A 230,686-nucleotide genomic window follows, 5' to 3' on the forward strand; every position below is an offset into this window, starting at 1 on the left:
TTTCCCCAGGCCACGACATTATGCCATTGCGTCTCTACCACTTTTTCACCCTTCGCATTGTAATAGGTTTCATTGGTGGCGATGGAAAACTTTGCCAGCTTTCTGCCTTTTTCTGTGTTCTTAATTTCAGGAGCGTTTCCTAAATTGCCAATCAGCTGAACTTTGTTTTTTAATGCATTCATGACTTTACGTTTTGCGTCCAATTTTTTTGGACAGATTTAAAAAAAATGTTTTTATTTCAGTTGATGAGTTGTTTTTTCATCAGCATCACAAAGATGCCATCCCGGAAAAGGGTTAATCGGTTTTTAATCATTTATAGTTGGATATAACCGTTTGTAAACGATTGTACATGAAATAAAAACAGTAACTTTCTCTCAGAATCAAATGCCAAAAACATGACAGCTACCGAAACTGCCACCTGCCTCAATTGTAATAAAACGCTGAAAGGCCGCACAGATAAGAAGTTTTGCGATGATTATTGCCGCAATTCCTACAACAATCAATTAAAAGCCTCAAAAAATAATCTTGTAAGAAACATTAATAACGCACTGGGGAAAAACCGGAGAATTTTAGAAACTTTTTTTAAGCAAGGTGAAGACACCGCTAAAACCACTAAGGAAAAACTGCTGGAAAAGGGTTTTCAGTTTAAATACATGACGCACACCTATACCACACAAAGAGCCCATGTTTATTTCTTCTGTTACGACCTTGGCTATATGGCCTTAGATAATGATTGGTATTTATTGGTAAAAAGAAAAGAAATCAATCAATCGTCTTAAAATAAAAAGAGATTAATTTGTTGATTTACTATCGCGCATTCAGATAATAAGCTCCTTGAATGCGCAATGGTAACCGCATTGCAGAAAAAAACCTGGTTACTTTTTTATAAAGATGTATGAATTCTAAATAAAAAGAAAATAAAAATCACGCCTTTTTATCCGTTTACTATGCCGAGTTTCTGCCGGCATTAATAATGCCGAAAGAACAACGCATCGCCAGTTTTTCGTAAGTGGATTTCATCGGATCCTTTATCTGCTCCTGCTCCATTTTACGGATTTTCATCATGGCGTGCTGTTGAATCGTTACCAGCGGCAAAATCATTCTTTCACGCATATCTACTGAAAGCTGCTCCACGGGATAATCTGCCATCAGCTCGTTATTGCCGGTAAGCTTAAACAGGTATTTTTTTGTGATTTCGTATTCTTCAAATATCATATTCCATATTTCACTGAATTTCGTATCAGTAGATAAATATTCGGTAAGCGGAAAGTAGCATTTTTTCATTGCCATTTCACAATTATCAATAAGTGTTCTGAAGAACAAAGAATCCCTGTACAGCTTTTTAAACTCGCCAAACTTTCCTTCTTCCTCCATCTTTTTTAAAGCAGTTCCTACTCCATAATAGCCGGTTACGTTTTGCTTTATCTGGCTCCATGAACCCACAAAAGGAATCGCCCGCAAATCTTCCATATTCATTTTCCCTTTTTTCCTTTTGGTGGGTCGGCTTCCGATATTTGTGTCACTGTAAAATTTTAACGGGCTTACCTGCACCAGGTAATCCATAAAATAAGGATGATTTTTCAGCGCGATATATGCTTGAAACCCTTCTTCGGAAAGGCTTTGCAACAGGTCTTCTTCTTTTTGCTCCAGGGGAATATGCCGGTCAGAAAATATGTCGTTTGAAATTCCGGCGTTTAATAATTGTTCAAGATTATATTGTGCCGAATCGATGGTTCCAAAGTTTGAACTTACCGTCTGCCCTTGTATGGTAAGCTGTATTTCTTTGTTGGAAATATTTTTTCCCATCGAAGCATAAAACTTGTGTGTTTTGCCGCCGCCTCTTGCCGGTGGGCCGCCGCGGCCGTCGAAGAAAATTACTTCTATACCATATTGTTTTGAAATGGCAGTGAGGTCTTCTTTCGCCCTGTAAATACACCAGTTGCCCATGAGGTAACCGCCATCTTTTGTACCGTCTGAAAAACCGAGCATTATCGTTTGAACATTATTTCTGCGCTTCAGATGTTCGCGGTATTCTTTATTTTCAAACAGCGTTTTCATTATTGGAACCGAGTTCTGTAAATCTTCCACGGTTTCAATCAACGGGACAATATCCACTTTCATTTTTTCCTTTTTCCACCCGCTCATAATAAACAAGCCATAAATCTGCAAAACGTGCAAAGGCTTTTCAGCGTGGCTGATAATATACCTGTTGCAGCCCCTTTCGCCATTGTATTGTTGAATCAGCTTTATAGCTTTGATACTTTTAAACGTGTCATTGATAATAGGATCGCCATAATCCTTTTCAGGCAGCTCTTTGGTATTTTTTGTTAGAAATTCTATCTTTTTTTCATCGCTTAGCTTGTCATAATCCGCAGGGAAAAAGGTGCCCGAAGTTGCCAATGCAGTAAATACTTTTTTGTGGATAGAACTGTCCTGCCGTATATCCAGCGAAGCAAAATACAATCCGAAAATATGCACTTTATTAATCAGGCCGTCGATGAGATGACAAAACAATCCGTTGTGCTGATATATCAGGATTTCCCTTACCTCATTTAGTATTTTCAGAATGTCGGCTTTTGTGATGGCCGTGCGGTTTCCGGGAATAAAAATATTATTGTATAACTGTTTTTCCAGTTCGAGCAGTAAATTATCCACTCCTTTAAAAGTGAGCCTGCGCCTTAATTTGCGGATTTCAATGTAATAGCATTTGATGATAGCGCCGCGCAATGCGTCAGCCACATTTAAGGTAGTTTCTGTATTCACAAAGGGGTTCCCATCGCGATCGCCGCCGGGCCAAAAACCCATTTTTAGCACCGGATTATTTTGGTAATCTGCCTCAGGGAACTGGCTTTGCAAAAAAGAAACGATTCTGCCCGCGGCCGGAAAAAATACATTTTCAAGATACCACACCAGGCTCATCGCTTCATCATAAGGTGTTGGCTTTTCTTTTTTGAAAAAAGGAGTTTTGCCTAACTGTTGAAGGTACATGTTGATTTTTGCGGTATCATTTTCGGAAAGCGATTTGGAAAGATCATTTATGATGCCCAATACTGAGCCTGGATAGAATTGAGTAGGATGCGCGGTAAGTACAATTTCTACTGAAAAATTTTCCAGCTTTGTTATCAGCTCTTTCTCTTTTTTGTACTGAAGCGCCTCAACTTCTAATTGCTTTAATGTGCCGGCGCCGGTCATATTGTGCACATATTTAAAAGCGGCATCTTCCAATGCATCAAAAAGAACCACCTGCCTTTCAACAAATTGTATAAACCTGAAAAGCAAATCCACTTTTTCAGATTCCGTCTTAAAGGAAGTATCTTTTAAAAAGAATTCGTCAATAATCTGTGCAGGGCTGTATTTCTTTTTATATCCTTCTTCACAGATATTTAAAAACAATGACAAAAGCATTCCTGTTTTCTCAATTCTGTAAAAAGGAAGCGAGGTAAAAAGGCTGTTATATAATTGAAACTTGATGCCGACATAATTTTTAAAATTTTCCAGGCTGTGCGATGCATAATGCTCCATAAACTCTATAAATTGAAATAAGTACTTTGAAAGAATTTGGGTAAAAAACGCGATGAAGTTACTGGAAAAATTAATAAAGCTTGTTAACACTCTTCAATTCATTGTATATTTGCATCCGCAAACGATGAAAAAAACAGGCCTCATAATACTTCTGATAACTGCGCTTTCTTTGTTCAATGATGTAGCGGTTGCCCAATGCTCTATTTGCGCCAAAACCGTGATGCAGATGGGCGATCAGCCCGCCAAAGGATTTAATGATGGCATCATTTACCTCATGATTGTTCCTTACATTGCTATTGGCATTGTCGCTTACAAATGGTGGCAAAATGAAAAAAGAAAATCCTGACTTGCGATAGCCGCGGCGCCATTGCAAAAGCACATCCTGATTTTGCCTGGGAAAAATGTAATAAACTGTAATTTGCAAGCCACTCAGTAAACCAACAAATAAGGAAATTTTTTATTTTGGCACAATGACAAATTTTATTCCCATATTCCCTTTATCAATTGTGGTATATCCCCACGAAAATCTGAATCTTCATATTTTTGAACCCCGGTACAAACAACTGATTCGGGAATGCATTGATCAGAAGAAATTATTTGGAGTGCCCGTTGTGCTGAATGATCAAATGCAGGAATTGGGAACCCTGCTTGAAATTATTGAAATCAGCAAAGAATATGAAAACGGTGAAATGGATATTAAAACAAGGGGAGCGAAAGTTTTTAGAATCCTGGAAGTAATAGATACGATTCCGGATAAATTATACAGCGGAGCCATTGTAAATTATCCGCACAATCATGAGCATGGAAAAAGATTGTTGATGGATAAGTTGCTTATGAGCATTCAAAAGCTACATGAACTTTTAAATGTGGAAAAGCCTTTGAAAGCCGGCAACAATGATTTGTGGAGTTACAATGTAGCCCACAAGGTAGGCCTTACGCTGGAGGAAGAATACGAATTACTTGGTTTGATGAATGAACTGCAGCGGCAGGAATACTTAAAAAGGCATCTTGCAAAAGTATTGCCTATTGTTGCTGAAATGGAATCTTTAAAAGAGAAAATTAAACTAAATGGCCATTTTAAAAATATTTCGGGATTTAATATTTCTTAAAAGGGTGAAGGCTAAGAGCCAACAGCTAAAGGCTAAGAGCTAAAACTTACAACAATCAATAAACTTTTAATAATTGATCGAGACCACAATTTGCTTCGACTTTGGCAACACGCTGCTGAAATATGGTGTTTTTGAAAATGAACAACTCATAAAAGTTGAAAATTTGCAAAATGACCAACCGGAAACAATCAGCGCTGTTCTACAAGATTATAAGCCAGGCCATACTATACTATCTTCTGTCATTCACCATAATCCTGAAATTGAAAAAGAGCTCGCAAAAGAAAGTTCATTTTTAAAATTAGATGCCACGGTAAAATTACCTTTTACCACCCCGGTAAGCAAGCCGGAAACTATTGGTGCAGACCGCCTGGCGCTTGCTGCTTATGCTTCGTTTTTTTATAAAAATCAAAATACATTGGTAATTGCGCTTGGATCCTGCATCACCTACAATTTCATCAACAAATACAATAGCTTCATCGGGGGAAGCATTTCACCGGGAATGCAGATGCGTTTTAAAGCGCTGCACGACCTTACAGCAAAACTGCCGGTAGTGGAGGTGGATTGGAATTTCCCCATTATCGGCTATGATACCAGGACGAATATCTTAAGTGGAGTATTGCAGGGCATGGCGTCTGAAATTGATGGAATTATAGACGAATACAAATCGAAATTTGAGAAATTTAACGTGCTTTTAACCGGCGGAGATACTGCCAATTTTGTGCGACATCTTAAAAATAAGATATTTGCCGACCCCTGGTTAATCCTAAAGGGACTATATGCAATCAGCAAATACAATGAGCATATCAAAAATTAAGTTCGTCTTTTTATTACTGACTGCATACCCGGTCGTTTCCTTTGCACAGCTCAATTCGCCTTATTCAAGATATGGAATAGGCAACCTGATACCACAGGCAAATGTTGCCAACAGGGCTATGGGCGGTATTTCAGGAGCCTACACTGATCCAACTTCCATCAATACGATTAATCCGGCAAGTTATAGCGACCTGGTGTATTCAACCCTTGATTTGGGTGTTGAATATGACGGATTAAATCTGAAAAGTAAAGAACCACAGGGCTCATTTAAATCGAATAATGGAATTGTGCCTTATCTCGATTTTGGATTTCCGCTGCTTAGAAATAATAAAAAGGCACAGGAGAAGAAAATTTCATGGGGCATGGCTTTTGGCCTCAGGCCCATTTCAAAAATTAATTATAAAGTGCTTAACACGTCGCCTTCTATCGACAGCTCTACCACAACGTATGAAGGATCAGGAGGCGTAAACCAGGCTTTTATAGGAACTGGCATCCGTTTTCACCGGTTCAGCATTGGTTTTAATACCGGATATCTTTTCGGAGAAAAATCTTACGATACCCGCCTTGTATTCACCGGCGCATTAGATTCACTGTATTATTATAAAACGCATTATGGATCTTCTACCCACTTTGGGGGCATCTTTCTGAACGCCGGAGCGCAATATTCAATTAAGCTAAATAAAAATGCTGCGCTGGGATTGGGCGTTTATGGAACCATGCAAAAAAGCTATAAGGGCAACAAAGACGATGTGCTGGAAACTTATAATTACAATACGCAAACTGAAACCCCGCAGCCAATTGATACGGTCACCTATTTCCCTCTCCAAAAAGGAAATGTGCAAATGCCGGCTACCATTGGCGCAGGCCTCGCATACTCCAACGAGCATTTGTTAATAGGCGTAGATTATGAAAGCACACAATGGAGCAAGTACCGGTTTTTTGGACAAAAGGATTTTGTAAAAAATAGCTGGAATGCAAAGTTAGGCCTTCAATATATGCCGGCTACTTCTGGCTCTACCGGATATTTTAATTTCGTAAAATACAGGGCCGGCCTTTCTGTGGGCGAGGATTATATTGATATTGAAAACTCACTCCCGGTTTATTCCATCAGCCTCGGAGGCGGTTTTCCGTTGAAACTCAAACATAGCTTTTATGACCACCAGTATAGCATCATGAATTTTACTTTTGAATACCTGAACCGGGGAAATAATAATAATAACCTTACAGAAAACATGTACAAGGTAAGTTTCGGTTTCTCCCTAAGCGATATCTGGTTTATACGGCAAAAATATCAGTAAGCTGATTACATTTTCTGCATTCCGGCGTTTTATCTTTGTTCTTATTTTTCAAAATGAAGTTTTTGAGGAGATTACATACATATTATTTATCCGTTGTGCTGCTTTTCTTATGCTCGCTAACGGCATGTGAAAATTCTTTGGATGACATCAACCGCATTACAGCAAAGGAAACGGGTGTTGAAACTGCCAAAGGCGTTACCATTTTGTACACTATCGGAAGCAAAACCAAATCGCGCATCTCTGCGCCACTGATGCTTCGCCACCAGGAGGCTGTTCCGTATATTGAATTCACAAAAACCATCCACGCAGATTTTTTTAATGACACATTGGGTATTGAAAGCACCATGGATGCGCATTATGCCAAATATAATGAAACAGAAAGCAAAGTTTTTCTGAGAGATAGCGTGGTGGTCATCAATACCAAAGGCGACACACTTTATTGCAATGAATTGTATTGGGATAGGAAAAGAACCGGCGAAGAATTTTATACAGATAAGCCCGTTCGCATCCGCACGCCAACGCACATTTTGGATGGCGACGGCCTGGATGCTCCACAGGATTTCAAAAGCTGGCATTTGATTAACGGCAGGGGAATTGTTCGGGTAGGCTCGTCTGAATTTCCTCAATAAAAATCTTCAACTGTGATAACAAGAGCTTACAGTCTTTTTTACCAAAGTCGTAAATTCTTCTTCATACCTTCACGGCAAAACGAATTGGTACGATTTTAAGGAGTATTCAATGGAGAAATATTATTTTCATTTCCGCTTAAAACACAAAAACGAGGAATAATTATTTATTAACCACTAAAAATAAAAATCATGACTAAATATGCAAATGCACAATGGCAGGGAGCCAAAGAAGGAAAAGGAACTATATCAACAGAAACCAAAGCGCTGGACAATGCGCCATTCACGTTTGCAACCAGGTTTGGCGATGCAAAGGATGGAACAAATCCCGAAGAATTAATAGCAGCAGCCCATGCCGGATGTTTTTCAATGAAATTTGCCATCGTATTAAGCGAAGCCGGATTTACTGCCGATAAGATTGAAACGAAATGCGATATTACTTTTGCAGCGGGCGCCATTTCAAAATCGCATCTTACCGTAAATGCCAAAGTTCCGGGAATCAGCAAAGAAAAATTCGATGAATGTGCTAAGGATGCAAAGGAAAACTGCCCGATTTCTAAATCATTGAATTCGAACATTGAAATCACCATGGATGCCTCTTTGAGCAATTAAATCTATTAAACGAATACAGCATATAATCCGGCTCTGGCCGGATTTTTTTATTGTAGTAAACGAAACAATAAGGCTGAATTTTATTTTACATTCTTTTCAAAGGCATTAGGATATTCTACCGTTCAAACCTGATTTATTACATTTCTTTTCCACTTATCTTATATTGCATAATAATTTTTAAGCAATTGTTATGTCAATCCTTACAGTGGAAAATTTGTCCAAATCGTATGGGCGAATACAAGCATTGAAAAATGTAAGCTTTTCTGTTCCTGAAGGAACAGTTTTTGGAATTCTTGGCCCCAACGGCAGCGGTAAAACTACTACGCTCGGTACCATAACCGATATCTTGAAACCCACCTCCGGAACGTATAAATTATTCGGCGAACCTACCTCAGCAGAAAGCCGCCGCAAAATCGGAACGCTGCTGGAAACTCCTAATTTTTATCATTATTTATCGGGAATCAAAAACCTTGAAATTGCTGCAGAAATAAAACAACACGGCAGGGAAGACATTGACAAAGTATTGGAAATAGTAGATCTTACCAAAAGAAAAGATTCCAGATTCAGCACCTATTCTTTAGGCATGAAACAACGGCTCGCTATCGCTTCCTGCTTATTGGGCAGCCCTTCGGTATTAATTTTTGATGAGCCCACTAATGGCTTGGATCCTGTAGGAATTGCAGAAATAAGGGAACTGATGAAAAGATTGTATCGTGAAGGAAAAACAATCATTATGGCCAGCCACCTTTTGGATGAGGTAGAAAAAGTTTGTACTGATGTGGCTATTTTAAAAAGAGGAGAGTTAATTGTTTCAGGAAAAGTAAGCGAAATTTTATCAAAAGAAGATTTGGTAGAAGTAGCAGCCGGCGATCATCAAAAATTATTGGAAATCCTGGGCACTATGGAGCAAAAGACAAGAGTCGTTGACGAAATAAGCGTAATAAAAATATTTTTCACTTCCGGCAAAGCCAATCTCGCAGAATTAAACAGCTATTGCTTTAATAACGGGATAGTGCTCAATCATCTCACTCTCAAAAAACAAAGCCTCGAATCAAGGTTTTTCGAACTGACCAATAATTAATGTATGCTACATCATCTCAAAATTGAATGGCTTAAAGTAAAAGATTACAAAGCGTTCTGGATTTTTATCATCCTGTATCTGTTTGCCATCCTTGGCATTAATTACATCGGATTTTATATTAATGAAGTAACCGTGGAAAGCATGCCGGCCAGTAAAGTGCTGCTGGGCACGCCTTATTCTTTCCCTAAAGTGTGGCAAACTGTTGGTTTTATGAGTAGCTGGCTTTTATACTTTCCAGGCATCCTGTTTATTATGCTTTTTACAAATGAATTTAATTTTAAAACGCACCGCCAAAACATTATTGACGGATGGACACGCCAGGAATTTATTACCGTAAAATTTGTATTTGCCCTGTTGTTTTCAGTAGCTGCCACTATTTTTAATTTTCTCGTGGCTTTTTTGTTCGGAATGGTTACTACCGGTTCTCATTTTTCTTTTTTGGGCATGGAAAACGTGTTGTACATTTTTATTCAAACCTTTGCCTACATTACTTTTGCGATGTTTTTAGCCATCCTGTTCAGAAAAAGCGGCGCTGCCATTGCGGTATTCTTTCTTTACGGTTTAATTTTCGAATGGCTCATTACCCTCCTGATAAATCTGAAGCTGGAATTAGCTCCCATAGGTTACTTTTTGCCTTTGCAGGTTACTGATGTTATGCTTCCCATCCCCTTTGGCGATAAAGTGATTTATAAAGATGCCCCGGATACCTGGATAATGGTTCTTGCCAGCCTGGTATACATTGGCGGATATTATTTCTTTGCCTTGAAAAAATTTACCAAAGAGGATTTATAGAAAATAAAAATCCTGATTTTTTATTGCTTTACTGTTTTTCGTGTAGCCCTACCGATACACTTAAGGTTTGTTATAATACCGCCTGAATTGTCAACTTCATTTTTTTATTATCGCCCCTTGGCGTAAATTACAAAGATGAGGCGGCCAAAAAACAGGAGTAACAAAAGGGATACCAGGCATTGGATTATTGCCTGCATCGCTTTTTGGATTTTATCTCCTTTACTTTCAAATGGCCAAAAAGTAATTTCAATTACAGTTAATGATGGCATCAACCCATCTACCGCAGAATATATAGAACAGGGAATTGAAACGGCGCAAAAAGAGCAGGCGCAATGCCTCATAATAAATCTTAACACTCCAGGCGGGTTATTAACCTCAACAAGAAATATTGTTTCCGGCATAATGCAATCCCAGGTTCCTGTAGTGGTGTATGTTTCGCCAACCGGCGCTCATGCTGGTTCTGCAGGAACGTTTATCACTTTAGCTGCCAATATCGCAGCGATGGCTCCGGGCACTAATATCGGCGCTGCGCATCCTGTAGATATGCAGGGAAAATCGGATGCTGTGATGAATGAGAAAGTGATCAACGATGCCTCAGCATTTATCAGAACCATCGCCGAAAAAAGAGGCCGCAATGTGAAGTGGGCCGATGATGCCGTAAGGACCAGCGTTTCTCTTACCGAAGCAGAAGCTTTGGAAAAAAATGTGATTGATATTGTGGCGGATAATGAAAATGATTTGCTAACAAAACTCGATGGAAAAGAAGTCCAGGTAAATGGAGTTCCCAAAATTCTTCAAACAAAAAATGCAACGGTTGAACCATTGGAAATGGGATTTTTTCAAAAGGTATTAAGCCGTCTCAGCGATCCCAATATTTCTTATATCATCATGATGCTCGGCTTCTACGGCCTTATATTTGAATTATTCAGTCCCGGCGCTATTTTTCCGGGAATCATCGGCGTTATTTGTTTAATTCTTGCTTTTTATTCTATGAGTTCCATGCCGGTGAACTATGCAGGCCTGGGGCTTATTATTTTTGGCATCATACTTTACCTGCTGGAAATAAAAATCGTCAGTCATGGCCTGTTGGCGATAGGTGGCACAGTTTCGGTTTTGCTTGGCTCCATGATTTTGTTCCGCACCAGCCCGGTAGAAAATTATGTGTCATTATCGTGGAGTGTTATTATATCAGTAACCGCCTTTTCAACATTATTTTTTCTTTTCCTGGTTACGATGGGATTGAGAGCGCAACGGTCAAAACCGGCCTCAGGTGTAAGTACAATGATAGGACAAACGGCGCTAACACTTGGAGATCTTAACCCGGCAGGACAGGTTAGTGTTTTGGGAGAAATCTGGAAAGCAGTTTCTCTTTCGGGAAAAATACCGGAAAATGAAAAAGTAACTGTAAAAGAAATAAAAGAGCTTACTTTATACGTAGAGCCTGAAAACAAACAGGTCTGAATAGATTTTTAATTACTTAAACTAAATCAATAAACATGCAACAATTTCCAATTGGTCTTCCGGTAATAATCATTGTCGTCATTATTCTTTACATCCTTGCCAGTTCTATCCGCATTTTAAGGGAGTATGAGCGCGGTGTTATTTTCAGGTTAGGCCGTGTTTTAGACGGAGGAGTAAAGGGCCCCGGATTAATTCTTTTAATCCCAATAATCGATAAAATGGTAAAAGTGAGCCTGCGAATTGTGGTGATGGATGTGCCTCCACAGGATGTGATCACCCAGGATAACGTTTCGATAAAAGTGAATGCTGTTATTTATTTCAGGGTAATAGACCCTCAAAGAGCAGTGATTGAAATTGAGAATTACCTGGCAGGAACTTCACAACTTTCTCAAACCACGCTGAGAAGCGTATTAGGACAATCGGAACTGGATGATCTGCTATCGCAAAGAGACAAAATAAATGTACGGCTTCAGCATATTATTGATGAGCAAACTGAACCGTGGGGCGTAAAAGTGACCCATGTTGAAGTGAAACAAATTGACCTTCCCCAGGAAATGCAACGGGCAATGGCCAGGCAGGCTGAAGCAGAAAGAGAGCGCCGTGCTAAAGTGATAGCAGCCGAAGGCGAATTCCAGGCTTCTCAAAAACTGAGCGATGCGGCAAAAATTTTAGGCGAACAACCCAGCGCTTTAACGCTGCGCTATCTGCAAACTTTACGTGAAATAGGCACAGAAAACAACACTACTACTCTGTTCCCTCTTCCTCTCGATTTGTTGAGACCTTTTATTAAAACAGGAGAAACCAACGGAGAAGGGCCTGCTTTTCCGGCGCCAACAGTTACCGTAGATAAATAAATATTTTTGGCACTAATAATGTGCATCAATATTTTAGAATTGCCAGCTTTAACGGTTGGCAATTTTCATTATATTTCTTACTTATTTTTAAAAAATTCTATGAAACAAATTGAGATAGGACATTTACAATATAAAGATTTTCAACAACTGCTTACAGCCATGAAGGCTGCGTATCCGTTATGGGGCGGCAATTACTGGAGGGAAGAAACTATTCAAAAACTTATCAAAAAATTTCCGGATGGGCAAATAGTAATCAAGGCTGATGGAGTGGTGGTAGGATGCGCCCTGTCGATTATAGTAAATTACAGGAAGTATGGAGATGCGCATACCTATGCACAAATCACGGGAAATTATACTTTCAATACCCATGACCCTAAGAATGGCGACGTGCTGTATGGAATTGAAATATTTGTTCATCCTGATTATCGCGGCCTCAGGTTAGGAAGGCGTTTATATGACGCCCGAAAGGATTTGTGTGAAAAACTAAATTTAAGAGCCATTGTTTTTGGCGGCAGGCTTCCCGAATATCATAAATATGCCGGAGAGCTATCACCCAAAGAATATATACAGAAAGTGAAGCATAAAGAGATTTATGACCCGGTACTTTCCTTCCAGCTTTCCAATGATTTTCATGTAAAAAAAGTATTGAACAATTACATGCCTGAAGATGCGCAAAGCAGGGAATTCGCTACGCTGCTGCAATGGGATAATGTGTATTACACCGCCGAAACAAAATCACTGTTTAATGCAAAAACCTATGTGCGGCTGGGCCTGATTCAGTGGCAAATGCGGCCTTATAAAAACATGGATGAAATGTTTACGCAGGTGGAGTTTTTTATTGATTCTATTTCCGCTTACAAAAGTGATTTTGCCCTGTTGCCCGAATTGTTCAACGGGCCATTGTTAGCCGAATTCAACAATATGAGCGAAGCCGAAGCCATGAGGGCGCTTGCGAGATACACGCCGGATTTCAAAAAACGATTCAGGGAACTGGCCATTAGTTATAATGTGAACATTATTGCCGGCAGTGTACCCAGCATCGAAGGAGATTCTCTTAGAAATATTGGCTTTCTCTGCCATAGAAACGGAAATATTGACCAATATGAAAAAATCCATATTACTCCCGATGAAGAAAAATTTTGGGGAATAAGAGGCGGCAACAAACTGAATGTGTTTGATACGGATGCAGGCAAAATCGGAATCCTGATTTGCTACGATGTAGAGTTTCCGGAATTACCCAGATTAATGGCCGACCTTGGTATGCAGATTCTTTTTGTACCTTTTTTGACGGATACGCAAAACGCTTATAACCGCGTCAGGTATTGCGCGCAGGCAAGAGCAATAGAAAATGAATGCTTTGTTGCCATCACTGGCTGCATTGGTAATTTGCCCAAAGTAGAAAACATGGATATCCAGTATTCGCAATCAGCAGTTTTTACGCCATGCGATTTTGCTTTCCCCGCTAATGGAATTAAAAGTGAAGCTACCCCCAATACGGAAATGATTCTGATTTCTGATGTTGACCTTTCTTTACTTGACGAACTGCATGCACATGGAAGCGTTAGAAATTTAAAAGACAGGCGCAGAGACTTTTATGAATTGGTGTTGAAAAATGAACCCTCAATTTAATTCTCGATAGTGAATAAGGAAATATCCTGAATTTTTATTTCGCAAAAATGGGTAGGCTTTTATGCCGCTGTTAAATAATGAGCCTGACGCCCCCTAAGTCCTGCAGCCTATGTGGAAAGCGGTCGCTGGGCGAACCAATGAACATGAAATTATGAGGTATATTCCAGTCACGGCTAAGCTTGTCGATGATTTCCGGGCCAAACACACCGGGAACCTGGATGTATTCAATTTTGATATCAGGATAAGCGCGGTCTAGGGCTTCAAAGTCACGCACAAATGTTTCATTTAATTGTTGCTCCTTTTGCAACACCGTCACAATCTTGAGCTTTTGAGTAATTTCATTTTCTTTTACATAAATAATTACCTTATTCAAAATAGCAATATTATCGCCCTTGGTGAAATAAACGAAAGGCTGACGGTTTAATTTGCGCATTTCTTTGGTTAGATGAAATCTGCTGAAGACGGAGGCCCTTTGGATTTTATCAAAAACAGAATTGGCATAAATAAGAAGATAATGAATGACCACTTTTCTTTTTAAAAAAATATAAATAATCAGTATAGCAGGTATAAAATATTGAAGAAAAACCACAAGGTAGTCAGGGTGAAGTTTTACATTACCGTAAAGCGCAATAATAATACCCAGTATACCAAGAATTACCAACCCGGAAGGAGCATATTCGGGCCGCGGCAATTTTGCACGTTTGATTTTTAATAATAAATTTCCAAAGCCGAAAAAAGCCATCACAGATAAAAACGAAATCGTATAAACGCCCGCAAGTGGTGCCAATTGGCCTTCCGTAATAAAGAGAATAGAAAAGCAAAGAATATAAAACACGATCAATATGCGGGGTGAGCTGCCTTTTTTATTCTCTTTTAACAAAGCCTGCGGGAAAATTCTGTCAAGGGTCATGCGTTTCATCAACCCATTAACGCCGATAAATGCAGTGAGCACAGCCCCACTCAAAACCAACGCTGCATCCAAAGACACCACCAGCGCCAGCCAGGAGCCGGCAGTTTTTGTTCCCATAAAAGAAAGAAAAGCCGCTTCGTGGCCTTCCACCACGTCCAATGGAATAATGCAAACAGCCAGTAGCGCAATCACCGGGTTGATGACTGTCACTAAAATCCACATGTTTCTTAATGTTTTTGGAAACACGCCCGGCTGTTGTTCTTCCACAAAATTCGCAGACGTTTCAAAGCCGGTGATGCCAAGCATTGCCGTGCTGAATCCAAGAAATATAGCTGTAGAAACACTCGTTTTTAAAGGAGAATGAAAATTGAAACTGGCCATGCTTAACCCATTCACAATTACATAATAAATACAACTGCCAATAAGGATTATCAGCACCGCCATGTGAATCAGGAAAATAATAATCGAAACGGTAGCTGATTCACTTATCCCGCCAATAGTAAGAAACAGGAAGATGGTAAGAATAACCATGGTGGCTATTATCACCGGAAAATAAGGAAATACACTGTGGAGGTAGTGCATTGCTTCCGAAGCAGAAAGCACTGCCGTGGCCATGTACGAAAGAATGGTAAGGCAGGCAGCCAGTGAGGCATTCCCTTTGCTGGTAGTATTGAGCAGAATATTATAAGCGCCTCCATTCAGGGGAAGGGCGCCCACCGCTTCTCCATAAATTTTTCTAAAGAAAAATAAAACCACGCCCACGATTAGCAGGGCGATGAACGCATATTGGCCTGCATATACAATACACAACGCTGATACATACAACACGGAGGAAGTAATGTCATTTCCGCAAATGGCAGTGGAAGCAAGCTGTGAAAGTTTTTTTGTATTTGAAGAAGATGGCTCTTTCATAAATGCGTTTCAAACCCTGGTACAATTGGCATAAAATAATGGCCGCTGAACAGCTTTTATAAATAGGTTGTATTTTAAAAATGCAATATAGCTATATATTTCATAGGCATCGCGTACAACAATTTGTATGCCTTTATTTTATTTTACGGAAAACAATGCTTCTGCATTTTCGGTTGTTTGTTGTGCAACTGTTTCCGGGGAAATATCTTTAATTTCTGCCAGTTTCATCGCCACATATTTAATATAGCTGCTTTCATTTCTTTTCCCCCTGAAAGGTACCGGGGCAAGATAGGGAGCATCGGTTTCAAGTACCAGATGTTTAAGGTCTACATCTTTAATTACATCCGCCAAGCCAGAATTTTTAAAAGTAAGCACTCCGCCTATTCCCAATAAAAAGCCGGTATCTATGATTTCCTTTGCATGTTGCAGGCTGCCGCTGAAACAGTGAAATACGCCGAACAGTCCCTGCCCTTTAAACTTTTTTACAAAATCTATTGTCTCCTGCATAGAATTGCGCGTGTGGATAACCAATGGCCTTTTATATTGAATCGCCCAATGAATATGCTTTTCAAGGCTTTGGTATTGCTGTTCCATAAATGTTTTATCCCAATAAAAATCCAGTCCTGTTTCACCAATTGCTGCAAATTCCCTTTGTAATAGTTGCGCTTCAACTTTATCAAGTTCTTCATTAAAATTTTCCTTTACCGAACAGGGATGGAGGCCTGCCATAGCAAAAATGCGGTCAGGATATCTTTTTTCGAGTGCAAGAAGCGCCTCAGTTTCCGAACTATCAATAGCGGGTAAATAAAATTTTTCTACTCCTTCAGCGTTAGCTCTTTTTACCACTTCGTCAATGTCGCTAACAAATTCATTCACGTACAAATGCGTGTGCGTATCAATCAATTTCATGACACAAAGAAAAAAAATATTTTTTAACTCTATTTAAACTTGCCGCATGTGCATATTGTCCATATCCTCGCTTTAACCAAAACAGTTAAATTTTTTAATCTAAACAAAATGAAACAGCTACTTTTTTTTGCAAAAATGCCAACAGCCATAATTTTTGCAATCCTGGTAATTTTTGCCTCCTGCAAAAAAGACAATAACACCAACCCGCCTGGTAATCCGGATCCACAACTAACAGTTGACGCTGCGCAAAATGATGATGTAGCAGAACAACAATTCAATGATGTATTTAATATTTCAATGGGAGTGCAGGCATCTGATGCCGGTGATGATATCGGTTTGGGAACAGGTACCAATATTGTGTACAGAAGTGATAATACTGAAAAAACGGCTTCTCCTGAAGATCGTTGTTTTACTGTAACTGTTGATCCTAAAGGACCTAACACCTTTCCTAAAACGGTAACCCTTGATTTTGGAAGCGGGTGTACAGGCAAAGATGGGAAAATGCGTTCCGGTAAAATAATTACTGTCTTTTCAGGGCCCATGCGCGTGGCCGGAAGCATCGCCACATCGACATTCGATAATTACAAAGTGGATTCATTTAGCATAGCTGGCACTCAGATTATAAGCAATACAAGTTCTTCAAATAAACAAGCGTGGACCAGGAAAGTAGTGGACGGAAAAATAACCAACAATAACAGCGGCAGGTGGGTTCAATGGAATGCCATTCATGAACACACTCAAACTGACGGTAACGGAACACCATTTAACCTGCTGGACAATGTATACAAAATCACAGGCAATTCAAATGGGATTAATTCAAACAACAATTCATGGACAACAGAAATTACGCAACCCCTCATCAGGAAATTTGTTTGCGCCTGGAGGGAACAAGGACAAATCACCCTGACTCTGAAATCAAATTCAATTACCGTAATACTGGATTATGGCGATGGAACCTGTGATAATAAAGCCACAATCACCATAAATGGAGTTACTATTCCAGTTATTTTATAAAAAAATTTCCTTGTGAAAAAATTGTTGATGAATTGTTAATTAATTATTAACTTCACTGCTAGTTTTCATAGGGTACGGATTAAAAACGGGCCTGGGTATCTACCCTGGCCCAATTTTTTTAAATCATACCTGGAAGTGCCTGAAAAGAATATCCCTCATCATTGTAATATTTTAACAGCCGGGGCAAGGCGTGGTGCAGCGTAGCAAACGATTTGGTGCTGTCGTGAAAAACCACAATAGAACCGGGCTTCGAATTCTTTACCACATTAAGATAACAATTTTCACCGTTAACTGAAGGGTCAAAATCGCCGCTAAGAACCTCCCACATTATCGTTTTTAAATGAAGCTTGTTTCCCTGGATTGCCTTGGCCTGGAAACTGGTAATTTTTCCATAGGGTGGCCTGAATAAATCGCTGTCAATGATTTTTGCTGCCTTCGCAATATCTTCAATATAAATTTTATCGTTGGTTTTCCAGCCATTTAAATGATTGAAAGTATGGTTGCCAACGCGATGGCCTTCAACAATGATCCTTTCATACACAGAAAAATTTTCTTTCACATTTTTGCCAATGCAAAAAAATGTGGCTTTGGCATTAAACTTCTCCAATTCTTCCAAAACAAAAGAGGTAGCTTCAGCATGCGGGCCATCATCAAACGTGAAGTATAAAATTTTTTCGTCTGTATCTATTCTCCATATTCTTTCTGAGAAGATTTTCTGAATCAGAGATGGAGTCTTTTTAAAATAAAACATAATCAAACAAATTAAATTATGAATTCGCTGTGTAAGCAGGCGCGGGGCTTACCATCAAAATAAAAAATCTTACTTATTTTTTGCTTTACTGTCCCGAACTTCTTTGGAATTAGAAAGGATCCTGTATGCCTGTACAGGTTTCTGATTAATTCCAAACAACAAATCATTATTAATTTGGAGCACGCCGCGCACATCGCCAGTGATTTTGAAACCAGAATTTAATTGATCGATATATTCAAAATTTCCTTTACCATTGCCCTTTAAAAGAATACCATAATTGGCGTCGCTTTTGCCAATCTGCAACCGCGCCTTGTTAATATTACCGCAAAAAAGCAAATCAGGATTTCCATCATGATTATAATCCAAAGAAGTAATCGTAAATACAGGAGAAAATTGCACTTGTAATGGCAGCGGTTTTTTATGGAACTTTTCATCATTTCCCAATTCAAAATAAGAAGTGCTTAAATCGTTTGCCAGCAAATGGTGAGCGCCTTCCAGATCGTCGCCGGTAAAAATTTCTTTTATGGAAGCATCCGCGTAACTTCTATAAGTTGGAAAGCGCGAACTCATTGTAGGTATCTGGGTAATCAGTTCATCGCGGGTTACAAACGGATAACTTTTATGTTGATTGTAATAGCAAAAAACAGGATCAACGGTTCCGTTGTTATCGAAATCTTTATAAAATAATTCGGCGGGTTCTTTATCACTGACTTTGAATTGGGTATTCAATCCATAGTTTCCTACAACCACATCCGGCTTTCCATCTTTATTAAAATCGCCGATTAACAATTTATTCCACCAGCCTGTGTAAGGTTTATCAAAATACGCGTTTGTTTTATTTTCAAAATGTCCGTTGGAATTCAAAAATACACTGACAGGCATCCATTCGCCAACTACTATTAAATCCTTTTTGCCATCCTGGTTTATATCAACCCAGGCTGCATCGGTTACCATCCCTATGTTTTGTAGCGCGGGAGCGAGCGTTGAAATCTGATTCGTGAAATGGCCTTTGCCGTCGCTAATCAATAAATAACTTTGCGGAGTTTCAGGATAATTGCCGGGCACTACTCTTCCGCCAACAAACAAATCAGGATAGCCATCACCGTTAGCATCAGCCACCCTCACGCAATTGGTACTTGTAAGCATTGCCGGAAGTGCATCCGTGCGCTTTGTAAAAATTCCTTTTCCATCATTCAGGTATAACCGATCCTGCAATAACTTATCGCCCGCTACATAATTATCGTATCCACCGCTGCATACATACAAATCCGTGTAAGCATCACCGTTAGCATCAAAAAACACGGCGTCTACATCTTCGCTTAAACTATCGGCATCAAATGCAGGCTGTGACTTTTTTACAAATTGTCCGTTTTTTTGCTGCAGGAATATTGCCCCCGGCTGGCCGTTGGCTCCTCCGGCATAAATATCTTCAAGCCCATCACCGTTTACATCGCCTTTTACCAGGCATGGACCAAAAAAAGACATAGGATTAATCATTAGCGGCTGGCGCAGAAAATCATTTACCGCCGGGCTTTTATCTGCAAAATCCAAAGGCGATTGTACCTGTTGAAAAATCGGCGCCTGATCCGGAGAACGATGATAAACTGAGGTCGCATTTTTTTCTTCCAATGTAATAAACTGGTTGGCTTTTATATCGGTAAGAATTTGTTGTTTTCCGCCCAGCCAGATAATCCTGAGCGAATCGATTTGCTTGCATTGGCCTAAACCAAAATGCAAAACCGGGGAAACGCTTGACTGAAAGCCTCTTGACGGCATTTGTTCAATGTATTGGTTTTTGCCATTGCAATAAATACTTATCCTGGCGCCAATACCTTGAGAATTGCGCCGATCGCCTTTCAAATTGATTTCAAGAAAATTGTTTTTTGACTGGCTGTTGGATTGATTTTCGTAAATAAAAGCAGGCTGGTCGATATTGTTGGTTACCAAATCGAGGTCGCCATCATTATCCAAATCAGCATAAACGGCGCCATTACTGTTAGAAGGAATCGTAATACCCCATTCCTTGCTTACATTCTGAAAAGTAAGATTGCCATTATTTTTAAATAAATAATTAAGCACACTGGAAGGCGGCATACTGTCTAACAATTTGAGTACATCGCTTCTTTCCAGCCTGGGCCTGCTTTTCACAAAATCATTCATATATTTTATGAAATCCTGATTGGTATAATCGCGCTTATAACCATTCGTAACAAACAGGTCTTTCCAGCCATCGTTATCATAATCTGCAAACAAAGGACTCCAGCTCCAATCCGTATTTGAAATACCTGCCAATTGCCCTATCTCACTAAATGTGCCATTTCCATTATTTAGCTGCAGCATATTGCGCATATACTGGAAATAAAATCCGGATTGCAGCATGTTATCAAACTTTCCATAACTGTTAGGGGAAAACAATAATTTTTGCCGGTGGTTATCTTCAGCAAGCATATCCAAAGTAAGTATATCCGGAAACCCGTCATTATTAATGTCGGCAATATCATCGCCCATTGAAGATTCGCTGGTATGGCCCATTTGTTTTTGCAACACATCGGTAAAAGTGCCGTCATGATTATTCCGGTACAAATAATCAGGTATGGAATAATCATTTGAAATATAAATATCCTGCCAGCCATCGCCATCAATATCAGCAATACCCGCCCCAAGGCCATAAGTTAAGTCGGAGCTGCTTATGCCTGCTTTTAGCGTAATGTCTGTGAAAAAATTATTATCATTTCTAAACAACCTGATACCGGTTTCAGGATTGGATTGTTTTAGAATAATAGAAGTGAGTGAATCGCTGAGTACAGGTAAGGAGCTTGGGTTATGATTCAATAACAAAAGGTCCAAATCACCGTCGCGGTCATAATCGAAAAAATATGCCTGTGTAGAATAGGAAGGAGTAGCAAGGCCATACTTCGCCGCTTGTTCAGTAAATTGAGGAATTCCGTTCTTATCATTTCCTTCATTAATAAAAAGCTGATTCACTCTTTTAAGTTCGGGAAGCTTGCCTGAGTAGCACACAAAAATATCCAATTTACCATCTCCATTCACGTCGGCCATTGTGACGCCGGTTTTCCATGGCCCGGGGCGGCCTTCAAGAACCGGAGTAGTGATATCCTGGAATTGGAATTTGCCTTTATTAAGATAAAGTTTATTTGGAGACATGTTTCCTACAAAATACAAATCCTGTAATCCGTCGCAGTTCACATCTCCAACAGCCACTCCGCCACCATTATAAAAATATTCGTACATAAGTACATTCGTGTTGGCGCCTTCGGTAAGTTGGTTCGTAAAATCAACATGCGTAACAGAAGAGGGAAGTATTTTAAAAAGAGGAGGGCCTGCAGGGGTAATACTTTCAGTCTTTTCATTGCTTTTACAATGGCTGAATGCAATTAAAAAAAGAAAACACGTACCGATAGTCCAAAACTTGTTAAGCAATTTGTTTTTCTTGATAAATGATTAATAATAAAAACAACTATACCAGTTGCGAAGAACTGGTATAGATTAAAAATAACAAATATTTGCTTGTTTACTGACTTGCCGTCCAGATACGAAGAATAATTTATTTATCGTATCCAGGATTTTGAATCAACTTATCATTTTTATTTATTTCATCCCTGTTGATAGGCCTGAAATACATTTTATCAATCCAGGTTCGGTTTTCCAATGTGTTATCAACATAAGGCACGTAACTGTAATTATAAATAGTTTCATCATGGCGATAAGGAGTGGGTGCCGTTGCTCCCGGCTTAAGCTTACCCGTCACGTTTATAAATCTCAACTTACTACCCAGCGTGGTTGGGGCAATCATCCATCTTCTTGCATCGTGATAGCGTTGCTCCTCAAAAACCAGTTCTATCCTCCGCTCGTTGCGATAAGCATCGCGTAAGGCTGTTCCTGTAGCAGTAATCGCCGGCATGCCTGCGCGGAACCGGATTTTATTTAACCAGGTTTTTGCTTCATCCTCCTGTCCTAATTCAATAGACGCTTCTACATAGTTTAATACCGCTTCAGTATACCTGAAAAATGGATAAGGAATATATTGCCTTGTATTATTATCCACGATAGCTGGATCGGGATCGATAAATTTTCTCATATAATACCCTGACCATGAAGCATTCCAATTTTCGATGGTGCTTTCTCTCGTATCAAGGCCGGCCTGCAATTTTCCGGGGGCCGATTCATACGCTCCCGTCTGAATTTGATTGGCCGGATCTACATTTCCGGAAATTTTATCACGTGGTTTCCAATCAGCACCATCATATAAAATGGAAGCGTAAAATCTGGGATCCCTGTTTTTATAGGGAGCCGCCGCTTCGGTAGGATTATTCCAGTCAAAATTACTTCCATCCATCATTTGATAATCATCTACCAATTGCTGGATAGGTACATTCCCTGCCCAGTTATGATAACCGTTTGGCCCGTTATCAAGCCCTACGGAAGTTCCATCTGTACCGGGACCGCCGGAATATAAATCAGATGAAAATTGACGCATAAATATTAATTCTACACCTGCTGCAGCATCAATTCCCGGTGCTTTACTTTTACCTCCCATGGCGATTGAGATATAGGCCTGTTTTGCTTCATCAGGTGAAAGCGGGGCAGATAAATCCAGCTTATAACCGGAGCCGGCATCCAGTACGGCTTTAGCAGCATCCTGTGCAGCTTTCCACCTTGCGGTTCTATCGCCCGAAACATATCCCACTAATTCAGGATGTGCATAACTACTTATGGTAGCAGATTTTGCTTTGGCAGTAGGAATATCGTGCAAGTCACTTGCCGCATATAACAATACTCTTGATTTCAGCGCCATGGCGGCCAATGCAGTCGCTCTGCCGGATGCAAGGGTTTTGCCAGTTAATAATAAGGTAGCACTGTCACAATCTTTCACAATAAAATTCACACACTCTTCATATGTATTTCTTGCAATTGAATAGTCCTGGTTCAATCCATAAGTGTGGTCCACAATCGGAATGGCACCATAATACCTGAGCAATTGCTGATAATAATATGCCCTTAAAAAATGGGCTTCTCCCTGTAACCGGGCATTTAAATCGGGATTATCAAAGGTGGCTGTTTTTAAATTTTCCAAAGCCACATTGCATGGACGGATATAGTTATACATATTACCCCATTCATAAGTGCCATCCTGCCAGCCGGGATTAGAAGGATTTAGCGTGCCTTCATTAACCGTATTGATGTTTCTGCCAGGATGTACAAAAACAGCTTCATCACTTAGGGAAGCTAATTGTTGTTCAAACCAACCTCCGTTCCCCAATCCTCTATAAATATTGGTAACAAAAGCCTCAGACAAGGCTCCGTCAGTCCAGGTCAGAACAGACGAAATAGAGGTTTGGGGTATCGTGTTTAAAAAATCTTTTTTGCAGGAGGCAAAACATAAAAGCATTCCTGCTGATACTATTAAATTATTTATACTTATTTTTTTCATGGATTTTCTATTTAAAATGTTACTCTTGCACCTACATTTATGATTCTTGCCTGGGGATAATAGTGAGCATCTCCGGAAGTAGACTCAGGATCCCATATTTTCATTTTGTCCCATGTGGCAAGGTTTAATCCACTTACATAGACTCTGAATGCATTAATTTTAATTTGGTCTAAAAGTTTTGCAGGGAGATTGTAACCCAATTCAACATTTTTTAGGCGGAAGTAATCACTGTTTCTAAGGAAATAAGTATTACCACCGGAATAGTAAGTGTTGCCCCTGTTGGCGATGCGGGGATCTACGCTGCTTGGTTTGTCTATTGTCCATTGATGGTCATAAGCATACTTTAGGTAGTTACCAATATCTCCGGATTCCGTGCCTATATACAATAATCCCCCGGTAGCGCCCTGGAACAATATAGATAAATCAAAGTCTTTATAACCCATAGTGATATTTATGCCGCCTGTGAAAGTTGGATCTTGTGTTTTATCCAATCTTACCCTATCATTACCATCAATTTTACCATCGGGCTTTTTCACATAATTTCCATTGGCATCTACGCCGCCTATGTCTTTATATTTCATATCACCGGGTTTAAGCGATGGGGTAAGGCCGCTGTAATCAATTGTATTTTTATCGATCTCTGCCTGGTCTTTAAAAACGCCATCATACACATAAGGAAGAAACGCACCACCACCACCACCACCAAAAGGATGGCCTGTTGCTTTCTGCCAATAAGGAGCTCCCGGTGCTTCATCCTGGAATAAAATTTTATTTTTCGCATATCCCCCATTAACAGTAACAGAGAACCTGAAATCTTTTACGTTGCCGTTATATCCCACAGAAAATTCATATCCTTTATTTTCTGCTTTGCCAATGTTTGTGGGTGGCAGAAGGTTTGCAATTCCTGAAGATTGAGGGGTGGAACCAGATTTACGCCATAAGATTTGGTCGCGCTTGTTGTAGAACCAATCGAAAGTAAAATCAATCCTGTTGTTAAACAAAGTACCATCTATACCCACATCAGTATTTTTTGCCACTTCCCAGGTAAAGCTGGGATTGGGTACCACTTGTTCATACAATGTTTTAAATGCCGCATTGTTTATGGTGTAATTGCCAAATCCGTAGGTAGATAAAAACTGGTATTCCTGTAATCGGAATCCGTTGCCATCACCCTTATCAAAATAAATCTGGTCATTCCCCAATTCACCGTAAGAACCGCGTATCTTTAATGAATTCACGAAATGAATATTTTTAAAGAAATTTTCTTCTGATATCCTCCACCCGGCAAGAAAACCCGGGAAGAATCCAAAGCGATGGTTTTCGGGGAAAAGATAAGATCCGTCTTCACGCCATAAGAATTCGGCCAGATATTTCTCTTTATAGTTATAAGCTACCCGTCCAAAATAACTTAAACGTGCTCTTTCATAACCCGCACCTCCTACCTGTTGGCCCAGTGTGCCACCTGCAAACATCTGGTCAAGGGCAGGTGAAATGAAGTTGGTGCGGTAGGCATTAAAATCGTCTTCTTTGTCAGTTTCTTTGGTTACTGCTGCCATCACCGCAATCGAATGACCTCCAAATTGGTTATCATAATTAATAAAGGCTGAAGTTAGAATATTCAAATAATTCGCATCGCTCTGATTTAATTGGGGTGAGGTAAATGTTGAACGTAAATTTTTTGTCAATACCGGAGTTACGCCATCTGCTTCATAAGTTTTATGGTCCCAAAAATATAAATACCATGGAATCCTCCAGGTTTTTGTGCGCCGTATTTCTTTATCAGCAGTAGCACTACCGGTTAATTTTAAACCTTTTACCCATGGAATTTGAATTTCTACTTTACCATTTACCTGGAAATAATTTCTTTTATCATCATCATATCCGGTTTGACTAGTAGTGATTACGATAGGATTTTGACCATTTTCAATATCAGGCCCCGGAAGCCCGTTGGGCCAAACCTCTGGATCGGTCGGCCGTCCACGTTGCAACATTCTAAAAATAGAATTGGCCGATTCAGTGGGAAAATGCCGGAATTCCTGGCGTGCTGTAAGATTAATACTGGTTGAAATCCACTTATTTACTTTGGCATCAAGGTTAATACGCATATCGTACTGCTTATAACCCGTGGCCGAATTTTTATAATATCCATCCTGGTTCTGGTAGCCTAAAGATGCCAGGTATTTAACACTTTCAGTTCCGCCGTTTATCTGGAGAGAATGCTGTTCCTGCGGTGACCAGGTTTTTAGTGTGGTTTTGTACCAGTCGGTATTGGGATGACCCCATGGGTCGCTGCCATCTTTGTATTTTTGAACATCATCCGGTTGAAATGGAGCGCGAACTACCTTTCCTGCAATAGTGGTATAGGTTCCTGTAGTCTTAAAAGCCTCATTGGCGGCAGTCCATTCAGCAGAAGGAACTCCATCAAAAATAGTGGTCTCATTATTCATCTGGGTATATTCCACCGCATTCGCCATTAAAGGAACACGGGTAGGCTGTGCCCAACCATGATTATAATTATAGGATAAGCGTGGTTTTCCGGATTTTCCATGCTTGGTAGTAATTAGAATTACCCCGTTGGCAGCCCTTGAACCGTAAATAGCCGCCGAAGCGTCTTTCAAAACTGACATAGTTTCGATGTCCGCTGGATTCAGCCTTTCAAGGCCACCCGCCACATCCGGCACACCATCAACCACTATCAGAGCCGAACTGTTTCCAAATGTATTAATACCTCTGATCCGTATGCTCGATCCATCATATCCGGGCTCTCCGGACGATTGCACGGCACTGATGCCCGGCAAACGCCCAACCAGCGCATTGGACAGATTGACGGTGGGAGTTTTTTCAAGCTCTTTACCACTTACCTGGGCCACGGCGCCTGTAACTGTCACCTTTTTCTGCGTGCCATATCCCACTACTACTACTTCATTCAGGCTGTTTGCCTGCGGAGTTAGATCTATCGTTAATGAGGTATTGTTTCCCACCACAACTTCTTTTGAAGTATACCCGATGTTTGAAACAACAAGCACACTTTTGCTACCAGGAACACTTATGGAAAATGTACCGTTTGCATCCGTGGTAACTCCTGTGGCAGTTCCCTTTACCAATACACTCGCATTGACAATCGGAGTACCTTTTTCATCATTAACTGTTCCTCTTACTGTGATTCTATTTTGCGCATTGACGCTCCCTAAAAGGAGCAATAGAAAACAAATTAAAAGGCTGAATTTCCCTGGGGGACGTCCCTTTGTTAAAAACTTAGCCTTACTGGCAAGTTGGCTTCTCATGATAATTTTTGTTTAATGAATAATGAAATGGCTGAAAAAATTTTAAAAATATCTTAAATCATTGGATGTAAGGGGCAATAGATTGTATTATTTTAACTATAAATCAAGCAACAACTCGTGGAACAAATATAGGGTTTTATTTTATCTGACAAAAAAAATGTTAACCTTTTTAATAATCGCTTTTCTTCAACTCAAACTTACATTTAAAAATTTTCATTTTGACAGTTATTTGGATAATGTCTGACTTATAATTGTTTTGGAATTGTATCCAAAATTTATTATTAACAAAAATAAATTAGTATACTCAGTATAATAATTTACCTTTGCGCCCTTAAAATCATGCCGTAACATGATAAATGGCCAGTAAAATGGCATATATCTCTGATACTCAGTAAATGGCGTGGCAATTAACTTTAAAATAATAATTGTACATGAAATTAAGTCAATTCAAATTTGACCTTCCCCTAAATCTTATAGCCCAAAACCCCACTAAAAGAAGAGAAGACAGCAGATTGATGGTAATAGAAAGAGCTACCGGAAAAATCGAAAACAAACATTTTAAAGATATCCTCGATTATTTTGACGACAAAGATGTATTTGTAGTAAATAATACGAAAGTATTTCCCGCCCGCATGTATGGCAGAAAAGAAAAAACAGGTGCGCGCATTGAAGTGTTCCTGTTAAGGGAGTTACACCGGCAAAACAGGCTTTGGGACGTAATTGTGGACCCCGCCCGCAAAATAAGGGTAGGTAATAAATTATATTTTGGCGAAAATGATGAATTGGTGGCTGAAGTAATTGATAATACAACCAGCCGTGGAAGAACTATCCGGTTTTTGTGGGATGGAACTGAAGAAGATTTCAGAAAAATGCTTTATTTCATGGGAGAAACCCCATTACCCAAATATATTAAGCGCAAACCCGATGAAGAAGACCGCGAAAGATACCAGACCGTGTACGCAAAACACGAAGGCGCTGTAGCGGCTCCTACTGCGGGTTTGCATTTTAGCCCCGAATTGATTAAGCGGCTGGAAATTAAAGGAATTAAATTTGCGGAAGTGACGCTACATACCGGATTGGGCACATTTCGCCCGATTGAGGTGGAAGATTTGAGCAAGCATAAAATGGATGCAGAATATTACCGTATCGATGAGGAGGCTTGCAAAATTGTCAATAAAGCCAAGCAGACCAACCACAGAATTTGTTCTGTAGGCACCACTACAATGAGGGCCATGGAGAGCTCATTTACAGCTACTAAATTATTAAAGCCTTCTGAGGGCTGGACCAATCATTTCATTCATCCGCCATATACTTTTAATATTGCTGATTCCCTGATTACTAACTTTCATTTACCTAAGACAAGCCTGTTGATAATGGCTTGCGCCTTTGCGGGTTATGATTTAATTATGGATGCTTATAAAAAAGCGATAAAAGATAAATACCGTTTCTTCAGTTATGGAGATGCTATGCTTATCATATAAAAATGAAAATTGAGCTGTTTGTTTGTTGTGCCAGGCAGTAAACAAGCAAATAACCAAAAAAATATCTCGACTAGTTTTTGCATGTGGGCCAGAATGTAAATTTTAGTTTTGAAATCTTGCATTCGGGTACTAATTAATCAGATTAAACCTGGTGGTACAAAATTTGTCATAGGTTTTCTAAAAAGACAAAACCAATCATTTCAAAAAATTTATTATGAAAAAACTATTTATACTCTTCGCCCCTGCTTTTTTACTTTTTGCTTCCTGCAAGAAAGAGACAACAAAAGTTGAAAAGGTAGATCAGGCCTTTTCTGCCGTGTATACCATACAACCGGGCGACTGGACAACAGACAATAACGGTATTAGCTATACAGCTCAGTTGAATGTGCCTGAAGTAGATGACGTGTTATATAATAAGGGAGCAGTCCTTGTTTATCTTTCATTTTCAGGTACTAATTATTATGAAGCCATTCCTGAAATATTTGATGGCATTGCCTATGGTGCTATTCATTCCAACGGATACGTGGGCGTTGACATCAGCGCGGTTTCCGGTGAAGCGATTGACCCGCCTACACAGTCCATTTCTGCTAAAGTGATTTTGATTGATGCGAGCGCTTTAGCCCTTCATAAAGATGTCAATCTGAAAAATCTTGGCGAAGTGCAAAAAGCATTTAACGTAAAATAATTTCGCAAAGCATTTTAATACAAATTAACACAAATGCCCTTCGATGGAGGGTATTTGTATTTTTGAAAAAAAGATTGAAATCAAAATTTAGATAAACTCCAACAAATCATATTTCCTTCCCAGAATTTCTGCATCGTTCGCCCCAAGCCACCTATTGAGGAGCGTAGCATACACAGCCTTGAAATCTATTTTGTGTTTTAAATCTCCTTCGTTAAGATCCTGCAAGTCGGGCATCGCGTTTATCAATCCCTTTTGTTTCAATCCACCGCCGATAAAAAACATACAGTTGGCCGTTCCATGGTCAGTTCCGCCGCTGGCGTTTTGGGAGACTCTTCTTCCAAATTCGCTAAAGGTCATGACTGTTACATCATCAAACCGATGGTTGGCTTTCAGATCAGATACAAATGAAACCAGCGCTTCACTCAATTCAGTAAATAATCTTTTCTGCTGGTTTTCCTGGTTTACATGGGTATCAAAGCTGCCAAGGCTAACGTAGTACACTTTTGTATTGATATCGCTTAAAATAAGAGAAGAAATCGTCTTGAAATTTTTACCTAATTGTGTAGCAGGATAGGTTTGGGAAGAATGATAAAGTTTACTTTGCTGATAAATATAATCGGCGCTGCTAAGCGTTTCGCTGAGCGTTTTGTATAAATAATCGACAACCGGTTCCTCATTTTCATGTGTGGCGCTTACCTCTTTATAATATCTTTCATTGCTTGCGCTAAATAGTTTTTTTGGATCGCGCAAAGCAAGACCTTTCAGATCTTTTCCCTTTAACGCAAGGCTTAGCACATCGTCTATTTCAAGAGCCTGCGTAGGTTTGTCGCATCCCGAACATTGCGCGTCAAGATATCGGCCAAGCCAGCCGGTATGCAAATATTCATCGCTATTGCTTGCACTTTGCCAAATATCCATGCTTCTGAAATGTGATCTGTCAGGATTGGGATAGCCCACGCTGTTCAAAATTCCAAGGCTGCCTTCGTCGTATAAATCTTTTAAAAAAGGTAGTGCCGGATTGATTCCGGCTTCATCTGTCAACTGCAAAGCCTTGTCTTTTGCGATTCCCAACCGGGGCCGGGATTTGTAATATATATCATTTCTCACCGGTATCACAGTATTTAACCCATCATTGCCACCACTGAATTGTAATACTACCAACACCTTATTGCCCGGTGGAACAAAGGTTTTCTTTTCAAAAGCCTTTAAAAACTTAGGCATCATCAGTGAGGCAGACGCAAGTGTGCCGATCTGCAAAAATTCTTTTCGCTTTATGAGCATATAAATAATTTCGTTTAAGCCTAACCGTTATTGATGAAACCGGAATTTTGACAAACCAATTCAGTTCCTGCATCGCCCGAAAAATCATTTTCATGGATTGGGTAAAATTTAGCACAATTGATATTCCGGCGTACTCATCAATTCTACAATCGTAGATTTAATAAATTCTTCCCTCGACGTATTATTACTATACCTTTTTAAAACATTTGGATTTACAGATGTTTTTGTTTGAAGAATAATATCATTGATCCGGCGCGAAAGATTTTCACTGCTGGTATCGGCGAACACTTTAAACACGGAATTCCAATCGATATCTACAGAAATATCCTGTCCGGGTTTTGTGTCCTCAACTCCTTCTTTTCCCATCATCACATCGTCATCCGCTTTTGGAGATAGCAACAACCGGCCGGAACTCGCTAAAAGCTGTGGAAGCTTTAAACGAAACATCAATGCGCTGCTATCAATCCAATTTTTTCCGCCCGGCCATCCAGCCACGTTAGGTGGAAAAAATAATACCTGTCCCAAAATTTTTTCAAACAGCAATTGAATCTCAGGGCGCTGTAGCTGAATCGGAACAAGTCTTCGAATCCCCACCAGCAGTTCAACCGGAGACTTGATTCTTGTTCCAATATTGTTTTCCTCGTAAAACCACCCGCTTGTGAAGATATCTGCCAATAATTTTTTTATATCATAATTGTTTTGGTAAAACCGGTTACCAAGAAAGGCCACCTTTTCATCATCCACATTTTCGTTTACAAAAAACCTGTAAATCTTTTTCGCAATGAAGTTTGCGGTAGCTCTTTGTTCCAAAATAATATCGATCGCATCATCGCCGTTAAAATTTCCTGTTTTGCCCAGGAAAGTTTTTGTGCCGTTATCATGCGCGAAAGCCCTGAACACGAATTCACCATTCATATTAAATCCCCATCCTGTAAAGGCCCTTGCATTTTCTTTCACATCGTTTTCCGTATAATTGCCTCTTCCAATTGTAAACAATTCCATCACTTCGCGGGCAAAATTTTCATTGGGATGTTGTTTTCTGTTTTGTTGATTATTAAGAAACGAAAGCATCGCCGGCGATTTACTTACTTCCCGAAGCAGTTGTCCAAAATTGCTCAAAGCATTCTCCCGGATCACATTGAAAAGCTGTTGCTGAAAATAAATATTAATAACCCGGCATGCAAAGTGGCCATGCCAGAATAAACTCATCTTCTCTCTTAGCTGTGCTTCGCTATTTATCATTTCGTCAAGCCAAAGCAGGTTCAGGCTTTTAATATCTTCTGCCGATTGCCGCCTTAATTGTTTTTTCTGTTCTTTTGAAAGGCTTTCCATCTTTCCTAAACCCTGGATTCCTTTTACCAGGCCATCAAATGAACCATTTGCCACCTGCAAGGCCACAGGTTTCTTTGACGAGGTCTTCAAGAGGATTTCATAAAGATTTTGTTGAGAAATATTGCCAATTTGGTTTGCATTTTCGGCCATTGGCCCGAAGGCAGCGCGCCATAAAAGATGCTGATTTTTCCGTTGATTTGAAACTGACATTTTGAAGCCTGTTAAAAGAGATTGCCCGATAATTTTATGTCGGAAAAAAGACAGACTAAATGTAAGATGGAAGGTTTAATAAGAATTTTATTTTCTGCCGCAAAAGCAGCAAAGCAACAAATAACGCGGTATTTATTTTTATGCGAGTTCTATATCTTTTCAGCGCCAAAATATTTCCACAAGACTTCGGGCAAGCTGATGCTATCTTCCTTTTGGTTGTTTTCAAGCAATGCCGCCACAATTCTTGGCAGCGCCAGGGACGAGCCGTTTAAGGAATGAACCAATTGTGTTTTTCCATCAGCTTTAAACCGGATTTTCATCCTGTGGGTTTGGAATGATTCAAAATTGCTTACAGAACTTACCTCAAGCCATTTTTGCTGGGCTGCACTGTACACTTCAAAATCATAGGTAAGCGCAGAAGTGAAGCTCATATCGCCGCCACATAAGCGTAAAATCCGGTAAGGCAATTCCAGGGATTGCAACAGTTTTTCTACATGCAACAGCATTTCTTCCAATACTTCATAGCTTTTTTCAGGATGCACCAACTGAACTACTTCTACTTTGTCGAACTGGTGAACGCGGTTTAAGCCACGAACGTCTTTTCCATAGCTGCCGGCCTCGCGCCTGAAACAGGGAGTATAGCCGGTCATCTTCACAGGCAATTCTTCTTCTTTCAAAATTTCATCTCGGTAAATGTTAGTCAGCGGAACCTCCGCCGTTGGAATCAAAAATAAATTATCGACAGTGGCCACATACATCTGGCCTTCCTTGTCGGGCAATTGGCCGGTGCCATAAGCGCTGGCTTCATTTACCATAAAAGGTGGCTCATATTCCGTATAACCTGCTGCTGTATTATAATCCAGGAAATACTGAATAAGCGAGCGTTGCAGTTTGGCTCCTTTATTTTTATAAAAGGGAAATCCGGCGCCCGTAACTTTATTTCCGAGTTCAAAATTGATAAGGTCATATTTTTTTGCCAAATCCCAATGCGGCAAGGCATTTGCGGAAAGCGTTGGCTTTTGGCCTCCTTCTCTTATCACTTCATTTTCTTCCGGCGTTTTTCCTTCCGGCACTGACGTATGGGGCAGGTTGGGTAATTTAATAAGATTTTCCTGCAGAGAATTCTGGATGATATTTAACTGGTCGCTGACGGGCTGCAAAAAGCTTTTAAGGCTTGCTACTTCCAGCTTTTTTTCTTCCGCCACCCATTTTTCGCCCTTTGCCATTAGTTGTCCAATCTCTTTGGAAAAAGAATTGATTTTGGATTGCCTTTCATCCATTTCAAACTGGAGCTTTTTTCTTTCATCATCCAGTGAGATGATTGTATCCACCAAAGCACTTTCTGTAAAATGCTTTTTGGCCAATCCTTTTAAAACCTCTTCGCGGTTTGCTTTTATAAAATTAACCTGTAACATGCTGGCGTTGTTATTTTGATTGCAAATATAACATTGACATAGTGAATCGTGAGTGGTGAATGGTGAGTTGTGAGTTGGAAATTGAAATGGACTTGTACTACCCGCTAATAACTAACAACAAATTAACCGATTAACTTTTAAATTTGCCGGATGAACGCACAAGATGATTTACAAACGAGATGGTGGAAATTAGAAGAGCAGTTTTTAAACAAATTTGGAAAGAAACCCGATGTAGAAGCAATTCTGTTTTTAATAGGCATCCAGGAAATCGGCAATTTCAGCAGCCACAAAAAATTTACCAAAGAGCAAAAGCAAGACCTGATGCATGTAGCGGTCTGCACGCTTTTGAGCCAGAGCGGTTTTTATGAAATTGAAGAATATGATGAAGACAAATGGCCACATTTTAAAAAGCTGAAAGATGTACCCAAATACAACATGGCGGAGCAGGAAAATTTCCTTAAAGACCATATTTTGCTGTATTTTGAAAACCTCGGCTCACTTATTTAAATCCAATTATATTATGAAGAATTTATACTTCCTTATTTTCCTGGTTTTTTTCGCTTCCTGCTCTGTATTTAAAAAAACTAATCAACAAAGTATCGCAGCAAATCAACCCCACTTTGTGAAGATTGAAACCGATTCGGGCACAATGGTGGTCAGGCTTTCCAATAAAACTCCAAAAACAACCGCTAATTTTTTAAAATTGGTGAATAATCATTTCTACGATGGCTTGCTTTTTCACCGCGTTATCAAGGGCTTTATGATACAGGGAGGAGATCCGGATAGCAAAAATGCCGCCGCCGGCAAGATGCTCGGCGAAGGAGGGCTCAAATATACTGTGCCGGCAGAATTTGACACTTCCCTTTTTCATCAAAAAGGCGCTATCGCCATGGCGAGGGAAAGCGATGATGTAAATCCTAAAAAAGCGAGTAGCTCTACCCAATTTTATATTGTAGAAGGCCGTACGTTTACCAACAATGAAATGGACAAAATCGAAGAAAAGTTTAAAATATTGATTCCTGAAAGCCACCGGTCAGTGTATCGCTCTGTCGGCGGCGCACCATTCCTGGATATGAATTATACTGTTTTCGGGCAGGTGGTGGATGGTTTGGCCGTTATCGATAAAATTGCGCATGCCGCAAAAGATAAAAACAACAGGCCGCTGACAGACATCCACATGAAGATTTCAACAATGAAAAAGAAGGACTTTAAGAAATACTTATAAATACCTAATTTGCAATTTCAAATCGAAAAAAACATCCCATGGATTTTCCAAAAAATTTAAGATACACCAAAGATCACGAGTGGATATCAGTAGATGGAGAATTGGCTACAATTGGAATAACAGAGTTTGCCCAGCATGAGTTAGGCGATATTGTATATGTAGAAATTTCTGCTAAAGATAAAAAGCTGGAAGCCGAAGCTGTTTTTGGAACGGTAGAAGCAGTCAAAACCGTAAGCGATCTTTTTTTGCCTGTGTCCGGAACCATTACAGAAATCAATCCATTATTGGAAAGCGAGCCTGAGAAGGTGAATACAGACCCTTATGGGGATGGATGGATGGTAAAATTAAAAATGGATAACCCCGAAGACGTAAATCAGTTAATGGATGCTGATGCGTATGAGGCAATGGTCTCATAGATTTTCGCAATGAAAAACAACAAGATACCCTTTGCTTATTTTTTGCCAGGCATTGCCTGGTTTTTTGTTGTAGGCATTCTTACCCTGATGCCGGCAAACGATGTTCCGGAAGTTGGATGGTTTGATAAAATCCCCGATTTCGACAAGTTCGTCCACGCAGTGCTGTTTGGTGGATTGGTGATTTTATTTGCAATGCCCGTTCTTAAATCGCAAGTTTCCTCCAGGCAAAAGGTTAATTATGCAATCCGGGTTTGTATCGCCGCTGTTGTATGGGGAATTACCATTGAGTTTCTTCAAAAGTTTTTTGTCCCAAGCCGGGATTTTGATCTGCTGGATTGGGCGGCAGACACGATAGGCGCAATTGTCGCCTTATGGATAATTACCCGCATTTTAAAGCGCTTTCAAAATCAAAAATCACAGTAAACCAAGAAATACCCGGCTTTTTATATTCGGAATAAAAATTTTAAGGCTATTTTATAAATATCTGCCGGAATAGAGTGGCCTGCTCTTTCAACCTATTTTTATTATGTATACATTTGCCAAATGAAAAATGTTGATAACATGGAATACAATACAACCCGTAACCATCTTACGATTAGAGAATACGGTCGTCATATTCAAAAAATGGCGGAGTATGTGTTAACTATCGAAGATCGTGAAAAGCGCCAGAAAAATGCAAATGCTCTTGTGGAACTGATGGGTTTTTTAAACCCTCAATTAAAAAATGTGGAAGATTTCCGCCACAAATTATGGGACCATTTATTTTTAATAACTGATTTTAAGCTGGATGTGGATAGCCCCTATCCGCTGCCAACAAAGGAAACCTTGCGCCCAAAACCTGATCCACTGCCTTATCCAAAGAGGCATCCCAAATACAATCATCTTGGTAAAAACATTGAGATTGTAATTGATAAAGCATTAAGCGAAGAGGATCCCGAAAAGCGCCAGGGCTTTGCCAATTCAATTGCTTATTACATGAAGCTTACTTATAGCAATTGGCATAAGGAATTAGTGCATGATGACAATATTCAAACAGAGCTTTCATCTATGACAAAAGGCGAGCTGGAGTTTAACAACCGGCCATTTATAAAACATCGCGTTGAACCCGCCCGTGATGAATTCAGCAATGGAGGAAAATTCAGAAAGAATTTCGGATCAAGAAATAACCGGAATCAAAGCCGCGATAACAGGGGCAACCGGAAATTTGGTAAAAAGAGATATTGATTCAGCAACTGAGCGATTAGTAATTTTTAAAGAAAACACTTCACGAAATTCATTGAAAAAAAATAATAAAATAAGTTTGCAACCCTGGCAGATAATGGCGCCGGGGTTTTTTAATTTAATTTATAAAAGTTCGGATGGCATCATTTGAAGTAATTGGAGGAAACAAATTAAAAGGCAACATTACGCCACAAGGCGCTAAAAATGAGGCGTTGCAGGTTGTCTCTGCTGTTTTGCTGACCGATGAAGAAGTTACCATTCACAATATTCCGGATATCACCGACGTAAACCTGCAGATAGAATTGCTGAATGAACTGGGCGTATCTGTTGAAAGAATTAACCGGCATACCTGCATTTTTAAAGCAGACAACGTAGATCCGGGCTATCTATCTTCGCCCTCATTTCAACGAAAAACAGGAAGGCTCCGCGGCAGCGTAATGCTGGCCGGGCCGATGCTGGCGCGCTTTCATACAGCCTATATCCCAAAGCCGGGCGGCGATAAAATCGGGCGCAGAAGGCTGGATACCCATATCATCGGGTTTAAAAAACTGGGAGCAGAATTTGATTACTTTTCGAGCGAATCTTTTTTTCATCTGCACACACCACAGCTAAAAGGCGCTTATATTTTATTGGAAGAGCCCAGTGTAACCGGGACAGCCAACCTCCTGATGGCCGCTGTATTGGCAGAAGGCATCACCACCATTTACAATGCCGCCTGCGAGCCCTATATCCAGCAGCTTTGTAAAATGCTGAATCAAATGGGCGCCAAAATTTCGGGCGTGGGCAGCAACATGATTATTATAGAAGGCGTAAAAAAATTAAAGGGCACTTCGCACACGATTCTTCCCGATATGATTGAAGTAGGGTCTTTTATTGGCCTGGCGGCAATGACGCAAAGTGGCATTGTAATTAAAAATGCAGGCGTTGCGCATCTTGGTGTTATTCCGGAAAGGTTTCAGCAACTGGGCATCCAGTTGCAATTTTCCGGCGATGATATTCATATTCCGGAGCAGGAGATATACGAGATAGAAACCTTTCTTGATAGCTCGATGTTAACCATTTATGACCACCCGTGGCCCGGGCTTACGCCGGACCTGCTAAGCATTATTTTGGTAGTGGCTACGCAAGCTCGCGGAAGTGTGCTGGTACATCAGAAAATGTTTGAAAGCCGCTTGTTTTTTGTAGATAAAGTAATTGAAATGGGCGCCCATATTGTCCTTTGCGATCCGCACAGAGCCGTAGTAGTAGGCCTGGCCCGTCAGTTGCCTTTGCGCGGAATTACCATGAGCAGTCCGGATATCAGGGCTGGCGTTGCTTTGCTGATAGCTGCCTTGAGTGCCAACGGTAAAAGTATTATTCAGAATATAGAGCAAATAGATAGGGGATATCAAAATATAGATGAAAGATTAAGCGCCTTGGGCGCAGAGATTACGAGGAAATAAAATATGCAAATATGCAAATGTGCAAATGTGAAAATGGGTAGAAAAGGTTGAGCAGTAAACAAAGAAATAAAAAGGATTCTTAATTTCCTTTTTGATAAGCGAAAAAGAAAATGGAAAAAAAATATAAAAAGATTATTCTAATTACTGCTCCATCGGGCTCCGGAAAAACCTCAATTGTAAACCATCTGATGAAAAAATTTCCTCAGCTTTCGTTTTCTGTATCGGCCACCACCAGGCAGCCCCGTAAAGGCGAAAAAGAGGGAGTTCACTATTATTTTATTTCTGAACCGGAATTTCGTGAAAAAATACATAATAAGGAATTCCTGGAATGGGAAATGGTGTATGAAGGAAAATATTATGGCACTTTAAAATCTGATATCGAACGCATCTGGAAGGAAAATAAAGTTCCTGTGCTTGATATAGACGTCCAGGGAGCCATTCACGTGCAGCAACAGTATCCCGTGAATACAATCGCCATTTTTATACAGCCTCCTTCTACTGAAGAATTAAAGAGAAGATTAAAATTAAGAGGTTCTGAAACAGACCAGTCACTGCAGGCCCGGCTAAATAAGTCTGGTTACGAAATGACTTTTAAAGAACACTTCGAAAATATCATTATCAACGAAAAATTTGAAAACGCCTGCAAAGAAGCGGACAAAATAGTAGGTGATTTTTTAAATAATTAATGCGTTGCGGCTTTCTGTTTACATTTGCAGGTATGGACTGGATGGCACTTATACCAATTGCGATAGCGCTACTTTTAATAGGTTTTTTTTCAGGAATAGAATTGGTTTTTATTTCTGCCAATAAATTATCTATTGAATTAAGAAAGAAGCAGGGGACTTATGGTGGCAAAACCTGGTCTTACTTTTTAGAAACGCCTGCCCGCTTCATTATTACCATTCTTATTATCACAAACATTCTTGTTGTGATTTATGCCTTACTTGGAAGTGCTGTGCTAAGTTCCGTTTGGCAATATTTGTCCTTTGACAATCAGTATATCATCATCGCGGCAGAAACCCTTATTGCTACAATCGCGCTCGTTTTTTTTCAGTCTGTTTTTAAATCGATGATACAGGCAAGTGGCAATTCCATTACTTCAGGCGTATTTTTTAGCTTTTGTATAAAAATATTTTATTCTCTGTTTTCATGGCTTGCCAAATATTTTGTAAGCCTATCTGAATGGATTCTGAAATATATTTTTAATGTAAAAATTCAAAATAAAACGCAATCGTTTTCCAGGATGGATCTTGACCATTATGTGCAGCAATTAAACATGACCGATAGCGATGAAAACCTGGAAATGAATCATGAAATATTTGAAAATGTACTCTCGCTTTCTGAAACAAGAATCAGGGAATGCCTGATACCGAGAAAAGAAGTGGTGGCGATGGATGTTAATTCCAGCATCGAACAATTAAAAGAAAAATTTATAGAAACCAAGCTCAGTAAGCTCGTAGTTTATGAGAATGATATAGATAATGTACAGGGATATGTTCATCAACTTGACCTTTTCAAAAATCCGCAAGATCTTCGCTCGGTTTTATTGCCCATACCTGTGATACCTGTAAGCATGAATGCGTCTGACCTGATTAATAAATTCACGAAAGAAAGAAAAAGCATCGCCTGGGTAATCGATGAGTTTGGCGGCACGGCAGGAATTGTAACCATGGAAGATTTGCTGGAAGAAATTTTTGGCGACATCTATGACGAATATGATGTGCAGGAAGAATTTGTGGACAAACAAATTGCCACCAATGAATATCTGCTTAGTGGCCGCCTGGAATTAGATGACCTAGAAGAAAAATATAAATTGAATTTTAGAAAAACTGAGGACACCGAAACGCTTTCAGGGTACATAATAAATCTGCATGAATCTATACCACGCGAAAGAGACCGGATAATCATAGACGATTTTCAATTTGATATTTTAAAAGTCAGCCAAACCAGAATTGAAACGGTGAAACTAAAAGTACTTCGCTAAGATTAGAAAAAATTTTCTAAAATACCAAGGAATGCGAATCGCCATTAATGCTTCTTCATTAACATCCGATCATTTTGAAATTCTCTTGCGGTTGGCAAACCGCTATAACGAACACATATTTTTATTTTTTTTTGATTCCGAACCTGCCATTTCAACGCTGCCTTCTAATGTTCACCCGGTTATAATTAAGCCACAGCAAAGCATTCGATGGTTTTCAAAAACGATATATCAGCGACAGTTGGCCGCAGCCTTAAAAAAACATAAAGCCGGAATCTTCATAAGCGAAGCCTTTGTTTCATCACATACAAACGTTCCTCAAATTTTAATTTCACCGGATTTGACTTATATATTTTATCCTGCATCGCTCAATAAAAAACAACTTTCAACTGCGAAAAAGAATACACCGAAATTTTTACAAAAAGCCGACACCATCGTTGTTAATTCTCACTTTTTTAAAAATGAAATCATTAAGAGATTTGGAATTGACAATCAGAAAATCAAAATAATTTATCCTTCGTTAAGAAAAAAAATCCAATCAATTTCAGAAGAAGAAAAAATTGCGGTAAAAGAAAAATATGCTGACGGGAATGAATATTTTATCTATCACGGCATTATCAGCATGGAGCAAAACCTGGTGAATTTATTAAAAGCATTTTCTTTTTTCAAAAAAAGGCAGCGAAGCAAAATGCGTTTATTTTTTACCGGAAAATCAGGATTAAAATATGATGAATTTATCCATTTACTGGCGTCGTATAAATTTAAAAATGAAGTAATAGTAAAAGCAAATGAAACGCATTCGGGAAATGAAAAATTGCTTTCGTGCGCGTATGCCTCATTACATGTTCCTTTTTATGAAAGCGAAGGACATGCAATATTGGAAACCATGAGCTGGCAAATTCCGCTGGTTGTTTCTAATAATGGTTTGTTGAAAGAATATTGCGGCGAAGCCGCTTTTTATTCAGACCCTGGTAACTTTAATGACATCGCGGATAAAATGATGTTGATTTTTAAAGACGAACAGAAAAGGCACGACTTAATTGAGAACGGAACCCGGGAATTAAAAAAGTTTACTGAATCTGAAGCCGACAATACATGGTATGAAATCATTAAAGAAATTGAAAGAAATGATGTCAAAATTGGCTAATCAAGATTTTCAATAATGCCTGCAATGCCCTGCCCGCCACCTACGCAGGCAGTAACAATCCCGTATTTTTTATTCAGCCTTTTCATATCATTAATTATCTGCACAGTAAGCTTCGCGCCGGTACAGCCCAGCGGATGGCCAAGCGCAATAGCGCCTCCATTGATATTTACTTTTTGAGGGTCAAGCTGTAGCTTATTAATCACCGCTACGGATTGCGAAGCAAAAGCCTCATTGAGCTCAATCAAATCTATTTGTGATAAATTCATTCCTGCCTGCTTCAACACCCTGGGAACCGCTTCTATGGGCCCCACGCCCATTACGCGCGGATGAACTCCCGCACTCACACAATTAACCAGCCGGGCTATTGGTTTCAGATTTAATTCATTCATCATTTTTTCACTCATTACAATCACGAAAGCCGCACCGTCGCTTGTTTGAGAAGAATTTCCGGCAGTAACGGTGCCGCCGTTTGCAAACACTGGTTTTAATTTTGCCAATGCTTCCATTGAAGTATCCGCGCGAACTCCTTCATCGGTATCCACCACGAAACTTCTTGACTGCTTTTTTAAATTCTTGTCAAGATATACTTCTTCAACGGTCATTGGTAAAATACCGCTTTTAAAAAACCCGTTTTGTATAGCGTTCATCGCCTTTTGGTGCGAATGCAAACTGAACTCATCCTGTTGCTCACGGCTGATACCGTATTCTTTAGCCACCGCCTCAGCCGTAAGACCCATGCCAAGATAATAATCCGGCGTTTCAGAAGCCACAGAATAGGCGGGCACTGTTTTCCAGCCTGAAGTAGGCACCATTGTCATGCTTTCCGTGCCGCCTGCAATAATGCAATCAGCCATCCCGCTCCGGATTTTTGCAGTGGCTATTGCGATAGTTTCAAGGCCGCTGGCACAATAACGGTTTACCGTCATCCCCGGCACGGATATCCCCAGGGCTCTTACACTAATCATCCTTCCGACCTGCAAACCCTGCTCGGCTTCCGGCACTGCGTTTCCCACTATTAAATCGTCCACCCTGCTGCTTTCCAGCTCAGGTACGGTTGCCAGCAAACCTTTAATTACATCTACGGCTAAATCATCAGGCCGGTAAAACCGAAAGCCACCACGCTTTGCTTTGGTTACCGCGGTTCTGAAACCTGCTATGATATATGCTTCCATAATTATATCTGTTTTAAAAGACTTCCTCTAATTTAAGGCTTATCTTCCTAACTGCACAAAACAGCAATTAATTTGATAGTAAACCAATAAATAAGCCGGATTTTATTTTACTTTCAATCTAAATAATTACCCACAATTGGCATTCTTCTGCCGCTTCCAAATGCTTTAGGTGAAATGCGGATGATGGGGCAAAACTGATTTCTTTTGTATTCATTCCTGTTCACCATTTTTAAAATTCTGTCAACGAGCTGGGCGTCAAATCCCATAGCTTTGATTTCCTGCGGACCTTGAACTCTTTCAATATACTGGTACAGGATTTCGTCAAGTATTTCATACGGTGGCAAGCTGTCTGTGTCTTTCTGATTGGGCCGTAACTCTGCGGATGGCGCCTTAGTAATAATGTTCTGTGGAATAATTTCATTCTTTCTATTAATGTACATGGCCAGTTCATACACCTGCAATTTGTAACAATCCCCCAAAACGCCGATGCCTCCAGCCATATCTCCATAAAGAGTTCCATAGCCGGTGGCCAATTCGCTTTTATTGGAAGTGTTTAATAAGATATATCCAAATTTGTTGGCGATGGCCATTAACAAATTCCCGCGGGTGCGGCTTTGTATGTTTTCTTCCGCGATGTCAAATGGAAGGTCTTTAAAAACGGGATGCAGCTCCTCAATAAATGAATCAAAAATCTTTTTAATCGGGATGATGTCATAAGGGTTTCCCAGGTTTTTACTTAGTTGCTCAGCATCTGAAACAGAATGACTGGTAGAAAATTCTGACGGCATCAATATGGCTCTCACGTTTTCTTTGCCTAAAGCCTCACAGGCAAGGCCAATGGTCACAGCACTGTCGATGCCTCCGCTGCTGCCGATAATGGCTTTGGTAAATCCCATCTTGGAAAAATAATCTTTGATGCCTAATATTATTGCATCATACACCTGGCTAATGTTGAGTTCGGGCATAAACCTTTCAGGCTCGGAAAGAAAATCCACTACTTCATCTGCGGCCCTTATTATAGACGTTTCAAAAGTGCCATCGTCAAGCAAAATCACTTCCTTAATTTCCTCGTTGAATTGAGAAAGTTCGTGACACAGGTTGGCGTTTTTATCAAAACATAATGACACGCCATCGAAAATGATTTCTGTTTGGCTGCCGACTGCATTACAATAAATAAGCGGAATTTTGTATTTTAAAACGTTTGCCTTAATGGTAGCTCTCCTGTCATCTGCATGGGTGTAATCGAAAGGCGATGCTGAAATATTAATCATCACATCCGGATGCTGTTCCATTAAAATATCCATCGGGCAGATTCTATAAAGCGGGTTATCGCCAAGGTTCCAGATATCTTCACAAACGGTAAGCGCTATTCTTTTTTGTTTAAACTCAATCACATTCCATGTAAAGGCAGGTTCAAAATACCGGTTTTCATCAAACACATCGTAAGTGGGCAGGCAGGTTTTATGCGCGATACTTTTTACTTCATTCTGATAAATAAAAAATGCAGCATTAAAAAGATCCTTGCCTTCTTTCACCGGATTTCGATCGGGAGCGCCGACGATAACTCCGATGGTGTCCGCCACTTTTTTTATCTTTTCAATACTTTCAAAGCATTTATCAATAAAATCCCTGAAATCCAAAAAGTCTTTTGAAGGATAACCGCAAATGCTCATTTCACTGAAAACAATAAGTTCTGCATTAGCCTGCTTTGCCACTTCAATAGCATTTATAATCTTATCCACGTTTTTATCAAAATTGCCGATATGATAATTCTGCTGTGCAATAAAAATTTTCATAGTGTAAAATTAAAACAGAAATAGCTGTTGCACTTTTTTTTCATTTAACAATATTGTCTTTGCTTTTTTGCTTTTATTTGGGGTATGAGAAGATTCTTAATTGTTGTAACGATCGCGGGTTTGCTAGTCTCCTGCAACAACAACCCAAATATTCCAGATGTTTCCTCCATTAAAGTAAGTCTCGAAACAAAAAGATTTGAAAACGACTTTTTTGCAATGGACACCATCCATATTGCCCATTCTATGCAAATGCTTCTCCAAAAATATCCGGATTTTTTACCGCCATTTACAGCAAACATGCTTGGCCTTGATCTTGACAGTTTACTAATTCCGGGAAACAGGCAGGGCCAGGGAATAAAAATGTTTATCCACGATTATATGCCCTTAAAAGATTCTGCGGAGATGATGTATAAAAGCTTTGATGAAGAAACAAGAGAGATAGAAAAGGGATTGCAGTTTGTAAAATATTATTTTCCCAATTACAAAATTCCGCAATCAGTCATCACTTTTATTGCTCCCATCAATGCAAATTTCGAAACCTCATTTGGCGTGCAGGGCGATGTAATAACCACCCACAGTTTTGGAATCGGCCTGCAGCTTCATATGGAAAAAGATTTTTCCTTTTATAAAAGCCGCGAAGGAATGGAAGAATACCCTGAGTTTTTGTCTATCAACTTTGATAAAGAACATATCCCGGTTAATTGTATGAGGAATGTAGTGGATGATTTATTTCCATCTGGCGTAAAGGGAAGGCCACTGATAGAACAAATGGTAGAAAGGGGAAGAAGAATGTATCTGCTTACCCGGTTTTTGCCTCATACACCAGAGTATATTTGCATGGGATATACCAAAAAACAAATGGAAGATGCTGAAAACAATGAAGCTGTTATCTGGGACCTGTTCTTAAATAATAATTTGCTGAACAAGACGGATGAAAATATCGTGCACAATTATATTGGAGAAAGCCCCAAAACACCTGAACTGGGCGAGGGCGCGCCGGGAAACATTGGTACTTTTTCAGGATTGCAGATAGTGAAGAAATTTATGAAATTATACCCTGAAACGAAACCGGAAGATTTAATGCAGAAGAGCCCAAGGGAAATTTATGAAATGTCAAAATACAAACCCAGGATTTAGTTTAGTTTTAGCGGAACTACCATTTCAAACGCAGGAATATTGATGATAAAGGTTTGCTTGTTGTAAAAATTTTCCATGAAGTACATTCCATGCATTTTTCCCAATTCGCTCCGCAAGTTGCAGCCGCTCACATATTGATATTTTTCGCCGGGTTGGATTATCGGCTGAATACCAATAACTCCCTCTCCTTCTACTTCGCGATGCTCTGAGGTGCTATCAAAAATGTACCAGTGCCTTCTCAATAATTGCACAGGAAAAGGGTTATTATTTTCCAGCGTGATTCGATACGCAAACATGTATTCGCTGTTAATCGGATTGCTGTACTCAGGCTGATAAAAAGTTTCAACACTTACGTTTACGCCTTCAGAAATTTTTGAGACCATGGTTTTAAAATTGTAATAATTTATTTAAAGCGTTATAAAATTAAACCTTAAGTGAGTTTTTATACCCGTTTTTCAAAAGCCATTGTAAAATTTTTTCCCTTTGGTCGCCCTGGATAATAATTTCATTGTCTTTGGCAGAGCCTCCTGTTCCGCAAAATGACTTTAGCTGTTTTGCCAGATCTTCGATGTCTTTCTCCTTCATTGAAAACCCCTTTACCAGCGAAACTATTTTTCCACCCCTTTGTTTTTTGTCGAGGCTAATTAACAATCTTTGCTGCTCTTTTGGCAAAAATTCTTCAGGCTCTTCAGAATTAAAAAAATCGAAATCTTTTGCCGTTGAATAAACAATCCCTTCTCTGTTATATAACTTTTTCTTCGACATTTTATTGTGCTAATTCTGCTTTTAAACTTAAATCCAGGCTGGTAGCCTGGTGAATGATAGCGCCGCTTGAAATAAAATCAACGCCCGTGGCAGCGTACTCTTTTATATTGTCGAAAGTGATGCCTCCACTGGCTTCCGTTTCAAACTTCCCATTTATCATTTTCATCGCGTCCCTTATTTTTTCCGGCGAAAAATTATCTAACATGATGCGGTCGGCTTTGCCATTGCGAATTATTTTTTCCACATCCTCAAGAGAGCGAGCTTCCACTTCTATTTTTAAGCCAATATCTTTAAGGTGCACATATTCATAAGCGGCATCTATTGCATTGATAATCCCTCCACAAAAATCTATATGATTGTCTTTTAGAATAATCATGTCGTACAAACCAAACCGGTGATTGAATGCGCCCCCAATTTTCACTGCTTCTTTTTCTATTAATCTGAAATTAGGTGTTGTTTTCCGCGTGTCTAATAATTTTGTTTTGTATCCTTTCAGCCTTTCAGTATATTTTCTGGTTAATGTAGCAATGCCACACATTCTTTGCATACAATTAAGCACCAGTCTTTCGCAAGAAAGTATGGTGGAAATTTTAGCGCTTACCTCAAAAGCTTCCTGGCCAAAGGTCACGCTATCGCCGTCGTGCAAAAACTTAGTGACTACTGCCGTTGGCTCAAGAAATTGAAATATTTTTTCGGCAATATCCACGCCGGCTAATATTCCATTGTCTTTTATTTTTAAAATCGCTTTTCCTTTTGCATCAGGATCTATACAGGCAAGCGTAGAATGGTCTCCATCTCCAATATCTTCCCGCAGCGCGCTCGCAATGAATTCTTCTAACCTGTTTTGAAAATCTTTCGGAACGTCCATAAACAAATTTATAAAATTGAAAATTAATCTGGTTTTTAAAGCCGCGCTAAATATGCACATTTAGTGCAAAATATTCCATGTTTGGATGTACGACTGCTCAATAATAGTTTTCTATAGTGATGCCGTAGGTCAATATAACATTTTCCCTGTTGGTACGGCTTATCCTATTGTAAGCCATTGCAGCATTCAGCGAAAGCCATTTATTTAACTTAACAGACAGTTTGTTGTTGAGTTTAAAAATATAATCCCTGAAATCACTCACTGAAGGCTGGTAAAAATTAGTGCCTTCAAGGCTAAAAGTGCTGTTATAAGCCCACCGATATTTTATTCTAAGAGAATTTCTTACCGTTTGGTACACATCTTTCCCAATTACCGGATCTGTAAGATCGCTGGTTTCAAATACAAAACCATCGCTGATTTCGAAATTGAATTTAGGGCTTTTAAAGGCATTAAAACCCACGCCAACACCTGATTGGAAACGATAATTTATTTTTAATGAATAGCTATTGTCATAATTTATCAATGCCCAATAGTAAAGCTTCCGGATGTCTTTTAAATAATCCACATTTGCCGCGGCCGAAACATCGTTATTGGAAAGCTGCTTGTTCTGCGTGCCATAAATCCAGGAAGCGCCGGTATTATACGCAATCCTTTTATTATTTACTTCATATCCGATACCGTTGTTGAAAACGAACGATTGCTGATCTTTTGTTTTATTAAAAACGCCGGTAGAGGTAAAGGAAAAATGATGATGGACAGAATCATTAAATTGGCCAAAACACCATTGAAACCAGAGAACAGAAAAAATAATTAAGGATACTTCTTTTAACATGACTGCTTTTGAAAAGTTGGGAGAAATGTAAAAAATATTTCCAGAAAAAAAGCATACCGCTGTTAAAACTTTTGCCCGTGCCCATCAATAGCCTCCATTGAACTTAAACGATGTGATTGAAAACGGATTTATAGTAAACTGATAAATACGCTGATTTTTTATTTTTGAAACCGAAGCTCCTGTATTAGTTTTTCCTGGCCGGATTGCTTCGTGAAAATAGTAACCCGAAATGAGCCGCTACTTGTAATGAGCGTGCCAATGCAAAATTCAGAATCTTCTTTTTGGCTTTGATGAATTACCTTGAAATCTTTTACCTGGTTTTCACTAAAGAAATCGCGTAGTAGAATTGACGCCTGCGACTTATTATAAGAAGCACTTTTTTGAGGAAGAGTAATTTCTACTGTTTTATCAAAATATTTTGAAAGTTCATAGGCGTTCCCTGACTTAAACGCACTTATAATTTCAGAAAGCGAAACTAAAGTGAACGAAGATAATGCCACAAGGATGACCGTCAAGTGTAAAATTTTTTTCATCATGTAAATTTTGATCCATTTGACTATAAATCTTATTAAAGGTAAAAATATAACAGGATTTGGGATTTTTTTAATTATATAAGTAGCTTTGAACGATGGAAACAAAAAAAGTAATACTCGTTATAATGGACGGGTGGGGCCTTGGACAAAAAAAAGAAAGTGATGCGATTCAAAATGCCAAAACACCTTTTGTTAGTTCTCTTTATGAAAAATATCCTCATTCTACGCTGGTGACGTGTGGAAGGGCCGTTGGGTTGCCTGAAGGACAAATGGGCAATAGTGAAGTAGGACATCTTAACCTGGGAGCGGGCCGCATCGTTTACCAGGAATTGGAACGAATAAATGTGGCAATTGAAAATGGCGAATTTGAAAAAAATGCAGCATTAATGCATAGCTTAAATTATGCCAAACAAAATAAAAAGCCGCTGCATTTGATGGGCCTCGTAAGCAATGGAGGTGTTCATTCTCATATTAATCACCTCAAGGCAATTACTACCATTTGTAAAAAACATGAAATAGAAAATGTATTTATTCATGCTTTTACTGATGGACGTGATACGGATCCCAAAAGCGGCATTAATTTTTTAGAGGATCTGCAACAGCATCTTGATAAAACCACCGGAAAAATAGCTACCATCATAGGCAGATATTATGCCATGGACCGCGACAAAAGATGGGAACGTATTAAAATAGCATATGATGCAATAGTGAACCGCACGGGTGAAGTAACCACTAATATTTTTTCAGCTATTACCACCTCTTATCAAAATGACGTTACAGACGAATTTTTGAAACCGATTATCAATGCTGAAACGCCCGATTCCGGAATTATGAATGGCGACGCAGTAATCTGCTTTAATTTTCGTACAGATCGCTGCCGCGAAATCACCGAAGCGCTCACCCAAAAAGACTTTCCGGAGCAAGGTATGAAAGCCTTGAATCTTGATTATACTACCATGACCTTATATGATCATACTTTTAAAAACATAAATATTATTTTTCAAAAAGATGATTTGACCAATACGCTGGGGGAAGTATTGGCCGATAACCACAAGAAGCAAATTCGTATCTCGGAAACCGAAAAATACCCACATGTAACTTTTTTCTTCAGCGGTGGCCGGGAAGTGCCTTTCGAAGGAGAAACCAGGATAATGATCCCCTCACCCAAAGTTGCCACCTATGATTTGCAGCCGGAGATGAGCGCATACCAGGTAATTGAGGCATTACTTCCGGAAATAAAAAAACAATCTGCCGATTTTATTTGTTTGAACTTCGCCAATGCAGATATGGTAGGGCATACAGGAGTTTGGGAGGCTGTAATTAAAGCAGTTGAAACCGTTGACACTTGCGTAAAAGAGATTGTAACCACCGGGCTCGAAAACGGATATACGATTTTTCTAACTGCAGACCATGGTAACGCAGATTATATAATTAATGAAGATGGAACGCCCAACACTGCGCATACCAAAAACCTGGTTCCTTTCTTTATAATAGATAGAGAATGGCACGGCAAAATTAACCCGGGAAAACTTGGAGATATCGCGCCTACTATTCTGACAATGATGAAGTTGCCAATTCCGGAACAAATGACTGGCAAGGTATTAATTGATGAAAATTGATTATACGCGTGTTTTTAGTTTCGAATACCCGTGAGAAATTAAAAAAATAATCCAGAACGCGTTTAAAATTAAAATTTTTCAATTTTTTGGTGAACAAGCGTATATTCGTGCAGCGTTTTAAGTAAAAAATTGTCCTATCTTAGTAGGGTTAAACAAGCAAACTATGACCGACGAGTTGATGCTTCAAGGCTGCCTTGATAACCTCTCAACTGCGCAAGAAGCGTTGTACAACCGTTTCGGGCCGCGCATGCTTGGTGTTTGCTATCGTTATGCCCGCAACAGGGAAGATGCGGAAGATATGCTCCAGGAAGGTTTTATAAAGGTATATTCCCAGATTCGTCAATATAAAGGTTCGGGAGCATTAGAGGGATGGATAAGAAAAATCGTGGTGCACACCTGTATTAATATTTTAAAGAAAAATAAAAAGTTCTCTGATAGTGTTGATTTGATACATGCCTCAAGTATCCATATCAGCGAAAATACTATACCGTCCCTGCTGCAGGCTAAACAAGTGGTGGAATGTATAAGATTATTGCCAATTGGTTACCGGACTGTTCTTAACCTGTATGCAATTGAAGGCTTTACACACAAAGAAATTGCTACAATTTTAGAAATTGAAGAAAGCACAAGCAGATCACAATATACAAGGGCACGGGCGCTGTTGGAAGAAATTCTGATTAAGAAAAAAATATTGCAGAAACCCAGGGAAAATGTGAAGATGGCCTCGGTGAAATAAAACTACCTGTTTAAAATATTTAAATCTTTGTCGGTCTAAATGAAACGTTTGCATAATGGAAAGAAGATTTGATATGAGCGATTTTGAGCAATCTTTAAAAGATCATGCCGATCAATTTAGGATGGTGCCCTCCAAACGTGTATGGAACGGCATTTACAATAATTTACATCCGGGGAGTAAGTGGCCTTCAATAACCATTGCGATACTTTTTTTATTTACACTTATTACCATCAGCAAACTAAATAATTCCCCTACCCAATTTAGAAACGTAGAGGATAATCCAGCAAACAGCGACGCTAAAAATATTATAATTGCCCAAGCTGATAAACCCCAACAGCCAACCATTTCACAGAAGGCCATTACCGGAAGCCAGATTTCAGAAAACAGTGAAAATATAAGTGCGGACCTTGCAGAGAAAACGGGCAAACCAGAACATAAAATGGCTGTAGTTATGCCTTCTTTGGTAGAAAGTTTGGCTATAGAAAAGATAGTTGAGAAAAATACCGGTGGACAATCTCCAGTGGGTATTGTAAATGCCACCGTCAAAGAAAATCAGGCTGTATCAAAAGAAAACATCGAAAATACTGAAGCTGTCGCAAGCTTATCAGTCGCATCGGAGGAGGCAATTCCTGGTGAGGCTTTAAGTCAGTCTGACGAGCTTCGAAATTCTTTATACACACAATATATTAAGAATAACGATTTCATCGAAAATGGTTTTCTGTTGCCGGATTTCAGTGACGAAGCAATTACTATTCCTGGTGATATCTTACAGTCATTAATTTTGAACAATAAAACACACGGCATTCCGGCTGAAAATAATTTCGCCACAAACAAAGCAATCAACCCACTTAAAAAAGGCCGTAAGAATAATAAGCCTGAATGGACTTTTTACATCACACCAACTATAAGCACCGCTTCTTTTGGTAACAAATCTGTTGATCCTTCAGTTACTAATTCCTCACAGGTCACATTATCGAACAGGGGCGCTTTTAAATTGTTGCGAAATTCGCGGTTTGGAATAGAAACCGGAACAGAAATGACTGTGAAAATTGACAAAAATTTGAAATTCGTTACGGGTTTTAACCTTGGCTATTCGGGATACAAAATTTTGTCAAATTTGGTGCATCCCACATTTACTACATTAATGCTCCGTGACAACAACGGCGGCACTTATTCTAAAAACTTTTTAACTCATTATGGAAACGGCCAAAGTCCCGGCCATGTAACGCTTAACAATTATAAAATACAGGCATCCATCCCATTGGGCGTTCAATTTAATGTTTGGGGAAATGAAAAAATCAAAATTGACTTAACTTCATTATTAGAGCCTTCAGTCGTGATAAAAGACGACGCCTACCTGGTTTCTTCGGATGGCAGATATTATGTAAACGACCCATCTTTGGTAAGAAAAACCAATCTTGATGGCCATTTTGGCTCCTATATTACTTTTATAGGCAAGAAAGTAAAATGGCACCTTGGCCCTGATTTCAGATACCAGCTTTTCTCCTCTTATAAAAATATTTATCCAGCTAAGGAACATTTGATTGATTATGGCATAAGAATTGGATTATCAAGGTAAAATTGAAATAATTAAGCGCTTTTTAAGCTTAATTTTTAACTGATTTTTTTTAGAGCCGTTGCTTCGTACCCTGCAACGGCTTTTTAAATTTGTAATTTTGCAGATGCAAAAAACATTTTTATTTTTTCTGCTTACCTTTTATTTTTGTTTTAGCGCTTGTAATACCGGAAATAAACCTGGCCCAACACAGCCAACAGCCTCTACGGACACAGTAAATATTTTTCCCGTCACCAGCTTTTTAAAAGCCCAGTTAAAGGAATTAGATACATTACCCGTAACTCCCTTGCTGATTGTGATATCGAAAGGAAAAACAGATTCATCCTGGCTTAAAAGAGAAGATATCAGAAAACAAGCAACTCCATTTTTGTCACCTGAGATTGATTCAGCAAGCTTACATTCCTTTTTCACTGAAAAATCATTCCTGGATCAAACTATCAATTCTTATACTTTTTCATACGATGCAAAACCATCGTTACCCGACTCAATTCAACTAATTCACTGGGATGTGTATATGAATCCACAAACCCATCTTATAGAAAGGATTTATTTGGTCAAAGAAAAAGATTTAGCAGGCAATAATATTACCACCCAATTAACCTGGGTAGTCAATAAGTATTTTAATATAAGAGATATAACACAGTCAGCAGGAAAGGAAACACAGGTGAGTGAGAAGAAAATGATTTGGAACTTTGAGGAGTAATCAAATCACATGAAATGAAATTAAAATATGACTGCAGAAATTTTTCAAACAATAATTAAAACACTACCGAATAACCCGGGCATTTATAAATACTTTGACGAGGCAAATGAGCTTATTTATGTAGGAAAAGCAAAAAACATAAGAAAAAGAGTAAGTTCTTATTTCACCAAAACATTCACCGGCTATAAAACCCATGAACTCGTAAGGCGAATTGGCCATATTGAGTTCACTATTGTCGACAGCGAACAGGATGCTTTTCTCCTTGAAAATTCATTAATAAAGCAATTTCAGCCAAAGTTCAATATCAACCTGAAAGATGATAAAAGCTATCCGTATATCGTGATTAAAAATGAACCCTTTCCACGAATTTTTTTAACGCGCAATAAGATTAATGACGGCTCTCAATATCTTGGTCCGTTCACCTCGGTAGGAAGAGTGCGCGAATTATTGAGTTTTATAAAAGAATTTATCCCGCTTCGCACCTGCAAGCTCAATCTTACTGAAAGTAATATTCTCAGGCAAAAATTTAAAGTCTGTCTTGAATACCATCTTGGAAATTGCAAAGGCCCCTGCGAAGGGCTGCAATCAAAAGAAGATTATGAAGAAGGTTTGCAACAGGTAAAACAAATCATCAAAGGCAATTTGGCTCCGGTAATACAGCGCTACAGGGAAGAAATGAATTATTATTCAGAACAATTGCAATTTGAAAAAGCCGCTGTAATAAAAAAGAAAATTGAAGGCCTCGAAAATTACCAGGCCAGGTCTGTAGTGGTAAGTAAATCAATTTCAAATGTGGATGTATTTTCCATATTGAGAGAAAAAAACACGGCTTATATCAACTACCTGATGGTGCAAAACGGAACGATAATCCAAACGCACACTATTACACTGGAGCCCAAACTGGACGAAACAGATGAAGAAATTTTAAGCCTTGCCATTACCGACCTCCGGCAAAAATTTAGTAGCGAGGCCACGGAAATTGTAATTCCTTTTGAAATTGATTTTACGGGTGAAGGAATTTCCGTAACGGTGCCTAAAGCAGGAGATAAGAAAAAACTGCTTGATCTTTCAGAAAAGAATGTCAACTATTTTATGGCCGAGATGAAGCGAAAGAAAATGCTTCGTCTTGAAGGTAAAACCGGTGAAGAAAAGACGCAAGTTTTAAACCAGTTAAAAAACGACCTGCATCTTCCGGCCTTTCCCGCTCAAATTGAGTGTTTTGATAATTCAAACTTTCAGGGTAGTTTCCCCGTTGCAGCAATGGTTTTTTTCAGAAACGGCCTGCCCGATAAAAATGAATACCGGCGGTTCAATATTAAAACTGTAACAGGTATAAATGATTTTGCCAGCATGAAAGAAGTGGTTACAAGAAGATATAAAAGATTGCTCAGGGACGATCTCCCCTTGCCGCAACTAATCATTATTGATGGCGGAAAAGGGCAGCTTAACGCCGCTGTAGAGGGTTTGCACGAAATTGGAATGACAGGCAAAACAACTGTAGTAGGACTTGCGAAAAATGAAGAAGAGATTTTTTTTCCGGGCGATACAGAATCCATTAAACTGCCCTGGGATAGCGAAAGCCTTAAGCTAATCAGAAGAATTCGCGATGAGGTGCATCGATTCGGCATCACGTTTCACCGGAATCAGCGAAGCCGCGGCACCTTTGTGAATGAATTGGAAATGATAAAAGGAATTGGGAAAAATACCGCTGACAATCTTTTGAAAAGATTTAAATCCGTAAAAAAAATAAAAGATCTTTCGCAAAATGACCTTGAAGAAGCCATCGGTAAGCCGAGGGCTCAAATCGTTTATCAATATTTTCATCCGGATGAAGAGAATGAAAGCGGAGAACCAAATGTTTAAAAAATCCCGGCCAAAACCGGGATTTTAAATTCAATTTCTAAAGACTAATCCCGATACCTACTTTAATGGCGCGGTTAAAAGCATTAACGCTTTGATGGGCATCTACCTTGGATAAACCATAGTCATACGATGCACTTAGGCTTAAGCCGTTGGCGAACTGATATCCAATGCCACCGGTCAATCCCACGTCCCAACGATTAAAAGCTGAAGTGACGTCCATCGTTTTATTTAAGAGGTTAACACCCAACAGGCCCGCAGAAGTTTTCAGGTTTGACTGGGCAAGATAAGAGATTTGCGGCCCTGCAAAAATTTGAAACCCGCCAAAATTCCCTTTTAATAATATTGGCGCATCCACATATTGTGACTGCAAAATGGCCTTTGCATTCGCTCCCAAAAAATCCATTCCTTTTAAGCCAATCGCCCCATTTAGCTGGTATCCTTTTAAAGAATAATAAATTCCGGGCTCAAAGGAAAGATTGGAACTCATAGGAATATTTACGAAGCCGCCGGCAAAAAATCCTGACTGATCTTTTGTGGTTACTTTACCATTGGTGAAATCGAGAATGTTGTTGAAATTTTTTACAGCATCGCCGCGCATGCCTGACGATAAAAAACCAGCTTTAACCCCAAAAGCAGGGGTAGTTTGTGCAAAACTGAAAGCTGAAATAAATAAAGCGCTGATAAGTAAAATTGTATTTTTCATGATTGTTGCCGGAGCCGGATTTTAAAGCCGTTCACAATCCTGAGAAGAATTTTGACCGGTAAAGATTAATGGCCTTTCGGTAAGATTTTGTTAAGTAATAGATGATTCAGAAATAAAATGCACATATTTATTGGTTTACTGTGCATTAATTTTTTACAAAATCATTTTCAAAAACGATTTATAACTTTAGTAAATGAAGCCGGTATTTGCCTTTACGATATTATTTCTTTGTGCTCATGTAGCGGCCGCGCAGGATTATTTTGCAGCACAAAAGAAGTATGTAAATATTCCTGCTTCCCAGGTAAAAACTTCGGATGGGATTGCTGCCTATATCAACGCTCATTATCACACGGATGAAGATAAAATCGCCGCAATTTATTCATGGATTACTTCTAATATTAAATACGATGCAGATAGCATTCATTACGTGATTCTTGATGAGGACAATGAACAACGCGTATCCTTTGCCCTGCGAAGAAAAAGAGGCGTTTGTGAAAATTTTGCCGCCGTATTTAATGCGGTGGCTGCGAAATGTGGAATCAATTCATTTATGGTAGAAGGTTTCACCAGGCAAGGCGGATCAATTGATCGCTCAGGCCATGTGTGGTGCATCGCATTTCTAAATGGTGAATGGGGGTTGTATGACCCAACATGGGATGCAGGCGTGGTGGGCAGTCTCAATCAAAAATCAGAATTTAAATACTTTAATGCCGACCCTGAAATATTTGTACAAAGCCACCTGCCATTTGATCCCATTTACCAATTATTAAATCATCCGCATACTTATAATGATTTCGAAAAAGGTTTTAGCGCTCAGAATAATAAAGGAAAATTTTTCAATTACAATGATTCTTTATCTCAAATTAAAAACATGGATCGGCTATCACGCTATGCAAAGGAAGCATCAAGAATAGAAAATGCCGGCTGGCCGCAAGCAAGGATAAACACCAAGCTGAAAAGAATCCGTTTCCAGGTAGAAGTTTTAAGCCAGGACGACGACGCGGAATTATACAATTCGGCTGTGTCTGATTACAATGCGGCTATTGGCTATTATAACGATTTCCTTTCATATAGAAACAATCAGTTCCGGCCATTCAAGTCAAAAGATGAAGTGGAAAAGCTTTTTCAAAATGTATCTTTATCGCTGGGTTTGGCAAATTTGAAATTAAAAAAGATTGATAGCTCTACTGCTACACTGCAATTAAATACCGGAGCTATCAAAAGCAAATTAAATGAGCTTGAATTGAATCTGAAAAAACAGCAGGCATTTTATCAAAATCATTTGGCTGAGGTTTTTAATGGAAAATAAAAATTCCGTTCAAAAGTTCGTTTACTGAACGTATTACAAAGAATGCCTGCACCAACCAATGCTTTAAATGGTTTACCTTACAAATGATGTATTGGCAAGTGGCAAGCTTCTGGATTACCTTAAAATCTTTATTTTTTAAAATTTGGTTTTTCTTATCCGCGTTTAGCAATATAAAATATGGCATCTATCGACCAGGCCTGGACAGAAATGACAAAAGGAAGCAAACCGGCATTCCTGAAAATATACCAGGAAAATTACAAACAACTATTTTCTTATGGATTCAGCTTGTGCTGTGATAAAGAACTAACCAAAGATTGCATTCAAAATTTATTTCTCGAAATCTGGAACGGAAGAGTTACTCTTTCGCCCGAAGTCCAAAATGTGCGCTCTTATTTATTTACCTGGCTGAGGCGAAAAATAAACCGAAGCGTTTACGAAAAAAATAAAATTGATTTAGGGGATAACCTTTCCGTGCCAAACCAAAATGAAAAATCTTATGAAGAACTCCTGGTTGCCTTTGAGGAAAACGAGGAGCAGAAAGAAAAGCTGAAGCTTGCATTACGCGGCCTTACGCCAAAACAATTAGATATTATTCGCCTCAAGTATTACGAAAACCTGAGCTATGAGCAAATAGCAGAAAGGACGTCCTTAACCACACGAACGGTTTATAACATTGTATACGAAGCCATCACCCGTTTGAGAAAAATAATTCACATCTTCATTTGAAACGCTTTCAAACCATCCAAGAAAAAAAAATTTAAAAAAAACCCGGTAAAAGAAGCAGGTTTTCTGCACCACATTATAACAGAGTATAAAAACAGGAATCCCGCGGAGAAGGCAGGGCAAAATCTTAGGCCGGTAACCTAACAATTATATGGACAAAAAAACATTTTCAGATTACAAGGCAGAAGATTTTATCACAGATGAATCGTTTATCAACTATCATTTGGATGATAACTGCGCTGAGGGTTTAATGTGGAAAGAATGGATATTACATCATCCCGAAAAGGCGGATGTGATTGCCGAAGCAGAAAAGCTGCTAAGCATCTTGCTTCCTTCCCTTTCCAAAGAAGAAACTCAAAATGAGTATTTGAAATTGCTGAATGCGATTGAAAAGAATTCTTCTTTAACAAAGCAGCCAAAAGTAAAAAGCTTCCCCGTGGAAAGAGGCCGCAGGCAAAGGATAATTCGGTATGTAAGTGTAATAGTTTTGTTCGTTTTTGCAGCCGGATTTTGGCTTGTATATTCTTCTACTCACAAAAACGGGCAGGTTATTACGGTCAATACTTCGGATTCGCCTGAAAGCCTGATGCTTTCTGACAGCACTATCGTAACGCTTCAGCCACAAGCTGAATTGAAATATGATAAAGTTTTTCAATCACCCGAAAGAAATGTTTATCTGCGGGGAAATGCAAATTTTAAAGTGAAGAAAGATGCAGCGCATCCTTTCAAAGTGCATTCGGAAAATATGGTGGCCACCGTATTAGGAACTGTTTTTGATATTAAAAAATCAGGCGATTCGGCGCTGGTAGTTGAATTATTAACCGGCAAATTGCATGTTCAGTTTTTCAATGCCAACATGGAGCCTGAGCAATCGATGATATTAACGCCTAATGAGAGAGCCGTATATGTGAGAAGCGATAAACACCTTTATAAAAATCTGATTATCCCCATGAATTTCAGGCAAAGCAATTTTGATGAGATTGCTTCGCAAATGAAGGATGCTTTTGGTATTGTCTTGATAAATGAAAGCCCAAAAACGAATTGGAGTTTTACGGGTGAGTTCACAAATTCTTCTGCAATGGATATAATTGAAAACATATGCCTTGTTAAGAACCTTACCTATTCGCAACGTGGCGATACGGTCCTGATTAAATAAAGAAGCATTGTTGTCAGCTTAAATGATTTTGATATGAGCAAATTATTTATAACTTTTTGCGGTGGTATTTTATTCACTTTTTTGTTACCCTTTGTAGCAAATGGGAAAGAAATAAAAGTTCCTTTCAAAGATATTGTTATCAATGTAAATTTCACTACGGGTAAGTTGAGCCAGGTGTTTGAAATAGTTGAAAAGCAGACTTCTCTTTCATTTGTTTATGACGAAAATGAGATTGATTTATCCAGGCAAATCAAACTCAAACAAGGGCAACAGTCTCTTTATTCAGTTTTAAAAAGTGTTTCAGACCAGGCAAAACTTCGGTTTACGCAGAAAAAAAATATCATTCTTGTCATTTCCGAACCTTCGCCTGCTGCAGCGCAGGTGAAAATGGATGTTCAGGAAAAGCCTCCAGTTTCAGGAATAGTCACAGATTCAGCGGGAACTCCGCTCCAGGGAGTCACGGTTTCTTTAAAAGGAGGCAAGATGGCAGTCCAATCTGATGAATCCGGAAAATTCACAATTGACGTGCCGGCAAACAGTGTATTAATTTTTACAAATGTGGGTTACAAAACCCTGGAAGTGCCCGTAAATGGTTTGAATTCTTTAACTATCCGTCTTACCAGAAGCCGCGAGGAGCTTAGCGAAGTCGTCATAGTTGGTTACCAGGCCAGGAAGCGTACAGATTTGTCAGGCGCAATGTCCGAGGTGAATGTGGCAGGTATTTCAAAACTACCAGATCTCAGTGTTGACCAGGCTTTGCAGGGAAAAGTACCTGGTGTAAGAATCACGCAAAATACAGGTCAGCCCGGCGATGGCGTTATTGTAAGAATCCGTGGTGTAGGAACTATTAATGACAATAACCCGTTATTCATCATTGATGGGGTGCCTACCAAAGATGGAATCAATTTTCTTTCCGGCAATGATATTGAATCCATTGTTGTATTAAAAGATGCCTCCTCTGCGGCAATATATGGCAGCCGGGCGGCTAACGGCGTAGTGTTGATTACAACGAAAAGCGGCAAAAGCGGTAAGGCGCAGATTTCTTATGATGGATACGGCGGGTTTCAGACACATGGAGACCTTCCAAAAATGACCAATACTTCTGAGTATGTTGAGCTTTATAACGAAGCTGCCGACAATGACAATGCCGGCGTAACTAATCCCGCATTGATCAGGCCTAAAATTCCATCTGGTTTGTCGTTGCCCAACACAAACTGGATGGATGCAATTTTTCATAATGGTCGAATCGAAAGCCACCAGGTTTCTGTAAGAGGAGGCTCGGATAAAGTTTTATATTATGTTTCGGGAAATTATTTCAGTCAGGATGGTATTATCATTAATTCATGGTATAACCGTTATTCCCTTTTATCGAAATTGCAAATTAAGCTTACCGATAAACTTACGCTGGCGAATAATATAAACGTTTCTTATTCGAAAAAAAATATGATTGGCAGTTCCGGAGATGGTTACGGAGGCAATGGAGGAAGCGTGGTGAGGTATGCTTTATTCCGTACACCGGCTATCCCGGTTTTTGACAGTGCCGGCGTATATTCTGACCTGCCTCAATATCCCGCTTTCTTTGGTGACGGGTACAATCCCGTAGCGCTCGCGAAATTTACTGACAACAAAGAAACTGAATACAGAATCTTTGGAAACGTTTATGCCGAGTATAAGTTTATGAACAACCTAAGGTTTAAATCCGACCTTGGAATAGATGCTATCGTAACAGAAAGCAAGCGTTTTGATAAGAACTACGGAACAAATCTTCGCATAAATAATCCGAGCAGGTTAGCCGTAGGAACCACTAACAATATGAACCTGATATGGAATAACACAATAAATTATTTTAAAACCTTTTCCGGGAAACATCAACTTAACATTTTAGCAGGCACAGAGGCTATAGCTAATAAAATTCATTTTCATGAAGGTACTGACCGTGATTTTCCAAATCAATCGCCACAATTCAGGTATATAGGAAATGGCAGCGGGCTTATCGGTTCAACAGGCGCTACCGAAAGCCAATCCGAATCAGCTCTTTTTTCACTATTTGGAAATGTGAGCTACAACTACAAAAATCTTTATCTTTTATCAGCAAATATTCGCCGCGATGGCTCTTCGCGTTTCGGACCTGAAAATCAATATGGAACTTTTTATTCGGGTTCTGCCGGATGGAATATTCATAATACACAGTTTATTAAAGACCATGTTCCACAGATTTCAAAGTTGAAGCTCAGGGCTAGTTATGGCCAGTTGGGCAACCAGGAAATACCGGATTATGGCTTTGTATCTATCATTGGAAATAAATATAATTATCCTTTGGGCGATCCCCAGCAAAGCAATCCGGGATCTACAGTATCTACACGCGGAAACCCTCAGGTAAAATGGGAATCGTCAACGCAGGCCGATGCAGGTCTTGATTTAGGGTTATGGCAAGATAAGCTAAGCATCACATTTGATTATTACATAAAGACCACTTCCGATATGCTGATTCCGGTTCCTTTCCCATTGATAGGCGGAAGCGCCAATCCTCCATATTTAAACGCCGGTAAAGTTCAAAACAAAGGATTTGAAACGGAAATTAATTTTAGCAATGGCGAACATAAACTAAAGTATACCCTTGTGGGCAACTTTTCGGCGCTTGCAAACAAAGTATTATCACTAAGCAATGGCCAGCCGATAGCCAGTGGCCGTATAGACAACAATTACAATGCTACTCTTACAGCAGTGGGCCATCCTATTGGCTCATTTTATTTGTATGAGCAGGAAGGAATTTTTCAAAGCGATGCAGATGTATTCGCTCATGCGTACCAGGGGAAAAATATCAGGCCTGGTGATGTAAAATTCAAAGATCAAAACGGGGATGGGGTGATAGATGAAAAGGACAGAGTTTTTCTAGGTAGTGCCATACCTAAGTTCACGTTTGGGGCTACTGCCAACCTGGAGTATCAAAATTTTGACTTTTCTATTTTTTTCCAGGGGCAATATGGTAATAAAATTTATTCCCAGGTGAATATGGATATTGAGGGCTTTTATCGTCCTTTCAATATTACACAAAGAGTTTTCGACCAGCGATGGCATGGTGAAGGAACCAGTAATACTATGCCTCTTGTTTCATTCAGGGATGCTTCCAATAACAAATATCCATCAAGCAGATTTCTTGAAGATGGCTCATATGTAAGATTAAAAAATGTTCAATTGGGTTATTCGATTCCTGAGAATATTCTGAAGCGGATTCATGTTAAACGTTTGCGTGTGTATGTAACCGGCCAGAATTTATGGACCTTAACCAAATTTACCGGCCTTGACCCGGAAATGAATGTGAGTGATAATGTGAAAAAAGATACTTATGGAGGCGATGTAGCAGCCGGTATTGATTGGGGAACGTATCCGAGCGCCCGAAGTTACATCGTGGGAATCAACCTGAGCTTTTAATGACGAATGAAAAATCTAATCCGTAGTTGTTTTGACATAATTTAAAAAGAAGCAAATGAAGACAAAAAATTATAATGGAATATTTATCATTTTGCTGTTAATCCTCATCATTACGGGCTGTAAAAAGTTTATCACAAAAAATCCCGTAGGCGAGTATACTGAATCTGAATTCTATCAAACAAAGGAGCAGGCAATATTGGCAATCAATGCAGCTTATCAGCCTCTGGCCTTTACCACGGCTAATGTAAACAGGCTATGGGTTTTTGGTGATGTAGCTTCGGATGATGCGGCCAAGGGAGGCAACCCCGGCGACCAGGCAGATATTGGATTTATTGACGACTTCAATGTAAATTCTACCAACGGTAACCTTGCCAGCATGTGGGCACTTTTGTATGACGGAGTTACCAGATGCAACCTTGTGCTCAGCAAAGTGCCGTCCATTAAAATGGATAAAACTTTACAAGACCGGATTTTAGCAGAAGCGAAATTCCTTCGCGCCTATTATTATTTTACCCTGATAAATATCTTCGGGGATGTTCCCGTGGTTTTACAGCCACTTCGCGCTGACCAGCTACAAATTCCACAGTCGCCGGAACAGCAAATCTATGAATCAGTAATTGAGCCGGATCTTAAGGAAGCGGCCGCGTCTTTGCCTGATGCATACAGTGGACCTGATGTGGGGAGAGCGACCTCCGGAGCCGCCAACGCACTTCTTGCAAAGGTTTATTTGTTCCAGTCAAAATGGGATAGTGCAACAACTTCAGCAACGAAAGTGATAGGCAGCAACCTTTATAACCTGTTGCCGGTATATACAGAAAACTGGGACGAGGCTTATAAAAATAATGTGGAATCCGTATTTGCCGTTCAGCATTTAACAGGCCAGGATCCTAAATTAGGAAGCGAGCTCAATCAATATTTTGCGCCGCAGATTGATGGCGGTTATTTTTTCGATGCCCCTACTCAAAATTTTGTAGATGAGTTCGAAAAAACTTCTCAAGGAATTTATGACCCAAGACTTGATTATACGGTAGGCCGCGATTCAATGCCTTGGTTTAATGGTAGAACTTTCAGTGCTTCGTGGTCTCCATCTACCGGGTATCTTACAAGAAAACACCAGCAACCGCTTTCGCAAGTTTCCAATAAAAGTGATGGTAACCTGAATTACGAAGCCATCCGCTTTTCAGATGTTCTCTTAATATATGCGGAGGCTTTAAATGAATCAGGTCATCCGGCAGAGGCTCTTGCGCCGCTTAATCGTGTACGAAAAAGAGCAAGAGAAAGTTATCAGTACGATACGTCACTGGTGGGTTATCCACAGATTCAGGAAGGGTTGTTACCGGATATCACTACAACTGACCCAACGCAATTAAGAGCGGCTATCCGCCACGAACGGAGAGTGGAATTGGGTATGGAATTCCATCGCTATTTTGATCTCATTCGCTATGGTAAAGATTATGCAAAGCAAGCCTTGAGCGATAAGCCCAATTTCGATTATGACACGTATAAACATTTTCCTATTCCACAAATTGAACGCGACAGGAATAAAGCGCTTCATTAATCACTTTTTAAATCAACCATTCATTACATACTTAAATTTAAAAATTATGAAAAAGACTTTGCTGAATTTTAAATTCATTAAACAATTTCTGGCAGTCTGTACTGTAGTTTCAATTATTGCCATCTCCTGCGGCAAAAAAGATTCGGCCCCGCCACCTCCTCCTGCCGATAAAACCGCGTTACAAAAAGCCGTTGATTCCGCACAGAAATTGCAAGACAACACTGTTGAGGGCACCAAACCAGGCCAGTATGAAGCAGGCACCAAAGCACCACTTACTACCGCTTTGGGCGCCTCCAAAACTGTCTTGAGCAATGACAAGGCCACCCAGGCTGACGTAAATAATACAGTGGCCCAATTGAACGCCGCTATTACCACTTACCAGGGACATTTAATCCAGGAAATTGCTGCGGCCAATCTTATCGGCTATTGGAAAATGAACGGCAATGCAAACGATTCATCAGGAAAAGGGAATGATGGAACTGTAAAAGCAGGGCATGCCTATTTTGGCGCCGGCTTGCCTACATTAACTAAAGACAGGTTTAACCGCGACAATATGGCCTATCATTTTGATAAAGGTGGGAATATTGAAGTGCCCTATAAAGCAGATTTAAATCCGCCTGCCATGTCAATCAGTATCTGGGCTAAATGGGTTTCTGATGGAAGGGCCCTGAATACAGATACTTATACAATGGTGGCCATGAACCGCTGGAATGGATATAAATTCCAATTGCAATCCGGCCATTTACCATTTTATACCGTAAAGGTTACCAAAGGAACTGCGGTTGGCGATACTACAATTTATGATCGAGATGATGCAGGAGTTGCCGTACCTGAAAATGAATGGCACCACCTTGTTGTGACTTTCACTTCCGGCGTTGAAAATTTCTACATTGACGGAGACCTTGTAAAAACCTGGGATTCCAGCACTCCTAATCCTGTGCCTGGCAATGCCATCACGCTTGCCAATCCTATAAATTTCGTGATTGGGCAGGACTTGCCAACCGATAAGTACACTACTACCCAGGATGATTTTTATGTAAACTGGGGTGGATTCTGGACCGGAGATCTTGATGATGTGATGTTTTATAATATAGCTCTAACAGGGCCACAGGTAAAATCGATTTATACAAACCAAAAAACTGAGTAGGGTTCTTCATAACTGCAAAATCCCCTACAGCCAAGGCGTTTCTAACTGTAGGGGATTTTGAATTTAAATTAAGGTTCAAAAATCCGAACAGCAATAATAAGTTGCTCATAAATCATGCATGTAAGAGGTTTATTTCTTTTTCTGTACTTAGGAACATTTGCATTACCGGCCTGCAAAAGCAGCGAGGCTGGTAATCATGAAATGGTTTTCTGGTGTTCCAACAACAACCAGGAGATACAATTATGCGTTCAGCTTACTAAAGACTGGAATCAAAAAAATCCTGCGAATCGCATTCACATGCAGCCGGTTCCTGAGGGCCAATCCAGTGAAGAAGTTATCCTTGCTGCAGTAGTAGGCAAAACTACGCCGGACATTTATGCAAACATGTGGCAGGGAAGTGTGGAGATGCACGCCAAAGCACACGCGCTTATTGCCTTAGATACGCTGCCTGGATTTTTGTCATTTATAAGGGAAAGATGTGACACGAATGTGATTAAGGAAATCACCTCTTCTGATGGGCATATTTACCAGGTGCCCTGGAAAGTAAATCCCATAATGACAATCTTTAATAAAAGTTTGTTTACTGCAAATGATATTTATACTTTGCCAACTACCTATTCATCCTACCTTGAAGCCGCACAACTTTTTAAAGAAAACAATAAAGACAGCCGGATAAAAAAGAGATTTGGCTACACCGAAGTTAGCCCGCTGTGGTATCAACGGCTTTTCAATTTTTATCCTTTATACCTGGCTGCTTCTGATGGCGCTTCTTTGGTTGAAAATAATAAAGCTGTTTTCAATAATAAGTATGCGGTAGAAGTGTTCCGTTTTTTGCAATCCATCTATACGCACGATTATTTTTCAAAAGAAGGTTCCGGTTCTTCCAGCGATCCTTTTGTAGAACAAGCTATAGCCACCAAATGGACGGGGCCATGGGAAATCCCTTACTTGGAAAACATTCCTTCAAGACATTTTGAATTTGGATATTATCCGCCTATTGTGCCTGATAATCATTCCGGACCGGTATATACCTATTCAGATCCAAAAAATATTGTGATATTCAGCAGTTGCAAAAAACCTGGGCGCGCCTGGCAGTTTATTAAATCCATTATCGGCAAGCCCGGCGATCTTCGGTTGCTTGAATTGACGCACCAATTGCCGACAAGAAAAAACCTGGAATCAGATCCCTTTTATGAGGAATATTTTAAGAAAAATTCCATGATGGTAACGTTTGCGAAAGAAATCCCTTATTTAAAAGGAGTGGATAATTGCGAGCAAATTGTGCAAGTACTTGACATCATTTCGCAGGAGTATGAGGCTTGTGTAGTGTATGGAAAAAAAACACCGGAAAAGGCAATCTCTGATGCGGAAAGAGCTGTAAACGTGCTTTTAAGCACAAATCAATAATTTGTAAGTGAACTAAAAAGATCAAAGTTGAATTCTGAGAAGCAACATATTATTCATACCATAAACATCGGAATCGTTGGGGCAGGTAGCTTTGCAGCATTTGCAGCCAGCGCGTTTTTACAACTGAGAGGAGTAAACCTGATTGCTGTAGCAGATGTGGATCCTAATGCCGCAAAAAATCTGGCAGGCAAATATGCTGCGGTGGCCTATCCGGATTTGGAAAAAATGCTTCAAGACGAATCTATCGACCTTATTTATATCGCCACACCACCTTTTCTTCATTACTCACAAAGTAAAGCCTCGCTCGTAGCAGGCAAGCATGTACTGTGCGAGAAGCCGGCTGCGCTGAAACTGGAGGAAGCTAAAGACCTTGCGTCGCTGGCACAATCCAAAAACCTTTTGTATGTTGTCAATTTGATGCAGCGTTACAATCCATTGTATGAAATCGTAAGTGAAATAATTGATAACAAGACGCTCGGTGAATTTCTTCACGGGTATTTTGAAAATTATGCAAGCGATGAATCTCTTCCTGCAAGCCATTGGTTTTGGGATGAAGCAAAAAGCGGTGGCATTTTTACAGAGCATGGCGTTCACTTTTTTGATATGTTTTCCGGCTGGCTTGGCAAAGGTGAGGTAATTCAATCGCTAAAAAAGCATAGGCCCGGATATGATAATATTATAGATCGTGTACAGGCTACTGTTATGTACGGTGGCGGCTGGGTGAACTTTTATCACGGGTTTGACCAACCACGAATTCTGGACCGGCAGCAAATTACCTTACTGTTTGAAAGAGGAGACATAACTCTCAGAGGATGGATACCTGTAACGATAAAGGTGCATGGATTATTCAATGAAACGGATAAAAAAATTATCCGAAAACTGCTTAAAGAAAATTTTACAGAGAATGAAATTAAAGATCCCAATCAGAAAGCAAAAGGAAGATTTAAGGATATTGATTTGCATGCAGAAGTCACTTTTGAAAAAGGAGATCTTTTACATAAAGAAATGCGCTACCAGCAATTATTGATGCGGATGTTGGCAGATCAATGGAGTTGGATAAAAGATAACAAACACCATCGTAAAATGGATGAAACCAATGGTATAGCATCTTTGCAAATGGCCCTGGATGCCGATGGGCGTTCAGCAACTTTTTAATTTTTATGAATACAATTCCGGTACATAAAACGCATAAAAAAAGTAAAAGAAGTTTTCTTCCTTACCTTCTGGTATCGCCATACCTGCTGTTTTTAGTTGTCTTCATAATATTTCCTGTACTGTTTTGTTTCTTTCTCACTTTTAATAACTGGAACATTATTGCGCCCATGCATTTTATCGGGTTAAAGAATTATTCGCGGCTGATTCACGACCGCCTGTTTTGGAAGGCGATTCTTAATACACTTCAGTTTCTGTTGCTTCACATTCCTTTGCAACTTGTTGTTTCCCTGTTTCTGGCATTTTTATTAAATAAAAAAATTAAAGCCGGCGCTTTTTTCAGGGCTTCATTTTTTATGCCGGTTATTGTTTCGGGAGTGGTGGTCACTATTTTATGGCAGCAGCTGCTGGGTTATGATTCAGGAATTATCAACCGCACATTGCAATCTGCCGGCATGGAAAAAATAGGCTGGCTAACCAATCCGGATATTGCCATCTATTCTATCGCCCTGATGGCCACCTGGAAAAATGTTGGCTTATATGTAATTCTGTTTTTGGTAGGCCTGCAAACGGTTCCGGTGGCTTATTATGAAGCGGCAAAAATGGAAGGCGCTTCCGAATGGCAGCAATTTTATCATATCACGCTTCCAATGATAAATCCGACCATTTTTATGGTAGTTATTTTATCTACCATAGGTGGCTTTAATCTTTTTATTGAGCCCTATATCATGACAGGCGGCGGGCCGCTCAATTCCACGCTTTCGGCAGTACTATATATTTATAAGCAGGCATTTCAGTATTACAATATGGGATATTCCGCCACACTCGGATTCTTTTATGCGATGCTCATCATGAGCGTCGTAGTGCTTCAGAAAAGATATATTGAAAAAGAAATCTGATAAAAATGAAAATAAAAAAACGCGATATTTTTTTGTTTACTGCCATTTGAAAATATGATGGAGAAAAAAAGTACGATACAAACGATTTTAATTTATACCATATTGGGTATTGCTGCGCTTACATTTATTTATCCTTTTTTATGGATGATTGGCGCCTCATTCGCTTCCATGCAGGAAATCGGCACAATGGCACTTTGGCCTGCACATCCTACCTGGCACAACTTTACCACTATGGTGCAGAAGATTCCGATTTGGCGCTCATTGTTCAATAGCCTTCTTGTTGCCGCCTTCACCACTTCCCTGGTAGTTATTACAGGTTCTGTGGTAGGATATGCGCTGGCAAAAATGAGATTTAAGGGCAGGCAGCTTATCTTTTACGTGATTGTATTTACGATGTCCCTTCCTTTCCAGGTAACGCTTATTCCAAATTATATCACCATCGTTAATTTACGGTTGGTAGATACGTACGCAGGATTAATCATCCCATTCGCCATAAGCGCATTTGCTATTTTAATGTTCCGCCAGGCATTCCAGGGATTGCCCCAGGCGTTGATTGATGCAGCACGAATGGATGGCTGCAGCGAAATGCAGATTATATTCAAAATTTTATGGCCTAATATTAAACCTACCATTGTAACGGTAGCCATTCTTTCCTTTATCGGTTCGTGGAATGAAGTGCTGTGGCCTTTGATCGTAATAAGAAACGAACAATTAATGACCATGCCCCAGCTGGTGACCTTGTTTGCCGTGGGCGGCAGGGCCGATGCGCAATTAGGTGTGAAGATAGCCGCTGCCGTTTTATTGGCTTTACCGGTTATCATTGCCTTTTTATTTTTTCAAAAACATTTTATTCAAAGCATGGCCTCCACGGGGCTTAAAGATTAAATCAGTAAAGAACTATTTAGATGAAGATTACAAAAAAAAATATCCGGTTGTATGCTTCTTCCCGCGCAGTAATAACGCAGTTTCTTCATTTGCCGGGAAATGACCGGGTAAAAAAGGTAGTTGAGAAAATTGAATCAATGGATGATGAAACGGCGCTTACCTGCCTTGAAAATGTCAGGAAAGATTTTGCAGGCCGCCATCGCAGCATTGATAATATTTTCCTGGAAAATCTTGAAAAAATCCGGTTGCAGCTACCGCAAAAAGACTTTAATCTTCTTACTGCAGAAAAACGATTATTGGCAGGCGCCTATTTTACAAAAGAATATTCTATACAAGCCGCAGCTTTATTTAATCCATCCATTGTTCCTCATCCTGACCAATCAGGATTACATCCGGGGCAACAAAGATTTGTTCTTAGCATGAGGGCCACAGGCGAGGGCCATATCTCATCTGTTGTTTTCAAAACCGGCGTAGTTACCAAAAGCAATGATATCATTTTCGACAATCCTGCTGAAGTGTATAGCCCATTATCCAAAAATAAAAGCACAGCTTTTGAAAGGGCATTTTTTGAAAAACGGTGTTCTTTTTTTCATGGATTTAAAAAGGAACTTTTAAATCTTCTTCCTGAAAAATTTACAGAAGGTGAAGCGCTCAAGCTTATTGAAGCTTCTGCTTTATTTACCGACGGTTCATACGCTAATTCTATTCAGATATTTAAAGCTATCTGCGACTCCAATTATGAACTGACCTCTTCTGCTTCAATGCCCCTGGATGAAAAAGTCATTTTTCCCATTTCAAAAGCTGAAAGTATGGGAATAGAAGATGTTCGCTGGGTAAGGTTTACGGGAGCTAACACGCCGGTGTATTATGGAACCTACACCGCCTATAACGGTCACGAAATCAAAAGCCAGCTTATCATCACTGAGGATTTTGTTTCTTTTAAAATAAGAACGCTTTACGGAAAAGCCATTTCAGATAAAGGCATGGCATTATTTCCGGAAAAGATAAACGGCCTCTACGCGATGATTTCGAGGCAGGGTGGCGAAAAGATCCAAATCATGTTTTCTGATGATTTATTTGTATGGAATGACTTTCAAACACTGATGGAGCCTGAATTTCCGTGGGAATTGGTTCAATTGGGTAATTGCGGATCGCCCATTAAAACTGAAAAGGGCTGGTTATTGCTCACGCACGGCGTTGGCGCCATGCGCACGTATGTAATCAGTGCCATTCTTCTTGATCTTGAAAATCCTTCCCTCATCATCGGACGATTAGACAGGCCTCTGATTTCAGCGGAAGAAAATGATAGAGAAGGATATGTTCCAAACGTAGTGTATACCTGTGGTTTTTTACAAAACGACACCTCGCTTCTCATCCCTTATGCCCTTTCAGATTCTGCAACAGCATTTGCAACGGTTCAAATCAATGAGCTCTTAAGTGAATTAATTAAAAATGATTGACATGAAAAATACAATAAAACTGTTACTGTGTTTCCTGGCTATAAGTTGCATGTCTGTTACCTGCAAAAAGCAGGGTTCGGCCACTAACAATCCAAGTCCTCCGCAAAATGATACTTCACTTGTAAATACCCAACACCTGGAATACCTTACCGTTCCGGTCACCTTTTCCGATGGAGTCAATGCTTCCGCCGTTTATATTTATGCAGACGCACCGGATTATAAGCTTACGCCTGCGGCGGGTGAGGGTTACGCCTGTGTGGATGATGTGGCGCGGGCAGCATGGGTTTATCTTAGAGCGCCAGGGTTCAAAACCGATACAGCAATTCAATCCAAAGCGGAGAGGCTAATTGATTTCGTTTTGGAAATGCAATCCCCGAATGGATATTTTTACAACTTTCTCAGCAGCGGAGCGGATATCAACCGGTTCGGACAAACGAGCATAAATAATCCTGAGTGGTGGTCGTGGCGTGCCTTGCAAACCTTAACGGAAGGAGCTCCTTTATTACAATCGATAAATTCCGGTCTCGCAAAAAAAATGGATGATGCGGTAGATCGTTTAGTTACTGCTATCAAAAAAGATCTAGTCCCTTTATCAAAAGACACCATTTCTGTGAAAGGCATCAGCATACCCACATGGCTGCCGGCCGGGAGCGGAACAGACCAGGCTGCTTTACTTATAATGGGCCTGATCCCTTATTGCCAACGTACAAATGATGAGGCGATAAAAGATTACATCGAAAAATTAGGCGACGGTATTGTGCTGATGCAAAAGGGAAATGCTACCATGTTTCCTTACGGTGCATTTCTTAGCTGGCAAAACACCTGGCACGCCTATGGCAATGAACAGGCTTATGCGCTTCTGAAAGCCGCAGCCTATTTGCAGAATGAAAGGTTTAAAACTTCTGCATTAATGGAAATAGATAATTTTTATCCCTGGCTCGTTCAAAATGGTTATTTATCCACGTTCGCTATCAGTGATGATGGTAATGGAATAAAAACAGAAAGCAAAAGCACTTATGATCAGATTGCTTATGGCATCAAACCTATGGTATTTGCTGCATCAGAAGCTTTCAGGCAAACGGGCGATAAAAAATATGCTGACATGGCCGGGCATATTGCAGCATGGTTTTTCGGATCAAACGATGCCGGACAAATTATGTATTCCACGTCAACGGGACGTTGTTTTGATGGCTTATCGTCATCCGGCGTAAATAAAAATTCAGGAGCTGAATCTACTATCGAGGCATTACTAACTATGCAAAAAGTAGAGGAATTTGGCGAAATAGAAAAATCCATGAAAAGCTATAGTAAATAGTTTCCCCCGCGGAAATGTATGTATCTCCTTAATAAAAATTTAAACAATGAAATGAGGAAAAATAAAAAGAATGGAAACTAATTTTATCAAATCTGATCAATTAATCTTTAGTCCGGATGATGTGGATCTTAGTCATTCGCCGCTGGCAAACGCCTTGGAAGGAGAAACTTATGTGCTTGGCGCTTTTAATCCAGGCTTATGCCGTTTGGCAAATGGTAATTTATTATTAATGGTAAGAGTGGCGGAGGCATTAAAAAACCCGGAAAATAATGGTTTTGTACATTCCATACGCTGGGATAAAACTTGCGGATATTTAAAAGATAAATGGCTACTTACAGATGTGGATATGAAGGACCCGCGAAAATTCAGGCTGAAGAATTATAGCTTTCCTGTTTACGGCCTCACTTCACTCTCGTGGCTACTGCCGGTCGAATTAAACAGAGACGGCAGCAGAATCGAAATAATCCATTATGATAAAATTATTTCTCCCGAATTTCAAAGCCAGGAATATGGTATCGAAGATCCGAGAATATCGGTCATCGATGGCAAGTATTACACGACGGTTTGCTGTGTAAGTTCCGAAAGGCATTCAACCATGCTGTATGTTTCTGAAGATGGGTTAAATTATAGAAGCGAGGGAATTATCCTTGATCATCAAAATAAGGATATGCTGATTTTTGAAGGAAAAATTCTGGATAAATATTATGCCTTAACACGGCCTTTGGGAGAATGTTATTTTGCTACATCTTCTGACTCCGCTTTTCATCCCGGCCCTTCTATACAAATGACATCGTCACCGGATATATTGCACTGGAAACCGTGCGACAAGTTTTTTCTGGGCGCCAGACGCTCTTCACCCGCGAATGAAAAAGTGGGCGGAGGCTCCCCGCCTATACTTACAGTCGCCGGATGGCTAATGTTATATCATGGGGTGACATACAATGACGAAGTTGGTATCTATTGCACTTATTGGGCATTGCTTGATAAAGAAAACCCGGAAGAAATAGTTTATCTTTCAGACAAAGAACCTTTGTTGCAGGCTAACCCCTCCCTGACAAAAAATATAGCGGATAAAATTTATTTAAACGACGTTGTGTTTACGACCGGGATTGCAATGCATGAAGACGATTTTATTATCGCCTCGGGCGAGTTAGACCTTGCTTGCCGCATCACGCGGATTTCTCAGGAAAAATTTATCCCATCTTCTAAAGCAACTATATGGCCGAAGTAGTATTGAACCATATCTCGAAAATTTATGATGACCCTAAGAATAAGAACAGCTGGGTAAAAGCGGTGGATGATATTTCCTTTGAAGTTCACGATAATGAATTCCTGGTATTGGTGGGCCCTTCGGGATGCGGCAAATCTACGCTGTTGCGAATGATAGCTGGCCTGGAAGATATTACAGAAGGCACGCTTTCTATTGATGGTAAAATTATGAATGACGTAAGTCCACGCGACCGCGATATTGCTATGGTATTTCAAAACTATGCCCTTTACCCTCATATGACCGTTTATGACAACATGGCTTTTGGCCTGAAGCTTAAAGGAATGAAAAAATCAGAAATCAGAAACCGCGTGATGGAAACAGCCTCTCTTTTGGAAATTCAAAATGAATTGGATCGAAAACCCCGCAATCTTTCCGGAGGCCAGCGGCAAAGAGTGGCGATAGGAAGAGCCATCATCCGCAGACCCAAAGTATTTTTATTTGATGAACCATTAAGCAATCTTGATGCAAAATTGCGAAGCCAGATGCGTATAGAACTTCAGAAGCTTCATCGGAACATACAGGCAACGATGATTTACGTCACGCACGACCAAACGGAAGCGATGACTTTAGGTAACCGCATTGCTGTCTTAAACAGGGGAAAGCTTATGCAAATGGACACCCCCATGAATTTATACGAACATCCTGCCAACCGTTTTGTGGGTGGCTTTATCGGAAGTCCGGCTATGAATTTTATAACCGGCGTGCTGAAAGATGGCGAAAATGTTTTTTACTTAAATGATAAGCCACTACTGAATATAGGAAACTTCATTCCAAAACAAATTGAAAAAAATCCAACCAATACTATTACAATCGGAATCCGGCCAGAAAATATTTTGGTCGATACCACAACGCCCGACGCAGCAGATTGCAAATTAAAAGTGAGTGCTTTTGAAAATATGGGTAATGAGCAAATCATTTATCTGGGCCTGGAAAACCAAATAATCATCGCCCGCAGGCCGGCAACTACCGTCGTTGAAATCGGCCAGGAAGTGGGCATACGGTTTTTAAAAGACAAATTGTTTTTTATGTACAGCGATACCGGTCAAGCTATCAGATGAATTTTGTGTAAGCTGTGAGTCAGCGTGGCAACAGAAAATAAAAATTAGGACTAAAAGTTCATTTACTGGCGATAACAAAAAACGCTGAGCAGGTCAGCGTTTAAAAAATAAGATGGAACAGGCGCATTAAGCCCAGGCTTTATCGCCCTTCTGGTAAGGAACACAGCCGTCATATCTTCCGGGAGCTTCTATGTACCGGCGTGCCTGGGTGCAGCCGATTTCGGAAGTAAAATAACCCAACAAAGTAAGTTGCTTCAACATAGTGTAAAAATAATTGGGGTCTTTGCGCCTTTTATCTGCCCACGGATCTTCCCCGTCAAAATTTTTCTTCATAGTAAATTCATGCTTTTCTTCATCAGTAAGCTTGGCATACTCTGCGTTAATTTTAGATTGAAAATCTTTCGAAGAATTATCGAGCTCTACCAAAAGTTCCTGGCGCTGCTGTGGAGTGATTTTTTCAAATGAGCTGCCATATTTCTTATCGGCCATGTCATTTATTTTCACTAATCCTTCATGAAAAATTTTCTGGTCGGGCTGCTGGTAGCAATCATTTACCATCACGGTCATAAAGGCGCCTACCTTGGCTGCTTTGGCGCCGGGCGTTTTGGTAGTTGGTAAAATAGTTTCCGCAATCTCATCCATTAATGCAACATTGCCATCAGAAAAAGTCATGGAAGCTTGTGATTTGTTATCTGAAGTGCATCCTGCTAAAAAGGCGCTGCTCCCTATAACGGTCCCTCCAAAAATGAGAGAAATATATTGAACTGCTTCTCTTCTGTTCATAAAAATTTATTTTAAAATTGTATATAATAATTACTTTATCGTGTGATAAACCAGAATTCACACAACATCAAATATTTCCTTTTTTTAATTCTTCTACTGCGTGATCCACAGCGCGGGCGGTCATCGCCATATAGGTCAAAGATGGATTTACGCAATTGGAAGAAACCATAAATGAACCATCCGTTACGCAAACATTCGGCGCATCCCACACCTGGTTCCATTTATTCAATACGGAAGTTTTAGGATCATTGCCCATCCTGGCGGTTCCCATTTCATGAATGCCTCTTCCCATGGTGCCATCGCCATTAAAGCCGCTTACATTTTTTACGCCCGCGGCAGTCAGCATTTCCATCGCATCGTTTTTCATATCCTCCCTCATCTTTCTTTCGTTGTCTTTCCATTCAGCATCAAACGACAGCGTATTTAAACCCCATTTATCCTTCTTGTTTTTGTCTAATGTGATCTTGTTTTCATGATAGGGCAGAATTTCTCCGAAACCCCCTATCCCCATGGTCCAGCCTCCTGGTTCTGAAAGCGCATCTTTAAAATCGCCGCCGATATTCATTTCTGCTATTCCGCGTGTCCATCCTTCCCTGCTGGCTCCGCCCTGGTAGCCAAAGCCACGTATATAATCTCTTTTATCACCAAATAAATTTCGGAAACGTGGAATATAAATTCCATTTGCCCTGCGGCCATAATAATATTTATCATCGTATCCTTCCACAGTTCCTGAGGCACCCACTCCCAGGTGATGGTCCATTATATTATGCCCCAATTCGCCACTGGCGCTGCCCAATCCGTCAGGCCAGATATCTGTTGCTGAATTCATTAATATCCAGGTGCTGTTAAATGTAGAGGCATTTAAGAAAATCACCTTCGCAAAATATTGATAGGTTTTATTGGTTTCCGCATCCAGCACTTCTACGCCCGTTGCCTTTTTTGAATCTTTATCATACAGGATTTTTGTAACAATAGACCAGGGCCGGAGCGTAAGCTTTCCCGTTTTCATTGCTGCGGGCAAAGTAGAAGATTGTGTACTGAAATATGCGCCAAACGGGCATCCAAGCCAACACTTATTTCGATATTTACAATTGCTTCTTTCCTGGATGGGTTCGGTAATATTAGCGGTACGCCCGATAATCATCTGGCGCTTATTTTCATAGTGTTGCTTTACACGGGCAGAAACATCTTTTTCCACGCAATTCATTTCCATAGCGGGCATGAAATGGCTGTCGGGCAATTGAGGAAGATTTTCTTTAGAACCACTTACGCCGGCAAATTTTTCAACATAAGTATACCAGGGTTCAATATCCTTATACCTGATGGGCCAGTCAATCGCAATGCCATCCTTTGCATTGGCCTCAAAATCAAAATCGCTCCAGCGGTAGCATTGCCTTCCCCATAAAAGCGAACGCCCCCCAACATGATATCCGCGAAACCAATCAAATCGTTTCACTTCTGTATAAGGGCTCTCTTTCTCATCCACCCACCAGTCAAGATTCATTTCGTTTAAAGGATAGTCTCTGCGCAGCACAGGATAATCTTTAATCATTTCCTGGGTGCGCCCGCCGCGATGCGCAAATTCCCACGGGCCTTTGGTAGCATTTACATAATCTTTTACGTGCTCGATATTTTTCCCTCTTTCGAGCATAATGGTTTTAAGACCTTTTTCTGTGAGTTCTTTCGCAGCCCAGCCCCCTGAAATTCCGGAGCCGATAACGATTGCGTCGTAAGTATTGTCTGCCATTTTTTGTTTAATTATTAAATTATTTAATTATTATATTCTTGTTTATCACTTTCGGATTATCCAATTGGCTTAATTAAACGTCACAAATCTTAATAGCTTCTCTTAACGAATCTAATTTATCAGGATAAGTTGGAACAAATTCCTGGGCCACATGTCCCTTAAATCCCGTTTCCACAATAGCTTTCATTACTGCCGGGTAATATAATTCCTGTGAGTTATTAATTTCATGCCGGCCCGGAACACCGCCTGTATGATAATGAGCTATGTATTGGTGATAATCCCGGATGTTTCTTATGATATCTCCTTCCTGTATTTGCATGTGATAGATATCAAAGAGCAACTTAAAATTTTCCGAGTCAATCATCTTGCACAGTTCTGCCCCCCATTCCACATGGTTACACATATAGTCTTTATGATCGATTTTGCTGTTCAATAATTCCATCACCATCGTAACGCCGTTCTTTTCAGCAAAAGGCACTATTTTTTCCAAAGCAGTTTTGCAATTTTTCATCCCGGTTTCGTCATCCATTCCCTCGCGTTTACCGCTGAAGCAGATCAGGTTTTTATAGCCGGCTTTTGCCATGATTGGAATAACTTCTAAATATTCTTTAATTAGGTTTTCATGATAAATAGGATTATCAAGGCCGTTGTAAAGATTATTGTCTCCGGCAGAATAACACATTGAACTGTAGATTCCATGTTTTTGCAAAGTGGGCCAGTCTTTTGGCCCCACCAAATCAATGGCATTGAAACCAATTTCTTTTACAGCTTTACATAAATCATCTAATGATAGATAATCGAATGTCCATTTTGAAACCGAGTGATTGATATTGCCTTTCAATTTTATATTTTTTCTGGATTTATTTTCTGATGCGTTGCAGGCAGCCAGCGTGGATGCCGGAGTTATCGCAAACGCCGAAGCGCCGATAGCCAGATTTTTTAACAAGGTCCGCCTTGTTTGTTTCATTTTCATATTTTATCAATTGTGAATAACGGGTTTTTCATTTTTATCGTGAAACGAAAATGCAAATAATAAAAATACCACAAAGGCAATTCCGGCCGGAATAATCCAAATCATCTTCCAGTCCACTGCAGAAGTAGTAGTGTATGCATCTTTAATCAGTCCGGCAATTTCAAATCCTATCAACATACCTATGCCATAAGTGGCTAAGGTTATTAACCCTTGCGCTGCGCTTTTAAATTTTGGACCGGCTTTGGCATCTGTATAAATTTGCCCTGATACCATGAAAAAGTCGTAGCAAATACCATGTAAAATAATACCTATTATCAGCATGAAGGTCAAATCATCAGCATTTCCGTAAGCAAACAATGCATAACGGATAGCCCAGGCAAGCATACCGGCCATAATCGTCTTTTTAAATCCGAATTTTTTGAAAAAGAACGGAAGCATCAATAGGAAAAATATTTCAAAAAACTGGCCTAAACTCATTTTGGCCGTAGCATTGGTCATGCCGATATCTGTAAGAAATGGATTGGCGTATTGATAATAAAATGCAAGAGGAATATCTATCAAAATGGAAGCAATAAAAAATATCAGGTAATTTTTATCCTTCAATAATTTTAAAGCATCCAAACCTAAGATTTCAGAAACTTTTACTGAAGTTCCTTTAGCTATTTTTGGTGGTGTTTTTGGCAAAGTGAAACTAAAAATACCCAGAGCCAAAGAAGCAATTGAAGCCATTAAGAAAGTGTTTTTTATCAACCCGGCTTTAATGTTTTCTTCGGAATCCCATACAAAAAAGCTAATAGCAAGCCCGGCAACGATCCATCCTATGGTGCCCCAAACTCTTATGGGTGGAAATTGCTTTTCGGTATTGGTCATTTGGTTAAATGATATGGAATTAACCAATGCCAATGTGGGCATAAACAATATCATATATATTAAGAGATAATAAAAAACTACGGGAGGATATACGTTGGTGACTGCGCCGATACTGTAAACCTGGTACAAAAAAATCGCGCCGATAATGTGCAGTATACCCAAAATTTTTTCTGCATTGAAATAACGGTCTGCGATTAATCCGATAATAAACGGAGCAATAATGGCTCCCCAGGACTGGGTGGAAAATACTGCGCCGGTTTGCGCGCCATTTGCATGAAGGTTATTTATTAAAAAAGTGCCGAGCGTTACAAACCATGCCCCCCACACAAAAAATTCTAAGAACATCATGGTGGAAAGTTGCAGGCGGGTGGTAGTTTTCATTAAGAGATATTCGAATTTGAAATTTATATTTTTTAGCTATCCTTCCGTTTTCAGTTAAAATAAGCCCTGGGTTTTATACTTGAAAACAACAATATCGTTAAAGTCCTTATTTGGAAGTTTAAATGTACAGATTAATTGTTTAAATAAAAGTCAGGCCAATAAAAAATTTGCATTTCATAAATTTAGCTGGATAAAATCAGTTTAAAAAAAATTTAGGAACTGCCAGTAAACGGGCAAATACGAGCATTTTTTATTTTGCTTTTTTTAGAAAAAAATTTTTGATATGATCATTTGGTATAAAGAGGAGACTTAATTTTACACAAAAGATTATAGCCGTAAAAATCGTCCGCAAAAGTGTCAAGTCAAAATCATATCGCATATCCACAATCAAAAACGCTAAAAGGTTTATTAACAGAAGTTCAAAGCATTAACCGGGTAGCCTTATCTGTAGATTGCGTTATTTTTGGTTTTGATGAAAACAAGCTAAAAGTATTGCTCATCCGATCCGACCTGAAAAAATACCAAAATAAATTTTCCCTTTTGGGCGACCTGGTAAAGCCAAATGAAGATTTGGAGGAAAGCGCCCTCCGGATTCTGAAACAGCGCACCGGTATAGACGATCTTTTCCTGGAGCAGGTACATACTTTTGGTGAGGTGAGCCGCCATCCTGCGGGACGTGTAGTAACAGTAGCGTATTGCTCTTTAGTAAATGTGCAGCACCACCGGTTGCAAATTCTGGATAACGATCTTCACTGGCATGAGGTAGCGTCAGCAAATGATTTATTATTTGATCACAAAAAGATACTTGATTGCTGCTATGCATGGCTGCAAAAACGTGTGCAGGAACATCCTTTGGCTTTTAATCTTCTCCCCAACAAATTTTCATTACGCGAACTTCAGAATCTTTACGAAGCCATTCTTAATAAAAAACTGGACCGCCGGAATTTCAGGAAAAAATTCTTTTCTATGAATTTTTTAATAGACCAGGGCGAACAGGAGCAAAATGTGCCACACAGGCCGGGAAGGCTTTATAAGTTCGATTATAAAAAGTATGAAAAGAATAAGAAAACCTGGTCTGGAATTGACTTTTAGGTTTTTTAGTTTTCAATTTTTCTGCATTCAGTTCAAAAAAAAACTTCCGCTGGTTGGGCGGAAGTTTTTTAAAAATTTCATTTCTGAAGGTTACCGGTTTTTCAAGGATGGTTACGGCTGGATTAAGGCCGGTTTTCATTGGGATAAATATTTTTCAAAAGGATAGTTCAAAAAAAAAAGAAGTTGACTGATATCGGATTTATTGGTTTTTCCTGGATTAAAGAAATTGATATTTTTCAATGGATTTGGATTGGCGATTAATGTTTGTTGAACATCAATCAACTTCTGAGAACAAAGATAGGCCGCACTACATCACTGCACAAGCGCAAAACGGACTAATTTTTTTGATACTGAATTTACTGCGCAAATCGTAATTGTACGAATGGCCGAAAAGTTTATTTACTTATTTCTTTCTTATTCTGACGTTCAATTAGAACCTGAGAGTGCAAAACTGCCACCAAATCCAGCCAATTCAAGGCTTCTCTTCTTCAGCTTTACAATTTCAAGAGATTCAATGATTGGATCAGCCGTCAAGACAAGGGAAACATTATTTTTTTTCCACCAGTCGTTTTCCTGCAGCTTTTTGAAATGTATAATACCCACCAAATAGTTGTTATGATCGTTTGAATGCCATTCTTCTATACTTTCAAAATCCTCTTTGTGCACATGGCTCCAGTCGGTAAAGGCTAAATATGCTTTTACATAAAAGTCGTTGGTAAGCTCATTTTGCTGATCTCTGAACAATTTTTTGTATTCATATTTATATCCGTAGCGCAACGCAGAAATATCGCTCAATACCGCAGATGCCGTCGGCAGGCTGCCTGCGCCTTTGCCATAAAAGAATTGTTTATCTGCAAAAGAGCTTTCAATCACCACGCCATTATATTCGTTTTTAACAAAAGCCAGTTGGTCGTCTTTTTTTACAAAATGGGGCAATACAAAAGCAGCCACGTTACCATTTTTTAATTTTTTAGCCGATGCCACCAGCTTTATTACGCAGTCCTTTGTATCAGCCTGTAGCGCATCGTCAGATGTGATATTCTGAATGCCGGTAAACACGAGGTTTGCCGGCTTAAGCAATAATCCATAAGAATGGCACAACAAGAAAGTCCACTTGTTTAAGGCATCGTATCCTTCTACATCCAGCGTAGGATTGCTTTCTGCAAAACCCAATTGTTGCGCCTGTATCAGGGCGTCTCTAAAAGAAAGCCTGTCCTCAAACATTTTGGTTAAAATATAATTCGTTGACCCATTCACGACGGCATTAATGGAATGCAACAAATCATTGTCATAATATTCTTCGAGGTTGCGGATAACCGGGATAGATGCGCAGCAGGCTGCTTCATAAAGAAATGAAACCTCATTGCTGCGGCTTAATTCAATTAAATCAGGAAGATGCTCGGCAATCATTTTTTTGCTGGCGCTTACTACCGATTTTCCGTTCTTAAAAGCAGTGGTTACAATGTCAAAGGCTGCATCAGCATCATCAATCATTTCTACGATTACATTGATTTCAGGATCATCTAATAAAAGGTTTTTGTTGGTGGTAAACAATTCCGGCGGAGCGTTTCTTTTTTTATCGGGATGCTTTATGCAAACTTTCTTAATGCGCGCATTTAATGTCGGCGTTAAATTGAGCACTTTATACAGGCCTTCGCCTACTACACCAAAACCAAATAATCCTAACACCAGCTTCTTATCTGTTTCCATTTTTGTCTTTTTTTCTTTAAAAAATAGTACTGTTTTCACTTAAGAAAGGATTGCATCTTCTGATGAACCTATGGCAAAAAAAAACCCACCCGACAGTTCAGGTGAGTTGATGTTTTTATTGGGAAACCAATGTACAAACTAAAACTTGAGCTGTCTTATCTCTCCCGCTCTTGCGATGGGGATGGAGTTAGCACCTTTTAATGCTATGCATTTCAGGTTGCCAAGGCGTCGCCGGGCCATTTCCCTCTGCCTTTCTTGATAAGTGAACCACAAAGAACTGGCGCAAAGTTGAGCGCCAAAGTTTAATTTGCCAAATATTTTTTGACAGTAATCTGATAAATAACAATCATTTTTATTTTGGAAAAAATTAAAATGACCGATGAATTTTCCAGGGTAACAGTACATCACAGGACGGTTTCATTACTTTTGAATCATATTTTGTGTTTTCAAATAAATTTGAATAGCAGACTCATTCCATCCGACGTAAATTAAAACGTATGAAATTAGAATACAATCCTCGGTATCCATCTATAGAAGATTTAAGAGCCAGGGCCAAAAAGAGAATTCCGGGTTTTGCGTTCGATTACCTGGATGGAGGCTGTAATGAAGAAATCAATTTACATAAAAACACTTCAGAAATCAGGGAAGTAGAACTTCTTCCTGAATATTTAAAAAATCATCCGGGGAGCGATATGAAAACGGAGCTTTTCGGTCATGTATATGATGCGCCTTTTGGCATTGCGCCGGTTGGCCTGCAGGGATTAATCTGGCCCAATTCTCCTGAAATACTGGCCCGGGCTGCCTTTAAACACAACATCCCTTTTGTGTTAAGCACGGTTAGCACCAGCACCATCGAGCGTATCAGCGAACTTACCGAAGGCCAGGCGTGGTTTCAGTTGTATCATCCTGCCGAAAATTCATTAAGAGACCAGATTATACAGCGCGCCGCAAATCATTGCCCGGTATTGGTAATACTCAGCGATGTGCCCACTTTTGGATACCGGAACAAAGAAATAAAAAACGGGCTTGCGATGCCTCCGCGAATGACGCTGCATAATATTCTTCAAATTATGAGCCGCCCGGGATGGGCGATAAAAACATTAGTGCACGGGCAGCCGTCATTTAAACTGATGAAGCCCTATATGCCCAGTGGAATGAACATGCACCATCTTGGTTTGTTTATGAACAAAACCTTTAATGGCCGTTTAAATGAAGATAAGATTTCAGCAATCCGCAATATGTGGAAGGGCAAACTGGTTTTAAAAGGAATCGTAAATGACGTGGATGTCGAGAAATGCATTCGCCTTGGTATGGATGGCATCATCGTTTCTAACCATGGAGGCCGCCAACTAGATGCCGGCGAATCCACCATTCATTCATTAAACAGAATCGTGAGCCAGTATAAAGGTAAAATTAAAATCATGATGGATAGTGGCATGCGTTCAGGGCCTGATATTGCACGTACCCTGGCGTCGGGTGCTGAATTTGCTTTTTTAGGCAGAAGCTTTATGTACGGAGCGGCTGCGCTTGGCAACGAAGGAGGTAATCACACGATAGTAATATTAAAACGCCAGTTGCAGCAAGTGATGGATCAGTTGTGTTGTGCTAATGTCACCGATTTTCCTGAATTTTTGGTAAAATGAAAAAGAATAAATTCAGAATTGCAGGCTTATAAAATTATAGTAAAGGGACAAATAAGCGCTATTTTTATTTACAAATCCTCTTCCCTTTCCAGCATCAGTATGGCGCTTTGCGGCACGATAAAATATTTATCACCTTCGTACATTACCTCGGTGGCCGCGCCCACTAAAAATATTGCCAGGTCGCCTTCTTTTGCCTGCAAAGGCAGGTATTTTATTTTTTCTTCTTCGGCTTTCCAGGGCTCATCTTCCACCGGCATCGGAATTGCATAGCCAGGCCCGGCCTTGATTATGTAGCCCTGCTGCACTTTTTCCTTTTCTTTTACACCGGGAGGCAAATAAAGACCACTCGCCGTTTTTTCGTCCGGCCTGGTGGGTTTTATTAAAAGCCTGTCTCCAATAATAATTAATTTCTTGAGCCTGTTGTCAGGAGTGATGCGCATAGTATTACTTTTTGCAAAAATAAGATTACGCTACCTGGTTTATCAAGGTTCCGACTGGATCAATAGTGATTTTTATTTCATCTGCAACCTTCAAGGTAAAATCGTTGCCCGGCGCTATTCTAACAGGACTGGTCGGATATATAATTTTAATTATGTTGTTTTTCGCGATAAAATGAAGATTATCTCGCTTTCTGTTCGTAATTTAGAACACTAATGATTTTAATCAATGATTATCAACTTGTTTTAAATTATAATTTTAAATAAGTTCAGAACAATCAAAAACGTTGGCCAGTACAAAATCAATTCGCCATGAACCTGCCTTTTGATAAAATCGTATAACATCTGGATAAGATTTACAAATCAAAATACCTTAATCCATCTATCTTTGTCACGGAATTCTCATTAACGTTATTGCTCTTAAAAGGGTTTCTTTCCGGAAAGTCTTTTAACCCCCGTTTTAACTATTGCAAAAATCAAAAAAACTACGTAGCATGAAAAATTGGTATCTGCCCTTCAAATGTATTAGGGAAACAAACAAACCATTTAAAAGGATTAAAGGAGGAGTCTGGCTTTTCCTTTTTTTATGCCTGGCCTTCCAGTTGCCCGCTTCGGCAAGAGAATTGGCTCCAGCCAAGACTTCAGATTTAAAAATTGTGATTACCGGAACCGTGATGAATGCTAAGGGCACTCCTTTAGCAGGGGTTACTATTCTTGTAAAAGGAACTAACAAAGGAACGAGTACGGATGAATCCGGAAATTTCTCGATCGATGCTGCAGCAAATAGCACACTGGAAGTTTCTTTTGTAGGCTATGCAAGCCAGGAAGTAAAGGTGAATAACCAAACCAACCTGAGCATTGTTTTGATACAATCTAATTCCGAGCTGAACGAAGTAGTGGTAATTGGATATGGTACTGCTAAGAGAAAAGATTTAACAGGTGCTGTAACAAGTATCTCCAGCGAAAGACTGGCAGATAAGCCAGTGGCTAATCTTGGACAAGCTTTGCAAAACAAGGTTGCCGGCGTGCAGGTTATCCAGAATGGGGCTGGTATTCCTGGCGGCCAACCCATGATTCGCATACGCGGAACTAACTCAATCAATTCCAATAACGATCCGTTGTTTGTGGTGGACGGAATCGTGGGCGTATCAAATCCGCTTTCAACATTAAATCCACAGGATATAGCATCATTGGATGTTTTGAAAGACGCCTCTGCCACCGCCATTTATGGAGCCCGTGGCGCAAATGGTGTTATCATTATTACCACCAAACGGGGAACCATTGGAAAGCCACAATTTGATTATAACGGATCTGTATCATTAGGAACTTTACAACGGCATCTTTATACGTTGACCGCGCCCGAGCTTATGTATGTTTATATGCAGGCTATGGCCAATGGCAATAAATACGGTAAGATAAATGCTGGTAAAGATTTCCGCCCATCCGGTTCGGGACAGTCATTTTCTGAAATGCCGTGGCTTTTTAAAAAGACCGGAGGAAAAGACAGCTACATAGTACCGCTGCAGGGGAAAGATGGAAATTATTACGAGCCGATTTATAAAACAGACTGGGAAAGCCTGATTTTCCGGAATTCCATTTCTACTGATCACACCGTGGATATACGAGGTGGTAACGAAACCGCGAAGTATTCTGTTTCTTTGGGCTACTCTGACCAAAATGGTTTAATGAGGGAATCCTATTTCAGGCGCTATACAGGAAGGCTAACAAGCGATATTAAAATTTTAGATTGGTTAAATATCAGCACTACCCTGGGTTTTGCTAAAAGCAAGGCTACTGACGATGGAAATATCACAAGGTCAACTGCCGAAGTATGGAGCATTTTGCCAGTGAAATATCCTAACGATCCGGCATTAGGATCCTATGCCGGCAGATGGGGAACCAATGGTGATTTCAATGTGGGTGAGCAATGGTACAATATTTTATATAGAAGAAATAAAGAATATGGAGACAGAAATGTTGGCCAGGCTACCGGTAGCCTTACAGCTACAGCTACTATCACTAAGGATTTGACTTTTAAAAGCGATTTCTCAATTGATTATAATCAATACAAAAACAACAATTATTATGGCCAGTTGTACGGCCATACAGGGGATGCAAGAATCACTAATGACAATACTTTTTACTGGCAGAACGAAAATTATTTCAATTATAACAAACAAATTGGATCAGATCATAACATAAGCGCTGTGTTAGGGCTTTCATGGTCTCAGTTTACCAACAACCACTCTTACATGAGGAATACGAACTTCCTTTCAGATTTTTACGGCTGGTCTAATATTGCCGCGGGTGCCGCTACAAGGCCTGAAGTTCAAAGCGGTGATGGTTTGAGTGCACTTAATTCTTATTTCGGAAGAATTAATTATAGTTATAAAGGTAAATATTTGCTCACTGTAACAGGACGCGAAGATGGTTCTTCCAAATTTGGTGCTAACAATAAATACGGTTTTTTCCCATCCGCAGGTATTGCCTGGAGAGTTTCTCAGGAGAATTTTATGCAGAATGTGAATTTTATTTCCAATCTTAAATTACGTGGAAGCTACGGGCGTACAGGTAACCAGGAAATCGGCAGCTATGTGACGCAGTCTTATATTTCTACCGCTAATGTGATCCTTAACGGCGCTTCTAATACCGGACTCTACCCCAGTTCTGTGGGCAATCCCGATTTGAAATGGGAGACGACAGAACAATATGACGCAGGCATTGAGTTTGGTTTATTAAATAACCGCATTAATGTTGATTTTGACTATTATCATAAGTTGACCAGCAATATGTTGCTCGACGTAAATCTTCCTTACTCAACATCAACAGGTACTGTTAAGCAGAACTACGGTAAGGTGCAAAACGAGGGTATTGAGTTTACGATAAACTCTGAAAACGTCTCCAACCACAATTTCCGTTGGAATACCACTTTAACCGCCACTAATAACGTAAATAAAGTGGTTCAGCTTGGACCAACAGGCGCGCCTATTTATTCAGAAACCGGTGCAGGAAATGGAACTTCAGCATTGATAATCGGCAAGCCAATCGGTTCATTTTTCGGCCTTACCAGATTAGGCGTCTACAGCACTGAAGAAACTTCCCTTGCTGCACGCTACGGGCTTCATCCAGGAGATTTGAAATACTTAGACCGTAATGATGATGGCAAAATTGATTTGCTTACAGATGGAAGTGTGATAGGAAATGCCTTCCCACATTGGATAATAGGCTTTAATAATACTTTTAATTATAAGAATTTTGATGCATCTCTTGACATCCAGATTGTAGAAGGAGTAACAAAAGCCTTCGTACACGAATCTGCTGAAGACAGGCAACTGGTATCAGGCGGTTTGAATAGCACGCTTGATGCCTGGCGCCCGGATCATCAAAACACGCAGGTAGCGCAAATGCGGCCAGGAAACGGAGGCGCTTATTACCAATCTTATCCTGATACACATGAAATGTATGATGCTTCTTTTATCAGAGGTTCTAACGCAACTATCGGTTATTCATTTTCAAATAATGTGATACAAAGGCTCGGATTTTCAAGATTTAGAGTTTACTTAAACGCTCAAAATTTCTTCCTGCGTACTAAAGCCGCAGGTTACGATCCGGAAGGAAGTTCACTGGATAAGCAATTTGCATTAGTTCCTAATACAGATAAATACCAATACCCGGTTCCTTCTGTATATTCTTTCGGCGTGAATGTAAGCTTCTAACATTGAAAATTAATAACACAAAAAATTATGAAAAATATAATCAAGAATAAAAGTAAACTAATAAAACAAGGCCTTCTGTTTGTGGCGGTCTTGTTCGGGGTAAACAGCTGTCAAAAATTCCTGAAAGAAACCCCCACAGGCAGAATTACCAGTGATTACAACTTTACGTCGGCCTCAGAAGGAACTGCATTGGTAACCGGCACTTATAGGTCTCTCGCTAACTATACAGGAGGCGCAGGCGACTGGGGAAATTACTTACCGGCTACTATCGAATACCCGACAGGTGGCGCTTATACTTCAGATGCGCACGTTCAATTCTGGAAATTTCAAACCAACCAAACTGCCGGCGGTATGCTTTCCAATTATGACAATTTTTGGAACAACAATTACCAGGGAGTAAGGGATTGCAACCTTGCCATCTCAAAAATCAATGGTATCACCGACTGGTCTGACGCACAGAAATCGGCTGCAATGGGCGAGGTTCGAACCCTTAGGGCATTCTATTATTTTTTACTGGTAAGATACTACGGCGATCTTATTATGGACACATCTGTATTAAAAAGTGTTAGTGAAGCACAGCAACCACGTACATCATTAAAAATTATTTATGATCAGATTATTATTCCTGATCTTGAGTATTCGGTTAATCAAAGCACATTGCCAGATGCACCATCAGGAGGTGGAAAAATTACAAAATATGTTTCCCGGGCAATACTGGCAGATGTATATCTCACCTGCGCGGGCTACCCGTACCAGGAAGTAGCTACAGCCCCGGATAAGGATTGGTGCACTACCGGCGCTTTTAGTGCAACCGCCTACCCGGTAAATTCACCAAGTGCAAAAGACTTTTTACAAAAAGCGCAGACTCAACTAAATGCGCTATATGGCCAGTATAAACTGGGTACTTATCATGATCTTCACGACCCGGCTATGAATAATAAAGGTGAAGCCATATTCCAGGCTCAATACCTGGGTGGCGTTTCCGATATGTCAGGCTTGGTTGCCGCTGCACTTCCGGGCCTCAGCCATGTATCAAGATTTGGAGATGAGTACGGAACTTTCATACCAAGTATAGGATATATTAACTCATATAGCCCGGCTGATTTGCGTATGAAAGATCGCCAGATGTTTTATTATTCAGATAATTTATCTACAAAATATGATCCGAACCAAGGCCCGGCAGACAGATTCTCTCAACCCTATCTCTACAAATATTATGATTCAATAGCTATAAAAGTGACAGGCCAGGCAAATTTAAACTGGACATTTTACAGGTATGCTGATATTTTATTAATGCTTACCGAGGTAAACTGGACGCTAAGGCAGTTAGGAGTTTCTGTTTCAGACAATGATATCACAAAGGGCATCAATGAAGTGCGCAGGCGGGCGCAACTGCCTGAATATCGCGCTTCAGATGTAAACCTCTTTACGATAATGAGTGAAAGAGCCTATGAACTGGTATTTGAAAACAAAATGCTTTGGGATCAGCGCCGTACCCGGATGTGCCTCATTGATGGCTCCGGATCATTTGCAGGTATTGAGCCTTTCCTCGGCCATCAGCCTACAGGTTTCAGCTTTGCTTTTTCCAGCATGAATTTATTATGCCCGATTTCTCAAAGAGAAATTGCAACCAACTCAAAGTGTTTGCAGAATTATAGCTTTCTTCCTAAACAAAACGGGCAATAAATATAATTTCAATTGTTAACTTCTTATATACTCAAAATGAAAAATAAAAAATCACTAATATTTATTTGTTCACTGGCGCTGATGGTCAGTTGTTCAAAACAACCTTACTGGGATATACCCACCGATTCAAACGGCAATGCAATAATTACTGATATTTCTACAGCCACCTCTGATGGAATCAGCACGCTGGATGATCAATTTACCGTAAACACAAAACTGCCGAATGCAAAAGCAGGCGATGTAATGAAAGTGGAATTGCTCAAACAGCAAATTCCCAAAACCGGAGGTACTTCAACACAGCTTCTGCCGCTGGAAGGCACCCAACAGACAGTAAATGTTGGAAGTGACTTAACAGCATCAATAACCTATACAAGAGCGCAGGCTCAATTGATTGAGCCCGGAGACAATGTGTATGTTAGTTTTGCAGGAAAAACAGAATCTGCTTCTATCGTAATCCAACTCACCCAGGCCACAACTGTGTCTGTTCCAAAAGTAAACGGTACTGCTGTTAACGTTATCCGTGGCGCGGGCACTGCCTGGTTTGATCTTAGCGTGCAACCAAAATCCGGTGCTTACACTGGCACGATAGAAGTTAAGAAAAAGAATGGCAGTAATGAGCCATGGGTAAGTGTTGGAAATTTTATGACAGGCGATAAGGTGCCAATTTCCGGTGACGATTTTGCTGCAGGTAAGGATACTATGTATTATTCATTTGTTTCAACAAAGGGAACTTATAAGGATACCGTAAATATGACTATCCTTGATAACGATCCATACTTTTTTCTAAAGAAAACAGGAACCCTGTCGTTGGGTGGCTCCTCAGCAGGTTTAAATCTTTTGACCAATTCTGCAGTGCCTGCCGGCGATGCCAGCGCAATGATTGCTATTGATGGAGGCTCGCTCACTCTGCATGGCGGATCCGGCTGGGCAACCGGTGGAAAAAATATTTCGTTTGTAAGCTCATCACAAAATTTGTATAACGAAAATAATCCGGCCTCCGCAATGGCTGCTTTTATGGCCGGAAGCCCCACTGCAACAGCTGATCCAGCGCTGGGAGAAGGTGTTTATATATTTAAAATCACCAACGGACCGAACCCTTCAGACGTTTATTATGGCACATTGAAAGTGACAAGCATTGTACCGGGCGCGTCGGTAGCTTATGAATATAGAATTGGCAATACTTACAACCAGCTTTCAGTAATTAAATAATTATTGCAGAAAAGAAGAAAATAAAAATACCGGTAATTTGTTTGTTTACTATCCCGAAAATGAATAGTGCACAAACATGAAATAGTAAGGTTGGCTGATGCGATTGCATTTTTAAAAACTTAAACGGGAAAAGAAAAATTAGCAGGCTTAAAAAAACTATAATATTTTAACGCCTGCTAATTCTTTTTTTATTCAATAGAAGTAAGATTTGAGATAAGATAGTATAGTAATTGGATGATATTCAACATTAAATTGAATAAAAGATCCAATAGGTTTGTGCAAGGAATTACTCTTGAATGTATTGCGGCTAAACCACACAATTCCTGATTTTGACTTGTATTAATCCTGAAACATATTAGTCCTCAGACTTTTCATTTTTAAACTTATTTTACGAAATGGGTGATTTTCAAATTAAAAAATCGGCTGAAAAATATGACGTCATCATTGTCGGCTCAGGCGCCGGTGGCGGCATGGCGGGATACGTTTTGGCCAATGCCGGTGTAAAAGTACTAATGCTCGAAGCGGGGCCTTTTTTTGATCCCGCCAAAGATTCCAAGCAACTTTTGTGGCCCTGGCAATCGCCACGCCGCGGCGCAAGCACTACGCGCGCCTTTGGAGATTTTGATGCCGCCTATGGCGGATGGCAAATAGATGGCGAGCCCTACACTCTAAAAGACGACACAGAATTCACGTGGTTCCGGGCGCACATGCTGGGCGGACGCACCAATCACTGGGGCAGAATCTCACTTCGCATGGGGCCGCATGATTTTAAAGGAAAATCATTTGACGGCGCCACAGACGACTGGCCCATCACCTATGATGAGGTGAAACCTTATTATGATAAAGTAGACCGCCTGATTGGCGTATACGGAACCGCCGAAGGTTTGGAAAATGACCCGGACGGAATTTTTCTTCCTCCTCCTAAACCGCGCCTCAATGAAATGTTCATCATGGAAGGCGCAAAAAAAGCCGGTGTAAAAGTAATTCCAGGCCGCGGCTCTGTTCTTACCAAACCGCTTCCCGGAAATACCAACAGAGGCTCCTGCTTTTTTTGCGGGCAATGCGGAAGAAGCTGTAAAGCTTATGCGGATTTTTCTTCATCCTCATGCCTTGTAATTCCGGCCATTAAAACCGGAAACCTTAAGGTAATCCCTAATGCAATGGCGCGGGAAGTAATAGTGGGAAAAGATGGATTAGCCAAAGGAGTTTCTTATGTAAATAAAGAAGACCAGATGGAATACCAGGTAGAAGGCGGCATTGTAATACTGGCAGCCAGCGCCTGCGGCTCTGCAAGGATATTACTAAATTCAAAATCAGCTACGCATCCGAATGGGCTGGCAAACAGCAGCGGTATCGTAGGCAAATACCTGCATGATTCCACCGGCGGCGGCATGTCCGGCTTCCTGCCACAATTAATGGACAGAAAAAGATACAATGAAGACGGCGTGGGAAGCGCTCAAATACTTGGTCCCTGGGTTTTGGATAATAAAAAATTGGATTTCCCGCGGGGATACCACATAGAATTTGGCGGTGGGATGCGTATGCCATCGTATGGTTTCGGCGGCGGCGTGCCACGCATCAACGGAATGATTCCAGGGCGGGATGGGAAAATGAAAGAAGGTGGCGGATTTGGCAAATCTCTTAAAGATGATTATCGCAGGTTCTTTGGGGCTAATGTAGGGATGGCAGGCCGCGGAATGGCAATTGCCCGCGAAACTAATTATTGCGAAATTGACCCTAAAGTAGTAGATAAATATGGAATACCGGTATTGCGCTTTAATTACAAATGGACCGATGCCGAAATTAAGCAAGCCAAACACATGCAGGAAACGTTTGAGTCCATAATGCATGCGATGGGCGCCATCGTTACTTCCAGAGCAAAAGGGAAAGAAGATAATTATGGACTTCATACCCCAGGCGATATTATTCATGAGGTAGGTACTGCCAGGATGGGAGACAACCCTAAAACTTCTGCGTTGAACAAATGGTGCCAGGCACATGACTGTAAAAACCTGTTTGTAACTGATGGAGCGCCATTTGTACAGCAGGGCGACAAAAATCCGACATGGACGATTCTTGCACTTTCAATGCGAACCGCAGAATATATTCTTGACCAAAAACAGAAAAAAAATATTTGATAATGAACAGGAGACAATCATTAAAGGCAATTGGCTTATCCACCGTTAGTGCCGGAGTTTTGCTTGAAGCCTGCAAAACAGGAAATGACAAAGCTGCCGCTGCTGTGCCATCAAAAGAAGAATATGGCGATGCCGACCTTACGGGATTAGAGGATTTTGAAAAAGAAAGGTTGAAAGAATTGCACAAACGTCCTTCATTTTTTAATGACCATGAACGGCAAACTTTAATTGTGCTGGGCGATTTAATCATTCCTAAAGATGGAGTTTCCGGAAGCGCTTCGGATGCCAAGGTTATTGATTTTATTGATTTTATTGTAAAAGATATTCCAGCTCACCAGGTGCCTTTAAGGGGCGGCCTAAAATGGCTTGACCTGCAATGTCTCAACCGGTATGGGCATTCTTTTGCAGGAAGCAACGAGAATCAGCAATTGGAAATTTTAGAAGAAATTGCCTATCCCGCAAAAGTAAAGCCCGAAATGCAGCAAGGCGCGGTTTTTTTTGATAGGCTGCGCGACCTCGTGGCAACCGGCTTTTATACAAGCCAGATTGGTATTAAAGACCTTGGCTATGTAGGAAATGTTCCCGGCAAATGGGATGGCGTCCCTGCTGATGTATTGGCACAGTATAATCTCAGCCCGGTGAGTTACGGCGCATAAATGAAATGGTATCTCATTTTTTGATAATCAACTAATTAAAAATTCTATTATGAAAAAGATTAGAAAGAACCACAAATTGTCTGAAAATTCAAGGAGAAATTTTATTAAAACCACAGCGCTTGCTTCGGCTGGCTTTATGATTTTGCCCAGGCATGTACTAGGCGGAAAAGGATTTGTAGCGCCCAGCGATAAATTGAATATTGCAGCCATTGGCGCCGGCGGAAAGGGCCAGAGCGACCTGGAGAATTTCTCTAAAAGCCCAAATGTTAATATTGTAGCCTTGTGCGATGTAGATGACAGGCGATGTGAAAAATCAAGAAAGACGTACTCAAAAGCCAAATATTATAAAGACTTTAGAAAAATGCTGGAAACAGAAGGCAAAAATATTGATGCCTGCAATATTTCCACACCCGATAATGTGCATGCCGTAGCCACCATAGCTGCCATGCAACTCGGCAAGCATGTGTATACACAAAAACCTTTGGCACATGATATCTATGAATGCCGCAAGCTGGCAGAAGCGGCAAAAAGATATAAAGTCATTACGCAAATGGGAAACCAGGGTGGTTCCGGGGATGGCGTAAGAAAAGGAAAAGAAATTCATGATGCAGGAATGATAGGGGATGTTCATACCGTACACGCATGGACTAACCGGCCTGTATGGCCCCAGGGGCTTCCCACTCCTACCGGCAATTATCCCGTTCCGGAAGGTGTTGATTGGGACCTTTGGCTTGGCCCCAGTCCTGTGCAGGTAGCCTATAATCCTGCGTATATGCCGTGGAACTGGAGGGGATGGAATGCATTTGGAACAGGTGCCCTGGGCGATATGGCCTGCCACATGATGGACCCCGCTTTCCGCATTTTACCAATTGATTTCCCTACTGAAATAGAATGCAGCGTTCCTACAAGCTGGGGCACGGATGGCAAAGAAATGAAATCTCCTGATGGATATCCTGCCGCTTCTATCATCCATTTAAAATATCCCAGAAAAGACGGAAAGGGCGACATTCAATTATCATGGCACGATGGAGGCTTATTACCGCTGGTTCCTGATGAACTATTGCCGGGCGAGCCATTTGGCAACAGCGATGGCGGCATCCTTTTTATTGGTACAAAAGGCAAATTGCTTTTCGATTGTTACGGTGAAAAGCCAAGATTACTGCCTACAAAGCTGATGCAGGAAGAAACAATGCCTAAAGAAACAATTGCCAGGGTTCCGGAAGGCCATTATCTGCAATGGGTTAACGCCTGCATGGCGGGCTATGGCAATGCCACTACAAGCTCCAATTTCGAATATGCCGGCCCGTTTGCCGAGAGCGTGCTCATTGGAAACCTAGCTATCAGAAGCTGGAACATCGAAACCAAAAACGCCAGAAACCGATCCGTATATCCCGGCAGAAAAAAATTATTGTGGGATGCCCAAGCCATGAAGATTACCAATTTTGATGATGCCAATCAATTTGTAAAAAGAGAATACAGGCAGGGATGGTCATTAGGTGTGTAATAAAAACTATTTTTAATATCCAATAAAATTATAATGAAAAAAAACCTCTTGTTTATCGCACCGGCTTTGCTGATTATAATGGCCTGTTCCAATACAGGAAAACTCAGCAGTAAAAAAGGATGGGTAAGCTTATTTGATGGTAAAACCCTCAACGGCTGGAAAGCCAGTGAAAAGCCAGGTACATTTTCTATAGAAGATGGCGCTATCAAAGTAGCGGGCCCGCGCTCGCATTTGTATTACGAAGGGCCTGTAATGAACCATGAATTCAAAAATTTTGAATTTAAAGCCCGGGTAATGACCAGGCCGGGTTCCAATTCCGGAATATACTTTCACACTGCCTACCAGGAAAAGGGATTTCCTGATAAAGGATTTGAAGTGCAGGTGAACAATTCACATACTGACTGGAAAAGAACCGCCGGCTTGTATGATATCAAGGATACAAGGGAAGTATATGTGAAGGACAATGTTTGGTTTACCGAATATATTAAAGTAGAAGGAAAGCATGTGATCACTAAAATAAACGATATAGTGGTTACCGATTGGACACAGCCGGACGGTTTTGTTCCTCCAAAAGGCCATCCTGAAAGAATAATATCCAGCGGCACCTTCGCCTTACAGGGGCATGATCCAAAAAGTGTAGTTTTCTTTAAAGACATCGTGGTAAAGCCGCTACCTGATAACTAAAACCGCGTAGCTTCATAGCAGGTAAACAAATATTTGATTTTTTTATTTTCATAATTTCGATTGGCATTGTCATTAATCGAAACCATATCTCATTAAAATAAGTTTAAACGAATTACTTAAAAATTTTTAAAATAAACCCGATTGATGAATCCGATTGTCCAGATTTCCCTTGACCTTACCAATATTGAAGAAGCCCTGGAAACTGCCGCCATGGCTATGCGTGCAGGCGTTGATTGGCTTGAGGCCGGAACTCCGCTCATTCTTGCCGAAGGTCTTCACGGTGTCAAGAAATTACGTGAAAATTTTCCGGGCATTCCAATAGTGGCCGACCTTAAAACCATGGATGGCGGCTATCTTGAAGCAGAAATGATGGCGAAAGCCGGCGCTACCCATGTAGTAGTAATGGCACGGGCTCATGAAGAAACTATTAAATGTGTTGTAAAAGCAGGGAAAGATTTTGGAGTAAAAGTAATGGGCGATAACCTTGGAAGTGATGATATGGTGGCCGCGGCAAAATGGCTGGAAGATTTAGGTTGTGATTTTGTAATCCACCATATTGGTTATGACGAACGCAGGGGAATCGCAGCCCGCGGCGATCGTATGCCAAGCCCTTTGGATCAGCTTAGGGAAGTAGTAAATGCAGTAAAAGTTCCCGTGCAAGCTGTGGGGGGCCTCACACTGGAACAGGCAATCCAATGCCCCGAATATGGCGCTCCTCTGGTAGTTTTAGGCGCACCGCTTACTATTGATAGCGATAGTTTTAAAACGGCCGGTGGAGATTTGGAAAGCTCCTTGCGCCTTATCTGCGATAAAATCCATTCATTCAAAAATTAAAAAAGAAATATTCAAATAATGAAATCAGCCGGCGTTGTAAATTTTGCTCCCGAAAAAGGTTCTGTTGAAATCAGGGAAGTTGAAAAGCCTGAAATTGGAGAAGAAGATGTGCTGCTCGAAGTGGCTAATGTGGGCGTATGTGGCAGCGATCTTCATCAATGGACAGCAGACCATAGCTGGCCAGTAAATTACCCCGTCGTGTTGGGACATGAATTTGGAGGTCACATTGTTGAAACGGGCGCAAAGGTTACAAAATGGAAGGAAGGCGACCGGGTTGTTAGCGAAACTGCAGCCGTAATTGATATAAATAATCCCATGTCGAGGGCCGGGTTATACAATCTTGACCCGACAAGAAAAGGCTTTGGCTATGGCGTAAATGGCGCCATGACCCGTTATGTGCGTGTGCCTGCCCGATGCCTACATGCGGTGCCCGACCAGCTTCCGTTTGAGCAGGCTTGCCTTACCGAACCCTGTTGCGTGGCCTACAGCGCGGTGGTTGCCAATACCAGAATTACGCCCGGAGACAGAGTTATTGTTCTCGGGCCAGGTACCATAGGAATTTTATGTGCCGCCATGGCAAGGCTTTGCGGGGCAGAAGTGGCAGTAGTGGGGCTGGAACCTGACCGGCACCGATTGTCCATTGCTGAACAATATGGTTGCGAAAGCATTATTGGAGATGCGACAGCCTGGGCTAAAGAGCGCGATGGCCTTGGCGCTGATTGTATTATTGATGCCGCGGGCGCTAGTATAACGTTGAAAATTGCGCTACAATTGGTCAGGCCAAATGGCAAAATTACAAAGGTCGGATGGGGACCTCAACCTATGGGGTTCTCGTTAGACCCTCTGGTTCAAAAAAATATAACCCTCCAGGGAAGTTTCAGCCATAACTGGCCAATGTGGGAACGCGTTATCGCATTACTTTCAAGTGGACAACTAAACGTAAAACCTATTATTGGCGGGGTTTGGCCCATTTCGGAATGGCATACCGCATTTGAAAAAATGCACAAAGGCGAAGTGGTAAAGAGCGTGCTTAAACCGGTTTAAAGAAATATTATGCGATTAAAAGATAAAGTAATTATTGTTACCGGCAGCACCACGGGTATAGGAAAGGCTATTGCCACCCGGTGTATACAGGAAGGCGCCCGCGTGGTAATTCATGGATTGGAAGAACAATGGGGAAAAGAAGTTCTTTCAGCATTGGGAAATAATAATGCTGTATTGCACATCGAAGATATTAGCCAGGAAGGTGCCGCTGAAAGAATAGTCGATGTGGCCATTAAATCCTTTGGGAAACTCGACGCAGTAGTAAACAATGCTGCGATGGTGGTTTCTTCAAATATTCATACCACTGACAGAGCGTTTCTTCAAAAGGTTCTTGCCATAAACACCATTGCACCTTTCGAATTGATAAAGGTCGCTTTACCTGAATTGTCAAAACAGAAAGGCTGCGTTTTAAATATCGGATCTGTAAATGCCTGGAGCGGTGAACCCAATCTTTTGGCATACAGCATGTCGAAAGGTGCACTTATGACCATGACCCGGAATCTCGGCGACACCTTACACCGCGAAAACGGAGTACGTGTTAACCAAATCAACCCCGGATGGGTTTTAACTGAAACAGAAAAACAAAGGAAAAAAGACCATGGCCTTGCTGAAGACTGGTACAAAGACCTTCCGGATGTGTATGCCCCCGCAGGAAGAATTTTATGGCCTGAGGAAATCGCCGCTGCCGCCGTATATTGGCTTGCCGATGAAAGCGGGCCTATAAGTGGCCAGGTGGTGGATTTGGAACAACATCCCTTTATTGGCCGCAATCCACCTAAAGACACTTCAACTATTAAATAAATAATTTCTATGCCCAGGTTAGCTGTATTTCCAAAAGCTTTTATGCATGCCTTATGTAAGGACGGAAATATGCGGGTTTCAGAATGGATAAAGCTTGCCTCCACTTTAGACGTGCAAGGCCTGGAATGGTATGCCGGCTTCCTGGAGATGGCAGATGAAAACAATTGGCAGGTATTCCGGAAGCAGGTAGAAGAAAATGGAATGACCATTCCCATGATGTGCTGCTCTCCCGACTTTACAAGCCCCGATGCGGCTTTCCGTAAAAAAGAAATTGAAAAGCAGAAACGATGGATTGATATGACCTACGCTTTGGGAGGATCTTATTGCCGCGTTCTATCCGGGCAAAAGCGACCCGAATTATCCATAGAAGAAGGCGTAAAATTAGCAGCAGATTGCATTTCAGACTGCCTTCCGTATGCGGCAGACCATGGCATAACCCTCATTCTTGAAAACCATTACAAGGATGATTTTTGGAAATACCCTGAATTTGCTCAAAAAATGGATGTGTTTTGTAAATTGGTTGATAGTTTGCACCACCCCTTTTTTGGCGTCAATTACGACCCAAGTAATACTTATATCGCGGGCGAAGATCCCATAGAACTTTTACGAAGAGTAGCCAGCCGCGTGGTCACCATGCATGCAAGCGACCGCTATCTGAAATATGGAACCATTGAAGACCTTCGGAAAGAAGAAGGTGGTGCAGAAGGTTATGTAAAACGATTGAGCCACGGAGAAATCGGCCAGGGGCTCAATGATTATGATGCAATTTTTACTATCCTTAAAGATGTTGGCTTCGATGGCTGGATCAGCATAGAAGATGGCGTAGACGGAATGGACCAGTTAGAAAGAAGTGTCGCTTTTCTAAAAAAGAAAATTTCGCAATATTGGCCGCCTAAAACCGCTACATCATGAGTAGCAAGGCTGAAGTAATATATGAATCTCAATGTATACTTGGCGAGAGTCCGATGTGGCATGCAGATAGAAAAAGCTGTTTTTGGGTAGATATTGAAAATGGAATTTTATACGAATATAGCTGGCTCAATCAAAAAATAAAGACCTGGAAATTCAATAACAGACTTCCGCTGGCAGTTCGGGGAAAGGGGAATGATTTAATTATTTCACTGGATGGCAAAATTGCCAGGTTTAACCTCGAAACTGAAAAAACAGAATGGCTTTCAGACGTGGTAGCTGATTCAGAAATCCGCTGCAATGATGGTGCCTGTGATTCTAAAGGAAGGCTTTGGATAGGTACCATGCATTTAAAACAACACAAAGGCGCTGGTGCACTTTTTCGCTTTGATAGTAATCTGAAAATTGAGAAAAAATATAACGAAACCACAGTCTCAAATGGGATTGCATGGTCGCTTGACAACAGGCGCATGTATTTTATTGACAGCCCCACCCAAAAAGTTCAATCCTTTTTTTTCGATGAAAAAGCCGGCGACATCACTTTCGAAAAAGATGCAATCATAATTCCATCCGATATGGGTTCGCCCGATGGAATGGCCATTGACGAAGAAGGCATGCTATGGATTGCACATTGGGGCGGCTTTGGGATATACAGGTGGAACCCGCATAACGGGCAATTATTGGAAAAAATAGAAGTGCCTGTGCCCCAGGTTTCCTCCTGCGCCTTTGTTGGCGAAAACCTCGATTATTTAATTATTACCACCGCCAGGGAAAATATGAAAGATGACGAATTAAAAAAATATCCGGCAAGTGGAAATGTATTTTTGGTGAAAATTGGCGTAAAAGGAATTTTGCCGAATAAATGTTTAATTTGAAAACAGTTGATTTTCACAATGGATTAGTATTCAATTAAAAAGCAAAAGGCATCTTTTGCCAGTTCTTTTCTTTTACAGGACTGTGCAGGACAGTTTTGAAAATAAATTTAAATAATTTTAAAGCCGCTTCAATTAAGCCAACAAAATATAAACTCAGATTAAAAGTTGGTTTACTGGAAATATAAAATTGAATCGGAAACTATTTAGGCTTGAAAGTAACGTATTGCTGCAGCCAAACATTAGTATAATCAATTGGGCATTTATTGTTATAATCTTTTAAAAAAACTCATTACATGACTTCATCCTGGAAAAAGCATTCAAAACTTTTATTTCAATTTCTGGCGCTGCTTATTATCGGAACTTCCTGCAATCAATCTTCAAAAGAAAAGAATGAAGACCCAAAAGTTGCCAAGCTTGTCTTGCCTCCCGACTTTCATGCCGAGCATTTATACAGCTCCACTGCCCATGACCAGGGTTCGTGGGTAGCCATGACGTTTGACGATAAAGGCAGAATGATTGCCTGCGACCAATACGGATATCTATATCGGATTACCCTTCCACCAGTAGGCTATGACACTACGAAAGATTCGGTAAAAGTAGAAAAGCTGCTGGTAAATATGCCCGGCGATACCTCTAAGGCACGGGTTAAAATGGGATTAGCACATGGTCTTTTATACGCTTTTAATAGCCTGTACGTAACCGTAAATGACGAAGGCGAAGCGGACACGGTTACAAGAAAAAGTGGCCTTTACCGTATCCAGGACACCAACGGGGATGATGAGTTTGATAAAATCACTTTGCTAAAAAGGTTTGAAGGCCAGGGCGAACATGGGCCACACAATGCTGTTTTATCTCCCGATAAAAAATGGATTTACGTAATAGCGGGAAATTTTACCGACGTACCGCCAATGGACAATTACCGTTTGCCCGACAACTATAAGAATGATAATCTGCTTCCTTTATTATTAGACCCGAATGGATTTGGCAACACCCGCCAACCACCCGGCGGCTGGATAGCAAAGACAGATTCCGTCGGCAGCACCTGGGATTTAATCAGCGCCGGCTACCGCAATCCCTTCGACATGGCATTTAACGAAGATGGGGAACTGTTTACTTATGATTCAGATATGGAATGGGATATGGGTTTGCCGTGGTATCGCCCCACCAGGATATGCCACGTTACCAGCGGAGCTGAATATGGCTACCGTGAAAATAATGGAAAATGGTCTCCTGTTTACCCGGATAATTTACCCGCAGTTTTAAATGTAGGCCCCGGTTCGCCTACTAATGTAATGAGCGGAATGAATGCCCGTTTTCCTGAAAAATACCGCAGGGGCGTCTTTTCATTCGACTGGACCTTCGGAATTATTTACCATATCAGCCTTCAGCCATCAGGCTCTTCGTACAAGGCCAACGCTGAAGAATTTATTTCCGGCTCACCCCTGCCATTAACCGACGGAGCTATCGGCCCTGACGGAGCCATGTATTTTCTTACAGGCGGCCGCCGCATTGAATCAGACCTTTACCGGGTATATTATAAAGACAATAAATTGAGCAATGAACCATTGCCTTCCAACGAACCCACAGAAGTGGTTGAAGCGCGTAAAGTGCGGCACCAGTTGGAGCAATATCAACAAAAACCGGATAGCTCAGCCATCAATACCGCGTGGTCGTATCTAAAAAGCGCTGACCGCTTTATTCAATATGCTGCCCGCCTGGCCGTTGAGCATCAGCCGGTAAGCCAATGGCAGGAGAAGGCATTGGAAGAAAAAGACCCGGTAGTATTGACACAGGCAATGTTGGCATTGGCAAGAGACGGAAAACCGGATGTAAAAAATTCAATTTTTAAAGCCCTGCTTACCATCGATTATAACAGCCTGAATGCTGAACAAAAATTGGCTTTACTGCGAACTTTTGAAGTAACGCTTTCCAGGATGGGAACACCGGGCGGTGCTGAAAAGGCGGCGGTAATTTCGTATTTAGATACAAAATACCCCGCAGACAATAATGAAGCCAACCGCATATTGAGTAAAACACTTGCCTTCCTTGGTGCGCCACAAGTGATAAGCAAAACACTGTCGCTGATGGAATCTGCAAAGGACAACGACAGCACGCAAAAGCAGTTTAACCCTTCTTCAAATGTAATCCTGCGTAACCCGCAGTATGGATTGGACATTGCCAACATGCTGGCCAGCGCACCTCCCGCGCAACAAATTTATCTTGCTGTAGCCATATGCCAGGTAAAGGATGGATGGACGACTGAATTAAGAGATAAATATTTTCCCTATTATAATATTTTTCTTGGGCGAAAAGGAGGCAATAGCTACATAGGTTACATAAATGAAGCACGGAAGTTTGCCTTGGCAAATGTGCCTAAAAGTGAATTTGCAAAATATGATAGTATTTCCGGCGGCTCAAAATTAAATGAACGTGGTATCCAGCTTGCGAACGCAGTTCATGCAAAAGGGCCGGGCAGAAACTGGACCATGGAAGAAGCAGCTCCATTATTCCAAAATGAATTATCAGGCAGAAATTTTGAAGACGGAAAGGCAATGTTTGTGGCATCCAACTGCGCTTCCTGCCATAAAATGAATGGCGAAGGAGGCAATGTAGGCCCGGACCTTTCTCAATTGGGAAACCGCTTCACTGCCACCGATATTTTAAAAGCTATTATAAAACCCAGTGATGAAATTTCTGACCAATATGCCGCTACCAACTTTTATTTGAAGGATGGCACATCCGTAATGGGAAGGCTTATTAAACAGGTTGATAGCAAATATTACGTGTCGCAAAATCCGTTTGCTCCTAACGAGCTAACGGAAATTGATAAAAATAAAGTTGTTTCTACTAAACTTTCAAAGGTTTCTGTGATGCTTCCAGGGATGATAAACCGGCTGAATGAAGATGAGTTGAAAGACCTGATGGCCTATTTGATTTCGGGTGGAAATAAGGATAATAAAGTTTTTAAATCAGCTTCCAAATAGAAAAGAATATGAACGCAAGCCAGAGCTGGAAAGGAAAAATATCCAATATAAAACAATTGGGAGGAATAGAAACCTCCGTAATTGATAACGGGCAGGGACGTGGCAATCGCATTGCCTGGATAAATACCGGAAGTGGCTTGCGTTATAAAATAGTAATTGACCGGGCTATGGATATTGCTGAGGCATTTTATAATCAACATAGCATTGCATGGTTAAGTGGTTTGGGTGTTAGCGCGCCTCAGCCATTTTCCGACAAAGGCCTGAATTGGCTAAGAACATTTGGAGGAGGATTACTCGTCACCTGCGGCCTTACCCACATCGGGGCGCCGGAATTGGATGAATGGGGAGAGAGAGGTCTTCATGGCGCCATCAGCAATATTCCAGCAGAGATTGAATCAATTATACAACCTGACCCGCTTTCCGGAAATATGGAAATGAGCATTACCGGAACCATAAAGCAGGTTCAGATTTTCGGCCCTTCAATTGAATTAAAGCGCACCATTTCCGGCACATTGGGAAAGCCGTACATCCGCATCCATGATGAAATTGTTAACCGCGGAAATACAACGGTTCCTCACATGATTTTATACCATTGCAATTTTGGCTGGCCGCTGGCTGATGAAGGCGCAGATTTAATCTGGAGTGGCAACTGGACTTACTCCCGCGGTGATGGAAAGGAAGAAATTTTTAAAGAATCCAATAACTTTCGCAAGTGTCCTGCTCCAATGAAATCGCATGAGGGAGCCGGTGAAGAGGTAGCATTTATTGACATCAATCACGATGAAAATAATTACAGCTACTGCGGATTGCATAATTCTAAAATTGGAATTGCGGTAGCCATGAAATTTAAAAAAGACCAATTGCCGTGGTTAACCAACTGGCAGCATTGGGCCGAAGGCGAATACGTTACCGGCCTGGAGCCAGGCAATAATCCTTGTTGGGGCCAGGCGAAGGCAAGAAAGGAAGAAATGCTCGTGCAACTGGCTCCTGGTGAAAAGAAAAGTTACGACCTGGAAATTGAAGTATTGCACGATGAAAACGCTATCAAAGAATTTATTAAAAAAGCATCATAAAATTATTGAGCAATGGAAAAAGGAAGTTTAGCATCACAGGCATTAGAACAGGGTAAAGGAATTTTGAGACTAGCCCCCAACTGGGTGCCACGGTCATTTTGCGTTCCGGGCAGAAGGATAAAATTGCATCCGGATGATTACTATGTTTTAGGCGGCGCCCGCGGCGGCATTGATGAACGTTGGTTTTCTTCTACCACACCTGCAAAAAATGGCCCGCTAACCGGGGAACATGAAGGGTTAAGTTTCATCGTATTCAACAATGGCGATAAGGAAGAATTATTCCTGTTAAAAGATGCCGTAGATGAATTGAAAGGAGAATTGATTGGTGAGCGCCTATGGAATGAATATCAAAGTTGGCCGATGTATTCCAAATTTTTTGATAACATGGGCCCGCTGCCACATCACATTCATCACAACGATGAAAAGGCAGCGTTAATCGGCCAAAAAGGCAAACCTGAAGCTTATTATTTTCCACCACAAGTGAATAATCATGGTGGTGATTTCCCTTATACTTTTTTCGGCATTGCGCCAGGCACTACCAAAGAACAAATCCGTGAGTGCCTTGTCAACTTTACAAAAGGTGATAACAAGATTACGAATTTTTCTCAGGCTTTCCGCCTTGAACCGGGAACCGGATGGGATGTGCCCCCGGGCATGCTTCACGCTCCGGGAAGCATGTGTACGTATGAACCGCAAAAAGCTTCAGATGTATTTGCCATGTATCAATCTTTGGTGAACGAAGCGATTATTCCGGAAGAATTGTTATGGAACGGAACGCCGAAAGACCAAGTAGGGAATTATGATGCCCTGATGGAGGTAATAGATTGGGATTTGAATGTCAATCCGAACATTTTAGAAACCCGTTTTATGAAACCCATTCCCGTAAAAGAAGTGGAGGAAATGCAGCAGAACGGGTATATTGAAAACTGGATATGCTACCGCTCTCATGCTTTCAGCGCGAAGGAATTGACAGTGCAGCCCGGCGCAACTGTAACGATAAAAGATAGTGCGGCGTACGGCATGATTATGATGCAGGGCCACGGAACTATGGGTGTTTGGGATATTGAAACGCCTTCACTCATCAGGTATGGACAATTAACGCACGACGAATATTTTGTGAGTGAAAAAGCAGCAAAAGAAGGCGTTACCATCGTCAATAAATCCGCCACTGACCCCATCGTGATGCTGAAACATTTCGGCCCCGAAAATCCGGATTTGGAATTAAAATAAAAATGACGTTTAAAAGTTCGTTTACTGGTTTTAGGCCTTTTGTAAAATGCTAAACCACCTAAGCTTTCTAAACCATCTAAACTTTCTAAACCATCTAAACCATAAAATAAAGAATTCTTAAATTGACCATCGTATTAATTAAATAATAAAAAAGTATTTGCTATGAATGAAAACAATTATCCAAAGCTTCATAACGCTACCTGGCCGGGCGTTGTAGGAAAAGGCGATGGTTCAGAGCCAATCATTTCTTTAGATACGCTGCTTGAGCTCACTTCCAAAGCAGAAGTAAACGGAATAAAGTTCGACGGTATTGATATTGACCTTTTTGATGTCCACATCAAGCTCGACAGCACAGACGAAGAGATAAAACAACTGGCAGAAAAAGTTTCCTCTTTTAATTTGGAAATTGGCAGCATCGTCGCGCCAATCTGGCCACCCGTCGGCGGCTCATCTATCGGCAGCAAAGAAGAGCGTGAACGATTTGTAGAAGTAGTGCGCAAAGCCAGCCGCTTTGGGAGCAAATTGCGTGAACTGGGAGTCAGGCCTTCGGGAATAATCAGAATTGATTCGGCTACCAATCCGGATGAATGGCTTAAAGACCCTGCAAATAATACAAAACTGATAGCTCAAACTTTTCGCGAAGCATGTGATGCAGCCAATGAATTTGGAGAACAGCTTGCTGCAGAAGGAGAAATCTGCTGGGGTGGCATGCACAATTGGAAAGCGATGATTGAAACGCTTGAAGCTGTTGGCCGGCCCAATATTGGTTTCCAGGCTGATATGGCCCACACGCTTTTATATCTTTTAGGCGTGAATAGCCCTGAAGATAGAATTCTTCCAAAAGATTTTGACTGGAACGACCGCGATACTTTCAATGCTGCGCTTAAAAAGCTCACCGATGCATTACGTCCCTGGACGATTGATTTTCATGTAGCACAAAACGACGGAACTGTTTTCGGGGCCGGCGCTCATGATAAAACCGGCCGCCATTGCCAGGCGCTTGACCCAAATGGCAAATTGGATATACCACACGATGCCGGCTATTGGCTTCGTGATGAAAATGGCAACCTTACTAAAAAAATGAGGCACATCTGCTGGGACGGCTGTATGTTTCCCAATGAAGTAATGACAAGGCAACAAACATGGAATGACATTCTTGCCACAATGATTAAAGTAAGACAGGCACACGGCTGGTATGAAGCAGAATAAAGATTAAATCCATTTTTTCATGACATATAAATCTGAATAAATCATGAGCGAAAAGAAAGAAGTAAGAATTGGGTTAATTGGTTGTGGTTTCATGGGACGCACCCATTCAAATGCCTATAATCGTGTTCCAAATTTTTTCCCCGAACAGGAATACCAACCCGTATTAAAAGCAGTTTGTGCAAGAAGTGAGGATAAGGTTCGTGCTTTTGCAGACCAATGGGGCTATGAATCAGTGGAGACGGATTGGAAAAAACTCGTCAGCCGCGACGATATTGATGCAGTGGATATTTGTACGCCCAATGATACGCATGCTGAAATAGCTATAGCAGCAGCCCAGGCAGGAAAAATGGTATTAACCGAGAAGCCTCTTGCCCGGAATATTGAAGAAGCTAAGCAAATGGTAGATGCAGTGGAAAAGGCGGGTGTTAAAAATACAGTTTGGTACAATTACAGGCGGTTGCCCGCGGTTACGCTCGCCAAGCAAATTATTGATTCCGGAAAGCTGGGAAAGATTTTTCACTACCGCGCTAACTTCCTGCAGGATTGGACCATCAGCGCCGATTTACCGCAAGGAGGCGAGGGTTTGTGGAGACTGGATGCCGCAGCGGCAGGTTCAGGTGTTACCGGCGATTTGCTGGCACATTGCATTGATACTGCCATCTGGCTCAACGGAAGCATTACAGATGTTTCTGCAATGACGGAAACTTTTATCAAAGAACGTGTGCATCAATTAACCGGAAAAATGCAAAAGGTCACTATTGATGATGCGTGCATTTTTCATTGCCATTTTAAAAATGGTTCGCTCGGCTTGTTTGAATCTACCCGGTATGCGCGCGGCCATAAGGCGCTTTATACTTTTGAGATAAACGGCGAGCACGCTTCCATTCGCTGGGACCTTCACGACCTTAACCGTTTGGAATATTTTGACCATTCAGATGAATCAAAATTACGCGGCTGGCGTTCCATTCACGTAACCGATGGTGACCACCCATATATGGATAAATGGTGGGTGCCGGGATTGGGAATCGGGTACGAGCATTCTTTCATTCACCAGGCAGCAGATTTTTTTAAAAGCCTGGAAACAGGAACGCCTTGCTCTCCCACTTTCAAAGAAGCCTTTGAGACACAGCAAATTTGCGAAGCCGTATTGAAATCAGCCGCCACCAAAAGCTGGTGCGAAATAGAATCAGTGTAATATGGAAGAATAATCCTGTGATTTTTTTAGAAAAGAAGAAAATAAAAACTATTTAACCACTTAAATATTGCAAATGTTCAATAATCTAAAACCTCGATTTTATTTTTTCAGCCTCCTTTTGGCTGTACTTTCTTTTGCCGGCTGTCAATCATCTGAATCGCAAAAAACGGAACCGGCAAACAACAACGAGCAGGATTCAACCGGCGCTATTTCTATTTTTGATGGCAAAACGCTCGACGGCTGGGAAGGAGATACTGCCGTTTGGCACGTGGAAGATGGCGCAATCGTGGGACAGGTTACTGCCTCATCCACTCCGCTCAAGGCCAATACTTTTTTAATTTGGAAAAAAGGTGAGCCTTCTGATTTTGAGCTTACGGGCGAATACCAGATTTCTCCGGAAGGAAATAGCGGCATCCAATACCGGAGTGAAAAAGTAGAAGGAGTGCCTTATGGTTTACGCGGATATCAATTCGACATTGATGGCGCTAACACCTATACAGGCCAAAATTATGAAGAGCGCGGGCGGGATATTATAGCATTTCGCGGTCAAAAAGTTACGCTTCCCCCGGTAACCGAGCCGATAGAAGCGCTTGCAAAAAATAATACCTGGCCTCCTTCAGTGATAACCGGTTCGCTCGGAAGCTCAGATTCTTTAAAATCGTTAATACATGATGGATGGAATTCATTTCGTATTGTAGCCAACAAAAATCATTTGCAACATTATCTTAATGGAGTGCTGATGTGTGATGTAACCGACGATGATACCACCAACCGGAAAGCATCAGGCGTTATTGGTTTGCAATTACATGCGGGCCATATTATGAAAGTATCATTCCGAAACCTTCAGCTTACGGAATTGAAAGAGAAATAATAAATTAACTTTAGGAGCTTTTCAAAGAAAATTCATAATATATTTGTTTAGACGAATTGCTATTATCAAAACATATAAAAATAACGGCCAAGAAAATCCCGGCAAATAAAAGTTGAACAGCAGATAAATAAATAACAGTATATTTTATTTCCGGACATTTTCTGTTTTGAAGAGAGGCAGCTTAATTCTAAAAATTCAAACCAAAAAGTTTTTATACTAATCATCTTTTATAAAATCCCAATCATACAGTTATGGAAAAAACAATTAAGCCCGACAAATTATTTGTAGCAAGCTGCCTTGCGCTTTTAGTAACCTCATTATCCTTTGGCATCCGTGCAGGAACTATGAATGCACTGATGGTTCAGTTTCATTTGGATGGCAAGCAAATGGGATTAATTGCCGGCACCGCTTTCTGGGGTTTCCCTTTGGCCATTATCATCGGGGGCATGATTGTGGATATCGTGGGTATGAAACGTCTTTTGATTCTAGCTTTTATACTTCACCTGGCCGGAATTATTTTTACTGTATTTTCCCAGGGCTTTTTGAGCCTGTATATTTCCACCTTATTTATCGGCATTGCAAACGGTGTGGTAGAAGCTGCCTGCAATCCATTAGTAACTTCAATTTATCCGCAAAACAAAACTACCAAGCTGAATCACTTCCATTTTTGGTTTCCTGCAGGAATTGTTATCGGAACATTAATCTCATTTGGATTTGCAAATATTGGCTGGGGCTGGCAACTGCAGGTGGCTACCATGCTCATTCCAACTTTCATTTATGGATATCTTTTCTTCAAGCTGGATTTCCCTGTAACCGAAAGGGTATCTTCGGGCGTGTCTACAAAAGAAATGTACAAAGCCGTATTGCAGCCGCTTTATATTTTCCTATTTATTTGCATGCTCGGCACAGCCATCACCGAACTTTTTACCAACCAGTGGGTGGGCGTTTTGTTACAAAATGTAACTAAGAGCGCTATCCTGATACTTGCGCTTGTGGCCGCCGTGCAGGCATTCGCGCGCAGCGTTGCCGGCCCTGTTGTTCACCGGATTTCACCTGCAGGATTGCTGCTTCTTTCCGCTATTGTATCTACCATTGGAATTTATTTGTTAGGAACTCTTAGTGGTAATGCCATTTTTCTGGGCGCCATCATTTTCGGCTTTGGCGTAGCCTATTTCTGGCCTACCATGCTGGGATTTGTTTCTGAAAATATTCCAAAGTCAGGAGCGCTCGGCATCAATTTGCTGGGCGGCGCGGGGATGTTTGCAGTTTCAATTTACATGTTTTTTATGGGCGGGTATTATGATAATTTAATAGCTGCAGTTTTGCCCGCCGGAGCCAACATAGATACCTATCGTTCTGCCGCCGCTGGTTCAACGGAAGCGGCAGCCTATGCGCAGGCTCAACTGGAAGCAGGACCACAGGTGGTGATGGCTACCAATATTATTCCACTGGTGCTCACATTTGCTTTTCTATTCCTCTATATCTATACCAGGTCAAGAAAGAAAAAAGGAAAAAGTCTGACCATGCCGGAAGTGGCAGGCGCATAACCACCCGACCAGGAATTGATAGGTTTTTAGAGAATACTTAGAGTAAACGAATCTGCCTGCCTGCCAGGCAGATCGTTAAGATGTTTGTATTTGCTATTGATAGAGCATCTTTCAGTTACCATTCCTGGTTTTGCCATCGATTAATAAATATTAGTTTATAAAACAACAGACAATGAAAAATAAAACGAGATATATTCTCTTTAAGAATCTTTCAATATTGCTAACTATAATGGCTATATTTTTCTTTAGTATTTCCCCTGCTTTGGCGAAGCCAAAGCCTAAAGTACTGGTCTTTTGTAAAACTGCCGGATATCACCACGCATCAATTGCAAACGGAATAGTAGCCATCGAAAAATTAGGTTCAGAAAATAATTTTGATGTAGATACTACCATCAATGCGGAAAAATTTAATTATAAAAATCTGAAACAATATAACGCCATTATCTTTTTAAGTACAACAGGCGATGTTTTAAACGATGAGCAACAGGAAGCATTCAAAAAATATATTGAAGCAGGCGGAGGCTATATGGGAATACATGCCGCTACGGACTGTGAATATGATTGGCAATGGTATGGCAACCTTTCCGGCGCTTATTTTGGCGGCCATCCTGCTCAACAAACCGCTACACTACACATTGTGGACCGCAATAATATCTCCACCAAACATCTTCCTGATCCATGGGTACGTAAAGACGAATGGTACAGCTTTAAGTGGATGGCAAAAGATCTTCATGTGCTGATCACCATTGACGAAAAAAGCTATGATCTTGGAAAGATTAAACCTATGGGAAATCATCCCATGGCCTGGTATCATGAGTATGATGGAGGCAGAGCCTTTTATACTGAATTAGGCCATGTGGAAGAATCTTACACTGATCCTCTTTACCTGCGGCATATCCTTGGCGGAATAGAATATGCCATGGGAACAAAGAATTATGGCAATCTTAAAATAAACTAAAATACCAACTGGAAAGCTCAATTAATAATCAGCATGAAAATTAAATTTCAGGTTATTGCCCTGGTAGTGTTGTCAATATTTGTTTTTACATGTACCAGCCATGAAAATGATGAAAAACCGGTTTTCAATGCACATCCTTCTCCTGCCTATTTATCTCCGGAACAAAGCCTGAAAACCATGTATCTGCCCAAAGGATACCATATTGAATTAGTCGCCAGTGAACCTATGATTAAAGATCCCGTAACCATTACCTGGGATGGAAATGGCAGAATGTATGTAGCGGAAATGCTTACTTATATGAAGGATGCCGATGCAACGGGTGAACGGCTTCCCTTGAGCCGGATCATGCTGCTGGAAGATACTGATAATGATGGAAAAATGGACAAAAGTTCCATATTTGTCGATAGTCTTTTATTGCCAAGAATGATGCAAAGTGTAGGAAAATCATTGCTTGTAAACGAGACCAATTCAATTACAATAACCAGCTATACTGATACTAATAATGATGGTAAGGCAGATGTAAAAAAGATAGTTTACAAGAATGATAATTATGTTCCCAGTGATAATAACATGGAACATCAGCGAAGCGGGCTTGACTGGAACCTGGATAACTGGATGTATATGACTTACGAGCCTGTGCGTTTCCGGTATACCAACGGTACCTTGCAGGTAGATAGCATCCCCAATGGAGGACAAGGCCAATGGGGATTAACGCACGATAATTACGGCCGTTTATTTTTCTCCAGCGCCGGAGGAGAAACGCCTGCTTTGGGTTTTCAAATCAACCCGGTTTATGGAAGACTTAATTTACCCGATCAATTATCTCCGGGTTTTGATGCGGTATGGCCGATCATAGCCACTCCTGATGTACAGGGTGGCGAGGCAAGGCTGCGACCAAATAACACACTGAATCATTTTACAGGCTGCAGTGGCCAGTCTATTTACAGAGGAGACGGGTTTCCAAAAGATTTCGTAGGAGACTATATTGTTTGTGAACCTGTTGGAAGAATAGTAAGAAGAGCAAAAGTATATGACATAAAAGGAGGAACTTTTATGAAAAATGCCTATGATAGTTCAGAATTTATTTCATCCTCCGACATGAATTTCCGGCCGGTGAACAGTGCTACCGGGCCTGATGGTGATTTGTATATTGTGGATATGTATCATGGAATTATTCAACAGGGTAACTGGACAAAACCAGGATCTTTTCTCAGAAATAAAATAGATAGTCTTGGGCTCGCTAAAAATATTGGACGTGGTCGGATTTACAGGGTTGTTTACGATGGAATTAAAAGAGGCCCCAAACCTGATCTGCTGAATGAATCAACCGCAAACCTTTTGAAATACCTGGGGCATCCTAATGGCTGGTGGCGTGATAATGCACAAAAACTGATTATTATTCGTAATGATAGGTCTGTGGTACCCGAATTGAAATCCATTGCCACAGGACAAAAAGAAGTACCGAAAAATGATACCGGGGAACTGGCACGCATACACGCTTTATGGACATTGGAAGGATTAAATTCAATTGATAAAGAAACTCTTGTTCACGCTTTAAACGATCCAAATCCACAAGTAAGAAAAACCGCCGTATGGATCAGTGAGGCATACCTTAGGAAAAATGATAGCCAAATGATTGATGAAGTAGCAAAACTCAAAGATGACCCCAGCTATGATGTTCGTGTGCAGGTTTTTTTATCAATGTCTCAAAGCAAATCAGATAAGGCAATTGCGGTGGTTAAAGAAATAATAAAAGACAATGCAGATAATAAAATGATCGTGGCTACCAGCGATGCGCTTGATAAAAACCAGATGGTAAAAGAACTTTCAGGAAGGCTTACCGGTATGTCAGAAGATGATAAAAGCACCATACTCCATGGGGCACTAACTTTTAGATCTTTTTGTGCTAACTGCCATGGTGCAGACGGTAAAGGGTTAGCAACGGGTAGTGGCACGATGGCAGCTCCGCCGCTTGTGGGAGCGGCTCCATTGCAACCCTCCCAAAAATATACAGCAATGAGGATTTTATTGGGTGGACTAACCGGCCCGGTAGAAGGAAAAACATATCCGGCTGAGATGCCCTCAATGGCAGCAAACCGCGATGGCTGGATTGCGGATGTATTAAGCTATGCACGGTATGAATTCGGGACAAATTCTTCCAACAAAAAAAACAGCTCTCCTGTTGTTACACGCAGCGAAGTAAAGAAAATACGCGAAGAAATGAAGGGAAGAAATGAACCATGGACCTTAGAAGAGCTTAATAAAATAAAGTAACCAAATTAAAAAGCTTGTCCCTTTTTAAAATTATAGATAAATAAGAATTTTATTTATTTGTTGCTTTACTATACGAATTGCCTTTTGAAATTAATAGCCGATATTATGAATAGACTCATTTTTTTTAAAACAATTTTACTTTCTTTTTTAATATTTCATACAGGTTTCTCATCAGCACAAATAGCAGACTTGAGTAAAGCTTCCATTATTGCTTCTTCAACAATAGCACATCCCGTAAGAGAAACAGCGATACGGGTTTTGCAGGAGGAAGTAGCTCAACGCACTTCCATTAATCTCCGGCTTATCTCAGGATTTGAAAACACCCAGGTTATTGTTTTAGCATCAATAAAAGATAATGAAATAAGCGGTGTACGCGTGCCCAAACGCGATGGCAAAAATCTGCCTGAAACGAAAGCCGAAGGATTCAGGATTGTTTCTGAAAAAATGAACGGAAAGCAGATTCTTTGGTTGATTGGCGCAGATGAAAGAGGAATCATTTTTGCCATCGGCGAATTTCTTCGCAAAGCAGAACTTTCGCCCAAAAAGATTTTATTTAACACGAAAAATGAGATAGCTACTTCACCTGAATATACTTACCGTGGCCACCAGCTTGGCTACCGCAATACGGCTAATTCGTGGGACGCATGGACGGTAGACCAGTTTGACAAATACATCCGCGAGCTGGCTTTATTTGGAACAAACAGTATTGAAAATATTCCCTTCCAGGATGATGACCCCGGCCCGAACATGAAAGTGCCGCGCGAGGAAATGAACCGGAAGATGAGTGAAATATGCAACAACTACGGGCTTGAATATTGGGTTTGGACGCCTGCTGATGTTGACTTGTCAAAACAAGATTTGTTTGAGGCTGAAGTAAAAAAACATGCAGCCTTTTATAAAGAATGCCCGCGGCTCGACGGCGTTTTTTTCCCCGGAGGCGACCCCGGCGAAAATGACCCCAAATACGTAATGCCCTTTTTAAAACGAATTGCCGCGGAATTAAAAAAGTATCATCCTCATGCAGGCCTGTGGATTTCCCTGCAAGGTTTTAATAATTCGCAGGTAGATTATTTTTTCAAATATTTAAAAGATAACAACCCTGAATGGCTCACCGGCGTTGTAACGGGCCCTTCCAGCCCCGATCTTGCGCAAACGAGATTCAGGCTGCCCAAAAGATATCAGCATATTTCCTACCCCGACATCACACATACGGTTCGGTGCCAATACCCGGTGCTAAATTGGGACCAGGCCTATGCACTCACGGAGGGGCGCGAAGTTTGTAATCCGCAACCATTTTATTATGCGCAAATCCACAACCGCTATGCTCCTTTTACGGATGGATTTATTTCTTACTCTGATGGTGTTCATGATGATGTAAATAAAATTGTCTGGAGCCAATTGGGCTGGAATTCCCATACAGAAGTTACTGAGATTATTAAAGATTATGCCCGCTTCTTCTTTGGCGCTTCACTTGCAGAACCTGCAGCGAACGGGATTTTGGCTTTAGAGCGAAATTGGGTTGGCCCTTTGGAAGCCAACGGCGGAGTAGAAACCACCTTTTCTTTTTGGAAAAATCTCGAATCGAAAAATCCTCAACTACAAAATAACTGGCGCTGGCAACAACTCGTGATGCGATGCTATTACGATACCTATACGCGGCGCAGAAAAATTTATGAGCAAAGCCTTGAAGCTAAATCCAATGAGGTACTGAAAAAGGCCGGGGAAATAGGTTCAGACGTGGCAATGGATAGTGCGTTGCGCATCGTGAACGAAGCGGATAAAAATCCTGTTTCCCCTGACTTGCGCCAAAAAATTGTTAACTATTGCGCAGCACTTTTTAACTCGATAGGAATGCAAACCAGCGTGAAGAAATACAATGCAAGCGGCGCTGAGCGCGGTGCTATCCTGGATTTTCTTGATTACCCTTTAAACAACCGTTGGTGGCTCTCTGATGAATTTGCAAAAATTCGGCAGATGAAATCTGAGCAGGAAAAGCTTGCGCGTTTACAAATTATTTATACCTGGGATAATCCCGGACCCGGAAGCTATTATGACGATGTTTCGAACATTTCCAAAGAGCCTCATGTAAAGACGTGGTCAGACGATGCAACTGATGTAGCCTGGTGGGACAACGGTATGAGCAGAAAACGCCTGTCAACGCAATTATTTCAAAACTTTCCCAGGCTGGTGTATGAAGACCTGGACCCGAATGGATACTACCTGATTCGGATTGCCGGTTATGGAGAAGCGTTATTACGGGCAGATGGCTATCGGCTGCAGCCTCGTATCTATAATAAAGGATATGAAGAATTTAAAGAATTTGAAGTGCCGGTTCAATTAGTATGTGATGGAAAAATCGAAATCACTTTTGATGAACCCGAAGAATCACAATTAAACTGGCGGCAAAAATCCAAGGTTTGCGACGTATGGCTTTTGAAACAGAATTAATAAAAATAGCATGAGTTTAAAAACCAGCGTTGTAAAACAAAAGCTGCGCGAAGGAAAAATTTGTTTCGGAACGATGCTCCGGGTGCTGAAATCACCACAAGCCGTTGCATTGTGCGCTTCTGAAGGATGGGATTACATCATATTAGACACTGAACACAATGATTATAATTATGAAACGCTGGGTAGCTTTTCATTGGTAGCGAAGTACGAAAAAATGGGCTTATTCGTGCGCGTGCCCGACAAGCTCTATCACCAGATGGCGCAAATGCTTGATATTGGTGCAGAAGGTTTGATTTTGCCCCAGGTAAAAACGGCCGCCGAGGCAAGGCATATTATTGAATCGGTTAAATATGCGCCCATGGGCAAACGTGGGGTAAGTGTTTCCACTACCGCCACTTTATTCAGGGATTATTCAACGGATGAATATTTGGACTGGGCTAACCGCGAACTGATGACCATAGTTCAAATTGAAAGCGAAGAGGGCATTAACAACGCCGAAAAGATAATATCAACCCCTGGTATAGACGCGATAATGATTGGTCCGGCCGACCTTAGCAATGATATGGGTATTTCAGGCCAGTTGCACCATCCCCGCATGGAAGAAGCCTTCCGTGAAATAATCAATCAATGTAATAAATACGGCGTTGCTCCGGGGATCCATCTTTCCAATATGGAAGACGTAACCAAATGGACGAAGGAAGGAATGCGTTTTATTACTTACAGTTACGATACTAAATTTATCAAAGACGCTTATAAAAACGCATTGCTAAATCTTCGCGGTATTATGAATGAAAACAATTGAAAATAAAAATTCAACTTATTTATCTTTTTACTGATAACCTATTGACGCCTATTTATCAAAATCCGGGTAAGGTTTTCCTTTTCCTGTTTCACAAAGTAATTTCAGGCTTTTGAAGAAAAGTGCCCAATCAAAGCTGCACGATGCAAACTCGTTGCTGTATTCTTTCCAGCCATCGTGATGGAAGGTAAGGACAGCTCCTTTGGCAACTGCTTCCAGTTCAAACGTGAGTGTTGTTCCTATCCATTCCGAAAATGCTTTCAGGCAAAGCCATTTTACTTTACTGTAAGGCTTTAATTCTTCCACGCGCATTTCCTTAAAGTAATCAGGCCCGAAGCCAAATCTTAAAATGGTGCCTTTCTCAGCCTGGGCAATGGTATCCGGCGTCCACCAGCCCGCAAGCCCTTGCTGGGTGGTAAGCGCTTCATACACTTTTTCTACCGGCACCTTAATCAGCAGGCGGTGATAAATACTTTTTGTTTCGCGATTCTCTCCTACCGGTTTTTCCGGGGTTTCGTCTTGCAAGGAATCCTCTGGCGCTTCTTTCGGAGTTGCTTTTCCCTGTCCGGTGGTGATAAGATTTTTCAAACTATCCTGGATGTAATGTGTCCATGCATCATGGCAAATTTGATAACATTCATAATCCGGAACCAACCCAATGTGTGTAAACGTTAATTCTGTTTTTCCATTTTTACTAACAATATCGAATACTATATCCGTGTCTTTCCATTCGGTTTTATCTTCTGTGAATTTGAAATAATTTTCCATCACATGCCATGCTACTTTTTTATCCGGCACCAGTTCAGTGATTCTAATCCGGCAGCGATGCACATCCTGGTAATGATACAAAAATTCGCTGTTGGCTTTATTAGTATCTCCTTCAATATTTTCTGACCACCAGCCGCGCACATTATTAATTGCATCAAACACCTGTTTTGGAGACGCATCCACCATAAGTGTTGTAGAGAAATCGCTTTGTTTCATTTGCTATTTTTTATAAATGTGAAAATTATTTTCTTATACTTCTGTGGTTTCATACAAATAAATTTGCACCTTATCATCCTCAGCTAAAATTTTTCTGTCCTCCGCACATGCCCGCCCTTCCGGTGAAGCGAATGCTGATTTGATATCTTCCATGCTTGCAAAAACCAATTCCCCAATCAGGAAAACGTCCTGTCCGGAAATGACTGGCACGGGGCTTTGGCTCACTTTATATTTTATCAATCCCGGTAACTTTTTAGCCAAAGGAATGTGCACATCAAAGTAATGTTCAAGAAACGATTCCTTATCGCGAGGTGTTTTATAAATTACCATCATAGTAGCCATATTCAATTTTTTATCAAACAAAAGTATTGTCTTTAAAATACTTTTGAGGGCGGCAAAATGGACATTTTAAGGGGTTGTTTTGGACATGTGGATTTTTTAGCTTTGTGATGAATATTTAAAGCTCTTCCAATGAAACATCTTACCATTTTAGTTCCGGATTCACAGTCCGCGCTCAGCACCGTTTCCTGCATTGCCGGGGCTTACGATTTCTTTTCACGTGCAAATCATTACCGAAAGATTAACGGACAAAAAGAACTGTTTAAAATTGTTCTTGCAGGCCTTACAGATGAAGCAGAAATCGGCAACGGCCTTATGGCTATCCGTCCGCAAACTTCTATTGATGATGTGCCCGCCACCGACCTGATTATTATTCCCGCGATAGCACATGATTTTCAAAAATTGTCGGCAAATAACAGCCTGCTGATGGATTGGACGGTGAAGCAATATAAGAATGGTGCGGAAGTGGCAACGATGTGCACGGGCGCTTTCATGCTTGCCTCTTCTGGCTTACTGGATGGAAAAAGTTGTTCGATTCATTGGAATTCGGTAGATAAATTAAGGAGCCTTTTTCCTCTGATAGATGTAAAAAAAGACAAGCTCATCACAGACGAACAGGGAATATATACCAACGGTGGCGCTTATTCTTTTTTAAATCTTTTAATTTATCTCGTTGAAAAATATTATGGCCGTGAAACTGCTATCTATTGTTCTAAAATTTTCCAGGTAGAAATTGACAGACAAAACCAATCGGCCTTTACTATTTTTAATGGCCAAAAATCGCATGGCGATGACATTATAAAGCAGGCTCAGGAATTTTTTGAAGATAATTTTCTTGAAAAAATATCGGTGGAAGAAGTATCTCAAAAATTTGCTGTAGGAAGAAGAAACTTTGACAGAAGGTTTGTAAAAGCAACCGGCAATACGCCCATTGAATATCTACAAAGAGTAAAAGTAGAATCAGCAAAAAAATCTTTTGAAACCACACGAAAAACAGTGAGTGAAGTAATGTATGAATCAGGCTACAACGACATGAAAGCCTTTAGGGAAGTGTTTAGGAAGGTTACCGGATTATCACCGTTGGAATACAAACACAAATACAATAAAGAAGCGCTGGTGTAAATCCTTCCACCTGTAAACTCATTGAAATTTTTTTTGAAATGTATCTATGATTTCTGCAAAAATTAATAAAAGAATCATGTAGCAAACGAAGAAATAATGCGGATTTATATTCTTACAAAATTGCACATTAATTTCTGAATACACCCGCTGCTAAAAAATTTGCATTCAAAAAAAGTAATAAAAACAGAATTCTCTTTATTTATTGCTTTACTGCTAAAAGTGTTTACGAAAATATTTTCGTTTATACATAACCGTTACCTATAAAAAACTTACGGAGCTTCAAATGCCTTTTTAAAGCTAATGCAAATCTCTTGTTACATTACTTCCCGAGCCACCCTGTAAAATATCCAGGTCGGCGCCTAAATTAGCTTGTTGAACATGGTCAATGTAAAATTTTACATAACCCCTGTTGGTGACCGGCGGTGGCGCAATCCATTTTTCTTTTCTCGCTTTTAATTCTTCATCGCTTACGTCGAGATGCAATTTTCTTTGTTCCACATCAAGTTCTATCATGTCGCCGTCTTTTACCAGTGCTAACGTGCCTCCGATAGCAGATTCTGGTGAAACATGCAACACGACTGTACCCGCAGCTGTTCCGCTCATTCTCCCATCAGAAATTCTGATGATGTCCCTGACGCCTTTTAATAATAATTTTTCGGGTAAATCTACATTGCCCACTTCAGGCATGCCCGGATAACCAACAGGGCCAACGCCTTTCAAAACTATCACACAATTTTCATCAATATCCAGTTCGGGATTATCAATGCGTGCATGATAATCTTCCATACTTTCAAAAACAACCGCACGCCCACGATGTTTCATCAGCTCTTTTGTTGCAGCCGAGGGCTTAATCACCGCTCCCTGCTCGCACAAATTGCCTTTTAATACAACCATGCCAGCGTGTTCCTGTAGCGGATTATCAAGCGTTGCAATCACTTCCTGGTTATAGCAAACCGGGTTCACGTTATTATCGCCAATAGATTTTCCATTTACCGTGATTGCATCGGTGTGTAAGTATTTTTTTAATTCCTTAATCACAACGGGTAATCCGCCGGCATAATAAAAATCTTCCATCAAATATTTTCCTGAAGGTTTTAGGTTCACCAGCAAAGGAATTTTACTTCCCAGCTTATCGAAATCTTCCATATCAAGCTCAACACCAATTCTGCCGGCAATGGCCAAAAGATGAATGATAAAATTTGTTGAGCCGCCAACCGCAGCATTTACCACTATTGAATTTTCAAAGGCATCCCTGGTAAGAATTTTTGAAAGTTTCAAATCCTCTTTTACCATCTCTACAATCCTTCTTCCACTCAGTTGCGCCATTACTTTTTTCCGGGAATCCACAGCCGGAATTGCCGCTGCGCCAGGCAGTGTTAGTCCTAACGCTTCTACCATACAAGCCATGGTGGAGGCCGTGCCCATCGTCATGCAATGCCCATTGCTTCTTGCTACGCCGATTTCCGCTTCATGTATATCTTCTGCAGTAAAATTTTCAACCAATACTTTTTCTTTTACCATCCAGTTGAAGGAACCGGAACCGATACATTCGCCTTTAAAACGCCCATTCAGCATAGGACCACCGGGAACAACGATGGTTGGCAAATCCACGCTGCACGCACCCATAACAGTGGAAGGCGTTGTTTTATCACAACCCGTAAGCAGCACGATTCCATCAAGTGGGTTGGCTCTTATGGTTTCTTCAACGTCCATGCTGGCGAGGTTTCTGAACAACATCGTGGTGGGCCGCATCAATGTTTCACCAAGGGAAGTAACAGGGAATTCCATGGGAAAACCGCCTGCTTCTACCACGCCTCTTTTTACTACCTCGGCAAAGTCGCGGAGATGCGCATTGCATGGCGTGAGTTCGCTCCATGTATTGCAAATGCCGATTACGGGCTTGCCCTGGAAATAATCATCCGGGTATCCCTGGTTGCGAAGCCACGAACGATGAACAAATCCCATCTTGTCTGATTTGCCAAACCAATCTGCACTTCTTAATTTTTTCATTGTTAGTCTTTTAATTTTTATTAATTATTTAGGTTGATGCCTCTTTATAAATTTAGCCACATCAATCATGGGCGCTATCCAGATGTCTTTTCATTTTGTTTTAAGAAATGCAAAAGCCTGCTGTGCGCGGCCAGCGAAATATTGATGTTGTGTTCGCCGCCCACTCCGTGAAAAAGAAAAACGAGCAACGTATGCGTTTTCATTGCTTTTTTGACCAACGCAATCATTTCATCGGCAGATGCTCCGTTCTCCATGTAGCAACCCACATTATTCAAGTTGACCTTATTAAGAGGCAACATCTCAGGCGTAACGCCACGGGCAGCCACGAATTTGTATTTCATATAATCAAGGTAAGCAGAATCATGAATTTTTGTATCGCCACACGGATACGCAAATGTTCTTTCCTCTTTTCCATCAATGGCTTTTAAAATATTATTCATGGCGAGAATTTCATTGTCCATTCTGTTCACTGTGTAAGTATGCAAATCATAATCGGGCTTTACAAAGTTTCTTCCGGGAAGGCTTCCGTCGCACGGATGCCAGATGGTGTGATTGCCGAGCTCGTGCCCTTCTGCTGCGGCTTTTCTCCATCCATCTATTTGTGCCTTTAGCCCGTCAAAATAATCCGAAATGTAAAAGGTTCCTTTCAAATCAAGAGAATCTAATGCAGGAATTACATTGGTTAAACCAATATTCAATCCATCATCATAAGTCAGCACCACCGCACATTTTTTATGATTCCATGTAGTATCGGTTTGCGAATAGGCATTACCGTTAGATAAAAAAAATATCAACAGAAACGGAATCGCTTGCCTGAGGCATAAATGATTTTTCATAATTATTTTATCGGGATTTCTTTTCATAATTCAGATTCTTATTTGCCCACGATATAAAATATTTAAAATTCGGTGCGTCAGTATGTCCGCCATCATGCTGGCGCCACGCAAGCTGTCCATCCAATAAACCAACATTTACGGGCGGCATATATTCTTGCATATAATCATTGCCAACGCCCAAATCTTTTGCACCCAATAATTTATAGGCTACTCCTGCTGCCACAATTGCCTTAAAACTGCCGCGATGGTCAAGCCAGTTGGCGTCGCCTTTTGCAGGAATGCCATAACTTAAAAACATGGGTCGCGGGGCGCACAAGGCAATCAATTCATGTGAATCAACGGGTAAATCGCAGCCTGTCATTTTTCCAAACTTTGATTTTTCGGCGCCATACTTTAAAAAGTTTCCTGCCATCCAATAAAACTCTCCACCGGTAAGGCTTTCAACGGCTTCGCCAAAGTTACGACGTAATAAGGTTGCACCACCTTTGCCGGGAGAGCCAACCAATGCGGTGGCGAAGCGCGGTTCAAATGCAAGCGTAACCAATGCAGCTTTCCCATACCGTGATACACCTTCAATTCCTACTTTTTTTGCATCAACCAGACTGTCCGTTTCGAGATAATCCAATGCACGTGCTGCGCCCCAGCTCCATGCCCTCAATGCACCCCAGTCATCGGGCTTGCGCGGTTGCCCTTTATTTATCAAACCTATAATTCCCTTGGTTAATCCATCGCCATTATCTGCCTGGATGCTGTTAGGGTCAATAGTACAATACCCCCAGCCCGCTGCCAGCAATTGTTCTGTAGGAGAAGCTTCGCCTGTTTGCGGTGCAAAGAAATTAATGGTGGTTTTTGTAATGGGCGAATAGGCAGGATATTTATCAAAAATCTTTTTTACTTCCGGATTGGCTTTTATCATCATTTCTTTGAACGTGGCATTCAATATTTCCATGTCATCATTGGAAGGCTGCGCCGGTGAAGGGAACGATGGCTGGCCAAACATCATCAGCACCGGAACAGGGCCTTTCACATTCATTGGAATTACCAGCATCATTTTAATATCCACATTGATGAGCGGATAAGCGCTGTTGTCCACATGACCAACAATTTCTTTTGCAATAACCGGTATAAATCCCCGCCGGATAAATTCGCGGTCGGTAACTTTTACCGTCCATTTTACTTCAGGAATATTTTTAGGAATTCTTCCATATACTTCGCGTTCGTAATCTTCTACAATTTCGGGCCGCCGCACCTTCCACCACATTTCGGGGGTAGTAACCTTCTTTCCATTTTTTGTGGTAAGAATTTCGGGAAGCTTCGGACAAGGGTCTGCTTTCGTCGTATCATAATTTGCATGATTCGGCGCCAATTCATTGCCACTCGGCCCCGGCCGTAGTGATGTGATGCCTAACTGCTTCATCATGTTTTCCTGATTCTGCTGCGCAGTGAAATTTACAGGTTTTGGATAGGAAATGCCATTAATGGTTGTGTCTTGTGCAATAAGAAATTTGGAAAGTATTATCGCAATTGAAAAAAGAAAAAACTTTTTCATGTGTTAATTTTATATATGGCCTAAGAATTTTTATTAAGCTATGATTCAAAATATTTCCCAGTTAATGTTTCGATAGGCTCAACATGACAGAAAGATGTCAGCCTGAGCTTGTCGAAGGCGGGTTTGTCTTTCAGATGCATTATTCATACTTATACAATTTCACTTTCTGAATTCCCCATTCACCCACAGGAATTCGGACGTGCCTGCCCTGGTGGTCCTGGTCGCCGTTCATTCTTCTTCCCGGAATCCATTTACCATTTTTATAAATTCCTTCTTCCGCCTGTAAAATTCCGGCTGATTTATTATTGGTATTATTTATAGTAAATGTAACAACCACGCCGGTTCCGGCAACGATAAAATTATTCTCATTCTCCTGGATTATAATTGCGCCGCTCATTGGCCAATCAGGATTTTTTGCTTCGGGCGACCACCCCAAAGTGTAATCATGTGAAACAGTAAGTTTATAATTTCCTAAAACGATTTCCTGTTTTTTTGTTGATGTATCGAGCAATACACCATCCATTTTTCCTGTGCCACTATACTTTAAAATCTCGGGTGATAATTGTGATAAAATAGAATAGCTCTCGCCTTCCGGATGTTCTGTTGATTCGATTGAGAAGGGAGAGAAACCCATCGCCTGGGAATGGCCAATTGCATAGAAAACTTTGGCTGCATTGGAAGGTTCAAAGCGTATTTCAGGAATGAATAATGGATTGTTTCTTCTCGTGTACAAATCGCAATAATGCTTGAAATATGGATTGTAAAAATCAGGTGATAAGAAATCAATTGCGGGAGCGGCTGCCTGCCAGATATCCATCAGATGCGGCAATGGTCCTGCACTGGGATATTGGCCGGGTTGCACATTTCGATAATTCAATGCGGCATTAACGTACATGGATACACGAAATTCTTTTTTTCCTGCTTCTGCAACCGCGTTGGTATATTTTGCATAATACCATGCCTGGAATAATTCATCAGTTGCAAGACTTTTGCCAAATACATTTTCCCAATTTCCTTTTGTTGCAAAATTTGTTTTTTTCCAATGCTCTTTTAATTCCGGAACGATAGAATCTTTATTTACAATCAAATAATCCATCAGTTCTTTTGGCACTTCATTGTTAAAAGCTTTATTGGCATCGGCTGTGTATTCTCTTGCTTCAGTAAGCATTCCAATTTCATTTTCTACCTGCACCATTATCACTGTTTGTGATTGGTCGGTTTCTTTGATGTGTTTCATCAATTCAGAAAAAGCCTTCTTGTCTGCATCCAGATTATTTTTGCTGAAAGCAGAAAGTATTTCTAATCCCTTTCCGGTACGGTCCTGCGCACGTGGAAAACGTTTTTCGTTTGTTTTAATCCACGCTGGCGCATAACAACTCATGCTGTTTTTCCAGGACCCAAACCATAAGAGAATTACTTTCAAATTATTTTTGCGACTCGTATTGATAATGCTGTCTATTAAAGTGAAATCAAATTTTCCTTCTTCCGGCTCCATTAAATCCCAATATGCAGGAACAAGAATCGTGTTCAAATTCATTGCCTTAAATTTCTTCCAAAAAGGTCGCATGTAGTCAAGGCTTGATGCAGTTGAATTTCCCAATTCACCGCCAAGGATTAGAAACGGATTTCCATCAACAATTAATTGTTGTGAAGTGCCTTTCTTTTGCAGATGAGGAATAGATTGGCTATACGGTTTCGAATAGCACAGTAAAAGAACAAATAAGCTGAAAAAGTAATTTCCACTGATTAATTTTTTCATAGAGTATTTTTATTCGTCCGTTCTGAAAGGCGCTGCGGGCAAGCCTTCCTTATTTATCAAATTAGGATTTACCGGCATATCCGCCCAGGCATAACGAACATACTTTGGATTCGGTACATCTTCATTCGACACGATTATTTTATCGCCATCAATTTTTGCGTCAGCCCATACAAATTTTTTATCTTCTCCTGCAATAGCAAATTCAGCAGGAGCTTCGCCATCGTTGGTACTTAGTCCGGTGCCTGTATGTGTAAAGGAAATAATGATTTTATCACCTTCAATTTTCGAAGATTGATATAACGGTCCTGAGTACACGATATTTTCTCCATAAGCAATTTTTTCGGCTGCAAGTGCAAGCCTGTCACCAACGGGTTTCTTACGGTCAGGATGAATATCGTTCCACTCACCGAGGTCAATCGCAACCGCCATGGCGGTGTTGGGCACGGATAAGGATTTTGCCTGCGCTTCTCTAAACAGCGCCCACTGGCTTTCTGAAGGAAGATAATTGTAATCCCCAAAGCCGGGAAGCTGCACAAATAAAAATGGCAAATCCCCTTCGTTCCATTTACTTCGCCAATCGGTAATCATCGCCGGTTGCAGCTTTGCATATTCATCCGGTTTGCCGGTATTGCTTTCACCCTGGTACCAGACAAATCCTTTAATCGCATAATTAATCAAAGGCGCAATCATTGAATTGTATAATGCAGTCGGTTGATTTTGCAACGCAATACCAAAACCACCAAAACCTCTGCCCCCAAGGCGCGGCTCATTTAATAATCCAACTTTATATTGCCAGTAACCTGTTAAATCAACAGTATCATTGCCCGCTATTAATTCATACGGTTTATCAGGAACGAATCCACCTTTGCCAAAATTGTTCGTAACACGCACCACAAATAAATTTTTCCCCGGTTTCAAAACACCCTCTGGAACGGGATAACGGCGTTGCGGGTACATGTAACCGGTAGAGCCAACTTTAGTTCCATTGATGTACAATTCATCTGCATCTACAATTCTGCCCATAAAAACCTTTGCAGGAACATTCGTCATGGAAGCTGGCACATCAATTTCCCGGCGATACCAAATAACGCCATTTAAATTTTTTGCGCCCTCATCTGCCCAAAACCCGGGAACAGCAATCCGGTGCCATTCTTTTGGTTGATAAGAAGGAGAAAACCATTTTTCTTCCATGCCTTTATCTTCCGGCCTTTTAATTTTTCGCGCAGCCTCAAAAACTTTTCGGTTGACGCTATTTACGTAGGCCGTGTCTTTATTTTTTTCTATTGTTTTTAAAATATCAGGAAATGATTTTAAACTTTCTTCACTCATCATAGACTCAATAGGCACGCCGCCCCAGCTTGCATTGATGATACCAATAGGCACATGATATTTTTGATATAAATCCTTTGCGAAAAAATAGGCGACAGCAGAAAAGTCTGCGACATTTTCAGGATTCGCCCACTTCCATGAACCACCTGGTAAATCAGTTTGCGGGCTTACCAGGTTCGTTGTATTTGGAACCCAAAACTGTCTTATGTCCGGATAATTTGCGTTTGGAATTTCATCGGGATAAAACACGCTGTGCAGCTTCATTTGATGCACCATATTTGATTGTCCGGCACAAAGCCAAACATCACCCATCAAAATATCATGAAGCCTAATTTTGTTTTTGCCTGAGATGTCCATTGAATAAGGCCCTCCGGCTTTCAAAGGCAATAATTGCACTTGCCATTTTCCATCATTACCAGTAGTTGCTCTGTAAGTTCTACCATTAAATTTTACGGTTACTTTTTCACCTTTTGATGCCCAGCCCCAAATATTAATTTTGGCATCGCGTTGCAAAATCATACTGTCCCGGATAATTTGAGGAAGCTTTACCTGTGCATTGACATTGTATGTTATAATAAAACAAAAACCAATCGTAATTAATTTCTTCATTTTATTATTATTTGACTTTTTTCACAAACTGGCTGGAACCATATTGATTCAATTGAAAGCCGGAAACATGTCCTTTCTCATCTTTCACAAAATGTAAGTTTAGAAAAGATGAAATGATATAAAAATCCGTTTCAGAAGCTGCTAATAATTTGAATGAATTATTTCCCGCAGATGCTGTGAGTAAGCCTCCATCAGGCTTTACATTCACAGTCGTTCCGTCATTTAATTTGTAAATGCCGGTATATTGCTGTAGAATATTTGAAGATAATTCTATGGAAGGGCGTTTGAAAACAAATTGCAACCCTTTTTCATAACCAATTCCTTTTGTGCCGGAATGGCCCGTGTTTTCAAAGACTTTACTTTCAATTTGTAAATTGGAATAACGGCGATTATTTAAAAAAACAGTAAGCTTTTCATAATCCGGCACGCTTGTTTCAACGCCACCAACACACATAAATAATCTTGCCGGAGGATTGGATTTGTTTGCATGATATTGCTCTTCATATTTATACAAAATGTTGTTGTCCCACATGAAAGCAGGACTGGCGGCTACATAACGATTAAACATTTCGGGATGCGTAAATAAAGTGTACATCGTAAACAATCCACCGAGCGAACAACCGATTAATGTTTTATCATTTTCATCAACACGATAATTTTTTCCCACTAAAGGAAATATTTCATTTTTTATTACAGAAAGAAACTTATTAGCGCCGCCACTTTGCGGCAAACGCTTCTCATTTGTTGGTGTATAATCTCTGGCTCTTAAACTGTCAGGATTTGGATAACTGCCGCCCCATGTAATTCCAACAACTATTACTTCGGGAATAAATCCGTCATAATATTGTTGTCCGTATAAAGCCGTCAGCAAAGGGAAATCCCACTGCGAATCCATCAGGTAAACAACAGGATATTTTTGATTGCTCTTATTATAGCTTGCAGGCAATGAAATTTGCAAAGCATATTCCTGTCCGTTCACAATTGATGAAGTAAAGTTTCTTGTTTGCGAGCCTGGAATAGTTACTTCAGTTGATTGCCCAATCATTATTTCTGCAAGAAATAGCGAAAGCGCAATGAGCAATAATTTTTTCATTTGTTATAATTCTTTTTGTAAAAATTCTTCTTCAGATGATTGATGTTAAATCAGTAAGCAAACAAATAATCAGAATTTTAATTTGCAAACGCTGTTTCTAAACCAATGCCTTGAAATCGCCGTATGGTTCTATTGTTTTTATAAAACCATTTTCATCATGAACCAATTTTGTAACCTTGATGGAACGCAAATGTGTAACTCCTTTACTCAAACTACTGTCGTGATAAAACAAATACCATTCATTTTCAAATTCAACAATGGAATGATGCGACGTCCAACCCACAACGGGATTTAAAATTTTACCTGCATATTCAAAAGGTCCATAAGGGTTATCACCAATGGCGTAACAAATAAAATGCGTGTCGCCGGTCGAATAAGAAAAATAATATTTGCCATTGTATTTATGCACCCACGATGCTTCAAAAAATCTTCTTTCCGTATCGCCTTGCAATAATGGTTTGTTATTTTCATCAACAATTAAAACGTCCCGTGGCTCCTCAGCAAATTCCAATAAATCACTCGTGAGTTTTGCGACTTTTGCACAAAGCGCAGGCTCATTATCTTTTGGCAAATGCGCTGTCGGGCTTTCAGGTTGTGTTGCATTGAAACTACCGTCGCGCCAGCGTTGTAATTGCCCGCCCCAGATGCCGCCGAAATACATATAATAACTTCCCTGTCTGGCTGGGCCATCCAGGCAGGCATCATCGTCTTTAAAAACAACGGGGTCTATTGAAAAACTTTTTTTAATTGCTTCTGGTTCTGGCGAAAAAGGACCAACAGGTGAATCACTAACGGCTACCCCTATACGAAAAATTCCTTCATAATCTTTCGCAGGAAAAAAGAGATAATATTTTCCATTTTTTTCTGCTGCATCCGGCGCCCACATTTGTTTTTCAGCCCAGGGTACATCGTTTACGCGCAAAGCAACACCGTTGTCTTTTGCTTCCCTTTCCGGTGAATCCATCGAGATGACATGATAATCTTCCATGGCAAAATGACTTCCCAAATCATCAAATGCATCGCCGGCATCTATATCATGAGAGGGATAGATATATATTCTTTCATTAAATACGTGTGCGGAAGGATCTGCTGTAAAGATGTTTTTAATTAGCGGTTGCGATATGGCTTTCTGATTCAGCTCATCAAAATCAATATGTTGAATACTTTGTTCAGGCATGATATGATTCTTTAAAATTTTAATTTATTCTTTCCTTCTTTTTAATAAATCACTTTCAATCTTTACTTCCATCTTTTTATTTATTTGATAAAAAAACAACAAACCCGCGCCGATTAAAAAAGGTATGGATGGATAGATGCTTACTAACATTTGAGTTCCGTGAATGGCTTGTGTAGATTGTACATCACTGTTTGGCACGTAATGATACAATCCTAAAATCCATGTGAGCAAAGCACCGCCAATACTGAGCCCTGCCTTCAAACCAACCATCATTGCTGAAAAAATAATTGCGGTTGCACGGCGGTTATTTTTCCATTCGCTATAATCGGCGACATCCGCAATCATAGCCCACAACAACGGAATGGTAAGGCCGTAAAAAAATCCATGTAAAATTTGAGAAAGAAAAATTATGCCTACGGCTTTTGGCGGATAAAAAATAAACGCTAATATGAATAAAGTAGAAATGAATAAGCAAATTCCAAACACATCTCTTTTACCATATTTATCTGCAAATCTTTTTGAGAGCATAATCCCGACAATCATAAAAATAATGCCGCCGGCATTGAATAAGCCAAAGCCTGCAGAAACAGGGTCTTCACCAAAAAAGTTTAAGCCGACGTTGGAAAGAAAATGTGTGATTGGATTTATAAAATTGGTTAAGCTTTCTTTGTCAACATAATTTTTAAAATAATAAACATAGCCACCGCCTTTCATTGCAAGCGTGATAAACACTAATGTCGTAAGCACCAGCATTATTATCCATGGTTTGTTTTTTGACAAATCCGACAGGTCTTCTTTTAAAGTTGATTTCTGTTCCGGCTTTGGAACAATCCGTTCTTTTGTTGTGAAAAAAGTAATCAGCAGCATGGCCGTTCCGATGATTGCCAGCCATGTCATTACTTTTTCAATACCCACCGATTTGTCGCCACCACCTGCGGTTTCAATGATGGATAGCATAAATACCTGCACAAAAAATTGTGCAAACATCACCGCTACAAAACGATAAGAAGACAAACTGTTTCTTTCTTTCATATCGCCGGTAATAACGCCGCTCAATGCCGAATAAGGCAAGTTGTTTGCCGCATATAAAAGCAACAACAGAGTATAAGTAACTACTGCATAAATCATTTTTCCTTTGTAAGAAAAATGCGGTGTGCTGAAAGCCAGCAACGCAATCACTCCAAGCGGAATGGCAGTAAATAAAATCCATGGCCTGAATTTTCCCCACCGGGAGCGGGTTCTGTCGGCCATCGCGCCAATCAGCGGATTGAAACCAAACGCTGCAACCAGCCCAACTGTCAAAATGATAACAGATGCGTCAGCAGGTTTCAGGCCATAAATATCCGTATAAAAATAGGCGAGATAAGTCACCAAGGTTTGAAACACCAGGTTGGCAGCAAGGTCGCCCAGGCTGTAGCCAACTTTTTCCAAAACAGATAATTTCTGTGAATGTATTGGCAACTTAGCAGGTGCTGTTTGCTCAACTAATGTTACATCTGCGGCGCTCATAAATTGTTATTTTAATTTGATAAACTTAATTGTTTTTTGCTGTCGCAATCACGCTGAAAAATGCGGGCTTCGGTTTGAAGTTCCTGTCAAACAATAATGGATAATTAGTGCGTCCGCGAATAGGAAATCCGTTCAACCATGATTCACCATCATTCACCCCCCAGAAGGTTACGCGACTAATATCTCTTTTATATTTCATAAAAAGAGTAAACAAATCTGCATACGATTTTGCCAATAATTGCTGAGCAGAATCGGGAAGACCATTTGTGTAAGGATTCATTTTTTCGCTTCCTTGTGCTGTTGCACCTACATCTGCTGTGGTTTTATCCCACGGATTTGGAAGCACACTTAAATCGAGTTCAGTGAACATCACTTTTATACCCAAAGCAGAAAATTCTTTTATACTTTCTTCAATATCTTTCATCGGAACATCGCCTGATTTCCAGTGGCCTTGTATGCCAACGCCATCAATGCGCACACCTGCCGCCTGTATTTTTTTTATCAAGGCAATGGCACCGGCTCTTTTCCCTGGTTGTTCAATGTTGTAATCGTTGTAATACAACTTTGAATGTGGCGTTGCTTTTTGCGCTAAACGAAAAGCCTCAACAATATAATTATCACCAAGTTTGTCTAAAAAAATATCCTTGCGCAAAGTGCCATCTTCATTCAGTGCTTCATTCACCACATCCCAGGAATCTACTTTTCCATCATAGCGGCCAGCCACTTTAGCAATGTGATTTTCAAAATACTGTTTTACAGAATCTGCACTTTGCATATGACGCATAAAGGCAGGCAATTGACTGTGCCAGATAAGATTGTGCGCGTTTATCTTGATGTGATTTGTCTTTGCAAATGCAACCAGTTTATCAGCAAGTGTAAAATCATATGTGTCCCAGCCGGGATGAATAACTTCAGCTTTCATACAATTTTCAGGAGTGACCGAATTGAATTGTTGTTTGATTATCCTTACTGCTGCCGTATCTTTTCCTTCTATTTGCCATGCATTCATAGCAGTGCCGATTAGAAAATCTTTTCTAAATGCTTCTTTTAATGAAGGGGTTTGTGCGATTGCAGTACCAGCAAATAATATTGCTGAAACGGGAAAAATGAGTGAGAGTTTTTTTATCATGGCTAATTGTTTTTAGATTTCAAAAGTGTTTCCTGCGGCCCAAGATAGCTTGGCTTTAATCCGCCAAAGTCAAGAACTATTTTTTGTAAAATCACAGCGGGGCTTATCATCCAGTATTTGATAATGTGCCTTCCGGATTTTGAAATTTCATGCTGCGTTGTTTTAATAATAATATTATTGGAAACCCATTTGCCCCACGTTCTTTCATTTTTGTCGTCTTTATTGATAGAGATGATTTGTGGCTTTTCATTGTCAATGGAAATGGCATATTGTAAACCAAGGCTGTCATTTTTAAAATTTAGTGTCGGCGAGAAATAAGCATCCAGTTTTACGGTTCCTGTATCATAAACATACATTTCATATTGCAGGTATGGGTTACCGTTAGTAAGCGTTTTTTCATCAGCGGTTACAGGAAAAGTTGTGACACCATCGCCGTCTTTTCCAATGCCCGGAATAACTTTCCATTTTATTTGCCTGTCTGCCGGCGAGGCAGGTTTGTTTACTGCTTTCGAATAATTGGCCGCTTCAATAGACACATAACCATTTTTTTCATAAAAGATATTTCCCTTTGCATCTTTTGGAATAAGGTTTACAGCGGTTTTATCTTTTACATCAATTTTAACACTTTCATCTTTTTTTGCATTATCTGAAATGTATTTTACTTCCGGCATTTTATTAAAGCGCGGTTGCTGCCAGTAAGTGTAACCGATATGGGTTTGGTCCATCATGTGATTCCATTTTCCATTTGCTAATTCGTGATTGTACTGGTAGGAAAGTAGTGAATCTGTCTTGTAAAATCCCTTCGCTTCATCAGCATATTTATTAGCTGCTATATTATTTTCAGAAGCAAGCATTCTGTTTTTTGCAACAGCAACATATAACTCATTCAAATTCACAAACGCTTTTACCGGGAAAAGTACCAGTTCAAAATAAGCATCTTTATATGCAGACGGCAATTCATTGTTTATTTTTTCTGCTTCGGCGACAAGTTGTTGATATTGATTGATAACTCTGTCTGCTTCATTATAAGCAGTGAGGCTGTAAGTTTCAGGGGATAATAATTCTGGTTTTCTTCCCGAAATATATTGGGAATATTTTTGAAGAACATCTCCAATTTGTTTTCCAAAATTTTCGCCAAATTGTTTGGAAGCCCATTCTCTATAATAATTTCCAATATTGTCAACCGTAATTTTATTTGGATTCCACGCGTAATCTAAAAAGAAAGAAATAGGTAATTCCATCGGCTTTAAATCACCTACATTCACCACCCAAATTCTATCTATACCGTATGAATAAGCCAAATGCATTTGTTCCCAAACTCTCGCAATATTATTTGTATTAATCCATTTATAATTTCTTGGGCCACCTACATAATCAAAGTGATAATAAATTCCGTAACCGCCACTTCTGGGTTTTGCATTTAGTTTCGGAAGGCGCCGAAGATTTCCCCAGTTATCATCGCTGAATAATAAAGTAACATCGTCCGGCACACGCATTCCCTTATCATAATAATCCTGCACTTCTTTGTACAAAGCCCAATCCTGCGGCGTTTCTGAAGCCGGTTTTCCGGTTACTTCCTCAATTATTTTTCTTTGATTGGCAACAATATTTTCTAATAAATTAATAGCTGTTCCCTGTGTCATTGGCATATCACCATCGCCACGCATCCCAATGGTAACAATGCTTTCGTGATGGTCCATATTTTCAATTCCTTTTTTCCAGAAGGAATCCAGTTCCTGTTTATTTGTATCGTAATTCCATGCCCCTTTTCCATATCGTTTCCATTCCTGCTGCGCTCTCAGCATTGGTTCATGATGTGAAGTGCCCATTACAATTCCATACTTATTTGCGAGAATTGGATTTAACGTATCGTCATCATTAAAGGCATTGCCCCACATTGCAGGCCATAAATAATTCGCTTTTAATCTTAATAAAAGTTCAAACACTTTTTCATAAACATGATGGTTTACGCCGCCGAATTTTTCTTTTGCCCAGCCGGAAAAAGCGGGCGCTTCATCATTGATAAATATCCCGCGATATTTTACCAAGGGATGGTCTTGTAAAAAAATATTTTTATTTACAAAGATTTCTTTCTTCTTTTTTGCCGGAACATCGGCCCACCAATACCAAGGTGAAACCCCGATTTCTTTTGACATTTCAAAAACGCCATAAGCCGTACCGCGTTTATCACTTCCTGTAATCACCAAAGCCCGGTCAACTCCTTTAAAAGGATTTTTGATAATTTGAATTTGATATGCTTCCCATTTGTTTTTTATCGAATCAACGTTTATTTTTTTTGATTGAATTAATCGCTGTATCAAATCAGAACCATTTATAGAACCGATAATAATTACATCTTTTGCTTTTGAAGGAAGCTCATTGCTGGTTTCCGATTTTTTATCCGAAACCATTTGTACATCATTTTGAAAAAGAGAAACTGCTTTTTGAACGAGCCAATCATCATTTTTATCAGTATATATAGGAGTAGCAGCCTGAGAAACGATTGGAAAATTTTCATTTTCGCTTTTATCTGAAATAAAATTTTGTGCTGATAAATTTCTTATGAAAAAAATAAGGGACAATAAAATAAATATTCTTTTCATCCTGGCTTTTTGAAAAATTAAAAATGAAAAACCCCTTAAAACTTCCTTTACTGTAAAATCAAAATCCAATCGAATTGCCCCCATCTACGGGCAACACAACTCCTGTAATATAAGCCGACTCTGAACCTGCCAAAAACAACGCAGCATCTCCAATGGTTGAAGGCGCGCCCAATTCGCCCATCGGGGTTCTTGACAAAACTTTGTTCTTTCTTTCCGGGTCATTATTTAATGCCTTCCCAGACATTTCAGTCGCAATAAAACCAGGGGCAATACAATTTACCCGGATACCTTTTGGAGAGAGTTCCACCGCCATCGCTCGTGTCATTGCTTCTATCGCGCCTTTTGAAGCGCTGTACGCTATCACTTTTGGCAATCCATATTGCGAAGCCATGGAACTGATATTTACAATACTTCCGCTTTTATTTTCAATCATGTCTTTGACTACTTCACGGGAAATAGTAAAAATTGATTCAACATTCGTAAGCATTATTTTTTTAAAGTCTTCATCCGTTACTTCTGTAAATTCTTTCTTTAAATTAATGCCTGCATTGTTCACCAAAATATCAATATGTGAATATTTTCCAACGAGATCTTTTATAAATCCTGGAATAGCCGACAGATTATCGAGGTCAAATGATATCGCATCGCAAAGGTCGCCCAGCCGGCTTTTCGCGGATTTTAATTTTTCTTCATTACGCCCGATGATAATGGTAGCAATATTATTTTTTACAAATTTTTCTGCTATCGCAAAGCCAATCCCTGATGCGCCGCCGGTAACAATGGCAACCCTTTTTTGTTCATTTATTTCCATCTTATTTTATTTGTGGGTTTTGAAAAACTTTTCTAAAAAATAATTCAATAATTAAATCGGTTTCTTTTTTAATGAAGATTTCCTGATAATTAAATTTGACCTGATAATAATCGTGTTTGTATTTTGAATATTCCCGATTCCTTTTAAATGATTGATAAGGTTTCGAGCGGCTACTTCTCCCACGTCTATTCCCGGATAATTAATCGTTGAAAGAGCGGGCTCTACCAGCGTGCATATCGCGTCATTATTAAATCCGACAATTGCAATTTGTTCGGGAATTTTTATTCCGTTTTCTTTCAATGTCCTCATCACCACTGCCGCTACGAAATCATTCGTAATAAAAATCCCGTCCGGCAAAGGATCCATCTTCAGAATTTGTATGGCCGATTCAATGGCCGCGCTTTCAGAAAGATCATTTATGATTACCAGATCTTCATCGAAGGAAATCCCACCGTCTGCCAGGCTATCTTTGTACCCTTTAAATCGTTGTGAATAAACATTTCGTTTGAGACTTGATGTGATATGCGCAATTGTTTTACATCCTTCGTTAATTAAATGTTCCGTTGCCTGGTAACCGCACTTATAATTATCAATGATCACTACCGTATTACTTCCTTCCTGCTCCACGCGATCAAAAAATATGATGGGAACGTTTTTCTCTTTAAAAGGTTTATAATGATCCAGGTTTTTGGTATCAAAAGAAAGCGACGCAATTAATCCGTCTACTCTTTTATCAAAAAGATTTTTTGCATTGGCAATTTCCTTTGTGAAGCTTTCAGACGAGTGAGCAATGATCAGGTCATACCCGGCGCTGGTAGTTACTTTTTCAATACCAGCCAGGACGGAAGTCATAAAATTACTGTTAAGCTCGTGCATGATTACTCCAATCGTATTAGTGGTTTGATTACGCAGATTTCTTGCAAAATGATTCGTGCGATAACCCATTCTGGCTGCCAAATCAAAAATCTTCTTTTTTGTTGGTTTACTAACAACAGGATCATTCTTTAACGCCCGGCTCACGGTAGCAATAGAAATATTTAAAGCAGAGGCTATATCATAAATTGTTACTTCCTTCTCTTTTGGCATCGCAATCGTTTACATATAAAGCAATAGTGTAAAACTAAGGAAAAATAAAAATTATACTCTTTTTTTTAAAAAATAAATGTAATCGGTTTCATTTTAATTAAAAAGTATTACTTTTAATTTTCAAAACGCTTGATAATTGTCTTGATAACAATAAAAATCTGGCTTTGACATAATGAAATCTTCATGGAATGGTGGCTACAGAAAAACTTTTATGGGATTTCATATGGCATAAATCTTTTCACAACCTGGCGTAAAAAAAATTCAGTATGGCTCAAGGGAAAAGCATCTCCAATTTTGCTATTTTCTTCCGGAACAAAAAATTGACGCGCGTAAACCAAGAGGCGTTTAATGAAGACTTCATCAATTTTAAAAATCAATAAATCAATTTTCTTAAACTAAAAATTTAAAACTGCAAGTATGAAAGTTTTATTTAATCAAACCAGGTTCCTGCAGAAGTGCAGGAATTGGCAGGGGAAGGCGGCTATTCTTATTTTACTGCTATCTGCGTTTTCCATGCCGGGCTATTCTCAAAATACCCTAACCGTAAAGGGAAAAGTGACCGACGACATCGGCCAGCCTGTAATCGGGGCCTCCATCATCGTAAAAGGTGAACAGGCCGGAACCAGCACCAATGCCGATGGGAATTTTGAAATTAAAGCGCCTTCCAATGGCACTCTCGTGATATCCTCTGTTGGATTTACCGAACAGGAAGTGAAAGTAAAAGGAAATCAATTTTTAAACGTGTCATTAAGCCGCACCGAAACCGGGCTGAATGCGGTGGTGGTAGTGGGCTATGGCACACAAAGAAAAGAAGCGGTTACCGGTTCCGTTGCCTCTATAAGTGGGGAAAAAATACGCGAAGTGCCTGCGCCAAATATTTCACAATCCCTGCAGGGGCGTTTACCAGGCATCCAGATTTCTCAAACATCCACCAAGCCGGGCGCAACGATGCAAATTCGTGTTAGAGGCACACGCTCATTAACCGCAGACAATAATCCTCTTATAGTTTTAGACGGAATACCTTTTCCCGGATCGCTTGCTGATCTGAATCCGGATGATATTAAGAGCATTGATGTACTGAAAGATGCATCCGCCACTGCAATTTATGGCTCACGTGGTGCAAATGGCGTTATTTTAATAACTACCAACAAGGGCCAGCGTGGAGCTAAGGCAAGAGTAACTTATAATGGCTATTATGGTGCCCAGACTCTTTTTGCCAGATACCCCATGATGAACGGGCCTGAATTTGTAGCCTTGAGAAAGGCGGCAGGCATTCTTTCGAATGGCACGGATGAATCTGATGATGTAAACACCGACTGGCAGGATCTTTTCTACAGAACCGGAACCATCAACAGTCATGATGTAACTCTTTCAGGTGGTAGCGAAACCGGTAGCTATAATGTTGGATTGGGTTATTATCAAAATCAAAGTTTGATTCCAACGCAACAGTATCAACGCTATTCGTTTCGTACTTCGGTTGATCAGAATGTAGGAAAATATTTTCGTTTCGGTTTCACCACCAACAACAATTTTAATATGAGCCAGGGCAACCAGGTGGGCTTATTTGGAATATTGGCCGCGTCGCCCATCGCCAATCCTTATAACCCTGATGGAACTTTAAAAAGAACTATCAACACTGGCCTTGGCGATAATTATGTATTAACCAAAAGCAGGATCGACAGCCTTGATGACAAAGGATTATGGCTCAATGAAAACCGGAATTTTGCTACTTACAATGCCATTTTTGGAGAAGTGAAAATTCCATGGGTTACAGGATTAAAATATCGCGTGAATGTGGGCCTTGATTTTATCCAGGGAAATAATGGAAATTTTACAGCTCAGGGAGTAAACAATGTGAACCCGATCACTGAATCAACTGCAGGCATAGGCAATTCACAAACCTACCACTGGACTATTGAAAATATTTTGTCTTACGACCACACTTTTGCGCAAAAGCACAACCTCAACCTGACTGCTCTTTATTCTGCTGAGCAACAGAAATACAATTCATCATCCATGTCAGCCAAAGGCATTCCTTCAGATGATTTTCAGTTTTACAATTTGGGTCAGTCAACTGGTGAGATCACCGTACCACCCGGAGGTCAAAGCTACTATTTGTGGGGCCTAACCTCATTTATGGGAAGAGCGATGTACTCGTATGACAATCGCTACATGTTATCCGCTACTGTTCGCTCTGACGCTTCTTCCAGATTGGCGCCTGGCCACCAGTGGCACACTTACCCTGCCGTATCTGCCGGATGGAATATCACCAATGAATCATTCATGGGAAATGTGAGCTGGTTGAGTTCATTGAAAGTGCGCGCGGGCTATGGAGAAACGTCCAACCAATCTATCAGTCCGTACGCCACCCTGGGGCTATTAAGTACAAGGCCTTATAATTTTGGCGAAGATACTTATGCTACAGGTTACTATGTGAGTCAGCTTCCTAATCCGAAACTTGGATGGGAATATTCAGAAACCTGGAACTATGGAATCGACTTCTCGTTATTTAAAAACCGGTTATCTGGTACTGTTGAATATTACGTTACCAATACTAAAGATCTATTGCTTAGCGTCGGTTTACCGTCTACTTCAGGAGTTGGCAGTTATACAGCAAATGTTGGCCAGACTCAAAATAAAGGTATTGAAGTCAGCCTCAACGGCACCATTATCGACGGTGGCCGCGATGGAGTTACCTGGGATGCAGGCTTCAACATATACGCCAACAACAATAAAATCGTAGCGCTTGCTTCAGGAGCTACAAGAGATGAAGGAAATGGCTGGTTTGTAGGCCATAATATTAACGCAATCTACGATTATAAAAAGGTGGGCCTTTGGGCAACTCCGGAAGACAGCGCAGCAGGACATTTAACGGTACTGGAACCAGGTGGAAAAGTTGGGATGATTAAAGTACTATACACCGGTGATTTTGATGCCAATGGCGTTCCTGTGAGGGCAATCGGTCCTGATGACAGGCAAATCATGGATGTAGATCCAAAATTCTCAGGCGGCTTCAACACCACAGTGGCTTATAAAGGCTTTGATTTAACCATAGTGGGAATGTTTCAGCACGGAGGTATTTTGGTAAGTTCTCTTTATTCAGGAGGGGGTTATCTTAATAATTTAACTACGCGCAATAACAACGTAAAAGTAGATTACTGGACACCAACAAATACTGGCGCGAAATATCCTAACCCTGCCGCGCCATTGAGCGGAGACAATCCGAAATATGCAAGCACTCTTGGCTATTTTGATGCATCCTATCTGAAAGTCAGAACTATTTCCCTTGGATATGATTTTAACCGTAGCCTGTTGAAAAATGCTGGTACAAGATTACGCGCCTATGTTACCGTTCAAAATCCATTTGTGTTGTTCTCTCCGTATCATAAAGAATCCGGAATGGATCCCGAAACAAATTCATACGGTAATGAAAATGCGGCGGTGCCTTTGTCTTATGCAATGAGGCGCATCCTCACTATTGGTACCAACACACCATCAACCCGCAATTACATCGTTGGCGTTAAACTTTCATTTTAAATAATTATGAACATGAAACACTTAAAAATAAAAGCTCTTATCGGATCAGTATCCTTGTTAGTGGTCCTTATATCGGGGTGCTCCAAAATTTTAGATGAACAGCCCCGTAGTTCTTTTACCCCGGAATATTTTAAAACCGAAAACGGCGTGTTGGGTGGTATCACTTCTTTGTATGCGCACCTTCGGAATATCTATGGCCAGGCTTATTATTATAACGCCTGCCTCACAGGAACAGATGAAGCCACGTACGCCCAGAGCGCTGACGGCAATTTTAAAGACATGGATATGTCTGACGCCGGCAAGGTTACTTCTACCAGTTTCCCAACCAGCATTCCCTGGGGCGAATCTTTTTCTGATATCAATACGGCGAATGGTATTCTCGAAAACGGTAGCCAGGTCGGAATTGCTGCCCCGCTTCTTGCAGAAGCCAGGTTTTTCCGTGCATTTGATTATTTTTTACTGGTACAAACTTACGGCGGCGTTCCTTTGGATCTAGGTGCAGGTGAATTGAAATTCAATACCAACCCGGTGAGAATTTCCGTTCGCAATACTGTTCCGGAGGTTTACACAAAAGCGATTTTTCCTGATCTTTTGACTGCAATAAACGACTTACCTGATGTAGGCCGTGTAACGGGTGGTGTTACCAAAACCGCTGCACGTCTTTATTTGTCAAAAGCCTATCTTACTTATGCCTGGTGGCTTGAAAATCCTAATAATATTCCCACTTATCCCCAGGCCGACAGAACAGATCCTGATGGGCACAACGCGCAATGGTATTTTCAACAGGCGTACGATATAGCTACTGCTGCCATTGATAATCCCGGGCCCTTTGCCTTACAACCCACCTACTATGATGTAAACTATGCGCCTAATGATCGCAACAGCGAAATCGTATTGTACGCAGATCATACAGAAACCAGCGAACAATACAACGGCGGAAGCCTTACTTACGGAAGCGGTGGTGCGCCGGATAATTTTGCGGTGTGGATGCTCACCTGGAACTACACTTTGATTAGAAGTGGTAAAGACCCTTCATGGAGCGGAACCGTAAGTTCTGTTCAACGCGCCGCCACACAGGATTTAGGCCGCCCCTGGACACGTATGGCTCCAACTATTGGCGTAATTGAAAATACTTTTGCTGATAAAACAAATGATTCCCGCTACGATGGCACATTTGTTACCGTTTATCGCGGCAACTGGCCCCTGGCCGGAGACGCTACTCCAACTTACTATAACGCAAACGGCCTTCCGATTCATCCAGGCGACCCCGTTCTCACTTTCCTCGACAGCGAACCATCCACACCAATTGATTATAGCGATTGGGCTTCAAAAAGCAATGTTGGCGCAGGAGCACTTCCGGGACGAGCAGATTTTGTAATTTCTCCTGAAGGCATCAGCAGGTTAAGATATCCCGGCCTTTGGAAACTGGGAACATACCGCACCGATAACGCAGGAGGTCTTGGCCAGCCTAATGCCGGATCTACCCGCCCGTTCAATATTGCAAAATTCTCTGAGCTTTATTTTATCGCAGCAGAAGCAGCCGTAAAGGGCGCAACTACAACAGCGGGTAAAACAGCCTATGATTTAATTAATGTCATTCGCGCACGCGCCGGCAAATGGCGTTATGACAACAACGGAGATAAAGAAAAAATAGAAAACAACAGCGACGAAATGGTAGCAGCTACACCAACAACCATTGATATCAACTACATTCTTGCAGAACGTTCACGTGAATATTATGGAGAAGGATATCGCTGGTACGATTTGGTTCGTACTCAAAAATGGGCTGAACTTTCATCTACCTATAGAATCGGAGGTGCAAGTATTAGTGATCATACTCCAATGACTGTAAACCGGGATATTCAACCTTATGAATATTTACGGCCTATCCCACAGGGGCAGCTTGATAATATGGAAATGACCGCCGATGAAAAAGCGGCCTATCAAAACCCTGGTTATAATTAGTATTAAAATGATAAGCCTTGTTGATTGCAGGGCATGAAAAAGCAGTTTTTTTCTCATAATCAAGAATAATCGGGGGGTGAATTCTTTCACTCCCCTTTTTTTTTGAAAAAAATAAAAATATTGATTAAAAGCTTGTTTACTATAATTTTAAAGAGTGCTTATGCGGTGTTTGATGTATAATTATTGCCAGGTAAAAAAATCCAAATCAACATTATGAACAAATTCGTTATCGCTTGTTTTCTTGCTGTCTTCTGTTGACTGCCTCAGCCCAGCACTATAATAATTTCAAGGTGTCGGTTTATTGTCGCGCCTAAATGGAGTGCCCCATTTCGCTGCCAATTGTTTTTCAGTGAAAAATATAATTTTTTGACCGCTTATCAAATAAACTAAAAATCTTTCTGCAATCGATTTCATTTTATTAAAAAAGGCTTACATTAGCCCTATAAATGTAATGCTGACGTTTATCAGCATACAATTGCTTGGATAATTTCTTTTTAAATAGAAGCCTTTAACTGAAATAATATAGACAATTATTTCATCACCTGGTCTTTTGACATAAAGTTCAAAAATGAAAAACGTATTATTTGTTGCCTTACTGTTTTTGATAACCGATTGCTTTTCGCAGAAACAACATGACCTAAAACTGTGGTACAACAAGCCTTCCGGCGATGTTTGGGAAAATGCTTTGCCCGTTGGCAATGGTTTTTTGGGAGCAATGGTGTATGGAAATGTGGACACAGAAACCATTCAGCTAAACGAATATACTGTATGGAGCGGTAGCCCAAACAGGAATGATAATCCGTTGGCTTTGGATTCATTGGCAGAAATCAGAAAGTTAATTTTCGAAGGAAAACAAAAAGAAGCGGAGCAAATCGCCAATAGAGTCATCATCAGCAAAAAATCACAAGGTCAAATGTACGAGCCCGTAGGCGAGCTTCACCTGGCTTTTGAGGGACAAAGCAATTACACTGATTACTATCGTGAACTGGATATAGAAAAAGCAGTTGCAAAAACTTCTTACAAAGTCGGCAATGTTACTTACACGCGGCAAGTGCTGGCTTCTTTCCCCGACCGCATTATTGTGGTAAGATTGACTGCAAGCAAGCCGGGCAGCCTTTCTTTCAATGCGTTTTACTCAACACCACAGCCGAATGCAGAAATGAAAACAACTTCTTCCAAAGAATTGACCATCGCCGGTACAACGATTGACCACGAAGGCATAAAGGGAATGGTAAGATTTAAAGGAATAACGCGCATAAAAACAGAAGGTGGTTCGCTCTCAGTAACCGATACATCACTGTTGGTCAAGGGCGCAAATGCAGCCACCATCTACATTTCAATCGCTACTAATTTCAATAATTACCAGGATTTATCGGGCAATCAAAATGAAAGAGCAGCAACCTATTTGAACAAAGCGTACCCAAAAAATTTCGCCGATATTTTAAGAGCGCATATTTCAGCGTATCAAAAATATTTCAACCGCGTTAAGCTTGACCTTGGAACTACAGACGCCAGCAGGCTTCCAACGGATGAAAGATTGAAAAATTTTGATACCGCCGATGACCCACAATTGGTAACGCTTTATTACCAGTTTGGAAGATATTTATTGATTTCATCCTCGCAGCCCGGCGGCCAGCCAGCTACGCTTCAGGGCATCTGGAATAATAAAATGTATCCGCCGTGGGACAGCAAATACACGATCAATATCAATACAGAAATGAATTACTGGCCTGCTGAAAAAACCAATCTTTCTGAAATGACGAAGCCACTGATAAAGATGGTAAAAGAATTATCTGTCGCCGGTAAAAAAACTGCGAAAGATATGTATGGCGCCGGAGGCTGGATGGCGCATCATAATACGGATATCTGGAGAATTACAGGCGGCGTTGACGGCGCTTTCTGGGGGCTGTGGCCTAACGGCGGCGGCTGGCTGAGTCAGCATCTTTGGGAGCATTATTTATACAGTGGCGATAAAAAATTTCTTGCTTCGGTTTATCCAATTTTGAAAGACGCTGCAAAGTTTTATGACGATTATTTGATCGAACATCCGAAATATCACTGGCTGGTAATTTGCCCCGATGAATCGCCCGAAAACGCGCCAGCAGCGCATCAGCATTCTTCATTGGATGCAGGCGTTACCATGACCAATCAAATTGTTTTTGATGTTTTCACCACGGCAATTGATGCTGCAAAAATTTTAGACAAAGACAAGGCTTTTGCTGATACATTAAAACAAAAAAGAAGCCGGCTTGCGCCGATGCATATTGGTCAATACGGGCAATTGCAGGAGTGGTTGGATGATGTGGATGACCCAAATGACCATCATCGTCACATATCACATTTGTATGGCTTGTTTCCTTCCAACCAAATTTCGCCGTATCGCACTCCAAAATTATACAGCGCGGCAAAAAACACTTTGATTCAGCGCGGCGATGTTTCTACCGGCTGGAGCATGGCCTGGAAGGTAAACTGGTGGGCAAAAATGCTCGATGGAAATCATGCGTATAAGCTGATTCAAAACCAGCTCAGGCCTGTTGGCGCTAATCAAGAGGGCGGCGGGTCTTACAACAATCTTTTTGATGCGCATCCGCCATTCCAGATTGACGGCAATTTTGGCTGCACTTCGGGCATCACCGAAATGCTGATGCAAAGCGAAGATGGCGATTTAAATTTATTGCCTGCCTTGCCTGATGCATGGAAAGCAAAGGGAAGCATCAGCGGGTTGCGTGCAAGAGGCGGTTTTGAAGTGATAAAGATCGTTTGGAAAGATGGGCAAATTATTCAAGCAGTTATCAAATCAACATTGGGTGGTAATCTTCGTTTGCGGGTACCCAATGAAATGAAAATGAGCAATGGCGCCGGTTTGAAAAAAGCAAGTGGTGATAATCCAAATGTTTTTTATCAAACTGAAAAAATAGCCGAACCTATTATTTCAGAAAAAGCAAAAATTACTTTGCCTGATTTGAAACAAACTTTTGTTTACGATATACCAACGCAAAAAGGAAAAACATATACGCTGGTTTTGAAATAAAAATAATGAATATCAAAAGCAAAGCATGATTTTAAGAAAGACAACTAGAATTTTTCGGGAAAGCAAAATATTCTTCCTGGCGATTTGCCTTCTTTCATTCGCCTTCTTGAAGGTGAATGCGCAAAAATCAAAGGGTGCATTTTATACCAACAATTATCCGAATACTTTTAAGCTCGCGGGTTACAGCGAAGCGGACATCAATGCAAAAGTTGCCAAAGCTTATCATGATTTATTTGAAGGGCCCAACAAAATTTATTTTGAAGTAGGCGATTCAATGGCCTATGTGTCTGATATAAAAAATCATGATGCAAGAACCGAAGGTCTTTCTTATGGAATGATGGTGGCGGTTCAGTTGAACAAAAAAGACGTGTTTGACCGCATCTGGCGCTGGTCAAAAAAATATTTGCAACATCAATCCGGGCCGCGTGAAGGATATTTTGCGTGGAGCATTAATCCCAAAACCATGAAGCAAAATTCGCCAGGAACTGCTTCTGATGGCGAATTCTATTTCATTACCGATTTGTTGTTTGCTTCCAACCGATGGGGCAATGATACCGGCATTGATTATTACAAAGAGGCGCGTTATATTTTGGATAACATGTGGAAGAAAGATGGCAGCGGCGGCATTTATAATATCATCAATACAGAGCACAAACAAATCTCTTTTACACCCGAAAGAAATAATTACCGGTGGACAGATCCATCTTATCATTTGCCGGCTTTCTTTGAAGTGTGGGCCTTATATTCAAAGGATGGACACGAACAGTTTTACAAAGATTGCGCAGATACGTCGCGCGCTTTTTTGCACAGGGCCTGCAATCCGGTTACAGGCCTGAATTACGATTACACAGAATTTAGCGGAGCGCCGCGCACTTCGCGATGGATCCCTGATGCATTCCGCTACGATTCATGGCGCGTGCCGATGAACATTTCCATGGATTATTACTGGTTTGGAAAAGATAAAAAGTGGCAACAGGATTATGCAAAACGCATCCAGGCTTTTTTCCGCTCAAAAGGCATCCACATATTTGAAGACCAGTTTAACCCAGATGGATCGAGGCCTGACAGCATTTTACAGGCAGGTGGTTTTAAAAAATTAAGGCATTCCATCGGCCTGGCAGCTACTGTGGCATCAACAGAAATGATTCGAAAAGACAATTATGATTTTGTGCATGCTTTATGGAATGCAAAACTGGAGCCATACAGTGATGGTTATTTTGACCCATACTATGATGGCTTGTTGTACCTGTTTAGCCTGATGCATTTAAGCGGAAAATATCAATTGATTACTCCATCGAAAAATTAAAATTTTATACTAAACAAACAAATAATCGCTTTTTTGATTTTACTAAATAAAACAAAACATGAAGTACGCTTTTCTTTTTATCGCATTTGGCCTTGTGTTTTCAGTTTCACGCGCACAGGGAATAGTAACGCAGATGCCGCCTGATTTTGCGACGGTTCAAAACAATATTCCGCATGGGAAAATTGATTCATTCAATTACAAATCCAAAACCGTTGGCACCACGCGTCAATCATTGATTTATTTGCCGCCCGGTTATTCTAAGAAGAAAAAATATCCGGTTTTGTATTTGCTTCACGGCATTGGTGGTGATGACAAAGAATGGCTGAATGGCGGCCATCCTGAAATCATTTTGGATAACTTATATGCACAAGGTAAAGTGGAACCGATGATTGTAATAATGCCCAACGGAAGAGCGATGAAAAATGACAGCGCCACCGGAAATATTTTTGCGCCTGACAAGGTGCAGGCGTTCGCCACATTTGAAAAAGATTTATTGAACGACCTGATTCCTTATGTACAAAAACATTACCCTGTTTATACAGACAGGGAACATCGCGCTATTGCCGGCTTATCAATGGGTGGAGGCCAGTCGCTGAATTTTGGGTTAGGCAACCTCGACAAGTTTGCCTGGATCGGCGCATTTTCTGCAGCACCAAATACCAAAACGCCTGAAGAACTGGTGCCTGATCCTGCGAAGGCAAGAAATGAATTGAAGCTGTTGTGGATTTCCTGCGGCGCAAGCGATGGCCTGATTACTTTCAGCCAGAGAACACACGATTATCTTGTTAAAAATAATGTGCCGCACATTTATTATATCGAGCCGGGCGTACACGATTTTAAAGTTTGGAAAAACGGTTTGTATATGTTTTCCCAATTAATTTTTAAACCGGTTGACACGTCTACTTTTTCAAAATATCCTGTGGTTGGTGCACCGGCATCTACCAATATACGTGGCGCTGATTATCCGCAAATACTGGCTGACCATCGCGTGATTTTTAAAACGAAAGCGCCTGATGCGCAAAAGGTTCAGATCGACCTCGGCAAAAAATATGATATGGTAAAAGACGCCGAGGGTTATTGGAATGTTACCACTGATTCCATCGGCGAGGGCTTTCATTATTATTCTTTGATCATTGATGGAGTGCCGGTTGCAGATCCTGCCAGCGAAACATTTTATGGCATGGGAAGAATGGCGAGTGGCATTGAAATTCCGTTTACGGGTGGCCGTTATTATGCCCTTGGTAATGTACCTCATGGTGACATTCGCATCAAAAATTATTTTTCAAACGTCACCAATTCATGGAGGCAAATGTATATCTACACGCCGCCTGGTTATGATGAAAACCTGAGCGAAAAATATCCTGTTTTGTACATTTTGCATGGCGGCGGCGAGGATGAGACCGGCTGGGCAAGACAGGGAAAAGCCAATTTGATTTTGGATAATCTTATCGCAGAGAAAAAAGCCAAACCAATGCTGATAGTGATGCCTGATGCCAATATTGGAATGGGCGGTTTTAATGCGAATGGGATAGAAGGTTCGATAAAGCTATTTGAAAAAGAAATGAAGCAAGCCATCATTCCCTTCGTCGAAAAAAATTACCGGGTTATAAATGATGCAGGTCACCGCGCTTTAGCAGGCTTATCGATGGGCGGACTTCATACACTTTACACAGGCATTTATAATACGGATGTATTTTCTTATCTCGGCGTGTTCAGCTCCGGATGGATTGTGCCGATGATGGATAAAACTGCTGACGCGCAATATTCTTTTTTGAAAGAAAATGCTGATAAAATAAACAGCAACCTGAAAGAATTGTGGATCTCCGAAGGCGGCCCCGAAGACATTGCTTACAAGAACGGAAAAATCATGTTGGGCAAATTGGATGAACTGAAAATAAAACATACTTATTATGAATATCCCGGCGGGCATACGTGGCCTGTGTGGAGGAATGATTTGTATCATTTTGCGCCTTTGTTGTTTCAATAATTAAGCTTGAGACAGCAGGCGCCTGTTCATAAATAAATCAATCATTACTATAAAAAAATTAATCATTTAAAAAATTGCCAAATGAAATTAAAACATGCACTCTTTTTATCGGTGGCTGTTGTAGCCAGCCACGCCTGTATGGCACAAACCGTTAAAGATGACTTCAAACCATCAACGCTCAATCAGCCGGGCCAGGAATACCCGCAGGTAAATTCGCAAGGTTATGCAAGATTTAAAATAAAAGCGCCCAGTGCCGATAGTGTACGAGTGAGTTTAGGCCTGGGCGGAAGAGGCGGAACATTGCTTACAAAAGACGCGGATGGATATTTTACCGGCACCACCGAAGGCCCGATGGATGAAGGATTTCATTATTATCACCTGACAGTGGATGGCGGCACTTTTAATGATCCCGGCGCATTGAATTTTTACGGATCTACCCGTTGGGAAAGTGGCATCGAAATTCCCGCCCACGACCAGGATTTTTATGCGCTTAAAGATGTGCCGCACGGCCATGTACAGCAAATTCTTTTCCCTTCAAAAAGCACTAATACGTCAAGACGTGCTTTTGTGTACACACCGCCGGGATATGAAAAAAATAAGTCTGAAAAATATCCTGTATTGTACCTGCAGCATGGCTGGGGTGAAGATGAAACTGCGTGGAGCAACCAGGGACATGCGAATCTTATCATGGACAACCTGATTGCAGAGGGCAAAACAAAACCGTTCATCATCGTGATGACTTACGGAATGACTAACGAATTAAAATGGGGCCACATGAGGGAATTTAAAATTGATCCTTTTCAAACGGTGTTGGTGGATGAATTGATTCCTTATGTGGATGCGCATTTTCGCACGATTGCTGATAAAGGCCATCGCGCCATGGCGGGCCTTTCTATGGGCGGCATGGAAACACACATGATTACGCTGAATAAACCTGATGTTTTTTCTTATTACGCTTTACTCAGCGGCGGCATTTATACGCCCGATGAATTGAAAGATAAATCAAAACCTAAACTCATCTTTATAAGTTGCGGCAGCAAGGAAAGGCCCGATGCAGTTAAGAATGCGGTGACAACTTTGAAAGACGCCGGGTATAATGCAGTTTCTTATGTGTCTGAAAATACAGCACACGAATTTTTGACATGGCGTCGAAGCCTGCATGAGCTTGCGCCGTTGTTGTTCAGATAATAAGAACCATAATTCTCACTAAAATTTTTTACGATGAATTACAAACGTTTCATCTTTTTTGCAGCTACATTTTTGTTGGGCGCGTCGTGCTTTGCTCAATCAGATGGCTTTAAACCTTCCGCTACCAACGCGCCTGGAAAGCAATATCCCCAGGTAAGCGCCGATGGCCGTGTGCGTGCCAGCATTGTGGCGCCGGATGCACATAATGTGCAGCTTGATATCGGCGGCAAAAAATATGATATGGTAAAAGATGAAAAAGGCGTATGGACCGGCGAATCATTGCCGCAGGATGAAGGCTTTCATTATTATCAACTGAACATTGATGGCGTTTCTGTTCCTGACCCGGGTACCCTTTATTTCTATGGCGCCGGGCGCTGGGGAAGCGGGGTTGAAATTCCTGCCAGCGACCAGGATTTCTTTTCGCTGAAAGACGTGCCGCACGGGCTCGTAAGTGAAAATATCTATTTTTCAAAATTGACCAATTCATGGAGGCGTTGCTTTGTTTATACGCCTCCGGGTTATGAGAAAGATGCTAAAACACGTTACCCCGTTTTGTATTTGCAACATGGAAGTTTTGAGGATGAAACCGGCTGGTCGCGGCAGGGGCATGCCAACCTGATTCTTGACAATTTAATTGCCAGTGGAAAAGCCGTTCCGATGATTATTGTGATGGACAATGGATACGCGTCGAAACCGTCCGATAATCCTGCTGATAGTAAAACCCGTCCCCAGCCTGTTTTTGAACAGGTGATGATAAACGAAATTGTGCCGATGATCGATGGAAAATTCAGAACCATTGCCAATCGTGAACATAGGGCGATAGCGGGACTTTCGATGGGCGCCAATCAAACCATGCGAATCATCATGAATCACCTGGACACGTTCTCGTCTCTCGGCGCTTTTAGTGGTACGTCAAATTATCCCAATACGGATGTGATCAATCCTGCTACATTTTTGGATGGAAAATTTAATGATGGCGCCGCAATCAATAAGCAATTTAAAGTCTTGTTTCTTGGATTGGGAACCAAAGAACCCAATCCATTTCCCGGTTCTGTCGGGGCTTTCAGGAATATGTTAGACAAACAGGGAATTAAATACGTGTTTTATCAATCACCGGCAACGTCGCATGAATGGCTTACGTGGAGAAGAGATTTGAAGGAGTTTGCGCAATTACTTTTTAAAAAATAAAACTTGATTCGATTTGATACATGATGTTTTCTTGAGGTATTAAACCGGGCAAATATTAAGGGCAAATGAAAAAACTAAAAATTCTTTTTATTGGATTCTGTTTATTTCCGTTCGCGGTTCACGCGCAGCGCATCGTAAATCTTTATTCCGGCGATATTTCAAATTCAAAAAAAACGGAGCTGAAAAATATCCCTGAAGATCCTTCGGCAGGTTTGATTCGCCGGGTTATTACGCCAACATTGCAAATGTTTTTACCGGAAAAAGATAAAGCAAATGGTACGGCAATAGTGATTTGCCCTGGTGGAGGTTACAGTGTAATTGTTTATGGTGGTGAAGGCATAATGACGGCAAGGGAGTTTGTAAAAAAAGGCGTTGCTGCATTTGTGTTGCAATACCGTTTGCCTAACGATTCTTTCCAGGTAAATAAAACGATTGCGCCTTTGCAGGATGCGCAGCAGGCAATTAAAATGGTACGCGACAGTGCAGCGGTTTGGGGTATTGATGCAAACAAAATTGGCATCATGGGTTTTTCCGCGGGTGGCCATGTGGCTTCTACAGAAGCAACGCATTTTAAGAATGCACTCATAGAAAATACAAGCAACACCAGCCTGCGTCCGGATTTTCAGATTTTGGTGTATCCCGTTATCAGCATGCAGGACAGCCTTGCGCATAAAGATTCGCGAAAGCAATTGCTGGGCACAAATCCGTCAAAAGAAACTATTAATCTTTATTCCAATGAATTGCAGGTAGATAAAAATTCACCGCCTGCTTATATCACGGTAGCTGCGGATGATAAAGTGGTGGATGTTGACAATAGCATTATTTATTTTGAAAAACTGAGGCACAACAAGGTTCCTGTTGAAATGCATATTTATCAAAAGGGCGACCACGGTTTTGTATTCAGGCACCCGGGATGGATGGAGCCATTGTTTGAATGGATGGAAAGTAATAACTGGATGAAAAAATAATTTTAGAATAAAAATGAATTCTGTAAAACCACGAAGACACTAAGACACGAAGAAGCACAAACAAACCTTGATGACTTTGTGTCTTCGTGGTTCAAAAAAATTTTATTTATGAAACAAAAAACAATGAAAAAACTTCGTTTACTGTTGCTGATTGCGGTTAGCTTTACCATCAATCCCGTTTTCTCCCAAACACCTCAAATTAATTTGAATATAGCCCAGGCACAAAAAGATGTCAGCCCGATGTTATATGGATTAATGACGGAAGAAATTAACCATTCTTATGATGGCGGATTGTATGCGGAACTGATTCGTAACAGGATTTTCAAAGACAGCAAAACCGAGCCGGAAGGCTGGAGTCTGGTAAAAGAAAATCCTTCATCACAGGCAAGTATAAAATTAATAGGTGCAGAAGAACACGTGCCCAACGATGAACGCAGGAATGCCCTCAATGGCGCGATGCAGGCGTGTTTGCGGCTTACAGTTGAAAAAGCGAATGGAAACGTAGGCGTTGCCAACGAAGGTTACTGGGGCATTCCGGTAAAACCATCCACCACCTACAAAGCATCATTTTACATCAAAGGCACCGACCGCAGAGAGCCGCCGCGCTGGCCCTGGGAACCAAAACCAACTACGCCTCCGCTGCCAGTAATTGAAAACAATACGCCTGGCGCAATAACGGTTTCCATCGAAAGCAATGACGGCAAAACGGTTTATGCAAAAGGAACTATCGATCTTGAAAAAAGTATTTACTGGAAACAATATGAAGTTAATTTGACAACGGCTGCTGATGTGAAACCTACCAAAGATGCACGCTTTGTGATTTCTACAGACCGTACAGGTGTGTATTATTTCAATCTCGTTTCTTTATTTCCTCCAACTTATAAAGACCAACCAAACGGTTTTCGGCCAGACCTGATGCAGATGTTGGTGGATATGAAACCAAAGTTCCTGCGTTTTCCCGGGGGAAATTTTTTGGAAGGACCGAAGATTACAGATGCTTTTCCATGGAAAGAAACGCTTGGCCCGATTTCAAACAGGCCGGGTCATAATGGCTCATGGGGCTATCGCGCATCTGATGGAATGGGATTGCTTGAATTTTTGAAATGGGCAGAGAATATGGGCGCAGAGCCGCTTTTAGGCATTTATGCAGGATATTCTTTGGACGGCGACCACATCGATGCGGGGCCACTTTTAAAACCTTATGTGGATGATGCATTGGATGAGATAGAATATGTTATTGGCGATACTACCACTTATTGGGGCGCAAAACGCGCCAGGGATGGCCATCCTGAACCATTCAAACTTCAGTATGTTGAAATCGGCAATGAAGATTGGTTTGACAGAAGCAATAGTTATGATGGAAGATTCAATCAATTCAGAACTGCTATTGAGGCAAAGTACCCGCAGCTTACCTGCATTTCTACTATCCCAGGCAAACAGTATCCTTCTATGCAGGTTACTTCCGGTGAGCCGCCGGCTGTGGTGGATGAACACTACTACCGCAACTCGTGGGATATGTGGGAAAACGCTTCGCAATATGATACTTACGACCGTAACGGACCAAAGATATTTGTGGGCGAATGGGCCACAAGAGAAGGCAAACCAACCACCAATTTAAACGCGGCCCTGGGCGACGCGGCGTGGATGACGGGCATGGAACGCAATTCAGATTTAATCATCATGTCTTGTTATGCACCATTATTTGTAAATGTCAGCATAGATGCTGCAACCGGTAAAAGGGCGTGGCAGTGGGATTCAGATTTGATTGGCTATGACGCGCTGAACAGTTACGGTTCCCCTTCTTATTATGTACAAAAATTATTCAGTCATTATTTGGGAAATAAAATTGTTCCGGCTACAGTTGCTAACATTCCAACACAAAAAGCGCCTCTTTCAAGAAGAGACAGTGCTGAAGGCAAAGCGCCTAAATCAGTTCCGACTATATTTTATTCGGCCACAATGAATGATACAACTGGAACGCTGTATTTGAAAATCGTGAACACAACTCCCAAAAGGCAAGCGGTAAAAATAAATTTTGATGGAGCAAAAGTAGCTCCTGAAGCGACTTTGGTGATGGTAAAGGGCAATGCACCGGAGGAGACGAATTCAATTATTGAGCGAGAAAAAATAATTCCTGTTACTGAACACATCAAAGGAATTAAGAAATCATTTTTCCCGAAACTGGCTCCTTATTCCGTAAGCATTTTTGAAATTAAAACAAGCAAGTAGCAACCATGCCCGATGGAAAATAAATAGTCACCAATTTAAACAAAATAAAAACAATCATTATGAAGTACTTACTTACAGCATTTCTCCTGTTTGGATTCATGGTAACCAAAGCACAAAATGCAATTGATGGAAATTGGAAAGGCAGCCGCGAAACGCCGAACGGCACTATGGAGTTTAATTACACTTTCAAAGTGCAGGGAGACACATTAACAGGCGTCATTAAATCACAGTATGGCGAAGTGCCATTAGAAAACGGAAAAGTAGATGGAAAGAAATTTTCTTACAGCCTTAGTTTTAACGGCAACACCATTCCTTTTACCGGAGAACTGGTAAGCGACGACCAGATTATCACCAAAAACGAAAGAGGTGAAACAAAGTTGACAAGGGTGAAAGAATAGAATCAATTAAATGGGATTTTAAAAGTAAACGGTGCCTGAATTTTCCTGTCTTGCTCTGACATAAATCGGGCAGCAGCAAGCAGGGCCGGTGTATTATGTCCGTTCGCTAAATCAAAATAAATGAAACAGCTTACCTCTTTTTTTATAACAATGAGTTGCGTGCTTGGCATAAATGCCAATGCACAAAACACGAACAATCCGAAAACATTAAAAAGTGTTTATAAAAATGCCTTCCTTGTCGGCGTAGCCGTTAATCCTGCCATTGCTTCCGGAAGAGATAAAGCCACGCAGGATATCGTCATCAAACAGTTTAATTCTATTACGCCGGAAAATGTAATGAAAGCGGCCTTGATAAATCCGAAACCGGGCGTTTATAATTTCGGTCCGGCAGATGATTATGTGGCCTTTGGAGAAAAGCACCACATGTTTATCATGGGCCATACGCTGGTGTGGCATAACCAATGTCCTGACTGGTTTTTTACCAACGCAGCCGGAAAGCCGAATACGAAAGATGAACAAATCGAAAGATTGAGGAGCCACATAAAAGCGGTTGCAGGAAGGTATGCAGGCCGCGTAAATGCCTGGGATGTGGTGAATGAAGTGATAGATAATGACGGCAGCTACCGCGAGAATACTTCATGGGTAAAAGCTTTCGGCAACGGAGATACGCTGGTAACCTATGCTTTTAAATTTGCTGCGCAATATGCGCCCAACACAGAATTATACTACAATGATTTCAATGCATGGCGTCCCTCAAAAGTAAAGGGCATTGTACACATGATTAAGATGTTGCAAAAGCAAGGAATCCGTATTGATGGCGTAGGCATGCAAGGGCATTGGGGTTTGGATTATCCTAAAATAAAATATATTGAAGATGCTATTGATGCATACGCTGCCTGCGGTGTAAAAGTGATGATTACAGAACTGGATGTTGATGTGCTGCCCTTGACCAAAGAAGGTCAAATTATCGGACAGGGAATGGCGGATAAACAATTTCAACTGGAAGAGTTTAAAACCTTTTTAGACCCTTATCAAAATGGTTTGCCTGATAGTATGCAAACAGTTTTGGCAAATCGCTATGCAGAATTGTTTTCTATTTTTTATAAACGAAAAGATAAGATAGCAAGAGTAACCTTGTGGGGTGTGAATGATGGTATGAGTTGGAAAAATGATTATCCTATTCCGGGCAGGACGAATTATCCCTTGTTATGGTCAAGAGATTTTGAGCCAAAACCTGCATTAGACGCGGTTTTGAATGTGCCCGCTATAATGAAAAATTAATAAGTTGCTAATATGAAAGTTCTGATTTGATGGTGATAAGAAAAATAGAAAACAACGTTTTTTGTTGGTTTACTGCATCTGGCAATGAATGTCAACCATATCCAAAAATTATAAAGAATGAATAAAAAAAGTTTAATTGTTTTATTGCTGGCTCTCGGTTTTTTTCTAAATAGCAAGGCGCAGTCTTATCAAAAAAACGAATCCGGAATTAAAGCAACTCTCGCTTCTTCAAATATTGAAATTCAATTCTATGGTCCCTCCATTGTGAGAATCATAAAATATCCGGTTGGCCACAACTTTTCAAAGGAAAGCCTTTCTGTTATTGAATCTCCGCAAAGAACAGCATTCAGTGTAAAGAAAAAGGGTGATGTGCTTAATCTGAAAAGCGAAAATTTAAATATAAACCTGGACCTTAAGTCAGGTGTATTATCTTATTTCACAAAATCTGGCAACCCACTTTTAAAGGAGAAATCAGGTGGCGCCAATTTTACTCCTTTTAATGATGCCGGCAGTAATACTTTTACTGTTAACCAATCATTTCAATTAGAGAAAGACGAACCTATATATGGTTTGGGACAGCAGCAACAAGGTAAAATGAGTCAGCGCAATGTTACCCTACATATGGTGCAGGGCAATACAGATGATTATGTTCCATTGTTTCAATCAGCAAAAGGATACGGAGTGTTTTGGGATAATTATTCGCCAACTGTATTTACTGATAATCCGGACAGCACTTCTTTCAAATCAGACGTTGCCGATGGTATAGATTATTACTTTATCTATGGTGGCAATGCAGATGGTGTTATTGCAGGTATGCGCAGCCTCACAGGCCAGGTTCCTATGTTTCCGTTATGGACCTTTGGTTACTGGCAAAGTAAGGAACGGTACAAAAGCCAGGAAGAGTTAGTGAGTGTAGTTAAAAAGTACCGTGAATTGGGCGTTCCGCTTGATGGCATTATCCAGGACTGGCAGTATTGGGGAAATAATTATCTCTGGAATGCCATGGATTTTTTAAATGACGAATATCCTGACCCGCAAAGAATGGTGAACGAAATACATAACCTGAATGCTCACCTGGCGATTTCAATATGGAATTCTTTTGGCCCCAAAACAAAACAATACAGGGAACTTGATAGTATAGGCGCACTAATGAGTTTTAAGACATGGCCGCTATCTGGTTCCGGACTATGGCCTCCCCGCCTCGATTATCCTTCCGGTGTAAGAGTATATGACGCATATAACCCTGTAGCCCGCGATATTTACTGGAAATATTTGAAGAAGCTTAAGGCATTCGGTATTGATGCCTGGTGGATGGATTCATCCGAGCCAGACCATCTTGATTTTAAACCTTCTGACTTTGACGAAAAAACTTACCTGGGTTCTTTCAGAAAAGTCCGGAATGCTTTTCCTTTAATGACGGTAGGTGGTTTATTCAAGCATCAACGTGCGGTGGATTCGAGCAAAAGAATATTTATTCTTACCCGCTCTGCATTTGCAGGGCAGCAGCGATATGGGGCGAATACCTGGTCAGGAGATGTGACCGCATCATGGAAGGCATTGAGAGACCAGATTTCTGCGGGATTGAATTTTTCACTTACTGCTATTCCCTACTGGAACTGCGATATCGGCGGATTTTTTCTCACCCGTTTTCCTAAAAGATTAGAAGACCCCGAATATCGCGAATTGTATGTGCGCTGGTTGGAGTTTGGGACATTCATTCCAATGATGCGTTCTCACGGTACCGACGCACCACGTGAAATTTACCAGTTTGGCAAGAAGGGCGACAGAGATTTTGATGCTATAGATAAGTTCATCAAACTGCGTTACCGGCTGTTACCCTACATCTACTCCACTTCCTGGGCAGTTACGCATAACCATTCGAGCATGATGCGTGCCCTGGTGATGGATTTTCCGAACGATAAAAATGCCCTGGATATTAACGATGAATACATGTTCGGAAAATCGCTGCTCGTTAATCCTGTAACAGAACCAATGTATATAAAAAAGACAGGGGAGGGCAGAAATGCAGTAGCAACCGAAGACTTCAATACTATAAAAACGACAGAAGTGTATTTGCCCGCCGGAACGGATTGGTATGACTTCTGGACCGGCGAAAAATTTTCCGGGGGTAAAAAAATAAACAAAGAAACTCCTTTTGATATTATTCCATTATATGTGAAAGCAGGTTCTATCCTGCCTTTCGGCCCGGTGGTTCAATATGCCGAAGAAAAGAAATGGGAAAACCTGGAAATACGAATTTATCCTGGCGCAGATGGAAATTTTGTTTTGTATGAAGACCAAAACGATAATTATAATTATGAAAAAGGGGTTTATTCCACGATTGATTTTAATTGGAATAATAAAAAGAAAACGCTAAATATCGGTGACAGGAACGGTTCATTTCCCGGGATGCTTACTGAAAGGAAATTCAATATTGTACTTGTAGCAAACAATAAAGCAACAGGAACAAACATCGCTGAAGCACCTGATAAAGTGGTGAATTATAATGGCGGGAAAGTGGTAATTAAACTCTGAAATTAAACTCTGATAAATTGTATCATTTTAGAAATGATTCAATAGTAAAAAATAAACGCAGTCTTTTTAAATGCAATAACTCACAACCATGCTTAATATGAAATTAACGATTGGGTCAATCCTGTTCCTTTTTTTGTATTCAATTCCTGCATTGTCTCAAAAAGTAATAGTGCCATCATCAAAAAATGTACACAGCGATAACGGCAATGGCACTTACACTAATCCATTAATCTCTGCGGATTTTCCGGACCCGGATGTGATTCGTGTTGGCGATACGTATTACATGGTTACAACCACCATGTTTATTTTTCCGGGCGTTACTATTTTAAAATCGCATGATTTGGTGAACTGGGAATATTGCAGCAATGCGGTCCCAAGATTTGATTTCAGCAAATGTTATGACCTTGATAGTTGCAATCGTTATGGCCATGGACAATGGGCAACGAGCATAAAATATCATAACGGAAAATTTTATTTACTCTTTATTACTTTGAATGAAGGTGGTTTTATGCTGACTGCGGATAAGGCGGAAGGTCCATGGCATATTACGCATTTACCGAAAGGTTTTTATGACCCGGGATTATTTTTTGATGATGATGGTAAAGTATATGTCGCACAGGGTTACAACAAAATTTCTATCACCGAAGTGAACGACAGTCTTGTTGCCGTTGGGCCGGATTCGCTGGTTTATACCGGAGATATTCGTAAAGGACTTGAGGGAACTCATGTGTATAAAATCAACGGGTATTATTATTTGTATTGCACGTATGGCGGAAGAGATGGAATGCAGGTGGCGCTTCGTTCTAAAAATATTTATGGTCCATACGAACAAAAACTTTTGATTTATGATACCACAAGAGGAATCAATTATGGCATCCACCAGGGCGCATTAATTCAAACACAAACCGGTGAATGGTGGACGATATTATTTGTGGACAGCGGGCCGTTTGGAAGGTTTCCTTCTCTACAACCTGTGGCCTGGAAAGACGGCTGGCCAATGATTGGCGTAAATGGGAAAGCTGTGACCACTTACAAAAAACCCGATGTTGGCAAGAGTTATAAGGTTACCAATCTTCCCACTTCAGATGAATTTAATGAAAAGAAATTGGGAATGCAATGGGGCTGGAATCATAACCCGGATGATACCAAATGGTCACTCACCGAAAACCGTGGTTATTTAAGATTGAAAACAGCTACTATCACATCAGATTTTAGAATGGCGCGCAATACGCTTACGCAAAGGCCTTTTGCAAAGCGCGACCAAACCATACCAACTATCGCAACCACAAAAATGGATGTCAGCAAAATGAAAGATGGCGACATCGCAGGACTTGCTGTTTTCCAGGACCCGTATGCTTTCATTGCAGTAAAGCAACAAAAAGGAAGAAATTTTATTTTGATGGTGAACAATGGAAAAGTTATTGATTCCGTTGCCATCGATGCTTCCATCATTTATCTGCGTACACTTGCTTCCAACGCGACGGGCAAAGCCAGTTTTGAATACAACACCGACAACAAAAATTTTAAATCCATCGGAGAAGATTTGATGATGCGGTTCAGTTTAAAAATATTCACAGGAAATAAATTCTGCCTTTTCAATTATGCTACAAAACAGGAAGGTGGTTATGTAGATTTTGATTGGTTCAGGGTTCAATAATTATTTATAAAAATCACTTCTTAATAAAACCGGATATTATGCAATTCAATTCCATCTTAAAGAAATTATTTTTAGTAACGCCATTAATTTTATTTGGGGCCTTTGTTTCGTTGCAAACATCGGCACAACAATTACGGATAAATGATTCCGGCTATTTTGCAGAGCCCGGCGTGAATGTGCTGGTGTTTAATTATGATTACAGCGGTATGTTCTTTGATGAAAAAACATCAGCCATTGAGTTGATTCATCACGGCGTAAGAACCGCTACAGGCGGCGCGGTACGTCTTCAAAATACGCCTGAGCAATGGGATCTGATTCCAAAAACGATCAGCAGGAAAGTTGATAAAAAAAATAACAGCATAGAAGTTGGGTTGCGCTATGAAGAATATGATTTTAATTCACGCGTGGTGGTTACGGCAAAAGATAAAGGCGTTGAAATATCTGTGTATCTCGATAAACCTTTGCCGGAAAAATTAGTAGGCAATGCAGGTTTCAATCTTGAATTTCTTCCTTCCGCATATTTTGAAAAATCGTATTTCGCCGATGGAAAGCCCGGAAATTTTCCATTATATCCCAGCAGCAAAACGAGTATAGAACCTATCAGTAAAAAGATTCCTCAATTCGCCGGCCATACAACTTTTGACGACAGGGGCCGCGGCGAATTTATTGTGCCTTCACCAATCGCTTCGGGCAAAACATTGGTTCTGGCTCCGGAGGACGCCGAACGTAAAGTGAAGATTGTTTCGGAAACAGCGGGTGAAGATTTGATGTTGTTTGATGGCCGGAATCTGGCACAAAACGGTTGGTTCATTGTCCGTAGTTTATTGCCTGCAAATAAAACAGGAAAAGTTTTATCATGGTATGTTGAACCCAATGCCATTCCCGGTTGGAAGCGCAAACCGAACATTGGTTTTTCTCAAGTGGGCTACAATCCTTCGCAGGAAAAAGTTGCCGTGATTGAGTTGGATAAAAATGATACACCTTTAAAAACTGCATCACTTTTCCAGGTGATGCCCGATGGAAAAAATGTTTTGAAATTAAAAGGTGATGTAAAAGTTTGGGGAAGATATTTTCGATACAATTATGCAAAATTTGATTTCAGTTCAGTCAAAGAACCAGGCTTGTATTTTATTCAATACGGCAATCAAAAAACAAATACATTTTCCATTGCTTCAAATATCTACGATAATACCTGGCATCCCACTTTGGATGTTTGGTTCCCGGTGCAGATGGACCACATGGAAGTGAATGAAGCGTATCGTGTATGGCATGGCGCGCCGTTCCTCGATGATGCGCTGCAGGCGCCCACCAATATTCAACATTTTGATGGTTACAGTATGGGGCCGTCAACCCAAACAAAATACAAACCGCTCGAGCGAATTCCCGGCATGGCTATGGGCGGATGGTTTGATGCCGGCGATTTTGATATTCAAACCGGCTCGCATTGTAATGTGCTGCTGGCTTTGGTAGATACATGGGAAAAATTTAAACCAACACGCGATGAAACTTTTGTGGATTACGCAACGCGCTATGTCGATATTCATCGCCCCGATGGCAAGCCTGATTTGTTGCAACAGATTCAACATGGCACTTTAAATGTGGTGGCGCAGGTAAAAAATATTGGCCATCCTGTAAGAGGAATCGTTGTTCCGCATCTGCATCAATATCATCACCTGGGCGATGCGGTGAATGAAACCGACAACCTGCTGTATGATTCAACTTTAAAACCTTATGAAGTAAAAGGCAATCGCAGCGGCACTTTGGATGATCGCTGGGCATTCACCGAAAGAACAACTTTCCTTGATTATTACACCGCCGCTGCTTTGGCTGCATCAAGCCGTGCGTTAAAAGGGTTCGATGATACTTTATCGCAACAAAGTTTATTTTATGCAAAACAATTGTGGAATGAAGATGACAGCATCACCAAAAAAGACACTTCAAGATTTGCAAGAATGTTCGGAAGTGCATTAAAAATAAATGCGGCGCTGCAGTTATACATCACCACACACGATAAACAATATGCCGATGTATTTAAAGAAGCCATCTGGCAATCACTAAAAAATATGAGCGGCAGCAGGTATGGCGGAGGCGCGATAAAAACTGCATTGCAGGCAATTCCTTTTATGGATGAAGATTATAAAAATAAATTGCGCGGGTATGTGGTAAAGTATAAAGCGATTTGTGATGATTATGCGAAACAAAATCCTTACGGCGTGCCCATTGCCGAAGGCGGCTGGGGCGGCAGCGGCAACGTAGTAAGTTTTGCCACCGCGAATTATTACGCGGACAAATTTTATCCGGATATCATCGGGCCGGAATATGTGTACAAAGGATTGAATTATATTTTCGGCTGCCATCCTTATTCCAACATTTCATTTGTCAGTTCTGTCGGAACAAAATCGAAGAAGATCACTTACGGAAACAATCGCGCAAACTTCAGTTTTATCGCCGGTGGAATTGTGCCCGGTGTTTTATTGATCAAGCCTGATTTTTTAGAGAATAAAGAAGACTGGCCATTTTTCTGGGGCGAGAATGAAGTAACGGTGGGCGGTTGCGCCGATTATATTTTTTTAGCAAATGCCGCAAGTGCGCTGGCGGATGCCAAGTAAACAATAATAGGTACTAAATGTTTTTGCAGTAAACGAACAAATATTGATGAAAAGGATTTTGTATTCAAAGGAGTTTAGAAATCATTCATAAAAACAACAGCATGAATTTTAAAAAAAAGTATTTTTTTCTTTCCTGTTTAATTGGATTAGCAGCAAATTCATTTGCCCAAAATCCGCTCATCACCAATATGTATTCTGCAGATCCTACAGCAAGAGTTTTTGGCGATAGCGTCTATTTATATCCGTCGCATGATATTCTGGCAACGCCCGGTCATGGCCGTCCCGGTTGGTTTTGCATGGAAGACTATCACGTGTTTGCGTCGAAAAATTTAACCGATTGGAAAGATGATGGCATCGTGGTAACGCAAACGTCAGTTCCCTGGACGAAACCTGATGCCTACAGCATGTGGGCGCCGGATTGCATTGAACGAAATGGAAAATATTATTTTTATTTTCCGGCTGCGCCCAAAGATTCAAGTTATGGCAGAGGCTTTGCGATTGGAGTTGCGATAGCCGATAAACCTTCCGGGCCTTTTATTCCGCAGGCTGAGCCGATAAAAGGAGTTCATGGAATTGATCCCAATGTTTTTATTGATAAAAACGGACAGGCATATTTATATTTTGCATTAGGAAATATTTATGGAGCGAAATTAAAAGATAACATGGTGGAATTGGATGGTAAACCAGCCATCATGCAGGGTTTGCCAACAGGAAAAGGTTTGAAAGAAGGCCCGTTTTTATTTGAGCGCAATGGTAAATATTACATGACCTATCCGCATGTTGCCGACAAAACAGAACAACTGGAATATGCGGTTAGCGACAATCCGCTCGGGCCGTTCAAAGTTACCGGCGTGATCATGGATGAAAGGCCCGACTGCTGGACCAATCATCAATCGATTACGCAAATTAAAAATCAATGGTATTTGTTTTACCACTATAACGACCTTTCTCCAAACTTTGATAAAGCGCGTTCTGTAAGGGCTGACAGTTTATTTTTTAATGAAGACGGAACGATAAAAAAAGTGATTCCGACTTTACGCGGTATTGGTGTAACCCATGCAACTTCAAAAATTCAAATTGACAGATACAGTGCTAAATCCAACGATGGCGTAAGCGTGGATTTTATTGATACTACCAACAGGTTTGAGGGATGGAAAACGATTTTCACAAAAGCCAATTCGTCGATTCAATATAACACAGTGGATTTTGGAACGAAAAAAATAAAGTCTGTTGTTGTAAAAGCAATGTCATCAACAGGCGGCGCTTTGGAAATTCATTTGGACAATGCAAATAATTCTCCGGTCGCAACAATCGAAATTCCGAAAACACCTGATTGGAAAGAATTTAAAGTGCCTTTAAAGTCATTCAAATCCGGAATTCACAATCTTATTGTTTCACTAAAAACAAATTCCAATGTTGAAGTGGATTGGATAAAGTTTGAATAAACAAAATCATTTTACAACAAAAAACAATCACGATGAAAAAATTATTCTTTACGCTATTATCGTTTTTGCCCTTGTCATTGTTTGCTCAAAATGCAACTATCAAAATTGATGTTAACAGAAAGATCAGCGACATCGACCCAAAAATTTATGGCGTTTTTATGGAGCCGATTCATTTTAACGGAAGAAGAATGGGCTTGCCGGATTCAGTGGATTTCAACACGCTTTATGGAAATTTATACGACCCGTCTTCGCCGCTCGCCGATGCAGACGGCTTTCGCAAAGATTACATCGATGCGATGAAAGAATTGAAGATTACCAATATGCGGTGGCCGGGTGGAAACTTTTTAATGGGTTATGATTGGAAAGATGGAATCGGCCCTAAGGACCAGCGCCCCACGCGTATAAACCTGGCCTGGGGCGGCATTGACAACAATCACGTGGGTACGGATGAATGGATGAAATTGAACAAATCAATCGGCAGTGAAAATATTTTAGCCGTCAATCTTGGCCTTGGAACTATTTTAGATGCTGCTTATTTGGTTGAATATTGCAATTATAAAGGAGGCACTTATTATTCAGATTTACGTGCAAAGAATGGCCATCCTCAACCTTATGGTGTTAAGATTTGGGATTTGGGAAATGAAGTGGATGGCTTGCCGTGGGAACTTGGCCACAAGACTGCAGAAAATTATGTGGAAACTGCAAGGGAAGCTGCAAAAGCCATGATTGCTGTTGACCCGACCATCAAATTTGTTGGTTCCGGTTCTTCTTATTATTCCGGCGACTGGCTTCATTGGAACAGAACTGTTTTGAATGGCATTGGCGATAAAATCAGTTATCTTTCTATTCATCGTTATTGGGAAGGCGGTTCGCCCGATAATTACTACGCTTATATGGGCGATGGCGCAATGGATTTTGATAACAAAATAAAAACTGTTGCCAACCAGATTGAAATTGCCGAAACAAAAAATAATTTCAAACATCCCATCTACCTTTCTGTTGATGAATGGGGCGCTTTTGCAAGAAGCTTTATGTCGGTATTACCGATTGCACAATGCTTGAATTCTTTCATTCGTCACGCGGATGTAGTCAAAATGGCCAACTTTACCATGCTTACTTCGTTGCTCTCAAGCGACCCTAAAAACGGCACGTTTAAATCGCCGGTATTTTATACATTCAAAGCGTTTTCAAATAATTGTTTGGGCGCTTCGGTAGATACTTATGTTGCCTGCGATACATTTGGTACCGCGCAATTCAGAGGTATTCCTTATCTTGATGTAACTACGGTTTATTCAAAAGAAACAAACACCGTTTTTTTTAATGTGATAAATCGTAATAAGGATAAAGCAATTGCAACAGATATTGAAAGCAACGGATCAAATTTTTCCGGCAAAGCAGAAGCCAGTATTATTAACAGTGACGACCTGAAGGCGCCCTTTGCTTATGACAAAAGAAATCAGTATGTTCCGGTAACAAAAGATGTAAAAACAAGCGCGGATAAATTGTCATTTACTTTTCCTCCGCATTCATTTACGCAGATAAAAGTGAGTATAAACAAAAAATAATTTAATAACGAAATTCCTGAAATGAAATCAATAATCGCCAGCATAATTTTTCTTTTTTCAATTGTATTTGTAAATGCGCAAAACGGCCACGAGCTCTGGCTCCGCCCTGTAAAAGCAAATCCTGTAAACGTCATTTGCAAACAAAATTCTCCAACATTATCCATTGCCAAACAGGAACTTTTAGATAGATGGCAAGGCGATAACAACGCTTCTGTTACGCTCACTATTAAAAAAGATAAAGCTTTAAAAAAAGATGGTTTCCGGCTTGGGAAAAATTCGGTGCAGGCCAATACAGATGCCGGGATTTTATATGGTGTGTATGAGTTGCTTCGTCGGCAGCAAACCAGCGAACCAATAAATAATGAGATTTTTAATCCTTCTTATGAAGTGCGCATCCTTGACCATTGGGATAATCTGAATGGAACCGTAGAACGTGGCTACGCAGGCAACTCAATTTTCTGGAGAAAAAATGACCCTTTCACGGTTACTAATACTGATAAAAAACTTTGGCAGGAATATGCACGTGCCAATGCATCAATTGGTATCAATGCTTCTGTGCTGGATAATGTGAATGCATCGCCATTAATATTGAGCGCTGATTATTTGAATCGTACAAAAGAGATTGCGAATGTGTTGAGGCCTTATGGAATTAAAGTTTACCTGGCCGTAAACTTTGCATCGCCATCCACATTGGGAAAATTAAACACTGCAGACCCTCTTGATAAAGAAGTAATCGAATGGTGGAAAGAAAAAGTGAAAGAAATTTATAGTTTGATTCCGGATTTCGGCGGCTTTCTTGTGAAAGCCAGCAGCGAAGGGCAACCTGGCCCACAGAATTATGGACGCAGCCACGCAGATGGCGCTAACATGCTTGCTGATGCATTGAAGCCGTATGGTGGAATTGTGATGTGGCGCGCTTTTGTATATTCTTCAAATAATGAAGACCGCGCCAAACAAGCCTACGATGAATTTATGCCTCTCGATGGAAAGTTTCGGGATAATGTAATCATCCAGGTAAAAAATGGACCGATAGATTTTCAGCCACGCGAACCATTCAGCCCTTTGTTTGGTGCAATGAAAAAAACTTCTGTGATGCCGGAATTCCAAATCACCATGGAATATCTGGGCCATGCAAATTACCTAGTGTTTTTATCAACCATGTGGGAAGAATGTTTGAAAAGTGATACGTATCAACAGGGTAAAGGCAGCACAGTTGCGCGTTGCACAGATGGTAGTATTTATCCGCAGAAATATACAGCAATTGCCGGAGTTTCCAATGTCGGCCTGGACACCAATTGGAATGGCCACCAATTCAACCAGGCCAATTGGTATGCATTCGGAAGATTAGCGTGGAATAATACTTTGAATAGTGAACAGATTGCCGACGAATGGATAAAGCTTACTTTTTATAATGATTCTTCTCAAAAATCAGGTGATAAAAATTATACTGCTGACTGGAATAAAAATTTTCTTGCACCTGTAAAAAAAATGATGATGGAGAGCCGGGAAGCGGCAGTAAATTTTATGACACCACTTGGCTTGCATCACATTATGTCTGCCAATGGACATTATGGCCCTGGTCCCTGGTGGGCGCCAAAAGGAATGCGACCAGAGTGGACACCGCCTTATTACCATCATGCGGGCGCTGACGGAATTGGCTTTGACCGGACAACAAAAGGCAGTGACGCCGTGAGCCAATATCATGAACCATTGGCTTCACAATTCAATAATGTAGCTACCTGTCCGGAAAAATATTTGTTGTGGTTTCATCATTTGCCGTGGGATTACAAGATGAAAAACGGACGCACTTTATGGGATGATTTATGTTATCATTATGAGGAAGGCGTAAACCAGGTTCGTGAGTTTCAAAAAGTTTGGGACAAAGCTGGACCGTATGTGGACAGCACGCGTTTCATGGAAGTGCAGCGTAAACTGCGCATTCAATGCGTAAATGCGATTTTATGGAAAGACGCGTGCACCTTGTATTTTCAGCAATTCAGTAAAATGCCGATTCCATATGAACTGGAAAGGCCCGTGAATAACCTGGATGAAATGATTTATAATGACAGGGGTGATGGGCGATCGCATTAAAAATTAGAAAATATTTTCTAATTACACAATTATGCAAAATAAAAATCTTGTTTATTTGTTGGTTTACTGCATTTGTTTCATCGCATTTGGATGTAAAGAGAAAAATAAAAATCAACTGTTCTATTTTCTATCTGCAAAAGAATCGGGCGTTGATTTTTCGAATAATATCGATGAAACAAAATTAAAAGGCGGTGCGCTGAACGAGTTTGGCTACATGGGTGGCGGCGTTGGCATTCTTGATGTAAACAATGATGGACTAAAAGATATTTTCTTTTGCGGAAACCAGGTCAGCAGCAGGTTGTATTTAAATAAAGGAAATAATCAATTTGAAGATATTACAAAATCCGCAGGGCTTACAACCACTGACTGGATTTCCGGCGTTAGTATAGTCGATATCAATAACGATGGATATGATGATATATATCTCTGCACATACGGAGACTCATCAGGCAGGCGTTCGCACAATTTGTTGTTCATCAATCAACACAATAATACCTTCAAAGAAGAAGCTGCAGAATATGGCCTCGCTGATACGAGCTATTCCACACAGGCGGTTTTTTTTGATTATGACAAAGATGGCGACCTCGATATGTACTTGTGCAATTACATGTTGAATGCTTCCTATTCTGCCAACTATCTTTTTCCAAAAAACCTTTCGGGAAATTCACCCGCTAACGATAAGTTGTATAGAAATGATGGGAACAAAATTGGATTGAAACATCCTGTGTTTACAGAGGTTTCAAAGGAAGCCGGTATCAAAGAAGATGGTTATGGTTTAGGTGTTTCTGTCTCGGATTTTAATATGGATGGCTGGCCTGATATTTATGTGAGCAATGATTTTGTTTCCAATGATGATTTTTGGCTGAACAATAAGAACGGCACATTTTCGAATATGCTTGACCGTTCGACAAAACACCAGAGCTACAGCAGCATGGGCATTGATGCAGCGGACATGAACAATGACGGAAACATTGATTTTGCAACAGTAGATATGATGCCGGAAGATAATTTCCGTAAAAAACAAATCTATTCTTTCATGAATTACGACAGGTATCAGCAGGAAAGAAATATGGGTTATTCACCGGAGTTTTCGCGAAATGTTTTGCAATTAAATAATGGCAATTATTATAGCGGCGATACTTCTATCCCTTTTTTTAGCGAGATAGGGCAGCTCGCCGGTATCAGCGAAACAGACTGGAGCTGGAGCATTTTGTTTGCTGATTTTAATAATGATGGTTTTAAAGATTTGCATATTACCAACGGCATCGGCAGGGATTTTATCAATGCTGATTTTATCGACTTTAGCAAAACCGCGCGCAATGCAGCATCAGAAGAAGAATCAAAAAAAATGCTCAATGATAAAATGGCGTCGCTTGGCAATGTAGAATTGCCAAATTATATGTATCTCAATAATGGCAATTACACTTTTTCCAACATCACTGATTCTTCAGGCATTAAAGAAAAATCTTTATCTACGGGCGCTGCTTATGTTGACCTCGATAATGATGGCGACATTGATTTGGTAGTCAATAATATCAATCAAAAAGCATTCATTTTAATCAACAATGAAAATAAACCCGGCAAGCCAAAAACCAACCATAGCATAGGTTTTATACTAAACGGCTATAGCTTAAATACAAAAGGCTTTGGCACAAAAATATTTGTCTATTCGAATGGCGCAAAACAAGTGCAGGAAGAATATCCGGTGCGCGGTTATTTATCTTCTGTTGATACAAAACTTTTATTTGGAACCGGAAAAAATAAAATAATTGATTCCGTTGTTGTTGTCTGGCCAAATGATAAGAAACAAATTTTGCAAAATCTCAATTCAGATTCAACATACATTTTGTTTCAAAAAAACGCAATAGAAAATTGGCGGCCTTCTATGTCCAATATCAATCAACAAATTTTTCATGATGTTACGGATTCTATAAACGCCCTGTACAAACATATTGAAGTTCCGTTTAATGATTTTGAAGAGCAGCCTTTGTTGCCACAAAAATATTCGCAGTCAGGTCCGTTCATCTCAACAGGCGATATCAATAATGATGGCAAAACTGATTTTTATGTAGGTGCAGGATTTAATTCTTTACCAAAGATTTTTACGCAGGAAAATAATGGAAATTTTTCAGGAAAAAATTTCACCATCGGTTCGCCTTTTGAAGAAGACGAAGGCAGCGCGTTATTTGATGCGGATGGAGATGGCGATTTGGATTTATTAGTTACTTATGGCGATATGCGATTCAACGATACTTCGCAATATTATCAGCCGCGCTTATACCTGAATGACGGCAGGGGCGATTTTACTTTAAGTCCAAATGCTATTCCCGCAAATGTCAGAACTATTGCAGGTTGCGTGGCAGTAGCCGACTATAACGGTGATGGACAAACGGATATTTTTATTGGTGGCCGCGTGTCGAAAAAATTTCCTTTGTCTCCGCAAAGTTTTTTGTTGCAAAACAACAAAGGAATTTTTACAGATGTTACCAATAAAGTTTGTCCTGAATTGTCGAAAGCCGGAATGATTACGGCTGCGCAATGGGTGGATTTTGACAATGACAAACATCCGGATTTAGTGATTGCAGGAGAATATATGCCGATACGTTTTTTTAAAAATAACGGAACAAAATTTTCAGAAATTACTTCATCTACTGGTTTGCAGAATATGAATGGTTTATGGCGATGTCTTATCGCAACCGATGTAGATGATGATGGCGATGTGGATTTTATTGCAGGAAATTTAGGATTGAATAATAATTACAATGCTTCTGCAAAATATCCCATGAAATTATATGCAGATGATATTGATAATAATGGAAAAATTGACCCCGTTTTATTTTATTATATCAAAGATGAAAATGGGGATAGAAAATTATATCCATCCATAAGTCTTGAGAAACTTGCTGCCAATATTCCTGCAGTAAAAAAGAAATTTTCCTCGAACAAAGATTATGCAAAAGCAACGCCGGATGAAATTTTTACAGACAGCAAAAATTTGCAGATTTTAACTTGTGATGAAACCCGTAGTTGCTGGCTGGAAAATAAAGGCAATGGGAAATTTGAAATGCATGTACTCCCGATGGAAGCTCAGTTTGCGCCGGTGAACGCGATTGTTTGTGCAGACATGGATGGCGATGGGATTAAAGATATTTTGCTGGCGGGAAATGAATATCAAAATGATGTAGCAGTGGGCCGATATGATGCTTTTTATGGTTGCTTCCTGAAGGGAAAAACCAATAAAGAATTTCAATTCATTTCTCCTTCAATAATTGGTTTCAAAATAGATGGCGATGTAAAGGATATGAAGATAATTTCAAACAATAAGAAGGAAAAATTAATTCTTGTCGCGGTTAATGATGATTCATTGCGGATTTTTAAATGTTGGTAGCCTTAAAGATAGCTTGCGCAAAACTGACAGAATCGATTCAATAAAATTTTGGTGAGTAAACAAACAAATAATCCTGATTTTTGTTTTTGACGCGAAATAAGCGAAAGCCGTCTTACGGCTTTTTCCCTTTTTTTAAGGATGATTCTCTGATTATGAGTTCAGATTTAATGACCATAGTGCTGGTTACATTCATGTTCCATAAACCTTTCAAATGATCAATCAATGTTCGGGCTGCAATTTTGCCCATTTCAAAGCCCGGGTAATCAACGGTAGTCAGCTTAGGGCTTACCACTTTGCCGATGATATCATTGTTAAAACCCACTATGGCTACATCCTGGGGCACGCGCAGGCCTTTTTCTTTCAGCGTTTGCATTACAATGGATGCACAAAAATCATTGGTAATAAAAATGCCATCAGGCATAGGTTTCATAGCTAAAACGCGGTTGGAAGACCTGATTGCGTCTTCTTCCTTCAGTCCGTCAACGATAACAAGCTTATCATCAACTTTCATTTTATTGTCTAACAGAGCTTGTTTATAACCCCGCATCCTTTCCGAATAAACATTTCTTTTGAGGTTTGAAGTTATGAGCGCAATACGTTTGCATCCCTGATCAATAAGATGGGCCGTGGCATCATAGCCCGCCTGGAAATTATTGATAATTATTTTTGCTCCTTCACTATTTTCAAAAACACGATCAAAAAACACAGTTGGAATTTTTTTATCCTGAAACTGTTTAAAATGCGATAAATCCTTCGTATCAAAAGAGAGCGAAGCAATCACGCCATCCACTCTTTTATGAAAAAGGTTACTGGCATTGGCAATTTCTATTTCAGCATTTTCTGCGGAGTGGGCAATGATTAGGTTATATTTTTCTGCTGTAACAATTTTTTCAATGCCAGCCAGCACAGATGTGATAAAATAGCTGTTCAGCTCATGAAGTATTACTCCGATAGTATTAGTTTTCCGCAATCTTAAGCTGCTGGCAAACAAATTGTGCCTGTAGCCAAGGCTTTCAGCAAGATTCAGCACCTTCTTCCGCGTGTTGCTGTTAACAACAGTTTTTTCATTGAGCGCACGGCTAACGGTAGTAGGCGAAATGTTTAACTTCTTCGCAATATCGTAAATGGTTACTTCTTTTTCAGGTTTCAAATTTTGTGGGGTTTGGATAGCAAATGTAAAACAACTTCAAAAAAAAAATTATGCAATCGGTTGCTTTATTGAAAATAATTCCTATTTTGCATAAAGATTACTTGTTTTATGAATGCTTGATTAGAAAATAGGTATTGTTTGATTTTGCTTGATTTGGTATGGAAATTTTACTATTTAGCCTTCAAATTTTGTTATCGGTTTCATTTAATGTAGATTTTTAGTAATCTAAAAGTTTCATGGGGGAAATTTATATAGCCATGATCAGCCACGAATGGAATTTTAGCTTTAAATACTTAAACAAACTTTTCTTATGACAATTAGAAACGTAAATCGCCAGGCCGGAAAGTTAATCTCAACAGCAGGGAAAAACTTTTTCGCTGTGCTCCTAATCCTTTTATGCGTAGGATTTCAAACCGAAACCCGGGCTCAGACAGTCACAGGCACTGTTACGGATGAATCCGGCAAATCTATTCAGGCTGCCTCTGTAACCATTAAAGGAACAACACGGGGTACCGTCACAGACCAAAATGGCATGTTTTCTATTAGTGCCTCACCGGGCAATGTACTATCGGTTAGCTCTTTGGGATATATTTCCAAAGAAGTTACCCTCGGCAATGAAAAAAACATTTCAATCGCGCTTACTGCTACCAATTCTGAATTGAGTGCAGTGGTAGTAGTGGGATATGGTACTCAAAAACGAACCGAAGTAACCGGCGCCATCTCAACCGTAAGCGGGAAAACCATAACAGAACTTCCTGTGCCGAGTGTGCAACAGGCCTTGCAGGGACGCGTGCCAGGGCTAACGGTCACCAATAACGGAAGCCCCGGAACGTCCCCACTTGTTCGTATCAGGGGTATTAGTTCTATATCTTATGCCTCTAACCCGTTGTATGTAATTGATGGCTTTCCAACCGGCGATTTATCCCTTTTTGATACAAGAGACATTCAATCCGTTGACGTTTTGAAAGATGCCTCAGCAGCCGCCATTTATGGTTCGAGAGCCACGAATGGAGTAATCATGATTACAACTAAAAAAGGCAGCAGGGATAACAAAATGCATATAAGCCTTGATTCTTATTATGGAATACAGGATATTACCAAAAGAATAAGCCTTCTCAATCCATCACAATTTGACCAATATGCAATTGCCTACCGTGGTGAAAAAGTGCCAAGACGCCAGGAACCATGGGCAAGCACACCGATATACCAGGGCGCAAACACAACTTATGGTAACAATATTACTGACTGGCAGGACGAATATTTTAAACAGGGAGCAATGACTCAAACTAATATCGGGCTTAGTGGCGGGAATGAAGTTTCAAGGTTTTATGCCTCAGCAGGTTACATGGACCAGGATGGAACTACACCTTCCGTGGGATTTAAAAGGTATAATTTCCGGATAAATTCAGAGCATAAGATAAGCAATGTGTTTAGTTTTGGCGAAAATCTTTATACCGCTTTTGGGGATCAGGCTTACGATAATAACGAAACAGGCAGCCGGTCAAACCTGCTGAATGTTATCAGGATGATGCCTTATATGCCGGTGTACGACCCAACAACGAGCGATGGATTCAGGGGAGTGAATTCTGTGCTGGACGGAGGTGATCCTACCAATCCGATAGAAGACGCGGTAATTAAAAATCCCGGAAGCAGAAAAACGCTGAAAATATTTGGAACCGCCTATATTGAAGTAAAACTCGCAGATTGGTTAAGATTCCGTTCCACTTATGGCATTGATTATGCAAACGGCTTAGATTACCGGTTCTCTCCTATCTTTAACGACAGCGGAACCATCGCCGGCTCCAGCGCCATACAGGCAACCATTACCAATAACAGGTCAATTTCTACTGTTCAATTATATACCCAGCAACTTACATTCGACAAACAATTTGGCAACCATCATGTCAATGCGATAGCAGTTTATGAATACCAGGGCCAAAAATCGAAGAACGAAAATGCAAGCGGCAACCAGGCTTCCAATGAGTTAAAAACATTAAATAATGCATCTAATGTGTCGGCTCAAACCTTAGTGGGTGAAAACTCACTTGTTTCCTATGTAGGCCGTGTAAATTATGATTACCAGGGGAAGTATCTGGTAAGTGGCGCCATCAGAAGAGATGGGCTTTCTGTTTGGGCCCCCGGTAAAAAATGGGCTACTTTTCCTTCAGGTTCTATCGGCTGGAGAATTGACCAGGAAAATTTCATGAAAAACCAGACAAAGATTTCGGAATTAAAAATAAGGGCTGGGTATGGAATTACAGGTTTGAATGGCGCTGTTCTTGGAAATACTCCATGGCTCGTAAATGTGAGTTCCAATAGCGCCTACTATCCTTTTAATAACGCATTAACCAGTGGCCCGGCCTCCTCGATCCAGTCGCTTGGGAATAAAGACCTTGAATGGGAAACCACCAAGCAACTGAATATAGGCCTTGATTTGGGCATTTTAAGAAACGCCTTTACCCTTTCTGCAGAGTATTTTCAGCGTCAAACTGACAACCTGATTTTGGGTGTGCCTTTACCTCCGAGTATGGGATTTATAGGCACTACAGTTCCTCAGAATGTAGGAAGTATGAAAAACAATGGATTTGAATTACAACTGGGCTATAATGACCGCGTAGGCGATTTTCAATGGAATGCAAGCGGAAACTTTAGCATGATTACCAATAAAGTGCTTCGTTTAGCTGAAGGGGTTACCAATATAGAATCTGGCTCTGATGCGGATTTCACAGAGGGTATCAATCCAACCAATACTGCAGTTGGCCATGCGATTCAATCTTTTTATGGATGGGTTGTAGAAGGTATTTTCCAGGACTCAGCAGACATTAAAAAGCATGCTACGCAAACAGGTGGTACCGGTCCCGGCGACCTTAAGTTTAAAGACCTGGACGGCAATGGAGTAATTGATAATAACGACCGCACATTCCTGGGAAGCTTCATTCCTAAATTTACCTATTCTTTAAGCCTGGGGGCTACCTACAAAAATTTCGGATTAAATGTCTTTTTCCAGGGAGTGCAGGGCAATAAAATATACAATGCAACCCGTACTGCAACTGAAGGCATGATTCGGTTCTTCAATGCGGGTACCCAGGTGTTAAATGCATGGACACCTACAAATACAAACACTAAGATTCCACGTGCTATTTCTGCTGATCCTAACCAAAATGCAAGGCCATCCACCCGGTTCATAGAAGATGGTTCTTATTTAAGGTTAAAAAATATAATGCTAAGTTATTCCGTTCCGGAAAAATCACTGCAAACACTGACTAAGGGAGTGGTAAATGGCTTCAGAATTTATGTATCCGCTCAAAACATCCTGACAATTACTAATTATACAGGCTTTGATCCGGAAGTAGGCAACAGAACACCAAACACGTCATTAACTAATGGAATTGACTACGCGGTTTATCCGCAACCGAAAGCTTACCAGGTAGGTATTAACCTAAATTTTTAAATGAAAAAAATTCAAAATGTTTATAAAACCTGATATTATGAATCGAAATATTAAAATAGGGGTTATTGCCGTTGTCCTGGTTACAGCAGTTGTTGTTGCATGTAACAAAAGGCTCAACGTGCTGGATAAAAATAATCCCACTACAGAAAGCTATTTTAAAACCGCTGCCGAACTTCAAAATGGCGTAAACGCGGTCTATTCAAGCATGCGTTCGGGCAACCTTCTTGGACGTGAATGGTTTTTTACCCACGACATGAGGGGAAGTGAAACGGCTCCCGGCGGTTCACAACTTGAAGCTCCCAGGGCTGAACTGCTGAAGCAACCTTCGCCCGCACCTTCTAACTCCGTAATGACCAGTGTTTGGAACGGTTGTTATCAAATGATCAACAGGGCGAATCTTGTAATTCAAAAGGCTCCCGACGTAAAAGATAATGTCGCTCTCAGGGATGTTACTGTGGGTGAAGCAGAATTTTTACGTGCATGGGCTTATTTTGAACTGGCTTCCATGTGGGGCGACGTGCCGCTATATACCGAGCCTGTAACTACAGCCGCCGGCTACAAGGCCAAATCGCCCGTGGCCGATGTGTACACTCTTATAATCAGCGACCTGACTGATGCCATTTCAAAACTACCTCTTACACAATCCCAGCTTGGGCGCGCTACCAAAGGAGCCGCTTACGCTTTGTTGGGCAGGGTGCAAATGCAGAATGGCGATTATGCTGCTGCCAAAACAGCCCTTCTGCAGGATTATGGCAAATATTCCTTAGTGCCTTTCCTGCATAATTTTGATGGCGACGTAAAGCTGGGCACTGCGGATATTGCTTCAGGGCATGAGTTTAATTCAGAATCCGTATTTGAAGTGGTTTTTGTAGATAAAGGCGATAATAATTTTAACTGGGGTTACACTGGTGAAGGCGCCACAGCCGATGCCAGTGAAATGCGCAGCCAGGAGTATGGTATTGTTTGGGGAAATGTTGTTCCTTCTGATCGGATACTTAACGAGTTTGAGCCCAATGATCCGCGATACAAATTAACTTTCTTTGAATCAGGCGATAAAATTATGACGTTTGAGGGCACTAAGCCGGGCGTGGCGCTTACCGAAATCGGAATGAATGTGGCGCAAAGCAATCGTAACGGAGTAGACAAAAAAAGAGTGTATCGTAAATATTCAATACTGGACTGGACCGATGATGGATTCCATCCTGATGGGCTGAACCACCGTTTGATACGCTATTCAGATGTATTGCTTATGCTGGCAGAGTGCGAAGCAGAAGTAGGCACTCCGGCAGATGCCGCAAAATATATAAATGAAGTGAGGGCAAGGCCTGGTGTAAATATGCCAGCGGTAACCTTAACGTCAAAAGAACAAGCTATCAAAGCAGTGATGCACGAAAGAGCCGTTGAATTATGCGGTGAAGAAGTAAATAATATCGACATTTTAAGATGGAGAAAAAAAGGCTACTATCCATCTATTATGCCTGACCCCAAACCTGGTCAGGTGGATATGTTACCGATTCCGGCAAGCGAAACTTCAGCCAATCCATTGATAAAATAATTACGAAAAGGTAGTTTTTAAAAAGATAGAGGCTGCTCAAAGCCTCTATCTTTTTATTACAGTAAAGCAATAAATAAGGATATTTTTTATTATTTAAATATTTTAGCACTTCCCATATAGTAATCTCTGCCGCTTTAAACCGATGCCAGCAATTCATATTATAAATTGTTACAGTGAAAGAATAAATAAGGCAGGTTTGTCTTTTTGGTGTATGGCTTTCATTTTTGGCGTTCCCTTTCTATCAGCTTCCTGCAAGGAAAAAAAATCTCCTAACCAGTATATGGTAGATCTTTTAAAAGAATCCAAAATTGCTTTCTACAGCCCGGAAAATCCATTCTCGCCGGAGGCCGTGGTACAATATGCAGACTCCGTAATTCAAAATTCTTCGGATGAAAATTTGAAAACGGAAGTGCTGACGCGCAAAGCCCATGCTTTGCTGGAATTAGGTGAAGAACAAAAAGCGATTGATATTTATCAAAAACTTTTACAAAAAACGCAAGGCGATCTTGTGCAGCGCCAGTCATTTTTGAAAGAATTGGCCATCTCCTATCTGAGATTGGGCGAGCGAATGAATTGTATAAACATGCACAATGCTCAATCCTGTATTTATCCCATTTCAAAAGAAGGTGTTCATCACGATAAGTCCGCTTCACAAAAAGCCATTGAAATTTACCAGGATTTGTTATTGGATAATCCCGGTGACCTCGAATCCCGGTGGCTTTTGAATATTGCTTACATGACTACAGGCGGCTATCCGCAAAATGTTCCTGCCCAATATCTTTTGAAGGTGGAAAATGATGATTCGATGCATATCATTAAGCCGTTTACTGACGTTGCGGCCAACGTAGGCTTAAATTTTAAATGCCAGGCCGGCGGAAATATAGTAGACGATTTTAATAATGATGGCTACCCGGATATTGTAATCAGCAGTTGGTCGCTTGAGGAACCAATGCATTTTTACAGAAATAATAGAAATGGAGCGTTTACAGATATAACAGATTCTACAGGGCTAAGTTCATTAACGGGAGGCCTTTGCATGATGCAAACCGATTATAATAACGACAGCTGGAAAGATATTTTTGTGTTACGAGGCGGCTGGCAGGGCCGGTTTGGAAATATGCCAAACTCCTTGCTGAGAAATAATGGCAATGGTACTTTTACAGATGTCACCAAAGAAGCAGGATTGCTGTCCTTCCATCCCACGCAAGCCGCTACCTGGGCTGATTTTAATAATGATGGCTGGCTCGATGTCTTTATAGGGAACGAAACATCTCCTGGCGGAAAAGCTAACCCGTGTGAATTATACATCAACAACAAAAACGGTACTTTTTCTGAAGTCGCAGCTCAGGCAGGGGCCGGTATTGTTGAATATGTAAAAGGTGTTACCTCAGGTGATTATAATAACGACGGATTACCTGATATTTTCATTTCTACCCTTAACGGAAGAAAAATATTATTAAAAAACAAGTCTGCAAAAGACGGCGCATTAAAGTTTGAAAACGCAAGCAAAGAAGCAGGCTTAAATTTAAATAAATCCCGATCTTTCCCAACATGGTTTTGGGATTATGATAATGATGGCTGGTTAGACATTTTGGTTTGTGGTTATGAATTTAATGGCTCGCTGGCAATGTATGCCGCAGCAGAGGCCGTGAATGCACCGGTGAATAATGCAGGCAAAGTTTTTTTATTCAGAAACAAGCATGATGGTACTTTTGAGGAAGTATCGGCAAAAGTCGGGCTTAATAAAGTTGCATTCGCAATGGGGTCAAACTATGGCGATATTGATAATGACGGATTTCTTGATTTTTATCTTGGCACCGGCAACCCGTCTTTCAAATCAGCGGTGCCCAATAAACTGTTTAAAAATATAAATGGTACAAATTTTTTGGACATCACTACTTCAGCGCGGGTAGGAAACATTCAAAAGGGCCACGAGGTTTCATTTGTGGATCTGGATAATGATGGCAATGAAGATATTTATATTAAAATGGGTGGCGCTTATGTGGGGGATGCTTATGAAAATTCACTGTACCTGAATCCGGGCGAAAACAATAGCAATCATTGGATCAATGTTTTGTTAGAAGGGCATGTTAGTAACCGGGCGGCCATTGGTGCAAGAATAAAAGTTACTTTTAAGGAAAATAATACACCCCGGTCCGTCTTTAGAGAGGTCAATTCAGGCGGAAGCTTTGGCGCCAATCCCTTAAAGCAGCATATCGGCATTGGCAGTGCCACCTTAATTGATACAATAGAAATCACCTGGCCGGTAACGGGAGAAGTTCGGAAGTTTAAAAATGTTGAGCCCGATAAAAATATTAAAATTAAAGAAGGGGATAGTACTTTTAGTGTTTTCAAATTATCCCGGTTTGATTTCAACAAAACACACCATGCCCATTAATGCTTAAACGAATAAAGGCGATAATGATACAAATAGAAATTTGGATGTAAATCAAGAATACATATTAACTATAAAAAACAATTAAAAATGTCAGTTATTTCAGGAAAAAAAGAATTTTTCAAAAAAATTCCGCAAATCAAATACGAAGGTCTTAAAAGCGATAATCCTTTAGCTTTTCGTTGGTATGATGAAAATAAAAAAATCGGTGGAAAAACCATGAAAGAGTTTTTCAAATTTGCCTGTGCTTATTGGCATTCGTTCGGAAATAATGGTTCGGATCCTTTTGGCGAAGGCACTCATGTTTTCCAGTGGAATGAGAAAGAGGACGCCGTAAAGAGGGCAAAAGATAAAATGGATGCCGCGTTTGAATTTATTACGAAGATGGGAATGCCTTATTATTGCTTTCATGATCTGGACCTGGTGGATTATTCTAACGACGTGGTTGAAAATGAAAAAAGATTAAAGGCCATAACTGCTTATGCAAAACAGAAGCAACAGGAAAGCGGTGTAAAATTATTGTGGGGCACGGCTAACCTTTTTTCTCACAAAAGATACATGAACGGCGCCTCCACCAATCCCGACTTTAACGTGCTTACGCATGCGGCTGCGCAGGTGAAAGCCGCACTGGATGCAACCATCGAACTGGGAGGAGAAAATTACGTGTTTTGGGGCGGAAGAGAAGGATATATGACTCTCCTGAATACGAATATGAAAAGAGAGCAGGAGCATCTTGCTAAATTTTTGCATACAGCAAAAGATTATGCCCGCAAAAATGGTTTTAAAGGAACATTTTTTATTGAACCCAAGCCCTGCGAACCCACTAAACATCAATACGATTATGATGCAGCGACAGTAATCAGCTTCTTGCGCCAGTATGATCTGATGGAGGATTTCAAATTAAATATTGAAGTGAATCACGCAACACTGGCCGGTCATACCTTTACGCACGAATTGCAGGTAGCTGCTGATGCAGGTCTCCTGGGCAGTATGGATGCCAACCGCGGCGATTACCAAAATGGCTGGGATACCGATCAGTTCCCCAATAATATTAATGAACTAACAGAAGCTATGCTGATAATTCTTGAATCCGGTGGATTCCAGGGCGGCGGCATCAATTTCGATGCAAAAATCCGTAGAAACTCAACTGATCCGGCGGACCTTTTTTATGCACATATCGGCGGTATGGACGCATTTGCAAGAGCCTTAATCACAGCAGATACTATTCTCAAAAAGTCCGATTATAAAAAACTGCGCGAAGATCGTTATGGCTCTTTTGACAAAGGCAATGGAAAAGCTTTTGAAGAAGGAAAGTTGACTCTCGAAGATTTGAGAAATCTTGCTGCTAAAAATGGAGAACCGGAAACCATCAGCGGGAAACAGGAATATTTTGAAAACATAATTAACCGTTTCATTTAAATTTATCAATTCCTAACCAGGAAGGTTTAATCAGGAATTTTAGAAAATAATAACTGAGAGAATCTTCCTGGTTTTCTTTAACCATTAGTCAAAACTAAAATCATTTTATGCACTTCCTTGGAACGATTGATATACTTTTTGTAATCCTTTACCTGGTAATTATCGGGGGCGTTTCTGTTTGGTCCATCAGAAAAAAAAGAGGAACCCCTTCTGATTATTTTTTGGCCAACCGTAACCTCGGATGGTGGGTTATCGGGGCTTCCATTCTTGCTTCTAACGTGGGGTCTGAACATATTGTTGGCCTCGCCGGCACTGGCGCTACTTCCGGCCTCGTAATGGGACATTATGAAATGCATTCATGGGTAGTGTTAGTATTGGGCTGGGTGTTTGTGCCATTTTATATGCGAAGTATGGTATATACAATGCCTGAATTTTTAGAGAGACGATTCAATGCTCAGTCGCGGCGGTTGCTTTCTATTATCCAGCTTCTGAGCTATGTAATTGCGAAAGCATCGGTTACGATTTTTGCAGGGGCCCTGGTTTTTAATTCTTTTCTTGGTGTTGATTTTTGGACAGGCGCCATTATTCTTGTTGTTATAACCGGTATTTACACCATACTTGGCGGCTTGCATACAGTAATGTACACGGAGGCTATCCAGGCATTTGTATTATTGTTAGGCTCTGCGGTGTTATTATTTATTGGTTTGGATAAAGTGGGAGGATGGAGCGGACTTATGAATTCTGTTCCAAAAGAAAAGCTGAATATGTTTCCTCCTTTGAGCGATCCGGATTTTCCATGGCTGGGCATCACTTTCGCCGCGCCCATAGTCGGAATTTGGTATTGGTGTACCGACCAGCATATTGTACAACGATGCCTCGCGGGCCGCGATGAAAGGCAGGCAAGAAGAGGCACCATATTCGCGGCTTATTTAAAATTACTTCCCTTTTTCATTTTCCTGGTTCCCGGATTAATTGCAGCGGCGCTTCATGCACAGGGTAAACTGAATTTAGAAGTGAATGACGAAGCTTTTCCAACGTTGGTAAAAGCATTAATGCCGGTCGGTCTTCGCGGATTACTGGCCGGAGGCTTACTGGCAGCGCTTATGAGTTCCCTGGCGTCTGTTTATAATGCTTGTTCCACTTTGTTTACAATGGATATCTACCAAAAAATGAAACCCGAGGCAAACGGCAAAGAACTCGTGAAAGTTGGTAGAATCGCCACAGGAGTAGTGGTACTGCTCGGTATGGCGTGGATTCCGTTGATGAGTAGAATTTCGGGTACTTTGTATCAATATCTTCAAAGCGTACAATCTTACTTAGCGCCCCCGATTGCGGCGGTTTTTTTATTGGGTGTTTTCTTTAAACGGATTAATGGAACCGGCGCACTCACCGGCATGGTAGTCGGGTTTATTTTGGGAATTATAAAATTGACCTTAGAATTATTCCAAAACGATTTAACGGGCATTCTGCATTCATTTGCTACTATTAATTTTCTTTATTTCTGCATTTTGTTATTTCTTTTTTCAATAGCGCTGATGGTTGTTGTTAGTTTACTTACACCTAAGCCTGATGAAGAACAAATAAGAGGATTGACTTTTGCAACTACGGTTGCTGAAGACAGGGCTGCGAGCCGTGCAAGCTGGAATAAATGGGATGTAATTCTATCCTTGATTGTCGTGGCTATTGTTATCTCAGTTTTCGTTTACTTCTCGCCGTTAGGAGTGGCGGGATAAAACGATCATTTTTAAGCAGTAAAAGAATAAATAATGAAGAAAGCTATTTTATACCTGCTGATTTTTTTATCTGTTGATATTTCAGCATTTTCTCAGAAAAAATTTGATTATCCATTTCAAAATCCGGCCTTATCGATAAACGCGAGGGTTAATGATTTGGTTTCAAGATTGACGCTGGAAGAAAAAGTGAACCAGATGCTCAATTCTACTCCTGCAATTGAACGTTTGGGAATTCCTCCCTACGACTGGTGGAACGAAAGTTTGCATGGTGTAGCGCGAACCAAATATCCAACCACTTCCTATCCACAGGCCATAGGAATGGCAGCTACTTTTGATGTGAAAGCAATGAAACAAATGGGCGGCTTCACTTCGGATGAGGGAAGAGCCATTCATAATGAAAGCCTCCGAAAAAAAGACTACAGCCGATACACCGGCCTTACCTATTGGACGCCCAACATCAATATCTTCAGGGATCCGAGATGGGGCCGCGGCCAGGAAACCTATGGCGAAGATCCCTTTCTTACTGCAAGCATAGGAACTGCATTTGTGGAAGGTTTACAGGGAAATGATCCAAAGTATCTAAAAGCTGCTGCCTGTGCTAAACATTATGCCATTCACAGCGGTCCCGAATCTTCGCGCCACACATTTGATGTAAATGTAAGCAACCACGATCTTTGGGCCACTTACCTTCCTGCTTTCAAACAATTGGTGGTGAATGCAAAAGTGGCCGGCGTTATGTGCGCTTATAATGCCTACCAGGGGCAGCCTTGCTGTGGAAGCGATAAATTAATGGTAGATATTCTGCGCAATAAATGGAATTTTAAAGGTTATGTAACCTCAGATTGTGGCGCTATTGATGATTTTTACAAAACACATAAATTGTTTCCAGACGCAGAAAGTTCAGCTACTGATGCCGTTTTGCACGGCACCGATGTAGAATGTGGAAATCATACCTACAAAACCTTGATACAGGCTGTAAAAGATGGAAAAATAACAGAAAAAGATATTGATGTTTCTCTAAAAAGATTATTTACTATTCGCTTAAGGTTGGGCATGTTTGACCCGGTTAGCATGGTAAAATATGCGCAAATTCCCATAACCAATTTGGAAAGCCAGCCGCATAAAGATCTTGCATTGAAGATGGCAAGAGAGTCTATGGTTTTGCTGCGCAATGCTCAGGCTTCAGGTCAAAAAAATAATTTGTTGCCTCTCAATAAAAGCATCAAACATATTGCAGTATTAGGCCCTAATGCTGATAATGCCAATACGCAATTAGGCAATTATAACGGAAAGCCTTCGGTCGTTACAACGGTTTTGCAGGCAATAAAAGATAAATTGCCGAATGCGGATATTTTTTATTCAAAAGCTACAGAATTCGTTTCAACCGAACCACAGGATTTTTCAAAATTGATTGACAGCATTAAAGATGCGGATGTTATTATTTATGTCGGCGGAATTTCGCCGCGGCTCGAAGGTGAAGAGATGAAAGTGCATACTCCAGGCTTTAGCGGTGGCGACAGAACGAGTATTAATTTACCTGTTGTGCAAACTGATTTTTTGAAAGCTTTAAAAACGACCGGCAAGCCAATTATATTTGTTATGATGACGGGAAGTGCCTTGGCTATTCCATGGGAACAGCAAAATATTCCTGCAATCTTAAATGCATGGTATGGCGGAGAAGCAGCCGGTACGGCCGTTGCTGATATTCTGTTTGGCGATTACAGCCCTTCGGGAAAATTACCTGTCACATTTTATAAAAGCGATGCAGACCTTCCTCCTTTTGATGATTATTCGATGCAAAACAGGACTTACCGTTACTTCAAAGGCGAGCCACTTTATCCTTTCGGCTTTGGATTAAGCTATACGAATTTTAATTACAGCAGCCTGAAATTGTCAAAATCAAAAATCAAAAAGAATGAAACTGTTGCCGCTGAAGTAACAGTAACCAATAAGGGCAAAATGAAAAGTGATGAAGTAGTGCAATTATACCTTACCCATCAAAGTGGCCAGGATATCCCTTTGTATGCGCTAAAAGCGTTTAAAAGAATTACACTTTTGCCCGGTGCTTCACAAAAAGTACGATTTACTATTACCCCAGACATGATGAAATTGGTAAATGAAGATGGCAAAAGTGTTTTGAATTCCGGTGAAATAAAGGTAAGCATCGGTGGTTCTTTGCCTTCACAAAGAAGTGAAGATTTGGGCGCTGCCAAGCCGGCTGAAGCGCAAATTATAATTCAATAATATTTGTGTACCTACCGGTGGGCAGGTTGCTTTACTGCGAAACAATTATTTAGCAGGCAATTAAGAAAAAAATTTAAACCATATAAGAATGTTATTATTAGGAATTGATATTGGAACATCATTTATAAAAGCAACGCTTGTTGACGCGGATACGCAAAAGCCGGTAGCTGTTGCACAATGCCCAGAAACAGAAAACCCAATTACTTCATTGCAATCGGGCTGGGCTGAGCAATCGCCTGAAATGTGGTGGGAACAAACGCTTCAGGCAATACAAAAATTGATTACTTCCAAAAAATTTGACCCGAAAGATATTGCCGCCATCGGGATTTCGTACCAAATGCATGGATTAGTGTTGGTGGATAAAAATCAAAATGTTTTAAGAGACAGCATCATCTGGTGCGATAGCCGCGCTGTGGAAATTGGTGAAGAAGCGCTGCATGAAATTGGCGAAGAAATATGTTCTTCCTGTCTTTTAAATTCTCCGGGAAATTTTACAGCTTCCAAGCTGGCCTGGGTAAAAGAAAATGAGCCGGCGATTTATGAAAAGATAGATAAGATAATGTTGCCGGGCGATTTTATTGCCATGAAATTAACAGGAAAAATTACCACCACATCTTCTGCATTATCAGAAGGTATTCTTTGGGATTTTAAGAAGGATAATATCTCAAGCGATGTGATGCAAAATTTTAAATTTGAAAGCTCATTGATCCCGGATGTGGAAAGCCTGTTTTCTTCTCACGGGAAAATATTGCCAGAATTGGCGCAACAGTTAGGCATAAACGAAAATGCAGAAGTTACTTATAAAGCTGGCGATCAGCCTAATAATGCCTTATCATTAAATGTATTACGGCCGGGAGAGGTAGCTGCAAACGGGGGAACTTCAGGCGTTATTTATGCGGTTACCGATAAATTATTATCCGACAAATTCTCCAGGGTAAACAGTTTTGTTCATGTAAATCACACAAATGATGAGAAGAGAATTGGCGTGTTGCTGTGTATTAACGGAGCCGCCATCATGTATAGCTGGGCTAAAAAAGTTTGTGGCGACAATTTAAGCTATAAGGAAATGGATGCGCTCGCAGAAAAAATAAATCCCGGAAGCGATGGTTTATTGGTGTTGCCTTTTGGAAATGGTTCGGAGCGGATGCTAAAAAATAAAATGATTGACGCTCACCTGGAAAATATTGATCTGAATAAACATTCGAGGGCACATATTTTTCGCGCAGTACAGGAGGGAATTGCTTTTGCTTTCCGGTATGGCCTTGATATTATGAGGGAAAACGATTTACATCCCACTATAATTCGTGCGGGAAAAGCCAATTTATTTTTGAGTGATGTTTTCATTCAATCTTTTGTAAATGCAACGGGCGTAGCAGTAGAATTATACGAAAATGACGGAAGCGTTGGCGCCGCATTAGGCGCTGGCATCGGAAAGGGGATTTACAAGTCTTATCATGAGGCCTATTCAAATTTTAAATTGTTGGGAAAATTCGAACCAACAAATATTGAATTATATGAGGAATTATACCAGGATTGGAAAAAATTGCTGGAGGAAAAAATGAAATAGCAACTTATATTTTGAAGGAAAAAAATATTTATTTAGCCAGTAAACGAACAAATACTCACAATTTATTTTTTAATTTTTTGCTTCAAAAATTTTCTTATTTCCTGCAAATCCTCAGAACGAAAAGCCGATTTTGGTACCAGGAAAAATGCCCTGCTATTAAAATATAAATGAAAAAAACCGGCGCTTTCCACAAAATCAGAAAAATCTTTCCATGGCCAGCTTTTACTACCGCGCTCATTCTCAAGAAATAAGTGCTGCTGCTCAAGACTTACCCTAAAACGATCTTTAAAAGTGGTAGCTCTTCTGTAAATAATGCCGGGAAGAACAATCCAAAATGCTATCATCAATGAAAACCATAATGCAGAACTCAGCAGAAAAGCAAGGGGATCAATCTTTTTTAGAAAATATAAAATAGCTGAAGTGATAGCAAAAACGTTGACAACAATAATCATTATTTTAATCTCATTTCTGCTGAAAAAATGAAACCTTAAAGCCTGCAGGACTTTTGCCCGGTCATAAGTAAAAAAGGAAGAAGTCATTTAAAACAAATGTACGATTGCTTTGAAAGTTCCAAGAAAAAAATCGAACCAAGACATACTTTTGGTTTTTGTGCCCTGATTTATCGCAAAAAAAACCAATCTCTTAAACCTGGGGTAATGCGGATTTGCTTCTTCATTTAAAATGTTCTTAGCAATTAATTAGTTGTTTTTTTTGCATTTAGTGCAAAAAACAGGCCTCAAATCCAGTAAAGAATGGATTAAAAAAAGAAATGGTTCATAAAGCGTGTTCCCGAAAAATTCATCAAATTTTAAAGGCAGAATAAAATTCCTGCATAAAGATTGCTTTACTGATAAGATATTTGATTGCTTAAAATAATTTTTCAAAAAATTCCTTCATTTCGTTCCACGAACGGCTGTCCGCTTCTTCATTATATTTTATGGGCATGTTATATTTTTCTCCTTTGGCGGTCGCCTTAGGATTGCTGAAGGCATGTGTAGCGCCGGGATAAACTATAAACCTGTAATCCGCCCCTGCGGCTTCCATTTCATTTTTAAAACTTTCCACATTGGGGTTTTCGAATGGGTCGTCAGCGCCATGGCAAACGAGGATTTTCGCTTTCATCCTATTTTTGTCCGGTTTAGCTCCCGAAAGGCCACCATGGAATGAAACTACTCCCGTAAGATCAGAACCCAGCTTAGCCGCATTTAAAACCACAAAACCTCCGAAGCAATAGCCGATAGCTCCTATTTTAGAATGGTCTGTTTGTGAATATTTTTTTAAGTGTTCAATTGCTATGTCTACCTGCTTTTTCGCAAGGGAAGGGTTTTTATAAATAACCGACGCTAATTGTGCTGCGTTTTGCGGATCTTCTACGGTTTTTCCATTTCCATACATATCCACCACCATTGCAATATAGCCGAGGTTTGCCAAAGCTCGCGTACGCCCTTTTCCGTAATCAGTCAATCCCCACCATTCATCTACTACAATTATTCCCGGCCGCTTGCTATCATTTGAATCGTCATAATAAACGTAATTGAAATATTCCGTTCCGTCAATTTGATAATTAAGCTTTTCTTCTTTAATATTTGGATTGTTGTATTCCATAGTTAAGATTTTATTTAAAGGTTTATAGATCGCAAATTTGGGTGTGGCCTATAAATGTAAGAAAACTAAAGCACCTTTACCCCGCAAAAAAATGGCCAGTGATAAAAATCACCGGCCTTGCTTACCTCTGAAACCACAAGAAAAAGTTTATTTTCCTGCAAGATTTTCGAATAAGGTAAAGTATAATTGATTAAAATTATTCTATTACTAAATCCTTGGATTAATCAGATTTATTGGAGTCTGTACGGTCTTTAATAAAATAGGAAAAGGAAGAAAAGATGGGAACGCTAAATTAGTATATATTTATTGATTCCAACAAATTTCTAATGAGTAATTTGAAAATTTTTTATTTCCCTGTTTGCCATTTCATCTATTTTTTTGATTTTGAAATTATACCACCATTGAGGCACAGTCTTTTTCATCATGGTATCGATGGTGCGCATTCCAAATAAATTCCATGCTCCTTTGGCTTTTCCTGATAGTGAACTTTGCAGGGCCCTTAAACTCATTGCAAATCCGCTGTCGATGTATTCCATATGATGCCAATAGCCTGCAGGCATAAACAGCGTGTCGCCCGGATTTAAGATTAAATCATAACCAACAGCATATTTCAAAGCCGGAAATTTTTCGTAATCCGGAGTTCCATTTCCCTTGTGGTAATTAGAAAAATCTGCAAGGCTCAATACTTCGAAAGGTTTCCTGTACAATTTGTGCTGCTCATCGTACCCGAACAGCAATACTCTTTTCCTTCCAGCAAATTGGGTATGCAAAATATGAGAAAGATCTATATCAAAATGCATATGGGTAATAGAAGTCTGGCCGCCTGTAAAAAGCATGGGGTATTTTTTTACAAACCCCTTCATCAGATGCTCCGGCCATGTAAAATCATTAATTAGCTGAGGCGCATGGTCAAAAATATTAAATAAAAAAATTCGCCATGCGGCAGGGCCTCGCTGGATCATGTCAATATATTCACCAAAAGTTTTATAATCATCTGCTGTATTTATAGGCGTATAAGCGTCGCTTTTTACATTATTATATAAACCTACTTTCTTATCCCCTACTATTTCTTTAAAATAATCCCATGACCATTTTTTATAAGCCGGCCATTCTTTAGCCAGCTCAGTGATTATCACCGGTTTTTCCGGACGGTAATAATTATTTTTAAAATCTTCGCCTGAAATATTGTCAACTCTGTCAACCGGTTGTAATTGCATTGGCAGTAAATTTTAACCGCAAAATTAGTTATTCCTTATTCTCTTTGCGATTAATTCCGCGTTTAATAAACATTTAGCCTTTTGATAAAAATAAAGTACATCGTGTTAGCGTACCTTTGAAATAGATTAAAACCTTTGAAAACATGGCTATTCATTTTCATAAACTTACTATTAAAGATATTCGGAAAGAAACAGACGAATGTGTTTCCATTGGCTTTGATATTCCTGTTGAAGTAAAAGAAGAATTTAGTTTTATTCCCGGACAAAATATTACGTTGAAAAATTCTTTTAATGGCGAAGAAATTCGCAGATCCTACTCTATTTGCAGCAGTTCTTTTGAAAATGAATTGCGGGTAGCCGTTAAAAAAGTTCCGGGTGGCACATTCTCCACTTTTGCAAATGAACAATTGAAAAAAGGGGATGTTCTTGATGTACTGCCGCCGACAGGAAATTTTTATACGAATATTAACTCCGCTCAAAAACAGAATTATCTTTTTATTGCCGCCGGCAGCGGAATTACGCCTGTTATTTCGCTAATCAAAACCATTCTTGGTACAGAAAAAGAAAGTGTAATTACTTTGGTTTATGGAAATAAAGGATTAAATTCTGTGATTTTTAAAGAAAAGCTGGAAACATTAAAAGACAAATATTTGCAAAGACTCACAGTCCATTATATTTTTTCGCGGGAACAAACTGAAACAGCATTTAATTATGGAAGAATTAATGATGAAAAGTTGAAACAACTTTCAAGACTGGTTAATTTCAACTCAATAGATAATTTTTTCATTTGCGGCCCGGAGCCTTTAATATATGCAACCAAAGATTTTCTTATTAACCAGGGAATCGATCCTGAAAAAATACACTTTGAATTGTTTACCACGCCAACTAAAGAACATACTCAGATTTTTGAAACGGTAGAACAAAAAACAGAGGAAGGAAGTGAAATAACTATGCGGATCGATGGTCGTAGTTTTGAGTTTAATCTTGAATACAACGGACAAACAATTTTAGATGCCGGCCTGGATTTAGGCGCTGATCTGCCATTTGCCTGCAAAGGCGGAGTTTGCTGTAGTTGCAAAGCAAAATTGGTAGAAGGCAAAGTAGAAATGGAAGCTAATTATGGCCTCGAAAAAAGTGAAATAAAAGCCGGTTATATTCTCACTTGCCAATCCCATCCGCGTTCAGAAAAAGTAGTCGTAGATTACGACCAGGCGTAAGTAAAGCAACAAATTCCCTCTCTTTCTGTTTTCTCTTTTTAACCTCTTACCTGATTTTGTTCCCTTTTGAAATCAGTAACTTTGAGAACAAACATTCCGCGTCATGAATGAAAAGGAATTACAGCATTTTGAGGATAAAATAAAACAGGAAATCAGGATTGAGCCGAAGGATTGGATGCCTGATGATTACCGTAAAATGTTGATAAGGCAGATTAGCCAGCATGCGCATAGCGAAATCGTTGGCATGTTGCCCGAAGCAAACTGGATTACGCGTGCGCCATCTTTAAAAAGGAAAGCAATCCTCCTTGCGAAAGTTCAGGATGAAGCGGGGCATGGATTGTATTTATACTGCGCCGCAGAAACATTAAATATTTCACGGGAAGAAATGACTGAGCAACTTTTGAGCGGCAGAGCAAAATATTCTTCCATTTTTAATTATCCGACACTTTCGTGGGCCGACATGGGCGCGATTGGATGGTTGGTTGATGGCGCTGCAATTATGAACCAGGTGCCTTTGTGCCGCGCTTCATACGGACCCTATGCGAGAGCGATGATAAGGATTTGCAAAGAAGAAAGTTTTCACCAGCGGCAGGGTTATGAAATTTTATTAACACTTTGTCGTGGTTCTAAAGAACAGAAAGCAATGGCGCAGGATGCGCTGAACCGCTGGTGGTGGCCCAGTCTGATGATGTTTGGGCCCAACGACGACGATTCTCCGCATTCAGCGCAAAGCATGAAATGGAAAATAAAAAGGTTTTCGAATGACGAGCTCAGGCAAAAATTCGTGGACGTTTGTAAAGACCAGGCGGATATTTTGGGAATTGCCATTCCTGATTCTGATTTAAAGTGGAATGAAGAAAGAGGGCATTATGATTTTGGGGAAATTAACTGGGAAGAATTTTGGAGTGTGATTAAAGGAAACGGGCCATGCAACAAAGAACGTTTAGACGCACGGATTAAAGCGCATGAAAATGGTGAATGGGTTAGAGAAGCGGCTTTGGCTTATGCTGAGAAAAAGAAAGAAGTGATTGATGATGTTGTGAAATTGTCGTAATAATTAAAGAAATAATTAATAATCAATAATCAATAATGAGTTCTAAAGAACCACTTTGGGAAGTTTTCATCCGAAGCAAACAAGGGCTGGATCATAAGCATGTCGGAAGTCTTCATGCCGCTGACGCAAAAATGGCGATAGAAAATGCACGCGACGTTTATACCCGTCGAATGGAAGGCGTAAGTATTTGGGTGGTGGAATCAAAATATATTCATTCCACTAATCCGGATGATGCTGAAAGCCTCTTTGATCCTGCGAATGATAAAGTGTATCGCCATCCTACTTTTTATGAGCTTCCTGATGAGGTAAAATATATGTGATGAATGACAAGCAAATTTTATAAATGGACAGTGAAGCAACAAATAATGCTAAAAAAGATTTAGTGAATTACGCGCTCTTTCTGGCCGATAGTTCATTAATTATGGGTCATCGTCTCAGCGAATGGACTGGCCACGGGCCAATGATTGAGCAGGATATCGCTATCACCAATATCGCTCTTGATTTAATCGGACAGGCACGAAATTTTTATCAATATGCTGCTGAAGTAATCAATATTCAAAATGATAAAAAAGTTACGGAAGACGACCTTGCGTATTTAAGAGATGCAAACGAATTTAAAAATTTATTGATTACCGAACTTCCGAATGGAGATTGGGCGTTCACTATCAGCAAACTTTTTTTGTTTAGCACCTGGCAATTTTATTTTTACCAAACCTTAATTTATTCAAAAGACGAACAATTGGCAGCAATCGCTGAAAAATCATTGAAAGAAGTTACTTATCATGTAATATGGAGCGGCGACTGGGTTATAAGGTTAGGCGATGGAACCGAAGAAAGTAAAAACAGGATGAAAAAAGCTGTTTTGAATTTATGGCCTTACACTGGTGAAATGTTTATTCCTGCTGCTTTTGAAGACAATTTAAAAAATAGTGTGTCCATCAACTTTAGTAACATGCAAAATGACTGGATTGAAAAAGTAAAATTAGTTTTTTCAGAAGCGACTCTTTCTATTCCCGAAAAAATGTGGATGCAAAGTGGTGGCAAAAACGGTGTGCATACTGAACATTTAGGCTATATTCTTGCGGAAATGCAATTTATGCAAAGAGCATATCCGGGTTTGGAATGGTAAAAGCTATTCGTAATAAAAATTAAAATGAACGAACAAAAAATAAATAGTAACCCTCCTGCCTTTTCTGAAACATGCGAGGCCTGGAATATTTTGAGTTCCGTGAATGACCCGGAAATTCCTGTGATATCCATTGTTGACCTGGGAATTGTGCGGGATGTGAAATTTCATGAAGAAATGGTGGAAGTGATTATCACACCCACATATAGCGGTTGCCCTGCGATGGATTTTATTGGTGCAAACATTAAACAGGCGCTTACAGAAAATGGTTTTAAAAATATAAAAATTACGCACCGGCTTTCTCCGGCATGGACAACCGATTGGATGACTGACGAAGGAAAACAAAAATTAAAAGCTTTCGGTATAGCTCCGCCGGTCGGCAAATCTTTTGATAAAGATTATTTGGAAACTCAGGAAGTGGAATGCCCTCATTGTCATTCTTTAAACACACAATTGATTAGCCAGTTTGGGTCAACGTCCTGTAAAGCCCTTTATCAATGCAACAATTGTTGTGAGCCTTTTGATTATTTTAAATGTCATTAAATACCTTTCTGAAAAATTATTTCTCAACTCCAAATTCCCTTTATGCCTTCCATCCTTTTTGAAATAAAAAATTCTATCGCGTTCATCACCTTAAACCGGCCAGAGAAATACAATGCCTTCAATCGTGAAATGGCTTTATTGCTACAGGATAGACTGGATGAATGTGAAACAAATATTTCTGTTCGCTGTGTTTGCATTTCGGGAGCAGGGAAAGCGTTCAGTTCCGGCCAGGATCTGGCAGAAGTATTGGACAAAAATGCTCCTCCATTAGATAAAGCTGTTTCTGAACATTATAATCCGATTATAAAAAAAATAAGAAATTTAAGCAAACCAGTAATGGCTGTTGTCAATGGAATCGCTGCCGGCGCCGGCGCCAATATTGCTTTATGTTGTGATGTGGTTATTGCTACCGAAAGCGCTTCGTTCATACAGGCTTTTAGCAAAATTGGACTGATCCCCGATTGCGGAGGCACTTTCTTTTTGCCACGGCTGATCGGGTTTCAAAAAGCGTCAGCCTTGATGATGCTCGGCGATAAAATTTCTGCAGCAGAAGCAGAAAAAATGGGGATGATTTATAAATGTTTTCCAGATAATGGAATTGTTGCTGAAGCAGAAAAAATTGCGAATCAATTATCAAAATCCGCCACGCGTGCTTTGGCTTTTACCAAAGAAGCATTGAACAAAAGTTTTTACCAGGATTTAGAACAACAATTACAAACTGAAGATTTATTGCAGCAGAAATCCGCTTCTACCAACGATTTTAAAGAAGGTATTGCCGCATTTATCGAAAAGAGAAACCCTGATTTTAAAGGAGACTAAAAGACGAGGTTAAGAAAGTTTAGATGGTTTAGATGGGGGGCAAAATAAAAATCCGCTTTATTTATTAATTTACTGCTGCGCCATTTCACACAGCTTATTCACGGTGTTCCAGTTTCGTGTAGTAGCGCTGACTTTTAACTTATTTTCAAAAAATTTATTGGATAATTTAGTCTCGCCATAGCTACCAGGAATGTGCAGATAAATTTCCTTGCCTTTAATTATAAATCGATCCGGAGAAAAATCTACTTCTTTTATTTGCTCTATTTTTCCCCCGTCAGGTGTTTCTGAAAGAAAAGTAACATGCAGTTTTTTGACATCAATATTCTTTTCTTTTGTGAAAGAATTTTGTGACAGAATCTTTTCCAACTCTTCTTTGGTTCTGATAATCACCGGAACTTCAAATTTGTATTTTGTAGAAATAGCTTTTTCAATTTTCCTGGCCAGTTGTATGTCCGAAATTTTTGAATCGCTTTTAAAAACCAGATTCCCACTTTGTATATAGGTTTTTACCTCACTAAATTTTAAACTTTCATATAATTTTTTTAAGTCGGCCATCAGGATTTTTTTTTGACCGCTCACATTAATGCCGCGCAGTATAGAAATAAAAGTTTGCATTTTCAAATATCTGTTATTTTCTTTTCCGCAAAATCAATTTACCATTTATATCTTTTTTTTTCCATTCATAAAAATCCATCTTTCTGTAAAATCTAATGAAACCCTTTGCCATAAAGGATTTGAAAGGAATTTTACTTGCTTGAATGCGTGAGCTACCTGAAAAAAGCAGGTAGCATGTATTGCATAGTATTGTGAAACACCATATATTTGTATTGAAATTAAAAGTTTCCTGATTTAAATCCAGAAAAATGAATATTGACAACACAGCAAGCCAGATGCGAAAAGGGGTTTTGGAATTTTGCATTTTGTCGATAATAAAGCTAGGCGAAGCTTACCCGAGCGATATTATTGACATCATGAAATCTGCCAACCTTAATATCCTGGAAGGAACATTATATCCGTTACTCACCAGGTTGAAAAACGCTGAATTTTTAACTTACCGCTGGGTAGAGAGCAACAGTGGCCCCCCAAGAAAATATTTTTCATTAACAGAAAAAGGGGCAAAATTCTACGAAGAACTGGAAGCTACATGGCTCGAACTTGCAGGAGCGGTTGAAACTATCACAAGCAAAAACAAAGAGCAATAAACAACTTAACAACCAATAAACAGAATTAAAATGAAAAAGGTAATCAATATAAATTTCCAGGGATTGATAGTGCCGATAGAAGAAAGTTCTTATGAATTACTGCAACAATATATAGAGAGCCTGCGCCGCTATTTTGCCCAGGAAGAAGGAAGGGATGAAATCATCAACGACATAGAAAGCCGTATAAGCGAGCTTTTCCAGGAGCGCTTAAAGGGGGGTAGCACCTGCATTACGGATGAGGATGTGAATGCCATCATCCGGAATATGGGCCGTCCTGAGGATTTTGAAGAAGCCGAAAAGGGCGATTCGAAAGAAGATTTTGCAGGTGAACCTGAAAGCGCAAAAACACACAGATCCTACCAGGGCGACTGGAGCTGGAAGGGAAAGCGCCTTTACAGGGATGAAAATAATAAAATACTGGGCGGCGTCTGCAGCGGTATTGCTGCTTATTTCGGAATTGACCCCGTAATAGTGAGAATCGTATTTATCGTTTCCGGCATTGGATTTCTCGCGTATATCCTTTTATGGATGTTTGTCCCCGGAAGCAGCCAGGTTGAAAATGGCGTGCGCAAAAGATTGTATAGAAATCCTGATGGAAAGATTTTAGGAGGGGTATGCAATGGAATCGGAAGCTATTTTGATGTGAATCCCTGGTTGCCGAGATTTATCTTTTTGATACCTTTCATTACTTTCTTCTTCAGATGGGGGCATTTTGGGCCGTTTACCTTTCCGCATTTTTTAAGCTTTTCTTTTAGCCCCGGTAGTTTTATCGTATACATTATTTTGTGGCTGGTAATTCCTGAAGCTACTACTACCACAGAAAAGCTGGAAATGAAGGGCGAAAAAATTGACCTCAATTCAATTAAGAATTCCGTGCTGAAAGAAATGCAGGAAGTAGGCGAAAGAGTAGGAAAAATGGGAAAAGAGATGGGTGAAAAAATTGGCAAAATGGGTATGGAAGCCGGGCAGACAGCAGGTGAAAAAGGTGCATCTGTGGGCCGCGACATTCATCATGCTGCCACCAAAACCTCAGGTGCCTTAGGCAACATAATAATCACGCTTCTTAAAATTTTTATGTATTTCATTTTAGGATGTGTAGCCCTGGTGGTCATCTTCGCATTATTTGGCATCGCCACTGTAGCTATCGGATTATTTCCACTAAAAAACTTTGTACTCACTGATGGCTGGCAAAATCTGTTTGCATGGGGGACCCTTATATTTTTTATCGCAGTTCCCGTAATAGGTATTATTACATTCATAATAAGAAGATTTGCCCGTATCAGAAAATCAAACCGTCTAATGCGCTGGTCGTTTTTGAGCTTGTGGTTTTTGGGAATTGTTTGTTTTGTCGGCCTGATTGTATCAGTAGGACGCGATTTCAGAAACATTAGTTCCTTAAATGAGGAAGTAGTAAGCCTCCAAAATCCAACGGTACAAAGCCTGGAAGTTAAGCCTCTCCAGAATATAAATTACCGACGCATAGGTTGGTTTAATTTTGAGCCATTTGGCACGTATGGCTCAACTGATACTGCCTTTATAGGAAATGTAAAAGTCAGGATTACAAAGTCACCAACAGATAGCTTTAGGGTGAGCATTCTAAAAATGTCTAACGGAAGAACAAGACGGGCGGCAGATACCATGCTTTCAAAAATTAATTATAACATAAGCCAGGTAGATTCGGTTCTAATGATGGACAGGGCAATTACTATCAATACAACAGATAAATTCCGCAATCAATTTGTGGAAGTAACTATTGCTGTTCCGGTTGGGCACTATATTAAAATTGATAAAAGCTTTTCGAACGGAAACCGTGTCAGGTTTAGCGGATTCTGGGATGGCCGGGATTGGTATTTTTACAACAATGATAACGAGAATGACTACGATTTTGAATATGGAGAAAAATATATCATGAAAGAAGACGGTCTCTACAATTTGGAGGGCAGGCGTTCAAACTTAAACGATGGCAATTGGAACGATAATTCGTCCGATAATTCATCTTCTCCAAATACCAACAATTCACAAGATGGATACCGTTACCATCACAATATTGACTCATTAAAATCTGTACAGGATGAACAGCTTAAAACCATGGAACAGAAAATGGATTCTGTAAAGTCAGCAAATAAAAAAGAATTGGAAAGGGTAAAAGATTCTCTTCAAAAGGAAAAAGACGAGATCAATCAAAAATTAGAAAAATTAAACAAGCGCACAGCTTCTTATCAGAACAACTTCAGCCCGGATAATGAAACCTTTTTCACCTTCACGATGCATATCTAAGCTTTTTGGGTGTTTAGTTGGGGCCCTTATGCAAATGCATGGGGCCTTTTTATTGAACGCAATACAGACATCCTTTGTGCTTATTTTAGCCGGTTTGATGTATAGAGTCTAATTCAAAAAAGCGGTCTTTTCAAAGAGGGGCAAACAAATTTGTTAGAAAAATGACGGGCAAATTTGTTAAACTTATCAAAACACTTTTTTCTTTAAAGCACTGGTTAATACTTGTTTAAATTTATTGCTAACCCAAGATGGCAGACATATTAAGGGAATGCTTAATTTCCGGCTTGCATTTTAGGAGGGTGTAAGCTAAATTTGCATGGTTTTTGCACAATTCAGTAATCAGCAATAAATTCAACACATAAATTCAACATATAAATTCATCTTATTTTAAGAAAAACAACTGGTTTCCATTTATTCGAAGGCGTTTTTGTTACGTGAAATAATTATTTGACTAGAAAAAATTCTTTATGAAAAATATTCGATCAAAGAGCTTATTAACGTTGATTATAATTTTTTTTATAATTGGCTTTACCACTTCTGCTAAAAATATCATTGAATTCAAAGGCGATATTAATTATTCAGATTCTACTGAGGACTCTTCCGGAGTAATTACCACAATGGTTAAAAATCCCGCAAGGGTTGTTTATCCGTCGGTGCTGCGCGAGCACAGGGAAGAAAGTGCAGCTTATATAAAAAAATACGCTCACAAACAAAGAGATTTTATCATTTACATGTTCAGCCGGGGAAAAAATTATTTCCCAAAGGCCGCAAAGATTTTTGCCGAATTTGCTCTTCCTACAGAATTGCAGATGCTTCCGGCATTAGAATCTAACTTCCACGCAGATGCAGTATCCAGCGCCGGAGCGGTCGGGTATTGGCAATTTATGTCTGAGTTAGCTCATGATTATGGCCTGAAGACCGGAAAAGTAGATGAAAGAAAAAATTTCGATAAATCAACCGTCGCTGCTGCTAAGTTTTTTCGTGATCAGTTAGATTATTTCGATAATGACCTGCTATTAGCGGTAGCAGCTTTTAATTGTGGCACTGGTGGCGTAAGATCAGCTATTAAAAAAGCAAATGTTTCTGATCCCGATTTCTGGGATGTAAAACAATATCTTCCCAAAGAAACACGGCTTTTTGTGATGAAATTTATAGCCCTAAACGTAATCTCTGCTAATTATCATAAATTTCTCCATCGCAAACTTAATTTCGATGAGCCAGGTTTGATGCAACTCGCTTATAAGGATTCTTCACTTGCTGACATCAATACAACTTCACAAAACCCATTGTAAAACAGCGATTCGATTTTAGCGGTTATCTTTGAGGTATGCCAAAGGTGAATTACAATGATGCTGTAAATTTTTTTTCAAAGCTTACGGCCCGAAGATTATGGAATGCGACCAAAGTTTACTCCAGTTATTATATCACATTATTTTTTAAAAAACCGGTGCAATGGGGCCTGCCGGTTTCTATTTCTTTTGAGCCGACCACTTCGTGTAATCTAAGATGCCCTGAATGCCCCAGTGGATTGCGGCAATTTACACGTGCGCGCGGCATGCTGAAAAAAGATTTTTTTACCAAAACGATAGATGAAGTTTATAAGGATATTATTTATCTCATTTTTTATTTCCAGGGCGAACCATACTTAAACAGGAATTTCCTGGAAATGGTTTCTTATGCTTCTGCTAAAGGGTTATACACTGCGACGTCGACCAACGGTCATTTTCTAACCGATGAAATGGCAAAAAAAACGGTAGAAAGCGGGCTTGACAGGCTTATTATTTCATTGGATGGCACTACGCAGGAAGTTTATGAACAATATCGCCGCGAAGGAAATATTGAGAAGGTGATCGAAGGAGCAAGAAATATTGTAAAATGGAAAAAGCAATTAAAGAGCAAAACTCCTTTTGTGTTTTTTCAGTTCCTTGTAGTAAAACCAAACGAACACCAGATTGAAGATGTAAAGAAACTGGCTAAAGATGTTGGAGTGGATGAGGTTCGGTTTAAAACAGCACAGGTATATGACTACGAAAATGATCCCAATCAATTGATTCCCGAGAATCAAAAATTCAGCCGGTATAAGAAAGATAAAAAGGGACATCATATTGCAAAAAACAAGCTCCAAAATCATTGTTCCAGGCTATGGGAAGCCAATGTAATTACCTGGGACGGAAAAGTAGTACCGTGCTGTTTTGATAAAGATGCCTCTCACCAGTTGGGCGACTTAAAAAAAGAATCTTTTAAAGAAGTATGGCAAAATAATAATTATAAAAAATTCCGGAAGGATATCACTACGAGCCGTAAAAACATTGACATCTGCGCTAATTGTAGCGAAGGTTTGTCGGTTTGGAAAAAATAAATTTTTAATCTGCCGGGCCCCGCTAACAATGATACAATTTGCCTTATGAAAGCTTTTTAATCTTCCCTAAAAGACTTTCCCACCGACACTTTTTTATTAGTATTTTTATATTAATGGATAAGTTTAACAACCGCCTGCGCCAGATACTGATTTTAGCAGTTATCATATTGATAGCTGTTCTTATCATCAGGTATTTTTATATTTTTATTCCTGGTGTGCTAGGCTCTATCACCTTATACATCCTCAGTAAAAAATCCTATTTTTTTTTAATCGAAAAGAAAAAGTGGCGACGCCAGTTGACAGCCTTGCTCTACATTTTCGCTTACCTCATACTGATCTGTTTGCCTGTGTATTTTGCTGTCGTTATCCTGGTTCCTAAGGTAGTAGCGCTTTTTAATAACCCGGTGCAGCTGATGGTAGCAGCGAAAACATTTGCCGCAAAAATTCAAAATGCAACAGGTATCGAATTGATTAATGGCGACAACCTGCAAACCGTAATGAAAAACCTTGCCTCCAGGGTTCCTATGCTTTTAACCGGAACAGCCAATTTTGTAACGAATTTGCTTTTAATGTTTTTTGTATTGTACTATATGTTGATTCATGGGCGGGCGACGGATAAATATCTGGAGGAAATGATGCCTTTAAAAAATAAAAACCGTGAAATATTAAGCACTGAAACCGATATAATTATTAGGGCTAACGCTATTGGAATTCCTCTGCTGGCAGTAATACAGGGGTTTGTTGCCGCTTTGGGTTATTTCATTTTTGGAATTAAGGATGTAGCGGTTTGGGGATTTCTTACAGGGGTTGCTTCCCTGATTCCCATAGTAGGCACAGGCATTATTTGGGTTCCTCTTACCATTTATTTATTTGCCAGCAGCCACACATGGCAAGGCTTTGGCCTCGGTATTTATTCTCTTGCCATACTTACTAATGTAGATTACGTGGCACGCATCACCTTACTGCGAAAAATCGGAAACGTACATCCCTTAATCACGATATTTGGAATTATTGTAGGCGTTGGAATGTTTGGGTTTCTCGGGCTTGTATTTGGGCCGTTGCTTATAAGTTACTTTATCGTGCTCGTAAAAATTTATCGCAACGAATTTAACTCCGTACCAATATCTCCACTGCATGAAGAAGAAAATCCTGTGGGGATAAAAAGCAAAGGCCCCGAAGCAAAAAAATAGTAAAAAGAATTTTAATGATTAAAAATAGTATCGGTGATCATATTGGTCATCTTTCAAAGGATAAAAAATTGAAAGTATTAATTGAATCGCAACCGCCTTTTATTTTACAAAAAAGGAAAAAGGTGTATCTGCGTTTATGCTCTTCTATATTAAGCCAGCAGCTAAGCACCACGGTGGCTAAAGTATTGTATAACAGGTTTCTTGAATTGTTTGATGGCAAAGAACCAACAGCCCAACAAATTATCGATACCCCGGCGGAAACATTTAGAGGCATTGGCTTTTCAAATGCCAAGGCCTCTTATGTTCACAATGTCTGCCGGTTTTTTATTGAAAACAAGATCACAGATGCCCAATTGTACAAAATGAATAACGAAGACGTGATTGCATTGCTTACGCAAATTAAAGGAGTAGGAAAATGGACCGTTGAAATGATACTGATGTTCACACTCGGGCGCGAAGATGTTTTCGCAATGGATGATCTCGGCCTTAAACAAGGCGTTATCAAGCTGTATGGCATCAAAGAAACCGAGAAAAAGTTGCTGATGCAAAAAATTGAAAAAATTTCTTTGAAATGGAGCCCGTACCGGACTTATGCGAGCCGTTATTTGTGGAATTGGAAAGACAACCCACCCGATCTCTGAATTTTGATGCTCCCCGGCAACTTTGGTAATAGTAAACGAACTTTTAATGCTCTTTTTTATCTTGCTTTCCGGTGATCTTCTTTTTTGATGAGCGGATTATTCAAACCATTTACTACGTTATCCACCACTACGAATCCAGGAAGTTTGGAAAAAAACTGGGTGAGTGTTTTGCAGCCAAAAGTTCGCACATCAAAACTCGGATCTAATTTTCTGAGATTAATTCCTAAGGTGGAGATATAAGCTTCATTGCTTTCATTAATGCTCATATCATACGCCTTACTTATAAGCTTTTTATTTACGTTAGAAGTTGATTTTGGTTTTTGAGATTTTGCTTTTTCTTTTTTTTCTGCTGTTTCTGCCGGCTCATTTTTGGGCTCAAGATTTTCAACATACGTGAAAATTTCACATGATTTCACAAAGGCAGAAGGTGTTTTTTCTTCGCCGATGCCCATCACAAAAATACCGGCCTCCCTGATTCTCTTGGCCAATCCTGTATAATCACTGTCGCTTGAAACGATACAAAATCCGTCCACCAAATCTGCATGCAAAATATCCATAGCGTCTATAATTAAAGCGCTGTCTGTCGAATTTTTGCCCGTGGTGTATGAAAATTTTTGAATCGGGTTAAACGCCATTTCGTTCAACTGGCTTTTCCAGTGATTCATGTGTTGCGTAGTCCAATCGCCGTAAACCCTCCGGATGGTAACTTTTCCGTATTTTGAAGCTTCTTCAAGGACCAGGTCCATCATTTTTGATTGTGCATTATCGCCATCCACCAGCAAAGCGATTTTGTTCGTTTTTACTTCCATAAGGTTTTTGTTATTACAAAAATAGGTTTAAAGATTCATAAAGGAATTTGTACGCCGTTTTTCTAATTTCCACATTTAAAGACTGTAATTTTATTTTTTATAAATGAAAATTGAAAAATGAAAAAAAAGAATTGGTATCTGATTGCTGTTTTGACTGGATTATTGCTCATAATTATACAAATCATTTATTTGGCCACGCCCGGTTCAAAAGCAGGCCAAACCAATATCTGGGTTCAGCTTGTAATGATGGCATTATATATTGCTCTAACCATCAGCAATTTTTTTAGCTACAGAAAAGAATTGCGCAAAGAAAAAATTAAATAAGATTCAGGGCAAATTTTTCAGCGCAAGCATGACAAAAAATTTATCGGTTTTATGTTTCATAATTCATTTACATAGCGATTTTTATTTCTTATCATTAATGTGAATCTTTTATCTTTGGCACTAAACATTTTTTATGAAGTTCATTGTTTCCTCTTCTCAATTATTAAAGCATGTTCAGCAAATAAATGGCGTTATCAGCGCAAATACTGTTTTGCCTATACTGGAAGACTTTCTTTTTGAAATAGAAAACAATAAACTTACCATTGTGGGCACGGACCTGGAAACTGTTATGAAAATTCAGATGGAGGTGGAAGCCAAAGAAGGCGGCCGTGTCTGCATTCCTGCAAAAATTCTGCATGATTCTTTAAAAAATATAGCTGAACAGCCTCTTACTTTTAATATTGATAAGAACAACGGAATTGAAATCACGAGTGATAATGGGAAATATAAAGTGATGGGCGAAAACGCCGATAATTTCCCGAAAGAGCCTTTGCCGGAAACCGCCGAATCAATCTCAATGCCTTCATCAGCCTTGGTTACAGCCATTAATAAATGCATTTTTGCTACCAGCACCGATGAACTGCGCCCGGCAATGACCGGAATATTTTTTGAGCTGACCTCAAACAGAATCACCACCGTTGCTACTGATGCGCATCGCCTCGTAAGGTTTTCCCGCACCGATGTTTCTTCTCCGGAAAAGGTATCCTTCGTTGTGCCGAAGAAACCACTGAATCTTTTAAAAAATGTACTGCCAAATACGGACGAGCAATTAACCATTTCCTATAATGAAAATCATCTGTTTGTAAAACAAGGTGAGATACAATTAGTGTGTCGTTTGATTGATGCAAGATTTCCGGATTATAAAGTCGTAATTCCTTCAGACAATCCATATAAGCTGACACTGAACAAAAATGATTTTCAAAATGCCTTGCGCAGAATCAATGTATTTAGTAACAAAAGCACAAACCAGGTGGCGCTTTCTATTACCGGCAGCGAATTACAGCTTTCCGCCCAGGATGTGGATTTTAGTTTTGAAGGAAATGAAAGAATGGCTTGTCAATATAACGGAGAAGATATGCAAATTGCTTTTAATGCAAAATTTTTGATAGAAATGCTAAGCGCTGCCGATACGCCAGAGATTGTAATTGAATTAAGCACCCCCACCAAAGCTGGAATTATCAAGCCAACAGAACAAGAAAAAAACGAAGAGCTGCTGATGTTGGTAATGCCGCTGATGTTGAATAATTAAAAAACTGATATCATTGAATAGATTAGCGGAGTTGTTTTTCAATTCCGTTTTTTATTTCAACATTCCTTTAATTTTTGATTTCACTTTATATCAGACAACTTCTGTATTTTTAATTCATTCAAATCCTGATTAATGAATTTCGTCATCATACGTACTTTTCAAAATTATTTTAATGCTCATATTATTCTAACCCGGCTCAGATCTGAAGGCATTGATTGTTTTTTGAGGGATGAATTTACTGTGACGGTGGATCCGGTTTTATCCAATGCAGTTGGCGGTATTAAATTGATTGTAAGTAATCAGCAGTTGGAAGAAGCGAAGGGTTTATTGAAAAATTTCGACGACGAGTATCGTCAATCGGCCGTTTGTCCCCATTGTGGCAACCGCACCATCGAACTGGTTCCGAAACAAACCGCCAGCAATTTAGCCACCGCCGTGTTAACGTGGCTTTTGGGAAGCTATGCTGTTTCCGCCAAAAATATTTATCAATGTTCAAGCTGCAAATATGAAAGTGAAACGCTGCCCGAAGTATTTGTTTCCGGCACGGAACCGGATGAAATAATGCCAAATCAAAACTGATGAAAAAAATTGCGTTTATACCTGCCCGTTATGCTGCCACCCGTTTTCATGGAAAGCTGATGCAAATACTTGGCGGCAAGTCTATCATCCGACATACTTACGAAAATACCGCGGCCACTCTACTGTTCGACGATGTAATTGTAGTCACAGACAGCAATATCATTTTTGATGAAATAGTTACCAACGGAGGACATGCGGTGATGAGCAAAAAAGAACACGAAAGCGGCAGCGACCGGATTGCAGAAGCTGTAGCTGATTTGGAAGTTGACCTTGTGGTAAACGTTCAGGGCGACGAGCCTTTTGTAAAAAAGTCCCTGTTGGAAAACCTCTTACAAGTCTTTGAGGGCGATGACAATAAAGAAACCGAAGTGGCGTCGCTTATGTATCCTATAGTAAACGAACAAATAATCAACAATCCTAATCACGTAAAAGTAGTGGTGGATCAAAACAATAGTGCCCTGTTATTTTCAAGAAGCGTAATTCCTTATCATCGAGACAAAAATATTGCTGCACGCTATTATAAACATATCGGCATCTATGCATTTAGAAAAGATGCCCTAATGAAATTTACCTGTATGAAACCAACACCACTTGAAAAAATCGAGAAGCTGGAGCAGCTTCGTTATTTAGAAAATGGAATTAAAATAAAAATGGTACTTACTGATGAAAGTCCGGTTTCTATCGATACTCCAGAAGATTTTGAAAACGCTAAAAAATTAATAGCGCTTTTTTAAAGTGGTTCATTTTACCTTTAGTACTCTTTTTGAAATCCTTAATTTTCTTTTAAATGATGGTTAAAATTATACGTGGTTTTCTGCTTCCTTTGATATCAATTTTAATCTTTTCATGCAGTCAGCAGGACAAAATGGAAATAGAAAAATCTGCATCCGCCTTTGATATTAAACAGGCTGAAGCTTCTATTTTGCAGTCTAATCAGCATTTCATTAAATCGTATAAAGCAAATGATTCGGCCGAAATGGCGCAATCATTCACTACCAATGCGCGTCTTATCCTGGCAAATCGGGAGCCCATTGAAGGAAGAAAAGATATCGGCCATTATTTTTCAGATCTCATCGCGTCAGGTTCCACCACCGTAAAATTAACTTCGGCTAATATCTGGGGCGACAGCTCAATACTTGTAGAAGAAGGATCCTATTTATTTTTAAACAGCAAAGGCAAACAAACCGACAAAGGTTCTTATATCGCCCTTTGGCAACAGGAATCCGGCAATTGGAAAATTTATCGCGATATCTGGGCAAGCAGCATTCCTAAGTCGGTAATAGAAATAGATTCTGTCCGTATCAAACACTAAGCCTTTTCTTGCTATAAAAAATTTGTTATGAAAACCGACGGTTATTTATCATTCATAAAACCTTTGGAGAGGCTAATCACCAAAAAGGTGCTGCAGGTAAATCCTACTATCGCTCCTTTAAGGCAGGAGCCGGAGAAAACAATAATATTCGTGTATGAGTATGAGCGGGGTGAGGTGGACTGCCGGCAATTGAATTCTATTGAAGAAACCTTTACCTATCTTAATAGTTCAAAAAATGTATGGATAAATCTCGACGGCCTTAAAAAGGCTGACATTGATCGCATCTGTGATCATTTTGGTATTCACCCGCTCATTGCTGAAGACATTTTAAGTTCGGGGCAACGGCCCAAAATGGATGAATTGAACCATCTTATCTATTGCCTGCTTAATATGCTTTACCTGAACCAAAATAATATTTCTGTAGAAAGTGAGCAGATTAGCATTGTTCTCGGAAAAAATTTTGTGATTAGCTTCCAGGAAGATGCAACAAGGGATGTCTTTGATCTTTTGCGACAAAAGATCAAGGTGAAGGGAAGCAAGGTAAGAGAAGCAAAATCAGACTACTTGTTTTATTCGCTTATTGATCTGATTGTTGATAAATATTTTGTGGTAATGGAAAAATTGGGCGAAAAAATAGAAGGCCTCGAAGAAGATATTATTCACAGGGCTGATACGCGCACACTCGCAAAGATTAATTACCTGAGAAAAGAATTGATTTTTTTAAAAAGAAATATTTCGCCTGTCAGGGAAATGATTAACGGAATCCTGCGGAGTGAAACGGACCTGATTGAAGAAAAAACGGAGCGCTATTTTAAAGATATTTATGACCATATTGTGCAGGCAAATGAACTGGCAGAGAACTATCGCGATATGATGATTAACCTGCAGGATTTGTATTTAAGCAACGTAAACCTGAAAATGAATGAGGTGATGAAAGTGATGGCCGTAGTTACCTGTCTTTTGGCGCCAGCTACCGTTATCGGTGGTATTTTTGGAATGAACTTCGTAAAAATTCCCTGGCTTCATAATCCTTATGGCTTTTTTATCGCTGTTGGATTAATGTTGATTATTCCAATTTGGATGATTTGGATTTTCAAAAAAAGAGGATGGTTTTGATATTTAATTCTCCGCCTTTGATGCGGGCCCTAAAATGTTTTCTACCTGTCGCAACGCTTTCATATTATTTTCCCTGAGCAATGAAGCGCTAACCTCCTTTTTTTCACTTGCCGTTAAGTGAAAATTCAATGGAGCCTCTCCCTCTAAAGTTTTCGGCACATACATAAAAGAAACGCGCTGAAGCTTATCGCCAAAAGATGATTTGAGGTACAAAAATTCATCGTCCTGGAAATAATCCTGGAGCGTAAACCAATTGGTTTGCATCATCGTAAAAGGATTGGTAATTATTTCCGAAATGCCACCGGTTTTATATCCCTTATCCCAGCTACCTTTTTTTCTTGACCTTACCTGGATTAATAATACACCGCGCGTATTTTCATTGATCCAATCTTTAAAAACATTTAAAAAACGATAAGAGGTTTCGGCGCCCGAATTGTCGCGCAGCCCGGCGTCCATCACATCAATGATAGGGCTGGAAGGAAGCCATACCGCGGGTAGTACATACGGATATGTGGCATTCATTCTCAGCGCGGTCAGCAGTCTCAAGTTCATTGGATCTTTGTGCTTAAAAAATGCAGCAAAATCAATTGCGTCCGGGCCGGTGACCAGCGAAGCGGAATCCCGCAAAGGCGATTGCATCATAAAGCTGATAGGCTGGGATGATATCATCATTTTTTTAAAATCCCTTGTAATTGTTGAATTCAATATCAGTAAAGGAATCTTTGCCTGCCTTTCATCTTTTGCATAAAAGCCGAGTGGCTTGTCTAAAACAAAATCCGTATTGTAATTCAGTTTTTCTTCAAATGCATATCCGCGATCTTTAACATAACGGTAGTGGCCATACGAAAATTTTTGCGAAGGGGAAATCAGGTCCCGCGTTATCAAAGACGAAAAAACCGGGTTGAGTAAGTCCTTTGAAATATTGTCAAGATATTTTTTGTTTAGAAGATCAATGCGGGCGCCATTCAATTGTAGCCTGTATAACTCCCTAAAGTAGGCGGCCGCAAGCATCCCTCCTGAAGCCCCGGTCATGAGCGTTGTTTTTTTCATTATCCCGCCTCCGGTTATGCTATCCAATTCCTGCAATACACTCATTGAAAATGCTGCGCTTCTAACGCCGCCGCCGCTGAAATTAAAGAGTACCATCAGCGGCTTTTCCTCATGCTGGTTTTGCTTCCAGTGATTGAGTATGTAAATCATGTTTGCTTTATCAGCTTCTATTTTTGCGGGCGTGCTTAGCGCTTGCAGGCTTTTTAATGAATATTCCGGCCTGTGTTTTTTTGAGTAATCAAGGCCATATGCTTTATTTCGCGGATCTATCACATCGTATTGGTAAAGAATGTTCAACACCGTAAAAAGAAAAATAACGAATAGCAAACTCCAGCTTCTTAAAAAATAAGAAAGCGCTCCCATCACAGATATCAGGATGGCGAAAAATAAAAGAATGCTTGCTGATGCAGGAATCTGGAAAAAACGATTGTCAAGAAAAAAGGCAATAAACACCATAAAAATAAACGCCAAAAAAACGGACAGCATTGCCGAAAAATGATGCCGTTTAAAAATTACGTCTAAAAAATTTTGGCTGTAATGATTTACAGGCCTTACTTTTTTTACTTTAAATCTAATGCTCAGGTAATTTTTTACAGGCAGCCCAAAATCATCTGACACCACTTTTTCTTCAGGCGTTTCGGGTATTTTGTTTTCATCCAAATCTGTTAAAACTGTGGGCAAAGTTCTTATAATGGTTCTGTCAGCTCCGAAGAAATACAGGAATGAAATTAAAAGCAGCAGGGAAAATCCGCCTGTAAATCCAAAAGCAATCAATAGAAATTGCTTCATTGGAATCAATTCTTTTACCTTGTCAAAATACAAAGCCTCCACGAAGTAAAGGATTAAAAATGAAGCAGGGATGATGGCGTTGTTCAGGCAGTACTTTAAAAAAGGCTTGGAGCTTGTAGCTAAAAACCGGAATCTTCCGCTGTGTAAAATGAATGTTGTAATGTTCCAGCTCATGATAAAAACGCCTGCAGCCACACCGGTGATAGCAGCGCCTGCCATATTTACCGTTCCCAAATATTCAGGAGCAAGAAATAACGTATTGGCTCCGAAAGAACCCATGAAATAACCGGAAATCGTGAGAAACAATATTAGCCATAGTATTAATAATACCTGTGATTTCCGGAAATGAAGCAGCAATAACTGAATCGGGAAAGAATAATAAAAATTGTGAAATATCTTTTTCATTTATTATTATTTCCAATCCTTAAAAAAAGTTTTGTTCTACGATAGCCGGCCTGAGGATGTACATCATAAAGACTATTGACATTAAAAAAATAATGGCTACGAATTGGTGAGCAACGCCAAACCAAACCAAATTATCGCCGTAGGGTGAGGTAAGTACGGTTCCAATGCCCAGCAGCACCTGCAACGAAACCAGAAACATAGGTAGAAATTTTGTTCTGGAGAATAACGCGCTTCCCCTGAACTTTCTTGCATATACTGTCCAGATAACTACCAGTACCAAAAGCGTATAGGCAAATCCACGATGAATAAACTGCACCATAATCCTGTTATCTAAAAAATTTTTCCACCCCGGCGATAGTCTGTTTATAGAATCCGGCAGCCATTGCCCGTTAATAGTAGGCCACGTGGGCGCGGATGTTGCAGCATGCAAGCCTGCCATAAATGCACCATATATTAATTGAAAAAAAAGAACAATCAAAATGACCCAGGTAATATTGCGAAGCTGCCAGTTATAATTTTTCATCGCAGACGGAACAGAGATGCTTAAGGCAAACCAAAAAGTATAACACAACAATACCAGGGCTGCCATAAAATGGGTGGCTAATTTTACATGATCCACAAAGAGGCGATCTGGCACGAGGCCGCTGGCCACCATTATCCAGCCAATGGCCCCCTGTATCATTCCCAGTAAAAACAAAATCACAAACGGGATGATCATGTCTTTTTTAAATTGTTTTTTAATGAGGAAATAAAAAAATCCTACCAGGAATACCAGGCCCATTAATCGCGCCCAGTTGCGGTGCAACCATTCCCAGAAAAATATTCTTTTAAAATCGCTTAAAGAAAAATCCGCGTGGATGTGGCGGAATTGGTCAGTGCTTTTATATTTTGAAAATTCGGTAACCCAATCAGCGTGATTCAGTGGCGGAAGCGCACCTGTTATCGGATTCCATTCAGTGATGCTCAACCCGGATTCTGTAAGCCGGGTAATGCCGCCCAATACAATTTGAATTACCAGCATGCCTACGCCGATATAAAGCCATATAGCAATATTCCTGTTTGTTTTTTTCAATATGATCTCAGCCATCGATTCTGGTTTTGTGATTTTGGATTTCTCTTATAAATAAAATAGACCCTTCAAAGGTAGCCATGAGCGGCATAGCTTTCCTATTTAGATGCTTTTAAAATTACATGTTGAAAACTTAATGAATGCTTAATTAAAAGTGATCGCTACTTTTGAACAAATTTTTCTGATTTGCTGCTTCCTTTTTTTCATAATAAATTTCTTGAAGCCGGTGTGGATGAGGTAGGCAGGGGATGCTATGCCGGGCCTGTATATGCGGCCGCTGTCATTCTTCCGAAATCTTTTTATCATCCCTTATTAAATGATTCAAAAGAGCTTACCAGGGAACAGCGAAATGAATTAAGGCCTGTGATTGAACAAGAATGTTATGCATTTTCTGTAGCAAGTGTTTCAAATACGGAGATTGATCGTATTAATATATTACAGGCCTCTTTTAAGGCGATGCATCTTGCTTTGAATAAGCTGAAACGCACGCCTGAATTGCTTTTGGTAGATGGAAACCGGTTTAAAAGATATAAACAATTGCCCCATCAATGCATTATAAAAGGCGACGGCATCTACGCCTCCATTGCCGCGGCAAGCGTGTTGGCAAAATGCTACCGTGATGAGTATATGGAAAATCTTCATGAAAAATATACCATGTATTACTGGAACAAAAATAAAGGCTATGGTACGCGCGAACACAGGACTGCTATAGAAGCACACGGATTATGCCGGTATCACCGCAAAAGCTTTAATATCTGGCCGGTCTTTGAAAGTGAAGAAGTATTGTGCATGGATTAAAATAAAAAAATGGTTATTTGTTTGTCTGCTGTAAGTTGCTGATGGAATCGGCTTTGCTCCCCTGTTCAACAACCAATTATGCGGCCCATTCTCCCAAACCTTCACGAAGTACCATCCAATCGTCGGTAGTGCAATCTATAATAGTAGATGGAATAATCCCCCCGGGGCCTCCGTCAATTACAATATCTACCAGGTTTCCAAAGGTTGCATAAATTATTTCGGGATCTGTAAGCTCTTCCACCATTTCGCCCGGAAGGGATGCGCTAAGAATCGGATTGTCAAGCTGCTGAAGAATAGTTTGGCAAATAACGTTATTGGGCACACGTAAACCAATAGTTTCTTTTTTACTTTTCAAAATTTTTGGCACTTGCTTGCTGGCCGGCAAAATAAAAGTATAAGGGCCGGGAAGATACATTTTCAGCATCCTGTACAGTGGTGTATCAATACTTTTCGTATAATCACTGAGGTGGCTTAGATCGCGGCAGATAAACGAAAGCTGCGATTTTTTCGGATCAATTTTTTTAATCCGGCAAATTCTTTCCACCGCTTTAGGATGATGAATGTCGCATCCCAGTCCATAGATGGTGTCTGTAGGGTAAATAATTATTCCCCCATCTTTCAAACATTCAGTAACCTGCTTCACAATTCTGGCCTGGGGATTTACAGGATGAATAGATAATAGCATAAAAAAAGATTTAAAACAAAGATAATTTTTATTTTATCGCTCATTTAATACCGGTATAAACACTTGCTCCTTTATGAAATACAGCAATCGGCTATAATCTTTTACTTTTGCACCGATTTAAAAAACTCTTATGGCAATTATCACTCTTGGCACTATGGCATTTGACGCTATTGAAACACCTTTTGGCAAAATTGATAAAATTGTGGGCGGGTCGGCCACTTATGTAGCGTATGCTGCCAGCCATTTAACTAACCCGGTTCAGCAGATTTCGATCGTAGGAAATGATTTTCCGGAAGAAGAAATGAACGAATTAAAAAGCCGCGGCGTAGATCTTTCCGGCGTAGAGGTGGTTCCCGATCAAAAATCTTTTTTCTGGAGCGGCAAATATCATCTCGACATGAATTCACGGGATACATTGGTTACCGATCTGAATGTGCTTGCCAATTTTAATCCCAAAGTGCCTGAACAATACCAGGATGCAAAATATTTAATGTTAGGAAACCTGATGCCCAGCCTGCAATTGAGCGTGATTGAGCAATTGCGCACCAGGCCGGAGCTGGTAGTACTCGATACAATGAACTTTTGGATGGAAACCGCGATGGCTGATTTGAAAAAAGTTTTGCAAAAAGTAGATGTTTTATTAATAAACGACAGTGAAGCGCGCCAGCTCAGCGGGGAATACTCTATTGTAAAAAGCGCCAAATCCATTTTAAAAATGGGCCCTAGATTTCTTATCATAAAAAAAGGAGAGCACGGGGCTTTATTGTTTCATCAAAACGAAGTTTTTTTCGCGCCTGCTTTGCCGCTTGAAGAAGTATTTGACCCTACAGGCGCCGGCGATGCATTTGCCGGAGGTTTTATCGGGCATATTGATCATACCAAAAATATCAGTTTCGAAAATATGAAAACTGCCATCATTGTAGGTTCGGCCATGGCAAGTTTTTGTGTGGAAGCTTTTGGGCCACAGCGTTTAAAAGAAATTTCCAGGAAGGATATTGAGTTAAGGTTAGAAGAATTTGTGCAACTGGTAAATTTTGATATTTCCCTTGTTTGATTAAATATAAAATTAATTTCAGGCAATGCTTGACCTAATTGTACTCTATTTTCTTACAAAAGAAATCGGCAGGATCGCCTTAAGAAAAGGACTTAAGCCAATCCGGTGGAAAATTTATACCGTTGTCTCATGGCTCGTTTCCGAGATAATAGGATTAATTTTTGGGCTCATGATTTTTAAGCCCGATAATATTTTTTCAATTATCATGGTGGCGCTAACTTTTGCGGTCACAAGTTATTTTATTATCAAGGCCCAGCTAAACCGGCTGCCTGATAACAATTTTGATGATGACATCAATAATTTGGGAAGCTCTTAATATTTGCCGTTCTATTTATCGAAAGAACCCGATTTAAGGGAACGCTGCCAGGCCAATCCGTTCAAAAAAGGCAGAAGATATAATGATATAGATTTTATTTTCATTATTTTTAGCCATAAAATTTAATTTCTCTTGTGTGGTTGTTGAAAAACATCTTTCTTTCCAGGAATAAACGGAATTTTCGGAAACAATTGCGTAACGTTTTGGGCTTTTCTCCCCGCCGGTTAAACCTATATCAAACCGCACTTAGTCACCGCTCAGTGCGCGAAGGTTCGGATGAGAATAACGAACGCCTCGAATACCTTGGAGATGCTGTTATCAGCGCCATAGTAGCTGATTATCTTTTTATGAGATACCCCTATAAAGATGAAGGTTTTTTGACGGAGATGAGAAGCAAAATGGTGAACCGCAATCAGCTTAATGAAATTGCGGTAAAAATCGGCTTAAAAAAAATTACCCTCTTTAATCATTTCGACCATTCGCTGAAAATATCACAAATTTTTGGAAATACATTGGAAGCCCTTGCCGGAGCCATTTATATCGATAAGGGATATGCTCAAACAAAAAAATGGGTAACCCAAAGAATCATAGCACCTCACTTATTTATGCAGGATTTAGAAAACCTGGATATCAATCAAAAGAATAAATTATATGGCTGGGCAAATAAGCACGGCAAGGTTCTTGAGTTCGAAACTCTTGATGAAAGCCTAGAAAACGGCCGCAGGTTATTCACGATTGGCGCAATGGTAGATGGCGTGCTGGTTGCCGAAGCCAAAGCATTCAATAAGAAAGATGCGAGCCAGATTGCGGCTCAGATAGCCATTGAAAAATTGCACCTGTCATGAAATTTGGAATCATAGGAAGCGGTAGTTGGGGCACGGCCATTGCCAAAATATTGACGGATAATAAAAACCAGATTAACTGGTGGATAAGAAGTGATTCCAATATAAATAGTTTTAAAAAACGCCGTTATAATCCACATTATTTAAGCAATACTTTATTCGATACAGGCCTTTTAAATTTTTCCAGCAGCGCCGGAGAAGTGATTGAAAAAAGCGATGTGGTGGTGATTGTGATTCCTTCCTCTTTTGTAGCTGACATTTTAAATGCCCTTCCTGCGGATATTTTCAACGGGAAAAAGATTTTATCAGCAGTAAAAGGAGTTTTACCCGAGAAAAATATTTTGCTGAATGAATATCTTAAACGTCATTTTGATGTTGAATTAAATAATTATTTTACCGTGCTGGGGCCATGCCACGCTGAAGAAATAGCCGCTGAAAAACTATCCTATCTTACTTTTACCGGCATAGACGAAAAGGCCACTAAAGAAATTTCTTTTTATTTTAAAACGCCTTATTTAAATCCTGTTTGCAATTCAGATATCTATGGCGTGCAATATGCTGCGGTGCTTAAGAATATTTATGCCATCGGAGCCGGAATTGCACATGGGCTTGAATATGGCGATAACTTTTTGAGTGTGCTTATTGCTAACAGCGCCGATGAGATGGCAGGCTTCTTAAGAAAATCAGGAATCGAAAACGTTGTCGTTGGGTCAATCGAACATCACGGGTCACCGGAAAACCAACAAATACGAACCAACTATGCAGCTTCAGTATATTTGGGGGATTTGCTGGTAACCTGTTATTCACTCTTTAGCCGAAACCGTACTTTTGGCAACATGATTGGAAAAGGCTATTCGGTGCAAACTGCCCAGCTTGAAATGAGTATGGTGGCCGAAGGGTATAATGCCAGTAAGTGCATGTTTCTTATCAATAAAAAAGTGAAAGCTGAAATGCCAATTGCAGAAACCATCTATAAAATCCTGTGGAATGGATTGACACCAGCCGATGGTTTTGAAATAATAGAAAATGTGCTGGTTTAAATAATTATCTGGAAATACTAATCAATAAGCAGTTTGAAATCGGCCATTACCATATGTATTCTTTTGATTTTTTTTTCATGCACAAAAGACGGATTTATTACAAGTCCGGATGCTTCTGTGTCCACCAGTTCAGATACCTTGTTTTTTGATACCGTTTTCACGAATGTTGGTTCAATAACACAATCTTTTAAAGTTTTCAATAGCAATAACCAGAAGCTGAAAATTTCAAGTATCAGGCTTACAGGAGGGCCTTCTTCCGCCTTTAAAATAAATATCGACGGCGTAGCATCTCCACAAATCAATGATATCGAAATCAATAAAAATGACAGTATTTATATTTTTGTTCAGGTAAATGTTGATCCCACTTCTTCCACGCTTCCCTTCATTTTGAGAGACAGCATTCAGATAAATTATAATGGAAATAATAAATGGGTGCAACTGCAGGCCTACGGCCAGAACGCAATTTTTTATAAAAATAAAATCATTGATAAAAACACAACCTGGACCAATACATTACCATACGTCATTTTAGGAGGAATACAGGTGGATACAGGAAAAACGCTGCAAATAGAGGCGGGAACAAAAATTTATTTACATGCTGATGCGCCATTTTTAGTAGACGGAACTTTAATAGTGCGCGGCACAAAAAATGAACCGGTGATATTTGCGGGAGACAGGCTGGATGCGGATTACAAAGATTTGCCCGCAGGCTGGCCCGGGATTTATTTCCGCAATACCAGTGAAAATAATTCAATGATGCATTCTATTATCAAAAATGCTTACCAGGGCCTCATTGTTCAAAATCTTCCTGCTGCTTCCAATCCAAAGCTTCAAATATCACGGTGTATTATTAATAATATTTACGATGCAGGAATTGTTGGAATCAATTCTAACATCGAGGCAGACAACTGCCTTGTATATAATTGCGGGAAAAATATCAGCCTGCAATATGGGGGCCATTATCGGTTCACCAATTGCACGGTGGCCTCCTTTGGAAACCTTTATATTTCTCATGTGGATCCGGTTTTAAGCATTTATAATTATTTGCCGGAAACAACGGGCAGCGCAACTTCGCCCCTCAATGCAGTGTTTCAAAATTGTATTTTTTGGGGCGAAGGAGGGTCTGTTGATAACGAGATTGTTTTGAAAGAGGAAGGCTCGTCCAGCTTTGAGACGATTTTTGACCACTGTTTATACAAGGCAAAGGATGAAATCCCTAACGCCACTTTTATTTCTTCCATAAAAAACGAATCACCACTATTTGACAGCATTAATATTTCAAAAAATATTTATGATTTTCATTTTAAGAATCATCCTGCCTCACCGGCCGTAGACGCAGGCGTGGCGTCTCCATTTATTTATGATTTGGAGGATAAAAAACGGGATGCAAAGCCTGACATCGGTTGCTACGAGCGCTGATTTACCAAACAAAAAATCTTGCTTTTTGTTTGTTTACTATATAGAATACTTTTAAAAATTAAAATCATCCAAGGTCATATCGGCGATGGAAAGTTCTTCTTTTGTTTGAGTAGTGGCTACGGCAATTACCTTCATTCCCGCTGCTTTTGCTGAATTAATTCCTACCACAGCATCTTCAAAAACCAAACAATTTTTTGGTGAAATATTAAGCAGTGAAGCGACTTTTAAATAGATTTCCGGGTGAGGTTTTCCATTAATAATATGAGACGAATTCACAATCACTTTAAAGTAGTCCTTGATAGGAATATGTTCAAACATAAAATCAATATTTGGCTGAATGCCGGATGTGGCAATCGCCATAGGAATATTTTTTTTGTGCAAAATTTCCAGGAAATACAGTAAACCATTAACCGGCTGTATGAATGGCTTATAAATCTGGCGGTACAGCGCCTCTTTTTCCAACGTGTACCTGGTAGATTCTTCTTCACTCATTTTTCTTCCATAAATGTATTCTATCGCGTCTTTATTAGTTCGCCCGTTAATGTAGGCGTTGAATTCCTCCGGTGAAATTACTTTTTCGATATTTTTTAAATACGCTTCCCACGTTTTGCGGTGAAACGAGTTATTGTCCAATAAGGTTCCGTCAAGGTCGAAAATAACAGCTTTCGTATCGAACTTACCGAGAACAAAGTCTATCTTTTCATCAATACTTTTCTTTTCCATTAGGCTAATTATTTCAAAGGTCCAAAATTCGTGCATTTGCCATTAAATGTTTACCAAAGCTTTTTTATCTGAATCCTTATCTTTATAAAAAAAAATGAAAAAGATATTTCTGGCAGCACTTCCATTATTATTATTTTCTTTTGTAATTCCATCCTCCACCGCTCCTACCATGAAAGCGGCATCTATTTATCAGTTTAAAGTACCCGGATTACTTGGTGGAACGATAGATTTTTCAAAATTCAAAGGAAAGAAAATCCTGGTTGTAAACACAGCTTCCAAATGTGGTAATACGCCCCAGTATGACGATCTTGAAAGTTTGTACAAACAATATAAAGACCAATTGGTAATTGTGGGTTTTCCTGCCAATAATTTTGGCGGCCAGGAACCCGGGACAAATGATGAAATCGCGGCCTTTTGCAAAAAAAACTATGGCGTTACTTTTCCAATGGCCGCAAAGGTTTCTGTTAAAGGCGATGACATGGCGCCCCTTTATAAATTTATAGTTGCCGATGCAGAAAAAAAGGGCTTTTCAGATCCCATCAAATGGAACTTTACCAAGTTTTTGTTTGACGAAAATGGCAATTTCCTTACAGTTTTTTTTAACGGAGATCGGCTGATTCCCAACAACCCGAATGCGAAAGGAAAAGCTGCCTATGAAAAGTTATTGGCTTATCTGAACCACTGATTTACCGACTTATTAAATAAAAAGCCCTCTCGCGGGAGGCTTCCTTATATATTTCATGCAATTCAATCAAATACCCGGGGAAGAAACAATAAAGGAAAGATTAAAAGATTTGGTGCGGAAAAACCGGCTATCCCATGCGCTATTATTTTTAGGAAGAGAGGGCAGCGGTGCTTTGCCCATGGCTATTTCTTTTGCCCAATATGTATTGTGCGAAAGAGTAAACGGCCCGCAAACAAACAAAAATGAAAGCTCTTTATTTGGCAATGAGAGCCGGGAAGAAGAAATCTCTGAATTTCTTAATGATAGTTGCGGCGAGTGCAATTCCTGCAAAAAAGTTAATCATTTAATACACCCCGATCTTCATTTTTCGTATCCTGTATTAAAAAAAGATGCGCGGCACGAAAGAGTATTAAGCACTGATTTTATAGCTGAATGGCGTGAATTTGTTCATCAATTTCCTTATAATAATGTTACCGACTGGCTTGATTTTTTAAAGGAGCATTCCAGCGCCAAAATTGAAAACGCTGTTAACAAACAAGGAAACATTTCAGTATTTGAATGCGATGATATTTCCCATAAATTAAGTTTAAAATCTTTTGAAAGCAGTTATAAGATTTTGATAATGTGGATGCCGGAATATCTGGGAAAAGAAGGAAATAAATTACTGAAACTTATTGAGGAGCCACCAAAAAATACGCTTTTTATTTTAGTGGCTGAGGATGAACATTCAATTCTGCCCACAATTCTCTCCCGGACACAGGTTATAAAAATTCCATCCTTCCCGGATGAGTCGGTGGCAAATATTTTGATAAAAAATTACGAGGTTGATAGTGAAAAAGCCGTGCAACTTGCTGCAATTGCTGCCGGAAATTTTAGAGAAGCACTACTGTTATTAAAAAATTCCGAACACGATTTTCAATCGCAGGTAAGAGAGTGGCTTAACATCATAATGAAAAATAATGTGAGCTTGCTTCTGAAGTGGATTGATGAGATTAACAAATTGGGAAGGGAAAAACAAAAGGGATTTTTAAAATTTTTTGTTCATTTACTGGAGCAGGCAATCAAAACTTCTTATATAACAGAAAATGGTGCCCTCAATATTTCTGACAGCCACCATGATTTTTCATCGCGAATAAATAAATTCTGCACTTTTGAAGCCAAAATAGCCATGGTGGAAGAACTTGAAAAGGCAATTTATTTTATTGAAAGAAATGCAAACGCGAAAATGCTTTTCCATTCGTTGTCAATTCGCTTTTTTCACATTATTAAAGATAATTCGGTAATTTTGGTTAATTGACAGAAAATACTTAATGGCCGTATAAAAAGCCAGCTTACGATATATAATTTCTAAACATAATGCGCATTTAGCTACTTACCCGTTTTTAAAACGGCTTTAATATTTACTTTTAAAAAGTGCTAAATCTGCCCTTAAGTAGTTCTGAGAATTTTTTTTAATCCTTTTAATTTATAATATGGGATGTACGAGTTGTGGAACCGGAAAACCAAATGGGTGCAAAAGTAATGGAGGATGCAGTTCAGGCGGATGTAATCGGCTAAATGTATACGATTGGTTAGCGGATCTTCCGATAGATAATCCGGAAGATTATTGCAAAATTGTTGAAGTTTCTTTCAACCAGGGAAGCAGGAAGGACTATTACAAAAACACCACCGGTAATTATTTTTCAAAAGGAGATATTGTGGCCGTAGAAGGAATAAGTGGCTTTGATGTGGGGACGGTGAATCTCTCAGGAGAATTGGTCCGGTTTCAGTTAAAGAAAAAAAGACTTGATGAATACACTTCTGAATTCAAAAAGATTTTGCGATTAGCTACAGATAACGACATTGCAAAATGGAAAGAAACCAAACTTCGTGAACGGCAGGTTTTAATTCGAAGCCGTGCGATTGCCCGACAATTGAATTTAAACCTAAAAATGTCAGAAGTAGAAATTCAGGCAGATGCGCGCAAAGCAACTTTCTATTATATAGCCGATGAAAGGGTAGACTTCAGAGAATTAATCCGTTTATATGCCAATGAATTTAAGGTGAAGGTTGAAATGAAACAAATTGGCGCCCGCCAGGAGGCCGGAAAGGTAGGAGGAATCGGGAGTTGTGGACGCGAGCTTTGTTGCAGCACATGGCTTACAGATTTTAAAAGTGTTAATACAAATGCTGCTCGTTATCAGAATCTTAGTATAAATCAAACGAAATTAAGCGGTCAGTGCGGAAGGTTAAAATGTTGTCTAAATTATGAGCTTGACACCTATTTAGATGCCTTGCAGTATTTTCCTGAGGATGCCGATGTAATTGAAGTAGCCAAGGGAAAAGCCTTTTTAGTAAAAAAAGATATATTCAGGAATCTGATGTGGTATAGTATGTCGGATAGCACTAAATATTATCCCCTGTCGATCGAAACGGTAAAAGACATAAAGGCTCAAAATCAGCGAGGAATAAAACCCGCAGCCCTGCAAACAGTTGAAATTGTAAGTGATAAACCCAAGGATGTAGAACCTGAATTTGTGGATGTTGTAGGCCAAATCAGTTTAAAATCTCTGGAAAAAAATAACAATAAAAGAAAGTCACCTCCCAAAAAAAATAGAGAGAACAACCAAAATTCTCCCAGGGGGTCTGCAAATCAAAAACACAGGCATAAGCCAACTAATAACCGGCGAAATAATAACAATCAGAATAACAGAGACAAAAATCCGCCTAAAAGCTAGTAGGCGATTGTTGATTTAAAAATAAAATTCAAAAAATTCATTTGTCCACTGCTAATCATAGTATTGATGGATATCAATTTGCTCTTTAACGATTTCAGGCACCATATATCTAATTGATTTTTTTTCCCTAATCATTTCTCTTATCTGCGAGCTGGATATTTGCAATAGGGGCGCTTTTATTACTGTTCTTTTTTCGCTAAGCATTTCTTTTTTCACTTCAAATCCGGGCCTTTTATATATCAAAAAAGCAAAATTATTCCATAGGTAATCAGAATTTTTCCATTTTCTTACGTTGAGGAAGCTATCACTTCCTAATATGATTGTGAACCTGTAATCCGGATGTTTTTCAGAGAGATATAATAAAGTTTCAGCAGTATATGAGGGCTTCGGAAGTTTAAATTCGATATTAGAGGTGCGTAATTTCTTTTCGCCTTCGATTGACAGATCTATCAGGTGCTTCCGATGGTTTTCATTTATAAGGGTTTCCTGCCGTTTATAAGGGCTTTGCGGAGAAACTACGAACCAGATTCTATCTAAATCAGTATAGTTTGCAATGTGGTTAGCGATAATAAGATGCCCATTATGTACAGGATTGAATGATCCGAAATATAACCCTATGTTCATTTCTAATTTTTCTCAATTATTAATAACGTCAACCAATATCTGTGCGGCTTCATCCAAACGGAGACTTAATGAATATCCCGAAACGAGAATGTAAATGGGGTCACCTAGTGGTGCCTTTTTCCATACCATTACTTCTTCTTCTGGCAGGCATCCCATTTCCATCAGTTTCAGAACAATTTCATGATTCTCAAAAGACTTAATTTTTACTTTTGTCCCGGCTTTAACTTCTGATAATTTCATTTTAGAAAATTCTCGGTTTTAATTTATTCAAATTTCATTCATCTTGGGCTCAATTGTATTCAATTATCACAACACGACTCCACTTTTACAAAATAAGCTATTAGTAAAATCAGCTATTGCACGAATTTTTGCCGAAGAAAAGGTGGCCTTTAGATCTCTCTCCCTTATTTTTTGCACTGATGAATTTCTATTAAAATTAAACCAGGAATATCTTAACCATGATACGTTAACGGATATTTTAACTTTTAACTTAGAAGCTTCTTCTCTTCCCATTGTTGGCGAAATATATATAAGCGTGGAACGGGTAGAAGAAAATTCCGTCAATTTAGGTGTTCCACTGATTCAAGAATTGTATAGAGTCATGATTCACGGGGTATTGCATTTGTGTGGCTATAAGGATCACACGCCGGCACAAAAGGCGCTTATGAGAAAGAAAGAAGATTATTACCTGACTTTCGTGTGATGTTCCACGTGAAACATTCCGCACGCTCGTTTCACGTGAAACAGTTTAAATCAAATTTTTTCAATTTGTTACTTTTGCAGAATGTTTCAAGAATATGATGTGATAGTAGTAGGAGCGGGCCATGCCGGATGCGAGGCTGCGGCTGCGTCGGCAAATCTGGGTAGTAAAACGTTGCTCATTACGATGAATATGCAAAACATGGCGCAGATGAGCTGTAATCCTGCAATGGGAGGGATTGCAAAAGGTCAGATTGTGAGAGAAATCGACGCTTTGGGGGGCTATTCCGGAATTGTTTCGGATTTGAGCATGATTCAATTTCGAATGCTCAACAAAAGCAAGGGGCCAGCTATGTGGAGTCCGCGCACCCAAAATGACAGAATGCTCTTTTCTCATACATGGAGAACCCTTCTTGAAAAAACCCCAAATCTGGATTTTTACCAGGATTCGGTAGTAGGTCTTTTAAAAGAAGGGAATCTCATTAGAGGAGTAAAAACCGCACGTGGGCATTCTATAAACGCGCGTTCCGTAGTACTAACAAATGGAACATTCTTAAACGGAATTATTCATATTGGCGAAAAGCAATCAAAAGGTGGCAGAATTGCAGAATCTTCATCGTATGGAATTACAGAACAATTAGTAGAATGGGGATTTGAAAGCTCACGATTAAAAACCGGTACCCCACCGCGCATTGATGGCCGTAGTATTGATTATTCCAAAATGCAGGAACAAAAAGGAGATGGAGAGGTTACTGGCTTCTCTTTTTTGTACACACAAAAGCCTGAGAATCAAAGAAGTTGTTGGATAACTTATACTAATCCGGAAGTGCACGAAATATTAAAATCGGGCTTTAGCGAAAGCCCCATGTTTCAGGGTAGAATAAAAGGCACCGGCCCGAGATACTGCCCAAGTATAGAAGATAAAATAAACCGGTTTGCGGAACGGGAAAGACACCAGCTTTTCGTAGAACCAGAAGGTTTTGAGACGGTGGAAGTATATTTAAATGGGTTTTCTTCCTCTCTTTCCGAAGAGGTTCAATACAAAGCGCTGAAAAAGATAGCCGGATTAGAGAACTGTAAGATGTTCAGGCCGGGCTACGCTATTGAATATGACTATTTCCCACCCATGCAATTAAAAAGCTCGCTGGAAACTAAATTGATGGAAAATCTTTTTTTTGCAGGGCAGATAAATGGAACAACAGGTTATGAAGAAGCGGCTTGCCAAGGCATAGTTGCCGGTATAAATGCTCATCAGAAAATAAACCGGCAGGAAGCTTTTGTTTTAAAAAGAAATGAGGCGTACATCGGCGTGCTAATTGATGATCTAATTAACAAGGGAACGGACGAACCATATAGAATGTTTACCAGTCGGGCAGAATACCGCACGCTGCTCCGCCAGGATAACGCAGACATCAGGCTGACCGAAAAAAGCTTCCGTACCGGATTAGCTTCCGAGGAAAGAATGAGCGCTGTAATAAAAAAGAAAAACGAAATCAGGAAAATTATTGAAATTCTCGATTCGGTAAAACTGGAGCCGGCTGAAATTAATAATTACCTCGAAATGAATTCTTCAGCGCTTACGGCGGAAAAAGTGAAGGTATCTCAACTCCTGTTACGACCGCAAGTCAGTCTAAAAGATCTGATGGATAGTGTTCCAGGTGTTAGAATGCGGCTGTCTGATTTTTCCGCGGAAGCATTGCAACAAGCTGAAATTCAAACAAAATACCAGGTCTATATCCAAAAGGAGGAGGACATGGTGAAAAAATTGAGTATGCTGGAAGAACAAAAAATTCCAAGTTCTTTCAATTATGAAAAAGTGGCCTCGTTATCAAATGAAGCGCGACAAAAATTCCAAAAAATTAAACCGCTAACTCTTGGCCAGGCAAGTAGAATCAGTGGCGTAAATCCCAGCGATGTTCAAATCCTGATGGTCTATATGGGCTGCTGATTTTCGTGTATGCATAACCGTTATATCTTGTAATTATGAATTTAAATTTTGAACCGCAATTGGAAAAAAAAGAAGTTTTTCAAGAAGTAAAAACTTTTCTGAGCTCAAATGGATTTAATATAGTTAACTCTGATCAATTCAGGCCATGGGGCGGCTTTTTTGTTATTGATGAAACGCAATCGCAAAAGTTTATAGATTTTTTCTTCAAAGATGTGGACGATTCAAAGAAACAAAGTAGTGGAAAAGTGAGTCCGAAAATTCTAATTGTGGAAAAAGCTAAAAGATTGAGCTGGCAATATCATTACCGCCGTTCTGAATTATGGAAAGTAATCGGAGGTAGAGTGGGCGTGATTCAAAGTGAAACCGACAGGGAAACAGCCACTCAAACAAAAAGCCTGAACGAGATAATTACGCTTCAACAGGGAGAGCGGCATAGACTGATTGGGCTGGATTCGTGGGGAATTGTGGCCGAAATCTGGAAGCACACTGATTCTAATAATCCCAGCGATGAAGATGATATTGTAAGACTACAGGACGATTTTGGCCGATAACACTATTTTATTCTTTTCTTCAACTTTAAAAAAGGGCTTTCTATAAAATTCCATGACAGCACTGCCAATGGAAGGACTATTGCTACAGTAATAAAAAAAAGAATATAAGGACTGATAATTCCCTTTGATACTAATATTTGCTGTACCGGAAACGAGAATACGTAGGTGCCATAAGTAAAATCGCCATATTTTGCGGCATAATTTAGCCTGCCCTGTATGTTTGCTATAGCATTTACTAAAAGAGGAAATGCAATAAAATATAAAACATCTGCATAGGGAAATAAAACTCCAACGATAAGGCAAATAAAACCAAGACAGATGTAAATGAGCTGGCTTTTCTTGAACTTAATCTTCCGAAGGTAAAGAGCCGCAGAATTCAAAAATAAAAGCGCATAAAAAAAAGCCCTTCCTGAAAGATAAGGTATCATTTCTCCTGAAAAAAAATACCGGTTAACGACATAAAGAACATTTACCAATCCGATCAAAAAGGCCAGGTAATTTGATTTATCTTTCTTGTACAGAAAAACTAAAGTCATCAGCAAATACAGCCTTTCTTCAACAATTAACGTCCATAACGAGCCATTAACCCCTTTATCATGTAAGTGCGTAAATACGCCTGGCAAATAAAATTGGACGCCAAACAGAGGCATGATATTTCTGAAATATGCATAGGTATTTCCATCGGAAAAATATTTTATTAAAGAAAGTTCGGTAAAAATCGGGCCGATGAGAAATATTGTAAAAAAACACGTAACTATTAAAAGAGGTTGAATACGCAATAGCCTTTTCCACAAATAATTTAGTACCGTGGGCGACCTGACAGTGCTTTTTGCAATTAAATAGCCGCTGATGCAAAAAAAAATACTAAGCCCAATAAGTGAAAAATCAACCCGCGTGTTTGTAATTTGGTTTAATGGTTCTTCATTTTGTTTGGCAAGAAGAGCAAACGAATGATAAAAAATAATACAAAAAGCAGCAAAGATTCTTAAGAAATCATAATTATTGCTAAATCGTTCTTTTACACGCATTTAAAAATTTTTCATCGAATTCATTGGAATTAACGAATTAAAAATATGGATATTTTATAAAAAGTTAAGCCAACAGGTTTTTCCTTTGCATTAATATTCCTGTGCAAATAGTGCCCAAGATGAGCAATTAACTTTAGGCCTAATCATTCTAATTGTAGTAAGCAAACAAATAAACCTTTTTTATTCTATCAAGAGAGACAATAATTAGGCAATCCTAAAACCGAACTTCCTTTTTAAATCCCGTTTGCTGCCATCATCTCCTATTTTCTTTTAGCTGCATAAATTTTTCTTTTTCCGAATTTATGCTGTAAGCGCTAAGCATAAAATCAAAAGCCACTCGTTTTTTACAAGTGGCTTTTGTGGTGTGGGGCGGGATCGAACCGCCGACACAAGGATTTTCAGTCCTTTGCTCTACCGACTGAGCTACCGCACCAGTGGGCGGCAAAAATAGAATTATTCATTTAAAATAAAAATTCATTTTTAATCAATTTAATTTCCGTATTCACAAAGGAATTTAATTCTTACAATTTTCAATTGTTCCCAGGAATAATTTCCATCCGCTAATTCTTCTTTTGCTACTTCAAGGCTTGAAGTTTCGCATCCTTTAAAATAATCGATTATTTCCTCTTCCTCATACTCCTCCATCAGGTCTTCAATTGCGTAATTCAGGTTCAGTTTTGTTCCGCTGGCGACAATGGTTTCCATTTCTTCCAATAACTCTGGTAACTTTAATGTCCGGTTTTTTGCAATTGTTTCCAGCGGCATTTTTTTATCGACATTCTGGATAATAAAAATCTTATTATTATTCCTGTTTACCACGCTTTTCATCACGAAATCGTCTGGCTTTTCAATTTCATTTTCTTCAACGTATTTTTCAATTAACCTGACGAAAGGTTTTCCAAATTTTATGGCCTTGCCAACACTAACGCCCTGGCATTTTTCTAATTCTTTTAGCGTAGTAGGATATAGCGTTGCCATATCTATAAGGCTGTTTTCCAAAAAAATTACAAAGGGCGGAAGGTTCCTCTTTTTGGCTTCTTCCTGCCGCAGTTCCTTTAATAGTTCTACAAGTCTTTCGTCCGCCGCCGCGGCTTCGCCGGTTTCAGAATTATCCTCCTCCTCATCCCCGTCTGTCTCAAAAATATGGTTTAATGCTATTTTAAAAGATACGGGCTTTTTAAGGAAGGATTCCCCCTTGCTCGTAAATTTTAAAACCCCGTAATCTTCGATGTCTTTTTTAATTATATCCTCCAGAAGCATTTGTCTTAATAACGAGTTCCAAAAATGTTCGTCCTTTTCTTTTCCGGAACCGAATTCCGGTTTTTCCTCATGACGGTACATTTTAATCTGCGGGTTTAATTTGCCAATAATTACCGGTATCATATAGGTGATAGGAAATCTTTCTTCCAAAGCTTTTATTGCCTTTAATGCAATGATTACTTCATCCTTGGCCTCGACAAGTTCTTTTGGATTTTTACAATTATCACATTTGCCACCACAATTATCTTTTTCATATTTTTCCCCGAAATAATTCATCAGCATCTTACGCCTGCAAACGCTGCTTTCGGAATAAGCCACAGTTTCATTAATTAATTGAGCACCTATTTCTCTTTCGCTAAGCGACTTATCCCGCATAAGATGCTCTAATTTCGCTACATCTTTATGCGAATAATAAAGCAAACACTTTCCCTCTAAACCATCGCGACCCGCACGGCCTGTTTCCTGGTAGTAATTTTCGATTGACTTTGGAATATTGTAATGAATCACAAAACGAATATCAGGCTTGTCGATCCCCATCCCAAAAGCGATAGTTGCTACAATCACCTGAATTTCTTCGCCTAAAAAGTCATCCTGTCTTTTCGCTCTCAGCTTGGTATCAAGGCCTGCATGGTAAGCAACAGCTTTTATTCCGTTTGCCATAAGCGTTTCAGCAAGTTCTTCCGTTGTCTTCCTGTTTAGCGTATAAATGATACCGCTTTTACCTTTATTTTGCGAGATGAATTTCACAATGCTTTTGATGGCAAGGTCTTTTTTTACCTTTGGCACTACTTCATAGTAAAGATTGGCCCTGTTGAAAGAGGAGATAAAGATTTCAGGGTTGCGAAGCCCTAAATTCTTTATGATGTCGCTTTGTACTTTAGGTGTAGCCGTTGCAGTAAGGGCAATTACAGGGCGCGAGGGGTTTATTTCATCCATAACTTCTCTTAACCGTCGGTATTCCGGCCTGAAATCATGGCCCCATTCACTGATGCAATGCGCTTCATCCACTGCGAAAAAAGAAACATTTAATTCTTTAAAAAATTCAATATTTTCTTCTTTTGTCATAGTTTCGGGAGCGATGTACAGCAGTTTGGTGTGGCCGGCTACCAGGTCGTCCTTCACTACTTTTTGTTGTCCTTTATTTAAAGAGCTATTTAAAAAATGAGCAATATTATCTGTGCTGCTATATCCCCGAACTAAATCAACCTGGTTTTTCATTAGTGCGATAAGGGGAGAAACAATAATTGCACACCCGTTACTAATGATAGCCGGAAGCTGATAACATAAGCTTTTACCGCCGCCGGTGGGCATAATAACAAAAGTGTCTTTTCCGGAAAGAAGACTTTTTATTATCTGCTCCTGTGGCTCCTTAAAACAATTAAAACCGAAATGTTTTTGAAGTTGTTCTTTTAGTATATTGTCAACGCTGTGGCTGGAAGATTGTGGTTTTGAAACTTTAGCTTTTGGGATTCTTGGATTTTTAGTTTTTGTTGTGGGCATTTTTTTTCTTTTCTGCTAGTTCAATCTGAAAAAGGTTTCAAAGTTAATTCTTTAATTGAAAAAGTGGTTAAGGTTAAATGTACTTAATTTGCACCGTTTGGGGGCTATCCTGGGTTAAGGTACGAAGAATTTGGATTAGTACTACAAAAACCTTCTCTTTGTTCACTAATCTATAAAATGCTCTCGAGGACCTTTTACAATCTGAATTTCATAAACAATAAGCAATTTTAGCTTAATTGAATGGTTAATAATATAATAAACACCGGTAAACAAACAATTATTGCAGAATCTGATTCTATAGCTGCTCTTTTGGATAGTATTAACGAAAATTTTGAAAAGGCTGTATTGAAGATTTTTCAATCAAAAGGTCGCCTGGCAGTGAGTGGAATAGGAAAAAGCGCCATCATAGCTCAAAAAATTGTGGCATCGCTCAACAGCACCGGTACACCTTCGGTGTTTTTACACGCTGCAGATGCAATTCATGGCGATATTGGGATGGTACAACCCGAAGATGTCGTGATGCTCTTGAGCAAAAGTGGAGACAGTCCTGAAATTAAAGTTTTGGTTCCTCTTATTAAGAATTTTGGCAACAGCCTTATCGCAATTTGCGGAAATATGCAAAGCTATCTCGCAAAATGCGCCGATATCGTTCTCAATACCACCGTTAATAAAGAAGCCTCACCATACAACCTGGCGCCTACGAGCAGCACTACCGCCCAGTTGGTAATGGGCGACGCACTTTGCGTTTGTCTTATGGAGCTTCGCGGATTTAATCCTGATGATTTTGCAAAATTCCATCCGGGCGGTACTTTGGGTAAAAAGCTTTACCTGCGTGTGGCCGAACTGGCTGTAAATAACGAAAAGCCGGCAGTAAAGAAGGAAAGTCTGCTAAAAAATGTTATAATCGAAATAACCAAAAAACGTTTAGGTGTGACCGTTGTTATGGATAATGAAGAGAATATAGTTGGCATTATAACTGATGGTGACCTACGAAGAATGCTTGAAAATGATTTGTATCATCCACAGGCAAAAGCCGAAGATATAATGACCATTCATCCTAAAACAATCGACAGCCAATCACTGGCTGTTCATGCGCTGGAAGTGATGCGTAATTATAATATCACCCAGTTAATCGTCACAGAAAAGGGAAAATATTATGGGATCATACATTTACACGATCTTATTAAAGAAGGCATTATTTAAAATAAAAAAATGATTAAGAATAAGAATCACTACGTTGCCATTATGGCCGGAGGAATCGGAAGCAGGTTTTGGCCTGTAAGCAGAGTCGATCTTCCAAAACAATTTTTGGATATTTTAAACACAGGCAGAACCCTTATCCAGGCAACCTTCGACCGCTTTCAGCAATACATCCCGGTTGAAAATATTTATATTGTAACTTCCTGGCAATATAAAGATATTACGCACGAACAATTACCTGATTTGCCTGAAGAAAATATTGTTTGTGAACCTTCCCGCAAAAATACTGCCCCGTGCGTCGCTTATATTTCTTATAAAATCAACGAACTGAATCCCGAAGCGAATTTAATTTGCGCGCCCGCAGACCATCTTATCGTAGATAATGTGGCTTTTATTAAAACAAGTATTGAGGCCCTCGCCTTTACGCAAAAAAATAATGCCCTTCTTACTTTGGGCATCAAACCTTTTCAGCCAAATACAGGGTATGGTTATATACAGTACGAACAACAATCTGTAAGCGACAATATTTATAAAGTAAAAACCTTCACTGAAAAGCCGGATCTTGAATTAGCGAAAACTTTTATCGCAAGCGGAGATTTTTTATGGAATGCAGGAATTTTTGTTTGGCAAACCAAAAATATTATTGCCGCCTTTGAAAAATATTTACCGGAAATTCATGAATTGTTTGATGGAGCAAAAAAAGCCATGAATTCAGAAGAGGAGAAAGAAGCAATAGAAGTTATTTATCCTTTGTGCGTAAACATTTCAATAGATTATGGAATATTGGAAAAAGCCGACAATGTATATGTAATTCCTTCTTCCTTTGGATGGAGCGATTTGGGGACATGGGGAAGCGCGTACGAAAATCTTGAAAAAGATAATCACCAAAACGCGGTCGCCGGTGACAACGCTATTCTTTTTGATTCAACCAAAAATATTGTTCATACCGTAGGCGATAAATTGATTTTGCTGCAGGGGCTGCACGATTTTATTGTGGTGGATACTGCAGACGCTTTACTTGTTTGTAAAAAGGAGAATGAACAAAATATCAAAGAATACCTGGCAGAAATCAAAAGAAATAAAGGAGATAAGTATTTATAATATTTCAAAAGCAAATAAATGCACGCTTCGTTTTCAAGTAAATTACCAAATACCGGAGTAAGCATTTTTACTGTAATGAGCCTGCTGGCTTCAGAGCACAAGGCTATTAACCTGGGCCAGGGCACGCCAGATTTTACTATAAGCCCGCAGTTAATTGAACTTGTTTTTAAAGCAATGAAAGATGGGCACAACCAATATGCCCATAGAAATGGCCTGCTTTCCCTAAGAAAAGAGATCGCAGAAAAAATTCACTTTTTATACAATTGTCCCGTTAATCCTGACACAGAAATCACAATTACTCCCGGCGCTACTTACGGAATTTACACTGCGCTAACCACCATCCTCAGGCCTGGCGACGAGGTAATTGTTTTTGAACCTGCTTATGATAGTTATGTGCCCAATATTGTAGTAAATGGGGCGCGCCCGATTTTAATATCATGCCAACACCCGGAATATAGAATAGACTGGAACCTGGTAAAAGAAAAAATAACTCCGGCT

General features: G+C 40.1%; 181 protein-coding genes, 1 tRNA gene and 1 riboswitch (2 of these 183 only partly in view). Of the genes, 128 read left to right on the forward strand and 54 right to left on the reverse strand.

Annotated elements, in window-relative coordinates; all coding sequences use genetic code 11:
• A protein-coding gene (locus EFY79_RS10650) for a single-stranded DNA-binding protein (protein ID WP_123120693.1) crosses the window boundary here: on the reverse strand, positions 1 to 182 show its 5' portion. 163 nt of this gene lie to the left of the window's left edge; the window shows 182 of its 345 coding nt (coding positions 1-182); it begins with the start codon at positions 180 to 182; the stop codon falls past the left edge of the window.
• A gap of 213 nt (positions 183 to 395) precedes the next feature.
• On the opposite strand from EFY79_RS10650, the gene EFY79_RS10655 reads away from it, so the two are divergent.
• Complete coding sequence (locus EFY79_RS10655; RefSeq protein WP_123120694.1) at positions 396 to 779, forward strand: hypothetical protein; 384 nt, start codon at positions 396 to 398, stop codon at positions 777 to 779.
• A gap of 166 nt (positions 780 to 945) precedes the next feature.
• Here EFY79_RS10655 and EFY79_RS10660 read toward each other — a convergent pair whose 3' ends face one another.
• A complete protein-coding gene (locus tag EFY79_RS10660) occupies positions 946 to 3,522 on the reverse strand; it encodes a phosphoenolpyruvate carboxylase (protein WP_123120695.1) in 2,577 nt (858 codons plus the stop codon).
• A gap of 52 nt (positions 3,523 to 3,574) precedes the next feature.
• Here EFY79_RS10660 and EFY79_RS10665 point away from each other — a divergent pair, with 52 nt between their 5' ends.
• The 11 genes from EFY79_RS10665 to EFY79_RS10715 all read left to right on the forward strand — a co-directional run bounded on the left by EFY79_RS10665 (position 3,575) and on the right by EFY79_RS10715 (position 13,797).
• Positions 3,575 to 3,868 (forward strand): hypothetical protein, encoded by a 294-nt coding sequence (locus EFY79_RS10665; RefSeq protein ID WP_123120696.1) that lies wholly within the window; start codon positions 3,575 to 3,577, stop codon positions 3,866 to 3,868.
• 124 nt (positions 3,869 to 3,992) lie between these two features.
• A complete protein-coding gene (locus tag EFY79_RS10670) occupies positions 3,993 to 4,631 on the forward strand; it encodes an LON peptidase substrate-binding domain-containing protein (protein WP_123120697.1) in 639 nt (212 codons plus the stop codon).
• A 73-nt stretch (positions 4,632 to 4,704) separates the two neighbouring features.
• The gene (locus EFY79_RS10675; RefSeq protein ID WP_123120698.1) at positions 4,705 to 5,445 is read left to right on the forward strand and encodes a type III pantothenate kinase; all 741 of its coding nucleotides are present in this window, start codon (positions 4,705 to 4,707) and stop codon (positions 5,443 to 5,445) included.
• Positions 5,426 to 6,742, forward strand: coding sequence for a hypothetical protein (locus EFY79_RS10680; RefSeq protein WP_148041901.1), 1,317 nt, complete (start codon positions 5,426 to 5,428; stop codon positions 6,740 to 6,742). The genes EFY79_RS10675 and EFY79_RS10680 overlap by 20 nt, the downstream gene beginning before the upstream one ends.
• A gap of 62 nt (positions 6,743 to 6,804) precedes the next feature.
• On the forward strand, positions 6,805 to 7,371 hold the full coding sequence (gene lptC / locus EFY79_RS10685) for an LPS export ABC transporter periplasmic protein LptC (RefSeq protein ID WP_158605197.1): 567 nt from the start codon (positions 6,805 to 6,807) through the stop codon (positions 7,369 to 7,371).
• A gap of 189 nt (positions 7,372 to 7,560) precedes the next feature.
• Positions 7,561 to 7,980 (forward strand): OsmC family protein, encoded by a 420-nt coding sequence (locus EFY79_RS10690; RefSeq protein ID WP_123120701.1) that lies wholly within the window; start codon positions 7,561 to 7,563, stop codon positions 7,978 to 7,980.
• Positions 7,981 to 8,170: 190 nt separating this feature from the next.
• Positions 8,171 to 9,061 (forward strand): ABC transporter ATP-binding protein, encoded by an 891-nt coding sequence (locus EFY79_RS10695; protein WP_123120702.1) that lies wholly within the window; start codon positions 8,171 to 8,173, stop codon positions 9,059 to 9,061.
• Between the two features lie 3 nt (positions 9,062 to 9,064).
• Complete coding sequence (locus EFY79_RS10700; protein ID WP_123120703.1) at positions 9,065 to 9,853, forward strand: ABC transporter permease; 789 nt, start codon at positions 9,065 to 9,067, stop codon at positions 9,851 to 9,853.
• Positions 9,854 to 9,988: 135 nt separating this feature from the next.
• Positions 9,989 to 11,314, forward strand: coding sequence for an NfeD family protein (locus EFY79_RS10705; protein WP_123120704.1), 1,326 nt, complete (start codon positions 9,989 to 9,991; stop codon positions 11,312 to 11,314).
• Between the two features lie 35 nt (positions 11,315 to 11,349).
• Positions 11,350 to 12,168, forward strand: a complete 819-nt coding sequence (locus EFY79_RS10710) for a slipin family protein (RefSeq protein ID WP_123120705.1) — start codon at positions 11,350 to 11,352, stop codon at positions 12,166 to 12,168.
• 99 nt (positions 12,169 to 12,267) lie between these two features.
• A complete protein-coding gene (locus EFY79_RS10715; protein WP_233577981.1) occupies positions 12,268 to 13,797 on the forward strand; it encodes a carbon-nitrogen hydrolase family protein in 1,530 nt (509 codons plus the stop codon).
• 70 nt (positions 13,798 to 13,867) lie between these two features.
• On the opposite strand, the gene EFY79_RS10720 is transcribed toward EFY79_RS10715, so the two are convergent.
• Together EFY79_RS10720 and EFY79_RS10725 are read right to left on the reverse strand one after the other, a co-directional pair.
• Entirely contained in the window at positions 13,868 to 15,619 is a 1,752-nt protein-coding gene (locus EFY79_RS10720; protein WP_123120707.1) for an APC family permease, read from the reverse strand.
• A 138-nt stretch (positions 15,620 to 15,757) separates the two neighbouring features.
• On the reverse strand, positions 15,758 to 16,528 hold the full coding sequence (locus tag EFY79_RS10725; RefSeq protein WP_123120708.1) for a TatD family hydrolase: 771 nt from the start codon (positions 16,526 to 16,528) through the stop codon (positions 15,758 to 15,760).
• 108 nt (positions 16,529 to 16,636) lie between these two features.
• Between EFY79_RS10725 and EFY79_RS10730 the strand changes: the two genes are divergently transcribed.
• Positions 16,637 to 17,542, forward strand: a complete 906-nt coding sequence (locus EFY79_RS10730; RefSeq protein ID WP_123120709.1) for a hypothetical protein — start codon at positions 16,637 to 16,639, stop codon at positions 17,540 to 17,542.
• 118 nt (positions 17,543 to 17,660) lie between these two features.
• On the opposite strand, the gene EFY79_RS10735 is transcribed toward EFY79_RS10730, so the two are convergent.
• The 4 genes from EFY79_RS10735 to EFY79_RS10750 all read right to left on the reverse strand — a co-directional run bounded on the left by EFY79_RS10735 (position 17,661) and on the right by EFY79_RS10750 (position 27,029).
• Entirely contained in the window at positions 17,661 to 18,293 is a 633-nt protein-coding gene (locus tag EFY79_RS10735) for a polysaccharide deacetylase family protein (protein ID WP_123120710.1), read from the reverse strand.
• 69 nt (positions 18,294 to 18,362) lie between these two features.
• Positions 18,363 to 21,734, reverse strand: a complete 3,372-nt coding sequence (locus tag EFY79_RS10740) for a VCBS repeat-containing protein (protein ID WP_233577982.1) — start codon at positions 21,732 to 21,734, stop codon at positions 18,363 to 18,365.
• Between the two features lie 124 nt (positions 21,735 to 21,858).
• Positions 21,859 to 23,745: a RagB/SusD family nutrient uptake outer membrane protein gene (locus tag EFY79_RS10745; RefSeq protein WP_123120711.1), complete on the reverse strand. Its 1,887-nt coding sequence runs from the start codon at positions 23,743 to 23,745 to the stop codon at positions 21,859 to 21,861.
• Between the two features lie 11 nt (positions 23,746 to 23,756).
• Positions 23,757 to 27,029 (reverse strand): SusC/RagA family TonB-linked outer membrane protein, encoded by a 3,273-nt coding sequence (locus EFY79_RS10750; protein WP_123120712.1) that lies wholly within the window; start codon positions 27,027 to 27,029, stop codon positions 23,757 to 23,759.
• Between the two features lie 431 nt (positions 27,030 to 27,460).
• Between EFY79_RS10750 and queA the strand changes: the two genes are divergently transcribed.
• Positions 27,461 to 28,510, forward strand: a complete 1,050-nt coding sequence (gene queA, locus EFY79_RS10755; RefSeq protein WP_123120713.1) for a tRNA preQ1(34) S-adenosylmethionine ribosyltransferase-isomerase QueA — start codon at positions 27,461 to 27,463, stop codon at positions 28,508 to 28,510.
• A 214-nt stretch (positions 28,511 to 28,724) separates the two neighbouring features.
• Positions 28,725 to 29,195: a hypothetical protein gene (locus EFY79_RS10760; protein ID WP_123120714.1), complete on the forward strand. Its 471-nt coding sequence runs from the start codon at positions 28,725 to 28,727 to the stop codon at positions 29,193 to 29,195.
• Between the two features lie 87 nt (positions 29,196 to 29,282).
• On the opposite strand, the gene EFY79_RS10765 is transcribed toward EFY79_RS10760, so the two are convergent.
• From EFY79_RS10765 to serS, 3 genes are all read right to left on the reverse strand, one after another.
• Positions 29,283 to 30,476 (reverse strand): DUF1501 domain-containing protein, encoded by a 1,194-nt coding sequence (locus tag EFY79_RS10765; RefSeq protein ID WP_123120715.1) that lies wholly within the window; start codon positions 30,474 to 30,476, stop codon positions 29,283 to 29,285.
• Between the two features lie 108 nt (positions 30,477 to 30,584).
• The gene (locus EFY79_RS10770; protein WP_123120716.1) at positions 30,585 to 32,018 is read right to left on the reverse strand and encodes a DUF1800 domain-containing protein; all 1,434 of its coding nucleotides are present in this window, start codon (positions 32,016 to 32,018) and stop codon (positions 30,585 to 30,587) included.
• Between the two features lie 149 nt (positions 32,019 to 32,167).
• Positions 32,168 to 33,433 carry a serine--tRNA ligase gene (serS, locus tag EFY79_RS10775; RefSeq protein WP_123120717.1) on the reverse strand — a complete coding sequence of 422 codons (1,266 nt, stop codon included), beginning with the start codon at positions 33,431 to 33,433 and terminating at the stop codon, positions 32,168 to 32,170.
• Between the two features lie 150 nt (positions 33,434 to 33,583).
• Here serS and EFY79_RS10780 point away from each other — a divergent pair, with 150 nt between their 5' ends.
• The 9 genes from EFY79_RS10780 to EFY79_RS10820 all read left to right on the forward strand — a co-directional run bounded on the left by EFY79_RS10780 (position 33,584) and on the right by EFY79_RS10820 (position 40,865).
• Positions 33,584 to 33,940 carry a hypothetical protein gene (locus EFY79_RS10780; RefSeq protein WP_123120718.1) on the forward strand — a complete coding sequence of 119 codons (357 nt, stop codon included), beginning with the start codon at positions 33,584 to 33,586 and terminating at the stop codon, positions 33,938 to 33,940.
• A 13-nt stretch (positions 33,941 to 33,953) separates the two neighbouring features.
• Positions 33,954 to 34,658 carry a peptidylprolyl isomerase gene (locus EFY79_RS10785; RefSeq protein ID WP_123120719.1) on the forward strand — a complete coding sequence of 235 codons (705 nt, stop codon included), beginning with the start codon at positions 33,954 to 33,956 and terminating at the stop codon, positions 34,656 to 34,658.
• Positions 34,659 to 34,696: 38 nt separating this feature from the next.
• Positions 34,697 to 35,074, forward strand: coding sequence for a glycine cleavage system protein GcvH (gene gcvH / locus EFY79_RS10790; protein ID WP_123120720.1), 378 nt, complete (start codon positions 34,697 to 34,699; stop codon positions 35,072 to 35,074).
• A gap of 9 nt (positions 35,075 to 35,083) precedes the next feature.
• The gene (locus EFY79_RS10795; RefSeq protein WP_123120721.1) at positions 35,084 to 35,497 is read left to right on the forward strand and encodes a VanZ family protein; all 414 of its coding nucleotides are present in this window, start codon (positions 35,084 to 35,086) and stop codon (positions 35,495 to 35,497) included.
• A gap of 138 nt (positions 35,498 to 35,635) precedes the next feature.
• Positions 35,636 to 36,298 carry a DUF4290 domain-containing protein gene (locus EFY79_RS10800; protein ID WP_123120876.1) on the forward strand — a complete coding sequence of 221 codons (663 nt, stop codon included), beginning with the start codon at positions 35,636 to 35,638 and terminating at the stop codon, positions 36,296 to 36,298.
• A 134-nt stretch (positions 36,299 to 36,432) separates the two neighbouring features.
• Complete coding sequence (gene murA, locus EFY79_RS10805; protein ID WP_123120722.1) at positions 36,433 to 37,737, forward strand: UDP-N-acetylglucosamine 1-carboxyvinyltransferase; 1,305 nt, start codon at positions 36,433 to 36,435, stop codon at positions 37,735 to 37,737.
• A 110-nt stretch (positions 37,738 to 37,847) separates the two neighbouring features.
• On the forward strand, positions 37,848 to 38,423 hold the full coding sequence (gene gmk, locus EFY79_RS10810; RefSeq protein WP_123120723.1) for a guanylate kinase: 576 nt from the start codon (positions 37,848 to 37,850) through the stop codon (positions 38,421 to 38,423).
• Between the two features lie 32 nt (positions 38,424 to 38,455).
• Complete coding sequence (locus EFY79_RS10815; protein ID WP_123120877.1) at positions 38,456 to 39,721, forward strand: hemolysin family protein; 1,266 nt, start codon at positions 38,456 to 38,458, stop codon at positions 39,719 to 39,721.
• A 31-nt stretch (positions 39,722 to 39,752) separates the two neighbouring features.
• Complete coding sequence (locus EFY79_RS10820) at positions 39,753 to 40,865, forward strand: glycosyltransferase (RefSeq protein ID WP_123120724.1); 1,113 nt, start codon at positions 39,753 to 39,755, stop codon at positions 40,863 to 40,865.
• Here the strand turns inward: EFY79_RS10820 and EFY79_RS10825 are convergent.
• Positions 40,862 to 42,037 (reverse strand): acetyl-CoA C-acyltransferase, encoded by a 1,176-nt coding sequence (locus EFY79_RS10825; RefSeq protein WP_199727506.1) that lies wholly within the window; start codon positions 42,035 to 42,037, stop codon positions 40,862 to 40,864. The genes EFY79_RS10820 and EFY79_RS10825 overlap by 4 nt on opposite strands.
• Positions 42,038 to 42,150: 113 nt before the next feature.
• On the reverse strand, positions 42,151 to 43,833 hold the full coding sequence (locus tag EFY79_RS10830; RefSeq protein WP_123120726.1) for an NAD+ synthase: 1,683 nt from the start codon (positions 43,831 to 43,833) through the stop codon (positions 42,151 to 42,153).
• A gap of 84 nt (positions 43,834 to 43,917) precedes the next feature.
• Between EFY79_RS10830 and EFY79_RS10840 the strand changes: the two genes are divergently transcribed.
• Positions 43,918 to 44,970: a gliding motility protein GldB-related protein gene (locus EFY79_RS10840; protein WP_148041902.1), complete on the forward strand. Its 1,053-nt coding sequence runs from the start codon at positions 43,918 to 43,920 to the stop codon at positions 44,968 to 44,970.
• Here EFY79_RS10840 and apaG read toward each other — a convergent pair.
• From apaG to EFY79_RS10865, 5 genes are all read right to left on the reverse strand, one after another.
• The gene (gene apaG, locus EFY79_RS10845; RefSeq protein ID WP_123120729.1) at positions 44,967 to 45,353 is read right to left on the reverse strand and encodes a Co2+/Mg2+ efflux protein ApaG; all 387 of its coding nucleotides are present in this window, start codon (positions 45,351 to 45,353) and stop codon (positions 44,967 to 44,969) included. The genes EFY79_RS10840 and apaG overlap by 4 nt on opposite strands.
• A gap of 40 nt (positions 45,354 to 45,393) precedes the next feature.
• Complete coding sequence (locus EFY79_RS10850) at positions 45,394 to 45,735, reverse strand: translation initiation factor (protein WP_123120730.1); 342 nt, start codon at positions 45,733 to 45,735, stop codon at positions 45,394 to 45,396.
• Between the two features lies 1 nt (position 45,736).
• Positions 45,737 to 46,603 carry a carboxylating nicotinate-nucleotide diphosphorylase gene (gene nadC, locus EFY79_RS10855; protein WP_123120878.1) on the reverse strand — a complete coding sequence of 289 codons (867 nt, stop codon included), beginning with the start codon at positions 46,601 to 46,603 and terminating at the stop codon, positions 45,737 to 45,739.
• A 97-nt stretch (positions 46,604 to 46,700) separates the two neighbouring features.
• Positions 46,701 to 47,435 carry a DUF481 domain-containing protein gene (locus tag EFY79_RS10860; protein ID WP_123120731.1) on the reverse strand — a complete coding sequence of 245 codons (735 nt, stop codon included), beginning with the start codon at positions 47,433 to 47,435 and terminating at the stop codon, positions 46,701 to 46,703.
• 158 nt (positions 47,436 to 47,593) lie between these two features.
• Positions 47,594 to 47,950 carry a DUF4783 domain-containing protein gene (locus tag EFY79_RS10865; protein WP_158605198.1) on the reverse strand — a complete coding sequence of 119 codons (357 nt, stop codon included), beginning with the start codon at positions 47,948 to 47,950 and terminating at the stop codon, positions 47,594 to 47,596.
• Positions 47,951 to 48,063: 113 nt separating this feature from the next.
• Between EFY79_RS10865 and gpmI the strand changes: the two genes are divergently transcribed.
• From gpmI to uvrC, 5 genes are all read left to right on the forward strand, one after another.
• Positions 48,064 to 49,587 carry a 2,3-bisphosphoglycerate-independent phosphoglycerate mutase gene (gene gpmI, locus EFY79_RS10870; protein WP_123120733.1) on the forward strand — a complete coding sequence of 508 codons (1,524 nt, stop codon included), beginning with the start codon at positions 48,064 to 48,066 and terminating at the stop codon, positions 49,585 to 49,587.
• Between the two features lie 163 nt (positions 49,588 to 49,750).
• Positions 49,751 to 50,323 carry an RNA polymerase sigma factor gene (locus EFY79_RS10875; RefSeq protein WP_123120734.1) on the forward strand — a complete coding sequence of 191 codons (573 nt, stop codon included), beginning with the start codon at positions 49,751 to 49,753 and terminating at the stop codon, positions 50,321 to 50,323.
• Positions 50,324 to 50,378: 55 nt separating this feature from the next.
• On the forward strand, positions 50,379 to 51,902 hold the full coding sequence (locus EFY79_RS10880) for a hypothetical protein (protein ID WP_123120735.1): 1,524 nt from the start codon (positions 50,379 to 50,381) through the stop codon (positions 51,900 to 51,902).
• Positions 51,903 to 52,005: 103 nt separating this feature from the next.
• Positions 52,006 to 52,602, forward strand: coding sequence for a hypothetical protein (locus EFY79_RS10885; RefSeq protein WP_148041904.1), 597 nt, complete (start codon positions 52,006 to 52,008; stop codon positions 52,600 to 52,602).
• 27 nt (positions 52,603 to 52,629) lie between these two features.
• On the forward strand, positions 52,630 to 54,465 hold the full coding sequence (uvrC, locus tag EFY79_RS10890) for an excinuclease ABC subunit UvrC (RefSeq protein ID WP_123120737.1): 1,836 nt from the start codon (positions 52,630 to 52,632) through the stop codon (positions 54,463 to 54,465).
• Positions 54,466 to 54,502: 37 nt separating this feature from the next.
• Here the strand turns inward: uvrC and EFY79_RS10895 are convergent, their stop codons facing one another.
• On the reverse strand, positions 54,503 to 55,168 hold the full coding sequence (locus EFY79_RS10895) for a porin family protein (protein WP_123120738.1): 666 nt from the start codon (positions 55,166 to 55,168) through the stop codon (positions 54,503 to 54,505).
• A gap of 193 nt (positions 55,169 to 55,361) precedes the next feature.
• Here EFY79_RS10895 and EFY79_RS10900 point away from each other — a divergent pair, with 193 nt between their 5' ends.
• The 14 genes from EFY79_RS10900 (at position 55,362) to EFY79_RS10970 (ending at position 73,939) form a co-directional block, all read left to right on the forward strand.
• Positions 55,362 to 56,477: a transglutaminase domain-containing protein gene (locus EFY79_RS10900; RefSeq protein ID WP_123120739.1), complete on the forward strand. Its 1,116-nt coding sequence runs from the start codon at positions 55,362 to 55,364 to the stop codon at positions 56,475 to 56,477.
• A 177-nt stretch (positions 56,478 to 56,654) separates the two neighbouring features.
• Positions 56,655 to 57,203, forward strand: coding sequence for an RNA polymerase sigma factor (locus EFY79_RS10910; RefSeq protein ID WP_123120741.1), 549 nt, complete (start codon positions 56,655 to 56,657; stop codon positions 57,201 to 57,203).
• A 148-nt stretch (positions 57,204 to 57,351) separates the two neighbouring features.
• Complete coding sequence (locus tag EFY79_RS10915; RefSeq protein ID WP_123120742.1) at positions 57,352 to 58,356, forward strand: FecR family protein; 1,005 nt, start codon at positions 57,352 to 57,354, stop codon at positions 58,354 to 58,356.
• A gap of 33 nt (positions 58,357 to 58,389) precedes the next feature.
• Positions 58,390 to 61,788: a SusC/RagA family TonB-linked outer membrane protein gene (locus EFY79_RS10920; RefSeq protein WP_123120743.1), complete on the forward strand. Its 3,399-nt coding sequence runs from the start codon at positions 58,390 to 58,392 to the stop codon at positions 61,786 to 61,788.
• Positions 61,789 to 61,843: 55 nt separating this feature from the next.
• Positions 61,844 to 63,346 carry a RagB/SusD family nutrient uptake outer membrane protein gene (locus tag EFY79_RS10925; protein WP_123120744.1) on the forward strand — a complete coding sequence of 501 codons (1,503 nt, stop codon included), beginning with the start codon at positions 61,844 to 61,846 and terminating at the stop codon, positions 63,344 to 63,346.
• Between the two features lie 46 nt (positions 63,347 to 63,392).
• Positions 63,393 to 64,493: a LamG-like jellyroll fold domain-containing protein gene (locus tag EFY79_RS10930; protein WP_158605199.1), complete on the forward strand. Its 1,101-nt coding sequence runs from the start codon at positions 63,393 to 63,395 to the stop codon at positions 64,491 to 64,493.
• Between the two features lie 114 nt (positions 64,494 to 64,607).
• Entirely contained in the window at positions 64,608 to 65,900 is a 1,293-nt protein-coding gene (locus tag EFY79_RS10935) for an extracellular solute-binding protein (RefSeq protein WP_123120746.1), read from the forward strand.
• Positions 65,901 to 65,927: 27 nt separating this feature from the next.
• The gene (locus tag EFY79_RS10940; protein ID WP_123120747.1) at positions 65,928 to 67,055 is read left to right on the forward strand and encodes a Gfo/Idh/MocA family protein; all 1,128 of its coding nucleotides are present in this window, start codon (positions 65,928 to 65,930) and stop codon (positions 67,053 to 67,055) included.
• A gap of 5 nt (positions 67,056 to 67,060) precedes the next feature.
• Complete coding sequence (locus tag EFY79_RS10945; RefSeq protein WP_123120748.1) at positions 67,061 to 67,951, forward strand: carbohydrate ABC transporter permease; 891 nt, start codon at positions 67,061 to 67,063, stop codon at positions 67,949 to 67,951.
• A gap of 54 nt (positions 67,952 to 68,005) precedes the next feature.
• The gene (locus EFY79_RS10950; RefSeq protein ID WP_199727507.1) at positions 68,006 to 68,836 is read left to right on the forward strand and encodes a carbohydrate ABC transporter permease; all 831 of its coding nucleotides are present in this window, start codon (positions 68,006 to 68,008) and stop codon (positions 68,834 to 68,836) included.
• Positions 68,837 to 68,856: 20 nt separating this feature from the next.
• Positions 68,857 to 70,296 carry a glycoside hydrolase family 130 protein gene (locus EFY79_RS10955; protein ID WP_123120749.1) on the forward strand — a complete coding sequence of 480 codons (1,440 nt, stop codon included), beginning with the start codon at positions 68,857 to 68,859 and terminating at the stop codon, positions 70,294 to 70,296.
• A 1-nt stretch (position 70,297) separates the two neighbouring features.
• On the forward strand, positions 70,298 to 71,611 hold the full coding sequence (locus EFY79_RS10960) for a hypothetical protein (RefSeq protein ID WP_148041905.1): 1,314 nt from the start codon (positions 70,298 to 70,300) through the stop codon (positions 71,609 to 71,611).
• A gap of 70 nt (positions 71,612 to 71,681) precedes the next feature.
• Positions 71,682 to 72,842, forward strand: coding sequence for a glycoside hydrolase family 130 protein (locus EFY79_RS10965; protein ID WP_199727508.1), 1,161 nt, complete (start codon positions 71,682 to 71,684; stop codon positions 72,840 to 72,842).
• Positions 72,830 to 73,939, forward strand: coding sequence for an ABC transporter ATP-binding protein (locus tag EFY79_RS10970; RefSeq protein WP_123120751.1), 1,110 nt, complete (start codon positions 72,830 to 72,832; stop codon positions 73,937 to 73,939). The genes EFY79_RS10965 and EFY79_RS10970 overlap by 13 nt, the downstream gene beginning before the upstream one ends.
• A gap of 126 nt (positions 73,940 to 74,065) precedes the next feature.
• Here the strand turns inward: EFY79_RS10970 and EFY79_RS10975 are convergent, their stop codons facing one another.
• The 4 genes from EFY79_RS10975 to EFY79_RS10990 all read right to left on the reverse strand — a co-directional run bounded on the left by EFY79_RS10975 (position 74,066) and on the right by EFY79_RS10990 (position 78,693).
• A complete protein-coding gene (locus EFY79_RS10975; protein ID WP_123120752.1) occupies positions 74,066 to 74,722 on the reverse strand; it encodes a gluconate 2-dehydrogenase subunit 3 family protein in 657 nt (218 codons plus the stop codon).
• A gap of 67 nt (positions 74,723 to 74,789) precedes the next feature.
• A complete protein-coding gene (locus EFY79_RS10980) occupies positions 74,790 to 76,469 on the reverse strand; it encodes a GMC oxidoreductase (RefSeq protein ID WP_123120753.1) in 1,680 nt (559 codons plus the stop codon).
• A 73-nt stretch (positions 76,470 to 76,542) separates the two neighbouring features.
• On the reverse strand, positions 76,543 to 77,436 hold the full coding sequence (locus tag EFY79_RS10985) for a hydroxypyruvate isomerase family protein (protein ID WP_123120881.1): 894 nt from the start codon (positions 77,434 to 77,436) through the stop codon (positions 76,543 to 76,545).
• A gap of 12 nt (positions 77,437 to 77,448) precedes the next feature.
• A complete protein-coding gene (locus EFY79_RS10990) occupies positions 77,449 to 78,693 on the reverse strand; it encodes an MFS transporter (protein WP_123120754.1) in 1,245 nt (414 codons plus the stop codon).
• A 354-nt stretch (positions 78,694 to 79,047) separates the two neighbouring features.
• Between EFY79_RS10990 and EFY79_RS10995 the strand changes: the two genes are divergently transcribed.
• Positions 79,048 to 79,785, forward strand: a complete 738-nt coding sequence (locus EFY79_RS10995) for an NUDIX hydrolase (RefSeq protein WP_233577983.1) — start codon at positions 79,048 to 79,050, stop codon at positions 79,783 to 79,785.
• Between the two features lie 426 nt (positions 79,786 to 80,211).
• On the opposite strand, the gene EFY79_RS11000 is transcribed toward EFY79_RS10995, so the two are convergent.
• Positions 80,212 to 81,495: a homoserine dehydrogenase gene (locus tag EFY79_RS11000; RefSeq protein ID WP_123120883.1), complete on the reverse strand. Its 1,284-nt coding sequence runs from the start codon at positions 81,493 to 81,495 to the stop codon at positions 80,212 to 80,214.
• A gap of 152 nt (positions 81,496 to 81,647) precedes the next feature.
• A riboswitch (SAM riboswitch) is annotated at positions 81,648 to 81,760 on the reverse strand.
• A gap of 232 nt (positions 81,761 to 81,992) precedes the next feature.
• Between EFY79_RS11000 and EFY79_RS11005 the strand changes: the two genes are divergently transcribed.
• Positions 81,993 to 83,138 (forward strand): alpha-hydroxy acid oxidase, encoded by a 1,146-nt coding sequence (locus EFY79_RS11005; protein WP_123120755.1) that lies wholly within the window; start codon positions 81,993 to 81,995, stop codon positions 83,136 to 83,138.
• A gap of 68 nt (positions 83,139 to 83,206) precedes the next feature.
• Here the strand turns inward: EFY79_RS11005 and EFY79_RS11010 are convergent, their stop codons facing one another.
• Positions 83,207 to 83,578 (reverse strand): co-chaperone GroES, encoded by a 372-nt coding sequence (locus tag EFY79_RS11010; RefSeq protein ID WP_123120756.1) that lies wholly within the window; start codon positions 83,576 to 83,578, stop codon positions 83,207 to 83,209.
• 491 nt (positions 83,579 to 84,069) lie between these two features.
• On the opposite strand from EFY79_RS11010, the gene EFY79_RS11015 reads away from it, so the two are divergent.
• From EFY79_RS11015 to EFY79_RS11130, 23 genes are all read left to right on the forward strand, one after another.
• Complete coding sequence (locus EFY79_RS11015; RefSeq protein WP_123120757.1) at positions 84,070 to 87,291, forward strand: SusC/RagA family TonB-linked outer membrane protein; 3,222 nt, start codon at positions 84,070 to 84,072, stop codon at positions 87,289 to 87,291.
• A 27-nt stretch (positions 87,292 to 87,318) separates the two neighbouring features.
• Positions 87,319 to 88,977: a RagB/SusD family nutrient uptake outer membrane protein gene (locus tag EFY79_RS11020; protein WP_123120758.1), complete on the forward strand. Its 1,659-nt coding sequence runs from the start codon at positions 87,319 to 87,321 to the stop codon at positions 88,975 to 88,977.
• A 36-nt stretch (positions 88,978 to 89,013) separates the two neighbouring features.
• Positions 89,014 to 90,186, forward strand: a complete 1,173-nt coding sequence (locus tag EFY79_RS11025) for a hypothetical protein (RefSeq protein ID WP_123120759.1) — start codon at positions 89,014 to 89,016, stop codon at positions 90,184 to 90,186.
• Between the two features lie 395 nt (positions 90,187 to 90,581).
• A complete protein-coding gene (locus tag EFY79_RS11030) occupies positions 90,582 to 92,324 on the forward strand; it encodes a GMC family oxidoreductase (RefSeq protein WP_123120760.1) in 1,743 nt (580 codons plus the stop codon).
• A gap of 2 nt (positions 92,325 to 92,326) precedes the next feature.
• Positions 92,327 to 92,980, forward strand: a complete 654-nt coding sequence (locus EFY79_RS11035; RefSeq protein ID WP_123120761.1) for a gluconate 2-dehydrogenase subunit 3 family protein — start codon at positions 92,327 to 92,329, stop codon at positions 92,978 to 92,980.
• A 49-nt stretch (positions 92,981 to 93,029) separates the two neighbouring features.
• Positions 93,030 to 94,484 carry a Gfo/Idh/MocA family protein gene (locus EFY79_RS11040; protein WP_123120762.1) on the forward strand — a complete coding sequence of 485 codons (1,455 nt, stop codon included), beginning with the start codon at positions 93,030 to 93,032 and terminating at the stop codon, positions 94,482 to 94,484.
• A gap of 33 nt (positions 94,485 to 94,517) precedes the next feature.
• A complete protein-coding gene (locus tag EFY79_RS11045) occupies positions 94,518 to 95,168 on the forward strand; it encodes a 3-keto-disaccharide hydrolase (protein WP_123120763.1) in 651 nt (216 codons plus the stop codon).
• A 144-nt stretch (positions 95,169 to 95,312) separates the two neighbouring features.
• Positions 95,313 to 96,002 carry an orotidine 5'-phosphate decarboxylase / HUMPS family protein gene (locus EFY79_RS11050; protein ID WP_123120764.1) on the forward strand — a complete coding sequence of 230 codons (690 nt, stop codon included), beginning with the start codon at positions 95,313 to 95,315 and terminating at the stop codon, positions 96,000 to 96,002.
• Positions 96,003 to 96,020: 18 nt separating this feature from the next.
• Complete coding sequence (locus EFY79_RS11060; RefSeq protein ID WP_123120765.1) at positions 96,021 to 97,046, forward strand: zinc-binding dehydrogenase; 1,026 nt, start codon at positions 96,021 to 96,023, stop codon at positions 97,044 to 97,046.
• 9 nt (positions 97,047 to 97,055) lie between these two features.
• Positions 97,056 to 97,847: an SDR family NAD(P)-dependent oxidoreductase gene (locus EFY79_RS11065; protein ID WP_123120766.1), complete on the forward strand. Its 792-nt coding sequence runs from the start codon at positions 97,056 to 97,058 to the stop codon at positions 97,845 to 97,847.
• Positions 97,848 to 97,856: 9 nt separating this feature from the next.
• On the forward strand, positions 97,857 to 98,759 hold the full coding sequence (locus EFY79_RS11070) for a sugar phosphate isomerase/epimerase family protein (protein WP_123120767.1): 903 nt from the start codon (positions 97,857 to 97,859) through the stop codon (positions 98,757 to 98,759).
• On the forward strand, positions 98,756 to 99,631 hold the full coding sequence (locus EFY79_RS11075) for an SMP-30/gluconolactonase/LRE family protein (protein ID WP_123120768.1): 876 nt from the start codon (positions 98,756 to 98,758) through the stop codon (positions 99,629 to 99,631). The genes EFY79_RS11070 and EFY79_RS11075 overlap by 4 nt, the downstream gene beginning before the upstream one ends.
• A gap of 293 nt (positions 99,632 to 99,924) precedes the next feature.
• Entirely contained in the window at positions 99,925 to 102,615 is a 2,691-nt protein-coding gene (locus EFY79_RS11080; protein ID WP_123120769.1) for a c-type cytochrome, read from the forward strand.
• A gap of 8 nt (positions 102,616 to 102,623) precedes the next feature.
• Positions 102,624 to 103,688 carry an aldose 1-epimerase family protein gene (locus tag EFY79_RS11085; RefSeq protein ID WP_123120770.1) on the forward strand — a complete coding sequence of 355 codons (1,065 nt, stop codon included), beginning with the start codon at positions 102,624 to 102,626 and terminating at the stop codon, positions 103,686 to 103,688.
• 12 nt (positions 103,689 to 103,700) lie between these two features.
• On the forward strand, positions 103,701 to 104,918 hold the full coding sequence (locus EFY79_RS11090; RefSeq protein ID WP_123120771.1) for a cupin domain-containing protein: 1,218 nt from the start codon (positions 103,701 to 103,703) through the stop codon (positions 104,916 to 104,918).
• A 162-nt stretch (positions 104,919 to 105,080) separates the two neighbouring features.
• Entirely contained in the window at positions 105,081 to 106,127 is a 1,047-nt protein-coding gene (locus EFY79_RS11095; protein WP_123120772.1) for a sugar phosphate isomerase/epimerase family protein, read from the forward strand.
• A 43-nt stretch (positions 106,128 to 106,170) separates the two neighbouring features.
• Positions 106,171 to 107,322 (forward strand): Gfo/Idh/MocA family protein, encoded by a 1,152-nt coding sequence (locus EFY79_RS11100; protein WP_123120773.1) that lies wholly within the window; start codon positions 106,171 to 106,173, stop codon positions 107,320 to 107,322.
• Positions 107,323 to 107,395: 73 nt separating this feature from the next.
• Positions 107,396 to 108,193: a 3-keto-disaccharide hydrolase gene (locus tag EFY79_RS11105; protein ID WP_199727510.1), complete on the forward strand. Its 798-nt coding sequence runs from the start codon at positions 107,396 to 107,398 to the stop codon at positions 108,191 to 108,193.
• Positions 108,194 to 108,444: 251 nt separating this feature from the next.
• The gene (locus EFY79_RS11110; RefSeq protein WP_123120775.1) at positions 108,445 to 109,740 is read left to right on the forward strand and encodes an MFS transporter; all 1,296 of its coding nucleotides are present in this window, start codon (positions 108,445 to 108,447) and stop codon (positions 109,738 to 109,740) included.
• A gap of 172 nt (positions 109,741 to 109,912) precedes the next feature.
• Positions 109,913 to 110,698: a ThuA domain-containing protein gene (locus EFY79_RS11115; protein ID WP_123120776.1), complete on the forward strand. Its 786-nt coding sequence runs from the start codon at positions 109,913 to 109,915 to the stop codon at positions 110,696 to 110,698.
• Between the two features lie 33 nt (positions 110,699 to 110,731).
• On the forward strand, positions 110,732 to 112,972 hold the full coding sequence (locus tag EFY79_RS11120) for a DUF7133 domain-containing protein (RefSeq protein ID WP_123120777.1): 2,241 nt from the start codon (positions 110,732 to 110,734) through the stop codon (positions 112,970 to 112,972).
• A 105-nt stretch (positions 112,973 to 113,077) separates the two neighbouring features.
• Entirely contained in the window at positions 113,078 to 115,420 is a 2,343-nt protein-coding gene (locus EFY79_RS11125) for a hypothetical protein (protein ID WP_123120778.1), read from the forward strand.
• Between the two features lie 10 nt (positions 115,421 to 115,430).
• Positions 115,431 to 116,222 (forward strand): HpcH/HpaI aldolase family protein, encoded by a 792-nt coding sequence (locus EFY79_RS11130; protein ID WP_123120779.1) that lies wholly within the window; start codon positions 115,431 to 115,433, stop codon positions 116,220 to 116,222.
• A 48-nt stretch (positions 116,223 to 116,270) separates the two neighbouring features.
• Here the strand turns inward: EFY79_RS11130 and EFY79_RS11135 are convergent, their stop codons facing one another.
• Positions 116,271 to 117,203, reverse strand: a complete 933-nt coding sequence (locus EFY79_RS11135) for an SRPBCC family protein (protein WP_123120780.1) — start codon at positions 117,201 to 117,203, stop codon at positions 116,271 to 116,273.
• Positions 117,204 to 117,236: 33 nt separating this feature from the next.
• The gene (locus EFY79_RS11140) at positions 117,237 to 117,545 is read right to left on the reverse strand and encodes an EthD family reductase (RefSeq protein WP_123120885.1); all 309 of its coding nucleotides are present in this window, start codon (positions 117,543 to 117,545) and stop codon (positions 117,237 to 117,239) included.
• A 129-nt stretch (positions 117,546 to 117,674) separates the two neighbouring features.
• Between EFY79_RS11140 and EFY79_RS11145 the strand changes: the two genes are divergently transcribed.
• Positions 117,675 to 118,664 carry a GlxA family transcriptional regulator gene (locus tag EFY79_RS11145; protein ID WP_123120781.1) on the forward strand — a complete coding sequence of 330 codons (990 nt, stop codon included), beginning with the start codon at positions 117,675 to 117,677 and terminating at the stop codon, positions 118,662 to 118,664.
• 297 nt (positions 118,665 to 118,961) lie between these two features.
• Here EFY79_RS11145 and EFY79_RS11150 read toward each other — a convergent pair whose 3' ends face one another.
• The 12 genes from EFY79_RS11150 to EFY79_RS11205 form a co-directional block, all read right to left on the reverse strand.
• A complete protein-coding gene (locus EFY79_RS11150; protein ID WP_123120782.1) occupies positions 118,962 to 120,674 on the reverse strand; it encodes an IlvD/Edd family dehydratase in 1,713 nt (570 codons plus the stop codon).
• Positions 120,675 to 120,748: 74 nt separating this feature from the next.
• On the reverse strand, positions 120,749 to 121,537 hold the full coding sequence (locus EFY79_RS11155; protein ID WP_199727511.1) for a polysaccharide deacetylase family protein: 789 nt from the start codon (positions 121,535 to 121,537) through the stop codon (positions 120,749 to 120,751).
• Positions 121,518 to 123,059, reverse strand: coding sequence for an alpha/beta hydrolase family protein (locus EFY79_RS11160; RefSeq protein WP_123120783.1), 1,542 nt, complete (start codon positions 123,057 to 123,059; stop codon positions 121,518 to 121,520). Before EFY79_RS11160 ends, EFY79_RS11155 begins: the two co-directional genes overlap by 20 nt.
• A 139-nt stretch (positions 123,060 to 123,198) precedes the next feature.
• Positions 123,199 to 124,818: a GH35 family beta-galactosidase gene (locus tag EFY79_RS11165; RefSeq protein WP_123120784.1), complete on the reverse strand. Its 1,620-nt coding sequence runs from the start codon at positions 124,816 to 124,818 to the stop codon at positions 123,199 to 123,201.
• Positions 124,819 to 124,827: 9 nt separating this feature from the next.
• Positions 124,828 to 126,756 carry a sialate O-acetylesterase gene (locus EFY79_RS11170; protein ID WP_123120785.1) on the reverse strand — a complete coding sequence of 643 codons (1,929 nt, stop codon included), beginning with the start codon at positions 126,754 to 126,756 and terminating at the stop codon, positions 124,828 to 124,830.
• A gap of 7 nt (positions 126,757 to 126,763) precedes the next feature.
• On the reverse strand, positions 126,764 to 127,849 hold the full coding sequence (locus EFY79_RS11175) for an alpha/beta hydrolase-fold protein (protein WP_123120786.1): 1,086 nt from the start codon (positions 127,847 to 127,849) through the stop codon (positions 126,764 to 126,766).
• Between the two features lie 97 nt (positions 127,850 to 127,946).
• Positions 127,947 to 129,026: a glycoside hydrolase family 43 protein gene (locus EFY79_RS11180; protein ID WP_123120787.1), complete on the reverse strand. Its 1,080-nt coding sequence runs from the start codon at positions 129,024 to 129,026 to the stop codon at positions 127,947 to 127,949.
• Between the two features lie 24 nt (positions 129,027 to 129,050).
• Complete coding sequence (locus tag EFY79_RS11185; RefSeq protein WP_199727512.1) at positions 129,051 to 130,535, reverse strand: MFS transporter; 1,485 nt, start codon at positions 130,533 to 130,535, stop codon at positions 129,051 to 129,053.
• A gap of 25 nt (positions 130,536 to 130,560) precedes the next feature.
• Entirely contained in the window at positions 130,561 to 131,664 is a 1,104-nt protein-coding gene (locus EFY79_RS11190) for an endo-1,4-beta-xylanase (protein ID WP_123120788.1), read from the reverse strand.
• Between the two features lie 2 nt (positions 131,665 to 131,666).
• Positions 131,667 to 134,267 (reverse strand): glycosyl hydrolase 115 family protein, encoded by a 2,601-nt coding sequence (locus EFY79_RS11195; RefSeq protein ID WP_123120887.1) that lies wholly within the window; start codon positions 134,265 to 134,267, stop codon positions 131,667 to 131,669.
• A gap of 58 nt (positions 134,268 to 134,325) precedes the next feature.
• Positions 134,326 to 135,078 (reverse strand): SDR family NAD(P)-dependent oxidoreductase, encoded by a 753-nt coding sequence (locus EFY79_RS11200; RefSeq protein WP_123120789.1) that lies wholly within the window; start codon positions 135,076 to 135,078, stop codon positions 134,326 to 134,328.
• A gap of 51 nt (positions 135,079 to 135,129) precedes the next feature.
• A complete protein-coding gene (locus EFY79_RS11205; RefSeq protein ID WP_123120790.1) occupies positions 135,130 to 136,164 on the reverse strand; it encodes a LacI family DNA-binding transcriptional regulator in 1,035 nt (344 codons plus the stop codon).
• A gap of 417 nt (positions 136,165 to 136,581) precedes the next feature.
• Here EFY79_RS11205 and EFY79_RS11210 point away from each other — a divergent pair, with 417 nt between their 5' ends.
• From EFY79_RS11210 to EFY79_RS11295, 18 genes are all read left to right on the forward strand, one after another.
• A complete protein-coding gene (locus tag EFY79_RS11210) occupies positions 136,582 to 139,701 on the forward strand; it encodes a SusC/RagA family TonB-linked outer membrane protein (protein ID WP_123120791.1) in 3,120 nt (1,039 codons plus the stop codon).
• Positions 139,702 to 139,713: 12 nt separating this feature from the next.
• Positions 139,714 to 141,666: a RagB/SusD family nutrient uptake outer membrane protein gene (locus EFY79_RS11215; protein WP_123120792.1), complete on the forward strand. Its 1,953-nt coding sequence runs from the start codon at positions 139,714 to 139,716 to the stop codon at positions 141,664 to 141,666.
• Between the two features lie 568 nt (positions 141,667 to 142,234).
• Positions 142,235 to 144,697 (forward strand): glycoside hydrolase family 95 protein, encoded by a 2,463-nt coding sequence (locus tag EFY79_RS11220; RefSeq protein WP_123120793.1) that lies wholly within the window; start codon positions 142,235 to 142,237, stop codon positions 144,695 to 144,697.
• Between the two features lie 25 nt (positions 144,698 to 144,722).
• A complete protein-coding gene (locus tag EFY79_RS11225) occupies positions 144,723 to 146,003 on the forward strand; it encodes a glycosyl hydrolase family 8 (protein WP_123120794.1) in 1,281 nt (426 codons plus the stop codon).
• A gap of 58 nt (positions 146,004 to 146,061) precedes the next feature.
• Complete coding sequence (locus EFY79_RS11230; RefSeq protein ID WP_123120795.1) at positions 146,062 to 147,990, forward strand: alpha/beta hydrolase-fold protein; 1,929 nt, start codon at positions 146,062 to 146,064, stop codon at positions 147,988 to 147,990.
• Positions 147,991 to 148,071: 81 nt separating this feature from the next.
• Positions 148,072 to 149,178, forward strand: a complete 1,107-nt coding sequence (locus tag EFY79_RS11235; protein WP_123120796.1) for an alpha/beta hydrolase-fold protein — start codon at positions 148,072 to 148,074, stop codon at positions 149,176 to 149,178.
• Between the two features lie 33 nt (positions 149,179 to 149,211).
• Positions 149,212 to 150,366: an alpha/beta hydrolase-fold protein gene (locus EFY79_RS11240; RefSeq protein ID WP_123120797.1), complete on the forward strand. Its 1,155-nt coding sequence runs from the start codon at positions 149,212 to 149,214 to the stop codon at positions 150,364 to 150,366.
• A 65-nt stretch (positions 150,367 to 150,431) separates the two neighbouring features.
• Positions 150,432 to 151,334 carry an alpha/beta hydrolase gene (locus tag EFY79_RS11245; protein WP_123120798.1) on the forward strand — a complete coding sequence of 301 codons (903 nt, stop codon included), beginning with the start codon at positions 150,432 to 150,434 and terminating at the stop codon, positions 151,332 to 151,334.
• Positions 151,335 to 151,442: 108 nt separating this feature from the next.
• On the forward strand, positions 151,443 to 153,563 hold the full coding sequence (locus EFY79_RS11250; protein WP_123120799.1) for an alpha-L-arabinofuranosidase C-terminal domain-containing protein: 2,121 nt from the start codon (positions 151,443 to 151,445) through the stop codon (positions 153,561 to 153,563).
• A gap of 59 nt (positions 153,564 to 153,622) precedes the next feature.
• Positions 153,623 to 153,961, forward strand: a complete 339-nt coding sequence (locus EFY79_RS11255; protein ID WP_123120800.1) for a hypothetical protein — start codon at positions 153,623 to 153,625, stop codon at positions 153,959 to 153,961.
• A gap of 120 nt (positions 153,962 to 154,081) precedes the next feature.
• Positions 154,082 to 155,242, forward strand: a complete 1,161-nt coding sequence (locus tag EFY79_RS11260; protein WP_123120801.1) for an endo-1,4-beta-xylanase — start codon at positions 154,082 to 154,084, stop codon at positions 155,240 to 155,242.
• A 117-nt stretch (positions 155,243 to 155,359) separates the two neighbouring features.
• Entirely contained in the window at positions 155,360 to 157,777 is a 2,418-nt protein-coding gene (locus EFY79_RS11265; RefSeq protein ID WP_123120802.1) for a glycoside hydrolase family 31 protein, read from the forward strand.
• 97 nt (positions 157,778 to 157,874) lie between these two features.
• Positions 157,875 to 159,434: a glycoside hydrolase family 43 protein gene (locus EFY79_RS11270; protein ID WP_158605200.1), complete on the forward strand. Its 1,560-nt coding sequence runs from the start codon at positions 157,875 to 157,877 to the stop codon at positions 159,432 to 159,434.
• Positions 159,435 to 159,472: 38 nt separating this feature from the next.
• The gene (locus EFY79_RS11275; RefSeq protein ID WP_123120888.1) at positions 159,473 to 162,043 is read left to right on the forward strand and encodes a glycoside hydrolase family 9 protein; all 2,571 of its coding nucleotides are present in this window, start codon (positions 159,473 to 159,475) and stop codon (positions 162,041 to 162,043) included.
• 101 nt (positions 162,044 to 162,144) lie between these two features.
• Positions 162,145 to 163,488 carry a family 43 glycosylhydrolase gene (locus EFY79_RS11280; protein ID WP_123120804.1) on the forward strand — a complete coding sequence of 448 codons (1,344 nt, stop codon included), beginning with the start codon at positions 162,145 to 162,147 and terminating at the stop codon, positions 163,486 to 163,488.
• Between the two features lie 32 nt (positions 163,489 to 163,520).
• Complete coding sequence (locus EFY79_RS11285; protein WP_123120805.1) at positions 163,521 to 165,053, forward strand: alpha-L-arabinofuranosidase C-terminal domain-containing protein; 1,533 nt, start codon at positions 163,521 to 163,523, stop codon at positions 165,051 to 165,053.
• Between the two features lie 21 nt (positions 165,054 to 165,074).
• A complete protein-coding gene (locus EFY79_RS11290) occupies positions 165,075 to 167,144 on the forward strand; it encodes an alpha-glucuronidase (RefSeq protein ID WP_123120806.1) in 2,070 nt (689 codons plus the stop codon).
• Positions 167,145 to 167,175: 31 nt separating this feature from the next.
• Positions 167,176 to 170,532 carry a VCBS repeat-containing protein gene (locus tag EFY79_RS11295; protein ID WP_123120807.1) on the forward strand — a complete coding sequence of 1,119 codons (3,357 nt, stop codon included), beginning with the start codon at positions 167,176 to 167,178 and terminating at the stop codon, positions 170,530 to 170,532.
• Between the two features lie 112 nt (positions 170,533 to 170,644).
• On the opposite strand, the gene EFY79_RS11300 is transcribed toward EFY79_RS11295, so the two are convergent.
• Positions 170,645 to 171,682, reverse strand: coding sequence for a LacI family DNA-binding transcriptional regulator (locus EFY79_RS11300; RefSeq protein WP_123120808.1), 1,038 nt, complete (start codon positions 171,680 to 171,682; stop codon positions 170,645 to 170,647).
• A 310-nt stretch (positions 171,683 to 171,992) separates the two neighbouring features.
• Here EFY79_RS11300 and EFY79_RS11305 point away from each other — a divergent pair, with 310 nt between their 5' ends.
• From EFY79_RS11305 to EFY79_RS11335, 7 genes are all read left to right on the forward strand, one after another.
• Positions 171,993 to 175,133, forward strand: coding sequence for a SusC/RagA family TonB-linked outer membrane protein (locus EFY79_RS11305; RefSeq protein WP_123120809.1), 3,141 nt, complete (start codon positions 171,993 to 171,995; stop codon positions 175,131 to 175,133).
• A 37-nt stretch (positions 175,134 to 175,170) separates the two neighbouring features.
• Positions 175,171 to 176,688, forward strand: a complete 1,518-nt coding sequence (locus tag EFY79_RS11310) for a RagB/SusD family nutrient uptake outer membrane protein (RefSeq protein WP_158605201.1) — start codon at positions 175,171 to 175,173, stop codon at positions 176,686 to 176,688.
• Positions 176,689 to 176,884: 196 nt separating this feature from the next.
• On the forward strand, positions 176,885 to 179,086 hold the full coding sequence (locus EFY79_RS11315) for an FG-GAP-like repeat-containing protein (protein ID WP_233577984.1): 2,202 nt from the start codon (positions 176,885 to 176,887) through the stop codon (positions 179,084 to 179,086).
• Between the two features lie 87 nt (positions 179,087 to 179,173).
• Positions 179,174 to 180,502, forward strand: coding sequence for a xylose isomerase (gene xylA, locus EFY79_RS11320; RefSeq protein WP_123120812.1), 1,329 nt, complete (start codon positions 179,174 to 179,176; stop codon positions 180,500 to 180,502).
• Between the two features lie 107 nt (positions 180,503 to 180,609).
• On the forward strand, positions 180,610 to 182,235 hold the full coding sequence (locus tag EFY79_RS11325) for a sodium:solute symporter (protein WP_123120813.1): 1,626 nt from the start codon (positions 180,610 to 180,612) through the stop codon (positions 182,233 to 182,235).
• A gap of 33 nt (positions 182,236 to 182,268) precedes the next feature.
• Entirely contained in the window at positions 182,269 to 184,479 is a 2,211-nt protein-coding gene (locus EFY79_RS11330; RefSeq protein ID WP_123120814.1) for a glycoside hydrolase family 3 C-terminal domain-containing protein, read from the forward strand.
• An 88-nt stretch (positions 184,480 to 184,567) separates the two neighbouring features.
• Positions 184,568 to 186,046 carry a xylulokinase gene (locus EFY79_RS11335; RefSeq protein ID WP_123120815.1) on the forward strand — a complete coding sequence of 493 codons (1,479 nt, stop codon included), beginning with the start codon at positions 184,568 to 184,570 and terminating at the stop codon, positions 186,044 to 186,046.
• 62 nt (positions 186,047 to 186,108) lie between these two features.
• Here the strand turns inward: EFY79_RS11335 and EFY79_RS11340 are convergent, their stop codons facing one another.
• The 3 genes from EFY79_RS11340 to EFY79_RS11355 form a co-directional block, all read right to left on the reverse strand.
• A complete protein-coding gene (locus EFY79_RS11340) occupies positions 186,109 to 186,585 on the reverse strand; it encodes a YcxB family protein (protein ID WP_123120816.1) in 477 nt (158 codons plus the stop codon).
• Between the two features lie 328 nt (positions 186,586 to 186,913).
• Positions 186,914 to 187,651 carry a dienelactone hydrolase family protein gene (locus tag EFY79_RS11350; RefSeq protein WP_123120818.1) on the reverse strand — a complete coding sequence of 246 codons (738 nt, stop codon included), beginning with the start codon at positions 187,649 to 187,651 and terminating at the stop codon, positions 186,914 to 186,916.
• Positions 187,652 to 187,974: 323 nt separating this feature from the next.
• Positions 187,975 to 188,868, reverse strand: a complete 894-nt coding sequence (locus EFY79_RS11355) for a cupin-like domain-containing protein (protein WP_123120819.1) — start codon at positions 188,866 to 188,868, stop codon at positions 187,975 to 187,977.
• 143 nt (positions 188,869 to 189,011) lie between these two features.
• Here EFY79_RS11355 and paaE point away from each other — a divergent pair, with 143 nt between their 5' ends.
• From paaE to EFY79_RS11385, 6 genes are all read left to right on the forward strand, one after another.
• Entirely contained in the window at positions 189,012 to 190,085 is a 1,074-nt protein-coding gene (gene paaE / locus EFY79_RS11360) for a 1,2-phenylacetyl-CoA epoxidase subunit PaaE (protein ID WP_123120820.1), read from the forward strand.
• 103 nt (positions 190,086 to 190,188) lie between these two features.
• Positions 190,189 to 191,139, forward strand: coding sequence for a 1,2-phenylacetyl-CoA epoxidase subunit PaaA (gene paaA / locus EFY79_RS11365; protein WP_123120821.1), 951 nt, complete (start codon positions 190,189 to 190,191; stop codon positions 191,137 to 191,139).
• Between the two features lie 35 nt (positions 191,140 to 191,174).
• Entirely contained in the window at positions 191,175 to 191,459 is a 285-nt protein-coding gene (paaB, locus tag EFY79_RS11370; RefSeq protein ID WP_123120822.1) for a 1,2-phenylacetyl-CoA epoxidase subunit PaaB, read from the forward strand.
• Positions 191,460 to 191,482: 23 nt separating this feature from the next.
• Positions 191,483 to 192,268, forward strand: a complete 786-nt coding sequence (gene paaC / locus EFY79_RS11375) for a 1,2-phenylacetyl-CoA epoxidase subunit PaaC (RefSeq protein WP_123120823.1) — start codon at positions 191,483 to 191,485, stop codon at positions 192,266 to 192,268.
• Between the two features lie 24 nt (positions 192,269 to 192,292).
• The gene (gene paaD, locus EFY79_RS11380) at positions 192,293 to 192,808 is read left to right on the forward strand and encodes a 1,2-phenylacetyl-CoA epoxidase subunit PaaD (RefSeq protein ID WP_123120824.1); all 516 of its coding nucleotides are present in this window, start codon (positions 192,293 to 192,295) and stop codon (positions 192,806 to 192,808) included.
• A gap of 42 nt (positions 192,809 to 192,850) precedes the next feature.
• The gene (locus EFY79_RS11385; RefSeq protein WP_123120825.1) at positions 192,851 to 193,627 is read left to right on the forward strand and encodes an enoyl-CoA hydratase-related protein; all 777 of its coding nucleotides are present in this window, start codon (positions 192,851 to 192,853) and stop codon (positions 193,625 to 193,627) included.
• 69 nt (positions 193,628 to 193,696) lie between these two features.
• Here EFY79_RS11385 and EFY79_RS11390 read toward each other — a convergent pair whose 3' ends face one another.
• Positions 193,697 to 194,242, reverse strand: a complete 546-nt coding sequence (locus tag EFY79_RS11390) for a DUF1697 domain-containing protein (protein ID WP_123120826.1) — start codon at positions 194,240 to 194,242, stop codon at positions 193,697 to 193,699.
• Positions 194,243 to 194,490: 248 nt separating this feature from the next.
• Between EFY79_RS11390 and EFY79_RS11400 the strand changes: the two genes are divergently transcribed.
• The 6 genes from EFY79_RS11400 to EFY79_RS11425 all read left to right on the forward strand — a co-directional run bounded on the left by EFY79_RS11400 (position 194,491) and on the right by EFY79_RS11425 (position 201,296).
• Entirely contained in the window at positions 194,491 to 194,829 is a 339-nt protein-coding gene (locus EFY79_RS11400) for a PadR family transcriptional regulator (RefSeq protein WP_123120828.1), read from the forward strand.
• A 30-nt stretch (positions 194,830 to 194,859) separates the two neighbouring features.
• A complete protein-coding gene (locus EFY79_RS11405) occupies positions 194,860 to 197,106 on the forward strand; it encodes a PspC domain-containing protein (RefSeq protein WP_123120829.1) in 2,247 nt (748 codons plus the stop codon).
• A 467-nt stretch (positions 197,107 to 197,573) separates the two neighbouring features.
• A complete protein-coding gene (locus EFY79_RS11410) occupies positions 197,574 to 198,398 on the forward strand; it encodes a lytic transglycosylase domain-containing protein (RefSeq protein WP_123120830.1) in 825 nt (274 codons plus the stop codon).
• 35 nt (positions 198,399 to 198,433) lie between these two features.
• Positions 198,434 to 199,465, forward strand: coding sequence for a radical SAM/SPASM domain-containing protein (locus EFY79_RS11415; RefSeq protein WP_123120831.1), 1,032 nt, complete (start codon positions 198,434 to 198,436; stop codon positions 199,463 to 199,465).
• A gap of 113 nt (positions 199,466 to 199,578) precedes the next feature.
• The gene (locus EFY79_RS11420) at positions 199,579 to 200,655 is read left to right on the forward strand and encodes an AI-2E family transporter (protein WP_123120832.1); all 1,077 of its coding nucleotides are present in this window, start codon (positions 199,579 to 199,581) and stop codon (positions 200,653 to 200,655) included.
• A 14-nt stretch (positions 200,656 to 200,669) separates the two neighbouring features.
• Positions 200,670 to 201,296: a DNA-3-methyladenine glycosylase family protein gene (locus EFY79_RS11425; RefSeq protein WP_123120833.1), complete on the forward strand. Its 627-nt coding sequence runs from the start codon at positions 200,670 to 200,672 to the stop codon at positions 201,294 to 201,296.
• Between the two features lie 56 nt (positions 201,297 to 201,352).
• Here EFY79_RS11425 and EFY79_RS11430 read toward each other — a convergent pair whose 3' ends face one another.
• Positions 201,353 to 202,105 (reverse strand): NYN domain-containing protein, encoded by a 753-nt coding sequence (locus EFY79_RS11430; protein ID WP_123120834.1) that lies wholly within the window; start codon positions 202,103 to 202,105, stop codon positions 201,353 to 201,355.
• Positions 202,106 to 202,222: 117 nt separating this feature from the next.
• Between EFY79_RS11430 and EFY79_RS11435 the strand changes: the two genes are divergently transcribed.
• The 6 genes from EFY79_RS11435 (at position 202,223) to corA (ending at position 206,685) form a co-directional block, all read left to right on the forward strand.
• Entirely contained in the window at positions 202,223 to 202,429 is a 207-nt protein-coding gene (locus EFY79_RS11435) for a hypothetical protein (RefSeq protein ID WP_123120835.1), read from the forward strand.
• A 133-nt stretch (positions 202,430 to 202,562) separates the two neighbouring features.
• On the forward strand, positions 202,563 to 203,678 hold the full coding sequence (gene dnaN / locus EFY79_RS11440) for a DNA polymerase III subunit beta (protein WP_123120836.1): 1,116 nt from the start codon (positions 202,563 to 202,565) through the stop codon (positions 203,676 to 203,678).
• A 132-nt stretch (positions 203,679 to 203,810) separates the two neighbouring features.
• Positions 203,811 to 204,257 (forward strand): putative signal transducing protein, encoded by a 447-nt coding sequence (locus EFY79_RS11445; RefSeq protein ID WP_123120837.1) that lies wholly within the window; start codon positions 203,811 to 203,813, stop codon positions 204,255 to 204,257.
• Positions 204,257 to 204,991 carry a 3-deoxy-manno-octulosonate cytidylyltransferase gene (gene kdsB / locus EFY79_RS11450; RefSeq protein ID WP_123120838.1) on the forward strand — a complete coding sequence of 245 codons (735 nt, stop codon included), beginning with the start codon at positions 204,257 to 204,259 and terminating at the stop codon, positions 204,989 to 204,991. The genes EFY79_RS11445 and kdsB overlap by 1 nt, the downstream gene beginning before the upstream one ends.
• A 53-nt stretch (positions 204,992 to 205,044) precedes the next feature.
• Positions 205,045 to 205,569: a YybH family protein gene (locus tag EFY79_RS11455; RefSeq protein WP_123120839.1), complete on the forward strand. Its 525-nt coding sequence runs from the start codon at positions 205,045 to 205,047 to the stop codon at positions 205,567 to 205,569.
• 27 nt (positions 205,570 to 205,596) lie between these two features.
• Positions 205,597 to 206,685: a magnesium/cobalt transporter CorA gene (gene corA / locus EFY79_RS11460; protein WP_123120840.1), complete on the forward strand. Its 1,089-nt coding sequence runs from the start codon at positions 205,597 to 205,599 to the stop codon at positions 206,683 to 206,685.
• A gap of 3 nt (positions 206,686 to 206,688) precedes the next feature.
• Here the strand turns inward: corA and EFY79_RS11465 are convergent, their stop codons facing one another.
• Entirely contained in the window at positions 206,689 to 208,929 is a 2,241-nt protein-coding gene (locus tag EFY79_RS11465) for a patatin-like phospholipase family protein (protein ID WP_123120841.1), read from the reverse strand.
• Positions 208,930 to 208,948: 19 nt separating this feature from the next.
• Complete coding sequence (locus EFY79_RS11470; RefSeq protein ID WP_123120842.1) at positions 208,949 to 210,016, reverse strand: COX15/CtaA family protein; 1,068 nt, start codon at positions 210,014 to 210,016, stop codon at positions 208,949 to 208,951.
• Between the two features lie 168 nt (positions 210,017 to 210,184).
• On the opposite strand from EFY79_RS11470, the gene EFY79_RS11475 reads away from it, so the two are divergent.
• Complete coding sequence (locus EFY79_RS11475; protein ID WP_123120843.1) at positions 210,185 to 210,796, forward strand: ribonuclease HII; 612 nt, start codon at positions 210,185 to 210,187, stop codon at positions 210,794 to 210,796.
• Between the two features lie 76 nt (positions 210,797 to 210,872).
• Here EFY79_RS11475 and EFY79_RS11480 read toward each other — a convergent pair whose 3' ends face one another.
• Positions 210,873 to 211,481 carry an L-threonylcarbamoyladenylate synthase gene (locus tag EFY79_RS11480; RefSeq protein WP_123120844.1) on the reverse strand — a complete coding sequence of 203 codons (609 nt, stop codon included), beginning with the start codon at positions 211,479 to 211,481 and terminating at the stop codon, positions 210,873 to 210,875.
• A 130-nt stretch (positions 211,482 to 211,611) separates the two neighbouring features.
• On the opposite strand from EFY79_RS11480, the gene EFY79_RS11485 reads away from it, so the two are divergent.
• The 5 genes from EFY79_RS11485 to EFY79_RS11505 all read left to right on the forward strand — a co-directional run bounded on the left by EFY79_RS11485 (position 211,612) and on the right by EFY79_RS11505 (position 216,152).
• A complete protein-coding gene (locus EFY79_RS11485) occupies positions 211,612 to 212,535 on the forward strand; it encodes a PfkB family carbohydrate kinase (RefSeq protein WP_123120845.1) in 924 nt (307 codons plus the stop codon).
• A gap of 25 nt (positions 212,536 to 212,560) precedes the next feature.
• Positions 212,561 to 212,851, forward strand: coding sequence for a hypothetical protein (locus EFY79_RS11490; RefSeq protein WP_123120846.1), 291 nt, complete (start codon positions 212,561 to 212,563; stop codon positions 212,849 to 212,851).
• Between the two features lie 191 nt (positions 212,852 to 213,042).
• A complete protein-coding gene (locus EFY79_RS11495; protein WP_233577985.1) occupies positions 213,043 to 213,696 on the forward strand; it encodes a ribonuclease III family protein in 654 nt (217 codons plus the stop codon).
• Complete coding sequence (locus EFY79_RS11500) at positions 213,693 to 214,733, forward strand: NAD(P)H-dependent glycerol-3-phosphate dehydrogenase (RefSeq protein ID WP_123120848.1); 1,041 nt, start codon at positions 213,693 to 213,695, stop codon at positions 214,731 to 214,733. The genes EFY79_RS11495 and EFY79_RS11500 overlap by 4 nt, the downstream gene beginning before the upstream one ends.
• Positions 214,734 to 214,796: 63 nt before the next feature.
• Positions 214,797 to 216,152, forward strand: a complete 1,356-nt coding sequence (locus EFY79_RS11505; RefSeq protein WP_233577986.1) for a hypothetical protein — start codon at positions 214,797 to 214,799, stop codon at positions 216,150 to 216,152.
• 51 nt (positions 216,153 to 216,203) lie between these two features.
• Here the strand turns inward: EFY79_RS11505 and EFY79_RS11510 are convergent, their stop codons facing one another.
• Entirely contained in the window at positions 216,204 to 216,875 is a 672-nt protein-coding gene (locus EFY79_RS11510; protein WP_158605202.1) for an HAD family hydrolase, read from the reverse strand.
• Positions 216,876 to 216,969: 94 nt separating this feature from the next.
• On the opposite strand from EFY79_RS11510, the gene EFY79_RS11515 reads away from it, so the two are divergent.
• The 3 genes from EFY79_RS11515 to EFY79_RS11525 all read left to right on the forward strand — a co-directional run bounded on the left by EFY79_RS11515 (position 216,970) and on the right by EFY79_RS11525 (position 220,277).
• Positions 216,970 to 217,560 carry a glutathione peroxidase gene (locus EFY79_RS11515; protein ID WP_123120851.1) on the forward strand — a complete coding sequence of 197 codons (591 nt, stop codon included), beginning with the start codon at positions 216,970 to 216,972 and terminating at the stop codon, positions 217,558 to 217,560.
• Between the two features lie 55 nt (positions 217,561 to 217,615).
• A complete protein-coding gene (locus EFY79_RS11520) occupies positions 217,616 to 218,857 on the forward strand; it encodes a DNA polymerase III subunit (RefSeq protein ID WP_123120852.1) in 1,242 nt (413 codons plus the stop codon).
• A gap of 175 nt (positions 218,858 to 219,032) precedes the next feature.
• Positions 219,033 to 220,277, forward strand: a complete 1,245-nt coding sequence (locus tag EFY79_RS11525) for a PSP1 domain-containing protein (protein WP_123120853.1) — start codon at positions 219,033 to 219,035, stop codon at positions 220,275 to 220,277.
• 51 nt (positions 220,278 to 220,328) lie between these two features.
• On the opposite strand, the gene nadD is transcribed toward EFY79_RS11525, so the two are convergent.
• Both nadD and EFY79_RS11535 read right to left on the reverse strand, forming a co-directional pair.
• Complete coding sequence (gene nadD / locus EFY79_RS11530; protein WP_123120854.1) at positions 220,329 to 220,901, reverse strand: nicotinate (nicotinamide) nucleotide adenylyltransferase; 573 nt, start codon at positions 220,899 to 220,901, stop codon at positions 220,329 to 220,331.
• A 12-nt stretch (positions 220,902 to 220,913) separates the two neighbouring features.
• Positions 220,914 to 221,141 carry a FeoA family protein gene (locus tag EFY79_RS11535; protein ID WP_123120855.1) on the reverse strand — a complete coding sequence of 76 codons (228 nt, stop codon included), beginning with the start codon at positions 221,139 to 221,141 and terminating at the stop codon, positions 220,914 to 220,916.
• A gap of 43 nt (positions 221,142 to 221,184) precedes the next feature.
• Between EFY79_RS11535 and ybeY the strand changes: the two genes are divergently transcribed.
• The 3 genes from ybeY to EFY79_RS11550 all read left to right on the forward strand — a co-directional run bounded on the left by ybeY (position 221,185) and on the right by EFY79_RS11550 (position 224,099).
• Positions 221,185 to 221,604, forward strand: coding sequence for an rRNA maturation RNase YbeY (gene ybeY / locus EFY79_RS11540; protein ID WP_123120856.1), 420 nt, complete (start codon positions 221,185 to 221,187; stop codon positions 221,602 to 221,604).
• 81 nt (positions 221,605 to 221,685) lie between these two features.
• The gene (mnmG, locus tag EFY79_RS11545; RefSeq protein ID WP_123120857.1) at positions 221,686 to 223,548 is read left to right on the forward strand and encodes a tRNA uridine-5-carboxymethylaminomethyl(34) synthesis enzyme MnmG; all 1,863 of its coding nucleotides are present in this window, start codon (positions 221,686 to 221,688) and stop codon (positions 223,546 to 223,548) included.
• A 35-nt stretch (positions 223,549 to 223,583) separates the two neighbouring features.
• A complete protein-coding gene (locus EFY79_RS11550) occupies positions 223,584 to 224,099 on the forward strand; it encodes a cupin domain-containing protein (RefSeq protein WP_123120858.1) in 516 nt (171 codons plus the stop codon).
• A gap of 2 nt (positions 224,100 to 224,101) precedes the next feature.
• Here EFY79_RS11550 and EFY79_RS11555 read toward each other — a convergent pair whose 3' ends face one another.
• From EFY79_RS11555 to EFY79_RS11565, 3 genes are all read right to left on the reverse strand, one after another.
• A complete protein-coding gene (locus EFY79_RS11555; RefSeq protein ID WP_123120859.1) occupies positions 224,102 to 225,127 on the reverse strand; it encodes an acyltransferase family protein in 1,026 nt (341 codons plus the stop codon).
• 360 nt (positions 225,128 to 225,487) lie between these two features.
• A tRNA-Phe gene (locus tag EFY79_RS11560) sits at positions 225,488 to 225,560 on the reverse strand.
• A gap of 56 nt (positions 225,561 to 225,616) precedes the next feature.
• Positions 225,617 to 227,887 carry a RecQ family ATP-dependent DNA helicase gene (locus tag EFY79_RS11565; protein ID WP_123120860.1) on the reverse strand — a complete coding sequence of 757 codons (2,271 nt, stop codon included), beginning with the start codon at positions 227,885 to 227,887 and terminating at the stop codon, positions 225,617 to 225,619.
• A 240-nt stretch (positions 227,888 to 228,127) separates the two neighbouring features.
• Between EFY79_RS11565 and EFY79_RS11570 the strand changes: the two genes are divergently transcribed.
• The 3 genes in view from EFY79_RS11570 to EFY79_RS11580 are tightly spaced (at most 18 nt apart) and all read left to right on the forward strand, a layout consistent with a single transcriptional unit that may run on beyond the window.
• A complete protein-coding gene (locus tag EFY79_RS11570) occupies positions 228,128 to 229,090 on the forward strand; it encodes a KpsF/GutQ family sugar-phosphate isomerase (RefSeq protein ID WP_123120861.1) in 963 nt (320 codons plus the stop codon).
• A 9-nt stretch (positions 229,091 to 229,099) separates the two neighbouring features.
• Positions 229,100 to 230,188: a mannose-1-phosphate guanylyltransferase gene (locus tag EFY79_RS11575; RefSeq protein ID WP_123120862.1), complete on the forward strand. Its 1,089-nt coding sequence runs from the start codon at positions 229,100 to 229,102 to the stop codon at positions 230,186 to 230,188.
• Between the two features lie 18 nt (positions 230,189 to 230,206).
• Positions 230,207 to 230,686 carry the beginning of a methionine aminotransferase gene (locus EFY79_RS11580; protein ID WP_123120863.1) on the forward strand. The gene runs 684 nt beyond the window's last position, so only the first 480 of its 1,164 coding nucleotides appear in the window; its start codon is at positions 230,207 to 230,209; its stop codon lies off the right edge, out of view.

Source organism: Hanamia caeni, assembly GCF_003721595.1.
Lineage (GTDB): Bacteria > Bacteroidota > Bacteroidia > Chitinophagales > Chitinophagaceae > Ginsengibacter > Ginsengibacter caeni.

What these genes read in the sequence shown, in the direction of transcription:
- EFY79_RS10655 (WP_123120694.1), top strand. Translation starts at nt 396, where the DNA reads ATGACAGCTACCGAAACTGCCACCTGCCTCAATTGTAATAAAACGCTG.
- EFY79_RS10660 (WP_123120695.1), bottom strand. Translation starts at nt 3,522, where the DNA reads ATGGAGCATTATGCATCGCACAGCCTGGAAAATTTTAAAAATTATGTC.
- EFY79_RS10665 (WP_123120696.1), top strand. Translation starts at nt 3,575, where the DNA reads ATGAAGTTACTGGAAAAATTAATAAAGCTTGTTAACACTCTTCAATTC.
- EFY79_RS10670 (WP_123120697.1), top strand. Translation starts at nt 3,993, where the DNA reads ATGACAAATTTTATTCCCATATTCCCTTTATCAATTGTGGTATATCCC.
- EFY79_RS10680 (WP_148041901.1), top strand. Translation starts at nt 5,426, where the DNA reads ATGAGCATATCAAAAATTAAGTTCGTCTTTTTATTACTGACTGCATAC.
- EFY79_RS10690 (WP_123120701.1), top strand. Translation starts at nt 7,561, where the DNA reads ATGACTAAATATGCAAATGCACAATGGCAGGGAGCCAAAGAAGGAAAA.
- EFY79_RS10695 (WP_123120702.1), top strand. Translation starts at nt 8,171, where the DNA reads ATGTCAATCCTTACAGTGGAAAATTTGTCCAAATCGTATGGGCGAATA.
- EFY79_RS10700 (WP_123120703.1), top strand. Translation starts at nt 9,065, where the DNA reads ATGCTACATCATCTCAAAATTGAATGGCTTAAAGTAAAAGATTACAAA.
- EFY79_RS10705 (WP_123120704.1), top strand. Translation starts at nt 9,989, where the DNA reads ATGAGGCGGCCAAAAAACAGGAGTAACAAAAGGGATACCAGGCATTGG.
- EFY79_RS10710 (WP_123120705.1), top strand. Translation starts at nt 11,350, where the DNA reads ATGCAACAATTTCCAATTGGTCTTCCGGTAATAATCATTGTCGTCATT.
- EFY79_RS10715 (WP_233577981.1), top strand. Translation starts at nt 12,268, where the DNA reads ATGAAACAAATTGAGATAGGACATTTACAATATAAAGATTTTCAACAA.
- EFY79_RS10720 (WP_123120707.1), bottom strand. Translation starts at nt 15,619, where the DNA reads ATGAAAGAGCCATCTTCTTCAAATACAAAAAAACTTTCACAGCTTGCT.
- EFY79_RS10725 (WP_123120708.1), bottom strand. Translation starts at nt 16,528, where the DNA reads ATGAAATTGATTGATACGCACACGCATTTGTACGTGAATGAATTTGTT.
- EFY79_RS10730 (WP_123120709.1), top strand. Translation starts at nt 16,637, where the DNA reads ATGAAACAGCTACTTTTTTTTGCAAAAATGCCAACAGCCATAATTTTT.
- EFY79_RS10735 (WP_123120710.1), bottom strand. Translation starts at nt 18,293, where the DNA reads ATGTTTTATTTTAAAAAGACTCCATCTCTGATTCAGAAAATCTTCTCA.
- EFY79_RS10745 (WP_123120711.1), bottom strand. Translation starts at nt 23,745, where the DNA reads ATGAAAAAAATAAGTATAAATAATTTAATAGTATCAGCAGGAATGCTT.
- EFY79_RS10750 (WP_123120712.1), bottom strand. Translation starts at nt 27,029, where the DNA reads ATGAGAAGCCAACTTGCCAGTAAGGCTAAGTTTTTAACAAAGGGACGT.
- queA (WP_123120713.1), top strand. Translation starts at nt 27,461, where the DNA reads ATGAAATTAAGTCAATTCAAATTTGACCTTCCCCTAAATCTTATAGCC.
- EFY79_RS10760 (WP_123120714.1), top strand. Translation starts at nt 28,725, where the DNA reads ATGAAAAAACTATTTATACTCTTCGCCCCTGCTTTTTTACTTTTTGCT.
- EFY79_RS10765 (WP_123120715.1), bottom strand. Translation starts at nt 30,476, where the DNA reads ATGCTCATAAAGCGAAAAGAATTTTTGCAGATCGGCACACTTGCGTCT.
- EFY79_RS10770 (WP_123120716.1), bottom strand. Translation starts at nt 32,018, where the DNA reads ATGTCAGTTTCAAATCAACGGAAAAATCAGCATCTTTTATGGCGCGCT.
- serS (WP_123120717.1), bottom strand. Translation starts at nt 33,433, where the DNA reads ATGTTACAGGTTAATTTTATAAAAGCAAACCGCGAAGAGGTTTTAAAA.
- EFY79_RS10780 (WP_123120718.1), top strand. Translation starts at nt 33,584, where the DNA reads ATGAACGCACAAGATGATTTACAAACGAGATGGTGGAAATTAGAAGAG.
- EFY79_RS10785 (WP_123120719.1), top strand. Translation starts at nt 33,954, where the DNA reads ATGAAGAATTTATACTTCCTTATTTTCCTGGTTTTTTTCGCTTCCTGC.
- gcvH (WP_123120720.1), top strand. Translation starts at nt 34,697, where the DNA reads ATGGATTTTCCAAAAAATTTAAGATACACCAAAGATCACGAGTGGATA.
- EFY79_RS10795 (WP_123120721.1), top strand. Translation starts at nt 35,084, where the DNA reads ATGAAAAACAACAAGATACCCTTTGCTTATTTTTTGCCAGGCATTGCC.
- EFY79_RS10800 (WP_123120876.1), top strand. Translation starts at nt 35,636, where the DNA reads ATGGAATACAATACAACCCGTAACCATCTTACGATTAGAGAATACGGT.
- murA (WP_123120722.1), top strand. Translation starts at nt 36,433, where the DNA reads ATGGCATCATTTGAAGTAATTGGAGGAAACAAATTAAAAGGCAACATT.
- gmk (WP_123120723.1), top strand. Translation starts at nt 37,848, where the DNA reads ATGGAAAAAAAATATAAAAAGATTATTCTAATTACTGCTCCATCGGGC.
- EFY79_RS10815 (WP_123120877.1), top strand. Translation starts at nt 38,456, where the DNA reads ATGGACTGGATGGCACTTATACCAATTGCGATAGCGCTACTTTTAATA.
- EFY79_RS10820 (WP_123120724.1), top strand. Translation starts at nt 39,753, where the DNA reads ATGCGAATCGCCATTAATGCTTCTTCATTAACATCCGATCATTTTGAA.
- EFY79_RS10825 (WP_199727506.1), bottom strand. Translation starts at nt 42,037, where the DNA reads ATGGAAGCATATATCATAGCAGGTTTCAGAACCGCGGTAACCAAAGCA.
- EFY79_RS10830 (WP_123120726.1), bottom strand. Translation starts at nt 43,833, where the DNA reads ATGAAAATTTTTATTGCACAGCAGAATTATCATATCGGCAATTTTGAT.
- EFY79_RS10840 (WP_148041902.1), top strand. Translation starts at nt 43,918, where the DNA reads ATGAGAAGATTCTTAATTGTTGTAACGATCGCGGGTTTGCTAGTCTCC.
- apaG (WP_123120729.1), bottom strand. Translation starts at nt 45,353, where the DNA reads ATGGTCTCAAAAATTTCTGAAGGCGTAAACGTAAGTGTTGAAACTTTT.
- EFY79_RS10850 (WP_123120730.1), bottom strand. Translation starts at nt 45,735, where the DNA reads ATGTCGAAGAAAAAGTTATATAACAGAGAAGGGATTGTTTATTCAACG.
- nadC (WP_123120878.1), bottom strand. Translation starts at nt 46,603, where the DNA reads ATGGACGTTCCGAAAGATTTTCAAAACAGGTTAGAAGAATTCATTGCG.
- EFY79_RS10860 (WP_123120731.1), bottom strand. Translation starts at nt 47,435, where the DNA reads ATGTTAAAAGAAGTATCCTTAATTATTTTTTCTGTTCTCTGGTTTCAA.
- gpmI (WP_123120733.1), top strand. Translation starts at nt 48,064, where the DNA reads ATGGAAACAAAAAAAGTAATACTCGTTATAATGGACGGGTGGGGCCTT.
- EFY79_RS10875 (WP_123120734.1), top strand. Translation starts at nt 49,751, where the DNA reads ATGACCGACGAGTTGATGCTTCAAGGCTGCCTTGATAACCTCTCAACT.
- EFY79_RS10880 (WP_123120735.1), top strand. Translation starts at nt 50,379, where the DNA reads ATGGAAAGAAGATTTGATATGAGCGATTTTGAGCAATCTTTAAAAGAT.
- EFY79_RS10885 (WP_148041904.1), top strand. Translation starts at nt 52,006, where the DNA reads ATGCAAAAAACATTTTTATTTTTTCTGCTTACCTTTTATTTTTGTTTT.
- uvrC (WP_123120737.1), top strand. Translation starts at nt 52,630, where the DNA reads ATGACTGCAGAAATTTTTCAAACAATAATTAAAACACTACCGAATAAC.
- EFY79_RS10895 (WP_123120738.1), bottom strand. Translation starts at nt 55,168, where the DNA reads ATGAAAAATACAATTTTACTTATCAGCGCTTTATTTATTTCAGCTTTC.
- EFY79_RS10900 (WP_123120739.1), top strand. Translation starts at nt 55,362, where the DNA reads ATGAAGCCGGTATTTGCCTTTACGATATTATTTCTTTGTGCTCATGTA.
- EFY79_RS10910 (WP_123120741.1), top strand. Translation starts at nt 56,655, where the DNA reads ATGGCATCTATCGACCAGGCCTGGACAGAAATGACAAAAGGAAGCAAA.
- EFY79_RS10915 (WP_123120742.1), top strand. Translation starts at nt 57,352, where the DNA reads ATGGACAAAAAAACATTTTCAGATTACAAGGCAGAAGATTTTATCACA.
- EFY79_RS10920 (WP_123120743.1), top strand. Translation starts at nt 58,390, where the DNA reads ATGAGCAAATTATTTATAACTTTTTGCGGTGGTATTTTATTCACTTTT.
- EFY79_RS10925 (WP_123120744.1), top strand. Translation starts at nt 61,844, where the DNA reads ATGAAGACAAAAAATTATAATGGAATATTTATCATTTTGCTGTTAATC.
- EFY79_RS10930 (WP_158605199.1), top strand. Translation starts at nt 63,393, where the DNA reads ATGAAAAAGACTTTGCTGAATTTTAAATTCATTAAACAATTTCTGGCA.
- EFY79_RS10935 (WP_123120746.1), top strand. Translation starts at nt 64,608, where the DNA reads ATGCATGTAAGAGGTTTATTTCTTTTTCTGTACTTAGGAACATTTGCA.
- EFY79_RS10945 (WP_123120748.1), top strand. Translation starts at nt 67,061, where the DNA reads ATGAATACAATTCCGGTACATAAAACGCATAAAAAAAGTAAAAGAAGT.
- EFY79_RS10950 (WP_199727507.1), top strand. Translation starts at nt 68,006, where the DNA reads ATGATGGAGAAAAAAAGTACGATACAAACGATTTTAATTTATACCATA.
- EFY79_RS10955 (WP_123120749.1), top strand. Translation starts at nt 68,857, where the DNA reads ATGAAGATTACAAAAAAAAATATCCGGTTGTATGCTTCTTCCCGCGCA.
- EFY79_RS10960 (WP_148041905.1), top strand. Translation starts at nt 70,298, where the DNA reads ATGAAAAATACAATAAAACTGTTACTGTGTTTCCTGGCTATAAGTTGC.
- EFY79_RS10965 (WP_199727508.1), top strand. Translation starts at nt 71,682, where the DNA reads ATGGAAACTAATTTTATCAAATCTGATCAATTAATCTTTAGTCCGGAT.
- EFY79_RS10970 (WP_123120751.1), top strand. Translation starts at nt 72,830, where the DNA reads ATGGCCGAAGTAGTATTGAACCATATCTCGAAAATTTATGATGACCCT.
- EFY79_RS10975 (WP_123120752.1), bottom strand. Translation starts at nt 74,722, where the DNA reads ATGAACAGAAGAGAAGCAGTTCAATATATTTCTCTCATTTTTGGAGGG.
- EFY79_RS10980 (WP_123120753.1), bottom strand. Translation starts at nt 76,469, where the DNA reads ATGGCAGACAATACTTACGACGCAATCGTTATCGGCTCCGGAATTTCA.
- EFY79_RS10985 (WP_123120881.1), bottom strand. Translation starts at nt 77,436, where the DNA reads ATGAAACAAACAAGGCGGACCTTGTTAAAAAATCTGGCTATCGGCGCT.
- EFY79_RS10990 (WP_123120754.1), bottom strand. Translation starts at nt 78,693, where the DNA reads ATGAAAACTACCACCCGCCTGCAACTTTCCACCATGATGTTCTTAGAA.
- EFY79_RS11000 (WP_123120883.1), bottom strand. Translation starts at nt 81,495, where the DNA reads ATGGAAACAGATAAGAAGCTGGTGTTAGGATTATTTGGTTTTGGTGTA.
- EFY79_RS11005 (WP_123120755.1), top strand. Translation starts at nt 81,993, where the DNA reads ATGAAATTAGAATACAATCCTCGGTATCCATCTATAGAAGATTTAAGA.
- EFY79_RS11010 (WP_123120756.1), bottom strand. Translation starts at nt 83,578, where the DNA reads ATGCGCATCACTCCTGACAACAGGCTCAAGAAATTAATTATTATTGGA.
- EFY79_RS11015 (WP_123120757.1), top strand. Translation starts at nt 84,070, where the DNA reads ATGAAAAATTGGTATCTGCCCTTCAAATGTATTAGGGAAACAAACAAA.
- EFY79_RS11020 (WP_123120758.1), top strand. Translation starts at nt 87,319, where the DNA reads ATGAAAAATATAATCAAGAATAAAAGTAAACTAATAAAACAAGGCCTT.
- EFY79_RS11025 (WP_123120759.1), top strand. Translation starts at nt 89,014, where the DNA reads ATGAAAAATAAAAAATCACTAATATTTATTTGTTCACTGGCGCTGATG.
- EFY79_RS11030 (WP_123120760.1), top strand. Translation starts at nt 90,582, where the DNA reads ATGGGTGATTTTCAAATTAAAAAATCGGCTGAAAAATATGACGTCATC.
- EFY79_RS11035 (WP_123120761.1), top strand. Translation starts at nt 92,327, where the DNA reads ATGAACAGGAGACAATCATTAAAGGCAATTGGCTTATCCACCGTTAGT.
- EFY79_RS11040 (WP_123120762.1), top strand. Translation starts at nt 93,030, where the DNA reads ATGAAAAAGATTAGAAAGAACCACAAATTGTCTGAAAATTCAAGGAGA.
- EFY79_RS11045 (WP_123120763.1), top strand. Translation starts at nt 94,518, where the DNA reads ATGAAAAAAAACCTCTTGTTTATCGCACCGGCTTTGCTGATTATAATG.
- EFY79_RS11050 (WP_123120764.1), top strand. Translation starts at nt 95,313, where the DNA reads ATGAATCCGATTGTCCAGATTTCCCTTGACCTTACCAATATTGAAGAA.
- EFY79_RS11060 (WP_123120765.1), top strand. Translation starts at nt 96,021, where the DNA reads ATGAAATCAGCCGGCGTTGTAAATTTTGCTCCCGAAAAAGGTTCTGTT.
- EFY79_RS11065 (WP_123120766.1), top strand. Translation starts at nt 97,056, where the DNA reads ATGCGATTAAAAGATAAAGTAATTATTGTTACCGGCAGCACCACGGGT.
- EFY79_RS11070 (WP_123120767.1), top strand. Translation starts at nt 97,857, where the DNA reads ATGCCCAGGTTAGCTGTATTTCCAAAAGCTTTTATGCATGCCTTATGT.
- EFY79_RS11075 (WP_123120768.1), top strand. Translation starts at nt 98,756, where the DNA reads ATGAGTAGCAAGGCTGAAGTAATATATGAATCTCAATGTATACTTGGC.
- EFY79_RS11080 (WP_123120769.1), top strand. Translation starts at nt 99,925, where the DNA reads ATGACTTCATCCTGGAAAAAGCATTCAAAACTTTTATTTCAATTTCTG.
- EFY79_RS11085 (WP_123120770.1), top strand. Translation starts at nt 102,624, where the DNA reads ATGAACGCAAGCCAGAGCTGGAAAGGAAAAATATCCAATATAAAACAA.
- EFY79_RS11090 (WP_123120771.1), top strand. Translation starts at nt 103,701, where the DNA reads ATGGAAAAAGGAAGTTTAGCATCACAGGCATTAGAACAGGGTAAAGGA.
- EFY79_RS11095 (WP_123120772.1), top strand. Translation starts at nt 105,081, where the DNA reads ATGAATGAAAACAATTATCCAAAGCTTCATAACGCTACCTGGCCGGGC.
- EFY79_RS11100 (WP_123120773.1), top strand. Translation starts at nt 106,171, where the DNA reads ATGAGCGAAAAGAAAGAAGTAAGAATTGGGTTAATTGGTTGTGGTTTC.
- EFY79_RS11105 (WP_199727510.1), top strand. Translation starts at nt 107,396, where the DNA reads ATGTTCAATAATCTAAAACCTCGATTTTATTTTTTCAGCCTCCTTTTG.
- EFY79_RS11110 (WP_123120775.1), top strand. Translation starts at nt 108,445, where the DNA reads ATGGAAAAAACAATTAAGCCCGACAAATTATTTGTAGCAAGCTGCCTT.
- EFY79_RS11115 (WP_123120776.1), top strand. Translation starts at nt 109,913, where the DNA reads ATGAAAAATAAAACGAGATATATTCTCTTTAAGAATCTTTCAATATTG.
- EFY79_RS11120 (WP_123120777.1), top strand. Translation starts at nt 110,732, where the DNA reads ATGAAAATTAAATTTCAGGTTATTGCCCTGGTAGTGTTGTCAATATTT.
- EFY79_RS11125 (WP_123120778.1), top strand. Translation starts at nt 113,078, where the DNA reads ATGAATAGACTCATTTTTTTTAAAACAATTTTACTTTCTTTTTTAATA.
- EFY79_RS11130 (WP_123120779.1), top strand. Translation starts at nt 115,431, where the DNA reads ATGAGTTTAAAAACCAGCGTTGTAAAACAAAAGCTGCGCGAAGGAAAA.
- EFY79_RS11135 (WP_123120780.1), bottom strand. Translation starts at nt 117,203, where the DNA reads ATGAAACAAAGCGATTTCTCTACAACACTTATGGTGGATGCGTCTCCA.
- EFY79_RS11140 (WP_123120885.1), bottom strand. Translation starts at nt 117,545, where the DNA reads ATGGCTACTATGATGGTAATTTATAAAACACCTCGCGATAAGGAATCG.
- EFY79_RS11145 (WP_123120781.1), top strand. Translation starts at nt 117,675, where the DNA reads ATGAAACATCTTACCATTTTAGTTCCGGATTCACAGTCCGCGCTCAGC.
- EFY79_RS11150 (WP_123120782.1), bottom strand. Translation starts at nt 120,674, where the DNA reads ATGAAAAAATTAAGAAGTGCAGATTGGTTTGGCAAATCAGACAAGATG.
- EFY79_RS11155 (WP_199727511.1), bottom strand. Translation starts at nt 121,537, where the DNA reads ATGAAAAGAAATCCCGATAAAATAATTATGAAAAATCATTTATGCCTC.
- EFY79_RS11160 (WP_123120783.1), bottom strand. Translation starts at nt 123,059, where the DNA reads ATGAAAAAGTTTTTTCTTTTTTCAATTGCGATAATACTTTCCAAATTT.
- EFY79_RS11165 (WP_123120784.1), bottom strand. Translation starts at nt 124,818, where the DNA reads ATGAAAAAATTAATCAGTGGAAATTACTTTTTCAGCTTATTTGTTCTT.
- EFY79_RS11170 (WP_123120785.1), bottom strand. Translation starts at nt 126,756, where the DNA reads ATGAAGAAATTAATTACGATTGGTTTTTGTTTTATTATAACATACAAT.
- EFY79_RS11175 (WP_123120786.1), bottom strand. Translation starts at nt 127,849, where the DNA reads ATGAAAAAATTATTGCTCATTGCGCTTTCGCTATTTCTTGCAGAAATA.
- EFY79_RS11180 (WP_123120787.1), bottom strand. Translation starts at nt 129,026, where the DNA reads ATGCCTGAACAAAGTATTCAACATATTGATTTTGATGAGCTGAATCAG.
- EFY79_RS11185 (WP_199727512.1), bottom strand. Translation starts at nt 130,535, where the DNA reads ATGAGCGCCGCAGATGTAACATTAGTTGAGCAAACAGCACCTGCTAAG.
- EFY79_RS11190 (WP_123120788.1), bottom strand. Translation starts at nt 131,664, where the DNA reads ATGATAAAAAAACTCTCACTCATTTTTCCCGTTTCAGCAATATTATTT.
- EFY79_RS11195 (WP_123120887.1), bottom strand. Translation starts at nt 134,267, where the DNA reads ATGAAAAGAATATTTATTTTATTGTCCCTTATTTTTTTCATAAGAAAT.
- EFY79_RS11200 (WP_123120789.1), bottom strand. Translation starts at nt 135,078, where the DNA reads ATGGAAATAAATGAACAAAAAAGGGTTGCCATTGTTACCGGCGGCGCA.
- EFY79_RS11205 (WP_123120790.1), bottom strand. Translation starts at nt 136,164, where the DNA reads ATGCCAAAAGAGAAGGAAGTAACAATTTATGATATAGCCTCTGCTTTA.
- EFY79_RS11210 (WP_123120791.1), top strand. Translation starts at nt 136,582, where the DNA reads ATGAAAGTTTTATTTAATCAAACCAGGTTCCTGCAGAAGTGCAGGAAT.
- EFY79_RS11215 (WP_123120792.1), top strand. Translation starts at nt 139,714, where the DNA reads ATGAAACACTTAAAAATAAAAGCTCTTATCGGATCAGTATCCTTGTTA.
- EFY79_RS11220 (WP_123120793.1), top strand. Translation starts at nt 142,235, where the DNA reads ATGAAAAACGTATTATTTGTTGCCTTACTGTTTTTGATAACCGATTGC.
- EFY79_RS11225 (WP_123120794.1), top strand. Translation starts at nt 144,723, where the DNA reads ATGATTTTAAGAAAGACAACTAGAATTTTTCGGGAAAGCAAAATATTC.
- EFY79_RS11230 (WP_123120795.1), top strand. Translation starts at nt 146,062, where the DNA reads ATGAAGTACGCTTTTCTTTTTATCGCATTTGGCCTTGTGTTTTCAGTT.
- EFY79_RS11235 (WP_123120796.1), top strand. Translation starts at nt 148,072, where the DNA reads ATGAAATTAAAACATGCACTCTTTTTATCGGTGGCTGTTGTAGCCAGC.
- EFY79_RS11240 (WP_123120797.1), top strand. Translation starts at nt 149,212, where the DNA reads ATGAATTACAAACGTTTCATCTTTTTTGCAGCTACATTTTTGTTGGGC.
- EFY79_RS11245 (WP_123120798.1), top strand. Translation starts at nt 150,432, where the DNA reads ATGAAAAAACTAAAAATTCTTTTTATTGGATTCTGTTTATTTCCGTTC.
- EFY79_RS11250 (WP_123120799.1), top strand. Translation starts at nt 151,443, where the DNA reads ATGAAACAAAAAACAATGAAAAAACTTCGTTTACTGTTGCTGATTGCG.
- EFY79_RS11255 (WP_123120800.1), top strand. Translation starts at nt 153,623, where the DNA reads ATGAAGTACTTACTTACAGCATTTCTCCTGTTTGGATTCATGGTAACC.
- EFY79_RS11260 (WP_123120801.1), top strand. Translation starts at nt 154,082, where the DNA reads ATGAAACAGCTTACCTCTTTTTTTATAACAATGAGTTGCGTGCTTGGC.
- EFY79_RS11265 (WP_123120802.1), top strand. Translation starts at nt 155,360, where the DNA reads ATGAATAAAAAAAGTTTAATTGTTTTATTGCTGGCTCTCGGTTTTTTT.
- EFY79_RS11270 (WP_158605200.1), top strand. Translation starts at nt 157,875, where the DNA reads ATGAAATTAACGATTGGGTCAATCCTGTTCCTTTTTTTGTATTCAATT.
- EFY79_RS11275 (WP_123120888.1), top strand. Translation starts at nt 159,473, where the DNA reads ATGCAATTCAATTCCATCTTAAAGAAATTATTTTTAGTAACGCCATTA.
- EFY79_RS11280 (WP_123120804.1), top strand. Translation starts at nt 162,145, where the DNA reads ATGAATTTTAAAAAAAAGTATTTTTTTCTTTCCTGTTTAATTGGATTA.
- EFY79_RS11285 (WP_123120805.1), top strand. Translation starts at nt 163,521, where the DNA reads ATGAAAAAATTATTCTTTACGCTATTATCGTTTTTGCCCTTGTCATTG.
- EFY79_RS11290 (WP_123120806.1), top strand. Translation starts at nt 165,075, where the DNA reads ATGAAATCAATAATCGCCAGCATAATTTTTCTTTTTTCAATTGTATTT.
- EFY79_RS11295 (WP_123120807.1), top strand. Translation starts at nt 167,176, where the DNA reads ATGCAAAATAAAAATCTTGTTTATTTGTTGGTTTACTGCATTTGTTTC.
- EFY79_RS11305 (WP_123120809.1), top strand. Translation starts at nt 171,993, where the DNA reads ATGACAATTAGAAACGTAAATCGCCAGGCCGGAAAGTTAATCTCAACA.
- EFY79_RS11310 (WP_158605201.1), top strand. Translation starts at nt 175,171, where the DNA reads ATGAATCGAAATATTAAAATAGGGGTTATTGCCGTTGTCCTGGTTACA.
- xylA (WP_123120812.1), top strand. Translation starts at nt 179,174, where the DNA reads ATGTCAGTTATTTCAGGAAAAAAAGAATTTTTCAAAAAAATTCCGCAA.
- EFY79_RS11325 (WP_123120813.1), top strand. Translation starts at nt 180,610, where the DNA reads ATGCACTTCCTTGGAACGATTGATATACTTTTTGTAATCCTTTACCTG.
- EFY79_RS11330 (WP_123120814.1), top strand. Translation starts at nt 182,269, where the DNA reads ATGAAGAAAGCTATTTTATACCTGCTGATTTTTTTATCTGTTGATATT.
- EFY79_RS11335 (WP_123120815.1), top strand. Translation starts at nt 184,568, where the DNA reads ATGTTATTATTAGGAATTGATATTGGAACATCATTTATAAAAGCAACG.
- EFY79_RS11340 (WP_123120816.1), bottom strand. Translation starts at nt 186,585, where the DNA reads ATGACTTCTTCCTTTTTTACTTATGACCGGGCAAAAGTCCTGCAGGCT.
- EFY79_RS11350 (WP_123120818.1), bottom strand. Translation starts at nt 187,651, where the DNA reads ATGGAATACAACAATCCAAATATTAAAGAAGAAAAGCTTAATTATCAA.
- EFY79_RS11355 (WP_123120819.1), bottom strand. Translation starts at nt 188,868, where the DNA reads ATGCAATTACAACCGGTTGACAGAGTTGACAATATTTCAGGCGAAGAT.
- paaE (WP_123120820.1), top strand. Translation starts at nt 189,012, where the DNA reads ATGGCTATTCATTTTCATAAACTTACTATTAAAGATATTCGGAAAGAA.
- paaA (WP_123120821.1), top strand. Translation starts at nt 190,189, where the DNA reads ATGAATGAAAAGGAATTACAGCATTTTGAGGATAAAATAAAACAGGAA.
- paaB (WP_123120822.1), top strand. Translation starts at nt 191,175, where the DNA reads ATGAGTTCTAAAGAACCACTTTGGGAAGTTTTCATCCGAAGCAAACAA.
- paaC (WP_123120823.1), top strand. Translation starts at nt 191,483, where the DNA reads ATGGACAGTGAAGCAACAAATAATGCTAAAAAAGATTTAGTGAATTAC.
- paaD (WP_123120824.1), top strand. Translation starts at nt 192,293, where the DNA reads ATGAACGAACAAAAAATAAATAGTAACCCTCCTGCCTTTTCTGAAACA.
- EFY79_RS11385 (WP_123120825.1), top strand. Translation starts at nt 192,851, where the DNA reads ATGCCTTCCATCCTTTTTGAAATAAAAAATTCTATCGCGTTCATCACC.
- EFY79_RS11390 (WP_123120826.1), bottom strand. Translation starts at nt 194,242, where the DNA reads ATGCAAACTTTTATTTCTATACTGCGCGGCATTAATGTGAGCGGTCAA.
- EFY79_RS11400 (WP_123120828.1), top strand. Translation starts at nt 194,491, where the DNA reads ATGAATATTGACAACACAGCAAGCCAGATGCGAAAAGGGGTTTTGGAA.
- EFY79_RS11405 (WP_123120829.1), top strand. Translation starts at nt 194,860, where the DNA reads ATGAAAAAGGTAATCAATATAAATTTCCAGGGATTGATAGTGCCGATA.
- EFY79_RS11410 (WP_123120830.1), top strand. Translation starts at nt 197,574, where the DNA reads ATGAAAAATATTCGATCAAAGAGCTTATTAACGTTGATTATAATTTTT.
- EFY79_RS11415 (WP_123120831.1), top strand. Translation starts at nt 198,434, where the DNA reads ATGCCAAAGGTGAATTACAATGATGCTGTAAATTTTTTTTCAAAGCTT.
- EFY79_RS11420 (WP_123120832.1), top strand. Translation starts at nt 199,579, where the DNA reads ATGGATAAGTTTAACAACCGCCTGCGCCAGATACTGATTTTAGCAGTT.
- EFY79_RS11425 (WP_123120833.1), top strand. Translation starts at nt 200,670, where the DNA reads ATGATTAAAAATAGTATCGGTGATCATATTGGTCATCTTTCAAAGGAT.
- EFY79_RS11430 (WP_123120834.1), bottom strand. Translation starts at nt 202,105, where the DNA reads ATGGAAGTAAAAACGAACAAAATCGCTTTGCTGGTGGATGGCGATAAT.
- EFY79_RS11435 (WP_123120835.1), top strand. Translation starts at nt 202,223, where the DNA reads ATGAAAAAAAAGAATTGGTATCTGATTGCTGTTTTGACTGGATTATTG.
- dnaN (WP_123120836.1), top strand. Translation starts at nt 202,563, where the DNA reads ATGAAGTTCATTGTTTCCTCTTCTCAATTATTAAAGCATGTTCAGCAA.
- EFY79_RS11445 (WP_123120837.1), top strand. Translation starts at nt 203,811, where the DNA reads ATGAATTTCGTCATCATACGTACTTTTCAAAATTATTTTAATGCTCAT.
- kdsB (WP_123120838.1), top strand. Translation starts at nt 204,257, where the DNA reads ATGAAAAAAATTGCGTTTATACCTGCCCGTTATGCTGCCACCCGTTTT.
- EFY79_RS11455 (WP_123120839.1), top strand. Translation starts at nt 205,045, where the DNA reads ATGATGGTTAAAATTATACGTGGTTTTCTGCTTCCTTTGATATCAATT.
- corA (WP_123120840.1), top strand. Translation starts at nt 205,597, where the DNA reads ATGAAAACCGACGGTTATTTATCATTCATAAAACCTTTGGAGAGGCTA.
- EFY79_RS11465 (WP_123120841.1), bottom strand. Translation starts at nt 208,929, where the DNA reads ATGAAAAAGATATTTCACAATTTTTATTATTCTTTCCCGATTCAGTTA.
- EFY79_RS11470 (WP_123120842.1), bottom strand. Translation starts at nt 210,016, where the DNA reads ATGGCTGAGATCATATTGAAAAAAACAAACAGGAATATTGCTATATGG.
- EFY79_RS11480 (WP_123120844.1), bottom strand. Translation starts at nt 211,481, where the DNA reads ATGCTATTATCTATTCATCCTGTAAATCCCCAGGCCAGAATTGTGAAG.
- EFY79_RS11485 (WP_123120845.1), top strand. Translation starts at nt 211,612, where the DNA reads ATGGCAATTATCACTCTTGGCACTATGGCATTTGACGCTATTGAAACA.
- EFY79_RS11490 (WP_123120846.1), top strand. Translation starts at nt 212,561, where the DNA reads ATGCTTGACCTAATTGTACTCTATTTTCTTACAAAAGAAATCGGCAGG.
- EFY79_RS11500 (WP_123120848.1), top strand. Translation starts at nt 213,693, where the DNA reads ATGAAATTTGGAATCATAGGAAGCGGTAGTTGGGGCACGGCCATTGCC.
- EFY79_RS11510 (WP_158605202.1), bottom strand. Translation starts at nt 216,875, where the DNA reads ATGGAAAAGAAAAGTATTGATGAAAAGATAGACTTTGTTCTCGGTAAG.
- EFY79_RS11515 (WP_123120851.1), top strand. Translation starts at nt 216,970, where the DNA reads ATGAAAAAGATATTTCTGGCAGCACTTCCATTATTATTATTTTCTTTT.
- EFY79_RS11520 (WP_123120852.1), top strand. Translation starts at nt 217,616, where the DNA reads ATGCAATTCAATCAAATACCCGGGGAAGAAACAATAAAGGAAAGATTA.
- EFY79_RS11525 (WP_123120853.1), top strand. Translation starts at nt 219,033, where the DNA reads ATGGGATGTACGAGTTGTGGAACCGGAAAACCAAATGGGTGCAAAAGT.
- nadD (WP_123120854.1), bottom strand. Translation starts at nt 220,901, where the DNA reads ATGAACATAGGGTTATATTTCGGATCATTCAATCCTGTACATAATGGG.
- EFY79_RS11535 (WP_123120855.1), bottom strand. Translation starts at nt 221,141, where the DNA reads ATGAAATTATCAGAAGTTAAAGCCGGGACAAAAGTAAAAATTAAGTCT.
- mnmG (WP_123120857.1), top strand. Translation starts at nt 221,686, where the DNA reads ATGTTTCAAGAATATGATGTGATAGTAGTAGGAGCGGGCCATGCCGGA.
- EFY79_RS11550 (WP_123120858.1), top strand. Translation starts at nt 223,584, where the DNA reads ATGAATTTAAATTTTGAACCGCAATTGGAAAAAAAAGAAGTTTTTCAA.
- EFY79_RS11555 (WP_123120859.1), bottom strand. Translation starts at nt 225,127, where the DNA reads ATGCGTGTAAAAGAACGATTTAGCAATAATTATGATTTCTTAAGAATC.
- EFY79_RS11565 (WP_123120860.1), bottom strand. Translation starts at nt 227,887, where the DNA reads ATGCCCACAACAAAAACTAAAAATCCAAGAATCCCAAAAGCTAAAGTT.
- EFY79_RS11570 (WP_123120861.1), top strand. Translation starts at nt 228,128, where the DNA reads ATGGTTAATAATATAATAAACACCGGTAAACAAACAATTATTGCAGAA.
- EFY79_RS11575 (WP_123120862.1), top strand. Translation starts at nt 229,100, where the DNA reads ATGATTAAGAATAAGAATCACTACGTTGCCATTATGGCCGGAGGAATC.